The sequence below is a fragment of the Mesorhizobium sp. P160927 genome (genome assembly GCF_057766385.1).
In genome coordinates, this window is sequence record NZ_JBYMDW010000001.1 from 5,136,838 (window position 1) to 5,357,983 (window position 221,146).

At 63.3% G+C, this 221,146-nt stretch carries 218 protein-coding genes and 3 pseudogenes (1 of these 221 cut by a window edge); 99 read left to right on the forward strand and 122 right to left on the reverse strand.

The genetic code is table 11. The annotated features are described in order from the left end of the window. Positions 1 to 244: 244 nt before the first annotated feature. The 5 genes from htpG (at position 245) to AC3CB8_RS25085 (ending at position 6,373) form a co-directional block, all read left to right on the forward strand. Positions 245 to 2,137: a molecular chaperone HtpG gene (htpG, locus tag AC3CB8_RS25065; RefSeq protein ID WP_352563589.1), complete on the forward strand. Its 1,893-nt coding sequence runs from the start codon at positions 245 to 247 to the stop codon at positions 2,135 to 2,137. Between the two features lie 209 nt (positions 2,138 to 2,346). After that, positions 2,347 to 3,225 carry an ABC transporter permease gene (locus AC3CB8_RS25070; RefSeq protein ID WP_352563588.1) on the forward strand — a complete coding sequence of 293 codons (879 nt, stop codon included), beginning with the start codon at positions 2,347 to 2,349 and terminating at the stop codon, positions 3,223 to 3,225. A gap of 13 nt (positions 3,226 to 3,238) precedes the next feature. Then, positions 3,239 to 4,081 carry an ABC transporter permease gene (locus AC3CB8_RS25075; protein WP_023775092.1) on the forward strand — a complete coding sequence of 281 codons (843 nt, stop codon included), beginning with the start codon at positions 3,239 to 3,241 and terminating at the stop codon, positions 4,079 to 4,081. Continuing rightward, positions 4,078 to 5,220, forward strand: coding sequence for an ABC transporter substrate-binding protein (locus AC3CB8_RS25080; protein WP_023784393.1), 1,143 nt, complete (start codon positions 4,078 to 4,080; stop codon positions 5,218 to 5,220). The genes AC3CB8_RS25075 and AC3CB8_RS25080 overlap by 4 nt, the downstream gene beginning before the upstream one ends. Next, the gene (locus tag AC3CB8_RS25085) at positions 5,213 to 6,373 is read left to right on the forward strand and encodes an ABC transporter ATP-binding protein (protein WP_023784392.1); all 1,161 of its coding nucleotides are present in this window, start codon (positions 5,213 to 5,215) and stop codon (positions 6,371 to 6,373) included. Before AC3CB8_RS25080 ends, AC3CB8_RS25085 begins: the two co-directional genes overlap by 8 nt. Positions 6,374 to 6,548: 175 nt before the next feature. Here AC3CB8_RS25085 and AC3CB8_RS25090 read toward each other — a convergent pair whose 3' ends face one another. The 3 genes from AC3CB8_RS25090 to AC3CB8_RS25100 form a co-directional block, all read right to left on the reverse strand. Then, positions 6,549 to 7,706 carry an NAD(P)/FAD-dependent oxidoreductase gene (locus tag AC3CB8_RS25090; protein WP_352563587.1) on the reverse strand — a complete coding sequence of 386 codons (1,158 nt, stop codon included), beginning with the start codon at positions 7,704 to 7,706 and terminating at the stop codon, positions 6,549 to 6,551. A gap of 122 nt (positions 7,707 to 7,828) precedes the next feature. After that, positions 7,829 to 9,157, reverse strand: coding sequence for an aspartate aminotransferase family protein (locus tag AC3CB8_RS25095; RefSeq protein ID WP_352563586.1), 1,329 nt, complete (start codon positions 9,155 to 9,157; stop codon positions 7,829 to 7,831). 131 nt (positions 9,158 to 9,288) lie between these two features. Then, positions 9,289 to 10,263 carry a GlxA family transcriptional regulator gene (locus tag AC3CB8_RS25100; RefSeq protein ID WP_224583908.1) on the reverse strand — a complete coding sequence of 325 codons (975 nt, stop codon included), beginning with the start codon at positions 10,261 to 10,263 and terminating at the stop codon, positions 9,289 to 9,291. A 264-nt stretch (positions 10,264 to 10,527) separates the two neighbouring features. Between AC3CB8_RS25100 and AC3CB8_RS25105 the strand changes: the two genes are divergently transcribed. Both AC3CB8_RS25105 and AC3CB8_RS25110 read left to right on the forward strand, forming a co-directional pair. Further along, positions 10,528 to 12,054, forward strand: coding sequence for an FAD-dependent monooxygenase (locus tag AC3CB8_RS25105; protein WP_352563585.1), 1,527 nt, complete (start codon positions 10,528 to 10,530; stop codon positions 12,052 to 12,054). Positions 12,055 to 12,208: 154 nt separating this feature from the next. Further along, positions 12,209 to 12,919, forward strand: a complete 711-nt coding sequence (locus AC3CB8_RS25110; protein WP_352563584.1) for a hypothetical protein — start codon at positions 12,209 to 12,211, stop codon at positions 12,917 to 12,919. 65 nt (positions 12,920 to 12,984) lie between these two features. On the opposite strand, the gene AC3CB8_RS25115 is transcribed toward AC3CB8_RS25110, so the two are convergent. Continuing rightward, positions 12,985 to 13,350, reverse strand: a complete 366-nt coding sequence (locus tag AC3CB8_RS25115; RefSeq protein ID WP_352563583.1) for a hypothetical protein — start codon at positions 13,348 to 13,350, stop codon at positions 12,985 to 12,987. Positions 13,351 to 13,572: 222 nt separating this feature from the next. Between AC3CB8_RS25115 and AC3CB8_RS25120 the strand changes: the two genes are divergently transcribed. Beyond that, complete coding sequence (locus tag AC3CB8_RS25120) at positions 13,573 to 14,013, forward strand: lipid-binding SYLF domain-containing protein (protein ID WP_023775082.1); 441 nt, start codon at positions 13,573 to 13,575, stop codon at positions 14,011 to 14,013. A gap of 68 nt (positions 14,014 to 14,081) precedes the next feature. On the opposite strand, the gene AC3CB8_RS25125 is transcribed toward AC3CB8_RS25120, so the two are convergent. Then, on the reverse strand, positions 14,082 to 15,704 hold the full coding sequence (locus AC3CB8_RS25125) for an ABC-F family ATP-binding cassette domain-containing protein (RefSeq protein WP_352563582.1): 1,623 nt from the start codon (positions 15,702 to 15,704) through the stop codon (positions 14,082 to 14,084). A gap of 275 nt (positions 15,705 to 15,979) precedes the next feature. Between AC3CB8_RS25125 and AC3CB8_RS25130 the strand changes: the two genes are divergently transcribed. Continuing rightward, positions 15,980 to 16,294: an EthD family reductase gene (locus tag AC3CB8_RS25130; RefSeq protein ID WP_031252287.1), complete on the forward strand. Its 315-nt coding sequence runs from the start codon at positions 15,980 to 15,982 to the stop codon at positions 16,292 to 16,294. Between the two features lie 154 nt (positions 16,295 to 16,448). Then, positions 16,449 to 16,736, forward strand: coding sequence for a hypothetical protein (locus tag AC3CB8_RS25135; RefSeq protein ID WP_023775079.1), 288 nt, complete (start codon positions 16,449 to 16,451; stop codon positions 16,734 to 16,736). 404 nt (positions 16,737 to 17,140) lie between these two features. Here the strand turns inward: AC3CB8_RS25135 and AC3CB8_RS25140 are convergent, their stop codons facing one another. Continuing rightward, a complete protein-coding gene (locus tag AC3CB8_RS25140) occupies positions 17,141 to 17,839 on the reverse strand; it encodes an SDR family NAD(P)-dependent oxidoreductase (protein WP_023795606.1) in 699 nt (232 codons plus the stop codon). A gap of 176 nt (positions 17,840 to 18,015) precedes the next feature. On the opposite strand from AC3CB8_RS25140, the pseudogene AC3CB8_RS25145 reads away from it, so the two are divergent. Both AC3CB8_RS25145 and AC3CB8_RS25150 read left to right on the forward strand, forming a co-directional pair. Continuing rightward, positions 18,016 to 18,644, forward strand: a pseudogene (locus tag AC3CB8_RS25145) (glutathione S-transferase family protein). Positions 18,645 to 18,778: 134 nt separating this feature from the next. After that, a complete protein-coding gene (locus AC3CB8_RS25150; protein WP_015316869.1) occupies positions 18,779 to 19,267 on the forward strand; it encodes an RrF2 family transcriptional regulator in 489 nt (162 codons plus the stop codon). On the opposite strand, the gene AC3CB8_RS25155 is transcribed toward AC3CB8_RS25150, so the two are convergent. The 4 genes from AC3CB8_RS25155 to AC3CB8_RS25170 form a co-directional block, all read right to left on the reverse strand. Further along, a complete protein-coding gene (locus AC3CB8_RS25155; protein WP_352563581.1) occupies positions 19,250 to 20,278 on the reverse strand; it encodes a mechanosensitive ion channel family protein in 1,029 nt (342 codons plus the stop codon). The two genes, AC3CB8_RS25150 and AC3CB8_RS25155, sit on opposite strands and share 18 nt — an antisense overlap. Positions 20,279 to 20,344: 66 nt before the next feature. Further along, positions 20,345 to 20,773 (reverse strand): cupin domain-containing protein, encoded by a 429-nt coding sequence (locus AC3CB8_RS25160; RefSeq protein ID WP_023775074.1) that lies wholly within the window; start codon positions 20,771 to 20,773, stop codon positions 20,345 to 20,347. Between the two features lie 45 nt (positions 20,774 to 20,818). Continuing rightward, positions 20,819 to 21,571 carry an SDR family oxidoreductase gene (locus AC3CB8_RS25165; protein ID WP_023775073.1) on the reverse strand — a complete coding sequence of 251 codons (753 nt, stop codon included), beginning with the start codon at positions 21,569 to 21,571 and terminating at the stop codon, positions 20,819 to 20,821. A gap of 55 nt (positions 21,572 to 21,626) precedes the next feature. After that, positions 21,627 to 22,106 carry a carboxymuconolactone decarboxylase family protein gene (locus tag AC3CB8_RS25170; protein ID WP_023775072.1) on the reverse strand — a complete coding sequence of 160 codons (480 nt, stop codon included), beginning with the start codon at positions 22,104 to 22,106 and terminating at the stop codon, positions 21,627 to 21,629. Positions 22,107 to 22,230: 124 nt separating this feature from the next. Between AC3CB8_RS25170 and AC3CB8_RS25175 the strand changes: the two genes are divergently transcribed. Then, positions 22,231 to 23,181: a LysR family transcriptional regulator gene (locus AC3CB8_RS25175; RefSeq protein WP_352595322.1), complete on the forward strand. Its 951-nt coding sequence runs from the start codon at positions 22,231 to 22,233 to the stop codon at positions 23,179 to 23,181. 5 nt (positions 23,182 to 23,186) lie between these two features. Here the strand turns inward: AC3CB8_RS25175 and AC3CB8_RS25180 are convergent, their stop codons facing one another. Beyond that, the gene (locus AC3CB8_RS25180; RefSeq protein ID WP_352563578.1) at positions 23,187 to 23,786 is read right to left on the reverse strand and encodes a YdeI/OmpD-associated family protein; all 600 of its coding nucleotides are present in this window, start codon (positions 23,784 to 23,786) and stop codon (positions 23,187 to 23,189) included. 185 nt (positions 23,787 to 23,971) lie between these two features. Between AC3CB8_RS25180 and AC3CB8_RS25185 the strand changes: the two genes are divergently transcribed. Beyond that, positions 23,972 to 24,316 (forward strand): VOC family protein, encoded by a 345-nt coding sequence (locus AC3CB8_RS25185; RefSeq protein WP_352563577.1) that lies wholly within the window; start codon positions 23,972 to 23,974, stop codon positions 24,314 to 24,316. A gap of 66 nt (positions 24,317 to 24,382) precedes the next feature. Here AC3CB8_RS25185 and AC3CB8_RS25190 read toward each other — a convergent pair whose 3' ends face one another. Further along, positions 24,383 to 24,862, reverse strand: coding sequence for a cupin domain-containing protein (locus tag AC3CB8_RS25190; RefSeq protein WP_023784374.1), 480 nt, complete (start codon positions 24,860 to 24,862; stop codon positions 24,383 to 24,385). A 65-nt stretch (positions 24,863 to 24,927) separates the two neighbouring features. Here AC3CB8_RS25190 and AC3CB8_RS25195 point away from each other — a divergent pair, with 65 nt between their 5' ends. Together AC3CB8_RS25195 and AC3CB8_RS25200 are read left to right on the forward strand one after the other, a co-directional pair. After that, positions 24,928 to 25,383, forward strand: coding sequence for a MarR family winged helix-turn-helix transcriptional regulator (locus AC3CB8_RS25195; RefSeq protein WP_023775067.1), 456 nt, complete (start codon positions 24,928 to 24,930; stop codon positions 25,381 to 25,383). Positions 25,384 to 25,539: 156 nt separating this feature from the next. Beyond that, positions 25,540 to 26,268 carry an SDR family oxidoreductase gene (locus AC3CB8_RS25200; RefSeq protein WP_352563576.1) on the forward strand — a complete coding sequence of 243 codons (729 nt, stop codon included), beginning with the start codon at positions 25,540 to 25,542 and terminating at the stop codon, positions 26,266 to 26,268. A gap of 24 nt (positions 26,269 to 26,292) precedes the next feature. Here AC3CB8_RS25200 and AC3CB8_RS25205 read toward each other — a convergent pair whose 3' ends face one another. Together AC3CB8_RS25205 and AC3CB8_RS25210 are read right to left on the reverse strand one after the other, a co-directional pair. Further along, entirely contained in the window at positions 26,293 to 27,249 is a 957-nt protein-coding gene (locus AC3CB8_RS25205; RefSeq protein ID WP_352563575.1) for a LysR family transcriptional regulator, read from the reverse strand. A gap of 22 nt (positions 27,250 to 27,271) precedes the next feature. After that, on the reverse strand, positions 27,272 to 28,177 hold the full coding sequence (locus AC3CB8_RS25210; RefSeq protein ID WP_023775064.1) for a S1C family serine protease: 906 nt from the start codon (positions 28,175 to 28,177) through the stop codon (positions 27,272 to 27,274). 246 nt (positions 28,178 to 28,423) lie between these two features. Between AC3CB8_RS25210 and yghU the strand changes: the two genes are divergently transcribed. Then, positions 28,424 to 29,290, forward strand: coding sequence for a glutathione-dependent disulfide-bond oxidoreductase (gene yghU, locus AC3CB8_RS25215; protein ID WP_023775063.1), 867 nt, complete (start codon positions 28,424 to 28,426; stop codon positions 29,288 to 29,290). Between the two features lie 86 nt (positions 29,291 to 29,376). Here the strand turns inward: yghU and AC3CB8_RS25220 are convergent, their stop codons facing one another. Beyond that, complete coding sequence (locus AC3CB8_RS25220; RefSeq protein ID WP_352549957.1) at positions 29,377 to 29,676, reverse strand: DUF1236 domain-containing protein; 300 nt, start codon at positions 29,674 to 29,676, stop codon at positions 29,377 to 29,379. A 485-nt stretch (positions 29,677 to 30,161) separates the two neighbouring features. After that, positions 30,162 to 30,407 (reverse strand): exopolysaccharide production repressor protein, encoded by a 246-nt coding sequence (locus tag AC3CB8_RS25225; protein WP_023784368.1) that lies wholly within the window; start codon positions 30,405 to 30,407, stop codon positions 30,162 to 30,164. Between the two features lie 211 nt (positions 30,408 to 30,618). On the opposite strand from AC3CB8_RS25225, the gene AC3CB8_RS25230 reads away from it, so the two are divergent. After that, positions 30,619 to 31,359, forward strand: coding sequence for a sulfotransferase family protein (locus AC3CB8_RS25230; RefSeq protein WP_352549958.1), 741 nt, complete (start codon positions 30,619 to 30,621; stop codon positions 31,357 to 31,359). Positions 31,360 to 32,046: 687 nt separating this feature from the next. Here the strand turns inward: AC3CB8_RS25230 and AC3CB8_RS25235 are convergent. Then, the gene (locus tag AC3CB8_RS25235) at positions 32,047 to 33,609 is read right to left on the reverse strand and encodes a WD40 repeat domain-containing protein (protein WP_352563574.1); all 1,563 of its coding nucleotides are present in this window, start codon (positions 33,607 to 33,609) and stop codon (positions 32,047 to 32,049) included. Between the two features lie 327 nt (positions 33,610 to 33,936). On the opposite strand from AC3CB8_RS25235, the gene AC3CB8_RS25240 reads away from it, so the two are divergent. After that, positions 33,937 to 34,038, forward strand: a complete 102-nt coding sequence (locus AC3CB8_RS25240) for a hypothetical protein (RefSeq protein WP_023774653.1) — start codon at positions 33,937 to 33,939, stop codon at positions 34,036 to 34,038. Here AC3CB8_RS25240 and AC3CB8_RS25245 read toward each other — a convergent pair whose 3' ends face one another. From AC3CB8_RS25245 to AC3CB8_RS25295, 11 genes are all read right to left on the reverse strand, one after another. Next, complete coding sequence (locus AC3CB8_RS25245) at positions 34,039 to 35,232, reverse strand: hypothetical protein (protein WP_352563573.1); 1,194 nt, start codon at positions 35,230 to 35,232, stop codon at positions 34,039 to 34,041. It abuts the gene before it with no gap. 140 nt (positions 35,233 to 35,372) lie between these two features. Then, entirely contained in the window at positions 35,373 to 36,143 is a 771-nt protein-coding gene (locus AC3CB8_RS25250; RefSeq protein WP_352563572.1) for an exodeoxyribonuclease III, read from the reverse strand. Between the two features lie 6 nt (positions 36,144 to 36,149). After that, on the reverse strand, positions 36,150 to 36,794 hold the full coding sequence (locus AC3CB8_RS25255) for an alpha/beta hydrolase family protein (RefSeq protein WP_352563571.1): 645 nt from the start codon (positions 36,792 to 36,794) through the stop codon (positions 36,150 to 36,152). An 88-nt stretch (positions 36,795 to 36,882) separates the two neighbouring features. Next, positions 36,883 to 38,016 carry a tetratricopeptide repeat protein gene (locus tag AC3CB8_RS25260; protein WP_352563570.1) on the reverse strand — a complete coding sequence of 378 codons (1,134 nt, stop codon included), beginning with the start codon at positions 38,014 to 38,016 and terminating at the stop codon, positions 36,883 to 36,885. After that, positions 38,013 to 38,918, reverse strand: coding sequence for a non-homologous end joining protein Ku (gene ku, locus AC3CB8_RS25265; protein WP_352563569.1), 906 nt, complete (start codon positions 38,916 to 38,918; stop codon positions 38,013 to 38,015). Before ku ends, AC3CB8_RS25260 begins: the two co-directional genes overlap by 4 nt. 333 nt (positions 38,919 to 39,251) lie before the next feature. Next, positions 39,252 to 41,741, reverse strand: coding sequence for a DNA ligase D (ligD, locus tag AC3CB8_RS25270; protein ID WP_352563568.1), 2,490 nt, complete (start codon positions 41,739 to 41,741; stop codon positions 39,252 to 39,254). A 94-nt stretch (positions 41,742 to 41,835) separates the two neighbouring features. Further along, positions 41,836 to 42,060 carry a hypothetical protein gene (locus tag AC3CB8_RS25275; RefSeq protein WP_015316844.1) on the reverse strand — a complete coding sequence of 75 codons (225 nt, stop codon included), beginning with the start codon at positions 42,058 to 42,060 and terminating at the stop codon, positions 41,836 to 41,838. Between the two features lie 112 nt (positions 42,061 to 42,172). Then, positions 42,173 to 43,396, reverse strand: coding sequence for a GNAT family N-acetyltransferase (locus AC3CB8_RS25280; RefSeq protein WP_031241694.1), 1,224 nt, complete (start codon positions 43,394 to 43,396; stop codon positions 42,173 to 42,175). 34 nt (positions 43,397 to 43,430) lie between these two features. After that, positions 43,431 to 44,651, reverse strand: coding sequence for a GNAT family N-acetyltransferase (locus tag AC3CB8_RS25285; protein WP_023794556.1), 1,221 nt, complete (start codon positions 44,649 to 44,651; stop codon positions 43,431 to 43,433). Between the two features lie 9 nt (positions 44,652 to 44,660). Next, positions 44,661 to 45,962, reverse strand: coding sequence for an MATE family efflux transporter (locus AC3CB8_RS25290; protein WP_023784783.1), 1,302 nt, complete (start codon positions 45,960 to 45,962; stop codon positions 44,661 to 44,663). Next, the gene (locus AC3CB8_RS25295) at positions 45,959 to 47,128 is read right to left on the reverse strand and encodes a glycosyltransferase (protein WP_084567591.1); all 1,170 of its coding nucleotides are present in this window, start codon (positions 47,126 to 47,128) and stop codon (positions 45,959 to 45,961) included. The genes AC3CB8_RS25290 and AC3CB8_RS25295 overlap by 4 nt, the downstream gene beginning before the upstream one ends. Positions 47,129 to 47,570: 442 nt before the next feature. Between AC3CB8_RS25295 and AC3CB8_RS25300 the strand changes: the two genes are divergently transcribed. Both AC3CB8_RS25300 and AC3CB8_RS25305 read left to right on the forward strand, forming a co-directional pair. Then, on the forward strand, positions 47,571 to 48,740 hold the full coding sequence (locus AC3CB8_RS25300) for a DUF1972 domain-containing protein (protein WP_352563567.1): 1,170 nt from the start codon (positions 47,571 to 47,573) through the stop codon (positions 48,738 to 48,740). Continuing rightward, on the forward strand, positions 48,737 to 50,005 hold the full coding sequence (locus tag AC3CB8_RS25305) for a glycoside hydrolase family 5 protein (protein WP_023774641.1): 1,269 nt from the start codon (positions 48,737 to 48,739) through the stop codon (positions 50,003 to 50,005). Before AC3CB8_RS25300 ends, AC3CB8_RS25305 begins: the two co-directional genes overlap by 4 nt. Before the next feature lie 69 nt (positions 50,006 to 50,074). On the opposite strand, the gene AC3CB8_RS25310 is transcribed toward AC3CB8_RS25305, so the two are convergent. Then, on the reverse strand, positions 50,075 to 51,421 hold the full coding sequence (locus tag AC3CB8_RS25310; protein WP_023774640.1) for a VpsF family polysaccharide biosynthesis protein: 1,347 nt from the start codon (positions 51,419 to 51,421) through the stop codon (positions 50,075 to 50,077). A 1-nt stretch (position 51,422) separates the two neighbouring features. Then, positions 51,423 to 53,555: a GumC family protein gene (locus AC3CB8_RS25315; protein ID WP_352563566.1), complete on the reverse strand. Its 2,133-nt coding sequence runs from the start codon at positions 53,553 to 53,555 to the stop codon at positions 51,423 to 51,425. Positions 53,556 to 53,819: 264 nt separating this feature from the next. Between AC3CB8_RS25315 and AC3CB8_RS25320 the strand changes: the two genes are divergently transcribed. The 8 genes from AC3CB8_RS25320 (at position 53,820) to AC3CB8_RS25355 (ending at position 60,413) form a co-directional block, all read left to right on the forward strand. After that, a complete protein-coding gene (locus tag AC3CB8_RS25320) occupies positions 53,820 to 55,343 on the forward strand; it encodes a glucosamine inositolphosphorylceramide transferase family protein (RefSeq protein ID WP_352563565.1) in 1,524 nt (507 codons plus the stop codon). A gap of 95 nt (positions 55,344 to 55,438) precedes the next feature. After that, positions 55,439 to 56,647 (forward strand): FAD-dependent monooxygenase, encoded by a 1,209-nt coding sequence (locus AC3CB8_RS25325; protein WP_023774637.1) that lies wholly within the window; start codon positions 55,439 to 55,441, stop codon positions 56,645 to 56,647. A 192-nt stretch (positions 56,648 to 56,839) separates the two neighbouring features. Further along, complete coding sequence (locus AC3CB8_RS25330) at positions 56,840 to 57,043, forward strand: hypothetical protein (protein ID WP_023774636.1); 204 nt, start codon at positions 56,840 to 56,842, stop codon at positions 57,041 to 57,043. 31 nt (positions 57,044 to 57,074) lie between these two features. Beyond that, on the forward strand, positions 57,075 to 57,302 hold the full coding sequence (locus AC3CB8_RS25335) for a hypothetical protein (RefSeq protein ID WP_023774635.1): 228 nt from the start codon (positions 57,075 to 57,077) through the stop codon (positions 57,300 to 57,302). A 365-nt stretch (positions 57,303 to 57,667) separates the two neighbouring features. Next, positions 57,668 to 58,699, forward strand: a complete 1,032-nt coding sequence (locus AC3CB8_RS25340; protein ID WP_023774633.1) for a hydroxyacid dehydrogenase — start codon at positions 57,668 to 57,670, stop codon at positions 58,697 to 58,699. A 142-nt stretch (positions 58,700 to 58,841) separates the two neighbouring features. Then, the gene (locus AC3CB8_RS25345; protein WP_352563564.1) at positions 58,842 to 59,198 is read left to right on the forward strand and encodes a hypothetical protein; all 357 of its coding nucleotides are present in this window, start codon (positions 58,842 to 58,844) and stop codon (positions 59,196 to 59,198) included. Positions 59,199 to 59,462: 264 nt separating this feature from the next. Next, the gene (locus tag AC3CB8_RS25350; protein ID WP_435053023.1) at positions 59,463 to 59,687 is read left to right on the forward strand and encodes a hypothetical protein; all 225 of its coding nucleotides are present in this window, start codon (positions 59,463 to 59,465) and stop codon (positions 59,685 to 59,687) included. Between the two features lie 48 nt (positions 59,688 to 59,735). Further along, positions 59,736 to 60,413, forward strand: a complete 678-nt coding sequence (locus AC3CB8_RS25355) for a GntR family transcriptional regulator (protein ID WP_023794548.1) — start codon at positions 59,736 to 59,738, stop codon at positions 60,411 to 60,413. Between the two features lie 59 nt (positions 60,414 to 60,472). Here the strand turns inward: AC3CB8_RS25355 and AC3CB8_RS25360 are convergent, their stop codons facing one another. Together AC3CB8_RS25360 and AC3CB8_RS25365 are read right to left on the reverse strand one after the other, a co-directional pair. Beyond that, complete coding sequence (locus AC3CB8_RS25360) at positions 60,473 to 61,474, reverse strand: NADP-dependent oxidoreductase (protein ID WP_023794547.1); 1,002 nt, start codon at positions 61,472 to 61,474, stop codon at positions 60,473 to 60,475. Positions 61,475 to 61,501: 27 nt separating this feature from the next. After that, positions 61,502 to 62,317: an oxidoreductase gene (locus AC3CB8_RS25365; protein ID WP_023794546.1), complete on the reverse strand. Its 816-nt coding sequence runs from the start codon at positions 62,315 to 62,317 to the stop codon at positions 61,502 to 61,504. Positions 62,318 to 62,421: 104 nt separating this feature from the next. On the opposite strand from AC3CB8_RS25365, the gene AC3CB8_RS25370 reads away from it, so the two are divergent. The 3 genes from AC3CB8_RS25370 (at position 62,422) to AC3CB8_RS25380 (ending at position 66,061) form a co-directional block, all read left to right on the forward strand. Continuing rightward, positions 62,422 to 63,015, forward strand: coding sequence for a TetR/AcrR family transcriptional regulator (locus AC3CB8_RS25370; protein ID WP_352563563.1), 594 nt, complete (start codon positions 62,422 to 62,424; stop codon positions 63,013 to 63,015). A 412-nt stretch (positions 63,016 to 63,427) separates the two neighbouring features. After that, positions 63,428 to 63,730: a hypothetical protein gene (locus tag AC3CB8_RS25375; RefSeq protein WP_023774627.1), complete on the forward strand. Its 303-nt coding sequence runs from the start codon at positions 63,428 to 63,430 to the stop codon at positions 63,728 to 63,730. A gap of 294 nt (positions 63,731 to 64,024) precedes the next feature. Further along, positions 64,025 to 66,061: an acyltransferase family protein gene (locus tag AC3CB8_RS25380; RefSeq protein WP_023794541.1), complete on the forward strand. Its 2,037-nt coding sequence runs from the start codon at positions 64,025 to 64,027 to the stop codon at positions 66,059 to 66,061. Positions 66,062 to 66,257: 196 nt separating this feature from the next. On the opposite strand, the gene AC3CB8_RS25385 is transcribed toward AC3CB8_RS25380, so the two are convergent. Beyond that, positions 66,258 to 66,950 carry an NmrA family NAD(P)-binding protein gene (locus tag AC3CB8_RS25385; RefSeq protein WP_352563562.1) on the reverse strand — a complete coding sequence of 231 codons (693 nt, stop codon included), beginning with the start codon at positions 66,948 to 66,950 and terminating at the stop codon, positions 66,258 to 66,260. 217 nt (positions 66,951 to 67,167) lie between these two features. Here AC3CB8_RS25385 and AC3CB8_RS25390 point away from each other — a divergent pair, with 217 nt between their 5' ends. From AC3CB8_RS25390 to AC3CB8_RS25405, 4 genes are all read left to right on the forward strand, one after another. After that, positions 67,168 to 67,521 (forward strand): hypothetical protein, encoded by a 354-nt coding sequence (locus tag AC3CB8_RS25390; protein ID WP_023774624.1) that lies wholly within the window; start codon positions 67,168 to 67,170, stop codon positions 67,519 to 67,521. 523 nt (positions 67,522 to 68,044) lie between these two features. Then, a complete protein-coding gene (locus AC3CB8_RS25395; protein ID WP_352563561.1) occupies positions 68,045 to 68,458 on the forward strand; it encodes a very short patch repair endonuclease in 414 nt (137 codons plus the stop codon). A gap of 1 nt (position 68,459) precedes the next feature. Continuing rightward, positions 68,460 to 69,641: a DNA cytosine methyltransferase gene (locus tag AC3CB8_RS25400; protein WP_023774622.1), complete on the forward strand. Its 1,182-nt coding sequence runs from the start codon at positions 68,460 to 68,462 to the stop codon at positions 69,639 to 69,641. 22 nt (positions 69,642 to 69,663) lie between these two features. Further along, complete coding sequence (locus AC3CB8_RS25405; protein ID WP_352595331.1) at positions 69,664 to 70,353, forward strand: Eco29kI family restriction endonuclease; 690 nt, start codon at positions 69,664 to 69,666, stop codon at positions 70,351 to 70,353. 92 nt (positions 70,354 to 70,445) lie between these two features. On the opposite strand, the gene AC3CB8_RS25410 is transcribed toward AC3CB8_RS25405, so the two are convergent. The 3 genes from AC3CB8_RS25410 to AC3CB8_RS25420 all read right to left on the reverse strand — a co-directional run bounded on the left by AC3CB8_RS25410 (position 70,446) and on the right by AC3CB8_RS25420 (position 72,139). After that, positions 70,446 to 71,039 carry a DUF6456 domain-containing protein gene (locus tag AC3CB8_RS25410; RefSeq protein ID WP_023794533.1) on the reverse strand — a complete coding sequence of 198 codons (594 nt, stop codon included), beginning with the start codon at positions 71,037 to 71,039 and terminating at the stop codon, positions 70,446 to 70,448. Positions 71,040 to 71,166: 127 nt separating this feature from the next. Further along, positions 71,167 to 71,556: a hypothetical protein gene (locus AC3CB8_RS25415; RefSeq protein WP_352563559.1), complete on the reverse strand. Its 390-nt coding sequence runs from the start codon at positions 71,554 to 71,556 to the stop codon at positions 71,167 to 71,169. Beyond that, positions 71,477 to 72,139 carry a YdaU family protein gene (locus tag AC3CB8_RS25420; protein ID WP_023774617.1) on the reverse strand — a complete coding sequence of 221 codons (663 nt, stop codon included), beginning with the start codon at positions 72,137 to 72,139 and terminating at the stop codon, positions 71,477 to 71,479. The genes AC3CB8_RS25415 and AC3CB8_RS25420 overlap by 80 nt, the downstream gene beginning before the upstream one ends. Positions 72,140 to 72,231: 92 nt before the next feature. On the opposite strand from AC3CB8_RS25420, the gene AC3CB8_RS25425 reads away from it, so the two are divergent. Beyond that, a complete protein-coding gene (locus AC3CB8_RS25425) occupies positions 72,232 to 72,513 on the forward strand; it encodes a DUF982 domain-containing protein (RefSeq protein WP_023774616.1) in 282 nt (93 codons plus the stop codon). A 93-nt stretch (positions 72,514 to 72,606) separates the two neighbouring features. Then, the gene (locus AC3CB8_RS25430) at positions 72,607 to 72,909 is read left to right on the forward strand and encodes a DUF982 domain-containing protein (protein WP_435053092.1); all 303 of its coding nucleotides are present in this window, start codon (positions 72,607 to 72,609) and stop codon (positions 72,907 to 72,909) included. A gap of 116 nt (positions 72,910 to 73,025) precedes the next feature. On the opposite strand, the gene AC3CB8_RS25435 is transcribed toward AC3CB8_RS25430, so the two are convergent. Then, complete coding sequence (locus AC3CB8_RS25435; RefSeq protein ID WP_352563557.1) at positions 73,026 to 73,664, reverse strand: GcrA cell cycle regulator; 639 nt, start codon at positions 73,662 to 73,664, stop codon at positions 73,026 to 73,028. Between the two features lie 577 nt (positions 73,665 to 74,241). Here AC3CB8_RS25435 and AC3CB8_RS25440 point away from each other — a divergent pair. Further along, positions 74,242 to 74,937 carry an XRE family transcriptional regulator gene (locus tag AC3CB8_RS25440; RefSeq protein WP_023774613.1) on the forward strand — a complete coding sequence of 232 codons (696 nt, stop codon included), beginning with the start codon at positions 74,242 to 74,244 and terminating at the stop codon, positions 74,935 to 74,937. Positions 74,938 to 75,095: 158 nt separating this feature from the next. Here the strand turns inward: AC3CB8_RS25440 and AC3CB8_RS25445 are convergent, their stop codons facing one another. Next, positions 75,096 to 75,398, reverse strand: coding sequence for a hypothetical protein (locus AC3CB8_RS25445; protein WP_015316815.1), 303 nt, complete (start codon positions 75,396 to 75,398; stop codon positions 75,096 to 75,098). Positions 75,399 to 75,581: 183 nt separating this feature from the next. On the opposite strand from AC3CB8_RS25445, the gene AC3CB8_RS25450 reads away from it, so the two are divergent. After that, complete coding sequence (locus tag AC3CB8_RS25450; protein WP_352563556.1) at positions 75,582 to 75,944, forward strand: hypothetical protein; 363 nt, start codon at positions 75,582 to 75,584, stop codon at positions 75,942 to 75,944. Between the two features lie 448 nt (positions 75,945 to 76,392). On the opposite strand, the gene AC3CB8_RS25455 is transcribed toward AC3CB8_RS25450, so the two are convergent. The 4 genes from AC3CB8_RS25455 to AC3CB8_RS25470 all read right to left on the reverse strand — a co-directional run bounded on the left by AC3CB8_RS25455 (position 76,393) and on the right by AC3CB8_RS25470 (position 80,882). Continuing rightward, complete coding sequence (locus tag AC3CB8_RS25455; RefSeq protein ID WP_023774610.1) at positions 76,393 to 77,409, reverse strand: ABC transporter permease; 1,017 nt, start codon at positions 77,407 to 77,409, stop codon at positions 76,393 to 76,395. Then, positions 77,406 to 78,989, reverse strand: coding sequence for a sugar ABC transporter ATP-binding protein (locus AC3CB8_RS25460; RefSeq protein ID WP_352563555.1), 1,584 nt, complete (start codon positions 78,987 to 78,989; stop codon positions 77,406 to 77,408). Before AC3CB8_RS25460 ends, AC3CB8_RS25455 begins: the two co-directional genes overlap by 4 nt. Positions 78,990 to 79,111: 122 nt before the next feature. Further along, the gene (locus tag AC3CB8_RS25465; RefSeq protein ID WP_352563554.1) at positions 79,112 to 80,059 is read right to left on the reverse strand and encodes a substrate-binding domain-containing protein; all 948 of its coding nucleotides are present in this window, start codon (positions 80,057 to 80,059) and stop codon (positions 79,112 to 79,114) included. Between the two features lie 262 nt (positions 80,060 to 80,321). Beyond that, complete coding sequence (locus tag AC3CB8_RS25470; protein ID WP_023794519.1) at positions 80,322 to 80,882, reverse strand: dienelactone hydrolase family protein; 561 nt, start codon at positions 80,880 to 80,882, stop codon at positions 80,322 to 80,324. Between the two features lie 136 nt (positions 80,883 to 81,018). On the opposite strand from AC3CB8_RS25470, the gene AC3CB8_RS25475 reads away from it, so the two are divergent. Then, entirely contained in the window at positions 81,019 to 81,717 is a 699-nt protein-coding gene (locus AC3CB8_RS25475; protein ID WP_352563553.1) for a RibD family protein, read from the forward strand. Between the two features lie 18 nt (positions 81,718 to 81,735). On the opposite strand, the gene AC3CB8_RS25480 is transcribed toward AC3CB8_RS25475, so the two are convergent. Then, entirely contained in the window at positions 81,736 to 82,620 is an 885-nt protein-coding gene (locus AC3CB8_RS25480) for an SDR family oxidoreductase (RefSeq protein WP_352563552.1), read from the reverse strand. A 90-nt stretch (positions 82,621 to 82,710) separates the two neighbouring features. On the opposite strand from AC3CB8_RS25480, the gene AC3CB8_RS25485 reads away from it, so the two are divergent. Then, the gene (locus tag AC3CB8_RS25485) at positions 82,711 to 83,559 is read left to right on the forward strand and encodes a helix-turn-helix transcriptional regulator (RefSeq protein ID WP_023774601.1); all 849 of its coding nucleotides are present in this window, start codon (positions 82,711 to 82,713) and stop codon (positions 83,557 to 83,559) included. Between the two features lie 133 nt (positions 83,560 to 83,692). On the opposite strand, the gene AC3CB8_RS25490 is transcribed toward AC3CB8_RS25485, so the two are convergent. After that, positions 83,693 to 83,989, reverse strand: a complete 297-nt coding sequence (locus AC3CB8_RS25490; protein WP_023784848.1) for a DUF1236 domain-containing protein — start codon at positions 83,987 to 83,989, stop codon at positions 83,693 to 83,695. A 947-nt stretch (positions 83,990 to 84,936) separates the two neighbouring features. On the opposite strand from AC3CB8_RS25490, the gene AC3CB8_RS25495 reads away from it, so the two are divergent. After that, positions 84,937 to 85,164: a hypothetical protein gene (locus AC3CB8_RS25495; protein ID WP_023774598.1), complete on the forward strand. Its 228-nt coding sequence runs from the start codon at positions 84,937 to 84,939 to the stop codon at positions 85,162 to 85,164. Between the two features lie 61 nt (positions 85,165 to 85,225). On the opposite strand, the gene AC3CB8_RS25500 is transcribed toward AC3CB8_RS25495, so the two are convergent. Beyond that, positions 85,226 to 85,465, reverse strand: a complete 240-nt coding sequence (locus tag AC3CB8_RS25500; RefSeq protein ID WP_352595337.1) for a hypothetical protein — start codon at positions 85,463 to 85,465, stop codon at positions 85,226 to 85,228. 279 nt (positions 85,466 to 85,744) lie between these two features. Between AC3CB8_RS25500 and AC3CB8_RS25505 the strand changes: the two genes are divergently transcribed. Continuing rightward, on the forward strand, positions 85,745 to 85,966 hold the full coding sequence (locus tag AC3CB8_RS25505; RefSeq protein WP_023794509.1) for a hypothetical protein: 222 nt from the start codon (positions 85,745 to 85,747) through the stop codon (positions 85,964 to 85,966). Between the two features lie 92 nt (positions 85,967 to 86,058). Here the strand turns inward: AC3CB8_RS25505 and AC3CB8_RS25510 are convergent, their stop codons facing one another. Next, positions 86,059 to 87,975 carry a diguanylate cyclase gene (locus AC3CB8_RS25510; RefSeq protein WP_352563551.1) on the reverse strand — a complete coding sequence of 639 codons (1,917 nt, stop codon included), beginning with the start codon at positions 87,973 to 87,975 and terminating at the stop codon, positions 86,059 to 86,061. A gap of 153 nt (positions 87,976 to 88,128) precedes the next feature. After that, complete coding sequence (locus AC3CB8_RS25515) at positions 88,129 to 89,034, reverse strand: LysR family transcriptional regulator (protein WP_023774593.1); 906 nt, start codon at positions 89,032 to 89,034, stop codon at positions 88,129 to 88,131. A 95-nt stretch (positions 89,035 to 89,129) separates the two neighbouring features. Here AC3CB8_RS25515 and AC3CB8_RS25520 point away from each other — a divergent pair, with 95 nt between their 5' ends. The 8 genes from AC3CB8_RS25520 (at position 89,130) to AC3CB8_RS25555 (ending at position 95,219) form a co-directional block, all read left to right on the forward strand. Beyond that, positions 89,130 to 90,011 (forward strand): aldo/keto reductase family oxidoreductase, encoded by an 882-nt coding sequence (locus tag AC3CB8_RS25520; RefSeq protein WP_023774592.1) that lies wholly within the window; start codon positions 89,130 to 89,132, stop codon positions 90,009 to 90,011. Between the two features lie 137 nt (positions 90,012 to 90,148). Beyond that, on the forward strand, positions 90,149 to 90,484 hold the full coding sequence (locus AC3CB8_RS25525) for an ArsR/SmtB family transcription factor (protein WP_023784853.1): 336 nt from the start codon (positions 90,149 to 90,151) through the stop codon (positions 90,482 to 90,484). Then, positions 90,481 to 90,981: an SRPBCC family protein gene (locus AC3CB8_RS25530; RefSeq protein WP_023774590.1), complete on the forward strand. Its 501-nt coding sequence runs from the start codon at positions 90,481 to 90,483 to the stop codon at positions 90,979 to 90,981. The genes AC3CB8_RS25525 and AC3CB8_RS25530 overlap by 4 nt, the downstream gene beginning before the upstream one ends. Continuing rightward, on the forward strand, positions 90,971 to 91,795 hold the full coding sequence (locus AC3CB8_RS25535) for an alpha/beta fold hydrolase (RefSeq protein ID WP_023774589.1): 825 nt from the start codon (positions 90,971 to 90,973) through the stop codon (positions 91,793 to 91,795). Before AC3CB8_RS25530 ends, AC3CB8_RS25535 begins: the two co-directional genes overlap by 11 nt. A 162-nt stretch (positions 91,796 to 91,957) precedes the next feature. Further along, positions 91,958 to 92,728, forward strand: a complete 771-nt coding sequence (locus AC3CB8_RS25540) for a pseudouridine synthase (RefSeq protein WP_031241739.1) — start codon at positions 91,958 to 91,960, stop codon at positions 92,726 to 92,728. A 148-nt stretch (positions 92,729 to 92,876) separates the two neighbouring features. Next, positions 92,877 to 93,623, forward strand: a complete 747-nt coding sequence (locus AC3CB8_RS25545) for an SDR family NAD(P)-dependent oxidoreductase (protein WP_023794499.1) — start codon at positions 92,877 to 92,879, stop codon at positions 93,621 to 93,623. Positions 93,624 to 93,665: 42 nt separating this feature from the next. Beyond that, complete coding sequence (locus tag AC3CB8_RS25550; protein ID WP_352563550.1) at positions 93,666 to 94,739, forward strand: RNA polymerase subunit sigma-70; 1,074 nt, start codon at positions 93,666 to 93,668, stop codon at positions 94,737 to 94,739. Between the two features lie 78 nt (positions 94,740 to 94,817). Next, a complete protein-coding gene (locus tag AC3CB8_RS25555; protein WP_023794497.1) occupies positions 94,818 to 95,219 on the forward strand; it encodes a VOC family protein in 402 nt (133 codons plus the stop codon). Between the two features lie 130 nt (positions 95,220 to 95,349). On the opposite strand, the gene AC3CB8_RS25560 is transcribed toward AC3CB8_RS25555, so the two are convergent. Further along, the gene (locus AC3CB8_RS25560; protein ID WP_023775382.1) at positions 95,350 to 95,931 is read right to left on the reverse strand and encodes a histidine phosphatase family protein; all 582 of its coding nucleotides are present in this window, start codon (positions 95,929 to 95,931) and stop codon (positions 95,350 to 95,352) included. 174 nt (positions 95,932 to 96,105) lie between these two features. On the opposite strand from AC3CB8_RS25560, the pseudogene AC3CB8_RS25565 reads away from it, so the two are divergent. Both AC3CB8_RS25565 and AC3CB8_RS25570 read left to right on the forward strand, forming a co-directional pair. Next, a pseudogene (locus AC3CB8_RS25565) lies at positions 96,106 to 96,189 on the forward strand (universal stress protein); the annotation flags it as partial. Positions 96,190 to 96,322: 133 nt separating this feature from the next. After that, complete coding sequence (locus tag AC3CB8_RS25570; RefSeq protein WP_352563549.1) at positions 96,323 to 96,553, forward strand: universal stress protein; 231 nt, start codon at positions 96,323 to 96,325, stop codon at positions 96,551 to 96,553. 37 nt (positions 96,554 to 96,590) lie between these two features. On the opposite strand, the gene AC3CB8_RS25575 is transcribed toward AC3CB8_RS25570, so the two are convergent. Then, positions 96,591 to 97,502: an AraC family transcriptional regulator gene (locus AC3CB8_RS25575; RefSeq protein WP_352563548.1), complete on the reverse strand. Its 912-nt coding sequence runs from the start codon at positions 97,500 to 97,502 to the stop codon at positions 96,591 to 96,593. A 202-nt stretch (positions 97,503 to 97,704) separates the two neighbouring features. On the opposite strand from AC3CB8_RS25575, the gene AC3CB8_RS25580 reads away from it, so the two are divergent. Further along, on the forward strand, positions 97,705 to 98,274 hold the full coding sequence (locus AC3CB8_RS25580) for a DUF308 domain-containing protein (protein WP_352563547.1): 570 nt from the start codon (positions 97,705 to 97,707) through the stop codon (positions 98,272 to 98,274). A gap of 31 nt (positions 98,275 to 98,305) precedes the next feature. Here the strand turns inward: AC3CB8_RS25580 and AC3CB8_RS25585 are convergent, their stop codons facing one another. After that, a complete protein-coding gene (locus AC3CB8_RS25585; RefSeq protein WP_352563546.1) occupies positions 98,306 to 99,055 on the reverse strand; it encodes a sulfite exporter TauE/SafE family protein in 750 nt (249 codons plus the stop codon). A gap of 45 nt (positions 99,056 to 99,100) precedes the next feature. Continuing rightward, a complete protein-coding gene (locus AC3CB8_RS25590) occupies positions 99,101 to 99,310 on the reverse strand; it encodes a hypothetical protein (protein WP_352563545.1) in 210 nt (69 codons plus the stop codon). A gap of 123 nt (positions 99,311 to 99,433) precedes the next feature. Here AC3CB8_RS25590 and AC3CB8_RS25595 point away from each other — a divergent pair, with 123 nt between their 5' ends. Next, positions 99,434 to 100,306, forward strand: a complete 873-nt coding sequence (locus AC3CB8_RS25595; RefSeq protein ID WP_352595341.1) for a LysR substrate-binding domain-containing protein — start codon at positions 99,434 to 99,436, stop codon at positions 100,304 to 100,306. 50 nt (positions 100,307 to 100,356) lie between these two features. Here the strand turns inward: AC3CB8_RS25595 and AC3CB8_RS25600 are convergent, their stop codons facing one another. Next, positions 100,357 to 101,055, reverse strand: coding sequence for an RES family NAD+ phosphorylase (locus AC3CB8_RS25600; protein WP_352595343.1), 699 nt, complete (start codon positions 101,053 to 101,055; stop codon positions 100,357 to 100,359). Beyond that, positions 101,049 to 101,459, reverse strand: a complete 411-nt coding sequence (locus AC3CB8_RS25605) for an antitoxin Xre/MbcA/ParS toxin-binding domain-containing protein (protein ID WP_352563543.1) — start codon at positions 101,457 to 101,459, stop codon at positions 101,049 to 101,051. Before AC3CB8_RS25605 ends, AC3CB8_RS25600 begins: the two co-directional genes overlap by 7 nt. A gap of 273 nt (positions 101,460 to 101,732) precedes the next feature. Between AC3CB8_RS25605 and AC3CB8_RS25610 the strand changes: the two genes are divergently transcribed. Beyond that, positions 101,733 to 102,617 (forward strand): AraC family transcriptional regulator, encoded by an 885-nt coding sequence (locus tag AC3CB8_RS25610; protein ID WP_352563542.1) that lies wholly within the window; start codon positions 101,733 to 101,735, stop codon positions 102,615 to 102,617. A gap of 63 nt (positions 102,618 to 102,680) precedes the next feature. Here the strand turns inward: AC3CB8_RS25610 and AC3CB8_RS25615 are convergent, their stop codons facing one another. The 6 genes from AC3CB8_RS25615 to AC3CB8_RS25640 form a co-directional block, all read right to left on the reverse strand. Further along, entirely contained in the window at positions 102,681 to 104,114 is a 1,434-nt protein-coding gene (locus AC3CB8_RS25615; protein ID WP_352563541.1) for an aldehyde dehydrogenase family protein, read from the reverse strand. Between the two features lie 171 nt (positions 104,115 to 104,285). After that, positions 104,286 to 104,669: an ACT domain-containing protein gene (locus tag AC3CB8_RS25620; RefSeq protein ID WP_023775372.1), complete on the reverse strand. Its 384-nt coding sequence runs from the start codon at positions 104,667 to 104,669 to the stop codon at positions 104,286 to 104,288. A gap of 16 nt (positions 104,670 to 104,685) precedes the next feature. After that, on the reverse strand, positions 104,686 to 105,150 hold the full coding sequence (locus tag AC3CB8_RS25625; protein WP_352563540.1) for a GNAT family N-acetyltransferase: 465 nt from the start codon (positions 105,148 to 105,150) through the stop codon (positions 104,686 to 104,688). A gap of 252 nt (positions 105,151 to 105,402) precedes the next feature. Further along, positions 105,403 to 106,392 (reverse strand): aldo/keto reductase, encoded by a 990-nt coding sequence (locus AC3CB8_RS25630; protein ID WP_352563539.1) that lies wholly within the window; start codon positions 106,390 to 106,392, stop codon positions 105,403 to 105,405. 2 nt (positions 106,393 to 106,394) lie between these two features. Beyond that, on the reverse strand, positions 106,395 to 106,736 hold the full coding sequence (locus AC3CB8_RS25635) for a carboxymuconolactone decarboxylase family protein (RefSeq protein ID WP_352563538.1): 342 nt from the start codon (positions 106,734 to 106,736) through the stop codon (positions 106,395 to 106,397). A 44-nt stretch (positions 106,737 to 106,780) separates the two neighbouring features. Further along, positions 106,781 to 107,176 carry a (R)-mandelonitrile lyase gene (locus AC3CB8_RS25640; RefSeq protein ID WP_023775368.1) on the reverse strand — a complete coding sequence of 132 codons (396 nt, stop codon included), beginning with the start codon at positions 107,174 to 107,176 and terminating at the stop codon, positions 106,781 to 106,783. Positions 107,177 to 107,317: 141 nt separating this feature from the next. Between AC3CB8_RS25640 and AC3CB8_RS25645 the strand changes: the two genes are divergently transcribed. From AC3CB8_RS25645 to AC3CB8_RS25660, 4 genes are all read left to right on the forward strand, one after another. Further along, the gene (locus AC3CB8_RS25645; protein WP_352595346.1) at positions 107,318 to 108,211 is read left to right on the forward strand and encodes a LysR family transcriptional regulator; all 894 of its coding nucleotides are present in this window, start codon (positions 107,318 to 107,320) and stop codon (positions 108,209 to 108,211) included. A gap of 65 nt (positions 108,212 to 108,276) precedes the next feature. Next, positions 108,277 to 109,716, forward strand: a complete 1,440-nt coding sequence (locus tag AC3CB8_RS25650) for a PAS domain S-box protein (RefSeq protein WP_352549482.1) — start codon at positions 108,277 to 108,279, stop codon at positions 109,714 to 109,716. Positions 109,717 to 109,832: 116 nt separating this feature from the next. Then, a complete protein-coding gene (locus AC3CB8_RS25655; RefSeq protein ID WP_352549484.1) occupies positions 109,833 to 110,219 on the forward strand; it encodes an ester cyclase in 387 nt (128 codons plus the stop codon). Between the two features lie 135 nt (positions 110,220 to 110,354). Then, positions 110,355 to 111,419: a YeiH family protein gene (locus tag AC3CB8_RS25660; RefSeq protein ID WP_352563537.1), complete on the forward strand. Its 1,065-nt coding sequence runs from the start codon at positions 110,355 to 110,357 to the stop codon at positions 111,417 to 111,419. On the opposite strand, the gene AC3CB8_RS25665 is transcribed toward AC3CB8_RS25660, so the two are convergent. From AC3CB8_RS25665 to AC3CB8_RS25675, 3 genes are all read right to left on the reverse strand, one after another. After that, positions 111,420 to 111,917 (reverse strand): GAF domain-containing protein, encoded by a 498-nt coding sequence (locus AC3CB8_RS25665; RefSeq protein WP_352563536.1) that lies wholly within the window; start codon positions 111,915 to 111,917, stop codon positions 111,420 to 111,422. A 194-nt stretch (positions 111,918 to 112,111) separates the two neighbouring features. Continuing rightward, complete coding sequence (groL, locus tag AC3CB8_RS25670; RefSeq protein ID WP_023775362.1) at positions 112,112 to 113,740, reverse strand: chaperonin GroEL; 1,629 nt, start codon at positions 113,738 to 113,740, stop codon at positions 112,112 to 112,114. A 62-nt stretch (positions 113,741 to 113,802) separates the two neighbouring features. Next, complete coding sequence (locus AC3CB8_RS25675; RefSeq protein ID WP_023775361.1) at positions 113,803 to 114,117, reverse strand: co-chaperone GroES; 315 nt, start codon at positions 114,115 to 114,117, stop codon at positions 113,803 to 113,805. A gap of 245 nt (positions 114,118 to 114,362) precedes the next feature. Between AC3CB8_RS25675 and AC3CB8_RS25680 the strand changes: the two genes are divergently transcribed. Both AC3CB8_RS25680 and AC3CB8_RS25685 read left to right on the forward strand, forming a co-directional pair. Then, positions 114,363 to 114,617, forward strand: coding sequence for a hypothetical protein (locus AC3CB8_RS25680; protein WP_023773627.1), 255 nt, complete (start codon positions 114,363 to 114,365; stop codon positions 114,615 to 114,617). Beyond that, the gene (locus tag AC3CB8_RS25685; RefSeq protein ID WP_023773626.1) at positions 114,614 to 114,880 is read left to right on the forward strand and encodes a DUF1488 family protein; all 267 of its coding nucleotides are present in this window, start codon (positions 114,614 to 114,616) and stop codon (positions 114,878 to 114,880) included. Before AC3CB8_RS25680 ends, AC3CB8_RS25685 begins: the two co-directional genes overlap by 4 nt. 270 nt (positions 114,881 to 115,150) lie before the next feature. Here the strand turns inward: AC3CB8_RS25685 and AC3CB8_RS25690 are convergent, their stop codons facing one another. After that, a complete protein-coding gene (locus AC3CB8_RS25690) occupies positions 115,151 to 115,357 on the reverse strand; it encodes a hypothetical protein (RefSeq protein WP_023784873.1) in 207 nt (68 codons plus the stop codon). Positions 115,358 to 115,710: 353 nt separating this feature from the next. Here AC3CB8_RS25690 and AC3CB8_RS25695 point away from each other — a divergent pair, with 353 nt between their 5' ends. The 5 genes from AC3CB8_RS25695 to AC3CB8_RS25715 all read left to right on the forward strand — a co-directional run bounded on the left by AC3CB8_RS25695 (position 115,711) and on the right by AC3CB8_RS25715 (position 122,181). Beyond that, positions 115,711 to 116,754, forward strand: coding sequence for a LacI family DNA-binding transcriptional regulator (locus AC3CB8_RS25695; RefSeq protein WP_352563534.1), 1,044 nt, complete (start codon positions 115,711 to 115,713; stop codon positions 116,752 to 116,754). Between the two features lie 75 nt (positions 116,755 to 116,829). Next, on the forward strand, positions 116,830 to 118,122 hold the full coding sequence (locus AC3CB8_RS25700) for an ABC transporter substrate-binding protein (protein ID WP_023773623.1): 1,293 nt from the start codon (positions 116,830 to 116,832) through the stop codon (positions 118,120 to 118,122). Positions 118,123 to 118,399: 277 nt separating this feature from the next. Next, positions 118,400 to 119,320 (forward strand): carbohydrate ABC transporter permease, encoded by a 921-nt coding sequence (locus AC3CB8_RS25705; RefSeq protein ID WP_023773622.1) that lies wholly within the window; start codon positions 118,400 to 118,402, stop codon positions 119,318 to 119,320. Continuing rightward, positions 119,320 to 120,177, forward strand: coding sequence for a carbohydrate ABC transporter permease (locus AC3CB8_RS25710; RefSeq protein WP_023773621.1), 858 nt, complete (start codon positions 119,320 to 119,322; stop codon positions 120,175 to 120,177). The genes AC3CB8_RS25705 and AC3CB8_RS25710 overlap by 1 nt, the downstream gene beginning before the upstream one ends. Positions 120,178 to 120,198: 21 nt before the next feature. Continuing rightward, complete coding sequence (locus tag AC3CB8_RS25715) at positions 120,199 to 122,181, forward strand: glycoside hydrolase family 127 protein (RefSeq protein ID WP_352563533.1); 1,983 nt, start codon at positions 120,199 to 120,201, stop codon at positions 122,179 to 122,181. Between the two features lie 29 nt (positions 122,182 to 122,210). Here AC3CB8_RS25715 and AC3CB8_RS25720 read toward each other — a convergent pair whose 3' ends face one another. The 8 genes from AC3CB8_RS25720 to AC3CB8_RS25755 form a co-directional block, all read right to left on the reverse strand. Continuing rightward, positions 122,211 to 123,305, reverse strand: coding sequence for an acyltransferase family protein (locus tag AC3CB8_RS25720; protein WP_352563532.1), 1,095 nt, complete (start codon positions 123,303 to 123,305; stop codon positions 122,211 to 122,213). A gap of 356 nt (positions 123,306 to 123,661) precedes the next feature. Then, positions 123,662 to 124,054: a DUF1801 domain-containing protein gene (locus tag AC3CB8_RS25725; protein WP_023773616.1), complete on the reverse strand. Its 393-nt coding sequence runs from the start codon at positions 124,052 to 124,054 to the stop codon at positions 123,662 to 123,664. A gap of 33 nt (positions 124,055 to 124,087) precedes the next feature. Then, positions 124,088 to 124,516: a DUF1801 domain-containing protein gene (locus AC3CB8_RS25730; protein ID WP_023773615.1), complete on the reverse strand. Its 429-nt coding sequence runs from the start codon at positions 124,514 to 124,516 to the stop codon at positions 124,088 to 124,090. 11 nt (positions 124,517 to 124,527) lie between these two features. Continuing rightward, positions 124,528 to 124,749, reverse strand: a complete 222-nt coding sequence (locus AC3CB8_RS25735) for a hypothetical protein (protein ID WP_023773614.1) — start codon at positions 124,747 to 124,749, stop codon at positions 124,528 to 124,530. A gap of 39 nt (positions 124,750 to 124,788) precedes the next feature. After that, entirely contained in the window at positions 124,789 to 125,181 is a 393-nt protein-coding gene (locus tag AC3CB8_RS25740; RefSeq protein WP_352677970.1) for a VOC family protein, read from the reverse strand. A gap of 73 nt (positions 125,182 to 125,254) precedes the next feature. Further along, positions 125,255 to 125,686: an SRPBCC family protein gene (locus AC3CB8_RS25745; RefSeq protein WP_023773612.1), complete on the reverse strand. Its 432-nt coding sequence runs from the start codon at positions 125,684 to 125,686 to the stop codon at positions 125,255 to 125,257. Beyond that, positions 125,683 to 126,006 (reverse strand): ArsR/SmtB family transcription factor, encoded by a 324-nt coding sequence (locus AC3CB8_RS25750; protein ID WP_352563530.1) that lies wholly within the window; start codon positions 126,004 to 126,006, stop codon positions 125,683 to 125,685. The genes AC3CB8_RS25745 and AC3CB8_RS25750 overlap by 4 nt, the downstream gene beginning before the upstream one ends. Positions 126,007 to 126,101: 95 nt before the next feature. Further along, positions 126,102 to 126,833 carry a gamma-glutamylcyclotransferase gene (locus AC3CB8_RS25755; RefSeq protein WP_352563529.1) on the reverse strand — a complete coding sequence of 244 codons (732 nt, stop codon included), beginning with the start codon at positions 126,831 to 126,833 and terminating at the stop codon, positions 126,102 to 126,104. Between the two features lie 263 nt (positions 126,834 to 127,096). Here AC3CB8_RS25755 and AC3CB8_RS25760 point away from each other — a divergent pair, with 263 nt between their 5' ends. After that, a complete protein-coding gene (locus AC3CB8_RS25760) occupies positions 127,097 to 127,789 on the forward strand; it encodes a DUF2270 domain-containing protein (protein WP_023773609.1) in 693 nt (230 codons plus the stop codon). Between the two features lie 268 nt (positions 127,790 to 128,057). Beyond that, positions 128,058 to 130,268, forward strand: coding sequence for a cation:proton antiporter domain-containing protein (locus tag AC3CB8_RS25765; RefSeq protein WP_032922657.1), 2,211 nt, complete (start codon positions 128,058 to 128,060; stop codon positions 130,266 to 130,268). A 69-nt stretch (positions 130,269 to 130,337) separates the two neighbouring features. On the opposite strand, the gene AC3CB8_RS25770 is transcribed toward AC3CB8_RS25765, so the two are convergent. The 3 genes from AC3CB8_RS25770 to AC3CB8_RS25780 all read right to left on the reverse strand — a co-directional run bounded on the left by AC3CB8_RS25770 (position 130,338) and on the right by AC3CB8_RS25780 (position 131,507). Continuing rightward, positions 130,338 to 130,481 carry a hypothetical protein gene (locus AC3CB8_RS25770; protein ID WP_023773607.1) on the reverse strand — a complete coding sequence of 48 codons (144 nt, stop codon included), beginning with the start codon at positions 130,479 to 130,481 and terminating at the stop codon, positions 130,338 to 130,340. A 35-nt stretch (positions 130,482 to 130,516) separates the two neighbouring features. Continuing rightward, the gene (locus AC3CB8_RS25775; RefSeq protein ID WP_023773606.1) at positions 130,517 to 130,930 is read right to left on the reverse strand and encodes a hypothetical protein; all 414 of its coding nucleotides are present in this window, start codon (positions 130,928 to 130,930) and stop codon (positions 130,517 to 130,519) included. A 163-nt stretch (positions 130,931 to 131,093) separates the two neighbouring features. Beyond that, positions 131,094 to 131,507 (reverse strand): DOPA 4,5-dioxygenase family protein, encoded by a 414-nt coding sequence (locus AC3CB8_RS25780; RefSeq protein ID WP_023773605.1) that lies wholly within the window; start codon positions 131,505 to 131,507, stop codon positions 131,094 to 131,096. Positions 131,508 to 131,717: 210 nt separating this feature from the next. Here AC3CB8_RS25780 and AC3CB8_RS25785 point away from each other — a divergent pair, with 210 nt between their 5' ends. Together AC3CB8_RS25785 and AC3CB8_RS25790 are read left to right on the forward strand one after the other, a co-directional pair. After that, a complete protein-coding gene (locus AC3CB8_RS25785; RefSeq protein ID WP_352563527.1) occupies positions 131,718 to 132,677 on the forward strand; it encodes an ornithine cyclodeaminase family protein in 960 nt (319 codons plus the stop codon). 297 nt (positions 132,678 to 132,974) lie between these two features. After that, positions 132,975 to 135,152, forward strand: coding sequence for a tetratricopeptide repeat protein (locus tag AC3CB8_RS25790; RefSeq protein ID WP_352563656.1), 2,178 nt, complete (start codon positions 132,975 to 132,977; stop codon positions 135,150 to 135,152). Positions 135,153 to 135,164: 12 nt separating this feature from the next. On the opposite strand, the gene AC3CB8_RS25795 is transcribed toward AC3CB8_RS25790, so the two are convergent. From AC3CB8_RS25795 to AC3CB8_RS25820, 6 genes are all read right to left on the reverse strand, one after another. Next, a complete protein-coding gene (locus AC3CB8_RS25795; RefSeq protein ID WP_023773602.1) occupies positions 135,165 to 135,674 on the reverse strand; it encodes a YHS domain-containing (seleno)protein in 510 nt (169 codons plus the stop codon). Between the two features lie 6 nt (positions 135,675 to 135,680). After that, complete coding sequence (locus AC3CB8_RS25800) at positions 135,681 to 136,271, reverse strand: ankyrin repeat domain-containing protein (protein WP_352563526.1); 591 nt, start codon at positions 136,269 to 136,271, stop codon at positions 135,681 to 135,683. 335 nt (positions 136,272 to 136,606) lie between these two features. Further along, positions 136,607 to 136,852 (reverse strand): MoaD/ThiS family protein, encoded by a 246-nt coding sequence (locus AC3CB8_RS25805; protein WP_023773600.1) that lies wholly within the window; start codon positions 136,850 to 136,852, stop codon positions 136,607 to 136,609. A gap of 70 nt (positions 136,853 to 136,922) precedes the next feature. Continuing rightward, complete coding sequence (locus AC3CB8_RS25810) at positions 136,923 to 139,187, reverse strand: xanthine dehydrogenase family protein molybdopterin-binding subunit (RefSeq protein ID WP_352563525.1); 2,265 nt, start codon at positions 139,185 to 139,187, stop codon at positions 136,923 to 136,925. Position 139,188: 1 nt separating this feature from the next. After that, positions 139,189 to 139,665 carry a (2Fe-2S)-binding protein gene (locus AC3CB8_RS25815; RefSeq protein ID WP_015316741.1) on the reverse strand — a complete coding sequence of 159 codons (477 nt, stop codon included), beginning with the start codon at positions 139,663 to 139,665 and terminating at the stop codon, positions 139,189 to 139,191. Continuing rightward, the gene (locus AC3CB8_RS25820) at positions 139,665 to 140,525 is read right to left on the reverse strand and encodes an FAD binding domain-containing protein (protein WP_015316740.1); all 861 of its coding nucleotides are present in this window, start codon (positions 140,523 to 140,525) and stop codon (positions 139,665 to 139,667) included. Before AC3CB8_RS25820 ends, AC3CB8_RS25815 begins: the two co-directional genes overlap by 1 nt. Before the next feature lie 205 nt (positions 140,526 to 140,730). Here AC3CB8_RS25820 and AC3CB8_RS25825 point away from each other — a divergent pair, with 205 nt between their 5' ends. The 3 genes from AC3CB8_RS25825 (at position 140,731) to AC3CB8_RS25835 (ending at position 143,187) form a co-directional block, all read left to right on the forward strand. Next, the gene (locus tag AC3CB8_RS25825) at positions 140,731 to 141,186 is read left to right on the forward strand and encodes a hypothetical protein (protein ID WP_352563524.1); all 456 of its coding nucleotides are present in this window, start codon (positions 140,731 to 140,733) and stop codon (positions 141,184 to 141,186) included. Between the two features lie 99 nt (positions 141,187 to 141,285). Then, entirely contained in the window at positions 141,286 to 142,434 is a 1,149-nt protein-coding gene (locus AC3CB8_RS25830; protein ID WP_352563523.1) for an amidohydrolase, read from the forward strand. A gap of 132 nt (positions 142,435 to 142,566) precedes the next feature. Continuing rightward, positions 142,567 to 143,187: an FMN-binding negative transcriptional regulator gene (locus tag AC3CB8_RS25835; protein ID WP_352563522.1), complete on the forward strand. Its 621-nt coding sequence runs from the start codon at positions 142,567 to 142,569 to the stop codon at positions 143,185 to 143,187. A 12-nt stretch (positions 143,188 to 143,199) separates the two neighbouring features. Here the strand turns inward: AC3CB8_RS25835 and AC3CB8_RS25840 are convergent, their stop codons facing one another. Beyond that, a complete protein-coding gene (locus tag AC3CB8_RS25840) occupies positions 143,200 to 144,096 on the reverse strand; it encodes a sigma-70 family RNA polymerase sigma factor (protein WP_023794433.1) in 897 nt (298 codons plus the stop codon). Then, complete coding sequence (locus AC3CB8_RS25845) at positions 144,093 to 144,851, reverse strand: SDR family NAD(P)-dependent oxidoreductase (RefSeq protein WP_031248169.1); 759 nt, start codon at positions 144,849 to 144,851, stop codon at positions 144,093 to 144,095. The genes AC3CB8_RS25840 and AC3CB8_RS25845 overlap by 4 nt, the downstream gene beginning before the upstream one ends. A gap of 250 nt (positions 144,852 to 145,101) precedes the next feature. Here AC3CB8_RS25845 and AC3CB8_RS25850 point away from each other — a divergent pair, with 250 nt between their 5' ends. Continuing rightward, complete coding sequence (locus AC3CB8_RS25850) at positions 145,102 to 146,124, forward strand: aminopeptidase (protein ID WP_435053020.1); 1,023 nt, start codon at positions 145,102 to 145,104, stop codon at positions 146,122 to 146,124. 58 nt (positions 146,125 to 146,182) lie between these two features. Here the strand turns inward: AC3CB8_RS25850 and AC3CB8_RS25855 are convergent, their stop codons facing one another. Further along, complete coding sequence (locus tag AC3CB8_RS25855; protein ID WP_352563520.1) at positions 146,183 to 146,737, reverse strand: GNAT family N-acetyltransferase; 555 nt, start codon at positions 146,735 to 146,737, stop codon at positions 146,183 to 146,185. A gap of 354 nt (positions 146,738 to 147,091) precedes the next feature. Continuing rightward, on the reverse strand, positions 147,092 to 148,327 hold the full coding sequence (locus tag AC3CB8_RS25860; protein WP_023773590.1) for a YcaO-like family protein: 1,236 nt from the start codon (positions 148,325 to 148,327) through the stop codon (positions 147,092 to 147,094). A 133-nt stretch (positions 148,328 to 148,460) separates the two neighbouring features. Between AC3CB8_RS25860 and AC3CB8_RS25865 the strand changes: the two genes are divergently transcribed. Beyond that, positions 148,461 to 150,194, forward strand: coding sequence for an adenylate/guanylate cyclase domain-containing protein (locus AC3CB8_RS25865; RefSeq protein WP_352563519.1), 1,734 nt, complete (start codon positions 148,461 to 148,463; stop codon positions 150,192 to 150,194). Positions 150,195 to 150,376: 182 nt separating this feature from the next. Here AC3CB8_RS25865 and AC3CB8_RS25870 read toward each other — a convergent pair whose 3' ends face one another. From AC3CB8_RS25870 to AC3CB8_RS25880, 3 genes are all read right to left on the reverse strand, one after another. Beyond that, on the reverse strand, positions 150,377 to 150,571 hold the full coding sequence (locus tag AC3CB8_RS25870; protein ID WP_156939416.1) for a hypothetical protein: 195 nt from the start codon (positions 150,569 to 150,571) through the stop codon (positions 150,377 to 150,379). A 216-nt stretch (positions 150,572 to 150,787) separates the two neighbouring features. Beyond that, entirely contained in the window at positions 150,788 to 151,714 is a 927-nt protein-coding gene (locus AC3CB8_RS25875; protein WP_245273832.1) for a DUF1501 domain-containing protein, read from the reverse strand. A gap of 167 nt (positions 151,715 to 151,881) precedes the next feature. Beyond that, complete coding sequence (locus AC3CB8_RS25880) at positions 151,882 to 153,216, reverse strand: S8 family peptidase (RefSeq protein WP_198026133.1); 1,335 nt, start codon at positions 153,214 to 153,216, stop codon at positions 151,882 to 151,884. A gap of 156 nt (positions 153,217 to 153,372) precedes the next feature. Here AC3CB8_RS25880 and AC3CB8_RS25885 point away from each other — a divergent pair, with 156 nt between their 5' ends. Then, positions 153,373 to 153,957, forward strand: coding sequence for a hypothetical protein (locus AC3CB8_RS25885; protein WP_023794417.1), 585 nt, complete (start codon positions 153,373 to 153,375; stop codon positions 153,955 to 153,957). A 64-nt stretch (positions 153,958 to 154,021) separates the two neighbouring features. Here the strand turns inward: AC3CB8_RS25885 and AC3CB8_RS25890 are convergent, their stop codons facing one another. Next, the gene (locus AC3CB8_RS25890; RefSeq protein ID WP_023773586.1) at positions 154,022 to 154,279 is read right to left on the reverse strand and encodes a DUF1127 domain-containing protein; all 258 of its coding nucleotides are present in this window, start codon (positions 154,277 to 154,279) and stop codon (positions 154,022 to 154,024) included. Between the two features lie 123 nt (positions 154,280 to 154,402). On the opposite strand from AC3CB8_RS25890, the gene AC3CB8_RS25895 reads away from it, so the two are divergent. The 3 genes from AC3CB8_RS25895 to AC3CB8_RS25905 all read left to right on the forward strand — a co-directional run bounded on the left by AC3CB8_RS25895 (position 154,403) and on the right by AC3CB8_RS25905 (position 158,848). Next, entirely contained in the window at positions 154,403 to 155,902 is a 1,500-nt protein-coding gene (locus tag AC3CB8_RS25895; protein WP_023794413.1) for a winged helix-turn-helix domain-containing tetratricopeptide repeat protein, read from the forward strand. A gap of 430 nt (positions 155,903 to 156,332) precedes the next feature. Then, positions 156,333 to 158,354 (forward strand): amidase, encoded by a 2,022-nt coding sequence (locus AC3CB8_RS25900; protein WP_023794411.1) that lies wholly within the window; start codon positions 156,333 to 156,335, stop codon positions 158,352 to 158,354. 74 nt (positions 158,355 to 158,428) lie between these two features. After that, positions 158,429 to 158,848 (forward strand): VOC family protein, encoded by a 420-nt coding sequence (locus AC3CB8_RS25905; protein ID WP_023794409.1) that lies wholly within the window; start codon positions 158,429 to 158,431, stop codon positions 158,846 to 158,848. 1 nt (position 158,849) lies between these two features. On the opposite strand, the gene AC3CB8_RS25910 is transcribed toward AC3CB8_RS25905, so the two are convergent. Then, positions 158,850 to 159,497, reverse strand: coding sequence for a ThuA domain-containing protein (locus tag AC3CB8_RS25910; RefSeq protein ID WP_023781602.1), 648 nt, complete (start codon positions 159,495 to 159,497; stop codon positions 158,850 to 158,852). A 49-nt stretch (positions 159,498 to 159,546) separates the two neighbouring features. Further along, complete coding sequence (locus tag AC3CB8_RS25915; RefSeq protein WP_352563518.1) at positions 159,547 to 160,569, reverse strand: LLM class flavin-dependent oxidoreductase; 1,023 nt, start codon at positions 160,567 to 160,569, stop codon at positions 159,547 to 159,549. A gap of 126 nt (positions 160,570 to 160,695) precedes the next feature. Here AC3CB8_RS25915 and AC3CB8_RS25920 point away from each other — a divergent pair, with 126 nt between their 5' ends. Then, on the forward strand, positions 160,696 to 161,778 hold the full coding sequence (locus tag AC3CB8_RS25920; protein ID WP_352563517.1) for a CaiB/BaiF CoA transferase family protein: 1,083 nt from the start codon (positions 160,696 to 160,698) through the stop codon (positions 161,776 to 161,778). A 10-nt stretch (positions 161,779 to 161,788) separates the two neighbouring features. Beyond that, positions 161,789 to 162,289 (forward strand): peptide deformylase, encoded by a 501-nt coding sequence (locus AC3CB8_RS25925; RefSeq protein ID WP_352563516.1) that lies wholly within the window; start codon positions 161,789 to 161,791, stop codon positions 162,287 to 162,289. A gap of 143 nt (positions 162,290 to 162,432) precedes the next feature. Here the strand turns inward: AC3CB8_RS25925 and AC3CB8_RS25930 are convergent, their stop codons facing one another. The 13 genes from AC3CB8_RS25930 to AC3CB8_RS25990 form a co-directional block, all read right to left on the reverse strand. Continuing rightward, positions 162,433 to 162,708, reverse strand: coding sequence for a hypothetical protein (locus tag AC3CB8_RS25930; RefSeq protein ID WP_352563515.1), 276 nt, complete (start codon positions 162,706 to 162,708; stop codon positions 162,433 to 162,435). Between the two features lie 144 nt (positions 162,709 to 162,852). Then, positions 162,853 to 164,349: an aldehyde dehydrogenase family protein gene (locus AC3CB8_RS25935; protein WP_352595351.1), complete on the reverse strand. Its 1,497-nt coding sequence runs from the start codon at positions 164,347 to 164,349 to the stop codon at positions 162,853 to 162,855. Between the two features lie 176 nt (positions 164,350 to 164,525). Then, a complete protein-coding gene (locus AC3CB8_RS25940; RefSeq protein ID WP_352726209.1) occupies positions 164,526 to 165,941 on the reverse strand; it encodes an NAD(P)/FAD-dependent oxidoreductase in 1,416 nt (471 codons plus the stop codon). Between the two features lies 1 nt (position 165,942). After that, complete coding sequence (locus AC3CB8_RS25945) at positions 165,943 to 166,809, reverse strand: PfkB family carbohydrate kinase (protein WP_023773573.1); 867 nt, start codon at positions 166,807 to 166,809, stop codon at positions 165,943 to 165,945. Then, entirely contained in the window at positions 166,806 to 167,660 is an 855-nt protein-coding gene (locus tag AC3CB8_RS25950; protein WP_023794394.1) for a sugar phosphate isomerase/epimerase family protein, read from the reverse strand. The genes AC3CB8_RS25945 and AC3CB8_RS25950 overlap by 4 nt, the downstream gene beginning before the upstream one ends. A 19-nt stretch (positions 167,661 to 167,679) precedes the next feature. Further along, positions 167,680 to 168,531: a carbohydrate ABC transporter permease gene (locus AC3CB8_RS25955; RefSeq protein ID WP_352563655.1), complete on the reverse strand. Its 852-nt coding sequence runs from the start codon at positions 168,529 to 168,531 to the stop codon at positions 167,680 to 167,682. Positions 168,532 to 168,536: 5 nt separating this feature from the next. After that, positions 168,537 to 169,457, reverse strand: coding sequence for a carbohydrate ABC transporter permease (locus AC3CB8_RS25960; RefSeq protein WP_352563512.1), 921 nt, complete (start codon positions 169,455 to 169,457; stop codon positions 168,537 to 168,539). Between the two features lie 43 nt (positions 169,458 to 169,500). Beyond that, positions 169,501 to 170,823 carry an ABC transporter substrate-binding protein gene (locus AC3CB8_RS25965; RefSeq protein WP_352595354.1) on the reverse strand — a complete coding sequence of 441 codons (1,323 nt, stop codon included), beginning with the start codon at positions 170,821 to 170,823 and terminating at the stop codon, positions 169,501 to 169,503. 37 nt (positions 170,824 to 170,860) lie between these two features. Next, a complete protein-coding gene (locus AC3CB8_RS25970; protein ID WP_352563510.1) occupies positions 170,861 to 171,874 on the reverse strand; it encodes an SIS domain-containing protein in 1,014 nt (337 codons plus the stop codon). Positions 171,875 to 172,064: 190 nt separating this feature from the next. Then, positions 172,065 to 173,093 (reverse strand): LacI family DNA-binding transcriptional regulator, encoded by a 1,029-nt coding sequence (locus AC3CB8_RS25975; RefSeq protein WP_488377355.1) that lies wholly within the window; start codon positions 173,091 to 173,093, stop codon positions 172,065 to 172,067. 463 nt (positions 173,094 to 173,556) lie between these two features. Beyond that, the gene (locus AC3CB8_RS25980; RefSeq protein ID WP_352563508.1) at positions 173,557 to 174,675 is read right to left on the reverse strand and encodes a substrate-binding protein; all 1,119 of its coding nucleotides are present in this window, start codon (positions 174,673 to 174,675) and stop codon (positions 173,557 to 173,559) included. A 69-nt stretch (positions 174,676 to 174,744) separates the two neighbouring features. Continuing rightward, entirely contained in the window at positions 174,745 to 175,017 is a 273-nt protein-coding gene (locus AC3CB8_RS25985) for a hypothetical protein (protein ID WP_023781588.1), read from the reverse strand. A 91-nt stretch (positions 175,018 to 175,108) separates the two neighbouring features. Continuing rightward, positions 175,109 to 176,686, reverse strand: coding sequence for an HD domain-containing phosphohydrolase (locus tag AC3CB8_RS25990; protein WP_352563507.1), 1,578 nt, complete (start codon positions 176,684 to 176,686; stop codon positions 175,109 to 175,111). A gap of 734 nt (positions 176,687 to 177,420) precedes the next feature. Here AC3CB8_RS25990 and AC3CB8_RS25995 point away from each other — a divergent pair. Continuing rightward, positions 177,421 to 177,897 carry a hypothetical protein gene (locus AC3CB8_RS25995; RefSeq protein WP_023794378.1) on the forward strand — a complete coding sequence of 159 codons (477 nt, stop codon included), beginning with the start codon at positions 177,421 to 177,423 and terminating at the stop codon, positions 177,895 to 177,897. 71 nt (positions 177,898 to 177,968) lie between these two features. On the opposite strand, the gene AC3CB8_RS26000 is transcribed toward AC3CB8_RS25995, so the two are convergent. After that, positions 177,969 to 180,179, reverse strand: coding sequence for a putative bifunctional diguanylate cyclase/phosphodiesterase (locus tag AC3CB8_RS26000; protein ID WP_352563506.1), 2,211 nt, complete (start codon positions 180,177 to 180,179; stop codon positions 177,969 to 177,971). Between the two features lie 427 nt (positions 180,180 to 180,606). Here AC3CB8_RS26000 and ligD (AC3CB8_RS26005) point away from each other — a divergent pair, with 427 nt between their 5' ends. Next, positions 180,607 to 182,379 (forward strand): DNA ligase D, encoded by a 1,773-nt coding sequence (gene ligD, locus AC3CB8_RS26005; RefSeq protein WP_352595356.1) that lies wholly within the window; start codon positions 180,607 to 180,609, stop codon positions 182,377 to 182,379. A 222-nt stretch (positions 182,380 to 182,601) separates the two neighbouring features. On the opposite strand, the gene AC3CB8_RS26010 is transcribed toward ligD (AC3CB8_RS26005), so the two are convergent. The 8 genes from AC3CB8_RS26010 to iolE form a co-directional block, all read right to left on the reverse strand. After that, positions 182,602 to 182,883: a hypothetical protein gene (locus AC3CB8_RS26010; RefSeq protein WP_023773559.1), complete on the reverse strand. Its 282-nt coding sequence runs from the start codon at positions 182,881 to 182,883 to the stop codon at positions 182,602 to 182,604. A 607-nt stretch (positions 182,884 to 183,490) separates the two neighbouring features. Beyond that, positions 183,491 to 184,429, reverse strand: a complete 939-nt coding sequence (locus AC3CB8_RS26015; RefSeq protein ID WP_352563504.1) for a sugar phosphate isomerase/epimerase family protein — start codon at positions 184,427 to 184,429, stop codon at positions 183,491 to 183,493. Between the two features lie 25 nt (positions 184,430 to 184,454). Continuing rightward, a complete protein-coding gene (gene iolG / locus AC3CB8_RS26020; RefSeq protein WP_023773557.1) occupies positions 184,455 to 185,447 on the reverse strand; it encodes an inositol 2-dehydrogenase in 993 nt (330 codons plus the stop codon). A gap of 92 nt (positions 185,448 to 185,539) precedes the next feature. Next, on the reverse strand, positions 185,540 to 186,358 hold the full coding sequence (locus tag AC3CB8_RS26025; RefSeq protein WP_352563503.1) for a carbohydrate ABC transporter permease: 819 nt from the start codon (positions 186,356 to 186,358) through the stop codon (positions 185,540 to 185,542). Then, positions 186,355 to 187,263, reverse strand: coding sequence for a carbohydrate ABC transporter permease (locus AC3CB8_RS26030; RefSeq protein WP_352563502.1), 909 nt, complete (start codon positions 187,261 to 187,263; stop codon positions 186,355 to 186,357). The genes AC3CB8_RS26025 and AC3CB8_RS26030 overlap by 4 nt, the downstream gene beginning before the upstream one ends. Next, positions 187,263 to 188,582 carry an extracellular solute-binding protein gene (locus tag AC3CB8_RS26035; RefSeq protein WP_352563501.1) on the reverse strand — a complete coding sequence of 440 codons (1,320 nt, stop codon included), beginning with the start codon at positions 188,580 to 188,582 and terminating at the stop codon, positions 187,263 to 187,265. Before AC3CB8_RS26035 ends, AC3CB8_RS26030 begins: the two co-directional genes overlap by 1 nt. 1 nt (position 188,583) lies before the next feature. Next, on the reverse strand, positions 188,584 to 189,675 hold the full coding sequence (locus AC3CB8_RS26040) for an ABC transporter ATP-binding protein (protein WP_023781580.1): 1,092 nt from the start codon (positions 189,673 to 189,675) through the stop codon (positions 188,584 to 188,586). Positions 189,676 to 189,703: 28 nt separating this feature from the next. Then, the gene (gene iolE / locus AC3CB8_RS26045; RefSeq protein ID WP_352563500.1) at positions 189,704 to 190,612 is read right to left on the reverse strand and encodes a myo-inosose-2 dehydratase; all 909 of its coding nucleotides are present in this window, start codon (positions 190,610 to 190,612) and stop codon (positions 189,704 to 189,706) included. A 234-nt stretch (positions 190,613 to 190,846) separates the two neighbouring features. Between iolE and mocR the strand changes: the two genes are divergently transcribed. The 4 genes from mocR (at position 190,847) to AC3CB8_RS26065 (ending at position 195,771) form a co-directional block, all read left to right on the forward strand. Further along, a complete protein-coding gene (mocR, locus tag AC3CB8_RS26050; RefSeq protein ID WP_352563499.1) occupies positions 190,847 to 192,325 on the forward strand; it encodes a rhizopine catabolism transcriptional regulator MocR in 1,479 nt (492 codons plus the stop codon). A gap of 495 nt (positions 192,326 to 192,820) precedes the next feature. Next, positions 192,821 to 193,309, forward strand: a complete 489-nt coding sequence (locus tag AC3CB8_RS26055; RefSeq protein WP_352563498.1) for a hypothetical protein — start codon at positions 192,821 to 192,823, stop codon at positions 193,307 to 193,309. 1,578 nt (positions 193,310 to 194,887) lie between these two features. Next, the gene (locus AC3CB8_RS26060) at positions 194,888 to 195,118 is read left to right on the forward strand and encodes a DUF6074 family protein (protein WP_084056228.1); all 231 of its coding nucleotides are present in this window, start codon (positions 194,888 to 194,890) and stop codon (positions 195,116 to 195,118) included. 425 nt (positions 195,119 to 195,543) lie between these two features. Next, complete coding sequence (locus AC3CB8_RS26065) at positions 195,544 to 195,771, forward strand: hypothetical protein (RefSeq protein WP_023773548.1); 228 nt, start codon at positions 195,544 to 195,546, stop codon at positions 195,769 to 195,771. A gap of 916 nt (positions 195,772 to 196,687) precedes the next feature. Here AC3CB8_RS26065 and AC3CB8_RS26070 read toward each other — a convergent pair. The 3 genes from AC3CB8_RS26070 to AC3CB8_RS26080 all read right to left on the reverse strand — a co-directional run bounded on the left by AC3CB8_RS26070 (position 196,688) and on the right by AC3CB8_RS26080 (position 200,351). Further along, entirely contained in the window at positions 196,688 to 197,809 is a 1,122-nt protein-coding gene (locus AC3CB8_RS26070) for an NAD(P)/FAD-dependent oxidoreductase (protein WP_352595359.1), read from the reverse strand. A gap of 70 nt (positions 197,810 to 197,879) precedes the next feature. Then, positions 197,880 to 199,421, reverse strand: coding sequence for an amino acid ABC transporter permease/ATP-binding protein (locus AC3CB8_RS26075; protein WP_352575541.1), 1,542 nt, complete (start codon positions 199,419 to 199,421; stop codon positions 197,880 to 197,882). An 87-nt stretch (positions 199,422 to 199,508) separates the two neighbouring features. After that, positions 199,509 to 200,351 carry an ABC transporter substrate-binding protein gene (locus AC3CB8_RS26080; protein ID WP_051407661.1) on the reverse strand — a complete coding sequence of 281 codons (843 nt, stop codon included), beginning with the start codon at positions 200,349 to 200,351 and terminating at the stop codon, positions 199,509 to 199,511. A 192-nt stretch (positions 200,352 to 200,543) separates the two neighbouring features. Between AC3CB8_RS26080 and AC3CB8_RS26085 the strand changes: the two genes are divergently transcribed. Then, positions 200,544 to 201,614 (forward strand): LacI family DNA-binding transcriptional regulator, encoded by a 1,071-nt coding sequence (locus AC3CB8_RS26085; protein ID WP_023773544.1) that lies wholly within the window; start codon positions 200,544 to 200,546, stop codon positions 201,612 to 201,614. Between the two features lie 143 nt (positions 201,615 to 201,757). Here the strand turns inward: AC3CB8_RS26085 and AC3CB8_RS26090 are convergent, their stop codons facing one another. Next, complete coding sequence (locus tag AC3CB8_RS26090; protein WP_352564688.1) at positions 201,758 to 202,078, reverse strand: hypothetical protein; 321 nt, start codon at positions 202,076 to 202,078, stop codon at positions 201,758 to 201,760. Positions 202,079 to 202,118: 40 nt separating this feature from the next. Between AC3CB8_RS26090 and AC3CB8_RS26095 the strand changes: the two genes are divergently transcribed. From AC3CB8_RS26095 to AC3CB8_RS26110, 4 genes are all read left to right on the forward strand, one after another. Further along, positions 202,119 to 202,259, forward strand: a complete 141-nt coding sequence (locus AC3CB8_RS26095) for a hypothetical protein (RefSeq protein WP_352564686.1) — start codon at positions 202,119 to 202,121, stop codon at positions 202,257 to 202,259. Between the two features lie 60 nt (positions 202,260 to 202,319). Next, a complete protein-coding gene (locus AC3CB8_RS26100; protein ID WP_352548027.1) occupies positions 202,320 to 203,270 on the forward strand; it encodes a diacylglycerol/lipid kinase family protein in 951 nt (316 codons plus the stop codon). A 19-nt stretch (positions 203,271 to 203,289) separates the two neighbouring features. Further along, entirely contained in the window at positions 203,290 to 204,105 is an 816-nt protein-coding gene (locus AC3CB8_RS26105) for a metallophosphoesterase family protein (protein ID WP_023781568.1), read from the forward strand. Positions 204,106 to 204,726: 621 nt separating this feature from the next. Further along, complete coding sequence (locus AC3CB8_RS26110; protein WP_051410572.1) at positions 204,727 to 205,374, forward strand: phosphatase PAP2 family protein; 648 nt, start codon at positions 204,727 to 204,729, stop codon at positions 205,372 to 205,374. A 231-nt stretch (positions 205,375 to 205,605) separates the two neighbouring features. Here the strand turns inward: AC3CB8_RS26110 and AC3CB8_RS26115 are convergent, their stop codons facing one another. The 3 genes from AC3CB8_RS26115 to AC3CB8_RS26125 all read right to left on the reverse strand — a co-directional run bounded on the left by AC3CB8_RS26115 (position 205,606) and on the right by AC3CB8_RS26125 (position 210,366). Then, a complete protein-coding gene (locus AC3CB8_RS26115) occupies positions 205,606 to 208,215 on the reverse strand; it encodes a bifunctional diguanylate cyclase/phosphodiesterase (protein ID WP_198019226.1) in 2,610 nt (869 codons plus the stop codon). A 609-nt stretch (positions 208,216 to 208,824) separates the two neighbouring features. Further along, the gene (locus AC3CB8_RS26120) at positions 208,825 to 209,334 is read right to left on the reverse strand and encodes an EF-hand domain-containing protein (protein ID WP_051407660.1); all 510 of its coding nucleotides are present in this window, start codon (positions 209,332 to 209,334) and stop codon (positions 208,825 to 208,827) included. 555 nt (positions 209,335 to 209,889) lie between these two features. Further along, positions 209,890 to 210,366, reverse strand: a complete 477-nt coding sequence (locus AC3CB8_RS26125) for a YidB family protein (protein ID WP_023781563.1) — start codon at positions 210,364 to 210,366, stop codon at positions 209,890 to 209,892. A gap of 197 nt (positions 210,367 to 210,563) precedes the next feature. On the opposite strand from AC3CB8_RS26125, the pseudogene AC3CB8_RS26130 reads away from it, so the two are divergent. From AC3CB8_RS26130 to AC3CB8_RS26145, 4 genes and pseudogenes are all read left to right on the forward strand, one after another. After that, positions 210,564 to 210,737 (forward strand): annotated as a pseudogene (locus AC3CB8_RS26130) (CGNR zinc finger domain-containing protein); the annotation flags it as partial. Positions 210,738 to 210,844: 107 nt separating this feature from the next. Continuing rightward, positions 210,845 to 211,942, forward strand: a complete 1,098-nt coding sequence (locus tag AC3CB8_RS26135; protein ID WP_023773532.1) for an ABC transporter substrate-binding protein — start codon at positions 210,845 to 210,847, stop codon at positions 211,940 to 211,942. 414 nt (positions 211,943 to 212,356) lie between these two features. Further along, positions 212,357 to 212,575: a hypothetical protein gene (locus AC3CB8_RS26140; protein ID WP_084056180.1), complete on the forward strand. Its 219-nt coding sequence runs from the start codon at positions 212,357 to 212,359 to the stop codon at positions 212,573 to 212,575. Positions 212,576 to 214,016: 1,441 nt separating this feature from the next. Continuing rightward, positions 214,017 to 215,138, forward strand: coding sequence for an extracellular catalytic domain type 1 short-chain-length polyhydroxyalkanoate depolymerase (locus tag AC3CB8_RS26145; RefSeq protein ID WP_352564681.1), 1,122 nt, complete (start codon positions 214,017 to 214,019; stop codon positions 215,136 to 215,138). Between the two features lie 89 nt (positions 215,139 to 215,227). Here AC3CB8_RS26145 and lov read toward each other — a convergent pair whose 3' ends face one another. The 3 genes from lov to AC3CB8_RS26160 form a co-directional block, all read right to left on the reverse strand. Then, entirely contained in the window at positions 215,228 to 216,286 is a 1,059-nt protein-coding gene (gene lov, locus AC3CB8_RS26150; RefSeq protein ID WP_023781560.1) for a blue-light-activated histidine kinase, read from the reverse strand. Between the two features lie 338 nt (positions 216,287 to 216,624). After that, complete coding sequence (locus AC3CB8_RS26155; protein WP_084569579.1) at positions 216,625 to 217,362, reverse strand: hypothetical protein; 738 nt, start codon at positions 217,360 to 217,362, stop codon at positions 216,625 to 216,627. 43 nt (positions 217,363 to 217,405) lie between these two features. Then, positions 217,406 to 218,257 carry a hypothetical protein gene (locus AC3CB8_RS26160; RefSeq protein ID WP_352564679.1) on the reverse strand — a complete coding sequence of 284 codons (852 nt, stop codon included), beginning with the start codon at positions 218,255 to 218,257 and terminating at the stop codon, positions 217,406 to 217,408. 1,088 nt (positions 218,258 to 219,345) lie between these two features. Here AC3CB8_RS26160 and AC3CB8_RS26165 point away from each other — a divergent pair. Next, positions 219,346 to 221,146, forward strand: the 5' portion of a protein-coding gene (locus AC3CB8_RS26165) for a glycosyltransferase (RefSeq protein WP_352564677.1). It continues 842 nt past the right edge of the window; only the first 1,801 of its 2,643 coding nucleotides appear in the window; it begins with the start codon at positions 219,346 to 219,348; its stop codon lies off the right edge, out of view.

Here is a 221,146-nt window from a genome sequence, read left to right on the forward strand (position 1 = left end):
AAGGCGTCGGCCATGCGGCCAGCCCCTTCTCCCCGTTACTATACGTCGAGAAGTGCCCGGCAGGGCGATGAGGGGCGGCGCCGAGGTCCGTGATTGGCCCCCTCTTGTCGCCTTCGCACCCGCCACCATATCGTCATCACGCTGGCCTTGCTTAACACAGTTGCCAGCGCCATTAAAAATTGTTGAAAGGATAATCCCCGCACGCACCCCGGCGCGGCGGGCGGATGAACAGTGGGAACTTGAGATGACGACGGATACGAAAGCAACGGAAACCAAGGCATTCGAGGCGGATGTTTCGCGGCTGCTGCACATGATGGTGCATTCGGTCTATTCCGATAAGGACGTCTTCCTGCGCGAACTGATTTCCAACGCCGCCGACGCCTGTGAGAAGCTGCGCTTCGAGGCCGTCAGCCGCCCCGAATTGCTGGGCGATGACCCCAAGCCGCGCATTTCGATCTCGGCCGATCCCGACAACAAGCAGATCACCGTCGAGGACAACGGCATCGGCATGAGCCGCGACGACATGACGGAGGCGCTGGGCACGATCGCGCGCTCGGGCACGCGCGCTTTCATCGAGCGCGTCGGCGCTGGCAATTCGAGCGAGGACACGCAGCTCATCGGCCAGTTCGGCGTCGGCTTCTACTCCGCCTTCATGGTCGCGACCCACGTCGACGTCATCAGCCGCCTGGCGGGAAGCGAAGAAGCCTGGCGCTGGTCGTCCGACGGCAAGGGTTCCTACGAGATCGCGCCCGCCCCGCTCGAAGCAGCACCCAAACGCGGTACCCGCGTCGTGCTGCATCTGATGGACGACGCCGCGTCCTACACCGGATCCTATCGGCTTGAGCAACTGGCCAAGTCGCGGTCGGGCCATGTGCCGGTGCCAATCACGCTCATCGAGAAGCCCGGTGCCGAGGCGCGCGACATTGCCGATGGCACGGCTCTTTGGGTTAGGCCGAAAAGCGAGATCAAGCCCGAGGAATACACCGATTTTTACCGCGGCGTCTCCGGTCAGTATGACGAGCCGGCCGCCACCATCCATTTCCGAGCCGAAGGCCGGCAGGAATATAGCGTGCTGGCCTTCGTGCCCGGCTCGCGTCCGTTCGATCTGTTCGACCAGGACCGCAAGGGCCGCATGAAGCTCTATGTGCGCCGCGTCTTCATCACCGACGATGCCGATTTGTTGCCGCGCTACCTGCGCTTCATGCGCGGGCTGGTCGATTCCGCCGACCTGCCGCTCAACGTCTCGCGCGAGATGATCCAGGAAAGCCCGCTGCTTGCCGCGATCCGCAAGGGCCTGGCCAACCGCGTACTTGGCGATCTCGCCAAGCTGGCGGAGAACGAGACCGAGTCCTATGCGAAAATCTGGGAAAACTTCGGCGTCGTCCTCAAGGAAGGGCTCTACGAGGACCATGAGCGGCGCGATCAGCTCTTGAAGCTCGCCCGCTTCCGCTCAACCGCCTCCGGCGAAGGCTGGCGCGGCCTTGCCGACTACGTCTCGGCGATGAAGGAAGGCCAGAAGGCGATCTTCTTCATGGCCGGCGACGACCGTGCACGGCTCGAAGCCTCGCCGCAGCTCGAAGGTTTCAAGGCACGCGGCATCGAGGTCTTGCTGCTCACCGACCCGGTGGACAGTTTCTGGACGTCGATGGCGCCCGAATTCGACGGCAAGCCGTTCAAGTCGGTGACGCAGGGCGTGGCCGAACTTTCCGAGATCCCGCTGCTCGACGAGGCGAACAAGCCGGATGCGGCGGCGACGCCCGAGGTCGATGGCTTCCTGGCCTTCGTCAAGGCGGCGCTTGGCGATGCCGTGTCGGATGTGAAGCCTTCCGACCGCCTGACCGAAAGCGCGGTCTGCCTGGTGGCGCCCGAACACGGTCCCGACCGCCAGTTCGAGCGGCTGCTCAACGCCGCCGGCCGCCTCGACAAGACGGCCAAACCTATCCTCGAGATCAACCCCCGCCACGAGCGCGTCCTGGCGCTCGCCAGTCTCGGCGACGATGAACAGGCCTTCAAGGACGATGCCGCCCATCTCCTCTATGATGAAGCGCGCGTCCTCGACGGGGACAAGCCGGCCGACGCCAGGGCGTTTTCCGAGCGCCTGGCCCGGCTGATCGCGCGCGGTATTTCGAAAGGCTGAGTCTACGCCGGCCAGCCGTCCTCGACGTGTGGTCGAGCGGGGTTGCGTGGCGATCCCGTCCGCCGACAAATTCGGCATCTCTCGCAGCCGGCGAGGCGCTGAACTCCGCTGGCTCAATCGCCGACTGTGGACATCGCGCCTCCGATCCCTCAATCTTGGCCCGGGAACAAAACAGACGCTTCAAAGAAGGCGTGGACGTCCGGGTGCTCATGAAACGACGATGGACATTGTATGATCCACGGCTGGCCTGGATGCTCGTCGCGCCGGTGCTCTTGCTGCTGATCTTTTTCCTGGTGCTGCCGATCGCGGTGATGGCCGGTTATACCTTCTTCACCTTTGTCACCGCCGGCGTGGAAACGAGCGCGTTGACGACCGCGAACTGGCACGAATTCTTCAACGACAGCTACTATCACGGCTTCCTTCTGAAGACCTTGAGGGTCGGAGCCATGACGGCGCTTCTGTGCGGCGTCCTCGGCTACTTCCCCGCCTATTTCATCTGGGCGACGACCTTCAAGCACAAATGGCTGCTGCTGCTTTTGCTGATCGTGCCGTTCTGGATCAGCTTCACCATCCGCACCTTCTCATGGATCAATATCCTGGGCGAACAAGGCGTCATCAACGTCGCGCTGCTCAAGATGGGCATCATCCATGAGCCGCTGCAGATGCTCTACAATGAAGGCGCGGTCATCCTCGGCATGCTGCACTTCCTGCTGCCCTACATGATCCTCAACGTCTATGTTAGCCTGGAGAGCATTGATCGCACGTTGATTTCGGCGGCCCGCTCGATGGGCTGCACAAGCGCGCAGGCGTTCCGCGAGGTCACGCTGCCGCTGTCGCTGCCCGGCCTGGCGGCGGGCCTGCTGCTCTGTTTCGTGCTGGCCGCCGGCAGCTATGTCACGCCGCAGCTTCTCGGTTCGGGTCGTGACGCGCTGTTTGGCAACCTGATCTACGACACCATCATGGGCGAGCTGAACTGGCCTATGGGCGCCACGCTTTCGATCGTGCTGTTCATCGTGCTCGGCTTCTTCGCCGCCGTCTACACACGCTACATGGGCATGTCGCAGATCGTCAAAGGGCTTGGTGGATGACGGGGTTTGGAGGATGAGAGGAACACGGCGCAGGCAGGAAGGCAGATGGGCCTGGCGGCTGACCGGCTTCGTCACGGTCTGCGTCTACATCTTCATGTTCGCGCCAATCGTGGCGACAGTGGTCCTGTCGTTCAACGCCTCGATGTTCGGCGGCTTCCCGATGACCGGCTTCAGCCTGCAATGGTACGGCAAGCTGATGGCCAACGAGGCGGTGCTGGCTGCCTTTCGAACATCCTTGTGGATCGCATTGGTCACCGCGATCGTCACCACCGCCATCGGCGTCACCACGGCGTTTGCCCTGGTCCGCTTCGAATTTCGCGGCAAGCAGGCGCTGAGCACGCTGGTGATCCTGCCGGCATTGGTGCCTGAAACCATCCTCGGCGTCGGCCTGCTGGTGCTGATCAAGGCCGTCGACCAGCCTAGGACCATGCTGCTCCTGGTGCTCGGCCACATCCTGCTTGCCGTGCCCTATGTGGTGCTGATCGCCCAGGCGCGGATGATCGGGATCCGGCGCGTCTATGAGGAGGCCGCATTGTCGCTGGGCGCCTCGCGCTTCTCGTCCTTCCGCGAGATCACGCTGCCGCTGCTCATCCCGGCCGTGGTCGGCGGTGCCCTGCTCGCCTTCACCATCTCGTTCGACAACACCTCGGCCAGCCTGTTCTGGCGGCCGGCCGGCGTCGAGACCATGCCGACCCAGATCCTTTCCATGCTCAAGATTTCGATCAGTCCGGAGATCAACGCGCTCGGCACCGTGATGATCCTGGTGACCGTCGGCATCCCGCTGATCGGCGGCCTGGTCCTGCAAAGCCTGACAAAACTGAGAAGACGTGGCGAACCAAAGGAGGAACTACAATGAAACTCACCACCACCAAGCGGCTGGAACGGCTGCACGATCGATACGCCAATGGCGACCTGAGCCGCCGCGCGTTCCTGACGCTGACCGCCGCCGCGGCAGCATCGGCGGGCCTTTCCATGCCCTGGATGGGCCGGGCGCTCGCCGCGGTGCAGGAGGTTCGCTTCGACGGTTGGGGCGGCACGGTGCAGGACGCGATCGACAAGTTCGCCTTCCAGCCCTACACGACCAAGACCAAGATCAAGGTGGTCCAGGGCACGTTCGGCGACGAGGACGAGATCATCACCAAGATCAAGACCGCCAAGCCCGGCGACTATCAGGTCATCCATTCCTCCGGCGTCAACTACTACATCAAATATGTGAACGCCGGCCTGACCTCGGAAATCAACGAGGCCAACATTCCCAACATGGCGAACGTGCTGCAGCCGATGATCGAGCCGTTCCGCAAGCTGACGCCGAAGCTATCGGCCGTGCCCTACGATTACGGCACGACGGGCATCGCCTACAACACCAAGGTGATCTCGCCGGAGGAAGCCAAGGAAAAGGGCGCCGGGCTCCTGCTCGACAAGAAATATGCCGGCAAGGTCGGCGGCTATTCCGACATGACGACGCGCGTCTGGTACGCGGCGCTCGCCACCGGGCAGGACCCCAACAACCTGAAGGACATGGACGCCATCTGGGCCAAGGTGCGCGAAACGCGTGACCTCGCCAAGAAGTTCTGGAGTTCCGGCGCGGAGCTGATGGACCTGCTTTCCAAGGGTGAGATCGTGGTGACCGATGCCTGGTCGGGCCGCGTCGCGGCGCTGCAGGACCAGGGCCATCCGATCGGCTATCTCGACCCGGCTGGCTCCTATGCCTGGATGGAGGACATGCTGATCCTCAAGGGCTCGCCCATGGCCGAGTGCGAGGAACTCATCAACTTCATGCTCGACCCGGCGACCTCGATCGCGGTGGCCGAGGGCCAGAGCTATCCGCCGTCGCTCGATCCGAACAAGGTCAAGCTGACCGAGAAAATCGAGAAGCTGCCGGCGTTCGACAAGACGGGCACGATGAAGTCGCTGACCTTTGCCGATCCAACCTACTGGGCGACCAACGAGGACGCCTGGACCAAGCAGTGGAACAGGATCTCGAAGGGTGCCTGACAGCCAGGACACGACACTCCATCCCCGGCCTGTCCAGGCCGGGGCAGCCGGCGCGAGCGCGTCCGCCGGGGCGAACAGCCCGGCGGTCGAGTTCCGCGACATCGACATCGCCTACGGCAAGTTCGTCGCGGTGCGCGATTTCTCGCTTTCGATCCGCAAGGGCAGCTTCGTCACCCTGCTCGGGCCCTCGGGTTGCGGCAAGACCACGATCCTGCGCTCCATCGCCGGCCTGGTCGACATTTCGGGCGGCCAGATCATGATCGATGGGCGGCGCGTCGACGACGTGCCGATCTACAAGCGCAACATCGGCCTGGTCTTCCAGAGCTACGCGCTGTTCCCGCACAAGAACGTGTTCGACAACGTCGCCTTCGGCCTGAAGTACCGCAACGTGCCGAAGCCCGAGATCGTGCGCAAGGTCGGCAAGGCGCTCGATATGGTGCGGCTGCCGGGCAGCGAGAAGAAGCTGCCGTCGCAACTGTCGGGCGGGCAGCAGCAGCGCATCGCGCTTGCCCGCGCCATCGTCTTCGAGCCGCAGGTGCTGCTGCTAGATGAGCCGTTGTCGGCGCTGGACGCCAACATGCGCGAGGAGATGCGCGTCGAGATCAAGAAGATCCAGAAGGAAACCGGCATCACCGCCATCTTCGTCACGCACGACCAGGAAGAAGCCCTTTCCATGTCGGATCGCATCGTGGTGATGAACGCGGGCGCGGTGGAGCAGATCGGCACTCCGGAGGAGGTCTATGAGACGCCGGCGACAGCCTTCGTCGCCGACTTCCTCGGCAAGGCCAACATGCTTGCAGGAGCCGTGAGCAGGTCCGGCCAAGGAACTGCAATGGTGGTGCTTGGCACCGGCCAGACGGTCAGCGTGGCCTGTCCAAGGCCGCTTGCCGACGGCAGCAGGGTCACCGTCGTGGCGCGGCCGCAGAAATTTTCGGTCGGTGCTGGAACGAGCGCCAACCGGCTGTCCGGCCGCGTGATCTCGGCCTCCTATCTGGGCGGCAGCGCAATCTACGAGATTGACATCGGCGGCAAGACCCTCCGCGCCAATACACCGATCAGTGGCCGTGTGCTTGGCGAAGGCGAGACGATCGAACTGGGTTTCGCCCCGGACGACTGCGTCCTGCTGGACGCGGCCGGCAAGCGGATTTCCTGAAGGTCGCGGCCGCCTGGTGCGGTTCAGCCACCATTTGACGCACCCGTGCCGTCTCGCGCGCCAGCCCAGATCCCAGCCGCCTGAAGGCGTGGGGTCTGCGGATCCCCATCGGGGGCTCTAGATGCTTGTTGTGCGCAATTCCGGCAGCGCCCGGTCTGGCTTCAACTCGCACCAGTCAGTGATCGACTTTGCGGATGTCGCGCTCGGCCGTGGGTGCAAGGCTCTCGGCGCCGGGCACTGAAGCCGGCGCGCCTTGAAGAACCCAGTCCGCCGCGATCTGCCCGATCACCGGCGCCAGCTGGATGCCATAGCCGCCGGCGCCGGCGGCGGTGACCAATGCCGGTTCCGACGCATCGATCGGTCCGACAAGCGGTCGATGATCGGCCGTGACAGGATAAAGGCCGGCCCAGCCACGGCCAAGCCGCGCGCCCGGCAGATCGGGCACCCGTTCCAGCAGCAGTTCGGCCAACTGGACCTTCGATTGCTCCTCGCACTGATCGTTGTAATTGTCCGGATCCTCGGGAGCGACGGACGTCACCTTGTGGATCTCGGCAATCAGCTCGCCTGGCTTGTCGTGGCGGAAGTTAAGGCCGCTGCCCTCGCCGTCCACGAGGTCCATGACCATCGGCATCGTATAGTCGAGCGGCCTGTCCAGATGGATGACGACCGCCTCATGGCGCTCAGGCCATATGTGCAGGCGCTGGCCGAAGAGTTCGGCGACCCCCGGCGCCCAGGCGCCGCCTGCGTTGACCACGGCATCGCATTCGAGCGGATCGCCATTGGTCTCCAGCCTGTAGCCGCCCGGCCGCCTTCCCACCCCAAGCACCTTGCGGTACTGGCGGATGTCGCCGCCCTTTTCACGGACGATCCGCGCCACGAAATTGCACATGTCATATGGATCGAGAAAGCCGTTGTCGGGTCCGAACAAACCCCCTTCCAGCCCGTCGGGACTGAGATGGGGAACAAGGTCCCTGAGTTCGTTCGCATGGATCAGGCGCGACTTCAGGCCGGCCCCGCCCTGAATCTCGACTGATTTCGCGAACAGCTCCATCTGCGCGGGCGTGCGCGCGAGCCGAAGATAGCCGATGTGGTTGAATTGAAGCCCCTGCCCCTCCCACTGGCGAAACCGGCGGAACGAATGAACGCGAAGCATGATCTCGAACGGATCGGTAAATTGCGACCCGACAACCCCGACCGACCTGCCGCTCGAGCCCGAAGCGATCGACTGCGCTTCCAGCACCGTCACGCGCGCGCCCTGTTCGAGGAGGTTGAGCGCCGTGCATAGGCCGAGCGTGCCCGCACCGATCACCGCGACATGAGGGGAAGCTGTCATATAGGGTCACCTGCTTTCAGGCATGATCCGAGAAGTGGGAACCGGTTTTCTCGGACTAACGGTTTCCGTTTGTCCAGAGATCATGCTTCGACAAAGGGATAGGGAGGTGAATCGACGGCACGTCATCCTGATCCTCGATGCGCGGCGATCTCGCCCAGGGTCTCGTCGATCGCATGCAGAATGCTGCGCGCGTCCGCTTGTGTCATTGGCGTCGAGAGCGCGAACAGGCCGTAGCTGGCGGACAGGACCCCGCGGCCGAGCAAGCCCTTGTGGAACGTATCGAACCTCCTGTGCTCGGCCTGCCCCGGATACACGGATCTATAGTCCGTAACCGGATGCGAGGTGAAATGAACCTTGAACAGCGAACCGAGGCCCACGCATTGGCCGGCAAGGCCATGCCTGTCGAACGAGGCGGAGATCCCTTCGCGCAGGAATGCGCCCAGCGTATCGAGATGGGCAAAGCTCTCCTTCGTCAGCGCCCGCATCGAGGCGAGCCCGGCCCGCATGGTCACCGGATTGGCGGTGAACGTGCCGCCATGGGGAAGAGCGGGCTTGCCCCTGGTCGGATCGAACACCGCCATTACATCGGCGCGCCCGCCAACCGCGCCCACAGGGAAGCCGCCGCCGATGATCTTTCCGAGCGCGGTCAGGTCGGGCTGGATGCCCCACAACCCCTGCGCGCCCGACCAGCCAAGGCGAAACGAGATGACTTCGTCGAAGATGACCAGGGTCCCGGCCGCGCGGGCGATCTCGACCATTGCGCGCAGATAGTCCTGGCGTGCAGGGATGAGGCCGGCACGATTGGGCATCGGATCGATCAGCACGCCTGCTATGCTGTCGCTCTGAGCGGCGAAGACGGCGAGTAGCGCCTCGATATCGTTGAAGGGCACGGCAATCACATCGTCCAGCACCCCGCGCGGCGTTCCCTTTGCGTAAGGCGTCGATCTTGGCATGTCGCCCCAATTGGCCGGGGAACTGTCCAGGCTCACCTCGGCGAAATCATAAGACCCGTGGTAGGCGCCTTCGATCTTGACGATCTTCGGCCGCCCGGTGAAGGCGCGCGCGGCCTTGATGGCCATCATCACCGCCTCCGTGCCGGAGTTGGTGAAGCGGATCCGGTCGACCGAGGGCAGCCGGTGGACGAGAAGCTCGGCAAGCTCGATCTCGCTGAGCGTCGGGGCGCCGAAGGCCGTGCCGAACGGCAGTTGCTCGACCACGGCGGCAGCGACATCGGGATGCGTGTAGCCATGGATCATCGCGGTGAAATTGTTGATGCAGTCATAGTAGACGTTGCCGTCGACATCCCAGACCCTGCACCCCTCGCCTCGCGCGGCATAAATCGGAAACGGATCGAGAAAGACAGTGGTGCGCGTATTGCCGCCCGGCATCACTTTCTTGGCGCGCTCGAAGAGGCTCTTTGATCCAGGCATGGCGTCGGGATAATGCGGCATGGCTCTCGCTGGCGAATTTGACCGTCAAGGCAGCGGCGGCACCACCGCTCGTCGCAATGCTATGGCCAGCTTCCGCACCGACGCAATCGGCCAGGCGGGGTATGCGACACGACCAAGGCCGTCGCCTACCATTATCCACCCGCCGCCACTGCCCGGTTCGGATGCCTGAGGTGGGTTGGCGTGATGCCGGTCTGCTGGCGGAACACACGGCTGAAATGGCCGGCATTGGTGAAGCCGCAGCGGTAGGCGATATCGCCGATCTGCAAGTCGCTGCCTTCCAGCAGCGACTTCGCATGATGCACCCTGAGCGTCAGATATGCCGCCATCGGACCGATGCCCAGTTCCAACCCGAAGAGCCGTTCGAGCTGGCGCCGCGAGCAGTTCAGGCGGCTTGCGATCTCGGCCACCGACAGCGTCTCCTGCAGGTTGCTCTCCATCAACAGCAAGGCCCGCTTCACCGCCCGGCTCGACGCCGCCGGAAACAGGTCGCCGACGGGCTGCACGTCGCGGCTGCTCCTGATCCTGTCGAGCACCAGGATCTTGGCGGCCTTCTCCGCCGCCTTCTGGCCGATGAACTGGGACACGAAATGGCCCGCGAGGTCGGCGGCACCCGTGCCGCCCGCGCATGTCGCGCGGCCCCGGTCGACGGTAAAAAGGCTGTCGGCATGGGCGTTGACCTCCGGGAACCGGCTGCGGAAATCCTTGATGTGGAACCAGCTGACGGCGGCGCTGTAGCCATCGAGCAACCCATAGCGCGCCAGCACGAAGCTTCCCGTGCAGAGCGCCGTCAGCGGCACGCCCTTGCCCGCGGCACGCAAAAGGAACGCCTCCTTCTCGGAACTCAGGCTGCGGTTGGTGTCGAGCAGCCCGCCGACCACGACCACGTTGTCGAAATCCTCGGGGTTTCCGATCCCCCCGGTCGGCAGCAATTCGACGCCGCAACTTGCCCGGATCGGCAGGCCGCGTTCGCCGACGATCTCCCAGTCGAACTCTATCCTGCGGCTGCGGTCGCCCTCATCGCCCGCCAGCCGCAGCGTGTCGATGAACAGCGACAGCGGCGACAGCGTGAAGTCGCGAACGAGGAGAAACGCAAAACGCCTGGCCATTATTGTTCAAAACCGTACTCGTGCACTCTGTTGCGCATCAGTCGCCACCCCCTTATATAGCCCGTGTCGGAAAAGGCAGAGTTGGTTTGGTAAGCCCAACTCCTTTCGCCAGCGAATTCCTTTCGCCGGGAAAGTTCTGGTCTTTGGCTTCGTGCACGAGATCCCCGCGACGAACATCGGACGCTGCTCAAGCGCCCAATCGTTCGTCCGTGTGGGTCTCAACGCGAGGAACGCTCCGGTCGAACATCGACCAAGGAGTAGTTCATGCACAACCCCAATTCATATGATGTCGTGATTGCCGGTGCTGGCCCCGTCGGCCTGTTTCTCGCCTGTGAGCTGCGCTTGGCGGGCCTCGCCGTGCTGGTGCTGGAGCAGGCCGAGCATCCCAGCTCGCCTCTCAAGCGGCTGCCCTTCGGCATGCGCGGTCTTTCAGCGCCCACCATCGAAGCTTTTCACCGTCGCGGCCTGCTCGGCGACATCGCCGCGCCGCAACAGGCGGGCAGCGGCGTTGCGGATGCCGCGCACTGGATGCAGCAGGCGCGCCGGCCCGGCGGCCATTTCGCCGGCATCCAGTTCTACCTCGACACCGTCGACAGCTCGAAATGGCCTTATCGGCTGCCGGACGCGGCCGGCACCCACATGGCGTCCGACATGGAGGCCATCGAAACCCTTCTGGCCGCGCGGGCAAGCGCGATCGGCGCCGAGATCAGGCGCGGCCTCCGCGTCGAGGACGTCAAGCAGTCGGATGACCACGTGACCATCCGCGCCGGCGGCGAGACGTTTCGCGCGCGCTGGCTCGCCGCCTGCGATGGCGGCCGCAGCGCGGTTCGCAAGGCCGGCGGCTTCGAATTCGCCGGCACCGATCCCGAATTCACCGGCTATTCCGTCGAGGTCGAGTTGGCCGATCCCGACAAACTTCAAGTGGGCCGCCGCTACACGGCGACGGGCATGTATACTTACGCGCGGCCGGGCACGATCGCGATGGTCGAGTTCGACGGCGGCGCTTTCCATCGCACCCGGCCGGTCACACCAGAGCACGTGCAGGCGGAGTTGCGCCGCGTTTCAGGCACGGATGTCACCCTGACGGAACTCCGGCTTGCCACCACCTGGACGGACCGCGCCCACCAGGCGACGGCCTACCGCAGGGGCCGCGTGCTGCTCGCCGGTGATGCCGCGCACATCCATTCCCGGCTGGGCGGCCAGGGGCTCAACCTTGGACTTGGCGACGCGATGAACCTTGGCTGGAAGCTTGCCGCGACCATCCGCGGCGACGCGCCGGCGGGCCTGCTCGACAGCTATTTCGACGAGCGGCACCCCGTCGGCGCGCAGGTCCTCGACTGGTCGCGCGCCCAGGTCGCGTTGATGCGGCCGAGCCGCGGTTCGCGCGCACTCGAAGCCATCATTCGCGACCTCATCGGCACGCGCGACGGCGCGACATACTTCGCCGGGCGCGTCTGGGGCGTGTCCCTGCGCCACGAACTCGGCAGCGCCCATCCCCTGGTCGGCCGCAGCGCGCCCGACTTCGAACTGGCCGACGGGACAAGGCTCGGCGAGCTTCTGAGGTCCGGGCGCGGCTTCCTTCTGGACTTCGACGGCCATGCCCCGCTTCAGGCACTTGCCAGCCGCTCGAGGAACCGGATTACCTATGTCGCCGGCAATGCCGGGGAGCGGCTGGGCTTGAGTGCCCTGCTCGTGCGCCCCGATGGCTTCGTCGCCTGGGCCACCGACGCTGATCCAGACCTCGAGGGAGTTGCCAAGGCCGCGGCGCGGTGGTTTGGCGAACCCGAATGAAGCGTGTCCATCGGGCAGGGAATCAAAGTGCCCCGCCTATGAAATCGAACACCCGCCAGGTCCCCTGCTAGGGGGAACTGATCGAGCCTGATTTCGGTTGTCTGTTGTGCGAACGATCGTTGCACGGCAGGCACCTGACGAGCGAAGATGAGACATGAAACCTGCAGCCAAGCAGCGCGGTTCCCTGCGGAAGATCCTAGGTGGCATCGCAGCGGCGATCGCGACCACCCCTGATCGGACGGCCGAGCAAGGCGCGAGCGCCGCGTCAATGGTTGCCGAATGGCCGCTGCCGCCATCGGCGACGCTTGGCTCCTCCTTGCGCCTGAAAGGGATCGAACGCGAAGTGCGAGCCAGGCTGCCCTGGACAGTGAGGAAATTTGCCAAGGCCGAGACCGGCCGCATCGTCTTGCGCATGCCGCAAGCCGACGCGGATGCGTTCCGGGCCGCCTCGGCGACCATCTCCAGGACACTGGAAGGGATCGAAGCGCTGGCCGTGCTTCCGCGAGAAGCGGAGGACATTCTTACCATCTCGTCGCGCGAGCGGCACAAGTGGCTCAGGGATGGTCGCCTGAAAAGCATCGGCACGCGCACCGTGAAGATGCGCGGGCGATCCAAGGCCGTGACCTTCCATGTCTTCGATCCACGCCACATCGAGGACGTTCTTGATCGTGACCTGGCGACCGCCTGGCGGGAAGAGGACGCGAGGGAAACATCCGAAAACAGGCGGCGCGGAGCCGGCAAGGCCGCACTGACGCGAGCAGGCAAGCGGACGGGCAACGCCCGCAGGACCAGGAATTCGAGAAAAGACGATTCGCCAAAGCTCGAGGGCTGGGACACGTTCGAGGCGGAGGGATTGCTGCGGTAAAGCAACAACTCCAGCAAAACGTGTAAAGATTTTCCGCGAGGATCGCGCTCGCGCCGCATTCCCGTCTATGGATATCTCGCCTTAACGGGGCCAGCAGCGCCGAGATCGCCCTGCAATTCCTTGGGCAAGGGAAGGCTCGAACATTGCAGATGGACGTCGCGTGCGAGCAGCTTTCGCTGCTTCTGCTCGTGCTCCTTGGTGGCCGCTATGATCCCCAAGCCATACGGGCCAAGTGCGACGAATTCCCAACCCGGATGCGTTTTTTCGCGGACCGCGTAGTCCGAGGCCGCCGCTCGAGCTTGCTGGCATTGCGGCGTTGCCCATTTCTGGTCCTGCTGCGAAAGCGAGGCTCCGTAGTCGACCGGAGAGGTCGCGCATCCGGTCATCGTCGCCGCCAATGCGGACATTGCAAGCCCCACGGCAATTTTCATCCAGAATCCCCTTGCCAACCACCGTGGAGAGTACACGGACGCCGTCATCTCACAAGACGACCGTTGCGACCAGAGCCGGCCTCGTTTCCGGGCGGCCCGCCCATCGCCAGGATTTGGACCGCGGCTTGGAACCAATGATGGGCGAGACTGTTCAGTTGTAACTTGATACGACCCCGACATTCTTGCCGGCGGGCAAGGCGGCCATCTTCAGGAGTTCCCATCATGACCATTTCGTCCGGATTTCGTTCAATCGCCGTTGCCGCGATCGCCGCTGCGGGCGTCAGCCTGGCCAGCGCCGCGCATGCCGACAGCGGTAAAATCCGCTTCTCCGTCTACAAGGCGGCCTTCTTTGTCGGCGGCTCAGGTGGCGAGGGCACGCTGACTTTCCATGGTCGCAAATACCCGATCTCGATCGGCGGCGTCTCGGGCGGCCTCGCCTTCGGGGTCTCCAAGACCTATTTCCAGGGCACCGTGCGCCACATCAAGCGCGTCCGGGACGTGACTGGCGTATACGGCGCCGCCGGCGGCGGCGGCACGCTCGGCAAAGGCGCCCAGGTGATCGTGATGACCAACGACAAGGGCGCCCAGCTTGAACTCACGGGCCGACAGGTGGGCCTGCAGGTCAACGCCGATCTGAGCGGGCTCGCCATCTCGCTGAGATAAGCCTCGTGGCATGAAGCGCGTCGCCATGACCGTGCGACGCGCTCCGGCACACATGTTGAAACTGGAAATCAGCTCCTCAGCCCGGGTGCTTCCTGTCCAGTGCGCTCGACATATTCCGTATAGCCGCCACCATAGGTGTGGATGCCTTCCGGCGTCAGTTCGAGCACGCGGTTCGACAGCGCGGCCAGGAAATGCCGGTCGTGCGAGACGAACAGCATCGTGCCCTCATACTGCGACAACGCCTCGATCAGCATCTGCTTGGTTGTGATGTCCAGATGGTTGGTCGGTTCGTCCAGCACCAGAAGGTTGGGCGGATCGAACAGCATCAGCGCCATCACCAGCCTTGCCTTCTCGCCGCCTGACAGCACCCGGCATTTCTTCTCGATCTCGTCGCCGGAAAAGCCGAAACAGCCGGCAAGTGCCCGAAGCGGCGCCTGGCCGGCCTGCGGAAAATTATCCTCCAGCGTCTGGAACACGGTGCGCTCGCCTTCGAGCAACTCCATGGCGTGCTGGGCGAAATAGCCCATTTTCACACTCGGTCCCCGCGCCACCGTGCCGGTATCGGGATCGGAAGCGCCGGCCACCAGCTTCAGCAGCGTCGATTTCCCCGCGCCATTGACGCCCATGATGCACCAGCGCTCGCGGCGGCGGACCTGGAAGTCGAGCCCTTCATAGATGGTGCGGCTTCCATAGGCCTTGTGCACGTTCTTCAAGGTGACGACGTCCTCGCCGCAGCGCGGCGCCGGCTGGAACTCGAAATTCACCACCTGGCGGCGCTTTGGCGGCTCGACGCGGTCGATCTTGTCTAGCTTCTTCACCCGGCTCTGCACCTGCGCGGCATGCGAGGCACGCGCCTTGAAGCGCTCGATGAAGGCGATCTCCTTGGCCAGCATCGCCTGCCGACGCTCGAACTGCGCCTGCTGCTGCTTGTCGGCGATCGCCCGCTGCTGCTGGTAGAATTCGTAATTGCCGGAATAGGCGGTGAGCGATCCCGCATCGATCTCGACGATCTTGTTGACGATGCGGTTCATGAACTCGCGGTCGTGCGAGGTCATCAGCAGCGCGCCGTCATAGCCTTTCAGGAACTGCTCAAGCCAGATCAGGCTCTCAAGGTCGAGATGGTTCGACGGTTCGTCGAGCAGCATGGCGTCTGGCCGCATCAGCAGGATGCGGGCCAGCGCCACGCGCATCTTCCAGCCGCCCGAGAGCTTGCCGACATCGCCGTCCATCATCTCCTGGCTGAAGCCCAGACCATCAAGCACTTCGCGCGCGCGGCCGTCCAGCGCATAGCCGTCGAGTTCCTCGAAGCGATGCTGCGCCTCGCCATACTTTTCGATGATCTCATCCATCCGGTCGGCCTGGTCGGGGTCGGCCATCGCAGCCTCGAGTTGCGCCATTTCGGCCGCCACCTCGCTCACCGGCCCAGCACCGTTCATCACTTCCGCGACCGCGCTGTGGCCCGCCATGTCGCCGACATCCTGGCTGAAATAGCCGATGGTGACGCCACGATCGACCTGCACCTGGCCCTCGTCAGGCTGCTCCTGGCCCGTGATCATGCGAAACAAGGTCGTCTTGCCGGCGCCGTTCGGCCCGACGAGGCCGATCTTCTCGCCCTTCTGCAGCGTGGCCGACGCCTCGATGAAGACAAGCTGACGGCCGTTCTGCTTGCCGATGTTTTCAAGTCTGATCATGGTGGTCCGGGGGAGGCTCGAAGGAGATTGGAGGATTTGCCCGCGCCCTTACGCGAATGAAGATGCCAGGGGAAGAGGCAGAAGCGCCGCGGATGCCTTGGCGGAGCACGAAGCGCCGATCTCCTCGGCCGGGGGGATCGGTTGTTTGCATGGCTGCTCCTGCCTGCCGGCGCACATAAAAATCGACGGCCGTCGAAATCCGCGATTGTCGAACGACTTCGGTTTGGCGGCCTTTACAGGCTGACCATCGACATCAACAGGACAGGACCATGGCAATGGCCAAGATGCTCGTGATCTACAAAACCCCGGCCGATCCGGCCGCGTTCGACCGGCACTATTTCGACGTTCATATACCGCTTGCCAAGAAGCTTCCCGGGCTGCGGCGCTACGATGTCAGCAGGCGACCCATCGTCAAGCTGTCGGCGGGCGAGATGCCTTATCTGGTGGGAACATTGTATTTCGACAGCCTCGACGACATCCGCACCGCCTTCGCCTCGGTAGTCGGCGTCGCCTGCGCCGCCGACCGGCGGATACTGGCTCCGGGCGACGACGATCTGACGATGCTGTTGTTCGACGCCGACGAGGTGTGATCCCGACCGCCAGAAACACTCCAGAAACAAGATTCAACATCCGGGAAAAACTGAGGAAAACATCGTCGGGCATAACATGCTCGTGGCAACCGGACAGCGGTCGCCACCAATGCAAGGGATGCTGCCCGCGATGCAACGACATTCGACCGGATGGATGAGTGCGCTCGCAGGCATTTCGCTGGCCATGCTCGCGGTCGCACAGTCGGGTGCGGAGGCGGCGGTCACCCGAAGCGAATATTGCAGCCGGCTCGGTCTTCAACTCGACGGCGCCATCCGGACCAAGGCCGAACCCGGTGCCAGTGCGAGCCAGATCGCGCAGGCAACGGCACTGCAGGACAAGGCGAACCGGTTCTGTGCCGAGAGCAAGCAGGCGCAAGGCATCCGGACCTACGCCAACGCCCTGAAGCTCCTCGGTGTGACACCGGTCGACCTCAACCAGTGACGAGCAATCATCCCCCTTGAAGACCCGACATGAAAAAGGGGCGGCTTTTTCCTGCGGGCAATTGCGCGAGCGGTCCGCCCCTCGCCGCTCTCGTGCCGATAGCTTACTTCTCGCCCAGATGCTGGGAGCCCCCCTGCTTCCATCGGTCGCTTTCCATGGTCTGCAGCCGGGCCACGTGCTGGCGCGCTGCGTATGGAAGAGATGATGCACGGTTAGCCGGCGAGATTGATGGGAAAACAACCAGTTGGCAGAACTTCCCGATTCAGATGCTGAACGCCGTTAGGCAATGCCAAGCGCCGCCGGAATTCCAATCCTCATCTTCACCTCCTGTTCAACGACCGCCATCACCATGGCAGTCCCGCCATCACCATGGCAATCCCGCCATCACCATGGCAGTCCTGCCGTCACCACGGCAATCTCTTGCCATCGCGAAAAAAGCCACCGGTCGGGCCGTCGTCCGGCAAGGTCGCGGCCCAGACGATGCCGGCCGCTCCTTGCGCGACCGGGCGTCCGCCCGGTCCGCCCATGTCGGTGGCGACCCAGCCCGGGCAGACGGCATTGACCAGCACGCCGGAGCCGCGCAGCTCCGCCGCCAGCACGCGCGTCAATGCGTTGAGCGTCGCCTTCGAGGTCGAATAGGCCGGCGCCCCCGGCCCCATCGAGGCCAGCGAACCGCCTTCGGACGACACATTGACCAGTCGGCCGTGGCCGCCCGCCCCGAGCAGCGGCGCGAAGGCGGCGGCCGCCCGCCAGGCGCCGAAGACGTTGGTCTCGAACGCCTCGCGGATGACGGTCCAGTCGGGCCGCGAGGCGCGCGAGCCGGTGTCGTAATGGACGGCGGCATTGTTGATCAGCACATCGAGCCGGCCGAACCGCCGCTGGACCCCTTCGGCTGCCGTCCGAGCCGCGTCAGGCGCGGCGACATCGAGCGCGATGACCTCGACATGGCCATCGAGCGCCTTGGCCGCCGCCTCGCCTTTGGCGACATCGCGCACGCCGAGCAGTACGGTGAAGCCGAGCTTGGCCAACTGACGGCCGGTTTCCTGCCCGATGCCGCGATTGGCGCCTGTGACGAGGGCGACTTTGCCGGAATGGATGCTCATCTGTCATGCCTTTGTGGATGTCGACCATCGAAGCGAAGATGGCACGGACGGAATTGATTTATTAGGCGGCGGAGACCGCAGTCATTGTGCGATCGGTTGCATGAGTTGCTTGGGCAGGAATCGGGTGTCGGCAGGCGCCGCGCCATGCAATCGGTGATCCAGCACGAAGACCGGTCATGCTCACGCTTTACGATTATCCGCCATCGCGGAACGGCTGGAAAGTCCGGGCCCTGCTCGGATTGCTTGAGATTCCCCACGACAGCCACCCCGTCTCGATTTTCGAGGGCGAGAGCCATACGAACGCCTTCCAGGCGCTCAACCCGGCAGGCGCTGTTCCCGTACTTCAACTCCAAGACGGCAGCGCAATTGCCGAATCCAATGCGATCCTCACCTTACCTCGCCGAAGGCACGCCCTTCCTGCCGTCGGACCGCTATCGGCGTGCCAAGCTCATGCAATGGCTGTTCTTCGAACAACACAATGTCGAGCCCATCATCGGCTCGCTGCGCTTCTGGACCTCGACCGGACGGCTCGAGCGCAACCAGGCCATGGTTGCCGGAAAACGCGAAGCCGGAGCCAGCACGCTCGCCACCCTGGACCGCAGCCTTGGCGAGACGCCGTTCATCGCCGGCAGCGACTTCACCATCGCCGACGTCGCCGTCTATGCCTACAGCCACCGCGCCGGCTATTGCGGCTTTTCGCTGCCTGACTATCCGGCGTTCGCCGCATGGACGGACCGCGTGCGCGATGCCATCGGACCCGGCCACCCAGTCCATCCCTAGTATCGATCCGCATTCCGGATCCTGAACGCATGCGCCGACAGGCCCGGACTACAGCGGCTCATTGCTCCCCGCCAGAATCCGTCTCTGTTTACACCGCGGTGGAATAGGGATACTTTTTATCCTTAATAGGTCGGTCGGTACCGACCCCGGAACCCGTGGATGATCCTGAAAAGCCAAGTCGAATGGGCACTGCACTGCTGCGCCATTCTCGCCGGTCTGCCCGAGGGACGGTATCTCTCGACAAAAGCGCTTGCCGAGTTCCACGGCCTTCCCAAGGAATATCTCTCCAAGGCACTGCAAAGCCTGTCGCAGGCGGGACTGGTGCACACCACGCTGGGGCCGTCGGGTGGATACCGGTTGGCGCGGACGCCGGCAGAGCTGACCTTCCTCGACATCGTGGAGGCGGTTGAGGGCAAGGCGCGGACGTTTGTTTGCAACAATATCCGCGAGAACAATCCGTGTCGTCCCCAAGGCTATTGCGAAAGCAACCCTTGCCCGGTGGCGCGCATCATGTGGGAGGCCGATGAGGCCTGGCGCGCAAAATTGCGCGCCGTCAGGCTTTCCGACCTCACCGAAGCGTTGGCGCTCGACATCCCCGCGGAGCTTTGGAAAAACAGCTTCGAATGGGTGCTAGAGCGCGCCGGATGAACGTGGCCGCATGACCGTCGCGGGCGGCTGGTCTCCCGTCGCCGGCAATAGGACGGCGTAGCTCTGAGGCGACATCGCAAGGCGCAGACCATTCGTCTCGCAATGGCGGTGGATGAGGTCGATCACCTCATTCCTCGCCAGCAAGCGGTCGCCTGGACCGGCCACGGAAAAGAGCAGGTCCATGCCGATCGCCACCGCGTCGATCTCCTTGAGCGCGACGAGCGGTGGCGGCTCCTTGACGATCCGTTTGCAGCTCTGGAGGACCGCGAACATCGCCTCTTGGATGACGTGCGGCGCGTGCGTGGCCGCGATCCGAATGGTCAGGGTCATCTGCTGCGTCGCGTCGGGACGGCTGAGATTGGTCAGGCTGAGCTTCGCCAAGACGCTGTTGGGAAGGACGACGATATTATACGCACCGGTAAGCAGATGCGTGGAGCGCCAGGTTGTTTCAACGACACGTCCTTCCGTGCCGTCGCTCAGCATGATCCAGTCGCCGAGCGTGTAGGGTCGGCCCAGCGTCAGCGCGATGCCGGAGAAGACGTCACCAAGCGTGTTCTGCAGCGCAAGTCCGACCATGATCGCGACCACGCCTGACGTTGCCGCCAGCGTTCCGATGGGAGCACCGAAGACGAAGCCCGTTATCGACAGCGCCACGCCGAGATAGATCGCGGCGACCACCAGGTCCTGGAGCAGGCGCGCTTCTCGCGGCCTGTGCTCCAGAACGACGTAGAGGCGCACGAAGCCGACGAGCGTCCAGGCAAGATGCGTCCACCAGAGGATCCGCGCGGACTTCGCCAGATACGCGCCCGTTCCCTGGAGGTCCGCCTGGTCGACCCAATGCGGCAGGATGCCGCCGAAGCCGAGCACGGCCGTCATGACGGCGAAGAACAGGATCTGGACGATCAGGCGTGCCATGGGACGCCCACGGCCCTGGAAATACCAGACGACGATGCCGGCAAGCCCGAGAAGGTTGATCAAGACCAGAGCCAGGAAATGATGATCGCCGAACATGGGCTCACCGACAGTATTGGCTGGCGGCAGGGCCGGACGCGAGCAAGGGCGACCGGCCTCGCGCCCCTATTTCTTGGCCGGATAGGTTAATTCCTTCTGGGCGCTATCGACCACGAACACCGCCAGCAGCTTCGCGGGCTTCGTCTCGCTGCCGTTTTCGCTCACGCTGTGGCGATCACCCGGCATCTCCGAAAAGCTCTCACCGGCTTTGTAGACCTTGACCGGGTCGTCGTTGACCTGGCTGCGGATGGAGCCTTCCAGAACGGTGGCATAGATGAAGGCGGAGCTTGGATGCGTATGCGCCTCCGAGTAGCCGCCGGGGCCATATTCGACGATGATGCCCTTGATGCTTTTGCCCGGGGCATTCGGCAGTTCATGCTCATAGACGAGGGTGACCTTGGCGGCCTTCTCGCCGGCGTGATGGGCCTCCTTGGCGCCAACCTGGCCGGCCAGTGCCGCTGTCACGGCGAGCGCGATGGCGATTGACTTGATCATTCGAAAACTCCTTTGTGTGTTGAGCTACGGCGCATCCCCTGGCGGTCATTTCCGCGCCGCGGTGGCGAACCATTGTTCGAAGGTGATGCGGCCAAGGCGCGGATTGTTGTCGGAGACGAGCGAAGTGTCGTTCAGCCTCGCGCCGAAGTAGAGCGCCTCCGGATCAGCCACGACCTCGCGGGGATCGCCGACAGCCTTGAGGTAGCGGGCGACGAGTTCGCTCATCCGCGCACGCTCCGGACCGGAAATCTCGATCATGCCGTTGATCGGCGCGCCGAGCGCGATCTCGGCCATCACATCGGCGACGTCGTCCGATGCGATGGGCTGCACATAGGCCGGCGACAGGTGCACGGCCTCGCCGACCGTGCCGGACTTGGCGATGCTGGCCAGGAATTCCATGAACTGCGTCGAATGAACGATGGTGTAGGGGATGCCGGAGGCCTTGATAAGCTCTTCCTGGACGAGCTTGGCACGAAAATAGCCGCAGTCCTGCAGGCGTTCGGTCCCGACAACAGAGAGTGCGATGTGGTGCCTGACCCCGGCAATTTTGCTCGCGGCGAGCAGGTTGCGGCCTGAAGTGGTGAAGAAATCCATGGCGGGCTGGTCCTCGAACGAAGGTGAATTGGCGAGGTCGATGACGACCTCGGCGCCAGCGAGCGCCGCCTCCAGGCCTTCGCCCGTGATGGTGTTGACGCCGGTATTCGGGGCGGCGGCAACCACCTCACAGCCCTGCTTGCGCAGCCGTTCGACCGTCTTGGAGCCGATAAGCCCGGTGCCCCCGATGATGACGATTTTCATGATAGTCTCCGTTCGCGGTCGCGCCGCGTCGTTGATGGTTTCGTTGAGGGAGAGGTCAGTTCAGGCCGGCCTTGTCGAGGCCGTAGAGCTTGTCCGCGGAGCCGGGCACGGCCTTGAAGGCGACGCTGACACGGTTCCAGGCGTTGATGGCCATGATCGAGAAGGTGAGGTCGGAGATTTCCTTCTCCGAAAGCTGCCCGCGCACGCGTTCATAGAGCTCGTCCGGGATACCGCCTTCGGGGAGTTTGGTGACGGCTTCGGTCCAGGCAAGGGCGGCACGTTCGCGGGGAATGAAAAGGATCGATTCGCGCCAGACGGGGAGATGGTACAGCCGCAACTCGCTCTCACCGTGGATCTTTGCTTCCTTGACGTGCATGTCGAGGCAGAAGGCGCAGCCATTGATCTGGGATGCCCTGACGTGGACCAGATCGCGGAGCTTCTCTTCGATCGCGCCATGTGTCTCGGCCATGCTGAAATCGAGGAGCTTCTTGAAGAGTTCAGGCGATTGCTGGGCGGCGTTCAGGCGCTGCGTCATGGCTTTTCCTTTATGGATATCTAATATCCTTAAGGACAATTAATATCCATAATGACTGGACAGTAAAGCGCCACCCGCTTAGGATGCGGACATAAGGCTTATGTCGAAAAGTATGAGGGCGAGGATGGACGTCGTATCGGCGTTGCGAACGTTCCTGCGGGTGGCGCAGACAAAATCCTTCTCAGCGGCCGCCATCGACCTCAATCTGACGCAGCCGGCTGTATCCCGCCAGGTCTCCGCGCTGGAATCGCATCTCAAGACGCGCCTCTTGCACCGCACGACGAGCGCGCTCGCTTTGACGGCGGAGGGTGAACGGATGCTGCCGATGGCGCTGCGCGTCATCGAAGCGGTCGAAGCGCTCGGCGAGGCCAGCGGCGCCGAAGCGGCAGCCATATCCGGAAAGGTGAGGCTCAGCCTGCCGACGCCCCTCGGCGTCTTCCTCAGCGACCGTCTGGGAGAGCTGCTGGAGCGCCATCCGGCACTTCAGGTCGAGTTGCTCCTTCGGGATGAACCGTCGGACGTGGTCGCGAATGCGATCGATCTCGAGGTACGCCTCGGGCCGGTCTGTGACAGCAGCCTGATCTGCCGCCGGATCGGCTGGACAACTGCCTTTCTCGTGGCCTCCCCAGCCTATCTCGAGGGACGCAGCACACCGCGGACGCCGCAAGACATCAAGGATCACTCCTGCATTTGCTACAGCCGTGGCGGCGACGGCCGGTCATGGTCGTTCTCCAGTGGAGCAGAGGAAGTCGTTCTGCGGATTGAGCCCCGCCTCGTCGCCAACAATTCGATGGCCGTCCATCGCGCGACCCTGGCGGGAGCCGGGCTTGCGGTGCTTTCCCACATCCTCGCCGGATCGGACATCGAAGCGGGGAGTCTGGTCAAGCTGATGCCGGATTTTCCGCCGACTCGCCTGCCGATCAATGTCGTCTACCCGTCCCGCCGGAATATCCCGCTGCGTGTGACAACGGTCCTCGACTTTCTTGTCCAGGCCGTCCGCAGCGATGTCTTGATGGCTTCGTCGGCGCCCGCGCGCACAATTCCCGAACCCTTGACCCACATTCCCGCGTCTTAAGGCTCCTATTTCTTTCCCTGCGGATAGATCGTCTCGCCGCGCTTCAGCATCGCCACGAAGGTTTCGATCTTCTTCTTGCGCCCGGCTTCGGTCTTCATGTTGTGGGTGCGGAAGGCGAGCGAGAAGCGGTTCTGCGCGCTGAGCTTTTCCAGCATCGCCTTGGCAGCCGGCTCGGCATCGATCGCCGCTTGCAGATCATCGGGGATTTTCATTTCCTTGCCGCTGCCATAGGCACGTGCCCAGCGCCCGTCGGCCCTGGCCGCCTCGACCTGTTTCAACCCGTGCTCGGTCATGCGGCCCTCCTCGATGAGCCGCGCGACATTGTCGATGTTGATCTTGCTCCAGATGCTTTTTTTGCCGCGCGGCGTGTAGCGCTGCAGGAAACTGTTCTCGTCCAGTCCCTTGCGCACGGCGTCGATCCAGCCGAAGCACAGCGCGACGTCGATGGCTTCCTTCGGTGTGATCGACTTCAGTCCCGACCCCACCTTGTGGACCTTGATCCACACTTCGGTTTCCGTGGCGTGGTGCTGGCCAAGCCAGGCGTAGAAACTCGCCGCATCGGGGAATTCCCGGACCTTGTCGGGGTCGACCTTGACCGGCGCCATCAGCCGGCATGTCCGTTCAGGATTGTCGTCATCGGTATTACCTTCATCATCGTGCGATTGCCGCCATCATGGCATGACCCATTGTCAGTTTTCGTCAGCAATGGAGCACGCGGTCAGGAAGCACCGGAACGTGCCATCCAGCACCGCGTTGCGGCAAGAGCGCACCGTTCGATGGAGGTTTCCTAATGGCAATCGAAACCATTTTCGCACATGTCAATTGCTCCGACCTCGAGGCCAGCATCGGCTGGTACGGAAAACTCTTCGGCAAGCCGCCGCTGCGCCGGCCGATGCCGAGGCTGGCCGAATGGCAATTCACTGACAGTGCCGAAGTGCAGCTGTTCGAGGACAAGGAGAAAGCCGGCACCTCGACACTGACGCTCGGCGTGCTGCCGCTGGCGCCCGAGAGGCAGCGGCTTCTAGATGCCGGTCTCGAACCCGGCCCGATCGAGGAGGCCGACCATTTCTGGATCATGCGCATGCGCGATCCCGACGGGAACCTGGTGGTGTTCGCGAGCGCCGAACGCGAATAGGAGCGCCGAACTGCCCGCGCAGGACGGCATTTCCCTCCTGCGCCCCAGGACGGGGAGATAGGCCGCCTAGGCCGGCGGCGGGACTGCCGGCGTCAGCCCATGGCGGCGCATGATCTCCATCATCCCGGCTTTGTCAGGCGGACCGCCGGCGGCGGCGTGGAACATGGCGAAAATCTCGCGAAAATAGTCCGGGCCGATCGCCGCCGGGGTGACAACGCACAACACCTTCGCGCCTTGGCTGCCATTGTTGTCGAACCGGTGGACGGCACCGCGCGGAATACACAGCGCATCTCCCGGTCCGACCTCGATCGGCTTGCCGTCGACGGTCCAGGTCAGCACCCCGTCAACACCATAGATCGTCTCCTCGTAGTGATCATGGCTGTGCGCCGGCGCCAGCAGGCGCAGTCCGCTGGCTACCTTCAACTCGAAGGCGGCGACGCTGCCATTCGAACCGTCGCCCGTCACCAGGAAGCGAATCGCTAGCCCCTTGTCACCGTCGCCAATGGTTTCGTCGGCTGGATTGACCTGAAGCTGCATGGCTGACATTGCGCAAATCCTCCCGGTAAATTACATTTACTAGCTATCAGTAAACTCAATTTACCGGATCGTCAATGGCCACCTCCAACGAAGTTCTGCGGACCAAGACCGAGGACCTTTTGATCGGCGCCCTGCTGCGCGTGCCAGCCCAGGCCATCCAGCGCCGGCTGATCAGGGAGCTCAACGCCGCCGGCTTCGACGAACTGCGTCTTCCGCATATGGCCGTGCTGCAGTTTCCCGGCCCGGACGGCGCGCGGCCCGGAACGATCGCCGAGCGTGCCGGCATGAGCAAGCAGGCCATCAACCAGTTGCTCACCAGTCTGGAAGGGTACGGTTATCTCGTCCGCTCCGACGGCGAAGGCAGCGCGCGCGTAGTGCGGTCCACCGAGCGCGGCCACGCCGCTTTCTGGAAAATGGTCGACATATTGCGCGACATCGAGGAGGACTGGCGCACCGAACTTGGGCCGAAGCGCTTCGCCGAACTTAAGGTGCTCTTGTTCGCGGTCTGGGATAGCCCGCTGGCCCGTTGAGCAAGCTCCGGCTATCGAGGCAATCGGGTTTCCAAACCGCACCGCGCCGGGACCAATCGGCATCTCCGATAGCACCATCGGTTTCTTCCGTTTCCCCTCACCGCATCGAGCTGTCAATTCCCTGCCCTTGTCCAACCAAACGAAGGCAGAGCGGAAATGAGCATTTCGAACCAGAAAATCCTGATCGTCGGCGGCGGGTCCGGCATGGGCCTCGCGCTTGCAAGGCGCTGCCTCGCAGCCGGGGCCGAAGTTATCATCGCCGGGCGCGGCGAGGACAGGCTTCGGCAAGCGCGTGAGGCGCTGGGTAATCCCGCAGGGCTGGGGCTGGCCACTGTCGACATCACCCGGGAAGACCAGGTCGGGGCGTTGTTCGCCGGGATCGGCGGCCTCGACCATATCGTCAGCACCGCCGCCGACATCGAAGGCGCCTACCGGCTGCTGCCGGAGCTCGATCTCGAGGCGGCGCAACGCGTGGTCCACAGCAAGCTCTTCGGCCCGCTGCTGCTTGCCAAGCATGGTTCGCCACGGCTAGCAGTGGCTGGCTCGATGACCTTCGTCTCCGGCATCGCCGCCTACCGGCCGGCCGCGCGCGGCTCGGTCGTCGCCGCCGTCAATGCCGCGCTCGAAGGGCTGGTGCGGGCGTTGGCGATAGAACTCGCGCCGCTCCGCGTCAACGCGGTGTCGCCCGGCTGGGTCGATACCGAGATTTGGGCGCAGGTTGCCGGCAAGAGGAAGGCAGAGACGCTTGCGGCCATGGCCGAGCGCCTGCCCGTCGGCAGGATCGGCCAGCCCGAGGACATCGCCGACGCGATTGCCTTCCTCATCGGCAATGGCTTTACCACCGGCACGACGCTCCACGTCGAGGGCGGACATCGTCTCGTCTAAAACAGACGGCTCTGCGAAATGCTTTCAAAGCAAGACCTTGGAGCGGCTTGAGGACTCAGCGTCTGAACTGGCTTTCGAGGATGCCGGCGCCTGCATGTCGCGCGCGGCGGTGAGCAGTCGGCGCAATGCCGGCGGCTGGACGCGCCGGCGCCGCCAGATCATCATCAGCGGCGCCGTCTGTTTCGGGCCGGGCCAAGGCAGTTCGATCAGCTCACGACGCTTGAGCGCGTCGCTGACGGCCAGACGTGGAACGAGCCCCAGCCCCGCGCCGGCCGCCACCAGCCGGGCAATGGCACCGATGCTGCCGACTTCCGCGGCAAGTTCAGGCGCACCAGTGCCCGCCTCGGCAAAGGCGGTGTCGAACATGTGCCGGTAGATGCACCCAGGCTCCGTCGTCACAAAGCGCAGCGCCGCAAGGGCGGCAAGGTCGCACGGAGCCAGCTTCTGCCCCGGCGCGGTGACCAGTACCAACGGTTCGGCCAAAATCGTGCGCCTGGCGAAGCGCTGATCAGCGCCGCCGTCGGATATGTCGCGGCGCTCGAAACAGAAGGCGACATCGATGTCGCCCTCCTCCAGCAGGCGCAGCAGCGTGCCGCTATCAGTGACTTTAATCCGCACGGCGATATCAGGATAACTGGCCTGGAACCCCGGCAGCCAGGGCGCCAGCCGGGCCGAGGCGATCGTCTCAAGGGCGCCGATGGTCAGCGCTCCGCTGGTCTGTCCCGCCACCGCGAGCACCGCCGCCCGCGCTTCGGCATCGAGCCGCAGCAGTTCCTCGGCGATGGGCTTCAACGCCAGTCCCGCCGGGGTCAGTTCGAGGCCCGACTTCGCGCGCGTGAACAAGACAGCGCCAAGCTCGGCCTCCAGCGTCTGGATCTGGTCGCTCACACTCGACTGGGCGAGATGAACCGTCTCGGCGGCGCGCGTGATGGTGCGGCAGCGCGCCACCGCGAGGAAGGTCTTGAGCAGTCTTGGATGCATCACCTGGCCGAAATCGCCCGGCCTACTGCAGTTGTGGCTTTTTCAGGAAACTGCCGCGGTCGGCGGATTTCACGCGCAGCCACGTTTCGCGGCCGTCGCGCACCACCCGCATCGGGATCTCGGCACCGGCCGAACCGCTTTCCCACAGCTTGCGATAGAAATCGGCGAGCCCGTCGACCGCGCCGTCGCGAACCTCGGAGATGACATCGCCTTCGCGCAGGCCGGCCTTGGCGGCCGGGCCGCCCTCGGTCACGCTCATCACCACCACCTTGCCGTCGCTTTCGGCCGACAGCGCCCCGAGCCACGGGCGCGGCGGCTTGGCCACCTGGCCACGCGTCAGCAAATCGTCGAGGATCGGCGGCAACAGGTCGATCGGCACCACCATGTTGATATCGGCCACCTCGCCGGCGCGGCTCATCTGCAGGCGCAGCGAACCGATGCCGAGCAGTGCGCCCTCGGCGCTGAACAAGGGCGCGCCGCCCCAGGACGGATGCGCCGGCGCGATGAAAATCGCCTCGTCGAGCAGATACTCCCAATAGCCGGCGAATTCCTGCTTGGTGACGATCTTGGCCTCGACTGCCCGGCCGATGCCGTCGGCAAGCACCACCGCGTCGCCGATCCTGGCCTTGCCGGCATCGCCCAGCGCCACGGCCGGCAGGCCGGTCGGCGCCAACGCCTGGACGAGGCCAAAGCCCGATTCCTGGTCGTAGGCCAGCGCATGCGCGGGAATGACACGGCCGTCATGCGAGGTCAGCCAGACCTCTTCCGCCTCGGTGATGAGATAGCCGATGGTCAGCACCAGCCCGTCATCGCGGATGACGACGCCGCTGCCCTCCCTGAGCGTGCCGAGGGCCCCGGCCGTGAAGGCATCCTCCGGAACGGTCGCCCGCACGGCAACCACGGAGCGCGGATTGGGATTGATGGTCATGATTTTGTCCTGCGATGCGAATGCCTGGCGGCTTGCTGTATAGGTATGCCACGCGGGAGAAGGCGCAAGGGGTGTGAACGGTGGCCATGGACCACGAAGCCAATCACTTGGCCTTTCGAGGTTCGAACGCCCGGCAGGACAATGCGGCGGCCCAAGATTAACATAGTTCAACACAAGTTGAACTTCCTCCTCCACGGCCCTACCTATAAGCGCCTATCCATCCTTCCCACGACAAGAGGCCGTGCAATGACCGAATACACCCCGCCGAAAGTATGGACCTGGAACAAGGCCAATGGCGGCAGCTTTGCCAACATCAACCGGCCGATCGCCGGTCCGACGCATGACAAGGACCTGCCCGTCGGCAAGCACCCGCTGCAGCTTTATTCGCTGGCGACGCCGAACGGCGTCAAGGTGACGGTGATGCTGGAGGAGCTTCTGGCGCTTGGCCACAAGGGCGCCGAATACGACGCCTGGCTGATCCGGATCAACGATGGCGACCAGTTCGGCAGCGGCTTTGTCGAGGTCAATCCCAATTCCAAGATCCCCGCCCTGATGGATCGCAGCGGCAAGACCCCGCTGCGCGTCTTCGAATCCGGCTCGATCCTGGTCTATCTTGCCGAAAAATTCGGTGAATTCCTGCCCACCGAACAGCCGGCCCGGGCGGAAGTGCTGTCCTGGCTGTTCTGGCAGATGGGTTCTGCGCCCTATCTCGGCGGCGGGTTTGGCCATTTCTACGCCTATGCGCCGGAGAAGTTCGAATACGCCATCGACCGCTTCTCGATGGAGGTGAAGCGGCAGATGGACGTACTCGACCGCCGGCTAGCCGAGGTCGAGTATCTCGGTGGCAAGGATTATTCGGTCGCCGACATGGCGGTCTGGCCCTGGTATGGCGGGCTGGCGCTCGGCCGGATGTACAATGATTCCGCCGAATTCCTGTCGGTTCAGGATTACAAGCACGTTCAGCGCTGGGCAAAGGCGATCGACGAACGGCCCGCTGTCCAGCGTGGCCGCATGGTCAACCGCGCCTTTGGCGAGCCGTCCATGCAGTTGCACGAACGCCATGACGCAAGCGACTTCGACACCAGGACGCAGGACAAGCTGGCCGCCGAGTAAATTCTGGAGAACTGGCGGGCGGCAAAATAAAAGCCCATCACCGGATCAAATCGGTGATGGGCTTTTTGCTTGATGCACGAGACGGATCAGTGAAGAACTTCCACGATCTGACGGGTGTCCGGGTCGACCAGCACTGTCTGATCGTTGATCACCGCAACGCGATACTTGACATTGGGGACTTCGCGCAGTTCGACCTTGTCCGGCACTGACGAGCCGAGCTTGAGCTCGACGCCCAGAAGGTTCACCGACGCCAGCGGCTCCTTCTTGACGTATTCGCGAACCACCGTCTCCTGTTCCGGCTGGACCACGATCGTGTCCGCCAGGGCCGCTCCTACGCCGCCCAGCAGGACGACGGCAGCCGCGACGCTCGTAAGATAATGTTTCATAATAACCTCCATGATTGGATATGTTCGCTCCGCCTAAGGGAAAACTCTCACGTAACTGGGAGGTTCCGTCCCTGCTTGTGAAATAAATGTGGCGCGCATCCAGAAACATGCCACATTTCGTTTTGCGTACTGGTAAGGATAAGCACTGGTATGCTTTGCTTTTCGGAAGAAACTTCTTCTAATTTGCGGGAATAGCAAAGCATCGCGCTTTGCAGCGCAAGCAATGTCGCCTCTTTCTCGGATTACCCGCTCCTTAGCAACAACTAACGTATAGCGAGGAGTGTCGTTCCAAATGCTCTCCCGGCATCCAAAAAAGGCCCGCCCTGCCGGGAGCAGAACGGGCCTTCAACGGACCGGTGGAGGTGGCGCCTCGCCGATCGCGACAGGAAAAACGCACGCATCGCAGCTTCGTTCCACCATGCGCCGTAGCGATTTGGCGGAAGGTCCGCAACGCTCGATAGGCTGGCAGGAGCGGGAGCTCTTCGTTAGAATCGGACGCCGTCCCGATGGAGCGGCGGCACCGGGTTGACTGCATCCGGGCTCATCGCGGCGTCTTGCGCGCGCCTGTGGATCAACCCCAGGACGAGCACGAAGTAGCCGACCTGCAGGACGATCAGGACCACCGCTGTCCAGGCAAGTGCCACCCAGAACGAACCGGTAGCAATATAGGTCCACACCGCGACAAGGATCGTGGTCGCCGACATCCCGACGAGAAATTGCCCAAAATACATCGACCTTCAAGATCGCCGGACCGGTTCCGGTCTCGGCAACTCCCTGCCCCTCTTCACACCCGCGTGCAGGCTTTCATTATTTTAGCGACTACGCAAGTATGGCGCCTGCCTGGGCATCCATGTAGAAGTTTGTTGCGCGGCGGCCCCAGCAGGAGCAGTTTAATGCTCACGGACCGCGATATTCGGGAAAAGACGTCCGGGGGGATTGGAAATGACGCTCAAGCTTATCGGCGCCGGTTTCGGCCGCACCGGCACATGGTCGACCTTTGCAGCGCTGAACAGGCTCGGCCTGCCCTGCTATCACATGCAGGAAGTGATTATAAACAAGGCCAATAAGGGCCATCTTGATTTCTGGCGCGCGGTGGCCAACAGCCCGCCCGGCACCCAGCACGACTGGAACCGCGTGTTCGCAAACTATACGGCCACCGTCGACAATCCAGGCTGCTGCGTCTGGAAGGAATTGATGGCTGCCTACCCCGAGGCCAAGGTGCTGTTGACGCTACACCCACGCGGCGCCGAGGCCTGGTATGAAAGCACCATCGACACGATCTACTTCACCGAGAACTTGTGGCAGTTCAAGATCCTGGAATGGCTCACACCGTTCGGCCGCAAGTTCGGCGACATGTCGCGCAAGCTCATCTGGGGCCGCACATTGGCCGGCGTCATGGGTGACCGCGACAAGGCGGTTGCCCGCTACGTGAGCTATGTCGACGAAGTGAAAGCAGCCGTGCCGCCGGAAAAGCTGCTGGTGTTCAACGTCAGTGAAGGCTGGGGGCCGCTCTGCCATTTCCTCGACGTCGCCCAGCCAAACGAAACCTTCCCCAACCTGAACGACCGCGAAACGATCAAGAAGATCATCCGCGACATCATCAAAGGCTCCTACATCATGCTGGGGCTGACGATGGCCGCCATCGCGGCGGTGATGGCGGCATTGTGGTGGTGGCTGGGGTAACGGCAAGCCCAGGGAGCTCGATCCCTTGCCTGCATGGAGCGGTCAAGTTTTTCGCTCCGAAACAGACGACCTCAAAAGCTACCCGCTTTCATGCGGGCAAGCTGGCTGGCAGCGGCTTTCGCCGGACTTTTGCGCTTGTCTTCCCCTGCCGGGCGGCCACCAGCCCATGCCTGTCCGAGCAGGCTACCGTTCTTGAACCTGGCGGCGACGCCGTGTGACCATATCTCAATTGGATAAAATAGCGGAACGTCCAATGGACATAGCCTGAACCGAACGGGGCCTCTCGGACCTTCGGGCGCACGAAGCAAGACCTTGGTCCTACAAGGAAAACCGATCAGTTCGATCCGCAGGCGCGCAGCCTATCGAGTCAGATAGCAACGCAACGCCCCCGGTCAATCCATGGACCAGCACTTTGCCATACTGCGTCACCGCCTCGCCAAGCCGTCTGGCGGTTGGTCGAACATGCCGGCTAGAATGCCGGGTCTTGCAGCCCCCGCCTATTCCGCTTTCGCGTAAGTTTCCCACGTATGGGCGATGTGCGATGGTGTTGTTGCGGCGGTACGAGCCGCCCTGGTTGGCGCGGGCGCCGAGCACACCCCAACAATGCGCCCCTCCGTCCGCGTCGACCATGGCAAGCGCCCGGTTACTTGACCAGCGTCCATGCCCCGGCCCAGCCTCTCCAGGCATTCACCCCGGCGCCCCTGCGAACAGCACGACGCCGTCACCACCGGCCGCCGGCCAATCCCTGATGGTGCGGTCGGAGCCGCCGGTCAGCACCGTGCCATCGGCGGCGAAGGCGACGGCGTAGATCGGTCCGCTCTGGCTGTCGAACATTGCGATCTGATTGCCGCTCGCCATGTCCCACAGCCTTGCGGTGCCGTCGAGCGATCCCGACAGCAGGCGTTTGCCGTCGGCCGACAGCACCAGAGCGTAGACCGTGCCCTCGTGGCCCTCGAAGCGCTTCACCTCGCGGCCGCTGTCGACGTCCCAGACCTTGATCGTCAGGTCGCCGCTGCCGGTGATCAGATGATGCCCGTCAGCGGTGAACACGGCGCCATAGGTGCCTTGCTCATGGCCGTGCCAGCTGCGCAACTGCTTGCCGCTTTCGATGTCCCAGAGCTTCAGCGTCCCGTCAATGCTGCCTGAAAGGGCCTGCTTGCCATCGGGCGAGACCGCGACCGCGCTGATGGACCAGTCGTGGCCGGTCAGCACATGCAGCACGGCCCCGTTGACGAGGTCCCAGATGATGACGTTGCCGGTGTCGTGCCCGCTGACGGCGCGTCTGCCGTCCGGACTGATCGCCAGCTTGTTGACGCCACCGTTCTGGCCGGATTGGAAGACGTGCAGCACCGCGCCGTCGGAGAGTTTTCGCTGCACGATCTCGCCGTCGTCGCCCGCCGTCAGCGCACTGATGCCGTCGGGCATGTAGAGCGCGGTGCGCGCCATGTCCTTGTGAACGCCGAGATTGCGCATCAGGTGCTTGCCGCTGATGTCCCAGAGCTTGATCGTATGGTCGGTGCTGGCGCTCATGATCGAACGCCCATCCGGCGCCACCGCCAACCAGACGACCGCATCGCGATGGCCGTCGGGCTGCGTTGGTGCCGCCGGCGGCGACGGCGGCAACGGCGCCACCGTCGGCGGCGGAATGACCGCGACCTCCGGTGGGATCGGGGCGGCTGGCGTCGGCGGAACAGCAGGCGCGGCCACCGGCGGAGCTGGTTGCACCGGCAAGGCCGGCGGGTTTGCAGCGGCTGGCGGCGTGGCCGCCTGCTCGGGCGGCGGGGCCGGCGGCAAAGGCGGTGTCGGAGCAACTGGCGACGGCTCCGGCGGTTCCGGCTTTGGCGCGGATTCCATGGGCGGCGCGCTGGCGACTTGCTCGCCACCCTCATGCGGCCGCCACGAGCCGAACCCGTCGCCAAGCAACGCCAGCAAGACAACCACTGGCAGCACCAGGAAAGTCCGGCGCAGGCGTGGGCGGCCCGCCGGCTCCAATTCGGCGTCCCTGCCGAACAGCGGCACCCCGGCCGCGTGCTCGGGCCGGCCGGGCAATTGGCCCGCCAGGAACAGCAACGCGCCGATCAAACAGGCAAGTGCCGCCGCCGAATATGCCGCCGGCCGCGGCGTGACGGCATCGAGCCCGGCAAGGCCACGCCCGGCTAGGATTTCGATCAGCGGATAGACCTGGGCCAGACAGGCAGCCGCGAGCACGGCCAGGACAAGCGCCAGCACCCTGTCAGCCAACCTGTTCATCGCGCATCCCCTCGCCGGGCCTTCGGGTCAGACTATCAGCGTCATGAGCGTATCGCAAAATGCCGCCAGCCTCGCGTGAGACGGAACGCGGACAGCCGCGGTATAAGAAGATGTGCGACCACCCTGCTCAAGAAAATCCAGCTTAAGGTCGATTGCGCCGCCTCCATCGTGGCCACGATCTCCGGTTCGACCAGACGACGCCGATAAAGGCTAGTGTCCAATTTATCACGGTCGATGCCGATATGAATTGAGCCGTCCCCGGCGAAATATTGACAGTGGGCGGCATTATGACACACTCCGCCCGGGATATAGTGGAGAGCTTGCGTCATGAAGAAGATCTATAGGCGGCCCGTTTTGATCAGGAAGGGCAATCTGAAATTGATCACTGCCGCGACCAACGGCACTTCGGTGACCTCATTGCCGACGTAATCAGCCCGCCAGCATCAGGTCGTCCAAGACCATTTGCCAATGGTGTTTCGTCGAAAGGCGAACACGGGTGATCTCCCTGAGCATCGGGGCGTAGTGGAGCGGCGTGAGCGCCGACAGCACCATTTCATCGCTGGCGACCAACCGGTCGCCCGACCAGCTTTCGATCAGCGCCGTTTCGCCTTCCGCCTTCAGCCAGGCAGCGCTGAGCAGCACCGAGTGGAAGGCAAATGGCGTCTCGCGGCTGAACTCGGCCGGATATCCGCTGCTGGTGTATGCCACGTGGTCGCCTGAAACATTGCCGTTCACATAGCCCTCGCTGTGCTTGGTGTGGTCATTCGCCATGGCGTTCAGGTTGCGCCAGTCGAGCCCCGCATGGCCGCATGGGATCTTGCGGAAGCCGCGCCCGGTGACGTCGTCGAAGCCGATCGTGCGCGCCGCCGCCTCATCCGCCGGCGCCCGGGGCGAAAGCAACCCGAGATCGGTGGGGTAAGGGGACAGCACCAGCCGGCGGTCGAGCCCGCCGCCGGTGATCACCACAGTGTCGGCGTCGTCGGCAAGCTCGAACCGGAAGGCGCAAGCCGGCGCCAGCGTCAGGCTCTCCATCACCTGCCCCTGAGCCATCACCGACAGGGTCGCGGTGCCACCTGCCGCCAGCCTGCCAGCCAGGCTGCGCACCGGCGCCAGCCCGACCGGCCGCGGCAGGTCCGGCGACACCAGCCCGGTGGGCGAGCCGGGCGCCAGCCGGAACTCCGTGGACTGCGTGTCGTTGGCGCTTGGCGAGCGCCAGCCCGGCGGCACCGAGACCGAGAACCGGTAGGCAGCCGGCACGCGGATCGCAGCTGTCAGCGCCGATGTCGACATGGCGAAATTGGCATAACCGCCATTGTTCGTCCTTGAGGACGCGACAAAGCCACCCTGCCCGTCGAACAGCCGCACCATGATGCCGGCCATCGGCCGGTCGGCCACGCCGTAGCTCCCGTCGCGGTCGACGTCGAAATAGACGAAGGACGAGTAGTTGACGGTGCCGGTGCTGCGGCTCCAGTCTGTGCGCACGGCGTAGTCCTCGGCCGGGTCGGCCCGGCGCAGCGCGCGGCGGCGCAGGCGCGCCTTGCGCAACAGCCGAATGGCGGCAACCGCTGCGGCAATGATCGCAAGCACCGCCACAAGCAGGCCGACAAGAGCGAGGTCACTCATGGCAGACCGGCTTCGGTGATAGCCGCTCGCCATTGTCACAAATGCAATGCATCAACCATCCCTTGCCGATCCTGTCCAGCTTAGCGCGAGAGACAACCCCCGGAAAAGGGTGCGTGCGCGGCTGACGGACGTGAAATCCCTCACCCCAATTCCACCCAGACCGGGGCATGATCGCTAGCGCCATCTTGACCGCGCATGTCACGATCGATGCCGGCTCCTTTCAGCCGGCGGGTGAGCGTCTTCGACAGCAGGATGTGGTCGAGCCGCAGGCCCGCGTCGCGTGGCCAGCGGTTCCGGCGGTAATCCCAAAAGGTGTAGAGCGTCTCCTTCGGGTGTTTCTTGCGCAACGCATCGGTCCAGCCTTGTTCGAGCAGCGCGGCGAAGGCGGCGCGGCTTTCCGGCTGCACCAGCGCGTTGTCGTCATAGGAGCGTGTGGCGTAGATGTCGCGCGGCTCGGGCACGATATTGTAGTCGCCGGCCAGAACCACCGGCAGGCCGGTGTCGATGAGCTGTTGGGCATGCGCCTCCAGCCGCGCGTGCCAGGCGAGCTTGTAGGTGAATTTCGGTCCCGGCCGCGGGTTGCCGTTCGGTGCATAAAGGCAGGCGATGACGATGCCGTTCACCGCGGCCTCGATGTAGCGGCTCTGCCGGTCGGCATCGTCGCCGGGCAACACATCGCGGGTCAGCACCGGCTCGGAACCGCGCGCGAGTATGGCGACGCCGTTCCAGGTCGGCTCGCCTTTCCACACCGCGCCATAGCCGGCATCGGCAAGCGCGGTGCGCGGAAACTGCGTGTCGCGCGCCTTCAGTTCCTGCAGGCAGACCACATCGGGTTTCGCGGCGCCGAGCCACGCCAGCAGGTTGTCCAGCCGGCTGTTGACGTTGTTGATGTTGAAGCTGGCGATCTTCATTGGGGATTAGGGGGTGATCCTACCCATCCAAGCCTTCACCGTCTCCGCTAGCGTCGTCAGATGATCCGCGGTCGAGAAACCCGAAATGCTCTTGCGCGGCTTCAAATCATGATCGCCGTCCTCCAGCCAGATCACTTCGATGGCGTCGGAAAGGTTGTAGGTCGCGACCTCGTCCTTCGTGCCGAACTCGTCGCGCGTGCCTTGGAAAATCAGCGTCGGCGTCTTCAGCCCCGTGAGATGTTTTGTCCGCAATTGCTCGGGCTTACCAGGCGGATGGAAGGGATAGCCGAGGCAGACCAGTCCTAGGATCTCGCCCTTGGAAAACATCTCGTCGGCGATCATTGAGGCGACCCGCCCGCCCATCGACTTGCCGCCGATGATGAGCTTGCCCGCTACACCCTTCGCCCGGAGGTCGGCGATCGCCTTGATGTATTCCGGGTTCACTGTCTCGGCGCGCGGCGGCGGCTTGCGCTGACCGTAGCGGCGCGCCGCCATATAGTGGAACTCGAAGCGCGCGACCTGGAAGCCCGCGGCGGCGAGCGCCTTCGCGGTGGCTGTCATGGAGGGAGAGTCCATTGAAGCGCCGGCGCCATGGGCCAGCAGGATGGTGACGGGAGCGGTGTCGTGGCCATCGAAGAGGAAGCTGGTCATGTTGTGACACCCCGCGCGACGGCGAAACTGCCAACCTCACCCCACGAGGGTGGAGATGGGCTGTTATCGCGGCCTCCGCCAACCATCGTCACCCCGCCGCCTTCGCCAGCTGGATGTCCACGAACTGCACACCCCTGGCCGCCACCCCTGCCCATTCCGACTCCGCGTCGAGCTCCAGGTACCGCATCCACAGCCGCCGCGCCTCGAGCAGATTGCCCGCGTCAAACTCCAGCCGCGCCAGATTGAACACCGGATCGGCATAAGTCTTGTCGAGCGCGATCGCCTTCTGCAAATGCCTTCGCGCCGAAGCGTCACGGCCTTGCTCGCTCATCAGCCCGGCGAGGTTGAACCAGGCTTCGACGAAGGCCGGATCGAGCTTTATCGCCCTGGCATAATCGTGCGCGGCTTCCGCCACGCGACCAGACCCGCGCAAACAGTTGGCGCGGTTGAAGGCGGCGATGGCGTCGGTGGGATCGATGGCGAGGCAGCGCTGGTAGAGTGCGGTGGCCCCGTCATGGTCGCCGCCCTCCTCCGCGGCCTCGGCCTCGGCGAACAAATCTTCCAGCGTGTCGTCGCCTTGTGCCGCGGCACCGAGATCGAACAGCAGCTGCCCGTCGAGCTCGCTCTGGCCGCCTTCGAGGTAGATCTCGTCGGGGCGGCCGTGCTGCGAGCCGACATTGAGCGACTTGGCGGTGAGCGAGGCCACCGGGCCTGAGCGGTGGACGGAGCGCGCGATCGCGCCCCATGTCGCGCCCCCGGCGATCAGCCCGGCATATTTGCGCGCCAGGATCAGGTCGCGGAAGGAGTAGGGCTCGCCATCATGCTCGAAGGCATCGAACAGGCTGAGCCGGTCGAGATCGGGGCCGGACAGCCTTGACTGATCGATCAGCGATTGGCGCGACAGTGAAGACGCCTCGGGCGCCTTCATCAGCCCGAGCAGCCGCAGGAAACCGTTCTCGCTCATCAGAATGCGCCCGGCCGCGCGCTCGGTGCCGAGGCGGCGTTCGATCTCGCTATCGTTATTTTTGGTAAGTCCGGCCTTGGTCAGCCCGGCCTTGACCAACAACGCGTGTCCGAACACGACATGCGTGGTGCGCCGGGTGACGCCGCGCCTGAGCTGGCCGTGCTGGCGCTCCACCTCGCGGGCGGCGAGCCTGAGTGGAAACGCCGCCAGAGCGCCGATCGTGCCGAAGACAGCGCCCGGAACGGCCGGTGCCGTCATTTCTTGCTCTTGCCGACCGCCTTGAGCAGGTTGGCCTTGAGCGGATTTTCAGGCGCGCCACCCGCAGCCGCCTTCTTCGTGGCCGGCTTGTCGGTTTCGTCGGCCTTGCTCTTCGACTTGGCCGGCGGCTTCGACTGAGACAGGCTGGCCTTCAGCGCATCCATCAGGTTGATGACGTTGCCGCGCTCCGGTGCCGCCGCGATGATCGGCTTATGGCCCTTCAGCTTCTCGCGGATCATCGTCATCAGCGCCACCTCGTAGCGGTCCTCGTAATTCTTAGGATCGAAGGTGGTTTCCTTCTGCTTGATCAGCGCTTCGGCAAGCTGCAGCATTTCCGGATCAGGCTTGCCGGCCGGAATGTTGCCGAAATATTCAGCAGTGCCGCGCACTTCGTTCGGGTTCCTCAACGTGCACACGAACATCCCGTTCTCGCGCGCGCCGATCGTCACCACGCGCTCGCGGCTGGACAGCACCAGCCGGGCGATGGCGAGCTTGCCGGATTTGCGCATCGCTTCGCGCAGCACGGCGAAAGTCTCTTCCGCCATCGCCCCGTCCGGCGCCATGTAATAGGGCGCGTCCTGGTAGATGACGTCGACCTCGTCCTCATCGACGAAGGCCTCGATGTTCATTGTGTGGTTGGATTCGATGCGCACCGCGTCGAGGTCGGCATCGTCGATGATTATGTACTGCTTGTCCTCGTACTCGTAGCCCTTGACCAGATCCGCCCGCTCGACGAGCCCGAGTTCAGGGTCGACCGGCTTCATGTTGATGCGGTTGTGGGTCTTCTTGTGCAGCTGGTTGAACGAGATGCGCTCGCTGGCGCTGGTGGCGGGGTATAGCCGCACCGGACAGCTGACGAGACTGAGTTTGAGGTAACCCTTCCAACTTGCCCTGGGCGCCATGATGAACTCCTACGCGGCCATGCACTGACTGTTACTTCGCAGCGCTTCGTCCGAAGGACGAACAAGGCTGCGCGAATCCTACACCGACCCCGCACAATACCGGCAAATCCCTGACGAAATCTTCCCGCCGGCTTTGGAGGCCACGGGAGGAGAATAATTCAAATTGTCGGAAGCGTCGATGGAGTTTGAGCCGACACGCCGGCGACCGCAGCGAACGCTCTTGTGCTTCGTCATCCCAAAGCGAAGCAAGGAGCGAAGGGACGCGCACGGACCCTAGGATGACGAGTTTGAGGAGCCCTGGTCGTCGAAGGGCGCCTCGAAGCCCGTTTACCTCTACGAGACCACAGGCAAATCCCTGGCAAACCCGTCAATCTCGGCCCACGGATCGCCCGACGTCTCCAGCAACCCCGGCAGCGACGAATAATTCAAATCCTGCGGTGCATCGATCGCCTCCAGATCGGCCCAGCTCACCGGTGTCGAAGCCGGCAGGTTGGTGCGGGCGCGCAAGGAATAGGGCGCCGCCGAGGTGTGGCCGCGCGCGTTGCGGTGATAGTCGATGAAGATGCGCCGCTTGCGGTTTTCCTTGCCCATTGTGGTGGTGAAGGTGTCCGGCGCGGTGGCCGCTAAATGCGTTGATATGGCGCTGGTTGCCTGATGCAGCTTTTTCCAGTTCTGCTTTTGCGTCACCGGCACGGTGATGTGGATCCCGCTGCCGCCGGAGGTCTTAGCGAACGGCACCAGACCAAGCTCTTCCAGCTCGCCCTTGATGTGGATGGCGGCCTCCACCACCTCGCGCCAGGAAATCCCCTCGCCCGGGTCGAGGTCGAGGACGATCTGGTCGGGCTTGTCGAGGCTCGAGCGATGCGTGCCCCAGGTGTGGAACTCGACGACGCCGAACTGCGCCAGCGCCAGATAGCCCTTCGCGCCCTCGACCGAGAGATAGGACTTGGTCTCGCCCTCTGAATTGGTCGCCTGGAATGTCACCACCGAAGGCGGCATGCCTGTGAACGCGTGACGCTGGAAGAAGCAGTCCTTGGGCAGGCCGGTCGGGCAGCGCACCAGCGACACCGGGCGGCCAAGGATGTGCGGCAGCATGAAATCGCCGACCAGCGCGTAATAAACGGCGATGTCTAGCTTGGTCGGGCCGGTCTTGCCGAACAGCCTCCGCGTCGGGTTTGTCACCCAGATGGTGGCGAGATCGGCTTCGGCGATCAGGCGCTTGCGGGTCGAGGAGACCGGCGTCGACAGGCCGACATCCCTGAGGCCCCGGAACACACCGTGGCGCAACGAATTGTCCGCGGTTCGGTTGGCAAAATGGATGCGAGCCGAAAACAGCGGCTTGACCCAGTGCATCTCGCGCATGATTTCGCGCGGCACGCCTTCCGGCGGCGTCGCGCCTGATGTGAGCGGCTCAAGCCGGGCCAGCAGGTCGGCCGCGGTCCCGGCATCGAAGCCGGTGCCGACCTTGCCGCGATAGTGCAGTTCGCCGTCCACCCACTCGGCCATGCCGAGCGCGGCCAGTCCCTCGGCCGCATCCGAAGTGGTGTAGCCGGCGATGACGAAATCGTCCTTTTCGAGCGCCTTGGTCTTGGTCCAGTTCTTGGTGCGGCCGCTCTGATAAATCGCGGTGGCGCGCTTGGAGACCACGCCCTCCAGGCCGAGTTCCGTCACCTGGTCGTAAAGCGCTTGCCCCGAACCTTCGACATGGTCGGAGAACTGGATCGCGGAGTTGGCGCCAAGCCCGCCAAGCAGTTCGGCCAACAGTGCCTTGCGCCGGATGAGCGGCACCTTCATCAGGTCCCAGCCGTCGAGATGCAACAGGTCGAAGGCGTAAAAATGCAGCTTGCTGCCGGCGCCCGCTGCCAGCGCGTCCTGCAACAGCGCAAAGCGGGAAATGCCCTTGGCGTCGAGCACGACGATCTCGCCGTCGACGGTCGCCTCGCGGCACGGCAGCTTGGCGAACGCATGTGGCAAGTCGCCATAGCGTCTCGTCCAGTCGATGCCACCGCGCGTGATCAGCCGCACCTCCCCATCGGAAACATGCGCCATCGTGCGGTAGCCGTCGAATTTGATCTCATGCAGCCAGAGCTCGTTCGTATTCTCGGCAAGGCTTTCGCCGCCCGGCGGCTTCGGCACCTGGCTCGCCAGTTGCGGCTCGATGCGGCTCAGCGCCGGCGCCTTGGCCGCACCCGGCAGGTCGCCCGGCTTCAGCGAACCGGGCTTTGGCGCGGACTTCGCGGCCGGGCTAGGCGGCGCCACCAGCTCCTCGATGCGCAGGCCGGATTTCACGCTTTCCGGTCGCGCTTCGAGGATATTCAGCCCCGTGTCGGCGGCGAGGTCGCGCTCCTTGAACAGCAGCCAGTTCTTCTTGTCCTCGTCTTCGCCGGGCTTTGGCTTCAGCCGGGTCAACATCCAGCCGCCATTGAGCTTTTCGCCGGCCAGCCGGAACTTGAAGGCGCCGGTGCGCAGGCTTTTGTCGACATCGTCCATCGGCGCCCAGCTGCCGCTGTCCCAGACGATCATCGGTCCGCCGCCATATTCGCCTTCGGGAATGACGCCCTCGAAATCGATGTATTCGAGCGGATGGTCCTCGGTCTCCACCGCCAGCCTTTTGTCGGCTGGGTTGAGCGAGGGCCCCCGCGGCACCGCCCAGCTTTTCAAGACATCGCCGACCTGCAGGCGCAGATCATAGTGGTCCGCGGTGGCGTGATGCTTATGGATGACGAAGCGGTTGCCGCCCCCGGTCATCAGCCCGCCGGCCGGCTCCGGCGTCTTCGAGAATTCGCGTTTGGCGCGATAGGATGTGAGCTTGGCGGGCGGCATGTCAAAAGCCGAGTCTGGCGGAAACCAACAACCGCCTCGTTCCTTCGCGCCGTAGGGCGCTACGTTGGCACCGCTCGCGATTTTTCACGTGGTCTCAGTCGTCGGTCGCCGGCGTCAGCTCCAGCTCGGCCGGCGACAAACCCTGCTGCAACTGGCTCAGCCGGAACTCATCCACCCAGTAGGCCTCGCCGTCGACCAGCACGCGCGCACTGTAGGTGCCGCCTGAGAAACGCTGAGCGGTGACGTAGACCTTGTGGCGGTCAAGTGCCTTGCGCACCGCGGCGCGCTTGGAGTTCTGGCCGTTCACGGCAGTCGACATGCGCTTCACCCTCGGTCGCCTGACACGGAACTCGGCCGCTCTTGGCGGCCCGGCGACTGGCCCCAAGGATGGCGGAGACGCGCGCGCCTGTCAATTTCGCGGGCGGCATCCTTCAGTTCTTCAACCGCCGCAAACGGTGCATCACGCCCTGCACGGCCTTGTAAAGCCGCGGCTTGGAGCGCACGAACAGCTCGGTCTTGCTGCGCAGCCTGATATAGGCGGCCGAGCCCCTGCCCTTCAGCGACATCGCCTCGCACAGTTCGGCCAGCACCGAGTTCGAGGCGCCGATCTGCTGTTTGTATCCCTGTCCGCCGACCGAGAGGTCGAAATAGCCGAGCCCTTGCGCCCGTCCCCACACCATCAGCTTGCCGATCATCGTCAGGCCCGGCGCGACGTTGGGCACCGCCTCCTGGTCGATCCCTAGCAGCAGGGCGTGCAAGGTGCCCTTCATGACGAGCACATACATGACAGCGAGATAGGCCTGGCCGACGCGCAGCCCGAACAGCCGCACCGAGCCGTCGGAAAGCCCCTGCAAGGCGGCGTTGCGGTAGAACTCCACGATAGGCGCCTGCGTCAGCAGGTCGAAGCGCCCGAGTTCGCGAAAGCGGTTGAGCCTGAGATCCAGCAGCCTGCCGAACTGCTCATCGATCATCTTAGGCGTCTCGGCTTCGACCAATGCGAGGCCGCCGAGCTGTTCGAAGCGGCGGCAGTGCTTGTTGAAATTCTTGGTGAAGGACGATTTGCAGATACGTTTGACCAGCGTCTCCGGCTCGCCGTCCATGACCAGGCCGGAGGCGATCTGGATGGAGTCGCGCGCCGCCGAAAGCAGCGCCAGCGGATTGGGCACGCCGTGGATTTCTCGCGGAATCCCCGCAATATGGATGCGGTCGGCCGGCGGCAGCACGGCGCGGACCGCGGCCCAGGCGGCGTCGGCGCTTTGCCTGGTCCAAAGCCTGGCATCGGCCAGCAGCGGCGCCGAATAATCGCACACGCCGTGGCTCAGCCATTCGATCACGGAGTGGCCGAGCGCCCGGCGCCGCGTCAGCGGCAGCAGCATGACATGCGCGCCCGTGGCGGCATCATTGACCTCGACGACGAGCAGCTCGGCGCCTTTGGGCATCAGCCGCCCGGCAATGCCTTCCACCCAGGCAAGGCCCTGGTGGCCGGTGCACAAACCGGTCTCCTCAAGACGCTGCCAGAGCTGCCTTACGGTGTCGAAGCTGGTGTGCAGCCGCGCCGTATAGCGCGCGGTGGCGCCCACGCCTGTTCTAGCCGGAGAAATCGGTTGAACCGGTGCATCCGCCGTCGCGACCAACCGCACTGCCTGGCTTGCCACATGCCTCTCCCATTCGTTCTGGGGCGCATGGGCATCATCCACGCAGGCGCCGAAAACCCCGCATCGTTCCCTTGACCGCGTTGAGCAGCCTTGGGCTGGAGCGTACGAAAGCCTCGGCCCGCCTGCGGAACTCGATGGCGGTGGAGGCCACACTGCCCCGCATCGTGTACCCATGGCAGAGTTCGACCAATACCGAACCCTTGGCGCCCATATGTTCCTTGTAGCTCTGGTTGCCGACCGACAGGTCGAAATATCCAAAGCCTCGTTCGCGCGCCCAGCCGATCAACCTGCCCATGATTGCAAGCCCCGGCGAGACATTGGGCACGACGCCCTGGTCCATCGCTATCAGCAGAGCATGAACAGTCCCTTGATGCACGAGCAGATATTGAACCGCGATCAGAGCCTCGCCGACGAGCAGCCCGAAAAGCCGCACCGAACCGTCCAACAGGCCCTGAATAGCCGCGTTCCGGTAGAACTCGACGATGTTCTCCTGGGTCAGCAGATCGAAGCGACCAAGCTCGCGGAAGCGGTCGAGCCGCATCCGCACCAGTTCGCCGAAGATACGGTCAACCTCGGCCGGCGCCCCGGCCTCGACCAGTTCCACGCCGCCAACCCGTTCGAGGCGGCGCCAGTCCTTGCCGAATTCCTTGGCGAAGGATGGCCTGCAGAGACGCTTGAGCACTGTTTCAGGGTCGCCATCGATGGCGAGGCCGAAAGTGGTCTGGATGGAATCGCGTGTGGCCGACAGCAAGGCCAGCGGATTGGCGACGCCCTGGATCTGTCGCGGAATCCCCACGATGTGGACGCGGTCCGCCGGCGGCAGCGCTGAGCGCACCGCCGCCCACGCAGCCTGCGCGGATTGTCGCGTCCACGGGCTGGCATCGGCCAGCAGCGGTGCCGAATAGTCGCAGACACCGCAGCTCAACCATTCGACCACCCAATGATGGAAAGCCCTGCGCCGCATCAGCGGCACCAGCATCCTGGGTTCGCCAGTCGTGGCGTCGCCCACCTCGACGATGAGGAGTTCGGCGCTTTCCGGCAGCAGCCGCGTGGCGATCCCTTCCGCCCAGGCGTAATTCTGGTGGCCGGTGCACACACCGCTTTCCTGAAAGCGCAGCCAGAGTGGCCTGACCGCCTCGAGGCTGGTGTGCAGTTTTGCCGTATAGGCGTCGTTCGCCGCGATGGAGGTGGGATGCGAGACCTGCCCGCCAGGCAAGTCGGTCATCGCGGCAATTTGCACTGCGTGGCCTGTCACATCCTTCTCCTATCGCTTTACCGCGGCGAACGAAACCGCCCGCCGCCAGGAGCCCAGGCGGCTGTCGCGCTGCTGGTCCGGGTGTTCGATGTTCCACATGCGGTGATGCACGAAATACCATGATGCCACGAGCACGAAGATTTCGGATACCGCCGAACCCAGCAGCGCCCATGGCGGGGAGGCGATCGACAGCACGATGGCGATCAACGCCAGCCCGACGATGGCGCCGCCCAGGGTGATGAACGCGACGATGCGGAAGTCACCCATTATCTCGAGCACGATGCGGGGCATGATGTAGAGCATGATCGGGACGAAATTCGCGATCACGAAAAGCCCGATGAATCCCACCGACGCGTCCTGGAGAGCCTGGGACTTTATCATCGGCAGTACGACCAGGATGGCGCATCCATAGACGACCGCGCCAAGCCCCATGACAACGGCCCACAGCTTTGCCTGCGCCCAGACCCGGCGCGTCTCGTTGTTGCGCATCAGCTTGGCGAGTTCGGGCTGCGTCATGTTCACGAAGGCAAGACTGCTGATCCGCAGCGGCGCGAACAACACCAGCACCGCCGCCAGCGGCGCATAGGCGGCCGGCCCGGCAATGCCCGCGACCAGCAGCGCCAGGCATTGTCCCTGGATGTTGGTGGTGGTGGCGCTGAATGCCGACCAGCAGAGCTGGGACCACAGCCTTGCATAGCGCCGCCGCGTCGGCATGCGGAAGCTGATGCGCATCGTGCGGCGCGCCAGCCTGACCAGGACGAAGATGCCAAACACATTGGCCGCCGCAAGCGCATAGAACACAGTCTGCAGCGCATCCTTGGCCAGCCAGATCGCCAGGCCGGCCATGACCGTGCCGGCGATGGTGAAGGCGGCATCGCTGAGGGAGACGATCACCTGCTGGCGGCGCGCGAAGAAGGCCGTGCGCATGTGGCTGCGCAGCGACCATGCGCCAACGAAACAGCCCGCGGCAATTCCGCTAGGGTCGCCCAAGAGACGCATCACGATCGCCGTGCCGACGGCCATCAGCAAGGCAACGACCAGCGCCGCCGTCCCGAAGGCGACGTCATAGGCATCGACGCCGGCGCTGTTGGTGCTCTTGCCCATCCATATCGAGGCCGGAACGGCGGTGAGCGACCTGATGTAGGACAGGCCGACGCCGCCCATCACCATGCCGATGGCAAAGAGGCCGTAGCCTTGCGCCGAAAGCATGTGCAGCAGCGCGATGTTGAGGGCGAAGTGGAAGCCGCTCTGCATCGCCTCGCCGCCGATCATCAGCACGAGACGCCGCACCAGATGGCCAGGGAGTTTCACGGCCGTGTCTCCGCCTGGCGGGCGGTTGCCGTCCGCCCCGGCCTGGCGACGGCTGTCTTCAGCTTGTCCCCGGCTATCGCCGCGATCGCCGCCGCCGCGACCGGCTCGCTGAAGACCGCCTCGTAGCGCGCCCGCCCGGCGGCGACAAAGGAGCGCCAGGCCTGGGGCCGCAGGATGATTTCCTCCAATTTGGCTGCAAGGGCGGCGGCATCGCCGGGCGGAACATGCCAACCGGTCTCACCGTCGCTGACCACCTCGACCAACCCGCCGATCGCCGACACCAGCGGCGGCCGGCCATAGGCCATCGCCTCGATGGCGACGCGGCCGAGGGATTCGGGACGCCGCGAGGGAACCGTGACGATATCGGCCCAGCGATAATGCTCGGAGGGATCGGGGATGAAGGGCAGCACGCTGACGCGTCCGCCGAGCCCCATGCTGCTGACCAGTTCGGCGAGCGCGCGTTCGCGCTCGGTACTTTCGAAGGCGCCGCCGACCAGCCGCACCTCGATCCTCGACTTCAGTTCCGCCGGTAACGAGGCGATCGCCTCCAAAAGCACTTCCTGGCCCTTGATCCTGTTGATGCGGCCAAGCAGCAGCACCTTGAGCGGCCGCTTGCCGTCATAGGTCGTCGCTTCGGCCGCGGCCGGGCCCGCAACGCCGTTATAGACCACATAGGAGCGCGCGGATCTAGGCTCCCCGAACGCGGCGCGGGTGGCGCGCGAGTTGAAGATGAGATCGGCATGGCTCCAGTGCATCAGGCCGACAAGGATCCTGCGCATGGTGCCTTCGGGAATTTCGTGGATGTGCAGCACGGCCTTGTGCGGTAGCAGGCGCGCGGCCAGCGCATAATCGGCCACGATCGAGGTGTTGACATAGGTCAGATCGCAATCCCGAAGCCGCCGCCAGGCCCTCAGCACCGCGACCGGCAGCCGCGCCATCTCGACGGTGGCAAGGCGCGCAATCGCCTGTCGCCTCAGCACCCAGAGCGGCTCGAAGACGATCCGGGTCGCATGCGGTTCGAGGATCCGCACGATCGGTCCGCTGCGCGGCAGGACGACCTCAATGTCGGCTGACGGAAACGCGGCGCGCAACGCAGCGACGCTCTCCGCGAAGCTGCGATCGGAACCATAGAGTTCATAGCCCTGATGGACGCATGCAATCCGCATATTCCCATGCATCTTTCTGCCAGGGGTAGTTTGACGATCCCGCCGCCTGACGGAACAGGCGACTGGAGACTTCAAGCCCAACACCCCTTTGGACTTCACTTGTTGCCGTCATGGTGACGAGCGGATGGAGAACCCGGATCACCATACCAAATGCCGCACGTCCTCCGCCGATGTGGCGCACAGAAGTCCATGAGCAAGGATCATGCCGGCCCCTGATTTCTCTGTCCGCGGGTCGCACGGTCGCGGCATTGCCTTGTTTCGATACACATACGCTGGGATAGTTGACCGATAGTGAAACAACTCCGGCCGCTGGAAGAAATATTTTACACCCCAGTGCCATGATAGCTGGAACTGAGTCTGGCACGGATATCGCTGGGCTGGGTTTTCAGAGGGGACGGCCCGCGCATTGCGGAATCGAGCGGATTTGAAAGCGCCAGCAGCCATGAGACCTGAAATGCCCACCATCCTGATTCTCGGGACGCGCGGCATTCCAGCGGCCCATGGTGGATTTGAAACCTTCGCCGAGAAGCTCGCGCTGTTTCTGGCCGGGCGCGGCTGGAAGGTCGGCGTCTATTGCCAGGAGGAGGTCGAGCGGGTCGACCAAAGGGTACGTGTCGACACCTGGAACGGCATCGATCTCATCCATATCCAGGTCGCCTCGAAAGGCCCTCGCGCGACGCTGGAATTCGACTGGCAATGCGTGCTCGACGCCGCACGGCGGCCAGGCATCTGCCTGGTGCTCGGCTATAATGGCGCGGTCTTCCTGACCTGGCTGAGGCTGATGCGGCGCAAGATCATCACCAACATGGACGGCATCGAGTGGCGCCGGCCCAAATGGGGTGTGGCTGCGCGCGCGTGGTTCTGGCTAAACGAATGGATAGGCGCCTGGGCCTCGCACCGCCTGGTCGCCGACCATCCGGTGATCGCGGATCACCTGGCGACCCGCCGGCCGCGCAGTGCCATCGCCACCATCACCTACGGCGCCGACCCGGTTACATCGGCACCGGAGACGTCGGTGCGCGCGCTCGGCCTGGAGCCTGGCGAGTACCTGATCTCGATCGCGCGTATCGAGCCCGACAACAACATCCTGCCGATGGTCGAGGCCTTCTGCAGCCGGAAGCGCGACATGAAGCTGGTGGTGCTGGGCACGCTTTCCCCCGATATCCCTTACCATGTCGCCGTCCGCAAGGCGGCGAACGCCTCGGTGGTGCTGCCCGGCGCGATCTACGACCAGGCGACAGTGAAGGCGCTGCGTTTTCACGCGCGCGCCTATCTGCATGGCCATACCGTCGGCGGCACCAACCCGTCGCTGGTCGAGGCGCTGGCCGCCGGCAACATGGTCATCGCCCATGACAATCCCTACAACAGATGGACCGCCGGCGCGGCCGCCATCTTCTTCACCGACCGGCAGAGTTGCGCCGAGCGGATGCGGCAGGCGATGGAAGATGACGCGCTGGTCAGGACCTGCGGCGCGGCCGCGAGGGCCCGCGCCAACGAAGCTTTCCGCTGGGACGATGTCCTGCTTGCCTATGAAACCGAAGCCTACCGCCTTCTGGGGGTGAGCGCCGCCGCTGCCCAGCCAGTCGACCGTCCCTCGCCCGGAGCCGTATGACGGGCTGGTCGCGACGGCGGCTGCTGAGGACCGCGCTGTCGACGGCGCTGGTGCCCGCAACGGCAGCACTCTCGGCCGCATCGCCCGCGCCGGCCGCCGCCGGCGAATGGCGTTTTCGCCACGGCGTCAACGCCTGGCCCTGGTTCGCGCTCACACGCGAGTTTCCCGCGCCGCGCACCGACTATGACTGGCCGCCCTTCCAATCGCAGCGGCCGGTGCCGACACCGGACGACCTTCGCCGGCTGCGCCGGACCGGGCTCGACTTCGTCCGCCTGCCGGTCGATCCCGGCCCTTTCCTGGCCGCCGATGCCGCCACGCGCACAAAATTGCTGGCGATGCTGGACGATGCCGTCGCGGCAGTCATCGATGCGGATCTCGGCATCATCGTCAACGTGCAGGCCAACGGCGCCACCCATTACTGGAATCCCGACCGCATGGTTTCCAGCACCGCCGCGCCCGAATTCGAAGCCTATCGCGCGCTGGTGGGCACGCTTGCCGGCAGGCTGCAGCGGTTCCCGTCGGGCATGGTGGCGCTGGAACCGGTCAACGAGCCGCCGCAATCCTGCTCGTCAAACGTCTGGTCTCTGGTCCAGGCGGCGCTTTTGACGGCAGCCAGGGCATCGTCGTCGACCTTGCCGCTTGTCGTCACCGGCGGTTGCGGCTCGATGGTGAGCGGGCTTGCCGCGCTCGATCCGGAACCGCTGGCGGCCTTCGAGCCGATCCTGTTCACCTTTCATTTCTACGAACCCTATCTGTTCAGCCATCAGGGCGCACCCTGGATGCGCGAGCCCGTCTACCGCGCGCTCAACAACGTGCCATGGCCGGCCTCCGCCGGCTCGCTCGAGCGGACGCTGGCCTCGGTCAGGGCCCGCATGGCCGGGGACACCGAAACCTCGGAAGCCGACAAGCAGGCCGCCTATGCCGAAACCGAACGCGTGCTGACGGTCTATTTCGACGCCAGGCCCGATCGCTGGTTCGTCGACAAATATATCGGCCAGGCGCGCGGCTGGGCCGACAGCCATGGCATCGCGCCGACGCGCGTCATCATGGGCGAATTCGGCGCGCTGCGCACCGACGCCCGCTACGTCGCCGCCCCCAACCCGGACCGCGCCCGCTACATCGCCGATGTAAGGCAGAGCGCCGAGGCATCCGGCTTCCCGTGGGCCTTCTGGGACCTGTTCGACGGCATGGGCATGATGGACGACAAAACCCGCTCGCTCGACCCGGCGATGGTGGATGCATTGGGGTTGAGTATGCCGGAATAAGCGCCTTCCAGATGCGGCCGAGTTCCTTGTCCCCCGTCCGCCAGGACAGGGGGAGCGCGCCGTAGAGCGCTACCTCGGCACCCCTTGCGCGCCCGGACGCCCCGCCACCTTCACCGGCCTGTAAAGCGCCAGCGCTATCACCACGAACTTGGTCATCAACGTCGTCTTTGACGCCAGGCTTTCGGAGGTGTTGAGCAGGATCAGCCAGCCCAGCATAGTCAGCCAGATGCCGGGATGGCAGCGGCGCGCCACTTCGTGCATGAACAGCACGAAGCCGAAAAACAACAGCAGGGTGAAGAAGGCGCCCTGATAGAGGAGCAGGCGGATGATCGGGTTCTCGATGCCCTGTTCGAGGCCGTTGATGCGGCGCAGGCTTTCGATGAGATCGATGTCGGGCCCCACGATCAGGTCGCGCGGTTCGAAATGCTTGAACAACTCGAACATTTCGACGCGGGCATTGGCGCTGCCGCTGTCCGACACGAAGCGCTCCAGCAGCGCGTCGAAGAAGCCGTAGGAGAACAGCATGACGACCACGACCGGCAACAGCGAGGCGAGCATGACGGCAAGGGCGGCACCCGGCAGGCTGATGCGTCCTCGCCGCAGATAAGCCACGCCGCTGAAAAGCAGATAGATGCCGCCGAGCGCGATCGTCGTCACCATCGCCGAGCGCCCGCCAAATACGACCAGCGCCGCGCATTGCAGGCCGATCAGCCCTAGCCGCAGCGGCATGGACAGGGATTTCGAACCGGAGAGCAGCGCCAGCACATAGATCGAGGTGATCGTGGCATTGGACAGAGGATGGCCCTGGAGCGCCGTCGAGCGCAGGTCGTTCATGAACACCTCGCCGTCGAGCCGGTAGGGAAAGACCAGCGTCTTGGTGGCGAACTCGAACAGCGCCAGCAGCGCGTTCACCGTCATCACCGCGTGCACCACGGTTTGCATGCGGGCGAACGTCTTTTCGTCGGCCTCGGCCAGCATCATCACCAGCAGCGCCGCCGCCACGAACGTGTCGATCATGCCGGCCATGCCGGGGCGTTGCCTGATGATGACGACGACCAGCAGCATGATCGACATGACGGCCAGCAGCGCGCTGGCCGGCCGCCTGTCGGCGATGGTTAGCATGTAGCCGACCGGGTTGCCGAACGTGCAGGCGCGCCAGGCGAACATCAGCACGAGCAGATAGGTGGAAGGATGGATCTTGGTCGCCGGATTGCCGGTCAGGCCGTCGTAATTGTAGCCCACCAGCCACAGCATGCCACCCGAAATACTGAACAGCAGCGCCACCACCGCGACCAGGCCGTAGCCGGTCACCCAGTCAACGGAATTGCCGGTGCGGGGCGCGGTCGGGGCTTGACCCTGGCCGGCCCAGCCCGCCGCCGGGGTGGCGGACCGGGCGGCACCCCGGATGGCAGCCATGTCAGGCCGCCTCGTCGACCAGCAAGGCGCCGGTCGGCAACCGCCCCATGACGGAAATGGCTTGCGAGGCCGCCGTGATATCGCGCATCGGCGTCGCGTTCAGCGTGGCGACGAGCACGATCTCGTCGACCATGGCGACCAGCGGTGAGGCGTTGAGATTGTCGGCCAGCGCGCCGCCGTCGACGACGACGAGTTCGAAATTGCGGCTCGCCTGGGCCAGCATATGCTGTGTGAAATAGACGCCCTGCGCCTCGGAAAAGGCAGCCTTCGGCCGACCCTTCCCCAGAAGCGCGACGTTGCTGCCGGGCGCGTATTGGCTGAGCGCTTCGAACGCGTATTCGCCGCGCAGCACGTCGAGGAGACCTGGCTGCGGCTCTTTCTGGCTGCCGCCGGCATTGTTGGTGTCGATGAACAGGACACGGCTGCCCCTGGCAGCCGCCGCATTGGCCAGCAGGCGCGCCACCCGGCCCCGCTGCGCGGAGTCTTCTGGCGCCGACGTCACCAGGATGGACGGTACCAGCGGCCAGTTCGGCGGACGCCGGCTGGACGAGAACAGGCGTCTCAACGCCAGGCCGGCAACCGCGTCCATCTTCTGTCCGGCCGGCGCGGCGGCGCCGCCGAAAGGCCACCAGCGACGGCGCGCTGATTTTGCCGGCAGCACGCCCACCACGGGCGCGTCGATGGCCGATTGCATCTGCGCGCTGGAAAGCACCGTCGGCGACGAATATTCCGCGATCAGCGCCATGCCGGTGCCGAGCCCCAGCCCGCCGAAGAACGCGCCGAATACCAACAGCAACAGCGGCGGCCAGCTCTTCTTCAGGGCCGGCATGGCGTCGGAGATGATGCGCGCATTGGTGCTGTCGACATTGACCTGCTCGCGCGTTTCCTGCGCCCGTTGCAGATAGGTGGCATAGACGGAGCGCACCGCCTCGAGATCGCGTTGCAGTTCGCGCAGCTTGACCGAGGCCTGGTCGGTGTCGAGCGACTTGCTCTTCATGCCCGCGACCTTCGCTTCCAGCGCCTGCTGGTTAGCCAGCGCCCGCTCGTAGTCGGTTTCGGCGGCGGCGCCGATACGACCGAGTTCCCGCGCGATGAGCGCGCGCGTGTCGCGCAATTGCTGCTGGGCCGCCATCATCGAAGGATGGCGCGGCCCGAGCTCCGTGCCGAGCTGCGAAACCTGGTCGACAAGTGTCGCCTCCTGCGCCCGCAGGCTCGAAATCACCGCCGAGCGCATCGCTTCCGAGGTCGCGTCGGGCGCGCCGCCGGACCGGCGCAACTGGTCGACCTGCGCCTTCAGCGTCGCGGTGCGGCTCTGTGCGGCGGCGAGCTGCGTGTTGATCTCGGTGAGTTCCTGGTCGCTGACCAGATTGCCGGCGGCCATCACCATGTTGTTGGCCGACTTGTAGGCCTCGACCGCATTCTCGGCCCGCTGGACGCGCTTGCGCTGTTCGTCCAGCCGCGCCGTGATCGAGTCGGAAGCATCCGTGGCCATCTTCGCGCGCGCGCTCGCCTGATCGGCCAGGTAGGCCTGCGCGATGGCATTGGCGAGCTTCGCCGCCTTGTCGGCGCTCTTGGCGGTTACGATCACGTCGAGGACCAGCACCTTGTCGGCCCGCTTGACCGCAAGCCGCCGGCGCAACGCATCGAGCGTCTTTCCCGTCTTGTCGGTTTCGGCCGACCCCGAGCCCAGCACGCCGCCGAGCAAGCGGCTCAACAATCCGCCCTGCCCGTTGAATTCCGGGTCGTCGGTCAGGTTGGTCGCCGCGATTGCCCTGAGCAGCACGCCGCTCGACTGGACGACGGCAACCTGGCTTTCCACCATGGTGATGCCGCCATCGGGTGGAACGCGGCTCGGATTGACGTCGTTGGTGACCACCTGCAGGTCCTGCGGATCGACGATGATCTCCGCCGCCGAGCTGTAAAGCGCCGGGGTGAACAGTCCATAGAGCAGCGCCGCGAGGGTCAGCAGCGCGGCGGTGGCGAGGATCAGGAAACGGCGGCGCACCAGAATGCGCTTCAGGTCACCCAGCTCGACGGTCGAGGACGGATAGGACGCGGCCGGCGGTGGCTCCGGCGCATATTGCATCACCTCGGGAGCGTGTTGTTGCGGCAACGAGAGCAGGGATGATTGCAAAGGTCGCTCCGACAACACTCCATGTGCCCCAAAAGCTTAAATTGCGGCTTCAGCCTAGCTATTACTCCAACTGTTAAAACACTGTTAATTATGTTGGGAGCTCTTTTGGTTTTTGGCACGGAGTTTGCGTGGCAGAGGCATGGGCCATGTTGACAGGGCGCAAGCGAGCGGGAAACGAATGCCAGTCCGACCGTCGCCCCACCAGATCGGGCCTAAGAACCGAACACCGGCCAATACCGAACATCAGAATTCTTGGGGTGCGACATGCGGGTGAGCCTGCGCCTGGACAGCGACTGCCTCCGTGCTTTTCACCTGCTGCTGCTGCAGCGCCTTGCCGCGCTCGCCGAGGTCGCGGTCAGCGTCGACGCACGCCCGGCCGGGAGCGGCATTCCGGGCAGCGTCGCGGCACTGTTTCAGCTTGAAACGGTCATCCATGGCTTGCCCGCGGACGGACTGGCCAAGCGCCTGCCCTTGTCGGCGTTAGCACCCTACCGCACGCACCCCGCCGCCGCGCCCGACCTCGTGGTCGACCTCTGCGGCGATGTGCCAATAGAGGGAACACGCGTCTGGCATGTGACCTATGACGGCGCCGGCGGCGAAGCGGCCCTGCTGGCGTCGATCCTCGATGGCCGGACCCCGCGGGGCCGCATAGAGGAGAACGGCGGCGTCGTCGCCGAAGGACGCCTGGGGACCGAATATGGCGGCATCGCGCTCGCCTCGTTCCAGGACATGCTGGCGCGCACGGCAAGCCTGATCCTGGCGGCGGTGACAGGCGCGGCGCGGGGCGCCCTACCCGTCCTGCCCGAGCCGGTGGACGGCAGGGGGCCGCCTTCGCTGCCCTCGGCCGGCAAGCTCGGCGTCAGGGCGGGCAAGGCATTGGCGCGGCGCATCGTCCAGAAGATCTACCATCTCTGCTACAACGCCCCGCACTGGAAGGTCGGCTGGCGCGAAACCGGCGGGCGGGATCTGTTCGACCTGCGCGCGCATCCGGCCTCGGGCTGGCATGAGCTGCCCGACGACGGCAGCCGCTTCTACGCCGATCCGTTCCCTATCCTTCATCAAGGACAGGTAACCCTGTTCGTCGAGGACTATATCCACCGCCTGGGCCGAGCCATCATTTCCGCCGTGCCGTTTGGTCCGTCGGGGCCGATCGGCCGTCCGGAGCCGGTGCTCGATCTGCCCTACCACCTCTCCTACCCCTTCGTCTTCGAGCGTGACGACGAGGTCTGGATGGTGCCCGAAAGCTGCGCCAACCGGACGGTGGATCTCTACCGCGCCACCGCCTTCCCGGGCGGATGGGTCAAGGAAGCGACGCTGCTGTCCGACATCGTCGCCAGCGACGCCACCTTGGTCGAGCATGGCGGCTCGTGGTGGCTGTTCGCCACCGTTCGGGACGGTGAAGGCAGCGCCCGGCACGGCGGCGGCGCCTTCTCCGACGCGCTGCATCTGTGGTCGGCGCCGGACTTTCGCGGCCCCTGGACGTCGCATCCAAGGAACCCGGTGCTGATCGACATCGCCTCGGCGCGGCCGGCCGGACGCATGGTCGAACGCGACGGCCAGCTGCTGCGTCCGGTACAGGACTGCCGCGGGAGCTACGGCGGCGCCCTTGGCATCGCACGCGTCACTCACCTTGATTTGAACGGCATGGAGCAGCATGTCGAGACGATCTTAACCCCCGGCGCGCTATGGAGTGGGCGTAAGCTGCACACGCTCAACGAGGCGGGCGGCCTGGAGTTCATCGACGGCTCGGCGATCGCGCCGCGCTGGAAAAGAGGTGGCCGTGGTTAACCTAAACGTTTGTTACTACCGGCCACCCGCGCTGGTTGCTTGAGGTTGATTATGGTCCGGAAGATATTTTCCACCACGGATTGTGGAGACAGAAGATGACCAGCATGAAGGGCAGCGAGATGACAACCGTCGACGCTGTCCCGGCCGAAGTCGACGTGGCGATCGTTGGCGCTGGAATGGCCGGCACCACGCTGGCAACCGTGTTGGCAAAAGCCGGCCGCAAGGTGGCACTGATCGATCCGCACCGCGTTCATCACGAAGAGTTCCGGGCCGAGAAAATCGGTAGCGATCAGATACGGCTGTTCGAGAAGCTCGGCCTCGACGAAACGATCATGCGGCTCGTCACGCCGTTTGACGACATTCATGTTTTCCGCCTTGGCCAATTGTTCGCGCGTGAGCGCAGGCCCGAATACGCATTTTCCTATGCCGCGTTGATTAACGGGCTGCGCGATGCCCTTCCTCCGCAAGTGCCGATAACTGTCGGCAAGGTCGCCGAGGTCTCGACCGGGCCGGACCGGCAGCGCCTTGTGCTGAACGACGGCAGGGTCATCACGGCTCGCCTGCTGGTGGTCGCCACCGGTCACAGCGAAGCGGTGCGGCGCGCCATCGGCGTCGAGCGGGTCGAGCAATCGAAAGCTCATTCGCTGTCGATGGGTTTCGACCTCGCCATTCCGCCGCGCGAATGCGTCTACCAGGCCGTCACCTGCTACGGCAGGCGGGCCAGCGACCGCGTCGCCTACATCACCGTCTTTCCCCTCGGCGACAAGATGCGGGCCAACATGTTCGTCTATCGCACCGTGGCCGAACAATGGACGAGGGATTTTCGGGCCGATCCGCGGAAGATGCTTTGCGAATTGATGCCTGAAATATCGGCCCAATGCGGCAACTTCGCTGTCTCAAGTCCCGTCGAGGTCCGGCAGATCAACCTTACCACGACGCAAGGCCATCGCCGCGACGGGGTCGTCTTCATCGGTGACGCGTTCTGGACGACATGCCCGACGCCGGGCGTCGGCATAGGGCGGGTTATGATCGACGTCGATCAGCTCCATTCCGTGCACATTCCACGCTGGCTGGAGACGCCAGGCATGGCGGCGGACAAGATCGCCGCCTTCTATGACGATCCGGTCAAGCGGGCCTCCGATGAGGCCGGCATGCGTGTGAGCATCTACGCCAGGCGGATCACCACCGAAACCGGGCTGGAATGGCGCGCGCGGCGCCTGCGCAACAACACGGCACGCAGGCTGATGATCATCGGCCGCAAGGTGCGCCATTTGGGAATGCGGCGGCAGCCGGGCATGGCGTGAGGGGTTTCCCACCCCTTATCGTCATAAAGGCCCTTCCGTGGTTCTGCCCTCGAGGCAGCACCTCTACCCGCCTACCGGAGAAGGAAACCGCCGGAGCGCTTCATCGGGAAACGGCGCTCAAAAAGCAGATCGAGTGCCGTTCGGTTGGAACAAGCGGCTTGCCGACAGGTTATTCCCGCAGGAGATCCTGTCATGGTCAAGAATATCGACCGCGCGTTGCAGGATGCTATTCTGGCAATGCGCATTCTTCGCAAATCCATCATTGATCATGGGCATATGGAAGCCATGGCCGAATTTGACGGCTTGATGAGCGTGACCATATCAGAGGCCGAGCGCCAACTCACCAGTTGGCAGACCGGTCATCGCGCCGAGCTATCGGACCACGCAGAACCCTGACGCGATCTCAAGGATCGCACATGAGGGAACCTTGCCGAACGGCATTGGTTTCATGGAATGCTATACGCCGCCGGAGGACAAAGTGGCCCGATTGGTCGACAAGCATAAGCTTGAGAGAGCCGATCGCGAGTCGCGGCTCATCCTTGACGCCGAACGGCAGGCCCGCGACGCGAAGACGGCGCGGCTTCGCAAGCAGCGGCTGTCCGCCGAGCCAAGCGGCGAGCGACAGAAGCCCGCCGCGCCGAAGCGACGTGGATGACGGCCTGCTGTTCCGCAAAAGCAAAAGGCGCGATCGGTCGATCGCGCCTTTGTTTCAGCAGGCGAATGCACTTTCCCATTCAGAGCTTGGCCGGTAACCCTGAAGGTCCAGCGAGAGCAGTGACGGCCGAAAGCCGTTCGCGCTTGGGCCAGGTTGGCTTCTCGTATTTCTTCACCAGCTATCTCCCCTTGGTGGATTACCGCAGAGAAGACCGGCTTCGGCGCCAATGTCAATCGTACCAGGACGGGTATGGTGGTCCAAACGCCTGCGCCGGGTGAATCGGTCTACCGTGCTTTCAAATCCGCCGGTACGGGATAGATTTAGGATCGAGAAAGCGCCACAAGCCGCCTGGGAGGACCTTGCCAATGTCAGACACCGCCTTGCCGCTGGTGATCAGCGCGCCCGAGCCGCGTACGCTCGAACTGATCTTCACGCCGCCGAAGCTGGCGCGCCTCAAAGCACATTATCGCATCGTCGAGACGACGCCCGACGGCGTGGCGCGGCTGCCGCCTGAGCTGCTGGCCGAGGCCCGCTACATCGTCGGCCAGCCGCCGATCTCGCCGCGGACGCTTGAGGCGATGAAAACGCTGCGCTGCGTCTTCAATGTCGAGAGCAACCTCCTCGACAACATGCCCTACGAAACACTGTTCGCACGGGGTATCCATGTCGTCACGACGGGCCTGGTCTTCGCCGAGCCGGTAGCCGAGCTCGGCCTGGCCATGGCGCTCAACCTTGCCCGCGGCATCGTCGATGCCGACCTTGCTTTCCGCAAAGGCGAGGAATTGTGGGGCGGCGACGGCAACCAGACGGCGCGGCTGCTTTCGGGAGCCGATGTCGGCATCATCGGCTTCGGCGATCTCGGCCGCGCCCTCAACCGCCTGCTGTCGGGCTTCCGCACCCACACGAAGGTGTTCGACCCCTGGCTGCCGCCGTCGATCCTGAGGGAAAACGGCGTCGAGCCGGCCTCGCTGGACGAGGTGCTGTCATCAAGCGACTTCGTCTTCGTCGTCGCTTCGGTAACCTCCGAGAACCAGGGGTTTCTCGGCGCCGACGCTTTTGGCAGGATGCGCAAGGGAGCCGCCTTCATCCTGCTCAGCCGTGCCGGCGTGGTCGATTTCCCCGCCTTGATGGCGGCGGTAAGGAGCGGTCACATCCTTGCCGCCAGCGACGTCTTTCCCGAGGAGCCGCTGGCGGGCGACCATCCCGTGCGCGCGCTGCCCGGCTTCCTGCGCTCCGCCCACCGAGCCGGCGCCCTCGACATCGCCTTCAAACGCATGGGCGACATGGTGCTGGAGGACATGGACCTGATCGATCGCGGCCTGCCGCCACTGCGCTCCAAACGCGCCGAGCGCGAGACGGTGTCGAGGATGCGCTCGAAGCCGTCGGACAGGAATTAAGCAACCGCGCCGGTGTGAGCATTGCTCAACCCCATCGGCAAGGTTTTGTACCAAACCGTACGTTGAATCCCCTTTGAGATGCACCTTCGGAGGAGTAAAAAACAACCTCTGGGAGGTAGCGATGGTTGGAAGCCATATAGACATGGCGCGGGCAGCTATCGAAGCCAGCCTCCTGCTACGACATCGTTCCATTGCTGGAAACGTCGCCTTTCGCCGCGAAATCGACCATTCCAGGCACGTGATCGCGCAATCGCGCGAGCTTCTGAAACGGCTTCGCCAACGCCAGCGCGATGATAACCGTCCGGCCTGGGAAGATACAGACCCGGTTCCCATCTCAGCGTTCGATGCCGATATTCTGCGCGCTGTGTTTCGAGATCTGGTCTCGGAAGCGAACGTGCCCGAGTGTCAATGGCGCGACTTGGCCAAAAGCCTGGTTCACGAGTTTACCGGCTGCGAGCTGGTCGAGACCGGCTTGATAGAATGGCTCATTCACAAATAGTGATCCGCCAAGGCCCGTGAGCCCGTCCCCCAAGGGATGCCCGCGCTTCCTGATGGAACGATCGTGCCGCCGGCTGGTTTTGCGAATGGTCGGGCGGTGGGAAGCCCGGCGTACTCAGAAGGCCCGTCACGAGTCGCGTCGGTGGCGGGCCTTTCCATGTCCAGCAGCGATATTGGCCGAAGGTCCCATTCGCGCATGGGCAATGTTGTGGCCGTATCAGCCATAGCTTGATTAATGGTCCGGACGTCTTTGGGGGACGGCATCGTGCCAATTCGCAGGAATCTTGCCGCCAATCCGAGACGGCTGGTCAGCGGCCACGCGTCGGTGAGCGCCGTTTGCCGCGGACTGGGCATGAACCGCTTGCAGTTCGAGCGTTACCTGCAAGTCGGCAGGATCAGCCTGCGGCAGGCGATGCGGATGTGCGGCGTCGTCAGCCTCGACGATACGCGCCTCGACCAGCTTGTGGCCAGCCTAGCGCGCGAACGCTAGAGTGGTCGAGGCCAATGACGATTTGGCCGGGCCAGCAAGAGGATCGCGATGCTCAACACGGTCGACTATGGCGGCAAGGAAGCCGATATTGTCCATGCGCTGGAGGAAGACATCATCTTTGGCCGGCTGGCGCCCGGCACGCGCCTGGTCGAGGACGTGCTGCTGGCCCGCTTCCCGGTCTCGCGCCACACCATCCGCCAGGCCCTCTATCAACTCGAAAGGCTTGGCATCGCCACGCGCGAGCGCAACAAGGGTGCCACGGTGCGCCGGCTCGCCCCCGAGGAAGTCCGCCAGATCTACGAGGTGCGCGAGATGCTGCAGCGCCAGGCCGCGCTGATGATCCGGCTGCCGGCGAGCGAGGCGCTGATCGCCGAGTTGGCTGAGATCCACCGCGTCTACAGCGCCCATGTCGACGCCGGCTACCTCAGAGGCATCCATGAGGCCAACGACCGCTTCCACCTCACCATGTTCTCGGCCTGCGGCAACGCCTATCTGGTGTCCTCCATCGAGCACTACATGCGCCTCAGCCTGCCGGTACGGGCGAATTCGCTGGCCGACCGCGACAAGCTCGAAATCTCGCGCCAGCATCATCTGATGATGATCGAGGCGCTGAAGCGCAGCGACAATTGGGTGCTGGCGCAGCTCTGCGTCGATCACCTGCAGCCAAGCAAGGCGTTTTATCTCAGGGAGGTCGAGGTGGGCCCGGTGGGCCGCGACGCCGGCTGAGACGCGCAACCCGCCGCTCCCCTGAAGCGGCGAAGAGATTCGGGCTCGGCCCGGCGATACTATCTGACCTTCACGACCACCTTGCCCTTGGCGCGCCCCGTCTCGACATAAGCCAGCGCCTCGTTGGTTTTCTCGAACGGGAAAACCTGATCCACGACGGGGCGTATGACACCGGATTGGATGAGCGATGCGATCCTGCTCAGTTGCTCGCCCTGCGCCCACATGAACAGGAACGAATATTCGACACCGGCGCGTCTGGCCTTGCGGCGTATGCCGCGGCTCAGCAGGCGCAGCACCAGCTTCAGGACGATGTTGAGACCTTTGTCCCTGGCAAATTCGGGATCCGGCGGACCGGAGATGGAGATGAGTTTACCGCCCGGCTTCAGCACATGCAGGGATTTTTCCAGCGTCTTGGCGTCCTGGCTGTTCAGGACGAGGTCGTAGCCGTGCAGGATCTTTTCGAAATCGTCCTTCTTGTAGTCGATGACGATATCGGCGCCGAGGCCTCTCAACAGATCGGCGCTCGCGGCGCCGGCCGTCGTTGCGACGGTGGCGCCGAGATGCTTTGCCAATTGGATGGCGGCGGTCCCGACGCCGCCGGAACCGGCCTGGATGAACACCTTCTGGCCCTTCGTCAGCCCTGCCCTTTCGACAAGCACCTGCCAGGCGGTAAGAGCGACCAGCGGAATGGAAGCGGCCTCCTCCATGCTGAGATTGTCCGGCTTCAACGCCACGTCGGCTTCGTCCACGGCGATGAACTCGGCGAATGTCCCGATGCGGCCGTCGCGCGGCCGCGAAAAGACCTCGTCACCAGCCTTGAATTTGCGGACCTTGGATCCGACCCGCATGACGACCCCTGCCACGTCATGGCCCAGGATGAAGGGCGGGCGATAGGGCAATATCAGCTTGAACTCCCCGTCCCGTAGCTTGGAATCAAAAAGGTTCACTCCGGAGGCGTGGACCTCGATCAGGACATCGTTGTCCCCCACATCAGGCTGCGGCATCTCGGCGAGCCGCAACGCTCCCTTCTTTTGATATTTGTCGACGACGAAGGCTTTCATCATGTTCGCTTTCTGAAAATCGTTTGTTTAGGCAGGCAAGCGGAACTGCTTGCGCAACGTCTTGTCGAACATCCCGGCGGGCGCGAAGCGACGCAACAGGTTGACCAGCCGCGCCGTCTTGCCGGCGGTGTAGCGCCGGCGCTGATGTTTGTTGGTCGCCGCCTTGAGAACCACATTTGCCACCACTTCCGGCGGGTCCGCCTTGCGCATCACGTCGCGAAGCAATGCGTCTACCCCGGCTCGCGCCTGATCATATTCCTTCATGACCGAATCGGGCTCGAACCCATTCTGGTCGAAAACGGTGCGCACGAATGCCGGCGCGATGACCGAGACGCGAATATTGAAGGCACGGATCTCATGATCGAGCGATTCCGAATAACCTTCGAGCGCGTGCTTGACTGCGGAGTAATGCGCCGAATATGGCGCGGGTACCACTCCCAGGATCGAGCCGATATTTATGATGCGTCCTACGCCCTGCCGCCGCATCGACGGCAACACCGCATTGGTCACGCGCATGACGCCGAACAGATTGACGTCGAACAGCGCCTGCACCTGGGAAACCGAGGATTCTTCGGCTCCTCCAAGCATGCCGACGCCGGCATTGTTGACCAGCAGATCGATGCGGCCGGTCTGCGCGTGGATGGTTGAAACGAGTGCATCGATGGCCATATCGTCGGTCACATCGCAAACCAGCATGGTCACTCCTTTCGGGCTGTCGCCGAGCTTGCGGCGGCTTGTGCCGAACACGGTAAATCCCGCTCGCGCCAACGCTTCCGCGCTGGCGCGGCCGATACCCGAGGAGGCTCCCGTGACGAGCGCCGTCTTTCCCGAATTCCTGTTCATTTGGGGCTCCAAAATCATGAGGGGCTATCTTTTTCGCTCCATTAGAATTATGATCGTACTATCATATTACATCCATAATGCAATAGAAGAAAGGAACCGCAGCCATGCGCTATGAAAAAGGCCGGAAGGACGCCTCGCGCGGCCGGATCATTGAGGTGGCCGCCAACCGTTTTCGCGGTGACGGTATCGCTGCGTCGGGGCTGGCAACCATCATGAAAGACGCCGGCTTGACCAACGGGGCCTTCTACCCGCACTTTCAATCCAAGGCGGCGCTTGTCCGTGAAACCGTGGCAGCGGCCCTGGAGGATCAGTCGGACCAGATCCGCGAAGCTTTGGCTGCCGGCGGCCTGGATATGGCCATCGACGCCTATCTGTCGACGGCACACCGGGACAATCCGGGACAGGGCTGCGCGTCTGCCGCATTGTTGCCGGAGATCGCACGCGAGCCTTCCGAAACACGCCAACTCTATACCGAGCGCTTGCTGACCCTGGTGCGCCAGGTCGCGGCGGAACTGCCGCCGCGGACCCGGAACCCGGAAAGCGTTGCGCTGGGCATCTTTGCGACCCTTATCGGCACCCTTCAGATGGCCCGCGCCGTGGACGGAACGGACCTCTCGGAACGCATCCTGGCGGCAGGGGCAAGCGCGGCACGCACGCTGATCCAGGGGGATAACGAGGCTTCCTCGCTCGGGCACTGAAACTTTCCGCAAGCGGGCCTCGTTGCTGCGCAATCGCCTCCCGAGGCGATGACAAGACCCTCCAATCAATGCCTCGCTGGCTGCGCCCGCGAGGCCTTTTTTGTGCGGCGACGAGACCCGTCCTGCGGGAACCGGCACCATCCGCGAACCGCGAAGTTATCCAGAGGGCCAGGCGCCTGGCCGTCCAGCGGTACCGGCGATGCGCCGCGACGGAGAAGGCTGCCAAAAACCAAGCAACCGCCTGTACGCCGTGGCTACCGCTCAATATCGCAAAGGTTTCAAGGTTCTCCGGAACATATTTGGGCGAAGTTTGGAATTTTGGTCTGATAAACCGGAACTTTCGGGCAAACCGTTTCGTTTAAATCTTGATCGTTGCTTCGACGGTCACAAAGCAACAGGGAAGGACCCAGTCATGAACATCAAGATGATTTGCCTTGGCGCCATGGCGCTTTCGATGGCCACCGGTTCGGCTCTCGCGGGATCCAACACGGGAACATCCGCTCTCGACGATCCTGCCAAGATGAAGCCGTTCTACACGGACTCCGGCATGAAGACGATGGTCGGCAATGATGACTTCGTGAAAGCATGGAAGGCCCTCACGCCTGAAGACCAGACCGCCATGAAGACCGCTTGCGCCGACGAGTCCAAGAACGCCAACCCAACCAACACGCATCCGGAATTCTGCAGTAGCGTGAAATTGAACGGCGGCAGTTGATAAGGCGTTGGCGCCGTAGGCATGGAACAGCCCCGTTCGCGGGGCTGTTTTCGTGACTGCCGTGCTTTGCCTTGCCGTCACCGCCGCTTTGGCCCCGACACAACTGCTCATTCTGCCTCGACTCCAGGCGCCTGCCGCCAGTCCTTATCGTCGACCGACACATTTCCCGCGGCTTCATGAAGAGGAAAAAACAGCGTCCTTGCTCTGGCCATGTTGCACTGCGGAATATATGCTGCATTGCAATATCGGCTACCCGGCGGACGATGACGGCTGGGCGCAAACGAAGGAGGTGTCGTGGCGGCATCGTTTCGGCCTGACATACAGGGCTTGCGCGCGCTGGCGGTTGGCGGCGTCGTCGCCTACCATTTTGGCGTCACGGCACTGCCCGGCGGCTTTGCCGGGGTCGACATCTTCTTTGTCATCTCCGGCTGGCTGATCACCACGCATCTGATGCAGGAGATCACCGAGACCGGCCGGCTCGACCTCTGGCGCTTCTATGCCAGGCGAGCACGGCGCCTTCTGCCGGCCGCCATCTTCGTCATCCTGGCCACGCTCGCCGTCGGCACCTTCATCATGGCGCCGCGGGAACAGGCGCTCTATTCGCGCGGCGCCATGTATGCCGCGGCCTACACCATCAATCTGTGGCTGCTGCGCTGGTCGTTCGACTATTTCGCCGCCGATTCCTTGAGCAATCCCTTCATCCACTTCTGGTCGCTGTCGGTGGAGGAGCAGTTCTATCTCGTCTGGCCGGCACTGCTTGTCTTCGCCGCCTGGCTGCATCGGGGCCGGCGCATGACGGTGGTCGTGATCGGCGCCGTCGGCCTCGCCTCCTTCGCGGCTTGTCTGTGGTTCACCAGCCTCTCGCCGGCCTGGGCCTTCTACTTCTCGCCGCTGCGGGCCTGGGAATTCGCCGCCGGCGGCCTGGCGACCTTTGCCACGCCAATCTTGTGGCGGCATCAGTTCTGGCTGCGGGCGGCACAGGGGTGGCTGGGCCTGGCCCTGATCGCCGTCGCCTATCTCTGTTTGAGCGAAAACCTGCCTTTCCCCGGCTGGTACGCGCTGCTGCCGGTTGCCGGCTCCGTGCTGGTGCTGTTGAGCGGCGCCGGCGAGCAGGGCGATGCCCCGGCCAAGACTCGCTGGCAGGCCTTGGCGCCCGCCGCCATGCTCTCGCTGGCGCCCTTGCAGTGGGTCGGCACGCTCTCCTATTCGCTCTATCTCTGGCATTGGCCCGTCATCGTCTATGCCGCCATGCTGCACCCCGACCTCGGCGTGGCGCAGCGTATCGGCTGCGCCGTGCTGGCGCTGGCGCTGTCGGCGGCCACCTACCGGCTGATCGAAAACCCCGCGCGGCGCGGCGACTGGCTGGCGGCGACAGCCAGGGCCTTTCGCTTCGACGCCAGCCCGGCCGCAAGACCGCTTCGGCTATTACCGGGGCTTGCCCTCGCCCCGGCCCTCGTGCTGACCGCCGCCGGCGTGGCTGCGGCCTACGCCAACGCGCATCTGGCCACCCGCAACATCGACCCGACCCAGCGCGGCATCGAAGAGGCCGCCGAACAGCCGTCCATCGCGCGCGCCGTCGACAAGGACTGCCTGCTCGATTTTCACACTGTGGAGCCGAAACCTTGCACCTTCGGGCCGGCCGACGCCGCCCACACCATCGTGCTGTTCGGCGATTCGCATGCCGACCACTGGTCGACGCCGCTGGTCGAGGCGGCAAAACGCAACGACACCAAAGTGGTCACCTACCTCAAATCCTCGTGCCGCGCTTCGCGGCTGTCGACCTTCAATGCCGTGCTCAAACGCGACTACACCGAATGCGACGCCTGGCGCGAACAGGCGATTTCAGACATTATCCGCGGCAAGCCGCGCCTGGTGGTGATCTCGGAATTCTCGATCGGCAATCTGACGCGCGACATGTCCGCCGCAAGCCGCGACGCCGAGATAGCTCGCTGGCAGGCCGGCCTGCGCTCTACCTTGGAGGCCTTCAGCCAGGCCGGCGTCGAGACCGCCGTGATCCGCGACACGCCGATCGGCGACAGCTTCGCGGACGCCTGCGTCGCCCGCGCGCTGTGGTGGCGCGAGGCGCCGTCGCTGTGCGACACACCGAGGGCCGAGGCCGCCAATGACGACGTGGCCGCCGCCGAGCGCGCGGTGGTGAAAAGCATCCCAGACACGCTCTATATCGACCTCACCGACCGCTTCTGCGGCCCGACCGAATGCCACGTCTTCATCGACGGCAAACTCGCCTTCCGCGACAGGCATCATCTGGCGACGGCCTTTGCCGAGACACTGGCAGGACCGCTGGAAAAGGCGCTGTTTAGAGGGAGTTAGACTTTCCTTGCCCTTGTGGGAGAAGGAAGAAACGCTCGCTTACCCTGCCCCCGCCAGTTCCGCCATATACCGCTCCAACGTGACCTTCCCACGCTCCGGCCTAGTCGGCGGATCATAGGTGTCATCAACCGTCACCTCCGTCATGCGCGCGTAGGATTGTGCCGCTTTCGGCGAAAACCCCATGCTCTCGAACGTCTCAGCCCAATGTTCGCGAGGCACGCACCTCCTTGCCGAGCGCCCCGCCAAAAGCGGCGGCGACATCCCTGGCCGTGTAGCGCGACGGCCCTTCGACGTGATGCAGGCCGTTCTTTTCCGGCGGCTCCGTAAGCAAGCGCGCCGCCGCTTCGCCGAGGTCGCGTGGCGCCACCATCGGCAGTTCGAAATCCGCCGGGAAGAGCGTGTTGACGATGCCCTCACGCCTGGCGGTCTCCAGGGAGGCATCCCAATTGCTCATGTAATAGGCCGCGCGGATGATGCTGGCCGGAATGGCCTGGCTATGCAGTTTTTCTTCCAGCCCATGCAGTACGGTGAGGTCGCCGGCCCGTTCGCCCGCATGCGCGCCATAGGCCGATTCCGCCACGACCTTCTCCAGTCCCGAACTGTCCAGCGCCGCAATGATGGCGTCCACGGTCCTGCGCTCCTCGGCATCCGTGTCGGTCGAAGGATCGGCCGGCGGATTGAGCAGGAACGCCCGTGTGCCACGCCTGAACACCCCGCGCAGCGCCTCGACATCGAGCACATCAGCCACCGCCACCTCCGCGCCCTGCGCGGCCAGAGGCGCCGCCTTGGCCTTGTCGCGCGTCACCACCGTGACCGGCTCGCCTTGCCGCAGGAGCGCTACCGTCGCTGCCGAGCCGACATGCCCGGTGCCGCCAAGAATGATGTGCATGGTCCAATCTCCCTTGCTGGTTGCATCCAGGGGAAATGGACGGCGGCGACCAAGGTTCAAAACGCCCCTCGCCATGCTGACAGGTATGGCCAGGGCGGCATCGCCCGGCAGGTCCTTTGGCGCCACGGCAACCAGCTCGAACGATCGATTCATCGATTTATGGGAACAGGGCCGTGGCTGCAGCGTTTATTAGACACACCTTAAGAAGGAGGTTGTCATGAAAAAGCTCTTGATTGCATCCGTGATCGCGATCGCTTCGGCGGTGGCGGTGATCGCTCCGGCAAGTGCCGCCAGTATTACGCTCGGCATCGGGAACGGCTATGATGACGACTACTACGTTCCCAGACATCGCGACTATTACCGTCACTACTCCGACGATGGCGCCTATTACGGTGGCTACTCCGACGATGGCGCCTATTACCGCCGTCACCACTATCGTTATGGCGTCTACGACGACGGTTACCGGCCGCGCTACTACGGCATGTACCATCGCCGCTGCCACACCGAGTTGGTGAAGCATTGGCGTCACCACCACCGTGTCATCGAGACAGTGCGCGTCTGCGGCTATTGACCTTGGGATATATCCCGGCCGGCGTAAGCCGGCCGGTGGCTTGCTAACGGACGGATAAAAGAGCGTGCTTCAAGATCAGTGCACGCCGCGAACCGCTTTCCGTGGTGAGCATAGAACGCCGGATGTGGCATCAATCGCCGCGCAACAACGCCTCCGCGTAGCGGCCATTGGTGATGAAAGGCCCGGCGCCGGAAATTCGAGATAGTCGGCCGCGTAGGCATAATGGTGTCAGACCGTTCAGGATCCGGTACGACATGGTCACACGCGCTTAGGCAATATAGGCTCGGCCGCCATTGCGCTGCGGCTCACGTAAAGAGCACCCAATCGCCGACAACGTTTCGGGCCGCTTGCCAGGCTCAACGTCGAAACGGCTTTCACGATTCCCAGGCACTGCTTGGTATTGGGCTTAGCGAGCTTTCAAGCTTCGGGCGAGATGACTCCCTCCATCAATGCTTGCGCCTCTGGCCCTTCACTTTCGCGGCAAAACGCAACACCATCTTCCCGAATCATGAGACGATGAAAAGTGGACACCCTCTCTACCACCGAACGAAGCGAACGGATGGCGCGTATCCATGGCAGGGATACGAAGCCGGAGATGGTCGTGCGCCGGCTACTCCACGGGATGGGCTATCGTTACCGGCTCCACCGTGGCGACCTGCCTGGAAAACCGGACATTGTTTTTGGAAAACGCAAAAAAGCGATTTTCATTCATGGCTGCTTTTGGCATCGTCACGACGATCCGGCGTGCACGCTCGCCCGTCTTCCAAAGTCCCGGTTGGACTTCTGGGGACCAAAATTGTCGGCAAACGCGAAGCGCGACGCTCTCAAACAGGATGCACTGAAGCGGCTCGGCTGGAACGTACTGGTTGTCTGGGAATGCGAATTCCGGCAGGGTGAACAATTAGAGAACAAGCTGCGTCAATTCGTGGGGGAATAGCATGAAGTCGATCGAGCTGTTCGCAGGCGCCGGCGGGCTTGGCATGGGTGTGAGCCGTGCCGGCTTCACGCCGGAAGCCGTAATTGAGTGGGACCGATGGTGCTGCGATACCATTCGAGAAAACCGGACTGATGGCCTCGGCCTGGTCGGCGACTGGCCGGAGCCCATCGAGGGCGATGTCCGCAGCGTCGATTTTCGGGCGCACGAGGGCAAGATCGATCTGGTGACAGGCGGCCCGCCCTGCCAGCCATTCTCGCTGGGCGGCAAGCATCGCGCCCATCTGGATTCGCGTGATATGTGGCCGGAAGCAGTCCGCGCGGTCCGCGAAACCAAGCCACGCGCCTTCATCTTCGAGAATGTAAAAGGGCTGACCCGCGAAACCTTCGCGACGTATTTTTCGCACATCGTACTGCAAATGACGTACCCCGAGTTGGTCGCCGAATCCGACGAGGGTTGGGAAAGCCACCTGCGGCGGCTCGAGAAGCATCATACTGGCCGTCGCGGACCAAGAGGCCTCGAATATCGGGTCGTTCCACGTTCGTTGAACGCGGCGAATTACGGGATTCCGCAGCGTCGGGAGCGCGTGATTTTCGTGGGCTTTCGAGCCGACCTCGACATCAAATGGGCTTTTCCATTGGAAACGCACTCTCTGGAGGCCTTGCTGTGGGATCAGGAAAACGGGGACTACTGGGACCGACATAAAGTCCGCAATGCTGATCGCAAGGTTGGGGACAGGCATTCCGAGCGCGCGGCGCGGCTCGACGTCAAACCAAAAACCGCACCATGGCGGACAACGCGAGATGCGATTGGCGATCTGCCCGATCCCGAGCACGAGTCGCGAAAAGCCGCGAACCATAACAATCACCGGTTCCAACCTGGGGCGCGATCCTACCCCGGACATACTGGGAGCCCGCTCGACGAACCGGCCAAGACCTTGAAAGCAGGTGTCCATGGCGTTCCGGGCGGCGAGAACATGCTGCTGCGGCCGGATGGTAGCGTGCGATACTTTACCGTGCGCGAAAGCGCTCGCTTGCAGACATTCCCGGATAATTTCCGCTTCCACGGCGCATGGTCCGAAACCATGCGTCAGCTCGGCAATGCCGTCCCGGTGGAACTGGCGAACATCATCGCGCGCAGCGTGAAACGCCATCTTACGTTGGGGGGATCGGACTTCCTGAAATGAAGGCTTATGTGTTGGGGGCAGCGTGACTGAAGATGTTTATAATCCGCTGGATAAACTGAACCTTGCCCGTAGCATCGAATTTGAACTGCTAACGCGCGAGCCTGGACCGCTGTCTTCGGTCGATCATATTCCTGGTGCGGGTGTGTACGTCATCTATTATTCCGGCAGCTTGCCTATTTATGCCCCGATTGCCGAAGGCAATAAAGGCGGCACCTTTAGCCGGCCGATCTATGTAGGCAAGGCTATTCCCAAAGGCGGAAGAAAAGGTGGCCTTCGGAGAGACTTCTCGCCAACTGGCAACGCACTCGCAAGTCGTCTCCGTCAGCATGCAGCGTCGATCGACGAAGCGATCAATCTCAACCTCGCTGATTTTTCCCTCCGTCATCTTGTGGTGGACGACATTTGGATTCCTTTAGGCGAAAACATGCTCATTGAGACGTTTCAGCCGACCTGGAATCGTGCAATCGATGGTTTCGGGAACAAGGACCCGGGCCGTAGACGAGCCAACCAATACAAGTCTCCTTGGGATGTGCTTCATCCCGGGCGACGCTTCGCCAACAAATTAGGTGATGGCGGAATGACAACAGAATTCCTGGAGCAACGCGTAGCGGACTACCTAGCGGGCCGCCCACTGGCTAGATTGCCAAAGGTGATCGCCGACCAGCAGGACGAAGAAACGAAAGAAACCGAGGAGAGCGCGGACGAAGCGTAGATCAGTGCTATCGACCCGCTCGGCGGAAGACCGAGACGACGGGCTGTACCGTAGCTCTTCCCCGGTGATTTGCCGTTTAGAATGGAGCTGCCCTAGCGCCCCATCATCATCCCATAATGCACGGCCAGCAGATCGAGCCCTACCTTCAACAGCTTCGTCACCACGTCGCGCCCTTCGCCATCCTGTTCGGCCACGGTCTTCACCGGCTGTTCCAGGCACACGACATTCCGCACGATTGCCGCCACGTCCCAATGCCCGAGCGCCCGTGTCGCGGCGGCGTGCGCGCGGCCGGCGTTGAGCACGCTGTCGGCGATGCCGCCGCCGAGGCGCCCACCGTCGACGCGCTCCGTCCAGCGCATCGGCTTGATATCGGCCTGCTGGCTGCACCGGAAGTGCTCGCGGTAGCGCATGCCGGCCTCGCGCTGCTGGCGGGTCAGCGAGGTGATGCCCAGCAGCGGGTCGACATTGCGCACCCGCACGATGCCGCCGGTGGAAGTGTGGCCGTCATTCGACACCTCGTAGACGCGCCGTGCCTCGGCCGTTCCCGATGTCAGCCGCTTGCGGCCGAAGGCATCGTCCTTCAGCGCGAAATCATGGCCGACCTCGCGGCGGATGCGCACCTGCTCGGCCTCGCCTCTCGGCAGTTTCGGCGCTTGCGGCCTGGCGGCCTTGGTTTTCTTGGGCATGGGTGGCTCCTTGGTTGTGTTCGAGTGGTGGCCTTGCAGAACCTGGGTTCCTCGCCTGGCAAAGCGTGGGAGAGGTGGCCGCGAAGCGGACCGAGCGGGGCAGCGCCGACAGTCGAAAGTTGCCTCTTCAGGGGTGCGCATTGCGATGCTCATTCTCAGTCGGCTCTGGCGTGGCCTCCTCTCCGTCCCGGCTTCGCCGGGCCACCTCTCCCCCGCTTCGCGGAGGCGAGGAAACCAGGCCGGCGCGCCTCCGCGCCAGCAACTCCCGCATCACCCGCCGCTCGCGCACTTCTATGCAGAGCTGCGCGCTCGAAGGGCAGAACTGCGCGTTGCCGCTCCTCACCTCGCCGCGCACGAAGCGCTGGATGGCGGCCTGCAGGTCGCCCAGCTCTGCATCCCTGATCGCGCCGAGGTAGCCGCGCAGTTGCATCTCGACGTCAGTCAGGGCGGATTGCGGGAAGCAGGAGAACATTGCCGCCAGCGCCTTCGTTGCCTGCTGCAGTTCGGCCGTGGTCATATCCGCGGATCTCCTCGATGATGGCGTTGGCGGCGTCTCCGTGGGTTTTCGGCCTGGTCCAGCCCAGCGGCATTTTGAGCCGGCCCTGGCCCTGCGATCTCGAAGCCGCCTCGCGGCCCCCAATCGAAATCCCCGGTCTTTCGCGCCCCTCGCGCGCTGAAAAAGCGGAAGCTTTTTCCATCTGGTTTCTGGACTCTGGAGAATGCCGCGTCAAAACATCGGCATTTGCTTGGACACGCGCCTTTGTTTTCAAGGCGGTGGCGGCTCCGCCGCGCGCGCCGGCGGCCGCTCTCGCCTCGCACTTGAGCCGCGCCTTGCACAGCTCCTTCGTCAGTCTCTTGTGTCCGATCTCGTCGCCCTCGCGCTCGAAGAAGGCGAGCAGCTCGGCGCTGATCGCCCGCCATCGCTTCAATGGCAGGCGGGCCACGCGCGCCAGCCTGGCGTCGTCCTCGGGCAGGCTTCCCCCGGCGTTCCACATCGCCATCAGCAGCAGCATGTAGGCGCCGATCTGCTCGGTCGAGAGTTGCAGCGTGTCGCCGACGAAATCGGAGACGTAGAGCTGCATGAAGGGCCGTTCGCTCATGCCGCGCACCACCTTGTTCCTACAGCCGCGCTAATGGAACCCGCCGCCGGTCCGGACGTTGTGACGCGTCCATGCCCAAGGGAGGATTGCCCATGACGGCTTTCATGCCGGTGACCCTGCGTTTCTGCGACAACAAGACCATGCTGGTCGGCTCGGTGGCCGAGGCGGCGACGGCGCTTCGTCACCAATGGCCCGACAAAACCGCGCCGGGCTACCTCGAGGCGGCACGGCTCGTCCGGCTCGCGGTCGAGGGTACTTGCTGTCCGCGCCCCGCCTTCGAGGCCTTCCGCGAGGCGGCCAGGCAACAAGGCATATTGGTGGCCAAGCCAAGAAGCCGCGCGCATGAGTGGCTCGACGCGGCGGCGAGCCCCTGAGACGGCCGCGATGCAACCGGCGGCAGGCCTTTTGCGTTTATGAGCGTCGGCTTGAAAGCCGGGCTTGGACCGAAGGTGAATGCCGTGGGTACGATGAAGACCGGAGTGCCGCTCAAAGTCTCCCTGGACGGCCATGTCGAGGAGATCGAGACTGTCAGCGAGGCCGCCGATTTCCTGCAGCGCTGGCCGATCGAGCGGCGGGGCCACGTCTATCGCAGCGCCCTCAACGCCTGCAGCGCCGCCATCGCGGCGCAGATCTCGCAATCCGATGCGATGAAAGTGTTCACCGGCTTTGCCCGCGTTGCCGGCATTCTGGTTGCGGGCGGCGGCCCGGCGACGATGCTGGAGCAACGGTCGGCGCAGCAGCCTAAACAAGGGCGCCAGATGCCGAAATAGCGGTGCGGCGCGATGGGCGTTCACAGTGATTCTCCCGAATTGGCGGCGATCGAAACTGGTGACGGCGGCGTTAGAAGCGCCTTTCTCTCCATTCAACGGGGAGAAGGGACCGAGCTTCACCCGGCTTCGCAAACAGGCCGGTGAAAGCGTGCCTGATGGTAGCTGCAGTAGCTTTTCATCGTCGTGGTGCGCATGCCGCAGCACAGCATGTCCTGGCCGGGCCGTCCCGCGGGCGCAACATTTTTGGCATCTTCCTCCAGCGCCAGGTCGAGCGGCGCGCGGCAGCGGGTGAACAGGCAGTCGATGAAGCGCATGGCCACGCCATGCGGCTGCCGGCCGATAGGACCGCGCGGCGACGCCGGCACCTTGAAGCGGTAGGTTTGCCCATCAGCAGTGAGCACGCCAGCCTCGCGCTGGAAAAGCCGTGGCCGCACGGGCGAAGGAGCCCGCTTCGGCCGCACGGCCGGTGTGCTCCCCGGCTGCGGGATGGCGCCGGCACGGCTCGTTGGGGGTTCCGCCTTGGCGGCTCGGCTCGCCGCCTTGGCCATCGCCGTGCCGGCTGCCGACAAGCCCCTGCCATTGGCGAAGCCGATCGCGCCCAGCATGGCGTTGCGATGGACGACGCCGATAATGGCGTTGCGCGATACTGGGCTGCCGCGCTGTGCGCTGAACGCCGCCGCGATCCTGGAGGCCGAAAGCCCATCCCCGAGCCAGGCGGCAATCGCCTGCAATTCGCTGTCACTGTAGCTTGCCATGTCCGTCTCCATTGCGCGGCCAGCGGCCGCCGTGGACGGCGCCGTCAGGCAAGCGTCTGGTTTGCCCCGCGGCCCCATGGGCGCTGTCGGGCTGGTCTGGCCTGTCGGCCGCTGGGATTGCTTCGGAACCGGCCGCTCAGCCCCGCCGGCCGACCGACGCGGCGGCGAAGCGCGCAAGCCGCGCCCGCCACGTCCCTATCGGGGGGCCGAACCCGCCCCGCCGGTCATCGGCTCGTACAGGATATACGGTGCCGTCCTGCGTGCGACAGGCAACACCCTCGGCCGGGTCGAAAGGGGAGCCGGAGCCGCGGGGAGCGGCTCCGGCCGTTCCGGCCGCCGGGAACGGGCGGACCGGACGCAAGGCCGATGCACCAAGGCAATCGGCTTCGCGCTTCGCCCCGGCCGGGGAGGAGGCGGCCGGGGCGGAATGGAAAGGGCAGTCCGGCATGCCGGCCTGGAGGCGCTGTCGACTCTGAGAGGGTTGAGCTTTCGCATGAGTTGATATAAGCATAACTCAAAAATTGATGCAAGCCATTCTTTCATGGACGAAAGCAGGACTTGCCGGTCACATGAGGCCATGGTGAAAACGCAACTGTCGATCAGGGTCGGGGCCGCGATCCGCCAGGCACGCAAGCAGCGTGGCCTGGTCATGCGCCACATAGCCGAGCACAACGAGACCGATGTGGCCGCCGTAGGCAACTGGGAAACCGGGCGCAACCTGCCTAAGACCGAGAACTTGCTGAAGACCGCCGCCTTCCTGCGCGTCGACCCCGTGGCGCTGGGCCAAGGACAGGTCGTCTTCCTCGACGATGTCGGCCCGGTGGCGGACGCCGAGATCGTCACCGACGCCGGCCCGCTGTCGGCCGGAGCGATGGACATTCCGGTGCTGGGCGCCGCCGTCGGCGGCGACGACGGCGACTTCACCTTGAACGGCGAGCCGGCAGGATACGTGCAGCGTCCGCCAGGGGTCCGCAACCTGCCGAGAGTATTCGCGCTCCATGTCCTCTCGGATTCCATGGTGCCGCGCTACGAACCCGGCGACATGATCTATTGCGGCGGCCGCGACGCGGTGCCGGGCGACCATGTGGTGATCGAGACCTTTCCGGACGAGAACGAGAAGAACGGCAAGGCCTTCATCAAGAAGCTGGTCCGGCGCACCGCGGGCGAGCTGGTGGTCGAGCAGTACAATCCGCCCAAGACGCTGACCTTCAACCGCTACGCCATCAAGCACGTCTGGCGGGTGATTCCGCTGAAGGAACTGCTGGGATACTAGACCGGGCCTGCGTGCCGTGGGCTATCGCCGGCGAGCCACGATAGCATTCAGCCTCAGGGACAACACCGTGCCGATCTTGCAAGTCTTTCGCGGAGGGCGAGACGTTGCCCTCTCCGACGAAGACAACGTCTGCTGACGACTTCGCCAGCCGCCGCCCCTCAAGCTCGCCTCGACCCCTCCAGCGGCACGTCGCGGCCGCTCAGCATGCGGGCTTCCGAGCGCACGCGCTGGCGCTCGTCGATGAAAGCCGCCTGGATCGAGATCGCCGTGCCAGGCAGCCCGTCGGCCCGGCAGGCCGAGCAGACGATGCGGCCCGACAGCGCGGCCAGCGGCGTGCTCCCGTTCACCCCGAAGCGCTTCAACTGATCGGGCCGCCACCACCTGTTGCGGCCGCAATCGGCGCACTCGACCGACAGCGAGGCAACCTGCGCGATCACTGCTTCCCTGCCTGGCAACGCCATCACTTCTCCGTCCTTTTGTTCCTGATTTGTTCATATCTTCCCGTGTTTCGAAGCAGGAGTCGAGTCGCGGTTTCCAAACTCTTCCAAAAGTCTCCCTTCTATGTCTGTAAGAGTTATGCTTACATGTCACTCGCAAATATGAGTCGGCGCCCGGATCACCTCGCGCCACATCCGGGAGCAAGGATGGATGCCACCAATTTCGCCCGCGCCTGCGGTTACACCGGCGATAGCCCCGCCTTGCTCTTAGCCTTCGAGGCGATCCGACGCACCGGCATCGCGCAGGCCCGCCTGGATCATTTCAGGCGCAAGGCCGTCATCGATGAGTTGAAGCAGGCGGAGCCGCTGTTCCTGGCCATGATCGGCCCGGCGCTGTCGGCGCACGAAGCCGTCGAGGATGCAGTCCGTTTCATCGCCGGCTGGCGCAACATGCCGCGCTGGCGCCAGGAACGACGACTGGCCGATCTCGCCAGGGCGAAGCAGCAGCGGCTCGTGGCGCGCTTCTTCCGCCGTTTCGGCCATCGTCTTTGGGCACTTGAGGCAGCCTGAGGCCCGAGTACGGCTGGACCGAGCCATTCGCGGGTTCCAATCCCCGATTTGGTTTCTAGCTTGCGCCTGGGGTGGCTGTTCGTTCGACGCGCTTAATTTGGAATGTTCAAGACTGCCCGCTCAAGAGTCCAGACCTGGATAAGGGCCGGGGCGGGAACCATTGCCGCCTTGTCCGTCGCTGGCCTGATGGGGGCATTCGGCGCTCTGCCCGCCCATGGTCCACCACAATTGCCGCCAGACGGCAGCGCCGGCCGAACCGCTCGACGCGGCTGGTCACGCGCACATTGCCGCTCAGGCCGAAACCGGCTTGGCCGAGCGAGGCGCGCGAATATTGGCGCACGATATCGCGTTTCTTGCAAGAAATGGGACAGCTTTCCTGGCAAATGGCCGGGTGAGATGCCCCCTCTGTCCAGCCCGACAGAGGCGGGTGAGCGCAGAGCCCTCGTTCCTATCGCCTCACCCGCGACTTCAGCCAGCGGTCGAACGCCACCGCCAGGATCAGGATCAGCCCAATGACGATGCTTTGCGTGTAGGACGAGACGTTGTTGAACTGCAGGCCGTTCTGCAGCACGCCGATCAGGGCCGCGCCCACCACCGTGCCGCCGACCGAGCCGATGCCGCCGAACAGCGAGGTGCCGCCGATGACGACGGCGGAGATCACCGTCAATTCGTAGCCGATGCCGGCGACCGCTTCGGAAGAATTCAGCCTGGCCGACAGCACGAAGGCGGCGAGCCCGGCGAAGAAGCCGACGATGACATAGACCGAGACCAGTATGCGGTCGACGCGCAGGCCCGACAGCCGCGCGGCCTCGGCATTGCCGCCGACGGCATAGACGGCGCGGCCATAGCGGGTGTAGCGCAGCACGATGTGGCACAGGATGGCGGCGATGGCGAAGATGATCGCCGGCACCGGCACCGGACCGATCAGCCCCGTGCCGAACCAGCGCATCGAGGCGTCGAAGCCGGAGATCGGGCCGCCATTGGAAATGGTCAGCGTCAGCCCGCGGAACACCGTCAGCCCACCCAGCGTGACGACGAAGGGCGGCACTTTCAGCCTTGTGATGGCGAACCCCTGCACGCCGCCGGCGAGCGCACCGACCACGACAGCGGCGAGCAACGCCGCGAACCAGCCAAAACCCTGCGTGCCTGACGTGGACAGCGACAGCGTGTTGGCGGTGCCGCCCTTGGCGACCACGGCCGCGACCATGCCACAGAAGGCGAGCAGTGAGCCGACCGAAAGGTCGATGCCGGCGGTGAGGATGACGAAGGTCATGCCGAGCGCGATTAGCCCGGTGATCGAGATCTGCCTGGTGATGTTGAACAGGTTGATCGGATCGATGAAGCTCGGCTTCAGCACGGTGAAGACGACGACCAGCGCCGCCAGGAAGAGCAGCGGCCCAAAGCTCATCAAAAGCCGCGCGATCGTCACGCCGCCGCGCTGGCTCTGTTCCTCGGCGATGCTCATCGTGCCTGCCCCTCCGCATCCTGTGCCGGCATATCCTGCCTGTCGAGCGCCATCAGTTCCATCAATCTTTCCTCGTTTGCCTCGACGCCCGGCATTTCACCGGTGATGCGTCCCTTGCGCATGGTGACGATGCGGTCCGACACCGCCAGCACCTCGGGCAGTTCGGACGAGATCATCATCACCGCGATGCCGCGCGCCGCGAGTTGCACCAGGATCTGATGCACCTCTGCCTTGGCGCCGACATCGACGCCGCGCGTCGGCTCGTCGACGATCAGCACTTTCGGGTCGCGCGCCAGCCAGCGCGCCAGGATAACCTTCTGCTGGTTGCCGCCCGACAGCCCCTCGATCGCCTGCTCGGCCGAAGCCATGCGGATCGACAGCATCTTCCTGAACCCCGACAGCGCGTCGCGCTCGCGCCGCTCGGCCATGAAGCCGAAGCCGTTGCTGAAACGCCCAAGCGAGGCGACGGAGAAATTCGGCAGGATACCAAGTGCTGCAAAGATCGCCTGGTGCTTGCGGTCTTCCGGCACCAGCCCAATGCCGAGCGCAATGGCGTCGGCCGGCGATGCGGGCGCGATCTGTTTGCCGTCGAGCGTGATCGTTCCCGCCGCGATGCGGTCGGCGCCGAAAACGGCGCGCGCCAGCTCCGTGCGGCCGGAGCCGACGAGACCGGCGACGCCGAGGATCTCGCCCGCCTTGAGGTCGATATCGACACCGTCGAGCACGATGGCGTGCGGCGCTTCGGGATCGCGCACGGTGCGCAAGCCCCGAACCGACAGCACCACATCGCCGGCCGCCGCGCGTTGCGCCGGACGGGCGTAAAGTTCGGAAGCGGCGCGGCCGACCATCTTTTCGATGATAGCGGGCAATTTGATCGGTCCCCCCTGACGCTCGAGATGCCCCGCCAGCCTGCCGTCGCGCAGCACCGTCATGCGGTCGCAGATGGCGGATGCCTCTTCCAGCCGGTGGGTGACGAACATGATCGCGACATGATCCTTGCGCAGCCGGTCCATGATTGACAGCAGCCTCCGCACCTCGGTCTCGGTCAGCGCCGAGGTCGGCTCGTCCATGATGATCAGCCGGCTTTTCAAGGACAGCGCACGGGCGATCTCGACCAGCTGCTGCTCGGCCACCGACAGCGCCGAAACCGGCGTCATCGGGTCGATGGTAAGGCCGACGCGGGCAATGATGGCGCGGGAATCCTGTTCCATCTTGCGCCAGCTCACCAGCCCAAGCCGGCCGATCGGCGCGCGGCCGATAAAGATGTTCTCCGCCACCGTCAGCGTCGGGATCAGGCTGAGCTCCTGGTAGATGGTGACGATGCCCAGCCGCTTGGCCTCCTGCGGGCTCGCCGGCTGGTAGTCGGCGCCGTCGAAGGTGATGCGGCCGCCGGAAGGCGGCATGACGCCCGACAGGATTTTCAGAAGCGTCGATTTTCCCGCGCCGTTTTCGCCAAGCAGGCCAAGGATTTCGCCGGCGCGGACATCGAGCGAGACATCGCTCAGCGCGGTCACCCCGGCAAAATGCTTGGTCAGGCCTTCGACGGAAAGCAGGGCGGGTGCGGCTTCAACTGGCGGCAAGCAGTCCTCCTCGATGCTGTTCGGATGCTGTGCGCCAAGCCGCGCTTGAACACCCCCTCTGTCCTGCCGGACAGTTGGCGGGACAGAGGGGGATGCTGTCCCGCCGGCCTCATTCAATCAGCCTACTTCGTCTCGTTCAATCTCTCCGCCTTGTCGAGATTGTCCTTACCGATGACGATCGGCGTCAGCAGCACCAGCTTCTCCTTCGGCTCGGTCTTGTCCTTGGCGTAGGCGACCGCGATCTGCACGGCGGTGCGCGACTGCTTGCCGGGGAACTGTTCGACCGTGCCGGCGAGCTTGCCGTCGCGCACCGCGACCAGCGCTTCCGGCAATGCATCGAAGCCGTAGATCTTGACGTCGCTGAAATTGCGCGCGGCACACGCTTCGAGCGCGCCCAGCGCCATGTCGTCATTGGCGCAGATGATGGCATCCGGCTTGCCGTTGGCGGCAAGGCCGGCTTCCGTCACCGTCAGCGCCTCGGCGCGGGCGAAGTTGGCTGTCTGCTCGTAGACGATCTGGTACTTGTCCTTCAGCGGATCGAGCACATTGTGCACGCCCTTGTTGCGGTCGATCGCGGGACCCGCCCCCGGCTGGCCCTGCAGGTGGAACAGCTTGGCGCCATTGGGGAATGCGGCCACCATGGCCTGGGCTTCCGCCTCGCCGCCCTTGACATTGTCGGCGCCGACATGGGCCAGAATGCCCTGGACACCGTCGACGCGGCGGTCGATCGTCACCACGGGAACGCCGGCCTTGACCGCTTCCTCGATGGCTGGCGCCAGCGCGTTGACGTCGAGCGGCGAGATGACGATGGCGTTGACCTTCTGCACCAGCGCCGCCTCGATGTCGGCGGTCTGCTTGGTGGCCGAGTTCTGGCCGTCGCTCTCGGTCAGGTTGACGCCTTGCGCCTGCGCTTCGGCCTTGATCTCGTTCAGCATGTGCACGAAGAACGGAAAGCCGAGACTTGGCACCGAGCCGAGCATGGTGAGTTTGTCCTCGGCGAAAGCCGAGCGTGCGGCCAGCATCATGGCGCCCGCGGCCACGGACGTCATCAGGAATTCGCGTCTGTTCATGGGTTCCTCCTCCACAGAAGCGCACGGCCCCTAAAAACCGGGACCGGTTTCAGGAAGGATCATGCGCCGGTTAAAGTGTTGGAGCATCCTCCTTGCGCCAAGAACGCATGCCGCTCCAGCTGACAGCCGCCTAAATTCCTCCGATCGGCGTCAACAAGAGGATGCTAACCCAGGGTCAACCATTTGTGCAACATCGATATAACAGCCAGGACAGCAACTTGTCGGAATTGTCTGAATTTGGACTCTTCGGTCCGAAGGCCTTCTACGTCAGGAACGCCAAGGAGCGGCTCCAGAGCTGCGCGGCCGCCGTTGCATTGTAGTCGGGCAATGCCGGATCGGAAAAATAATGTCCCGTGTTTGGATAGCGGAAAACCTGCACATCCGCTTTTGCTGCCTCCGCGCTTTCCTGCCAGGCGCTGACGTCGGGCTCGGGGAACAGTGGATCGGTGTCCGCGACATGCAGTCGGATGGGCAAGCCGGGTCGTGTGTTGGCAGGCACGGTCGCCAAACCATGCAACAGCGGAACACCCGCTGCCAGCGGCCGCGACGCCCAGAATTCCGCCACCACGCCGGCGCCTATCGAGATCCCCGCCGGCACCGCATCGCCCGGCATCGGGGCCAGAGCCTCTCGCGCCTTCAGGCAGATGGCACCCCAGCCGATCCGCGCCTTGATCGCGAACCCTTCATCGAGATCATCCGTCGCTGCACCCTGATAAAGGTCTGGCAGTGCGACCGCATGGCCGCGGGCCCGAAGGCGTTCCGCAAGATGACGCTCGATCGGGCGAAGGCCAAGAACCGAGTGAAACAGGATGATGTCCGCCATGCTCCGGCCCCTAGGTCGCAGAGATAGTCATTTTACCCACCGGGACTTGCAGCCTCAAGGCACACCGCATCGGCTTCCATTTTCCGGGTGCGGCACTACCTTCGGGGCGGCCAAGCCGACGAAATGGAGACACCATATGAAGCCGCGCATCATCTGCCATATGCTTGCCTCGCTCGACGGCAGCCTTCATCCGAGCCGCTATACCGAAAGCCCCGACGGCAGCCGGGCCGAGTGGTCGGGCCTCTATGAGCAGATCCACAACGACCTCCAAGGCGACGCCTGGATCGTCGGCCGCGTCACCATGGCCGAGATGAGCAAGGCCGCCGCGCATCCGCCCGCGCATGGCGGCAAGGTCGAGCGGCCGCATTATTTCGCGCAGCGCAATGCGGGCAGCTTTGCCGTGGCGCTCGATGCCTCGGGCAAGCTGCACTTTGCAAAACCCGACATCGGCGGGGACCATGTCGTGGTGCTGCTCGGACATGATGTAGCCCACAGCCATCTGGCCGAGCTCGCCGCCGACGGCGTGTCATATATCGTGTCGCAAACGCCCGGCATCGATCTCGCCGCCATGCTGGACGTGCTTGCCCGTGAGCTCGGCATCCGCCGCCTGCTGCTCGAGGGCGGCGCCGGCATCAACGGCTCCTTCCTGGCGGCGGGGCTGGTCGATGAACTCAGCCTTCTCATTGCCCCCGCGCTCGATGCGCGGGAGGCAAACCAGGGCTTTGTCGAGTTTGGGAAAAGCGGCCTTGCCGACAATGTGCGGTTGTCGCTCACGGATTGCAAAGCCCTCGCGCATGGGCTCGTCCATTTGCGCTACGCCGTCACCCCAGGCTAAGGCCGCCTCTTACGCGCCTCAATACCGCATCGCGTCCAGATCGGCGATCAGCGTCGGGCCGGTCGGACGCCAGCCGAGCCGTGCCTGGGTCAGCGCGCTGGAGGCGGGCAGGTCCATGGGGGCGAACATCGCCATCCAGCCGAAATGCTCAGCCGCCTTCTCCGGCGCGATCGAAACCACCGGCAGGTTCAGGCCACGGCCAAGCGCCTCGGCGATCGCGCGCACCTCCACCCCTTCTTCGCCGACGGCGTGATAGCGCGCGCCGGGCTGCCGCTTTTCCACCGCGAGCCGGTAAAGGCGCGCGGCGTCCGAGACATGGCCGGCCGAATAGCGGTTGCGGCCGTCGCCGACATAGGCCGAGACGCCCTTCTGGCGCGCGATCTCGATGAGCGGCGAAATGAGGCCTTGCTTGAGCGTGTTGTGGACCTGCGGCAGGCGCAGCACCGACAGGTTGATGCCGGCCTCCAGCAACGCATTCCCGGCGAGTTCCGAGGCGATGCGCGGATTAGGGTGATCGGGGTTGAAGACATCCTCGACGGCCAATTGGCCATGTCCGGGACTGCCCATGCCGACGCCCGAGGTGATCACCAGCGGCCGGTCGGAGCCGGCGAGTGCCTGACCGAGCGCGGCGATGACACGGCTGTCCTTTTCGCAATTCTCGGCGAACCGCGAAAAATCATGGTCGAACGCGGTGTGGATCACGGCTTCCGCCTCGGCCGCGCCGTCGCGCAGGCCTTGGGGATCCTCGAGGGTTCCCCGATACACCTCGGCACCCGCGGCAGCCAACGCCTCGGCACCCGCGTCGGAGCGGGTGACGCCGACGACCTGATGTCCGGCCTGAAGAAGTTCGGGAACGATGGCCGAACCGATGAAACCGGTCGCGCCGGTTAAAAAGATACGCATTCAAAATCTCCTGCACAGTTGCCTGCGTACTATCGCTGCTCTATTATTCCATTAAAGTAGTGATCTTATCATGGTATAATGGCTAACAGGATGCCCAACACTTCCGCCGGTTCGCTCGCGGCATTCCTGAAAGACAGACGTACCCGGCTCGACCCCTCATCGTTCGGCTTTTCCGGGCGCAGGCGCACGCCCGGACTGCGCCGGGAAGAGGTCGCGCAGCGCGCCAACATCAGCCCGACCTGGTACACATGGCTGGAACAGGGACGCGGCGGCGCGCCTTCGGCCGATGTGCTGAACCGGATTGCCAAGGGTCTGCTGCTGACCGAGGCAGAGCGCGAACATCTTTTCATGCTGGGGCTCGGGCGCCCGCCCGAAGTCCGCTACATCGGCGCGGACGGCGTCAGCCCCAGGCTGCAACGCCTTATCGACACGCTGGAGGCAAGCCCGGCCCTGATCAAGACGGCGACCTGGGATGTCGTCGCATGGAACCGCGCCGCGCAAGTCGTGATGACCGATTACAGCACCTTGCCCGCTGGCCAGCGCAACATCCTGCGGTTTATGTTCCTGAGCCCCACCATCCGCGCCAAGCAGCACGATTGGGAGAACCTCGCGCGTTTCGTGGTCGGCGCGTTCCGGGCCGATGCGGCGCGCGCCGGCGCGGTGTCCGAGGTCGCCCAACTGGTGGAGGAGCTCTGCAGCGCCAGCTCGGAATTCGACGCGCTGTGGCGGGAAAACGACGTGCTCAGCCATGGCGACGGGACAAAGCGCCTGAAGCATCCCGAACTCGGCGACATCGAGCTGGAATATTCGGCCTTCGCGGTGGATGGCCGGCCGGATCTGAGCCTGACCGTCTACAATCCGGTGGATAGCAAGGTCGCCGACCGCATTCGCGGGCTTGCCCGGCGGCACAAGGAGCGAGGGGCGGACCCGTCGCGTTGACGCAGGACCCCATTCAAGGGGCGTTCGCGAACCCGTTCAGCTTGCGCAAGGTCGGCATCACGCAAATTCTGATTGTCAAGGCAACGCGTCTGCATGGTTGGCCCGCCGCCAGCCGGCAGCGGGCCAAGCGCCGCTACTGGATGATCTTGATGATCTTGCGGGTGCTTGGATCCACGATCACGGTCCGGTTGTCGACGACGGTGTAACGATACTTGACGTTGGGGACTTCGTGAAGCTCGACGGTATCGGGCAAGGCCGTGCCGACGTTGAGTTCCACGCCGGGAACCTTGACCGAAGCCAGCGGCTGCTTATGCACATACTCCTTGATCACCGTTTCCTGCTCGGGCTGGATGATGACGTCCTCGGCGGCGGCTGCGCCGACACCTGCGAGCAACAGAACCGCGGCTACGGCGGCAAGATCTTTTTTCATGAGTACCTCCATTTGAAACCTGCACAGCACAACATTGTCACCGCGCTGCGGGATCGAACTTCAGGCATGGTTGAATGTTCCAGGCTTGGGCTTCGGTCCGGCCAGCACCGGACTTAGGTCCCATAAAAAAACGCAATAGTCCTGCCGGCGCCACTGCCGGGAACGGCCGTCTTTCGCGCTCGTTGTTTCGCTGCAAGTTCATCGCGGATATCCGACCGATGTCGGGTGGCACTGCGGGGGTGCTTTTGAATTGGCGCAGCTACGTCCCTTCCTGCGCCAATAGGGTTCGCTCACTGCTTCGGGCGGTGGGCGGACCCTAAATCCCGGCGCTCAGCCGACAAGTGAGGAGGTTTAATGTTCAGCGACAAGGAAACCCGCCTTATGGAGGCGGCGCTGGTGATGGCGGTCCCGTTGTCGGCCTTGATCGCCGTCCTGCTCGTCAGCCTTACTTTGAACTGGTAGCAGCCTTGCTGCCTTCACCGCTAATCGTGAGGTCGCTTTGAGGCCATGGGACAACAGATCCGTCCACACAATCCCAATCTGACCATGCTGGCTGGCCGCCAAAGGGAGGAGAATCGCGCCTTTGTGGCCGTGGAGCAAGGCGGACGGCACCGGCGCGCTTTCCGCCACCCCGCGGATCGGGCCTTGCCGTCGCTGCGCAACCAGCGCTCACCGCTGCCCGTGGAAATCGCGGTCCGTTTGTGACGCTTTCGAGAAAGGAGCCCGGCCTGCTTTGGCGGAGGGCTCGGCACGTTGCGAGCAGGCCGGGCTATGCCCCGGCTGCCACACTTGGCGGAGGCTCGGCCGGTGCAAAGGCAGGTTGTGCATTTATCGCTCGACCCGCAACTCGGACTGAAGTCCTGCGAACCATGCGCATTGGTCCCAAACGTTGAACATAGTTTGCTGGCGCTCGTTGCCGGGAGGGACGCGTGAATTGGAGAAGAGCAATGCAGCTTGGTGAGATCATCGCCAACACCTTGGCCATCCTCTTGCTGGTCTGTTTTCTCGCCAGCACATTCTTCCTTTTCGGAAAGCCATTGTGGCCAGAGCAGCATGCCCGCATGATCATCATCGTGCCGGTAGACGCCATGGCGACAGCCTCGACGAGCCGCGGTGGCTCACCCGTGTTGCCAGGCACCTTCCAGACCGGCCTTGCCCATCCAAGGCCGTCCTGATGGGCATCGGCGATGGGGAGCCGACCCTAGCCAGTGCTATCGAGCGCTGCTCGCGGCAAGTCTAGTCGAGCTTCTGGATGCGCCCTTTGTCGAGACGGAAAACCCCATCGTTGCCGCCTTGTTGCTCGAAATCGGTCTGCAGTTCATCCCAGATACCAAGATATCTGCCGCACTCGGCGCAACTGATCCGCGTCGATGGTGTCGCATCGGCCGGGATTAGCAGGCGGATGGTGCCGCAAAAGGGGCACTCCAATCGGTGATCGAGATATTCGCCAGGGCGCGTCTGTAATAGCCTGCGCACAGCTTCCTCCTGGATTTGGGTGGAAGCAGGATGATCGCTCCCAAGCGCCCGCGTATGTTCGCATCGCTGACGGCCGTGGACAAGCTACGCCAGCCATTGGCGGGGTCAATAAACAAAGACATGACTGCCAATTACCGGCCCAATCCTTGAAGCGTGGCGGCTGCGGCATCTCCAGGCCCGGACTTCGGCAGCAGATGCAGCTTCGCGAACGACCCGGAACCAAACCACCCGGCAGCGGTTTCCCAATGGAAGGGACCGCAAACCACGGAAGCGGCAGCAATGGAACTTTTGACCTTGGAACTTGCCAGGGCGAGGCAGCGACTTCACCGAGCGGAACTCGCCCTTGAACGCGCAAACGCGATGCTGGACGAAGACTGTGGCGTCGGTATCAATCTGCGGCTTTGTGACAGGATAAGATCCGCGCAACAACGCGTCGGCGAAGCGAAGGCTCGTCTTGTGAAGCTCGATCGCGCCAGCACGGATTCAGTTCACTCCGGCTGAAGCTTACGCTTCACCGCCCGGACCCTCGTTCAGGCGATAACCAGCTCAGCTGATCCAAATCCAGCGGCAGCCCGGCCCTGGCCTTGCAAGCCTCATATCTTGCGCCGGGAACCGGTCGAGCGTTGGTCGCTGAGATGCGGGCGCCAGCCATGCACCCGGTCCCGCCCGGCGGCCTTGGCGCCGTAAAGCGCCTCGTCGGCCCGTCTCAGAAGATCGGCAATCTCCATCGTGGCGCCGTCCGCGTCTAGGGTGCTGACCCCAATGCTGACGGTGACGATGCTCTTTTCGCTGCCGGCATGCGCCATGGCAAGGTCGCGCACCTTGCTCTTGAGGGTCTCGGCAATGACAAAGGCGCCCCGGGCATCGGTCTCGGGCAGGACGAGCGCGAATTCCTCGCCGCCGTAGCGGGCCGCGGCGTCGGCCGGACGGCGAGCAGTCGCCTGGATGCAGCGGCTCACGGCGCGCAGGCATTCATCGCCCGCCGGATGGCCGTAATGGTCATTGAACCGCTTGAACCAGTCGACATCGATGATCACCAGGCTGAGCGGAGCCGCATTGCGCCTGGAGCGCGAGAATTCGCGCGCCAGCGCTTCGTCGAAGGCGCGGCGCGTCCACAGTTCGGTCAGCCCGTCGCGATGTGCCAGAAGGTTCAGCTTCTCGTTGAGCGCCAGCAGTTCGGTCTCGACCTGCTTGGCCTCGGTGATGTCGGAGAATACGCTTAGGCTGCCGCCGTCGCCTGTCGGACGGGTGCGCACGTCGAGCCAGCGGCCGTCGGCAAGCCGGACCTGGCGCTGGCTGACAAGCTTCTGCGAGGCCATGATGCCGGCGATCCAGCCCTCGACCTCGTCCGGCGGTGTGATCGCCTCACCTCGCTGCGCCGAGGCGCGCAGGATGTCACGGTAGTCGGCGCCTGGCACCCTCATGTCCGCCGTCTTCGGAAACATGGCGCGGTACTGGGCGTTGCACAGCACCAGCCTGCCGTCCGGGTCGAACATCACCAGACCGTCGGCCATGTGCGTCAAGGCGTCTCCGAGCCGGACCCGGCTTTCCGCCAACTCGGCCTCGAGCTGCTTGCGCGCCGTGATGTCGCGATTGTGCGTGATCAGGCCGACGACGGCCCCGCTCCTGTCGCGAAAGGGCGCCTTCAAGGTCGCCAGCCAGCCTTCGGTTCCATCCTCGTGATGAAGGCGCTGTTCGATGGTGGACGAGACGCCCGAGGCCAGCACGGCAAGCTCGTCCTCGCGGAAACCTTTCGCCGTTTCGCGCGGATAGAAGTCGAAATCCGTCTTGCCGATCAGAGCCTTGGCGTCGGCCGCCTGCATCAGTTCGGCCGTTGCCGGATTGGCCGCGATGAACCGCCCGTCGAGGTCCTTGACGTTCAGGCAATCCGGCAGTGTCTCCACCACGGCCTTGTAGATGCGCCGGGACTGCAGCGCCTCGAGGCGTCGCCGCTCCTGGTAAAGCGTGAGCCCCGACAGCACCACCGAGACGAAGATGAGCAGGGAGGAAGGCAGCGCCACATCAGGCAGGACCATCTGCAGGACATTTCGTGGCAGGACGCTGAGGCCGAGCAGCGATGCGGCAGCGGCGGCCGCGCCAAGGATCATGATGTCGACCATGGTGGGCCGCCGGCCCTTCAGGGCAAGGTTCCCGGCGACACCGACCAGCATGGCGGCCGCGATCCCCACCGCACCGGCGAAGGCGCCCATGCCGCCCTCGAAAGTCCGGAACGCACCAGCCATGACCCCGGCGACGATGCCGGCGACGGGACCGCCGAAGAAGCCGGCAACGGCAATCATCGTTGCCCTGAGATCGGCGAGCACGCCGGGCTGCAACTGCATGGGTGTGAGCATCAGGACGATGGCGCCGGCGCCCATCAGCAAGCCGAAAGCGGCGGCCTTCGCGGCGCGCGGCCAACGGTCCAGCCACACATGCGTGTGGATCCAGACCGAAACGAACAACGCCACGACCGCGAGATTGGCCAGCAATTCGGACCAGGGCGAACCCATTGCGCACCTTTCCCTTTACCGGGCTTTCGCCGTACCGCCACTCCGATAGGCCCTCAATGACAACAAAGTGTTACATCAAGGATTTCGCTTGGTCCAAAGGAGCCGCGGCGACGGGCCGATCGGCGCAACACGCAGCACGATTTCCGTCCGGGATCAGTCCCACCGCATCCCGCCGACAAAATCAATGAAGGCGCGCAGCGGTGCCGGCGTCAGGCGGCGGCCGGGATAATAGAGGAACGGGCCTGAAAACTCCTGCCACCAGGGCTCCAGCACCGGCTCCAGCCTGCCGTCGTCGAAGTACGGGCGCAGCCAGTCCTCGAACAGCGAGACGATGCCGCCGCCGGCGACCGCCACATCGAGCGCAAGCGCCATGGCGGTGCCGGTGCTGACAAGCAGCGGGCCCGTCGGCTCGACGCTCACCACCTCACCGTCGCGTTCGAACTCCCAGGGCGGCATGAAGCCGCTGGCGAAGCGGCCGCGCAGGCAAGCGTGGTGGAGCAGGTCGCGCGGATGGTCGGGCCGGCCGCGGCGGTCGAGATAGGCCGGTGCGGCGGCGGTGGCGAAGCGCTGCCGGCGCGGCCCGATCGGCACGGCGATCATGTCCTGCTCCAACCGCTCGTCATAGCGGATGCCGGCGTCGCAACCGCTCGCCAATATGTCGACGAAACTGTCCTCGGCGGTCACTTCCAGGCGAATGTCGGGATAGGCCGCGAGGAAGGGCGGCAAGAGGCGCGGCAGCACCAGCTTCGCCGCCACCACCGGCACGTTGAGCCGTAGCGTGCCCGCCGGGCGGCCGCGAAACCCGTTGACCACATCGAGCGCCGCCTCGACTTCGCCGAGTGCCGGGCCAAGTCGGTCGAGCAGCCGCGCGCCGGCTTCGGTGGGTGCGACGCTGCGCGTGGTGCGGTTGAGGAGCCGCACGCCGAGCCCGCTCTCCAGCCGCCGCACCGTCTCGGAAAGGCTGGAGGCGCTGACGCCGCCGACCCGGGCGGCCTCGCGAAAGCCGCCGGCCCGCGCCACCGCCATGAAGGCCTGCAGGTCACCCAGATCCGTCGCCATTGTTCGCCTTTCCGCACAGCCTGTGCCGATTGCGCCATATTATCGCGCGGGCGAGGACTGTCTATATCGTGCCGATCCAAAGGAGATCGAGACCCATGACCGACATAAGCAAGGCCGGGACTTTCAAGCTCGGCGACCGCACCGTGAAGCGCCTCGGTTATGGCGCCATGCAACTGGCCGGACCCGGCGTCTTCGGCCCGCCGAAGGACCGCGACGCGGCGATTGCCGTGCTGCGCGAGGCCACTGCCAGCGGCGTCGACCATATCGACACATCGGATTTCTACGGTCCGCACGTCACCAACCAGATCATCCGCGAGGCGCTGCACCCCTATCCCGCCAACCTCACCATCGTCACCAAGATCAGTGCGCGGCGCGGCGCGGATGCCTCGTGGATCCCGGCAATGTCACCGCGGGAGCTGACGCAGGCCGTGCACGACAACCTGCGCAATCTCGGGCTGGACGTAATCGAGGTCGTGAACCTGCGCTCCATGCATGGCATCCACGGGCCCGCCGAAGGCTCGATCGAGCCGCAGCTCGACACACTCGCCGAACTGCAACGCCAGGGACTTGTGCGCCATATCGGCCTGAGCAACGTCACCCGCAAACAGATCGCGCAGGGACGCGGCATGGTCGACATCGTCTGCGTGCAGAACCAATACAACATCGCGCATCGCCAAGACGACGCGCTGATCGACGAGCTTGCCGCCGACGGCATCGCCTATGTGCCGTTCTTTCCGCTCGGCGGCTTCACGCCGCTGCAGTCGAGCACGCTTGCCGACGTCGCGCAAAAGCTCGGCGCGACACCCATGCAGGTGGCGCTCGCCTGGCTGTTGCAGCGCGCGCCCAACATCTTGCTCATCCCCGGCACCTCGTCGGTCGGGCATCTCAGGGAGAACCTGGCGGCGGCCGAGCTTGAGCTGCCGGCGGATGCCGTCCAGGTCTTGAACAGCATAGCAGGCGAGAAGGCAGCGGCCTGAGACTTTCACCCAACGTTTTGCCGGGATGAACCTCTTCCCTGCGAGCGCGCCAGCTCTCGCAGTTTCCGGAAGATTGTTGACGAGGGAAGCCAAGGCATATATAGAACCAATTAGTTCCAGAACTGGTTGGTTCCGTAATGGCTGTTGAATTTTCCCTTGACCACACATTCGCCGCGCTCGCCGATCCGACGCGGCGCGCGATCCTTGCCCGGTTGCTCGATGGCGAAGCCTCGGTCGCCGAACTCGCGCAACCCTTCGAGCTCACCGTGCGGGCCGTCTCCAAACATGTCGGCGTGCTGGAGCAGGCTGGCCTTATAACCCGCAGCCGGGCGGCGCAGAAACATCTGAGCCGCATTGAGCCCAAGCCGCTGCGCGACATCGACCGCTGGCTCGACGATTATCGAAAACTTTGGGAAGGCCGCTTCGACCGCATGGAGGATCTGCTGCGGCGCGACGCGGACAAGGCGCCATGAGCGACCGCGCCCAAGATGCCATCGGGCGCGGCTTTGCCATCGAACGGGTGTTCGAGGCTCCGGTGGCACGCGTCTTTCAACTGTGGACCGAGCCCAGGCTCGTGGCGCAGTGGTGGGGCATCAGGGACTGCACCATTCCTCACTGCGTGCTCGACGTGCGCGTCGGTGGCCGCTGGCGCATCGATATGCTGACTGCCAGCGGCGCGCTCTACCGCAACCAGGGCAGCTATCTCGAAGTCGTCGAGAACGTCAGGTTGAGCTACCGCGACGAACCGGATCCGGAAATCCGAGAATGGGCCGGCAATCCGCCGGGCCAGAGCCGCCATACCGTGACCTTTACGCCCGATGGCATGCGGACCCATGTCCATTTCGAGGTGACGCTGGCGAGCGCCGCCGACCGCGAGCGCCTGCTGGCGCTGGGCATGCGCGGCGGCTGGGCACAGAGCTTCGACCGGCTGGGGCAGTTGATAGACCGGGAAGCCAACCATGCAGGATGAGAACGCGAAACCGTCCACGCAAGCCGTACTGTCGCGGGATGGAACGCTGATCACCTGCGAGCGTCAGGGCCACGGTCACCCGCTCGTCCTCGTCGACGGCGCGCTATGCTCGCGCACGATGGGACCGAGCGGTCCGCTGGCCAAGGCCCTCGCGGACAACTTTACCGTGTTCCGCTACGACCGCCGTGGCCGTGGCGACAGCGGCAACACCGCGCCCTACGCGATCGAGCGCGAGGTTGACGACATCGAGGCCGTACTGCGGGCGGCCGGGGGCGAGGCCTATGTCTGGGGCACGTCGTCGGGCGCGATGCTGGCGCTGATGGCGGCTACCCGCCTCCCCGGCGTCAAGAAACTCGCCCTCTACGAAGCGCCACTGATCGTCGACGACAGCCGCGCGACCACGCAGGCCGACTGGGCGACGATCGGAACAGCCCTCGCCGAAGGCCGGCGCGGCGACGCTATAACCGCCTTCCTCAAATCGGTGGGCATGCCTCGCCTGCTAATCGTCTTCATGAAGCTCACGCCGATCTGGCGACGGCTCAAGGCCGTGGCGCACACGCTGCCGCATGACGGCGCCATCGTCGCTGGCGATCAGCTTGGCAAGCCCCTGGACCCCGTCCGCTGGGCGTCGCTCCGCGTGCCGGTGCTGGTAACCGACGGGGGCAAGAGCCCGGCATGGCTGCGGCATGGCAACAGGGCTCTGGCCAAAGCACTGCCCAATGCCCGCCACCAAACGCTGCCCGGCCAGAACCACATATTGAAGCCCGCCGCACACGCCCCAGTGCTGACAGCGTTCTTCAACGCGCAAGATTAGGCGCGGCAGGTAGATCCCAACTAGCAAAGGGAATCCGGGCATGCAGGGCTCATATGGGCGGCCGGTTGAGGACATCCCAACGCCGCCGTGAATGGATCGCCGCTTGCGATGCCGGTGCGGCCCATGGCATCTGTCCGATACCACGGATCGACCCCAAGCAGCATGGCTCCACGAACACCATCACGCGGCAGGCCGCCCGCTAAAATACCGCCCGCCGGGCCTTCAGGCGTCAGCCTGAACCGCGCCCTGTCCAAACTCGGCTTGTGCTCGCGCACGCAGGGCGAGGCGCTGATCGCGCAGGGCCGCGTGCGCGTCGACGGCAAGGTGGTGCGCGATGCCGCGCTGCGCGTCGACATGAACCGAGACAGGATCGTCGTCGATGGCGTCGAGGTGGTTGCCGAGCGCAAGGTCTATGTCATGCTCAACAAGCCGCGCGGGCTGGTCACCACCCGCGACGACCCGCTCGAGCGCGACACCGTCTATGCCTGTCTCGAAGGGCTCGACCTGCCCTTCGTTTCGCCGGTCGGCCGGCTGGACAAGGCCAGCGAAGGCCTGCTTCTGATGACAAACGACACCCGCTTCGCCAACCGGCTGATGGACCCGGCCTCGCACCTGCCCAAGACCTATCACGTGCAGGTCGCCGCAGTGCCGGATGAAACAATGCTGGACATGTTCCGCGCGGGCACGGCCGTCGACGGCGAGACCCTGGCCGTCAAGTCGATCGAACTGCTGCGCAGCGGCGGTCGCACCGCCTGGCTGGAGATCGTGCTCGACGAGGGCAAGAACCGCCACATCCGCCGCCTGCTCGCCGCTCACGGCGTCGAGGTCAAGCGCCTGATCCGCGTCGCCATCGGCCGCCTGCCCCTCGGCGACCTCGCTAAGGGCATGGCGCGGCATCTCACGCCGGAGGAACTGGCGCTGCTGGCGGGCTGAGCGAAGCCGGCAGCATTTTCTTGCGTCTGGCTTTCGCGGACAAATGGCTCGAAAAAAATTTTCGTCACCACCGATGATTTTCCCCTACCTCGGCTGTCCTGATCCTTAGGCGCCGGAATGGTCCGCCGCCGGAAGAGCGAGGTGATCCATGGGATCGTTGCAGGGTCAAAATGTCGTCGTGGTCGGGGGCAGCCGGGGTGTCGGCCGCTCGATCGTGGAAGCCGCGCTCCGCGAGGGCGCGACCGTGCTTGCCGCCGCCCGCGGCGCGGCCGCCTTGAAGGAGCTCTCCTGGGAGGCCTCCGGCGTCAGGACCCTTGCCGTCGACGCCACGCAGGAGGCAGCGCCCGATACGGTCTTCGCGGCTCTCGAACCGGATGTGCTGGTGATCTGCGCCGGCGCCTTCGCCCCGTCGGCGCCCCTCCAGGATCAGAGCTGGGACGAGTTCTCGGCCAATTGGGAAATGGACGTCAAGGCATCCTTCCTGTTCTGCCAGGCGGCGCTGCGTGGCCGCATGAAGTCCGGCGGCCGCGTGGTGCTGATCTCCAGCGGCGCGGCCTTCAGCGGCGGCCCGCCGAACTCCGGTGGCTATTCCGGCGCCAAGCGCATGCAGATGGTGCTTGCCGCCCACGGCCAGAAGGAAGCGGACCGGCTTGGCCTCGGCCTGCGCTTCATGGCGCTGGCGCCCATGCGCATCATGGCCGGCACCGGCGTCGGCCAGCGCGGCATCGAAGGCGTTTCGACCTATCTCGGCATCAGCCCGGCCGATTTCCTGGCCAGCATGACCGACATGCAGACACCCGCCGATGTCGCCAATGCCGTGGTCGCGCTCGCCGGCGGCAAGTTGCAGGGCACCGCCTTCACGGTGAGCGGCAGCGGGCTTGCGGCGGCGGCGTGAGGGGCGCAGCATATCAGGGCAATCGCGCTTGGCAGGCTCGACATGACAGATGCTTCCGGCCCACTTGAGCCGCTGGGTCCGGAAGGCGGGCCGATCCTCGATCGGCGGGCTTTCGAGCACCTCACGATGGCCCACCGCCGCGAACTCAAGCTCCACTGCTATCGCATGATGGGATCGCTGCACGAGGCCGACGACCTCGTCCAGGAGACATTCCTGAAGGCATGGCGCGGCCGCTCGCGCTTCGACGGGCGCGGCTCGCCGCGCGGCTGGCTCTATGCCATCGCCACCAACAGCTGTCTCAATGCGATCAAGGCGAGGTCGTCGGCGCATCGCATTCTCCGGGAGCCCGCACGGCCGCGGAGCGAGGGGCGCGCCGCCGCCGGCCCCGCAGCTGAACTCGCCTGGCTGGAGCCCTACCCCGACGCCGAGCTGCCGGACCTCGCCGATGACCAGCCCGGCCCAGACGCCCGCTACGAGACCCGCGAGGCGGTGCGGCTCGCCTTCGTCGCCGCCATCCAGCTTCTGCCGCCCCGCCAGCGCGCCACGCTTCTGCTGTGCGACGTGCTGGGCTGGTCCGCGGCGGAGGCCGCGCAATTGCTGGGCGGCTCCATCGCGTCGATCAACAGTGCCCTCCAGCGGGCGCGCGCGACGCTCGGCGCGCGCTATCCGCAAGGCCGGCCCTTGCGGCGGTCGGAACCCAGCCAGCGAGAGAGCCTGTTGCTGGAACGTTATGTCAGCGCCTGGCAGGCGACCGATCTCGACGGCTTCGTCGAGCTGCTGCGCAAGGATGCCACCTACCATATGCCGCCATGGCACGACTGGTACCAGGGGCGCCAGGCGATCCACGGCTTCTTCAGGACCGTGTGGGGCAATTTCGCCAGCTATCGCGCTGTGGCGACACGAGCCAACGGCCAGCCCGCGGTCGCGATCTATGCGCGGCGCCATCAGGATGCTGAATGGCGCGCGCAGTCGCTGCATGTCATCGAGCCGGCCGGCGGCGCGATCGCCACTCTGACCGTCTATGTCGGCCGGCTCGGGCCCGATCTGTTCGCCGCCTTCGGCCTGCCGCCGGTCTGGTCCGAATCGAAAGCATCACCGTCGCAACCCGTCTCCTGACAGAAAGCTGGCAGGAGCCCTGGTCTATTGATCGGCTGGGAGCCCGCTTGCGGCTTCAGCGATCAAGGAGCCAATGCCATGAATTTCGTCTCAGTCCGCATCATCACATCAGATGTCCAGCGCCTCGTGCGCTTCTATGGTGAAATCACCGGAATGCCGGTGACGGTATACACGGAAGACTTCGCCGAACTGGAGACGCCGGCCTGCACGCTGGCGATCGGCAGCACGCGCACTTTGATGCTGTTCGGCGGCGACATCGCCCGCCCCGCCGACAACCACACGGCCATCCTCGAATTCCGCGTCGGCGATGTCGATGCCGAATTTGCCCGGCTATCGAACCTCATCAAGAGCACGACCGTGCAGCAGCCGACCACCATGCCCTGGGGAAACCGCTCGCTGCTGTTTCGCGACCCCGATGGCAATCTGGTGAATTTCTTCCAGCCCGTCACCGCCGAGGCGATCCGGAAGTTTGACAAATAATCAGCCCAGTATTCGGAATTAGCCCAGGCCTCCCCGGTTCGGCATAACAGGGCGAAGCAGCCGCGAAGCGGCGTCGCGGAGACCCGAGGATGACGAAGCGATTGACGTCGGCGCTAAGCCTGCCACCCCCCTATTTCAGGTTCCACCTGCGCACGACCGGCTCGCCGAAATCATGCTCGTAGCCGAGCACGCTGATGCTGGCCGTGTCGAGCACGAACAGCGCCCCGTCTTCCGGCGGCAGGCCGAGCCAGCGGGCGGCGAGCACGCGCAGGAAGTGGGCACTGGAAAAGATCAGTATGTCGGCATTGGCCTTGCGCAGGCGCTCGATGATCCTGTCGGCGCGGGTGCCGACATCGGCCGCCACCTCGCCTTGCGGAGAGCCGTCGCGAAAGACGTTCCAGCCCGGCCGCTCGGCCAGGATCTGTTTGGTCGTCAGCCCCTCATAGGCGCCGTAGTCCCACTCCTGCAGATCGTCCATCTTGACGCTTGTCGCGCCAAAGCCGGCAAGCACGCTGGTATCGTAGGCGCGCTGCGAGGGGCTCGACCAGACGGCTGAGAACGATAGGCCTTTCAACCGCTCCGCAACACCCCGCGCGGCCGCCTCGCCGGCCGGCGTTAGCGGCATGTCGGTTCGCCCGGTATGCTGCCCCGAAAGGCTCCATGCCGTCTCGCCATGCCGGACCAGATGGATCTGCGGAAACGCGTTGCTCATGGGATGCCTTTCGATGTCGGCGGCACCTTAGAGGACGATGCGGCAAAGGGGAATCCGGGGTAATGGCGAAACCTCGCCTGGCCCTGATTCCCCCCCGCAATGGCACAATGATTGAGAGTGCGGCATAACTATCTCTCTGTTGGATAGTCATCAGGCACGACAGGCAACACCGTCATGTACAAACATCTGCTCATCGCCACCGACGGTTCTGACCTGGCCGACAAGGGTGTCGCCCAGGGCCTCACACTGGCCAAGGGCATCGGCGCGGCCGTCACCTTCGTTATCGTCTCGGAACAATTCCCGATCTTCGCGTGGGGCGGCGCCATGGCCGGCTACGCCGCCGGCGACGAGTTGGTCATCTATCAGGAGGAAGCGCCGCTACGGCAAGGAAGTGCTCGACAAATGCAAGGCATCCGCCGACGCCGCCGGCGTGTCCGCCACGCTGGTTCATGTCGAGGACAAAAGGCCGGCCGAAGCGATCCTGGAACTGTCGCGGGCGCAAGGCCGCGACCTGATCGTCATGGCCTCGCACGGCCGCCGTCGCCTCGGCAGGCTGCTTCTGGGCAGCCAGACGGCGGAAGTGCTGTCCTACACCGAGATCCCGGTGCTGGTGGTGCGGTAGCGGCCGCAACCCGATATCTTCAAGCTGGCGCCATCGGTCAGCGCGGCTTCGCCGGTGCGGCTTCATTCGCCAGGGCATATTCAACCCGTGGCGGATGCCCGAAGAGCTGTTTGTAGGCGCGGCTGAAGGCGGCTTCGGACTCGTAGCCGATGCGCAAGCCGATCTCACCCACGCGTGCGTCTCGCCTAGCCAGCAGATCGCGGGCCAGGCCCAGCCGCCACTCATTCTGGTAGCGCAGCGGCGAGCGCCCGACGAGAGCGGCGAAGCGCTCGCAGAAGCTGGAACGGGACATGCCGGCCTTGTCGGCCAGTTCATTGATGCTCCACCGCTGCAACGGCCTTTCGTGAATGGCTTTCAGGGAACGGGCGATGCGTGCATCCGAAAGGCCGCCTAGCCAGCCCGTGGCGCGTCCTTCATGGACCCAACTACGCAAGGTGCGGATGACCATGAGGTCGATGATGCGGGAAATCATCAAAGCCGCGCCGGGCTGGGCGTCGCTGGTTTCGACCATCAGGAAAGGCAGCATTCCATCGACCCACCCTGCCCCCTGGGCACGCTCGATATGAATGCATCGCGGCAAGGCGAAGATCATTCCCCGCAGGCTGTCCGGATCGAACCAGAAGCGGCAGGCGACGATCGCCACCCGAGGATGCGACGCCACCAGCCGCAACGCGCCGGGACCGCGAGGCAGGAGCACGAGGTCGCCGGCCTCTATGACGACAGGGGCCTGATCCCCACTCTCCATGCGCAGCGCGCCGACGGTCACCACGACGATATGGGCTTGGCCCTCGTCGAGATCGACTTGCTCCGCCTGTGCCAGCGTGCGTGAAAAAACCTCGTCGCCGGTAAGCCTGATCTGCGCCAGCACATGCGAGAGAAGGTCCCCGGAGACACCGGCACGCGGCCCCCCATCCGGAAGAATGGTCAAATTTTCAGGCGATTCCATCATGGATGCGACCGGCCGGCTCCCCTACATTCCTTACGACGATAGCGCGTTTCGTGCTGATATGCGCCGTTTTTTCCTTGGATCAAAACCATTCCCGCAGCCAAGGCAGCGAGAACGGGCTGTTCCAATCATCCAACCGGCGGACGTGATACCAAATCGATCAAGCGGGTAAAGCGCCGTCCAACCAACGAGACAGGGAATTCCAATGAGCACTCAAACCATCCAGGCGCCTGGCGCCGCATCGCAGTGGCTGCAGTCCTATTATTTCCTCCGGGCCGGCTTTTCAGTCGCCTGGGTAGCGGCCGCCTTCACCCTTGGCAAAAGCGCGCCGCCGGTCTCGGCGCTCCTCCTGGTCGCCTATCCCTTGTGGGACGCTATCGCCAATATTCTGGACGCGCGGCGCAGCGGCGGCTTGAAAGCCAATCCCAGCCAGGCGCTCAACGCGGCGGTCAGCACGATCACGGCCATTGCCGTCGTCATCGCACTTGAACAGGGCCCGCACGCGGTTCTGGCGGTGTTCGGTGCGTGGGCGGTTCTCTCCGGCCTGTTCCAGCTTGCCACCGGCGTGCGCCGTTGGCGGGCAGGCGCGCAATGGGCGATGGTGCTGAGCGGTGCGCAGTCAGCGCTTGCCGGTGGCTTCTTCATCAAACAGGCCATCGGCACCGCGACGCCTGGCATCACCGACATCGCGCCCTATGCCGCGTTCGGTGCCTTCTATTTTCTCGTCTCGGCCGTATGGCTGGCCGTCACGCAGACACGCAAGCCTACGACTTGATCCTGCCGTGCGGCGGGCCTGGCCTCGGTGTTTACAGCGCTGCGTCCAGCGCGAGATAGAGCCCGAGCGCCAGCAGCCCGGCGAAGAACACCGTGCGAAAGGTCTCGACGCTCATCCGCTGGCGCAGCGCCTGGCCGATGAACATGCCGGCCAGCGCCGGCGCCAGGGCAAGGATCGATCCCGTCAGTTGCGCCGTCGGCGAGATAAGCGCGCCGGCCCTAAACAGCCCCAGGCCAAGAGCCAAGGTCGAAACAGTGAAGGACAGGCCGAGCGCCTGGACGAGATCCTCTTTGTGTAGCCGCAGCGATTGCAGGTAAGGCACCGCCGGAATGACGAACACGCCGGTGGCGCCCGTGACCAGCCCGGTCGTCACGCCTACCAGCGGCGATATCCAGGCCTCATGGCGCGCCGGCGTGGTGAAGCCGGCCTTGGCCAGGCCGAGAAGGGCATAGAGCGCCAGTGCAGCGCCAAGCGCTGCCGAGGCAATCATCGTGTGCGCGCCGGTCAGCAGGCCCGCGCCGGCGACGGTGCCGATGACGACGCCGGCCATCATCGTCCAAAGGCGCCTGAAGAGCCCGCCGAAGGACGGACCGGTGAACAATTGCCAGAGATTGGTGACCAGCGACGGGATCAACAGCAGGGCGGCTGCCTGCGCCGGCGGCATGGTCACCGCCAGCAGGCCCATCGCCCCGGTGGGCAGCCCCATGCCGACCACGCCCTTGACGAGACCGGCAGCGAGGAAGACGGCGCCGATCAAGGCGATGGCCCCGATGCTTAGCATGGATGGAAGCTCGGCATGGATGGACCTTGGGGCACGCCGGTTCCTTCAGTCATGCAGCAGCATGTCCGTCGCCTCGGCATCCGGATTGGCTTGTGCCGGCCCGGCGTCGCGGCTGACGGAAGCCGCCGCCACGGCGCATCCCCGCGGGCCAGGCCGCGCCTGCGCCACGGCAAGCGAGGCCACCGCGAGCGCCAGCACGAGCGCCGCGCCTTCAAGAAGGCCGAGCCCCTGCGGACCTGATGTTTCTTCACGCATCGGAGATCTCCATCGCAATTGATTTGACCGACTTGTCGGTTGCCCACAATGTGGAATTTGTGCTGCCAGCCTTCGGCCTGAACGAAGGCTGATCAGGCATCGACACGATTTTAGGAGCGGAAAATGCGCTTCGACCTCACCGACCTCCGGCTGTTCCTGCTGGTCGCCGAACGCGGCAGCATCACGCATGGGGCCGAACTCGCCGGCCTGGCGCTGGCCTCGGCCAGCGCGCGCATCAAGGGCATGGAGGAAAGCCTCGGCGCGCCCCTCCTGGAGCGGCGTCGGCGCGGCGTGGTGCCGACGGCGGCCGGGCAGGCGCTGCTTCACCATGCGCGCGCGGTGCAGAACCAGATCGAGGCCATGGCCGGCGACCTCGGCGCCTATGCCACGGGCCTGCGGGCCCGCGTGCGGCTGATGGCCAATACGGCGGCGACCAGCGAGCTGCTGCGCGGCACACTTCCGGCCTTCCTGGCCGCGCATCCCGGCATCGACATCGACCTCGACGAACGCCCCAGCCATGAGATCGCCGAGGCGGTGGCGAACGGTGCGGCCGATCTCGGCATCGCCGCCACATGGGCCGGCCTTTCGCATCTCGAGCAGAAGCCGTTCTTCGTCGACCGGCTCGTGGTGATCGCCGCGCGGACCCAGCCCGGCCTCGAAGGAAATACCGTCAGCCTCGCCGACATTCTGGGCGAAGCCTTTGTCGGCTTGAGCGCCGGCCACCCCCTGCAGGAGCATATATCCCGCCAGGCCGCCAGGCTCGGCGGCCACCTGCACTTCCGCATCCGCGTGGCCGGCCTCGACAATGTCTGCCGGCTGGTCTCGCAAGGGGCCGGCATCGCCATCGTACCAGAAAGTGCCGCGCGCCGTTCCGCCCGCGCGCTGCGCGGCCTGCGGCTCGGCGACGACTGGGCCACGCGCCAGCTCAATTTGTGCGCCCGAAACTTCGAGGCGCTGACGCCGCAGGCGAAATTGCTGGCGGCGGCGCTGGTGTGAACCTGTCGATCAGGTAAAGGCTTGGGACTGGTCGCCGCAGCGGCCTTCGCTCACACGACTTCCAGCACCTTGCCCGTGTCGTGCTGGCGCACGAAATCGACGCGGCCGCCGTCCCAGTGGTAACTGTAGTGGCGGCCTTGAACAGGGACACCGATGACGTCGGGCCAGAAGATGCCGATGCACTCCCCATCGGGCATGCGCACGCTGTTCCACACCAGCCCGTCGCTGCCGGCGGCCCTGAGCGCCCGCCCTTCCGCCTGCGACGCCGTGTAGTCGTCGGGATCGCGCACGTCGGGCACGGCGTTGACGTCGTCGAGGTCGCGATCGACGCTGCCGATCAGCACGCGGAAATCGGCCGTCCAGCCGGGCGCCTCCTTGGTGGCGCGCATGAATTTCTGGTGATGGTGGATGGTTTCGGCCAGCGCCACGTCCTCGCTGTCGCCGGCATAGTAGATGCCGTAGCTGCCGTCCGAAAAACGGCCGGGCCGAAGTAGGGAACAATGCACGAAAGGCGCCATGACGAAACTGGCGCCGGGACCGGAAACCCGCCTTGCGGCCGGCACCTTGCCGAGATCGCCAAGCTCCAGCCGGATGCGGGGGTTGGTCTTCTCCTCGACGGCGGCGAGCGCGTCCCAGTCGCGCGGATCGGCGATGTCTTCGAAGAGATCGATCGGCGGATGGATGGAGCGGATGATGCGATAGGTCTGGGGCCAGTGGACGCGGCGCCGGTCCGCGAGCCCACTCACCATGCACCACGCTCCGCGTCGAGCCATTCGCGCATCGCCGCCAGATCGGAAAGGTCGCCGCGCAGCATCAGGTCGAGCGCCGACTGCCCGCCGAAGGTGTCATTGGGCTTGCGTATCCAGGCATAGCCGCGCGCCGGCTCGGTGAAGAGGTAGCGAAGCCCCTTGTGGATGCCCATCAAATGCGCCATGCGGGTGCGCAGGTCGCGGTCGATCCGGCCGATGCCGCCCTCCTTCCACCGCGCCCAGGTGCGCGCCGAAATGCCGCCGAGCAGGACGCAGGCCTCGAAGTCGGTGAGATTCCAGGCCTTGAACAGATTGACCGTGGTACGCGCCAAGGCGCCTGCCTCTTCATCCGAAATGGCTGAGCCGACCGTGGCCGGTGTGGCGGTGATGGCTTGAAGCTGCATGTCTACACCTCGCTAATGGCAGATATATAGCACGTATATGCCAATTGGCAAGGCGAGGCGCCGTTGCTGGTGAAGACCGCACTGATGGCGGATTAGACGGTCCGAACAATATAAGTACAGTCGAATCTCCCGGTGGTTGGATTCCCAACTAAGGCCGGGCGGTGCCCCTAAACGGTCCTTGGCGCGGTTCCGCGACCCGTGACAAACCGCAAGATCGGTCGAGCGCGTCATGTCCGCGTACGCTTTAGCTGGTGCTGCCACGGAGGACGGAAGATGAAGGCGGCGCTTCAAAACTACCATGCCCGGATGCAGAGAGTGTTGGATCATATCGACCAGCATTTGAACGGCAATCTGGACCTGGACGCTTTGAGCGGCATCGCGGCATTCTCCAAATACCATTTCCACCGGCAGTTCACGGCAACCTTCGGGCTGTCCGTGCATCGTTATGTCCAGCTTGCCCGCATGAAGCGCGCTTCATACCGGCTGGCCTTCAGGGATGCCGAAAGCGTCACGGATATAGCAATGGATGCCGGTTACGATGCACCGGACGCCTTCGCCCGCGCCTTTCGGCAACGGTTCGGGCAGTCTCCTTCATCGTTCCGGAAGTCGCCCGACTGGGCACCGTGGCTTGCGGCCTTCGGGCCTATGGACAATGCGAGGAGCAAGCTCATGCACATTACCTATGACCACGACGACGTGACGATCCGCGATGTGCCCCCGACGCCGGTAGCGATCATGGAACATCGAGGCGACCGGGCCACACTCGGCGACACCATCCAGCGGTTCATCGCCTGGCGCAAGGCCGCCGGCCTGTCACCGGAGACGAGCCCGACCTTCAACGTTTTCCGTTCCGAGAGGATTCCCGCCAACCCAGCCGATTACAGCATGGACCTGTGTGTCGGGACTGGCCTGCCGATCGACGCCGATGACGAGCAGATGAAGGCTGGTGTGATCCCCGGCGGACGTTGCGCCGTTTTGCGCGTCGTCCACAATACCAACAATCTGGAGCCGGCCGCGCTCTACCTTTATCGCGACTGGCTTCCCGCCAGCGGCCAGGAAGCGCGTGACTTCCCGATCTATTGCCAACGGCACTTTTCGATGTTCCCGAATGTGCCGGTGCCTGATGTGGTCTGCGAATTGTTTCTGCCGCTGAAATAGCGCTCTATGGCGGGGACTGTCCCTTCTGACCGGGCCGGCGTTGCGCTGGCCCGAAGTCCTGCACTACTCCGCCGCCTCATAGCCCGCGATGCCCTTGATCTCGAGGAAGTCCTCGAGCCCGTATTCGGCGTATTCGCGGCCGTTGCCCGACTGCTTGTAGCCGCCGAAGGGCAGGCCGGCGTCCCATTGGGGATAGTTGATGTAGACATTGCCCGAGCGCATGCGCGCCGCGACCTCGCGCGCTTTCTGCAGGTCCTTGGCCTGGATATAGGAGGCAAGGCCGTAGACGGTGTCGTTGGCCTGCTCGACAGCCTGCTCGACCGTGTCGTAGGGCAGGATCGCCAGCACGGGCCCGAAAACCTCCTCGCGCGCGATGCGCATGTCGTGGGTGACGTCGGCGAACACGGTCGGCCTGACATAGTAGCCGCGATTGAGTTCGGCCGGGCGGCCAGGGCCGCCGGCGACCAGCGTGGCACCCTCGTCGATGCCGCTCTGGATCAGGTCCTGGATCTTGTCGTACTGGACCTGGCTGACGACGGGGCCGAGCTTGGTGTTGGCGCTGTCGGCCGGACCGACCGTGAATTTTTCCGCCGCCGTCCTGGCATGTCCCGCGGCCTCGTCGTGGCGGTCGCGCGGCACGAACATGCGCGTCGGCGCGTTGCAGGACTGGCCGCTGTTGCTGAAGCAGCCGGCGACGCCCTTGCTGACGGCGGTGGCGAGGTCGACATCCGGGAACAGAATGTTTGCCGACTTGCCGCCAAGCTCCTGATGCACGCGCTTGACGGTGTCGGCGGCCGCCTTGGCCACCAATATGCCTGCCCGGGTCGAACCGGTGAACGACATCATGTCGATGTCGGGATGGCTGGACAGCGCCTGGCCGACGCCAGGGCCGTCGCCGTTGACCAGGTTGAACACGCCCTTCGGCACGCCGGCCTCGTCGATGATCTCGGCGAAGATGATGGCGTCGAGCGGCGCGATCTCCGACGGCTTCAGGACCATGGTGCAGCCGGCGGCGAGTGCCGGACCGACCTTGCAGGTGATCTGGTTCAGCGGCCAGTTCCACGGCGTGATCAGGCCGACGACGCCGATCGGCTCCTTGACCACGAGATGGTTGCCCTTGACATGGCGAAACTGGAAATTCTTCAGCGTCTCGGCCATCTTGGCCAGATGCGCCAAGCCTATGCCGACCTGGCTGTCGAGCGCCATCTGGCGCGGCGCGCCCATCTCGCGCGACACGGCGATCGCCAGGTCCTTGCTGCGCTTCTTGTAGACCTCGATGACGCGGTTGAGTATGTCGAGGCGCTCCTCGACCGCGGTGAAGCCATATGTGTTGAAGGCCCGCTTGGCGGCGGCCACCGCCTTGTCGACATCGGCCCTGGAGCCGAGCGAAATCCGCGCGAAAGCGTCCTCGTTCGATGGATCGATGACGTCGAGCGTGCTGGGCACGACAGGATCGACCCACGCGCCATCGATGTAGAACTGCAGATCGTGTGACATGGTCTCTCCTTGGGGTGCCGCATGGCTGGTCAGGCCGTGATATCTGGCTAGAAATAACGATGCACAAACGGCGCTGTCAAACGCAACCCCCGAAGTGGTTGAGCCAGCGCGCCAGTGGTTGAGGCAGCGCGCCACTCGTTGAGCAAAAGGACTGGACCAGCGATGAGCGGACTATAGCAGCGTATGCCCGGCTTCGCCCAGCAAGCCTCTTGCCGCGGGCTCGTCTGACGCTTTCACCAGCAGGTGGTCGCCATCGAAGGTCGATACCAGGAAGATGCCCAGCCCGTTTTCCGACAGCGGCCTGATGACGGACAGCACGATGCCGGTTTCGTCGAACGCAAACGGCCCCTGCAATTTGAAGGCGACCCAATCGCGGTCATGCTTGACGGCATCCGGCACGCGGTCCTGAAGGCAGGTGATCGAGAGTTCGTCGTCGGTCCTGGTGATGCTAACGAAACCTGGTCCGTCCGCCCAGCCGGGGATGCCGTCAGCGGCTTGGAGCCGCGAAATCGCATAGAGCCCGGACAGTTGCTTCAGCGTTATCCTGGCAGCCATCGTCGCGCTCCGATCGTCATGCCAACCTCTTGCTCATATAGACCGTCACGCCATTCATGAACGGCTCTTCCCGGTCGATTGTATAGCCGTGCCGCTTGTAGAGCGACACGTTGGCTTCGAAGGCGCCATTGGTCAACAGGCGAAGCTCCGGGCGGCCTGCCTCGCGCGCTTTGGTTTCCGCACGCTCCAGCACCAGCCGGCCGATGCCCCTGCCCTGCGCCTCCGGCGCGACGCAGACATTCTCGATCCACAGGTGATCGTCGGCCAGCGTGGTCTCGATCATGCCGACAAGGCGGCCGTCCTCGACAGCGAGTTCGAATGGATGCTCGGCGACGGCCTTGTCGTAATCGGCACGCATCGGCAGCGGCTCGCGCCCGATCACCGGCACCCATTTGGCATAGGCGGCACGCACGATGTTGCGGATGGTGGCGGCATCGGCGGTTTCGGCCGGCCGAAACCGGATGGTGGACTTGATGGCCATGACAGTGCTCCAGGCATGGAAAAACCCCGCCGGCTGTTGTCGCGGGCGGGGCTGAAAACGAACGAACCGGATTTATCTTGCCGGCCTTTGTCGTCGCGCAATCAGCGTGCCGCTTCGTGCTGGGCGGGAGCGGCGTCGCTTGGTGACGAGGGGCGCGGGAACGAACATGGCGGCAAGCTGGAGCAGCAACGGTCCCGCGTCAAGACACCGAAGGCATCGGTCGCCGGGCTGCCGGACCTGATTCAGCGACCCTCAGCGATCGATCCTCGCCGCCTGTTGCGGGGAGTATCGTTCTCCCTGAACGGCAATCGCCGAGACCGCGTTCTCGATATTGCGAAGATCCTCAGCGGTCAGTGCAACGGCAAGAGATCCGATGTTTTCCTCAAGGCGGTTTAGCTTGGTCGTGCCTGGGATCGGAACGATCCAGGGCTTCCGCGCCAGCAGCCAGGCAAGAGCGACCTGTGCAGATGTCGCGTTCTTGTCGGCCGCGATCGCGACGATGGCGTCGACCAGTGCCTGGTTTGCCTGGCGGGCTTCCTCCGTGAACCGCGGAACGCTGTTACGGAAATCGTTGGCATCGAACGTCGTCCTGGCGTTGATCGCGCCGGTAAGGAAACCTTTGCCCAGCGGGCTGAAAGGCACGAAGCCGATTCCCAGTTCCTCGAGGACCGGCAGGATCGCCTCCTCCGGTTCACGCCACCAGAGCGAATATTCGCTTTGAAGCGCGGCGACCGGCTGCACCGCATGAGCGCGGCGGATGGTGCGCGCGCCCGCTTCGGAGAGGCCGAAATGCTTCACCTTGCCTTGGCTGATCAAGTCCTTCACCACGCCAGCCACCTCTTCGATCGGCACGACCGGATCGACCCGATGCTGGTAGAGAAGATCGATGTAGTCCGTCCTCAGCCGTTTGAGAGAGGCCTCGACGACGTCGCGAATATGCTGCGGCCGGCTGTCCATGCCCTGGTGCCCGGCCGCACCGGCGATGTCGATGCCGAATTTGGTGGCGATCACCACCTGGTCGCGGATTGGCCGCAACGCCTCGCCGACGACCTCTTCGTTCCTGAACGGTCCGTAGACCTCCGCCGTGTCGAAGAAGGTGACACCGCGCTCGAATGCCGCCCGGATCAGACGGACTGCATCCGGTGTCGCCATCGGCTGCCCATATGACTGGCTCATGCCCATGCAGCCCAGCCCGATGGCCGAGACTTCGAGGCCGCTGTTTCCAAGTGTGCGCTTTTGCATCGTCAGTGTCCCTTCTTCTCGGCGTCGGCCTGTTCGAAGACCTTGCGGGCGATGCCGATCGCAGTGCTTGCCGGCGGCCATCCAGCATGGAACGCAAGATGCGTGATGGCCTCGATGAGCTCATCCGGGGTGACGCCATTCTCGAGCGTCCGCTTCATGTGGAACGGCGTCTCGTTGATCCGGTATCCCGAGACCAGGCTGGCGACGGTGACGAGGCCGCGGTCGCGCGGCGAGAGGCCGAAGCGTTTCCAGACGTCGCCGAAAAGCACCTCGTCGGTATAGGTGCCGAGTGCTGGAGCGATGTCGGAGAAAGGGCTTTTGGGAAGCGCTGGGGCATGGGTCATCAGGGTCTCCTTCTTTGTCATCGGTGAGGACGGGGCCTGGTCGGTCAAATCCCGTATTGTTCGTCGGTGACATGCTCCATCCAGTCGACGACCTTGCCGTCGAGTGCTTCGGCAATGGCGATATGGCTCATCGCCGTTGTCGGCGACGCCCCATGCCAATGCTTTTCTCCGGGCGCGAACCAGATGATGTCGCCGGGACGGATCTGTTGGATCGGCCCGCCTTCGCATTGCACCAGACCGGCGCCAGACAGAACGATAAGCGTCTGGCCGAGCGGGTGCGTGTGCCAGGCCGTGCGCGAGCCGGGCTCGAAGGTCACGGTGGCCCCGCCGACGCGGGCCGGGTCGCTGCCCTTGAAGGGTGCATCGATGCGCACCGCGCCGGTGAAATATTCGGCGGGCCCCTTCGCCGAGTGCTGCGAGCCGCTTCGTGTGATCTCCACGTTTCCGTCCTTTCGTGATGCCGGGACATGGCCGCTAGGCCAGGAGCGCCGGCGTGTTCGGCCGATGGCGATCTATTTAGGGGCTGCGATAGTCAGGAGTAGCTGCTATATCCGGCATGTACTTATGAGATAAATTCATCAATGCCACGCGACAATCTGAATGAGTTGACCGCCTTCCTCGCGGTCGCGCGCGAGAAGAGCTTCACCAGGGCGGCGGCCAAGCTTGGCGTATCCCAATCGGCGCTCAGCCATGCCTTACGGAGCTTGGAAGAGCGGCTGGGCGTGCGGCTATTGACCCGCACGACGCGCAGTGTCTCGCCGACCGAAGCCGGCGAACGCCTGGCCCGCACCGTCGGACCGAGGCTTGATGAGATCGAGAGTGAGCTCGCCGCCTTGAGCGCATTGCGAGAAAAGCCCGCCGGAACCATCCGCATCACCGCCGGCGAACATTCGGCCGACACGGTCCTGTGGCCGGCCATCGCCCGGCTGTTGCCGCAATATCCCGACATCCGGGTCGAGATCGTCGTCGACTACGGCCTGACCGACATCGTGGCCGGGCGTTACGACGCCGGCGTACGGCTGGGCGAACAGGTGGCGCGCGACATGATCACGGTGCGGATCGGTCCCGACATGCGCATGGCGGTGGTCGGCTCGCCGGCCTACTTCGCCAGACGGCCGAAGCCGCGCACGCCGCAGGACCTGACCGATCACAATTGCATCAATCTGCGCCTGCCGACCCATGGCGGGCTCTACGCCTGGGAATTCGAGAAGGCCGGACGCGAACTGAAGGTGCGCGTCGACGGCCAGTTGATCTTCAACACGGCGGGGCTGCGCATGAATGCCGTGTTGGCCGGCGTCGGCCTCGCCTATCTTCCGGAGGACCAAGTGACGGCGCATCTCGCCGATGGCCGATTGTTGCGGCTAATGGCCGACTGGTGCCCGCCGTTTCCCGGCTACCACCTCTACTATCCCAGCCGCCGCCAGGCGACGCCCGCCTTTACGCTTCTGCTCGATGCGCTGCGCTATCGCGGCTAGCCCACAGGTCCAGCGGAACCGTTTCAACCCGACGACGTTCACGGTGGTTAAATGGAACCTTGCGCATGACGGACCTGTCGAACAGCTCGACGCTCGATCTATCCCATCAAATCCTCGATAATCTGCCCGTCGCCATCTACACGACCGATAGCGATGGCAGGATCACCTATTTCAACCGGGCCGCGGCTGATTTTGCCGGGCGCGAGCCCGAGCTCGGAAAAGACCAGTGGTGCGTGACGCACAAGCTGTTCACGACCGACGGGCAGGTGTTGCCGCACGACCAATGCCCGATGGCCGTTGCGTTGCGGGAGAACCGGCCGATCAGAAACCAGTCGGCCATCTCGCAGCGTCCCGACGGCACGCGCGTGCCCTTCCTTCCCTATCCCACCCCGCTCCATGACGATCAGGGCAAGCTGGTCGGCGCCGTCAACATGCTGTTCGACCTCACCGACCGGCATCTTGCCGACGAGGCCAGGCATCATCTGTCGGCCATCGTGGAATCCTCCTTCGATGCAATCGTCAGCAAGGATTTGAACGGCGTCATCAAGAGCTGGAACTCAGGCGCCCAACGCCTGTTCGGCTACACCACCGACGAAGCGGTCGGCAGATCCGTGACGATGCTGATACCCGATGACCATCTGGACGAGGAGCCGCGCATACTGGAGCGCATCCGCAAAGGCGAGCGGGTCGAGACCTACGAGACCATCCGCCGTCGCAAGGACGGCAGCCTCGTGCCCGTATCCCTGACGATCTCGCCCGTACGCAATGCTGTCGGCCAGATCATCGGCGCCTCCAAGATCGCCCGCGACATCTCGACAGCCAAGGAGAGCGAATATCGCATCCGCATGCTGATGCGCGAGGTCAACCATCGGGTCAAGAACCAGTATTCCGTCATCATCTCTATGATCCGCGAGACCAGCAAGAGGTCCTCGACACCGGCGGAGTTCGAACGCCAGGTGCGCGAGCGCATCATGGCACTGTCGCTCTCGCACGACCTGCTGGTGTCCGGCGACTGGCGAGGCGCGACGATTTTCGAGCTGCTCCTTGCACAAGCCAAACCGTTCGGCAACGAGGAACGGATTTCCATGGCTGGCCCTTCCCTGACGCTGAGCCCCAATGCCGTTCAGTATCTCGGCATCGCGTTTCATGAACTGGCGACCAATTCCGCCAAATATGGCGTACTTTCGGCCGCCGAGGGAACGATATCGGTGCAATGGAAGGTGAGCAAGGCAGGCGACCTGAAACGGTTCCAGCTGATCTGGAAAGAGCGCGATGGTCCTCAGGTGCAGAACATCGGCCATGGCGGTTTCGGCACCGTTGTGCTCCAGCGCGTCGCTCCAGCAGCGGTAAGCGGCACCGGCGTTCTCGAATATGACAGCCACGGCGTCACCTGGATCCTTGAAGCACCCTTGTCGCAGCTCGAAGCCTCGGTGGACAGCGAGCACGTCGACCCACGAGCGATCGACGAGGTGATCGGCGGACCGGAATTCGAAGTCCTTCCCTGATGCCGCCGCACTCGCATTCCGGCATCGCCGCTCTATGTCTTCCCCGAACAAGCATTTGTCGCCGTCCGGAACAGTCGTGGAAGACATGCGGTTGGCCAAAGCACGGAGAGCCTGCGATGACCGATGAAGATCTTGCCAAGAACTATCGTGGCTACATCGCCTGCCTCAACGCCCAGGACTGGCGGAGCCTGGACCGCTTCGTACACCAGGAGGTGCACTACAATGGCGACCGGGTCGGCCTGGCGGGTTACCGAGACATGCTGGAGGGGGATTTTCGCGAAATTCCCGATCTCTATTTCGACATCCAGCTGCTGATCGCCGATGCGCCGTTCATAGCCAGCCGCCTTCAATTCAACTGCACGCCGAAGGAAACTTTCCTCGGCCTGCCCGTCAACGGCAGGAAAGTGTCCTTCAGTGAGAACGTCTTCTACGAGTTTCTCGACGACAGGATCAGGCACGTCTGGTCGGTGATCGACAAGGCGGCGATCGAAGCGCAGCTGTAGGCCGGCCCCTTTTGTCAGCTTTTCGAAGCGTGCCTAAGACCGTTCGTAAAAATCGATCGTTCTAACGAAAATAATTCGTTGGAAAGATTAGTCTTGGAATGACATTTCTCCGTGGTACTCGCACGGAGAATTGCATTGTCTTCCCAGACCTACATCGCGAACGGTATTCCGAAAGGCCCGATTTCCGCGAATCTGGCCCAGCGCCGCAAGCGCCTCGATTCCCTGGGGAACGGCGTCATTCCCGGCATCGTGCTGGTGGCGATGATCACGGCCGTTGCCTTCTCGGCCCGCAATGTGTCCGGTTTCGCCTTGTTCAGCCCGATGATCCTGGCCGTCGTCGCCGGCATGATCTATTCCAACGTGCTCGGCACACCGGTGCACGCCAAGGCCGGCATAGGCTTTTCGCAAAAGCGCCTGCTGCGCTTCGCCATCGTGCTGCTCGGTTTCCAGCTGACGCTTGGCCAGGTGGTCTCGATCGGCGCCGGCGGCGTCGGCATCGTCGCGCTGACCCTTGGCGCCACCTTCGTCTTCACCATCACGCTCGGCAGGCTGATCGGCGTCGACGCCAAGCTGACGCAGTTGATCGCCGCCGGCACCTCGATCTGCGGTGCCTCGGCGATCGTCGCCACCAACATCGTCACCAATGCGCGCGACGAGGACGTCACCTATGCCGTCGCCTCGATCACCTTGTTCGGCACCGTCGCCATGCTCGGCTTCCCGGTGCTGGCGCCACTGCTCGGCCTCGACCAGCACGCCTTCGGACTGTGGGCCGGCGCCTCCATCCATGAGGTGGCGCAGGTCATCGGCGCCGGTTTCCAGAACGGCCCCCAGTCAGGCGAGATCGCCACCGTCGCCAAGCTGACCCGTGTCGCCATGCTGGCGCCGATGGTCGTCGCGCTCGGCCTGATGGCACGCCGCGGGAGCAGCGACCAGGCAGCTGCACGCCCGCCCATGCCATGGTTCGTCGCCGCCTTTGTCGCCGTCGTGGCGTTGAACAGCCTGGTCATGATACCAGCCGAAGTGAAGCAGGCGGTGGTGCTGGCCACCACCATCATGCTCACCATGGGGCTGGCCGCCATGGGACTGCAGGCAGACATTTCGCAACTGCGCTTGCGCGGCCTGCGCCCGCTGGCGCTCGCCTTCTGCGCCTTCCTGTTCATCGGCGGCTTCAGCCTGATGCTGGTGAAGGTCTCGGGCTAACTAGTCCTGGAACGAGCTCGCCGCGACATAGATCGCCGCCAGCGCCTCGATGCCGGCCTGGTCGGCACTGTCGAAGCGGCCGGGCAGCGGGCTGTCGAGATCGAGCACGCCGAAAACGCCCTCCTCGTCCTCGAGCAGCACGACCAGCTCGGAGCGCGAGGCGGCGTCGCAGGCGATGTGGCCGGGGAAATCATGCACGTCCTTGATCAGCATCGAGGTGCCGAGCTCGACCGCCGTGCCGCATACGCCCTGGCCGACGGCGATGCGCACGCAGGCCGGCTTGCCCTGGAAGGGGCCCAGCACCAACTCCTCGTCCGATGCCAGGAAATAGAAGCCGGCCCAGTTGAGGTCGGGCACCATCTGGAAGATAAGCGCCGCGGTGTTGGCGGCGTTGGCGATCGAATCGTGCTCGCCCTCGAGCAGCGCCTTCAATTGCTTGGCAAGGCCGCGGTAGAACGCGGCCTTGTCTGAGATATCAATGGCCTGGGCCGCGAACATGACTTGTCTCCAAATTGGGAATCGCGGTTCCGTCGATGAGTTAGCTCCACACCAACGGCCCACCGAAACAGTCTACAGTGAATCCCAACCACAGCGAAGGCCACAAGATCAGGATAGCCGCCGGATGCTTGCACGCAAGGCAGCGATCCATTGCGCCAACCTCGCGAGACCTGGCTGCCCTTCCAGCTGCCGCCCTAGTAACCGCCCATGCCGCCACCACCACCCGCCGGCGCCGCGTCCTTCGGCGGGATGTCGGTGATCATCGCTTCGGCGGTGATCAGCAAGGCCGCGATCGAGCCGGCATCCTGCAATGCGGTGCGCACCACCTTCGCCGGGTCGACGATGCCGGCCTTGATCATGTCGACATAGGTCTCGTTCTGAGCGTCGAAGCCCTGATTGTGGTCCTTGCTGTCGGCGAGCTTGCCGACGACCACTGAGCCCTCCACGCCGGAATTCTCGGCGATCTGGCGGATCGGCGCCTCAAGCGCGCGAAGCACGATGGAGATGCCGGCGGTGACATCCGCATTGGCGCCGTTCAGGCCCGATAGCGCCGACCGGGCACGAAGCAGGGCCACTCCGCCGCCTGGCACGATGCCTTCCTCGACCGCAGCGCGCGTCGCGTTCAGCGCGTCGTCGATGCGGTCCTTCTTTTCCTTCACTTCCGACTCGGTGACGCCGCCGACGCGGATGACGGCAACGCCGCCCGACAGCTTGGCCAGCCGCTCCTGCAGCTTTTCCTTGTCGTAGTCCGAGGTGGTCTCCTCGATCTGGCCCTTGATCTGGGCGACGCGCGCCTGGATCGTCGCCTTGGTGCCGGCGCCGTCGATGATCGTGGTGGTGTCCTTCTCGATCAGCACGCGCTTGGCGCGGCCGAGCATCTCGATGGTGACGTTTTCGAGCTTGATGCCGAGATCCTCGGAAATCATCTGGCCCGATGTGAGCACCGCGATGTCTTCCAGCATCGCCTTGCGGCGATCGCCGAAGCCCGGCGCCTTGACGGCCGCGACCTTGAGGCCGCCGCGCAGCTTGTTCACGACCAGCGTGGCCAGCGCCTCGCCTTCGACGTCCTCTGAAATGATCAGCAGCGGCCTGCCGCCCTGCACCACCGCTTCGAGGATCGGCAGCATCGCCTGGAGATTGCCGAGTTTTTTCTCGTGGATGAGGATATAGGGATCCTCGAGCTCGGCGCGCATCTTGTCTGCATTGGTGACGAAGTAGGGCGAGAGATAGCCGCGGTCGAACTGCATGCCTTCGACGACGTCGAGTTCGGTCTCGGCGGTCTTGGCTTCCTCAACCGTGATGACGCCGTCATTGCCGACCTTGTTCATTGCCTTGGCGATCATTTCGCCGACGCTGGCGTCGCCATTCGCGGCGATGGTGCCGACCTGCGCGATCTCGGCCGACGACTTGACCTTCTTGGCCTTCGCCTTGATTTCCCCGACGACGGCGGCAACGGCCTGGTCGATGCCGCGCTTCAGGTCCATCGGGTTCATGCCGGCGGCGACCAGCTTGGCGCCTTCGCGCAGGATCGAAGCGGCCAGCACCGTGGCTGTCGTGGTGCCGTCACCGGCAAGGTCGTTGGTCTTCGAGGCCACTTCGCGCACCATCTGCGCGCCCATGTTTTCGAACTTGTCGGCAAGCTCGATTTCCTTGGCGACGGTGACGCCATCCTTGGTGATGCGCGGAGCGCCGTAAGCCTTGTCGATGATGACGTTGCGGCCCTTGGGACCCAGCGTCACCTTCACCGCATTGGTGAGGATTTCGACGCCGCGCAGCATGCGGTCACGCGCATCGGTGGAGAATTTGATTTCCTTGGCAGACATGATTTTTTATCCAATCGAGTTTGAGGGGGGCCAGCCGCCGCGCCGAACGCGCGGCGCTCCAGTCAGGCGGCCTTCTTGGCTTCGACAGCCCTTTCGATGACGCCCATAATGTCGGCTTCCTTCATGATCAGCAGGTCTTCGCCGTCGATCTTGACCTCGGTGCCCGACCATTTGCCGAATAAGATCAAATCGCCGGCCTTGACGTCGAGCGGAACGAGCGCGCCGTTTTCGTCGCGTGCCCCTGGGCCGACGGCAATGACTTCGCCTTCCGCAGGCTTTTCCTTGGCATTGTCGGGAATGATGATGCCGCCCTTGGATTTGGTGTCGCCTTCGGCGCGCCGGACGACGACGCGGTCGTGGAGTGGACGGAACTTCATGGGAACTTCTTTCTGCGGCCGGCATAGGCGGCCGCGCCCTCTCTATAGGCGGTTTGGCACTCGATAGATAGGAGTGCCAAAATTTATCGGGGGACGGAATTAAATGTTGGAAGTATTAGTTTCGCACCCGGTTTCCTGATATCCGAAGTCAGCCAAATATTTTCGAAAATTGAATTTTTCCGGTCGAGCGCCTATTTATCGGACAAGTTCGCTTTCACGATTTCATGCGCAAGGAGATTTCTTCAATGGCCGACGGCAATCAGACGATCATGCAAAAAGCTGAAGCCCGCTTTGTCGACAAGCAGAAGAAAACCGCGGAACGCAACAAGGCAACCGCCGAATACATGTCCGAGGCGAGGGCCAGGGAGATCAAGACGGCGAGGCTAAGGGAATTGCGGTTGGCCAAGGAAGAAGCCGATCGCGTGACGGAAGCACTGAACCCGACGCCGAAAAAGAAGCGGGTGGTGAAGAAGGCTGCGGCAACGGGGGTCAAGACATGAGCCTGACATTCCCCAACCGCAGCCGCAGCTATGACGTGGCCGGCAAACGCATTCGCTTCGTTGGCCATGACGGCATGCTCCAGATTTCCTTCTCCGTGGCCGCCGACGCAATGGCCAGGATGCAGCCGGACACCGCCGCCGACGAGGCCGGCTATCTTGCCGCCTTCGACCGGTCGAGTTCCACTATCCACGACGTCGCCGCCAAGGCCTACGGCCGCACCCGCAAGAGCCTGTATGTGCTGACATCGGATGATTTCGGCTGAGACGCAGCCGCAAATCCAGATAAAGCGCGAAGCGATCTTCCGTCCATGAATGCGTCAAGGCGATGAGACGGGGCAGGACTTACACTCAGCCCTCTCCCGGCACTTGACGTCTCGGACACTCATCTGATCGACACCATATCGGCATTTTTCGGGTTCATGCCGACCATCACCCTTTGCCTGAGTACTGCAGGCTGACCGGTCAAGACATCGATGATGGCCCAGCCTTGGGGCAAGTCCATGCGCGGTGCATGATTGGCCATGCGGTGTGGCTCAGCCTCGCAACACGAAGAAGACCATGCCCAGGACCGCTACCGTCCAGGCGACAACCGAAAGCTTCAGCGCCATGCCGCCATGCGCGGTCAGCATCTCCCGCAGGCGTGCCGCGCTACGCGCCGACACGGCCGGTGCGGCCACCAGGGCGGCGGGTGCCTTGGCGCCAAGTTTTCCAAAGACGGGCAGCGGCGACGGTTCACGCACGAAGTTGACCTCGAATGTCGGGAGTTGGCTCGGCGAACTTGCCCAGCCCCTCCATAGCACCCTTTAGCGAACTCGCTGCATGCCAAATCGGCGCCCGTTGCGGTTCGGCCCGGGAGATACCGGAGTTTCAACTGGCGCACGGCCACTTGTGAACCGGCTCCGATGGCCGCGGCTCGCTCACAAATCCGATCTCGCCAGCAGTAGTAACTTTTCTCTTGAACCGGCCATTGATGTGGCCTAGCCTCGAGTTGAGAAAAGGTTTTTCCAGACATTCCCGATCGGGTTCGGCCGTTGGCCGGCTCTATTCCAGGCGGTAAGAGAAAACCTTTTCCCAACCAAGGATTTTTGCCGCGATGGCATCGGACGATCAGCCAGTTTCGGTCTTTCCCAAACCCGTCACTTTGCGTGACGTGGCCGCGCAGGCCGGCGTCAGCGTTGCCACCGCATCCAAGGCGCTCAACGATCAGGGGCGCATGACCGCCGAGACCCGCGAACGCATTCGAGAGACGGCGCGCGGCCTGGGCTTCCGGCCCAACAGCCTGGCGCAGAGCCTGCTGAGGCGCCGCTCCTTCACTGTCGGCCTGCTCACCAACGACACCTATGGCCGTTTCTCGCTGCCGCTGATGTCGGGCATTTCGGATGCGCTGGTCGATGCCGGTGTCTCGGTATTCCTGTGCAATGTCGAGGAGGATCCCCGCCTCGGCCAGCTCCATGTCGAGGCCATGCTCGACAAGCGCGTCGACGGCATCATCGCCACCGGCAAGCGCATCGACCGTCATCTGCCGATCGATCTCGCCAATTTGCGCATCCCGGTCATCTACGCCTTCACCCAGCCCGATCCCGACGCGGTCGCCTTCGTTTCCGACGATGCCGGCGGGGCGCGGCTGGCCGTCGAGCATTTCTGCCGGCTCGGCCGCAAGCGCATCGCGCATGTCACCGGCCCGGCCAGCTTTGCCGTGGTGCATGAACGGGCGCAGGCCTATCGCGCCGCGCTGATCGAAAACGGCCTGCCGATGAGCGAGCCGTTGCTTGGCGCCTGGTCGGAAGCCTGGGGGCATGAGGCGGTGACAATCCTTTTCGATGACGGGGGAGAAAAGCCGGACGCCGTCTTCTGCGGCAACGACCAGATCGCGCGGGGCGTCATCGATGCTCTGCGCGAGCGTGGCTTGAGCGTTCCCGGCGATGTCGGCGTCATCGGCTTCGACAATTGGGAGATCGTGGCCGAGGCGACCCGCCCGCCGCTGACCTCGGTCGACATGAACCTGACAGCACTCGGCCGCGAGGCCGGGCTGACCCTGCTTTCCCTGGTCGGCGGCAAGTCCGCCGCGCCGGGCATCAGAAAACTGCCGTGCCGGCTGGTGGTGCGGCAGTCCTGCGGCCGCCTGCCCGATGGCTGACAAAGGCGGCTGAAAAACGAAGCGCCGCAATCGGCGGCAAGCCGCGCAACGCGGCCAAATGAGGAGGAGGAGAACATGAGGACTTTGATTGCCAAACTGACCCTGACCAGACTGACGCTGACCAGACTGGCCCTGACCAAATTGACGTTGACGGCTGCCGTTCTGGGTTGCGGCCTGCAATTTGCCGCCGCCGAAACCGCCAACATCTGGGTACGTGCTGACGGCTCGAACTTCATGCCGAGGATCGTCGACGCCTTCAACAAGGCGAACAAGGACCAGGTCAAGCTCGACATCATCCCCAATGCCGAGATCATCCCGAAATATGGCGCGGCCGCAGCCGGCGGCACGGCGCCCGACGCGCTGTCGCTCGACCTGATCTACACGCCCTCCTTCGCCGCCGCCGGCCAGTTGGAGGACATCACCGACTGGGCAAAGTCGCTCCCCTATTTCGCCAGCCTGTCGCCCGCTCATGTGAAGACCGGCACCTACAAGGACCGCATTTACGGCCTGCCCTTCTCGGCCGACGCCTCGGTGCTGATCTGGAACAAGAAGCTGTTCAAGCAGGCAGGCCTCGACCCTGAAAAAGGCCCGGCCAACTGGGCCGAGATCGAAGCCGACGCCGAGAAGGTCAACGCGCTTGGCGGCAACATCAAGGGCTTCTACTTCTCCGGCAATTGCGGCGGCTGCAACATCTTCACATTCACGCCGCTGATCTGGGCCTCGGGCGGCGATATCCTGTCGGAGGACGGCTCAAAGGCGACGCTGGACAGCCCGCAACTGCGCGGCGCCATCGATCTCTACCGCTCGATGGTCAAGAAGGATTTGGTTCCGGCGGGCGCGCAGACCGACACCGGCGCCAATTTCTTCGCCGCCTTCGCCGCCGGCAATATCGGCATCTCGCCCTCCGGCGCCTTCGCCATCGGCGCGCTCAATACGCAATATCCTGATGTCGATTACGGCGTCACCTTTCTGCCAGGCAAGGATGGCAACTGGTCGTCCTTTGCCGGCGGCGACAATTTCGTTGTCACCAAGGGCACCAAGAAGCTCGCCGTGGTGAAGGAGTTCCTGGACTTCGCCTATTCGCTCGAAGGCCAGACGATTCTCGCCAAATACGGCAGCCTGCCGGTGCGCGGCGACATCGCCAAGGACGCGCTGAAGGAGCTCGACCCGCGCTACCAGATTGCCGCCGAGGCGATGGCCAAGGGCAAGACGCCGTATTCGGTGGTGTTCAACGACCTGATCAACTCCGCCAACGGCCCGTGGACGCAGATGATCAACGAGGTGTTCTTCGGCGACGACGTCGATGGCGCGATAGCAAACGCCCAAGAGACCATGCAGTCGATCATCGATCAGGCGCCGCGGAAGTAGGCTGGCCGCCTGCCGGCCGCCCGCCTGTCTCCCTGGGCGGGCGGCCGGAAATTCGCATCACTAACGTCAGGGCCATCGCTTTGAGACAAGACCTCCTCATCCGGCCGCTACGCGGCCACCTTCTCCCCGCTGTTGAGAAGAGGCTGCCGCTATGGCTAGCTATCTCCTCTCCCCTCGGGGAGAGGTCGGATTGCCCCGAATTGCCCTTTGCAATTCGGTTGGCAATTCCAGTGAGGGGGTACTTGGCCAATGCCCTAACAGCATCGGGCGGCCAGCCATGACCACCATTACCGCAACCACTGCCCGCGTCCGCAAACGCGTCGGCGCCGGGCGCCGGCAATGGATTGGCCTGCTCTATGTCGCGCCGGCGGTGGCGCTGGTCATGCTGTTCTTCGTCATTCCGCTCGGCATGACGGCCTGGATGTCGCTGCACAACTGGCCGCTGATGGGCGAGCACTCCTTCATCGGGCTCGGCAATTACTGGGCAATCCTGCGCGACACCAGGTTCTGGAACGCGCTGAGATTCACCGGGTACTACACGCTGATCGTAACCATCGCGATCTTCGCCGTCGCCTTTCCGCTGGCGATCTTCATCGAGCGGCCGCGCCCGTTCACCAACCTCTACCGCACCATGTTCTTCATGCCGGCGGTGGTCGGCTTTGCCTCGGCGAGCCTTTTGTGGTCGTGGCTGCTCAACGTCGATTCCGGCCTGTTCAGCCCCGCCGCCTACGATCTCGGCCTGATCGACAAGAAGTACAACCTGCTCGCCACCTTCCAACCGGCCTTCTGGTCGATCATCGCCATGGTGGTGTGGAAGGTCGCCGGCTTCACCATGATCATCCTGATGACCGGCCTGCAGTCGATTCCGCAGGACCTGCAAGAGGCCGCCGTCATCGATGGCGCCGGGCCGTTCGCGCGGTTCCGGGCGATCACCTTGCCGCTGATGCGCCGCACCCTGGCGCTGGCGCTGATCCTGTCGGTCGCGGGCTCCATCCTTGCCTTCGACCAATTCTACATCATCCTGCGCGGCGGCCCGCGCAACCAGACGCTGACGGCGGTGTACTGGATCTTCAACCAGTCCTTCGTGTCGTTCAAGCTCGGCTATGGCGCGGCACTCTCGATGGTGCTGCTGGTCATCCTGGTGGCGCTCAGCCTCGTCCAACTCTGGCTGCTGCGCAAACCCGAGGGGCTCGACTGATGGCGCAGGCGATATCGGGCACAGGCAAGCTTGTCGCGCGCTTGGGCAGGCATTCCACCGGCATCGTCGCCTCGGTGCTGTTCGTGGCGCCGATCGTGTGGACGGTGCTGTCGGCCTTCAAGCCGGCGCAGGAGGCGCGCCTGCCGCCGCTGCCGCCCTGGCCGACGACGGGCTTCTCGCTGGAGAACTATCAAACGCTGAACAGTTTCGGCGACGGCCTGTGGGCCTCGGCGCAGAACAGCATCTACGTCTCGGTGATGACGGTCATACTGTCGGTCATCGTCAGCGTACTCGCCGGCTACGGTTTTTCGCGGTTTCGGTTCCCGTTCAAGGACTTGTTCTTCGTCCTCATCCTGTCGACGATCATGATCCCGTTCCAGTCGATCCTGACGCCGATTTTCCTGGTGCTGACCAAGCTTGGCCTGCACAACACGCTGACCGGCCTGGTCGGCGTCTATGTGACGCTGCAGCTGCCGTTCTCGATCTTCATGATGCGCAATGCCTTCGACGCGGTGCCGCGCGAGATCGAGGAGGCCGCGCGCATGGACGGCGCCGGCAACGCCACAATGCTCGTCAAGGTGATGCTGCCGCTGGTCTGGCCTGGTGTCGTCACCATCGCGCTGTTTGCCTTCCTCGGCGCCTGGAACGAATTCCTCGCCGCCCTGGTGCTGATGACCGACCAGTCCAAGTTCACGCTGCCGGTGATGATGACCGCACTTCAGTCCGGCCGCTTTGGCGCCATCGACTGGGGCGCGGTGCAGGCGGGCGTCACCGTGATGATGGTGCCGTGTCTGATCCTGTTCCTGGCTTTGCAGCGCTTCTACATCCGCGGCCTGATGGCCGGGGCCGTCAAGTAATCGACCGAATGGAGAAAGTTCATGACTGCATCGCCATCCGCCAGGCCTGCCAAAGCGTTCCAGCCCAAACTCGCCTTCCGCCCGCTGCCGGTGCCGCAGGTCGACGTGCGCGGCTTCTGGGGCGACCGCGCCGAGGCGGTTGCCACACGCACCGCCGACATCCTTTACGAACGCTGCGTGGCGGCGCGCATGCTGGAGCAGATCGATCCGGACCGCCCCTCGCCGGGCGTCGTCATTCCGTTCCACTCGCCCTCGCCCGACGAGGCGGCCTCCGCCGGCTTCACCGGCTCGACGGTGACCACGCAGATGTTTTGGGATTCCGACCTCGGCAAGACAATCGAGACCGCGGCCTATTCGCTCTACCGGCGCAAGAATCCCGAACTGGAGAAGAAGATCGACGCCGTCATCGACATGTATGGCAGGCTGCAGCAGGAGGACGGCTATCTCTCCAGCTGGTACCAGCGCATCCAGCCGGGCAAGCGCTGGACCAATCTGCGCGACTGCCACGAGCTTTATTGCGCCGGCCACCTCATTGAGGGCGCGGTCGCCTACTACCAGGCGACGGGTAAGCGCAAGCTGCTCGACATCATGTGCCGCTACGCCGATCACATCGCTTCGGTGCTGGGGCCCGAGCCCGGCAAGAAAAAAGGCTATTGCGGCCATGAGGAGATCGAGCTGGCGTTGGTCAAGCTGGCGCGAGTGACGGGCGAACAAAAGTACATGGAACTGGCCAAATACTTCATCGACCAGCGCGGCCAGCAGCCGCACTATTTCGACGAGGAGGCACGCGCCCGAGGCGCCGACCCGAGGGCCTATCATTTCAAGACCTACGAATACAGCCAGTCGCACGTCCCGGTGCGCGAGCAGGACAAGGTCGTCGGCCACGCGGTGCGGGCCATGTATCTTTATTCAGGGATGGCCGACATCGCGACCGAATATGGCGACGACACGCTGCGGGTGGCGCTCGACCGGCTGTGGGACGACCTCACCACCAAAAACCTCTACATCACCGGCGGGCTCGGGCCCTCGGCGCACAATGAGGGCTTCACCAGCGACTACGACCTGCCCAACGAAACCGCCTATGCCGAGACCTGTGCATCTGTCGGGCTGGTGTTCTGGGCGAGCCGCATGCTCGGCATGGGTCCGAACGCCCGCTACGCCGACATGATGGAGCGCGCGCTCTACAACGGCTCGATCTCGGGCCTGTCGCTCGACGGTTCGCTGTTCTTCTACGAGAACCCGCTGGAAAGCCGGGGCAAGCACAACCGCTGGAAATGGCACCGCTGCCCTTGCTGCCCGCCCAATATCGGCCGCATGGTCGCCTCCATCGGCAGTTATTTCTACAGCCTGGCGGACGACGCGCTGGCGGTTCATCTCTATGGCGATTCCACCGCCCGCTTCGACATTGCAGGCACACCGGTGACGCTGGTGCAGGCGAGCCGCTATCCCTGGGATGGTGCCGTCGAGATCACGGTCGAGCCGCAGGCGCCGGTAGAGTTCACGCTGCACCTGCGTGTGCCGGCTTGGAGCTCCAAGGCCAAGCTCGAGATCAATGGCGAGACGGTCGACCTCGAGGATTTGACCAGTGACGGCTACGCCGCGATCCGGCGCCAATGGAACAAGGGCGACCGTGTCAGGCTCGATCTCGAAATGCCGATCGAACGGCTCTATGCCAATCCCGCGGTCCGGCAGGATGCCGGCCGCGTCGCGCTGTCGCGCGGACCGCTGATCTACTGCGTCGAGGCGACCGACAATGACAATCGCCTGCATCGCCTGACCCTGCCGCGCACGGCCGGCATCGAGGCGCATGACGAACCGGACTTGCTGGGCGGCGTGGTGACGCTTTCAGCCACGGCGCAAGCCGATGCCGGGGATGGCTGGCAGGACGGCCTTTATCGCTCCGAGCCACCGGCCAAGGTCGAGACCCGCCTGACCGCCATCCCCTATTTCGCCTGGGACAACCGCGAGCCCGGCGAGATGCTGGTCTGGCTGCGCGACGGTTGATGCCGGCGGCAACGCCGTGGGGCGGCCGGTTATGTCCCGCTTGACTGGGCGGCGGCGGTCAGCGGCTTTTTCGGCGCCGCTTTCGCGGCGCTGCCGCCGATATGCGCCCAGGCCGGCCGCTCGAACAAGAACATGCCGAAGCCGACGCGCTGGACAACGAAGTAAAGCACGACGGGGCTGACGATCGAAACCAGCAGCACCGCCAGGCTGAGCATGCCCGTGTCGGTCAGCAGGCCGCTTGCCAGCGCCGCGCCGCGAAAAAGCGACATCGGGATGGTGAAGGCGACATAGACGACCAGCGAATGTTCACCCAGCCAGCGCAGCCATTCCATGGCGGGAAATTTCGACAGGAAACCGCCAAGCACGCAAAGCGCCACGGCACCGGCGACGGCCAGGACGAGATGCAGCGGCGGCCATGCCGCCAGCCCCATCTGCATGCCGACCGGCTGCATGGCATAGCCCGGCGAATAGACCAGCAGACCATTGACGACAGCCCACAGGACGAGCCCGGCGACAGCCACCGCCGGGCGGGGTTGCGTCCATTCGACGAGCCGAAATACCAGCGGCGCCATGACGAAGCCAACGTAGAAAAAGACGAAATAGGCCGCGAATTGTTCGACCGCGTAGCTGTCGGGATGCGGCGCCCACATCTGCAGGCCGGCCGCGATCGGGATGACGATCCAGGCGGGCACGGCAAACTGCCGCAGCAGTTTCGCCACGAGGCCGAACACCGCCAGCATGTAGATGAACCACAGGACGCCATAGGGCTGGACGACGGCCATTGCGAGGTCGTGCAGCATGCCGGCGGGATCCCGGCTGAAGATGCCGATCTTCAGCCCGATCGAGATGATCGCCCACAGCACGTAGAAATAGAGGTAGTGAACGACGCGCCGGTCGATATAGCGCCGCCACGGCCGGTCGATCACCTGCGACAGGAATAGCCCCGAGATCAGGAAGAATTCCGGCATCCGAAACGGCGTCGCGAAGCCGATGACATAGTGGAGAAAGCCGACGCCACCCGTATACTCGCCGGTGTTGTAGGCCGAGTACATCATGACCACGAGGATGATCGAGAGGCCTTTGGCCGTGTCCACCCACGGCATGCGCATCGGGCTGCTGTTCATGGCGGCGAATCCAAACCGGCCGGCCCGGCTGGCCAGCCATCATCCCGCGATCTAGCACCATCAAGCTTCCCAGATCGTAAACGCGGCTGTTTTTGCGGTGAGGCTGGCAGCGTCCGCGGGCCGCCGCGTTGAAGTCGTTGCAATCATCTGCCTTCAGCGCCGCCCCTCACCTGCCTGCCGGCATCCTCTCCCCGTAAACGGGGCGAGGGACGCCGTTGTCGCCGATTTCGCCAATCGCCGGCGTTGCGGAAACAGCATCGGCCTCGCGGTAGCCCTCTCGCCCCGTTCACGGGGAGAGATGTCCCGCAGGACAGTGAGGGGCAGCGCCGACCGTGACCTCTATGCGCAATGAACGATTACTTTCGGGACTTGGATTTGTTTAAAGCCACCGCCGCGCGTACCAGCGCCTTGAAGGCCTCCTCGTCGACCTCCTCGCCTTTCTGGAAATCGATGGCGCGCCGTGTGTTGCCTTCGAGGCTGGAATTGAACAGGCGCGAGGGATCGGGCAGCGCTGCGCCCTTGGCGAAGGTCAGCTTGACGACGGCCTTGTAGGTCTCGCCGGTGCAGATCATGCCGGCATCCTCCCATACCGGCACGCCGCGCCATTTCCACGTCTCGACCACGTCGGGATCGGCTTGATGAATCAGCGCGCGCAGCCGGGCAAGCATCTCGCCTCGCCAGTCGCCCAATTCCTTGATCCTGCCGTCGATCAGCTCGGAGGGAGATTTGCTGTCCTCGGTGGTCGTCATTGTGGTTCTCCTTCGAACTGAAAAATAGAGCGCTTACATGCGTTCGCCAGGCAAGTGGCTGGCCTGCTTCACCCAGGCGCTGAACTGCGCCTCGTCGAACGCGTCGTCCTCATGAATGTTGAGGTAGCGCGTATCCTGGCTCCTGGATTGGCCTGGCGGCACCGGATCGAGCGACATGCCGCGAAAGAAGGCCACCTTGATGTATCTGGTGAAGCAATGGAAGCTGAGGAACCAGCCTTTCCCCTCGACGCCGTAGAAAGGCGAGTTCCATTTCACCGTTTTGTTCACGCCGGGTACGGCGCGCTCGATGAGCGCGTCGAGCCGCCCGCCCATCTCGCGCTTCCTGCCTGGCATCGCCGCGATATAGGCCTGCACCGGGGCGTCGCCATACCCCTTGGCGATCCGCGGATTGCCGCCGGAAAGCAGCTTCGGCTCAGCCTTGGCCGGGGTCGACTTGGCCATGCGCTTTCCTCCTATCCATTGGCCCGCTGCACGCTGCGTCCCCTGGAAACATAGGGCAGCACGAACATATAGAGGCCGCTGAACAGCATAAGGAAGAGCGGCGGCAGTGGCGAATAAACCACCCAGGCCGGCGGCTGTCCAAACGCCATGGTGACGAAATTGGCGACGACGGTCGCTGTAAAGATGATCGACAGCCAGCGATGCGCTTGCCTGATCCATTTGCTCCAGTTCAATGTTACCTCCCTTGAAAAATGCATGAAACCAGCTGGGCGCTACCAGCGCGCCAGCTGCGCGATCTGGATGAGATTGCCGCAGCCATCGTTGAGCTTGGCGATGGTCGAGCCGGTCACGTCGGTAGGCGCCATGGCAAAGGCACCGCCATTCGCCTTGATGCGCTCATGGTCGCCCTTGATGTCGTCGGTGAAGAGCATCAGCGCCGGCTGGCCCTGCTTGAAGATCGCCTGCTGGTAGGCCTTGGCCGCCGGGTTGTCATTCAGTGCCAGCTGCAATTCGGTCCCTTCGGGCTCTTCGGCCGAGACGACCGTCAGCCAACGGAACGGCCCATTGCTGAAATCGGCTTTTTTGGTGAAGCCCAGCACGCCGGTGTAGAAGGCAAGCGCCTTTTCCTGATCGTCGACATAGATGCTGGTCAGTTTGATCTTCATCGCTTTTTCTCCATGGTTTTGCCGGCGGAGAACCCGCCCTTTGCTATTTCTGCATGGCTTTCAGTTCGAGGCCTCAGTCCGTCCGCGCCAGAAGCTCTTCCAGCTTTTCCAGGAATTGCGGCCAACCCACCTTGGCGCCGCCATAGGCGCGCTTCTGGTCGGGCCGGAAACCGGCCTGCTCCATGCGCAGATGGGTTCCCGTTGGCGTTGGGGTGAGCGTGAAAGTCACCACGCTCCTGAGATCGAACGCTGGATCCTGATGAGCGAGGTTCCAGCTGTAGGACAACCTCTTGTGCGGCTCGACGGCAAGCACCTCGCAGTCCAGCACGCCGCCCCAGTCGGCGCTGATGTTGAAGCGATGGCCGACGGCGGGTTTGAAATCGTTCTTCATCAGCCACTCCTCGATCAGATGCGGTTGCGTCAACGCGCGCCAGAGTTTTTCGGGAGGATGGAAGATTTCCCGCTCGACGACGACAGTGCGGGTCTCCTGGGCACTATCGTTCACTGGTCCATCCTTTTGAGCAAATCCTCGAGGTCGTCGAACCGGCTTTCCCAGAACCCGGCCATGTCGCGTGTCCAGTCCATCAGCGGCGCCAGCGCGGCAAGCTGGGCGCTGTAATGCGTCTGGCGGCCTTCATGGCGGTCGCGCACCAGCCCGGCCTGCTTCAGCACGCCGAGATGCTTCGACACCGCCGGTTGCGAGACGCCGGACTGACTGGTCAGCGCCCCCACCGTCTGCTCTCCCTGGCGGCACAGCCGCTCGAAGATCGCCCGCCGTGTCGGGTCGGCGAGCGTCCTGAAGAGCATGTCATGAGCGTCTGGCATCGCTAATCGATAACCCGTTGGCTATTGTTGACGTATAACCACAGGGATATATGTTCGTCAAGCGGAAGATTGGAGGGTCCTGAACACGGTGATGGCTAGATGGGGACGTGGCTACGCCCGATCTCCTGCGCCACCAGTTCCTGCAATTGCCACAGATTGCGATCGCGGATGCCGCAGGCGTCGAGATGGCGGATGGTCTCGAACAGATACTGCGCGCCCGAGCCCCAATGGCCGACGGCGGTCGCCAGCGTCGCGGCGACCGCGGGCTTATCCAGTTTGCCGGCATAGCGCGGGTTGGCGGGATCGACGACGAAGCCGAGCGCCAGGCACGGCCCGCTTTCGGTGCTGACCTGCAGCCAGCGGGGCACGTTGACGGCGGGCAGGATGGTCATTTCGCGACGCAGCAGCGCTTCCAGATTGGCGGCTACCGGTTCGGCGATCTCGAACACCATGCCCTGGCACTGGCCGCCACGGTCGAGCGCCATCATCAGGCCGGGCTGATCGAGCGTGCCGCGAAAGCGCTGCACCGTGAAGCAGAACGACCGGTGCCAGCCCCGCGCCACCGCCCGCTCACCGCCCCTCACCTCGCCCGCCGGCTTCCACAAGAGCGAGCCATAGGCGAACAGCTTCAGCGGCCCGGGCGGCGCCGAGGCCAGGATCTCGTCGCGAAAACGCGCATAGTCGTCATCGGTCATCGGGATCATGCCCGGCACCGGCCCGGCATCCTCCACTGCGCGCAAGGTGCGCGCCACCAGCGCCTCGGTTAGCGCCATCGGCGCCTTTTGTGGCGCTGATTTGCGCGGTGCGGCGGAAATCGGCTTGCTCATTGTCGTGCCTTGGCCATGGCAGCCATGTTGCTGAAGGTTCGGGGATTCTCAAGAGCCAGATGCATTCGAAACCTGGACTCCGCACCTGAGTCATCCCGCGCGGCAGCTCTTACGCCTATGACACCAGCGGCATCGGCACCTTGAGCCCGTCGATCAGCGCGTCGCGGAACAGCGCGATGGGGGTCTACGCTGGCGCGAAGCGGCCGTAAGCAAGCGCTTCGGAACGACATTGCCTCATAAGCGTTGTCGGCCGGGAGGAAGTCATGAACGATGCGCCGGCAACGCCCGTCGGCAGGCCGCTTTCGCCAGGCGAGCTGGTCACCGTGATGTCCCATTTCCATCGCGCCGAGATCGCCCGCATGGCGGGCTGGCGCGACCGCCTCGACCGCACCAGCAATTGGGCGATCACCGTTGTCGCGGCGATGCTGTCGGTGTCGCTGTCGACGGCCAGCGCCCATCACGGCGTGCTGCTGTTCGCCATGCTGCTGGTGCTGCTCTTGTTGTGGATCGAGGCGCGTCGCTACCGCTTCTTCGATGTCTACCGCGCCCGCGTGCGCCAGTTCGAGCGCCATTATTTCGCGCAGATCTTCTCGCCGCAGCCCGACTTTGCCTCCGACTGGCTGCTGATCCTCGGTGAGAGCCTGCGCACGCCAAAATTCCTGGTCTCGCAGCGCGTGGCCCTGGCGCGCCGTTTGCGCCGCAACTACCTGCACATGATGCTGATCCTGCTGCTCGCCTGGATCCTCAAACTGTCGACCCCGAGCCTGATCGACCAAGGCGTGCCGGTCGGCTTTGTCGGCACGATGCGCGAGGCTGTCGGCGCCGCGGCGCTCGGCCCCATTGCGGGCGTTGTCATCGTCACCGCGGTTGCCCTCCTCTATGCCGGACTGCTGGCAGCCGCCTTCCTGACAGCGGGCGACGACGGCGAACTCTCCTTCGGCGACGTTCACGTCTGAGCTCGATATTCTGAACTCGATGCCGAGCCAACACCTCGTGACGGATGGCTGCAACGCAAACCCCAGCCGCGCGTTGTGATGGTCAGTCCGCGGCGGCGTCTTGAAGGGACCCATGATCCACCCACTGGCAACAAGGTCGCACGGCCCCGCGGCCGCCCTTTCGATGGCCGCCGCCCTTTCGCTGGCCACCGCCCTCTCGCTGGCAATTGTCGCCCTCGCCCCGGCGAGCCAGGCGCTGGCCGCGCAGCCTGCCGGCCACGCCTCGGGCATGGGCGGCTCGGCGGAAGGGCTGTTCGTCGCCGAGATCGTGCTCCTGCTTCTGGTCGGCCGTGGCCTTGGCGAGATCTTCCAGCGCTTCGGGCAGCCGGCGATCATGGGCCAGCTGATCGGCGGCATCCTGCTCGGGCCGTCGCTGTTCGGCTGGCTCTGGCCAAGCGCCCAGCATCTGATCTTTTCCACCGATCCGGCGCAGAAAGGCATGATCGATGCCGTCTCGCAGCTTGGCATTCTGCTGCTCCTGCTGCTCACCGGCATGGAGACGGATTTGCGCCTCGTGCGGCGGGTGGGCGCGGCCTGTTTTTCGATCTCGATCACCGGCGTAGTCCTGCCTTTTGCCTGCGGTTTCGCGCTGGCGCGGGTCTTGCCGGATTCGCTTCTGCCCGAGCCGAGCGAGCGCATCGTCGCCGGGCTGTTCCTCGGCACGGCGCTGTCGATCTCCTCGGTGAAAATCGTCGCCATGGTGGTGCGCGAAATGAATTTCATGCGCCGCAATCTCGGCCAGGTCATCGTCTCCTCGGCAATCATCGAGGACACGATCGGCTGGCTGATCATCGCCGTCACTTTCGGCATCGCCACCAATGGCAGCCTGCAGGTGCTGCCGCTCATCACCACGGTGGCCGAAGTGGCGCTGTTCATGGTGTTCTCCTTCACCATCGGCCGCCGTCTGGTCTTCACCCTGATCCGCTGGAGCAACGACTCTTTCCGGAGCGAATACGCCGTCATATCGGTCATTCTCATCATCATGGGCGTGATGGCCCTGATCACCAATCTGATCGGCGTGCACACCGTGCTCGGCGCCTTCGTCGCGGGCATATTGGTCGGGGAATCGCCGATCCTGTCAGATCACATCGAGGGCCAGTTGCGCGGCGTCATCACGGCGCTGTTCATGCCGGTGTTCTTCGGCATGGCCGGCCTGTCCGCGGACCTTACCGTGCTTACCGACCCGACGCTGGCGCTGCTGACGTTGGCGTTGGTGCTGATCGCCAGCATCGGCAAGTTCTCGGGCGCCTTTCTCGGCGGCCGACTGGCCGGCATGTCTCTGAAGGAGTCTACCGCCGTCGGCAGCGCCATGAACGCGCGCGGCTCGACCGAGGTTATCGTCGCTTCGATCGGCCTGTCGATGAACATCCTCTCCCACAATCTATTCACCATGATCGTCACCATGGCCGTCATCACCACGCTGGCCATGCCGCCGATGCTGCGCTGGGCGCTCGGCCGACTGCCGGTCGGCGACACCGAAAAGCAGCGCGTCGACCGCGAACTGCTCGACGAGCGTGGCTTCGTCTCCAAGCTGGAGCGGTTGCTGCTGCTCGTCGACGACAGCCCGGTCGGAAAATTCACCGCCTATCTCGCCGGCCTCGTCGGCGGCGGCAGCGGCATGCCGACCACGCTGCTCCACCTCAAGGATGGCAAACTGCCCGGCCCTGCCCGCGACAAAGGTCCCGAGCGGGCCTCCAAGCAGGTCAAGAGGGGCGCGGCCAGAAGCGCCAGGGCTGTCAGGAAGGCCGAGGATACACCCGTCGACAAGGTCCACCTCACGGCTCGCACCGAGCTTGAAGCCACCACCGAGACGATCGCGGCGGAAGCCCGCAAGGGCTACGGCCTGCTGCTGGTCGGGCTGGACAACGCGCTGGCCGAAGGCACCTTCAGCGGCACGCTGAACGCCATCACCAGCGGCTTCGACGGCCCGCTCTGCCTGGTGCTGAATGGCGCCAACGCTGATGGCAAGATGCCGATGCTGCGCGCCGGCGCGACCATTCTGGTTCCCGTCAACGGCACCGAGGTAGCCCGGCGCGCGGCCGATTTCGCGCTCGCCTTGGCGCGGCCGCACCGGGCGCGCGTAAAAGTCCTTTATGTCTCGCAGGCCCGCAAGGGCAGCCGGCCAAGCTCGGTTTCGCACCGCCGCGAGGAGGCCGTGCTCAAGGATGTCGCCGATCTCGCCGACCGCTATGGCGTCGCCGTCGAAACCGCGATCAGGACGCGCGCCACGCCCGACAAGGCGATCGCCAGGGAGGCCGCCAAGGGCGCCGCCATGGTGGTGATGGGCGTCACGCAACGGCCGGGCGACGAGCTGTTCTTCGGCGACACGGCGAGCGCGGTGCTGGCCGCCGTCGCCTGCCCGGTCGTGCTTCTGGCCAGCGACCGCGTCCGGCGAACCGAAGCCGCCGCCGAGGAGGCGGCAGCCGAGACTGGGGCTTGATGCCTGTCGGCCTTACGGGAATACGCAACTCCCCAGGGGAAGCGCTGCGCACTTTTCCTGGAATTGCGCCTACAGGCCGAGGAATTGCCGTCCGATCATGTAGCCCAGCGCCGCCGCGACGAGCGGAAACAGCGCCGGCGCGACCTTGCCGAAGAAGGAGACGCTTGTGTCCTTGGGCGGCACATAGCGTCCATTGCCAAGATTCTTGGTCATTGCGTACCCCACGCCATCAGCTAATTAGCAGATGCTTATTGACGCATGGCCGCATTAACGGGTTGCAAAGAAATTCGATCGAAAGCCGGCCATTTGAGTGGATGACTGGCGAATGCGGCTTGGCTTGGCCTGGATCTCGGAAGCGAGTTTGCCCGCGGCATCGCGCAGCCGCCGGGGCATCGGTCGTCGAGCAGCCGATCCGGCCGCTGCTTCAGCTCCCGCCAATAGGCCTGGTCGGCGTCAGGCAGGGCATAGCCCGGCGCGACGCTGGCGAAATAGGCCAGCAGGTCGCGAACATAGTCGCGCGTGAAGCGAGGCGCCCAGCGCTCGACCAGCCATCCCTTGCGGCTGACGACCTCCGGGCCCGCCTGCCGCAGGCGCGCCGGAAGCGTGGAACCGCAATCGGTGCCGAGCACGCCCCGTCGCGAACCCTGCAGCCTGGCGGCCATGAAGCCGCCAGCAGGGCCCGGTCCATGGGCAGGATTTGCAGGATGGTCGAATCGAAATCCTTGACCGCGAAGATGCCGCCCGGCTTCAGCACGCGCCTGGCCGCAACAGGATAGAAGAGCACCCAGCGGCATCACGCAATGCCCTGCGGGAACCGACGCCGCTCTACGCCGGCAAGGACGGCTCGGTGTTGGGTTCCAGCGCCTCTTCCGCCTCATGGTCGTCTGGAAGCACGTCGCCATGCACCGCCAGTGGCCGGCCGATCCAGATGGGATCGACCAGATGGTCGCGCTTGGGATTGCTCGTGTTCGGGTGGATGAGGATGCTCAGGCCGCCATGGTTCAGCATCAGCCATGGAACCAGCGCGCCGAATATCCCGGTCGCGAAGGAGACCTGGTACATGGCCTTGTCGTGCGGCCCGATCTGTCTGTCGTGCCAATTGCCCAGGCGCACGCGGAATCGTTCCGCGATGCGCAGCCGCAGCCATTCGGCCCGCTGCCGCTCGGCCTGCCCGTCGAAATAGACATGCGCGTGATAGCTGGCGATCTCGGCAAGTGGCCGTGGACTGTCTTGGCTCATCTCGATGCCCTCCTCGCGGCATGTCCCACCATTCAGCCCAAGAACGCGGTTTAGGCAAGGTCACCGACTGCCCGCTCGAGCCGCCGGGAAGATCGGCACCGGCCGGACGCGGTTCTCGCCGACCAGGCATGCGGTGACGCCGCTGGCGCCGCGAGGCTTTCGGCCCCGCGCGCTTCGTGTAGTCTGTTCGTCCCCTTGGAAAATGACAAGATGAACACCGCCGAAACCCTGCCCTATCTGTCTTCCCGGCTGCTCGACCGCCTGTCGATCTCGACAGTCGACATGGTCGGCGAGATCGAACGCCAGATATCAGGCCAGCGGCGCGGCGAGGTCTGGTGCGCGCCGAAGGCGGTCGTGCTGCCGGGCGACGACCGCTACATCATGGCGACGCTGGGCGTCGCCTCCACGCCGCCCGTGCTGGCGACGAAGTCCCTGGTCGTCAACCCCCGCAACGCCGCGCGCGGATTGCCCACGCTCAATTCGCTGATCACGCTGCTCGACGCCGAGACAGGCCTGCCGCTTGCCCTGGTCGACGGCAATTGGGTGACGGAGAAACGCACGGCCGCCTTGAGCGCCGTCGCCGCCAAGCGCATGGCGCGCGGCGATGCGTCTTCGGTCGCCTTCATCGGCTGCGGGGTGCAAGCGCGTGGACATTTAGAGACATTCGCCGACCTCTTCGCCTTGCGCGAAATCCGCGCCTTCGGCCGCGGCGCCGCCAACCGCGACGCGCTGTGCCAAATGGCGCAATCGCGGGGACTGGAAGCAATCCCATGCGACACGGCAAGGGCCTCCATCGAAGGCGCCGACATCGTGGTGACGACGGTGACCCTGGTGCCCAAACCCGCGCCCTTCCTCGACGCAAACTGGCTGAAGCCAGGCAGCTTCGCCGTGATGACCGACCAGGCCCTGCCCTGGCTGCCGCAGACAATGCCCCGCTTCGACCGCATCATCGTCGACGATTTGGAGCAGGAGAGAAATATGGCCAAGCCGATGGTCGACCCGACGCTGGTTGTGGGCGACCTGACGGGGCTGGTGTGTGGGGATTTCGCGGGGAGGCAGGGGCCGGGCGAGACGACGGCGTTTGTGTTCCGGGGGCTGGCAGTGGGGGATTTGGCGGTGGCTGCGCTGGCGTATGGCCGCGCCCAAATGGCTGGGGCGGTTGGGGCGTAGGCGGTGCAGGAGAGCGTCCCGTGTGGCTGGATAGGGCGAGCAGTAAGTCCGCTTTTGGTGAGGGGAAAAACGAAAGCGGACCCTTTAACCTCAAACATCGGATCTCGTTGCGGGGCCCCCGGGCATCGTTCTGCGGCATCCATTTTGGCTATGAGCTGCCCACACCCGGGCAATTGCCGCGAAACCGACGGATTGCATTGCCCGCTGCCCCAAGGGGCCAAGCATGCTCGCAATCAAAGTAGTACTAGAGTACGTTCTCAAGCCAAGCTTTTGCCCTTGGAGGTGGGACACCAGCGTATGGAGCGACGGCTCACTGCAATCCTTGCTGCCGACGTGGTCGGATATAGCACGCTCATGGGCGAGGATGAGGTGGGTACGCTTGAACGGCTGAAAAGCTGCCGCCGCGAGTTGATCGACCCTTCCATCAAGGAATTCCGCGGTCGCATGGTCAAACTCATGGGCGACGGGGCACTGGTCGAATTCGCGAGTGTCGTCGATGCAGTCCAGTGCGCCGCAGCGATTCAGCGCCGGATGGCTGCCCGAGACCAGGGCCCCTCCGGCCCACGGCACATCAGGTTTCGTATCGGGGTCAATCTCGGCGACGTCATCGTCGAGGAAAATGACCTATACGGCGATGGCGTAAACATCGCCGCTCGCCTTGAGGCGATGGCCGAGCCAGGCGGAGTCTGCATCTCCGGAACAGCGTTCGATCATGCCGTCCACAAGGTGGACGTCGGCTTTGCCAGTCTTGGCGAGCAGCGCCTCAAGAACATCGCCGATCCGATCCGCGCGTATCGGCTGCTGCTCGATCCCGCTGCCGCGGGCAAGGTCGTGGCCGCGCCACACTGGCCGCGCTCGCGCATCCTGATCCTGGCGAGCGTCGCGGCCCTGGTAGTTGCCGTGCTTGCCGGCATGTTCGCCTGGCAGAAGTTGTCGTTGCCGTCGCGGCCATCGGTCGCCGTGCTGCCGTTTGCGAACCTAGACGGCGATCAAGGCCAGGACTATTTCGTTAACGGCATAACCGAAGACTTGATCACGGATCTCACCAAGCTTTCCGGTCTGGACGTCATCGCACGCAACTCGGTTTTCGCCTACAAGGACAAGCCTGCGGCGGTGGCAGACGTCGCGCGCGACCTTGGGGTCCGCTTTGTCGTCACAGGGAGCGTCCGCCGCACCGGCGATCAGATCCGGCTCAATGCCCAGCTTATCGATGCGGCAACGGGCGATAATCTATGGGCCAACCGGTTCGACCGTGGCATGGCCGGCGTGTTTGCCATCCAGGACGAGATGAGCGGGGAGATCGCCAAGGCCCTTGGCATCCGGGCTTCGGCTGCGGAGAGCGAACGAATGGCGCGTCCGCCGACCGAAAACCTTGAAGCATACGACTTCTATCTTCGTGCAGAGCAGACAGCACGGACCGGTCGGCGCAACGGACTGCGGGAGGCGCTCACGCTCTACGACAAGGCGGAGCAACTCGACCCAGCCTTTGCCGAAGCCTTCGCGGCTGATGCAAGCATGACAGTCTATATCTGGCGCGAATCGTTCAACGACATCATGCAGAGCGCACCGGCCCGCAAGCGCGCCTATGAGAAGGCAAGCCGTGCGCTGCAACTCGACCCAGATCTTTCGTCGCCTTACGCGATTCTTGGCATCATGCAGGTCGTGGATCGCCGCTACGAGGAAGCCATCGCTTCGGTTGAGCGAGCCGTAGCACTTGGCCCCGGCGATGCCGAGACGCAAATAGCCCTGGGATACGTGCAGCTGTTCGCTGGCAATCATGCCGAGGCTGCGGAAGCGGTCGAGACAGCTCTCAGGCTCGATCCCAACCTTTCACCCATCAACCGACAAATTGCCGGTCTGGTCTTTCTCATTCAAGGAAGCAACGACAAGGCGATCGAGGCGCTCGAACGCACCCGCAACGATGCGCCATCAGTCGGAGATTTCACGATCACGCTTGGTGCCGCCTACGCTCGCGCCGGCCGCCTTCAGGATGCCAGGGCGGCGGTCTCCGAGGGAATGGGTGCCATGTCGACACCGGGGTTCGATTCATTGTCCGCATACCGGCTCAACGGTGCCCAGTACCGTAGTCCGCAGGATTTGGCTCTCATCATCGACGCGTTACAGCAGGCGGGCTTGCCCGAATGGCCGTTTGCCTTTACCGGCGACGAGCAGAATCGATTGAAGGGCAAAGAGATCGCCTCGTTGGTGCTGGGCCATACGCTGCAAGGCAAGCTTGAGCCCGGTCTCCAACCAGCCTTCCTGCAGATAGGCAGCGACGGCAAGGCAGCCTTCCGCTCTACGACGCGGCTAGTCACCGAGACTGTTCGTCTGGATGGCGACCTGTTGTGCGAGCTAAGCGAGAATATGTTCGGGCGCCCCGACTGCGGACCTGTCTACAAACGCCGCGACGATGCCGTCAACGGCTATTCCTTTGTCAATTCAAGCAAGGTGTTTCACTTCACTGTAGTCCAGTAGGCGGACTTGGTATCAGTGATACTTATCGAGCTTCAGGTTGGCGACGACCTTCGGCCAGTTAGCGTCGGCTTTCGGTATTTCTTCATCCGCGCGCGCAGCGAAACTGTCCGCATTGCCGACGTCGTAGACCAGGTAGAGCTTACCGTCGATAATCTTGAACGCTTCCGGATCGACATTAATCGTGACCCCTCCCCCTACGACTTCGCCAGCACAGTAGCCGCCATATTGAGGAGCGTACTTGACCGGCTCGCTCATGAACATTTCCTGGTGTTTCTTGCTGGCGAAATGCCAAGGTGTTCCCAGCCATTCATAAGTGAATTCTTCGGAGCCCTTTACGGCCTTGCCATCAGTGAAGTAAGCAACCGTATCGTAGCCCATGATCGCCACCCCGCCGAAATAGCCAGTGTTTACCGATCCGTCAGCCCAGGCCGATCCCGCGCCGGCGACCGCAGCTGCCGCGACCAGGGCAGCCGCCCCCAAATTCCGAACCAGCCGCGACTTGATCATCGTGCTCATCTGCATCCTCCGTTAATCGTGGATCTCCGCGCACTTCGCCGCGTTAGCCTCGCCAAGGATCTTGGCCTGGCAGGTAGCACCATGGCGCTTGAACAGTCGTAATATATCGGTGTTGCCCTTCCAGAATGCGCGCGTTGTCGGCATGTAGCCATGCCCCTCGGGATGGTTCACATCGGCACCTTTCCCAATAAGGAATTCGGCCAATTCCAGGTGGTTTTCCTCGCCAGCCACCAACAACGGCGTAGCGCCCGCCTTATTGACGGCATCGTCGAGCACCGCGCCTTTTTCCAGCAGCAGCTTGGCGATCGGCAGGCTGCCCGAGAAGGCCGCCGCATGAAGGGGGGTAAAGCCGCCCGAGTTACGCGCCATCACGTCGGCGCCCTTGCCCAGCAGGAATTCGGCGATTTTGGGCTGGTTGTCGAGCGCGGCAGCGATGAGGAGGGTTGCCTGGTCGCGCGCCCGGCTGTCGACCTCGGCACCGTTTGCCAGGGCTTGCTCGACGGCGCCCTGGTCGCCTGCGGCGACAGACTCGAACAATTGCTCACCTGCGGCTGCTGTTGTAGCCGCCAATACCAGCATACCCAGTGCCAGCAGTCCGCGCATGACGCCGTGGTAGCATATTAGCTTGGAGTCATACAAGCGCCTTTGGGCTCACCAGGAGGATGCCGACGTGCGATCCAGCCGGGCAGAGCGAACGCGGCCCAAGTGGAAGAGGCGCAGGGCTTTGGCTTCGACTAGGGCCACAGTTTTGGTTTGGCTTGAAAATCCGACTACCGGTCGTGGGCGGCCCCATGCAAACTTGTCTAGTTCCGCGATTGGACGGCCGGCAACCGCAAACGTAGCCGTTCACTGGGATTCCGCTTTCCGGATGCGACTATGGTCTGCTCAACGACTGACATTGGGCGCGAAGGTGACATCTATACCTCGCATCCTCTCCCTCACCCACCAGCCAGTCTCGGCAGCAAAAAAATTTCCGCCCCCGGCGGCAGCTTCTTCGCCCACGTATCCCTGTAAATCACCCCGTCGATCGCCACCGCGATCCCGCGATCGATCCACGGCTCGAAGCCGGGATACTGTTCCGCCAGTTTGCGGAACAGCTCCCTGATGTCCTTGGCCTCGACCTCGACCTTGCTCTTGCCGCCGGCGAGCTGGCTCAGCGCACCCCATAGGGTGACTTCGACCATCGCCTGCCCCTATTCCTGATGGAGCATGATGTTATCCGAAAACCGCTTCGCACTTTTCGGCATCATGCTCTTAGCCTTCCCGTTCCGCCTCGATCGCCGCCAGGATGCGCGGCGGCGACATCGGGATGTGGGTCATGCGCACGCCGGCGGCGTTCGACACCGCGTTGGCGATCGCCGCCAGCGGCGGCACGATCGAGGTTTCACCGACGCCACGCACGCCATAGGGGTGGTTGGGGTTGGGGATTTCCAGGATCTGCGTGTCGATCATCGGCAGGTCGGAGCACACCGGGATGCGGTAGTCGAGGAAGCCGGCGTTCTGCAGCCGGCCGTCCTTGCCGTAAATATACTCCTCGTTGAGCGCCCAGCCGATGCCTTGCGCGGCCCCGCCCTGGTACTGGCCCTCGACATAGGTCGGGTGCACCGCCTTGCCGGCATCCTGCACCACCGTGTAGCGGATCACCTTGGTCGAACCCGTCTCGGGATCGACTTCGACGTCGCATATATGGGTGGCGAAGGAGACCCCGGCGCCGTCGGCGACGAGCTCGCTATGGCCGGCGATCGGCCCACCCGTGGTGCCCGATTTGGCGGCGATCTCCTTCAGCGACAGCTTGCCGAGATTGCCGTGCTTCTCGCCCTTGGCGACCGCGTGGCCCTGCTCCCAGATCACGTCGTCGACCGAGATGTCCCACATCTGCGCGGCGCGCTCGCGCAGAATCTTGATCGCGTTGCGGGCGGCCGAGATCGTCGCCATCGAGGACGAGAAGGTGCCGCGGCTGCCGTCGGTCATGTCGTTGTAACCGAGGGAAGAGGTGTCGGCGACCACCGCCTTGAGCTGGGAATAGTCGATGCCGAGCTCCTCCGCCGCGACCAGCGACAGCGACGCGCGGGAACCGCCGACGTCGACAGTACCCACGGCGAGCGACACCGAGCCGTCCATGCCGATGTTCAAGTCCACGCAGGTCTGGCCGCCGAAATTGAACCAGAAGCCGCAGGCCATGCCCCTGCCCTGGTTCTCCTTCAGCGGCGCCTTCATGTGCGCATGGCTCTTCACCGCTTCCAGCGTCGGGCCGATGCCGATCGGGCCGTAGACCGGGCCGTAGGAGGAGCGCGTGCCTTCCTGCGCGGCGTTTCTGATGCGGAACTCGACCGGATCCATGCCGAGCTCCTTGGCGAGTTCATCGACGGCACTTTCCACCGCGAAGGCCGCCATCGGCGCCGAGGGGGCGCGATAGGCGGCGGTCTTCGGCCGGTTGACCAGCACTTCGTAGCCCACCGTCTTGACGTTATCGAGACGATAGCAGGCGAACGCCGTCATGGCGCCGATCTCGGCCCAGGAGCCGGCATAGGGGCCGGCGCTGTAGCGCAGCGTCGCTTCGGCCGCCGTGATGGTGCCGTCCTTGCGCGCGCCGATCTTGACGTCGATCGAGGTGGCGCTGGTCGGGCCCGAGGCGCGGAAGACCTCGTCGCGGGTCATCACCAGCTTCACCGGGCGCCCGGCCTTGCGCGACAGAGCGAGCGCCACCGGCTCGGCCCAGACATGGGTCTTGCCGCCGAAACCGCCGCCGATCTCGGAAGAGGTGACGCGCAGCTTCGAGGCTTCCATGCCGAGCAACTGCGCGCAGTGCTGGCGGTAGACGAAATGGCCTTGCGTGCAGACCCAGAGATCAGCGGTGCCGTCGGAGCTGACATTGGCCACGCAGGCGTGCGGCTCGATATAGCCCTGGTGCGTCTGCTCGGTCTTGAACGAGCGCTCGACGATGAAATCGGCTGCCCCAAAACCCTGATGGACGTCGCCATGGCCGAATTGCGAGCGCTTGGTGACGTTGGACGGCTTGACCGGCTTTTCCTCAAGCCCTTCGGTGAAGATCGTGTCGTTGATCAGCGGCGCGTGGTGCGCCATCGCCTCGTCGACGTCGGTGACATGCGGCAGCACCTCGTAGTCGACCTCGATCAGCTTCAGCGCCTGCCTTGCCGTGCGGGCATCGATCGCCGCCACCGCGGCCACCGCATGGCCGTCATAGAGCGCCTTGGTGCGCGCCATGCAATTGTCGAGGATGTCGTACATGGCGGCATCGCCATCGGTGAGGTCGGGCAGGTCGGCGGCGGTGATCACCGCCTTGACGCCCGCAAGCGCTTCCGCATTCGAAGTGTCGATCTTGCGGATCTTGGCATGGGCGTGCGGGCTGCGCAGCACGCGGCCGACCAGCTGGCCGGCCATGTTGAAGTCGGCGCCGTAGCGGGCGCGGCCGGTCACCTTGTCGACACCGTCGGGACGGATCGGGCGCGTGCCGACGGATGCGAATTTACGTCCCGAAAAACGCGGATCGAAATTCATCTCAGGCTCCCTTCATAACGATGGCCGCGTCCTGAACGGCGCGCACGATCTTGTCGTAGCCGGTGCAGCGGCAGAGATTGCCGGCCAGCCCGAAGCGGATTTCCTCCTCGGTCGGGTCGGGGTTCTTGGCCAAGAGATCCTTGGCCGCGATCAAGAAGCCGGGCGTGCAGATGCCGCATTGCAGCGCCGCATGCTCCAGGAACTTCTGCTGCAGCGGGTGCAGCCTATCGCCATGCGCCATGCCCTCGACGGTCTCGATGCGGCGGCCCTCGGCTTCAGCGCCCAGCACCAGGCACGAACAGACCAGTCGGTCGTCGACGATGACGCTGCAGGCGCCGCAGTCGCCCGTGCCGCACCCTTCCTTGGCGCCGGTCAGCCCGAGCCGGTCACGCAGCACGTCGAGCAGCGTCTCGTCGGGCTGGCAGAGATATTCGACATTGTCGCCGTTGATCGTGGTTGAAACCGCTACGCCAGCCATCATTTGCCTCCTGCACGTGCATAGGCGGTCATTGCGGCCCGCCTGGCCAGCACGCCCGCAACCTTGCGCCTGAATTCGATTGTGCCTCTCTTGTCGTCGATCGGGCGGCAGGCCCCGGCGCAGACCTTGGCCAGCCGCTCCAGCGCTGCCTCGTCGAGCTTGCGGCCGATCAGGGCCTCGGCCCCTTCCTCAACCAGCAACACGGTCGGCGCCGCGGCGCCGATCGCCACCCGTGCCGCCGTCACGACGCCTGCCTCGTCCAGCGTCAGGTTCACGCCGGCGCTGACCACGGCGATGTCCATCTCGGTGCGCGGAATGAACCTGAGATACGCATCGGCCGAACGCGGTGCGGGCTTGCCGAGCAGGATCGCCTCGATGATCTCGCCCTTGGCGAGCGAGGTCCGGCCCGGCGCGGTCGGCACCGTCTCGACGGCAATGGTGCGCTTGCCCGACGGGCCGACGACCACGGCCTTGGCGCCTGCCGCCACCAGCGCCGGAACGCTGTCGGCCGCCGGCGAGGCGTTGCACAGATTGCCGACAATGGTGCAGCGTCCCTGCACCTGCTTCGAACCGATCAGCTTGGCAGCTTCGACCACGCCGGGCCAAGCCTTCTTCAAGCCGGCGTTCTCGCCGAGCACGGCGCAAGGCACGGCGGCGCCGATGCTGAAGCCGTCGGCGGTTTCCCTGATGTCGCGCAAGCCGGCGATCGACTTGATGTCGATGATCAGTTCGGGTTCGACAAAGCCGCCCTTCATCCTCACCAGGAGGTCACTGCCACCGGCAAGGATGGCGGCGGGGCCGGCCGATCCGGCCAATTGGCCGACGGCGTCTTCGATTGAAAGCGGACGTATGTAGCGCATCGTCTCCCCTTGGTATCGCGATTTCAGCGACCGTTATAAACAATCGTCTCATAATGACCATCCGTTTCCCGAGCCGAGGCGATTGGGCCAGGTGCGGCAAAATGCGGTCCACTTTACCTGGAACATGGCCGGGAGGCGTCAGTCAGTGGGGGCTTGACCGAGCGATGCCGTGCGTCGATCCTTGCCGGCCAAGGGAGGAGTTTCGATGCGACGTCTGTTGGCTGTGTTTTGCGCCGTGATGCTGGCCGCTCCTGCCGGCGCCGCGACGCTCTATTACGGCGCCCGGGTTGGAATGGAGCTTGCCATCGTCAAAAAGTCGGGCATCGGCTCCACCCACGCAAGCATCCTGGCCAGACACGACAGGCGGAAGGCCCGCCTCTACTGCCGCGAATATGGCCATGATTTCACCGAGGAGTGCATTGATGAGGAAATGAAGGCGCCGCTGCATTTCGAAATCACCGCCAACTGCAAGACCGGCGAGTTCACCACCTTCTACGGCGCCGCCATGCTATTCCAGGGCCGCAACAAGGGCACCGATCTGACGACCGACTACCGGATCACCGCCGTCGACGAGAAGGTGGTGCTGGATGGCTCGGGCGCCTCGGGCTACGACTATACGCTGGATCAGTTCAAGGCGCTCTGCCCCAACCGCGTGAAATAGACCGGGCGCGAAGCCTGGCCCGCCGAAGCCCCGGACCTTGGACCGTGGCCGGCACGGCCGTTTATCGCTAGCACAGGACCGCAGTGGAGGCGAAAGACCATGACCCTGACCAATCGCGACATTGTCGAACTGACCGAGTGGCGGCGCAAGCTGCACCGGCAGCCGGAAATCTCGAACGAAGAGGAGAAGACGGCGAAAGAGGTCGTCTCCTTCCTCGCCGACACCGGGCCGGACAAGGTGCTGACCGGCCTCGGCGGCCACGGCGTCGCGGCCATCTACGACAGTGGCAAAAACGGACCAACCGTCCTGTTTCGGTCCGAACTCGATGCGCTGCCGATCGAGGAACTGTCCGGCGTGCCGCATGCTTCGCAAGTTCCTGATAAGTCGCATATGTGCGGCCATGACGGACACACCGCTATCCTGGCCGCCCTTGGCCGCCAGTTCGGGCGCGAACGGCCCGCCAGCGGCCGCGTCGTGCTTATGTTCCAGCCGGCCGAGGAAACCGGCAATGGCGCCGCCGGCGTCGTCGCCGATCCGCGCTTTGGCGAGATCGCGCCGGATTTCGCCTTCTCGCTGCACAATCTGCCCGGCGTGCCGTTCGGCGAAGTCAGGCTCAAGTCCGGCGTGGTCAATTGCGCCTCCCGCGGCATGCGCATCGTGCTGGAAGGCAAGACCGCGCATTCCTCCATGCCCGAGACCGGAACCTCGCCCATGCTGGCTATCTCCGAGTTGATGCCTGCACTGCCCGCGCTCGGCCGCGCGACTTTCGCCGATGATGATTTCTCCATGGTCACCGTCACCCATGCGCGGATGGGCGAAGCCGTGTTCGGCATCGCGCCCGCCCACGCCGAGGTCTGGGCGACGCTGCGCACCCGCCGCGACGAGCGCATGGCGGACCTCTGCGCCGCCGCCGAAACCCTGGTCAAGGAGATCGCCGGCCGCCACGGCCTCTCCGCCAGCTGCGATTATCACGAAATCTTCGTCGCCAGCGTCAACGCGCCGGATGCGGTGGAGCACCTGCGGCGCGCCCTCGATGAAGAGAGCGTCGCGCATGGCGAGGAAGCCTTGCCGATGCGCGCCTCGGAGGATTTCGGCGTGTTCGGCCACAGCGCCAAGTCGGCGATGTTCTTCCTGGGCGCGGGCGAGCGGCACCCTGCCCTGCACAATCCCGATTATGACTTTCCCGACGACCTGATCCCGATCGGCTCGAAGATCTTCATGAGGACGGCGCGCAACCTCCTCGGCTGATCTCAGCGGCACCGGCCAGCTCTGCCGCGAAGCGCCGTCCCCAATCAACTGGCCAACTGGACTCCTCGAACTGGATATTTCCAACGGGCCGGATTGTGTGGCATCTGTCAGGGCAACGCGAGGAGTTCGAAAATGTACACGCCGCCCGCCTTCCGCGATGACGACAAGGACAGCCTCTTGGCGACGATCCGCGCCGCCCGGCTGGCCAATCTCGTCACCGCCACGGCGGACGGACCGCTCGCCACCCCCCTGCCGCTTTTTCTCGACGAGACCGAGGGCGAGCACGGCGTCATCCATGGCCATCTGGCCAAGGCCAACCCGCAGTGGCGCGTTCCCGCGATCGGCGATGGGCTGGCCATCTTCATGGGCCCGGACGCCTATGTGACGCCGGCCTGGTACGCCAGCAAGCAGGAAACCGGCAAGGTCGTGCCGACCTGGAACTACGCCGCTGTCCACGCCTACGGTCCGGTCGAGTTCTTCGAGGATGCGGACAGGCTGCTGGAGGTCGTCACCCGGCTGACCAACCTGCACGAAGGCGCCCGCGCCGCGCCCTGGGCCGTGTCGGACGCGCCAGCGGACTTCATCCAGTCGCAGCTTCGCGGCATTGTCGGCCTGCGCATGCCGGTCGTCAGGCTCGAAGGCAAGCGCAAGATGAGCCAGAACCGCAACGCCTCCGACCGCGCCGGCGTGGCCTCCGGGCTGGCCGCGAGCGAGCGTCCGTCCGACCGCGAGGTCTCCGTCCTCATCCCGTGAAGGCACGACGCCTCACCTTGCCAGAACCAGGTCCGCGTCGTCGAGAACGTAGCGGACATAACGGTAGTCGCGAATGAAGCTGATCCGGCCGTCGCGCCATTCCAGCCACATGAAATGGCTGGGTTTCGCGTCGGCCGGGTCTTCGAACACCGCGATCACCTCGCGGCCCTCGACCCATGCCGGCCTGAGCCACAAGCCGTCGCTCTTGGCGTAGATCGTGAAGAACATGCCGACGTCGGCGGCCCCCGCGCGCGGCTTGTGCGTGGACTGATGGAGCCTCACATCGTCGGCCAGCAGCGCGCGCAAGCCGTCCCAGTCGCGTCGGTTGAACAGATTGACGTAGCGCACGATGGCCGCCGAAGCGACGCGCGCATCGGGGAGCGGATTGGCCTCGGCGTTGATCCGCCGAAGCCGGGCGCGGCCGCGCGCCAGATGCGCCTTCACCGCATCGACCGTGATGCCGAGCAGGGCGGCGATGTCGGCCAGCGGCTCGTCAAGCACATCCCTAAGGATGACCACGCTGCGTTGCGTCACCGGAAGCCCGGCGAAGCGCGACACGGCGGTTTGCACGGCTTGCCTGCGCATCAGCACCTCCACTGGATCGGCTTCGTCGGCTATCTCGAGCGCCGTCTCGATGGGCTCCGCGGCGCGGATCGCGCGGCTGCGCAACAGGTCAAGCGCGCGGTTGTGGGCGATCCGGAACAGCCAGGGCCTGAGCTTCGGCACCTCACACAACTCCTCCAGGGCAACGACGGCGCGCGCGAACGTGTCCTGCACGACATCCTCGCCGTCGATGACCGAGCCCATCAGGCGCGAACAGTAGCGGTGCAGCTCCGGCCGCAAGGCGGTGGCAAGGGCAAGCAGCCCTTCCTGCCGGTCGCGCTCCACCGCTGGCTTTCCGTCGCTCAAGGACCCGCGCCCTCCATGATCGTCACCCCCGCGTCGCCGCTGAGGCCAAAGATGACGCCCTCGGCATATTGCGGCTCTTCCAGCAGCGAGACCACCCTGTCGCCGAACGCCCGGGGCGGCATCGGCGCGCCGAAGCGGGTGACGAATTGTTGCGGCGTGATGCCCATCGAGCCGGCATAAGCGCCGGCGGCCGCATCGCCGATCCCGGTGTCGAGGATCATCTGCCGCGGCACGATCGCCTGGAACCGGATGCCGAGGCCTTTCTCCTGCGCCACGCCATTGGCGTATTTGGCCATGAACCAGAGCATCCGCTTGGCGCCGCCATAACCGCCCGACATCTGCGACCCGGTGACGGCCGCACCGCTCGACCCGACCAGCACCCGGCTGCCCGGCCCGAGCGGCAGGTTCAGCGCCGCCTGCAGCCAGTAGAGCCCGGCCTTCACGTCGGTTTCCCAGGCGATGGAGAAATCCTCCCACTTCAACTGGTCCAGCCGCCCCATCCGGGGCGTGGCGCCGGCGTTGAGCACCAGTATGTCAGGGCGGACCTCGCCAAGAATGCGATAGGCGGCGTCCTCGTCCGTGACATCGGCTGCGATGGTGGCGACCCCAAGCCGGGCACCGACCGCCTGCAGCGCCTCGGCGCCACGTGCGACCACGGTCACGCTGGCACCCTGCTCGACCAGCGTTTCGACCAATCCGAGGCCAAGCCCACGGCTGCCGCCCGTGACCACGATTTTCTTATCCCTGAGGCTCATTTGACCCTGCTCCAGTGTTTCACTGTAGCTAAGACGTTTGAGGGTTGGGAAAAGAGTCAGCGGTTTGCGAGATTTGATGATGTCGTCAGCCAGAAACCAGGTCGACAGTCCGCGCCGCTTCTCGCTATGGATCTTGACGAAAATTCGTGCGCCGGTTTGGACATTGGGGCGCGACATGTGCTCCATGGGCAGGTGACGAAGCGGCGGGGAAGAAGTGAAGCGCGTTTTTCGACTGTTTGCCACGGCGCTCATGGCATCCGCACTGAGCGGCTGCACCAGCGTTTCCTACTACGCGCAATCGCTGGAGGGTCATGTCCGGATCATGGCCGCGCGCCAAGACGTCGGAAAACTGATCCAGGCCCCTTCGACATCCAAGGCATTGCGCGCCAAGTTGACATCGGCAAGCGCCATAAGGCGGTTCGCCACGGATGAGCTGGCACTGCCCGAAAACAACAGCTACCGCAGCTATGTCGACATCCACCGGGACGCCGTGACCTGGGCCGTTTTTGCCGCCCCGCAATTCTCGCTCACGCCCAAGACATGGTGCTTTCCGGTTTTCGGCTGCGTTCCGTACCGGGGTTACTTCGATCGGAAATCCGCGGCCGAAAGCGCCGTCGAACTTCATCGACAGGGGCTCGACGTCTATGTCACCGGCATCACCGCCTATTCCACGCTGGGCTGGTCCAGTGACCCGCTGCTCAGCACCATGCTGCGTCAGGACGACACCTATCTCGCAAGCCTTGTCTTTCATGAACTGGCGCATCAGCGCCTCTATGTGAACGGCGATTCCGCATTCAATGAGGCTTTCGCGGTCGCTGTCGAAACCACCGGCACGAGAAAATGGCTCCGCGCCGCCGGCGACCGCGCCGGATTGCGCCGCTACGAGACCGATCGCAAGCGCAGCGCCGATTTTCTCGCATTGGTGTCGAGAACCCGCGACGAGCTGCGGCAGGTCTATGAAAGCTCCCGCACCACCGATGAGATGGCAGCGGCCAAGGCAGCCACGCTCGACAGGCTGCGGACGCGCTACCGGCAAATGCGCGACATAAGCTGGGCCGGATACCGGGGATACGACGCCTGGTTCAATGCGCCGATCAACAACGCAAAGCTCGCCGCGACGTCTGTTTACGGCGAACAGGTTCCGGCGTTTATTCGCTTGTTCGATTTATGCTCCGGCGACTATCCAAGGTTCTACGCATCAGTTCGACGGATCGCCGATCTGCACGAACCGGCCCGTGCCGAAGCGCTCAAGGCCGCGACCACCTGCGATTGACTTGAACGGCACGGGTTGCTGCGATGTCGGATTAGGCCCGCGAGCTGACGGCCAGCTTCTAAGCTGAAGTCACCGGGCAAGCCAACGATCCGGCGTCCGCGTCGAGCACGAAACGCCCGCAACGCTCGCCGTCGGACCCATCGATGAAGCTCTCGACATGTGTGAAGCCGAGCTTCGCCAGGATCCGCAACGACGCGACATTGCGCACCGCCGCTTCGGCCGTCACCTGATCGAGCGCCAGGGCCTCGAAGGCGTAGCGAACCACTTCGCGTGCCGCTTCGGACCCCAGCCCCTGCCCCCAATGCGTACGCCCCAGCACAAATCCTAACGCGGCTGTCTTGGCCTCGTTCGCGCCGAAGGACAGGGTTATCGTCCCGATCGCGTCCGACACGCCTGCCTGGTCTATCGACCATTTGATCGCCCGGCCGTCGACCAACCGCTGAGGCGCAAGGGCGAGCCATCGCGCGCCCGCGCTCAAGTCGTCGGCAACGGGATCGCCGGCAAGGAAGGCGGATTCGACATCGCTCGCCCGCGCGAACCAGGCCGGGATATCCCGCTCGCCCGGCGCCCGAAGCACGAGCCTTGGTGTGGTGAGCCTGGGAACTGTTTTCATCGAAGGCATTTTCGCCCTGGGGCAGCGCCAATGCAACGGCGCTGAGCCGCGGCGGCTGACCGCCAGGACAGAATTCGACCCCAGGGTACGCCCAACCGTCTTCAGCCTCAGCGCCGGGCGCTTCGATCGGCACTTCAATCACTCCGGGCCACCGGCTGCCGCCGATCTGCGAGTGGCGTGAGATTTGGTGATGCCGCCAGCCCACCACAGGGCGGACCATGGCAACGCGTCGGCGATTCGCGATGAACGGCCGTTGTGGGGCCGTGTATGGACGGCGGCTTTACGGAAGCTGAAGCGGTCGAGCATGCCCAGATAGTTACAATTTAGAGCTTTGCAGCAGCTTTGGTTTCGGCGCTAAAACGGGAAAGGGTCTCGGCCTATTGAGCCCGCAGGCCTGAGGCCAAGAGTGCCTGGAACAGAATAGAGCCTGCCCAGACCAAACCTTGGTTTGGTCGAACGCAAGCCCGGAGCGCAAATGCGGACGAGGGACCGCTGCTCATCCTGCATAAGGATGAGGGCGAACACCCCCAGGTTTCGTTCGTGGCAGAGTTTGAGGCATGAGGCGTAGTCAAGTGTCGATTCGTCCACGCAGGCAGGGCCGCCGGTCCCGCCCTGCAAATATAGACACGACCCAAGATCCGTCTCTTGATGCCAGCGATAAAGCTGCCGCGCCCCGGGCGTAAAGCCGGTCGTTCTCTCTTGCTGCGCCTGTCGGGAGAGCAGAGCAAGATTTGCCTCACATTGGGCAAGCTCGCCAATCGCCCTTGTGGCAGCCGCCGACCACGATGCGCCTGCCGCAAACCCCATCGCCGGACACCGGCCGGAACTGTCGCTGGAGATTGCCGCAACGACTGGCACCGCCAAATCCAACGTAAGTCGCAGAAGCCGCAATTGGCGACCTCGGTGCCGAAGCCAATCCTCGTAAGACGATACGGTGTCGCTTGCCATCGACTTCGGATCTATTCGAGGCAGGACAAGTCGATTGTACCACCAGATAGAGGTCGCATCTCGCTCTATCAGCTCGAGAAGGGCGCTCATCGCAGCGACCTCAGGGTTGATGCCCAGCGCAAGTCCGTTCGAGTCGGCAGCCGGCAAAGATGATTGCCCGCCACCGGCATATCCGAGGAAACACAGGCCCGCGGGCACCCAGGCTTGCTCGGTACCGAGCTTGTCGTCACTCAGGATCCAGTCTTCAGGCGCAGATCTGTCCCAGCGGGCCGGTACCATGTTGCGGGACTGTCGACTCCCGGCTTCTCGCTGGTCATATTGCTCTTCGCTGAAAAGCAGCACGTCGGGCGGCTCGACGATCCGCCCCGCGAACGCATTGGCATACGACCGGAGAATTCGCCCCTCGGGAATGATCTGGGCGAAGTAGGTCTCGTCCGCCTCATAAAGGCAGCCCTGCAGCGCCTGCTCGACCGTCGTGCCCCAACCAGACACGAAGTAAGTGCTCTCATCGCCATCCTTGGCAGCGCGAACGCGGCCGGCCGCCACAGTGAGAGGACAGCCGAGCAACGGGTCCGAGATCACCACCGGGCCATAAAGAAGACTTAACCCCACGCAGACCTCGAATGTGCGGATCTTTCGCATTGCGAGCACTTCAGAACGGACTTTGCTAGGTCGTACGTCGGAAGCTCTCGTGTGGCAGTTTACACGCTGCCGTGCGCGATCGCATCATGCAAATGTGCTAAAGTACGTTGGAACGTCCGACCCGAGGTATGGATTGACCGTAAACAAGGGCCCCCTGAAGCGGCGCCTGGCTGCGATCGTGGTCGCCGACGTGGTCGGCTATTCGCAACAAATGGCGGAAGACGAGGAAGGCACCTTTACCCGCGTCCGGGCGCTAATGCACGACGAGGTCCCAGGCTACGTTCATCTGCATGACGGCCGCGTTGTAAAGACCACCGGCGACGGTGTCGTAGCGGAGTTCCCCAGCGCGGTCGAAGCGGTCCGGTGTAGCGTGGCTATCCAGGCCTATCTCGCAAGCCCCGAGCGATCGTCGCCCGGTCTGTTGCTTCGAATTGGCATTAATTTCGGCGATATTATCGTCGACGGCGACGGAGACGTGTTCGGCGACGGTGTGAACGTGGCTGCACGCCTCGAACAGGTCGCAGCCCCCGGAGGCATTTGCCTTTCGGCAAAAGTGCATGAGGAGGTCCGCGCAGGATTGCAATTGCCCTTCGAATTTTGCGGTGAGTTTCAGCTTAAGAACATTCCCCGACCCGTAGCCGTCTACTCGCTTATTCGCAGACCCGACCGCCCCGCTCCGCGGATGGGCGCCGAGACTTCGGGCTCGAACACGCCATCGATCCTGGTCCGCCCATTCGTCAGCACCGGCGGCGTGGAACCCTATTTCAGCGAAGGGTTCACAGAAGATGTCATCACCGAGCTAACGCGGTTCACGCAGCTCTCCGTCGCATCGTACCATACCTCGTTGCGGCTCAAGGATGTGGAGCTGCCGAAACTGGTCTCGGATATCGGGCTCGATTTCGAGCTTTCGGGGCGAATCCGGAGGATGGGGAAGCGTATCCGCCTTTCTTGCGAACTGGTTGACGCCACGTCCGGTGGTGACGTTTGGGCCGAGCATTATGACAGCGACGATCAGGACATATTCGATTTGCAGGACGAACTGGTCCGCAAGATCGTGGGCACGGTCATCGGGCGCCTCAAGGCAGCGGGGGCTGAGAAGGCGCGGCGCAAGCCGCCGGCCAACCTGGCGGCCTATGAGTGCGTGCTGCGCGGCAATGCCCTGCCGCTAGGCGACCTCGCGTCCGAAGCGGAAGCCAGGCAATGGTATCAGCGCGCCATCGATCTCGATCCGACCTATGGGCGCGCCTACGCCAAACTGGCTCACTACAAGCAGCTGGAATGGTTTCGCGACATGGGACCTTCCGATGCCCTGCTCGACGAGGCGCATGCAATCGCTAAGAAGGCGGTGGCGCTCTCCGCCAACGATCCGGTTTGCCTCAACATTCTCGGCTGGGTGCTGCTGCACCTGCGAGATTTCGACGTCGCCGCGCAACTCTACGCCCGGGCCCTCTACCTCAATCCGAACGATCCAGAGCAGGTTTCCTATCTCGGCACCCTCTACACATTTGGCGGCGAGCCGGATCGCGCCATGCAATGGTTCGAGCGGGCGCAGGTGCTCGATCCCCTCTACGAACCATCCTGGTATTGGCCGTTTCGCGGTATCGCCCATTTCATTGCCGGCCGGCCCGAGCCGGCATTGGTCGCTTTGAGCCGTTCGTCGACGATGCCGGCATGGGTTAGCGCCTATATGGCCGCTTCGAGCTCGGCGCTTGGCCGGAACAGCGACGCAAAGTTGTATTCGGCTCGCGTGGTGGCGGGTACGCCCAGCTTTTCTTGCAGTCGATTCGTGGCCAAGGAGCCCTATCGACTGGAGGAGGATCGGGCCACGGTGCTTAAAGGACTGCTCGCCGCAGGGCTGCCGAACTGAAATTGGAGTTTGCTATCGGCAGCCGAAAAGGACCGCGGACGCAAGCTCTTCATGATAGTGCCGACCCTGCGCGTTTTTGTGGTACGCCCCAGGTAATCCAGCAGGTCCTCTCGCGTGACGACGCCTTCCGGCAGGGCTGGCAGGACTACAGTCAGCTCTCGTTGGCGCGTCGCACACAACTTTCACGTTCGCGTCGACGATTTGTTCCAATTCGTTGCCAACATCAAATTCAGATCTTTTAGTTTCGACACTACGCCATTCTTTAAATCTTTGCCTTCGTAGGCGATATCGGCACCGACAAGATCAACAACAAGGTTTCCAGCACCCGGCGGCGGATCGCGGGTCACTGGCCCGGATTGGCGCGAGATCAACTCCACGAGGAGACCGACCTACCGGTCACGACCGATGTCCGCTCGATCGTTGACGCGGTGTTGAAGGACCACCTTGGACTTTCAAGCCGAGCATTGGCGATGGTCGCTCAAAATGCGTCGGGCCTTCAACCAATTAAAGGCTTGTTTCGGACTTGATGCACCCTTGGCAGAACGCGTAGCGGCGCCGACGTCCGCTTGTGAGCCGTGCCCGATTAACGGCAATCAACCTGCATCCCGAAACAAACCAATTGACGCTGGCAGTTCAGCAGCGCTCGCAAATACCTTCGCAACAGTCCGGTCGGGAAGGCGAAGATGCTCAATTAATACGGCCTTGATTATTGCTCGCAGATCGGTCGTAACGGCAAGATCGGTTCCGCCGCGTAGTTGGCTGGGTGCCAGCCCAGGCCACTGGTTGCCGACTCGGCCTCCGGCAACGGCACCGCCCATTAGGAACGTGACGCTGGCCGTCCCGTGATCGGTTCCGCCGTCTGCGTTGAATGCCACTGCACGGCCGAACTCAGTCACGACCAAGACAACTGTTCTGTTCCAGGCCGTTCCAGACGCTTCGGCGAACGAAACGAGCCCGTCTGCCAGGGCCTTCAATGCTCGCGCCAGACGCTCGCCCTGGCTGATGTGCGTATCGAACCCAGGCAATTCGAGCGTTGCGATCCGAGGACCGCCATCCGTTGCCAGCGCCTGTGCCGCACGGGTTGCGGCGCGAGTGAAACTGGCCGCTTGGCAAAAGCTTCGCTGCGCGAGCGGATCTTCCACACATTTCGATCCGCCCACCTGCGCTTGCTCAGGGGAAAGCAGGGCCAAGTCCAGCAGCGGATTGCCCCACGCCAAATCCGATATGAGATCGATGGATCGGTCGGCCGGGCCGTTCCGCCATGGTTCAGTCTCTAAGGCGAGCGAGGCCAGTCTGGGCCAGCCGGTGAGGCCATCAAAGTCGCTCCCGAACAAAGCAAATTCCGAGGCTGCATGAGATCTCTCCACTCCCGCAATGGCCGTCCCTGGGACGATCAGCAGCTCGCCGGCATTAAAGTAGGGCAGAAGCGGCGCCAGTGCTGGATGGAGCGCAAAAAATCCGTCCAGCTTGATTGTTTTGGTCGCCGACTCCTCATTCACAAGCGCCTGAGCTTCGCGCACCGCTAGCAATTTAGGATCCCCAAACGGAGGGATCGCCGCAACGCAATCGAGTCCGCCCCGGAGAAACACCAGCAGGAGTTTTGGCTCGTATGCCGCCGGTCTAGCCCTTGCCGCGATTGGACGAAGCATGGAGGATAGTAAAATCCCTCGCAGGGCTGTCCTTCGGGTCAGTTGCATTTTGGGTGCTTTGGTGAAGTAGCGTCAGACTTGCCCGCTGCCACGTACGCAACTGTATCCGCGTCAGGGTAGGTACTATCTGTAAGGTCGCCTGGCGACACTGACCCGCGAACGAGCAAACCAGCCAGAATTGGCGCAGCGAATGAAGTTCCCCAACAGACATTCTGTTGTGGATTATTTGAATCATCCGACAGCCACAAGGACCGCACCTCGACGCCAGGTTCTGCAAACGAAGCCCCGAACGCACTGCCTTGCCACAGTTTGTCGGACCACTTCATGGTCATTGGATCAAATTTACTGTCAGCCGCTGATACACTATATATCGCTCCAGGACTGACCGGCGAAGTATACGGTGCAGAATTTGCCGGCGTGAACCCTTGGGCCCACGACCATCCGTTGCCATTTGCTCGCTCAGCATTTCCTGCCGCCACAACAATTCGGAGTTTCCGATCCGCCATCAAATGGAATAGGTTATCTAACAATGTTATATCGTTGCTGTACCCGCCATTCCTTGCAGCCTCAAGAAAGTTAGCTCCCCAGCTTATGTTTACAACGTCACCAGCTTTGGCGTGATCCAAGACATATCTTATTGCTTTAAGAGGTTGGTCCCACACGCTTACGGTTTCATCATCACCAAATATTTTAATGATATTCAGAGCTACCTTAGGACTAACCCCTGCCAATCCTGTATAGTGCGACGATCCATCTTTAAAAGTCCTTCCTCCAATAATACCTGCGACCATTGTGCCGTGTCCCAGCTCATCATCAACGGCCCCCGTCACGCAACTGCCTTGCGTACAGTCGACCTTTGTCGCCACATTCAGAAGATTTGAATTGACCGCAACCGGGTCAACTCCGCTGTCTAGCACCCACACCTCGGGGCCGTATGTGCTTTCCACCGGTGACCCGACCACACGGCAGACGTTTGCGGGAACGTCCTGGATAGTGGTGGTAGTATCCTTTTTGATTATCCTCGGATTGTTCTTGCATCTAGCTGCGTCAAAGAGAGTAACAGAAAATGGATTTGCAAGTTCAAACCCCTGAGATTCAAGCTCTCTTACTCTTGCTTTTGTAATTTTTAACGTTAAAAAGCTTTTACCTATTTCGGGAAAATCTATGGAAATAACTTCCTTTTTGTCAGTATTTTGAATTTCTGCTTTAAAATCCGCCGAGTTGTTCGCCTTCATAGGCATCTCGCCGTAAGGCGCAACAAATGTCGCGGCGATCTCATTCGCAGGCATCTCGTCTGCCAATGACGATCTCTGAGTGGCAGCCAATGACAAGACGCTCATGACAAAAACGGCGCGGAACTGTAGAACGACCACAGCAAGCCTCCTACGTCTGGGCAAACAGCATGCCCCCAAAAGCAGTGCGCTGTCTATAAGAACATGAATTGGGCGTCGTTCCACATCGAGAGCTATCTTGCGGTAGCTGCGAAACGCGCATACGCTCACAGATGGTCCTGTGTTGAGAAGCATGCGATGCCCAGAGCGAATCTTAGGAAGGGTCGACAAGCGCGGGAAATCGGCGCGGCGATTGTCGAGACCTGGCTCAAACTCCTGCCTACGCCGGCCACCATCTTGTCGGTCGATAGTACGGCTGGAAGCCCTCTGAAGATTACAATAAATCGCCAAATATTCACAGCTGCCGGCCAAAGTATCAACCTTCGCGACAGCGGTGGTAGCACTAAGACCAAACTCAAGGTCGGAACCCCAAGCGCGCTGGGGGACTATAAGCAGCAACTGTCGATATTCCTCGCCGACGGAGCCACTGCTTTTCTAACGGCGGGCGATTTCACGAACGGGTTGGCCTTTTCTGATGTCGGCACCCCCAGTTCTCATTTGAAAGACGAACTTACGGCCGTTTTGAACCAAATCGTCGATGGGGTGACGGTGGAACCTGAGTTCGACGAGGCCGGAAAAATTTACGTCGTGGTACCGCGGATTCCGGGAGACATACTTATCAGGGCCGACCTGCTCGACTACTTGGAGAAATACCATAGATTTGGACAGGGGCGACACTATCATGACGAGCTTGGCGCGGCGGTGCTGTTTGGCTGCAGGTAGCTGGACTTAATCCGCAAGCGCTTTGATAGTCAGGCAGATGCTAGTTCACAGCTATGGATGCAAATCACGCCTGCCAGAACGGCTTTTGAAGTTCCGCCTCGACGGCAGACAAGGTGAGACCGACGTCGTCGATCCGCTGAGGCCCATCTTCCGCAAGTCGCTTCAGCTCCTCGCGATAATACATGCGCTCGCGCCAAACCGCGACCAGGCCGCGCAGGGCGACGAGTCTCGCCCAGACCGATGCCGGTCCAGTCGTCCACGTCGGCGGTTCGCCCCAGAGAGACTGGTAGAATCTTGAGGTGAGAGAAAGCTGCGTGCTCATTTGGCTCGTCCTTTCTTGGTGTTGCTAAAAATCGATGACGCTACTTTGGCGGATGAGCGGACCTGCGTACTAAAGCGCGGCCGAAACTGTTCCGAAAAATTCCGAAACGTCTAATATGGCGGGATGCATCGGGTTCACCTCGCCTTTGGTCCGTTCGTGCTCGACCCTGAGAAGGGGACGCTCCTGCGGCAGGACATACCGATCTCCATTGGGCATCGCGGCATCACGCTGCTCGCCGCGCTTGCGGCCCGGCCCGGCGACATCCTGACCAAGGCCGAGCTGATGGAAGCTGCCTGGCCGGGCCTGGCGGTCGAGGAAAGCAATCTCACCGTCCAGATTGCGACGCTGAGGAAGGCGCTCGGCCCTACCGACCACGGTGGCGATTGGATCGCCACCGTGCCTCGCGTCGGCTATCGCTTCACCGCGCCTGTCGAGCGCGTGGAAGGTTCAGTGCAGCGACCGATCGCGCCATCCGGCAAACCCACCATTGCCGTGCTGCCCTTCGCGAATTTGAGCGGCGATCAGGACCAACAATATCTGAGCGACGGCATCACCGAAGATATCATCACTGAACTGGCTCGATACCGTTCGCTCGTGGTGATCGCGCGCAATTCATCTTTTCAGTTTCGTGGGCCAGCGCCGGACCCCGCAGAAGTCCACCGGCAACTCGGCGCGCGCTACCTCGTCGAGGGCAGCGCGCGACGGCTCGGGGACCGCATCCGAATCACGGCGCAACTGATCGACGGCGCCAGCGGCTTCCATTTGTGGGCTCAACGCTACGACCGAGCGCTCGAGGACATCTTTTCGGTCCAGGAGGAGGTGGCGGCTCTCGTAGCTTCAACTGTCCAAGGCGCCGCCGAGGCAGATGCGACTAGCCGCTCGCGGCGAACCCCGCCGGCCGATTGGGCCGCCTACGACTACTACTTGCAGGGTCGCGCGCACTACCATCAGTATGAAATGGACAAGGGCGAATCCATGTTCGCCCGGAGCGCCGAACTCGATCCGGCTTTTGCTCAAGGTCATGCCTATCTGGCGCAGTGCCTGGTTGCGCGATTCTGGTACGACCGCGATTCTCGTACGCTGCAAAGTGCCTTGCAGTCTGCGCGCACGGCGCTCCTGCTCGACCGGAATGACGGCATCTGCAACCAGAGCATGGGCCTCGTGCTCGTACATATGCGCCAGCATGGGGATGCCGGATTGCATTTCCAGCAGGCCCGTACGCTCAATCCGCACGACGTGAACATTGCCGGAGATTATGCAAGCTGGCTCAACTACGGCGGCCAGGCTCAGCAGTCCTTGGCGGTCCTCGAAAGGGCCATACTGCTCGACCCGTTGCCCCCGGTCTGGTTCTGGGAGGTGAAGGGCAGCGCGCTCTTCCTGCTCGGCCGATATGCTGAGGCCATCGACGCTTATCGGAAGGCCGGCGACCAGTTCTTCATCCATGCCTTTCTTGCGGCGGCCTACGGGCATCTGGGCGAGATGGAAAACGCGCATGTCGCAGTCGAGGCCACACTGAGGCGGCAACCGGACCTCTCACTTGGCTACCTTGCCCACCTTCCCTTCGCAGACCCGCCATCCTTCGAGCTCTTCCTCTCCGGCTTCAGAAAGGCCGGCTTTTTATAGGATTCAGTCGGTCCGAAAAACCCTGGACTTCGAAACACCCGCCGATAGGCTACACAAGGTGTTGCAGTGACCGGTTGAACCCACCGGCGCATTCCTGACGTAGGCAACCAACGTGCGCTTCGCATCACATCTTGCGATTGCCCCCGGTGGCAGCACGGCGGCCCAACCTGCCTGTCCTACACAAAGCTGTCACCTGTATGTCTTGCCGCAACTTATGAGAGCGTTCATTCACCCTTGCAAGGCGTCTCGTAGATGTTCGTATGATCGGCAGCCGCCCACTCAACCTTCTCCAGGGAACGCAGGAACGCACGCGTCGACCGCAGGTTGCATAAAAAATCGATTTTTTCGGGGACGCGCGAAAGAGTTCCAATTGGCTCTTGCCGAAGCCGGCGGCCTCGCTCATCCATGCCGTACAGACACTGGGGCCATGATGACCGAGACCAGCCTTCACCTCGTCGAAGCGTCGATCGACCAATTGCGCCAAGCGCTCGACAACGGCGCCGTCACCAGCGTCGAACTGGTCGCGGCCTATGTCAGGCGGATCGCGTATTTCGACCGGCACGGCATTGCGCTGAACGCCGTACCCGTGCTCAACCCTGAAATGTTCGAGGATGCCGCCGCTTCCGACGAGCGGCGGCGGCAAGGAAAGACGCTCGGCCCGCTCGACGGCATCCCCTACACCGCCAAGGACAGCTACAAGGTCAAGGGCCTGACGGTGGCCGCCGGCTCGCCCGCCTTCGAGCATCTCGTCGCCAATGAGGACGCCTTCACAATCGCCCGGCTGCGCGCCGGCGGCGCGGTGCTGATCGGCCTCACCAACATGCCGCCCATGGCCAATGGCGGCATGCAGCGCGGTGTCTATGGCCGCGCCGAAAGCCCCTACAATGGCGACTATCTGACCGCCGCCTTCGCGTCGGGCTCCTCCAATGGCTCAGGCACCGCGACGGCGGCCAGCTTCTGCGCCTTCGGGCTCGGCGAGGAAACCTGGTCGTCTGGCCGTGCGCCGGCCACCAACAACGCGCTGGTCGCCTACACGCCCTCGCGCGGCGTCATTTCCGTGCGCGGCAACTGGCCCTTGGTGCCGACCATGGATGTAGTGGTGCCGCACACGCGCAGCGTGCCCGACATGCTGGAACTGCTCGACGTCATCGTCGCCGACGATCCGGAAACGCGAGGCGATTTCTGGCGCGCCCAGCCTTGGGTGGCGCTGCCGAAAAGCTCCGGGAGGCGGCCACGACGTTATACCGACCTGACGCTTGCGGGGTCGCTGAAAGGCAAGCGGCTCGGCGTACCCAGAATGTATATCGGCCGCGACGCAGAAATAGATCGCCCGATCGAAACCCGCGCCTCGGTACTTGCCCTCTGGAAACAGGCGGCCGCGGATCTGCGGCGGCTCGGCGCCGAAGTGGTCGAGGTCGACTTTCCCGTCGTCTCCAACTATGAGCGCGACCGCCCAGGGGCGCGGACCATGGTCGAGCGCGGCCTGGTGCCGCAGGACTTCGCCGACCGCGAAATCTGGGATCTCTGCATCTGGGGCTGGGACGATTTCCTGCGCGCCAACGCCGACCCTGCTCTGCCCGATCTCGCCTCGGTCGACGGCTCAAAAATCTTTCCGCGGCCGCCGGGCACGCTGCCCGACCGCTATGAAGGCGGCTTCGATCTGGCGGAGTATGTCGAGCGGGCAAAGCTCGGCGTCGCGCCCTTGGCCGACATCCCGACGATCGCAGACGGAATCAAGGGACTTGAAGCAACAAGGCGCATCGACTTCGAGGACTGGCTGGACGCACAAGGCCTCGATGCCGTGGTGCTGCCGGCCGCCGCCGATGTCGGCCCGGCCGACGCCGACGTCAACGAGGCGTCAGCCGATCTGGCCTGGCGTAACGGCACCTGGGTCGCCAACGGCAATCTGGTGTGGCGCCATTTCGGCATCCCGACCGTCACCGTGCCCATGGGCACAATGGCCGACATCGGCATGCCGGTCGGCCTCACCTTCGCCGGCAAGGCCCATGACGATGAAAGGCTGCTGCGCATGGCCGGCGATTTCGAGTGCGCCACGCAGCGCCGCGCCCGGCCGCCGCGCACGCCTGAATTGCCCGATGATGTCTTTCCGGATCGCCCCAGCCAAGCCGGCAACGGCAAGACGCCGGCGCCAACCATCAAGCTTGCGGCGGAGACGCGCGATGAAGGCGACCAGCATGAGATCGCCATCACGATCGAAATGGTTGGCGAGATAACTGAAACGGCCAGCATCAAGGTCCATGTCAACGGGGAGCCCGTTGACATGCGGCGAAGCGGCACGCGGTTCACTGGGCGCGCGCTCGTCCCTGCCGCCGAGCATCGGCGCCTGCACAGCGTCTGGCGCGGCCCGTATGGTTCGATCGTGACTGCTGTCTTGCGGCTTCAGGATGGGCGCACCGCGGGCGCCTATGCGGTTGCCGGTGGGATTGGATGATCATGCGCTGTACGGGCCGCCTCACCATGCGCGCCCAGCGACAAACGCAACCGACCAGACCACGGAATCCAGCCATGATCAAAGTCAAGCAACTCGCCCATGTCTGCATCTTCGCCAACGACCTGGAAGAAACACGGCGCTTCTACCGCGATGTCCTTGGCATGGACATCCAGTTCAATTTCCTGCGCGATGGCGCGGTTTTCGGTTTCTACCTCAATTGCGGCGGCCGCAGCCATGTCGAGGTCTTCCAGAAGGATGGAGCCCGGTTCAGCGAGACGGACCAGATCAACCATTTCTGCCTCGAGGTCGAGAACATCGACGCCGCGATCGCGCACATCACGTCCATGGGCGTGGGTATCACCGCCAAAAAACACGCCTGCGACGACACCTATCAGGCCTGGCTGCGCGACCCCAACGGGGTGAAGATCGAACTGTTCGAATACACCGGCAAAAGCGCGCAATTCACGGGCGGCGATCGCGTCGCGGACTGGTAGGCTAGTCGCGCGCGGCCCACAGCAAACCGCGCTCCATGATTAGCGCCATTTCCGGCACCGCGAACTCATCCGCCGTATGGCCAAGGGAACTGTAAAAAACCTTGCCCGCGCCATAGCGGCGCTTCCAGACGACCGGCATGACGACGCCGTCGATCCCGGGAAAATGCGCGTCAGTGAAGGTGGTGGTCGCCAGCACCTCGTTGCCTGGGTCGACATGCATGTAATATTGCTCCGACCGGTAGGCGAAATCGCTGATGCCTTTCGTGACCGGATCGTCCGGCCGGGTGATGACGACATGGTAGTCGATGATGTTGCCGGGATGCGCGACCCACTGCCCGCCGGTCATGAACTGGTAGTCGGGCTCCGCCCGAAAACTGTCGCCCATCGTGCCGTGAAAGCCGCCGAGCCCGCTTCCCAGGCGAACCGCCTGCGTCAGGTTGTTCAGCTCGGCCTTTTCGATCGTCGACATGGTGATGACAGGCACGATGAGATCGAATGAAGCAAGGTTCGGATCGGCGAACATCACTGTCCCCTCGCCGAGCGTGACCGCGAAGCCGTTGCGCTTCAGCATGTCGCGAATGACATTAGCACTGCGCTCTGGCGTGTGGCCTTCCCAGCCTCCCCAGGCAATCAGGGCTTTCCTGGACATGCGGCAACCTCCCTCGATCCACTAGACCGACGACCGCTCGCCGCACGGGTCAGCGCCAGCCGAGCGCCGGCGCGACATGGGTGAGGATCGCCTCGATGACATGGGCGTTGTAGTCGACGCCGAGCTGGTTGGGAACCGTGAGCAAAAGCGTGTCGGCCTCGGCGATCGCCTCGTCCTGCGCCAATTCCTTGATCAGCACGTCCGGCTCGGCGGCGTAGCTGCGGCCGAAGATCGCCCTGGTATTTTCCTCGATGAAGCCGATCTGGTCGCGGCTCTCATTGCCGCGCCCGAAATAAGCGCGGTCGCGGTCGTCGACCAGCGCGAAGATGCTGCGGCTGACGGACACGCGCGGCTCGCGCTTGTGCCCGGCCGCCTTCCAGGCTTCGCGATAGATGCGGATCTGCTCGGCCTGCTGGACATGGAACGGCTTGCCGCTCTCGTCGAATTTCAACGTCGAGCTCTGCAGATTCATGCCGAGCTTCGCCGCCCATTCAGAGGTGGCGTTGGTCGCCGCCCCCCACCAGATGCGCTCGCGCAAGCCCTCCGAATGCGGCTCGAGCCTGAGCAAGCCGGGTGGGTTGGGGAACATCGGCCGTGGATTGGGCTGGGCGAAGCCTTCGCCGCGCAACGTATCGAGGAACACCTCGGCGTGGTGCCGCGCCATGTCGGCATCGCTTTTGCCTTCCTGCGGCACATAGCCGAAATAGCGCCAGCCATCGATCACCTGCTCGGGCGAGCCGCGGCTGATGCCGAGCTGCAGCCGGCCGCCAGCGATGATGTCGGCCGCACCCGCATCCTCGGCCATGTAGAGCGGATTCTCGTAGCGCATGTCGATGACGGCCGTGCCGATCTCGATGCGGCTGGTCTTGGCGCCGACGGCCGCCAGCAACGGGAATGGCGAGGCGAGCTGGCGGGCGAAGTGATGCACGCGGAAATAGGCCCCGTCCGCGCCGAGCTGCTCGGCGGCGACGGCGAGATCGATCGATTGCAGCAGCGCGTCGTTTGCCGAACGCACCTGCGATTGCGACGAGGGCGACCAGTGCCCGAATGACAGGAAACCAATTTTTTTCATGGTCCTGAAGTATATGCGGGCGGCACATGCTTCAATGGCGAAAGAACAGGGTTACACACCGTCGCCCTCTCGATGCCAAGTTCGCAACTTCAAAGCACCAGAGGGTCGACCGCCGTGGAGGATGGGATGCTCAGGGGAACCCGCATCGTCGAGATCGAGGCGCTGGGACCGGCGCCCTTCGCTGGCATGCTTTTCGCCGATCTCGGCGCCGATGTCATTGTCGTCCACCGCAAGCAGGCGGCCGTCCCGGGCGCGCCCCAGCGCTCGCTGCTCGATCGCGGCAAGCGCTCGATCGCGCTCGACCTGAAGAATACAGACGACGTGGCCGTGCTGATGCGCCTCGTCGCCACCGCCGACGGGTTGATCGAGGGGTTTCGGCCCGGCGTCATGGAGCGTCTCGGGCTCAGCCCGGAGGCCTGCCTCGCGGCCAACCCGCGCCTGGTCTACGGCCGCATGACCGGCTGGGGCCAGCACGGACCGCTGGCCGGCGCCGCTGGCCACGACATGAATTATATCGGCCTGTCCGGCGCGCTCTGGTACGCCTCCTTGCCGGGAGAGCCGCCCATGGCGCCACCGACGCTGGTCGGCGACATAGGCGGCGGCGCGCTCTATCTGGTGATCGGCATGCTGGCCGGCATCATGAACGCGCGAGCGAGCGGTGAAGGCAGCGTGGTCGACGCGGCGATCGTCGACGGCTCCGCCCATATGATGAACCTGCTGATGTCGCTCGCACAATCCGGCGCACTGGCCGCCGAACGCGGCCAAAGCCTTCTCGACGGACCGCATTGGTGCCGTGTCTACCGGACATCGGATGGCGGCTTTATCAGCGTCCAGTGCGTCGAGCCTAAATTCTACGCACTCTTCCTAGACAGGCTCGGCTTGACCGCCGATCCGCTATTCGCCAGGCAATTCGATCGCGATCTCTGGCAGAAGCTCAGTAATCGGCTAGCGACGATCTTTGCCGCAAAACCGCGCGACGAATGGGCGACGCTGTTCGAAGGCTCCGACGCCTGCGTCTCCCCGGTGCTCAGTCCGCAAGAAGCGGCACTGCATCCGCACATGGCCGCGCGCAGGTCGTGGCTGACGGTGGACGGCGTCCTGCAGGCGGCGGCCGCGCCGCGCTTTTCCGGATGGGAACAAAAGACACCGGCCAAAAGCCCGATGCGCGGCGAACATGATGCCGAAATCCGTGCAGGCTTGCCGAGTTGAGACGAGGTCCATGGCGGTTCGGTCGATCGTAAAATTCCCCAATCCCCTCCTTCGCGCCGTAGCCGAACCCGTGGAGCTGTTCGACGGCGATCTGCAGGCGTTGGCCAGCGACCTTGTCGACACCATGCGCGCGGCTCCCGGAATCGGTATCACCGCCCCGCATATCGGCATCTTGAAACGCCTGGTCGTCATCCAGCTCCCTTCCGCGGCTAAACCGGGAATCTATGTAAATCCGTCCGTTATCCAGGCCTCGACCGAAATGGTCCGTCATGAGGAAGGCAGCGTTTCGATGCCCGGTGTAACCGAGGACATCGAGCGGCACGCCCGTATCCGCGTTCGCTATCAGGATCTGGACGGCAATGAGCGGTTCGAGGACGCCGAGGGCCTGCTGTCGGTTTGCCATCAGCATGAGATCGATCAACTCGAGGGGCTGTTCTGGACACACAGGCTGACCCGCCTCAAGCGCGACCGGCTGATCAAGCGCTATAGTAAGCTGATGCGAACCTCGTAGACACCACGCAAGCGTGGACGAACGGCATTGGACTGGCAACGGTCTTGGGCGGATTGCGACGTTGCGCCGGGCGCGTGGCCGCGCCGGCGGACCGTGTCACGTTCGCAACGTGCTGACCTGATCGCGGACGAAACGTCTGCCGGTCATTTTCCGCAGTGGTGATCGTTGATCTTGTTTATCGCAAAACCGTCCGGACCAGTCCGGTGGTAGGAGCAGGCTCCGGCGGCCGTTGTGAACAACTGCTGGTCGTAGTAGCGCGGGCCGCCGAAGAGGAAGTCGATGAGATCGTCATTGGCGGGAACGTAGCGCTCCTGTTCTTCCTGGTGATGACGGTGCTTGGCCCCCGCGAATGCCGAGGAGGACATGCCGAAGCCTATCGCGAAAGCAAGAGCGCAGATCGCCAACCGTTTCGTCGTCATCGCAAACACCCTTCTGTTCGAGAGTCGATCTTACATCGAAAACCGCCAGATGACGAAAAGTTCCTGAACAAGGGCCTTGCTCCGGCCGATGTGCCGGCGACGATCTCGGACCGCAGGCGCCCTCACCTGAATATCGCCACGCCCTCAGTCCGTCTGGATCCAGACGGATTTGGTCTCCAGATACTCGTGCAGATGCTCGATGCCGCCCTCGCGACCATGGCCGGACATCTTCATCCCGCCGAAAGGCACGGCCGGATCGATGGCATGGTACATGTTGACCCAGACCGAGCCGGCCTTGATGCGGCGGGCTAGCTTGTGCGCGGTGCCGAGGTGGGTGGTGAAGACGCCGGCCGCAAGTCCGTAAGGCGTCGCGTTGGCGCGCGCCACGGCCTCGTCCAGCGTGTCGAACGGCATCGCCGAAATAACGGGTCCGAAAATCTCCTCCCGCGCGATGGTCATGGTGTCCGACACAGCGCCGAAAACGGTCGGCGCGATGAAGTTGCCGCCATCATAGAGTTCGCCTGTCAGCCGCGCGCCTCCGGCGACCAGTTGGGCGCCTTCGTCGCTGCCGGCCTTGATGTAGCCTTCCACCTTGCCGGCCTGCCTGGCATTGATGAGCGGCCCGATTTCGGTCTCCGCCTCGATGCCGTGGCCGATGCGCAGTTTTCCGGCGAACTCCGCCAACCGGCGCACGAATTCGTTATGGATCTCACGCGCCACGAACAGGCGCGAGCCGGCGATGCAGATTTGGCCCGAATGCACGAACACCGCCATCGCCGCGATTGGGACGGCCTTGTCGATGTCGGCGTCACGGCAGACAATGATCGGGGACTTGCCGCCGAGCTCAAGCGAGACGCGTTTGAGGTTGGTGACGGCAGCCCGCGCGATCGCTTGACCTGTCAGCGTCGAGCCGGTGAAGACGATCTTGTTGACGGTGGGATGTTCGGCGAGCCGCGCGCCCGCTTCGGCCCCGGTTCCCGTGACGATGTTGACGACGCCGTCGGGCACGCCGGCTTCCTGCATCAGCCCGGCGATCAGCAGTGGCGTCAGCGATGCCTCCTCGGACGGTTTCAGCACGATGGTGCAGCCCGTGGCGAGCGCCGGCGCGATCTTCCAGATCGAAGCCGCGGTCGGCGCATTCCAGGGAATGATCGCGCCAACGACGCCAACCGGTTCGCGCCTTGTGAAGGTGACGATCTCGCCGGGGATCGAATTGTCGATCGCCTCGCCATGCAGCGCCGTCGCCATGCCGGCATAGAAGCGCAGCATGCCGATGACGCGGCGCCGATTGGCCAGCGTACGCGTGATCGGCAGTCCCATGTCGAGCGTGTCGGAAACGCTGAGCTCTTCCCAATGTGTCTCGAACAGGTCGGCGATCCTGAGCAGCACGCATTGCCGCTCATAGGGCGAGAATTTCGACCAGGGCCCTTCGAAAGCCGTGCGCGCTGCCGCGACCGCTGCATCGACATCGGCGGCTCCGCCACGCGGCACCGTCGCCAGCACCTCGCCGGTCGCCGGGTTCAGCGCCTGCATCACCTCGCCGGACCGCGCGGCGACCCACTTGCCGCCAATGAACATCGGCCGGAATTCGCCATGGTAGAGCGATGCGGCCTTCGCCCTCGGGTCGAAATTCACCGCCATCCCTTCCTCCTTGCGAATCCCCGTGACTATTACTCCCGGCGCGGGCGACCTCAACAAGGAAAGCTGAAGGGCGTTCGGATAATCGGACTGCTAGCGTCGGCGCCCGTGTTCACCAGAAAGGCGCAACAACAGGTCCGCGTCCGCTGACACAGCAAACCGTACGGGTTCAAAGATGCCTAGCCCCCGCCGCCCGGCGTGCGTTCCGACAGGAATCGCGTCAGCGCGCCGGGCCTCCCGTTGCGGATCTCGACGTCGTTCCGGCGCGCGATCGCGGCGCGCACGAGCTTGGCGCCGAGATAGCGGAACGGTTCCGGCGGCATCGTCTTGCGCCGATCGAGCCCCACCAGTCCACTGCCGCTCCAGCGATCCTTCCGTTCCAGAACAAGGCTGGCGAGGACGCGGCCGCCGATTGGGGTCTGGGCAATGCCGGTCCCGTTGTAGCCCATGCCAAAGACAATGTTGGGATGCCCCTTCAAGTGATCGAAGACGGGGACATGCTCCGGCACGCAGTCGATCGGGCCCGCCCAGTCATAGTCGATCGGCACCCCTCGCAGTTCGGGGTAGACGCGGCCGAGTTCGCGGATATTGTCCCGTCCGTGTTCGGGGCTGCGGTTGAAGCTTTGGCCGAAATTGCCCGCATAGGCGATGTTGCCGCTGCCGCGGCCGAAGACCACCCGGCCTTTCGGGGTGCGCTGGTAATAGAGGACCTGGCGCTGCGAGTCGCAGATGGAGGCTCCGTCGCGCCAGCCGATCCTGTCGAGCAAGTCAGGGATTTCCGCGGTCGCGACCACCTGGCTCGCGACCACATAGAGATGCCGTCGCAGTTCTGGCAGCGCCGACAGCCAGGCATTGGCCGCCAGCACGACCTTTTCGGCCCGCACCTCGCCCTGGGCGGTCCGGACCAGGCAGGTCCTGCCGGGCACGATTTCGGTGACGGGACTGCGCTCATGGACGGCCACGCCGCGAGCGATCGCCAGGTCGCGCAGGCCTGTGGCCAGCTTGGCTGGATGCACGGTTCCGGCATTCGGCTCGACAACGCCGGCATAGGATGCGGAAGACCCGGTGCGCTGCTTGATCTCCTCGCCGGTCAGTTGCCGAAAGCGGTTGGCCCCGGCTGCCTCGGTCATCGCGACCGCGCGGTTCCAGGCTCCCTCCTGGGCAGTGGAACTGGCCGTCCATAGCCAGCCGTCGAGACGAAGATCCATATCGATCGTGCCGTCGCGCTGAAGTTTCTCCAACTCTGCGATGGCATCGACGCTATCGGCGCAAAGTGCCCGCCCCTCCTCCTCGCCGACGACGGCGCTGATCTGATCGAGCTCGGCGAACCAGGAATGCACCTGTCCACCATTGCGCCCCGAAGCGCCGGAGCCGCACTGATCGGCCTCGAGCACCGTGACCCGGGTTTCGGGAGCCAGATCGCGGATCCGCAACGCCGTCCACAGCCCGGTATAGCCGCCGCCGACGATCACCACGTCGACCTGCTCGCCGCCGACCAAGGGTTGCGTCGCCGGAGACGCGGCGATGTCCTGCAGCCAGAACGACCGATCGGCTGTCGCCGCGACCGCCGGCTGTCTCATCCGTAATGTGGCCATGTCAGACCCTCGTCTCGCGATTGATCACGTCGGCGTATTTCAGCGGCAGCCAGTCCGGGATAGGGCGCGGTTCCTGCGGGAAGCCGCCGAGATGCGTGCAGGTTCTGCTGGCATCGAGGGAGGCTTTTCGCATGGCATCGTCGGCGTCGAGACCCGCGAGGCAGAACGCGGTGATGAAGGTGGCGATAAAGCTGTCTCCCGCACCACACGTGTCCACGACGGAGGTCGGCGACGCCTCGGCATGGCGAACGCCTTGGCTGTCGCGGAAATAGGCGCCGCGGCTGCCGCAGGTGAGCACGACCTGGCGCGCCCCGGCCGACCGCAGCGCGGCCATCAGGGGCTCGACCGGCACGCTCGGCTCGTCTGGACCGGACGCGAAGACCAGAGGCACGCCCTCCAGCGGCAAGGCCAGATGCGCGGTCGAGACGTCGAGACTGAACGGCACGCGCTCGCCAACCAGGCGGCGCACGAGATCCTTGTTGGCGTTGGTGCCCAGATGCACCCAGTCGGCTTTCGATATGACCTGCCAGTCGCGCGGCGCGGGCATGTAGTTCTCGCCGACGCCGAAGGATTCGAACAGGAAAGTACGGTCGCCCGACTGGTCGCGCAGCAAGGTCACCGCCGTATCGCCGGAGATCATCTCGACATCGTTGCGGGACAGCCCGGCGGTCTCGATCTCGCGGAGCGTTATCTCGCCTTCAGGATCATCGCCAACGGCGCCGAAATAGCGTGCGCTCCAGCCATCGCGGCGCCATTGAACGGCAACGTTGAGGGCGTTCCCGCCCACGGTCAGGAGGTCCTTGTTGAGATAGACGTCGAGGCAGTTGTCACCGACGGCGACCAGATTGGGCGATGCTCTTCCGGTCATGCTGCTGTCGGCGCCCGCGTCAGGTGGGGCTCGATGGCCTTCAGATTGCGTGTCCACGCCGCGACCGGGTCGAGCGCATAGGAGCCGTTTCCGAACGGCTCGAAGGTCAGTTTCCCCCGATAGCCCGACGCGGCGAGGTGGTCGAGATATTGCCCGATCGGAAGCTTGCCGTCGCCCCAGACAAGATGCCCCGCAGGCAGCCCGTCGACGATCTGGACATGCGCGAGGCGCGGCCCGAACAGCCTGACATAGTCGGCCACCGCATCGCCGGCCGTGGCCATGCCGACCGTGTCCAGGACCACGTCCATGGTGTCGGCGCCGATCTGGTCGAGCATTTCGCGCAGGCCCGCCGCGTTGGTGACAACGTTGGTTTCGACGCGTTGCAGCGGCTCGAGCAGGCAGCGCACGCCGAGCGAGGACGCATGGGCGGCGATCTCCGCAAGCGACTGGGCCGACCGTGCCCACGCCTCTCGCGGCGGGTCGTGTTCATATCCACGCCCGGACGTCAGGAACAAATATCGGGCGCCCAGTTCGGCGCATATGTCCGCCGCGCGGCAGAACCGCTTGACGCTGTCGCGGCGGTATTCGCCGTCGCCCGACGCGATGTTGATCGGATAGATCACCTGCTCGGGCGTGAAGCACCAGACCGTCAGGCCGTTCTGCGCAAGTATCTCGCGAACCGATCGAACATGCTCGTCGGTCGCATGAAACAGGTCGAGATGCGGCGCGATGCCCCAAAGCTCGATCTCCTTGAAGCCGAAGCCGCGAAGGATCTCCGCAACGCGCTCGAACGCGTAATGCTGGAAGGCGAAGTTGGCCCCAATCAGCTGGTCGACCTTGAATTGCGGCATTGATGTCCTTCCCGGTGATTTATTTGCCGATGCCTTCGGAGAGGCCGCGGATGAAGTACCGCTGTGCGGCGAAGAAAAGCAGGACGATCGGCAGAGCCGAGATCGTCATCGCGGCGAAGACGACGCCGTAATTGGTGCCGTTCTTGGACATCAGCGAGGTGAGGCCGACGGGCAGCGTCTGAACTGCCGATCCGTTGGTGAAGACCATCGCGAACAGATACTCGTTCCAGGCAAACAGAACGTGGAGAATGATGCAGGAGATGATGATCGGCTGGGACAGCGGCAGGATGATGCGCCAGAAGATCTGCCCCTCGCTGGCGCCGTCGACGCGGGCCGCCTCGTCGAGATCCTTCGGCAGCCCAAGCATGTAGGCGCGGATCAGGAAGGTGCTGAACGGAATCCGGAACGCCGTGTAGAGGATGATCAGCGCCCAGTAGGTGTTGTAGAGGCCGATCGCCTGCAGCATCCGCACCAGCGGAATCAGCGCCACTGTCGGACTGAGCATGAGGCCGCCAAGGACCAGGCCGACGACAAGCGGCTTGCCGGGCATTGGCGTTCGCGTCAGCCCGTAGGCGGTCCAGGCACTGATCAGCACCGTGCAGATCGCTGAAGCGACGGTCACCAGCAGGCTCGAGACCAGATAGTCGCGGACGCCCCGGTTCCAGGCCTGCACATAATTGCCCCAGGTCCACCGCGACGGCAGCGCGAACGGGTCGCCGAAGATCTGCCCATTGTCCTTGAAGCCGTTGAGCGCCATCCAGACCAGCGGATAAAGCACGACGATGCCGAGACAGATCAGGAACGAGTACAGAAAGGCTTTCGCAAGAGCGCTCCCGAAGGTCGGGCGCGCGGTCCGCACGCTGGCCGCCATCACCGTCACAGCTCGACCCTCCGGCGCCTGGTGTACCAAAGCTGGGCCGCTCCGGTGATCATGGTCACGGCGAAGATCACGGCGGCGATCGCGGCGCCGTAGCCGAAATTGTTCTGGATGAAGCCCTGCTGGTAAAGCCATGTGCCAAGCACCTGGCTGCGGTTGTTGGGCCCGCCGGCGGTCATGACCATGACCTCGTTGAACACCTGGAACGCGCCGGTGATGGTGACGATGATCATCAGGCCGGTCATCTCGCGGGTCAGCGGCAGCGTCACGCTCCACAGCCTGCGTAGCGGCCCGGCTCCGTCCATTACGGCGGCATCATAGAGATCGCGCGGAATCTTCTGGATCGCGATCGCGAACAGGAGCGTCGAATAGCCGAAGCCCTGCCACTGGCTCATCGCGATGATCGCGTAGATCGCCGTGTGCTCGCCGCCGAGCCAGGGTTGGATGAGTTGTTCCAGACCAATGCGCCTGAGCCCGGCGTTCAAGAGCCCGATATCGGGCTGGTAGATGAAATAGAACAGCAGGCCGGTCACGGTGATCGAGATCGCGGAAGGAATAAAATAAAGCGCCCGCCAGAAACGCCTTTGCCGCTCGCTGCCCAGCCCCTCGATCAGCGCCGCCAGCACGAAGGCGCCGCCGACCTGGAAGATGATGGAGATCAACGCGTAGAGCGTGTTGTTCCACAACGCCACCCAGACGACCGGGTCGTGCAACAGCCGCTCATAATTGGCGAGGCCGATATTCGTGGTCTCGCCTGTAAAAATATCCTCGTCGGTGGTGCTGACGATAAAGTTGTCGACGATCGGGTAATACACGAACCAGCCGACCAGGATCACGGCGACGGCGACCCAGCGGAGCGAGCCCCAGTGGCGGAGCCGGCGGCCGGTTTTCGCCGCCGGCTCGCCTCTGGCGTTGCTCAAGGCAGCGCCTTCCATTCTGGCCAGACCGGGATTCGCCATTGGCCTATTTCGATGCCGCGGCCGCCTGCTTGACCTGCTCCATGACCTGTTCCGGCGTCATCGAGCCGCCGGTGAGGGCCTGGAGGCTGGACAGCCAGGCTGAAGCCACGCGCGGCGGGTTCACCGTGTCCAGCCACGGCATCAGGTAGGAGGCGGAGGCGATATCCTTGAGGCCGGCCACGACGGAAGGGTTCATGTTGGCTTCCGACGCCCCGCCGATGGTCGCGCTAGGCTGCCCGTAGGGCGGAGCCGAGAGCACTTGGCCATTCTGCTTGGACGTAACGAATTTCATGAAGTCGATCGCCAGCGGGATGTTGCTGGAAGCGGAACTGATCATGTAGCCTTCCGGCGCGCCTTCGATCGCTTTCGCGTCGCCCTTTGCGCCGTTCGGCATAGGCAGGGTGAAGAAGCCCAGATCGGACACTTTCAAAGCGGAATCCGCCGACGCGCTCTGATCGAACTCGATGATCTCCTGGTAGTACATGGCCGATTTCGTGTTGCTGAAGGTCTGAATGGCCGACGAATATGAGGTGCCGTTCACCGAGGCGCCGCCATCCGTGCAACTGTCGATGAGCTGCTTGTATTGGGTGAGCGCGGCGACATAGCCCGGGTCGCTATACTCCGCCGTGCCCGGGTCGAAATCCTTCTCGAGTACCGCCTGCGGGACGTCGTAGGCGAGCAGCTGCCCCACATAGTGGATTGCCGGCCAGGCTTCCTTGTTGCCGAAAGAGATCGGCGTCATGCCCGATTTCCGGATCGTCTCGCAGGACGACAGGAGCTCCTCGAAGGTCTTGGGCGCGCTCAGGCCGAGCTTGGAGAAAGCCTGCTTGTTGTAGCCCATGAATTTTGCGTCGAGATAGAGCGGAATGCCGTAGTATTCGCCGTTGTACATGAAGGCCTGAACGGCCGCCGGTGTCAGTGTCTTGCCCCACTCGGTATCGGGTCCGATGACCGGGGTCAGGTCGACGGCGCGATGGCCGCGCACGAAGTTTCCACCCCAGCTGCCGGTCCACGAAAAGTAGATGTCCGGGAGCGAGTTCGACGCGACAAGCGTTTTGGTCTTGTCCTTGACGCTGTCGTCGCTTTCCTGGATGAGTTCGACTTTCACGCCGGGATGAAGCTTCTCATAATCCTGGGCGACGCCGACGAAGTAGGGCGCCAGCTGCTGCGCGCCGAACTTCGTCAGGACCGACAGCGTTCCCTGGTAATCGACCTTCGCGTTCGGATCGGCCTGGACCGCCTCGGCGCCGACACCTTGTCCCATTGTCAGGCCCAGTGCCGATGCCGCGGCCAGCGCGGCGATTGCCGCCTGTGTTGAATATTTCATGATCAGTTCCCTTCTTCGTTTTTATGAGGTGAGGTGATCAGTATTCGACGCGCTTGTAGTAGCGGCGCGTCGTCAGCGGGTGATTGCGCAACACTTCCAGATGTGCGCTTACCCGTTCCAGCAACGTCGCAAGCACGATCGGCGAGATGAACTTGCGGACAGCAGGCGAGATACCGGGCAGTTCGACCGACGCGGCATCGAGAACGTGCACCTTGTCGGTGTATCGCTTGATGAAATTTTCGACGCGATCACCCAGCGGACGGCTGGCATCTTCCCCCTTGAAGAGGAATACGCTCACACCCGGTTCGACCAGCTCCAGCGTGCCGTGGAAGAAGTCGGCGGCATGGACCGGTCTGGTCCTGATCCACTGCATCTCTTCCAGAATGCACATGCCGTAATAATAGGCTTGCGGCCAGACGGAGCCGGCGCCGGTGAAGATGTGATAGGTTTCGTTCTTGATCGTGTCGGCGAGTTTTGCCGCGCTGTCTTCGTAGGCCGCCTTTGCCCCAACCAGCAGTTCAGGCAGTCTCTTGAGCTCGGCCACCGTGGCGTCGAAGTCCTCGTACTCGCCGCGCTCGTCCAGCAGTGCCAGCACAATCAGCAGCGACTGCAGATAAAAGGATTCCGAAGAGGTGTCGTCCTCCGCGAAGTTCGTGAAGGTGAAATCGGCTTCCCTGGCAAGTGGCGTGTCGGAATGGCCGGTGAGCGAGAGCGTGCGCACGCCTTTCTGCTTCATGAAGGAAAGCAGCTGCACGCTTTCCCTGGTCGTGCCCGACAGCGAGGGAATGACCACGAGCGACTTCCGGTCCAGCCCGGCCGGCGGATCAAGCACGACCTGCGCCGGATATTCTCCCCGCACCGGAAAGTTCGTACGGCGCTCGGCCAGCTCGATCGCCGGAAGGGTCAGAAGCTGCACGCCGCCGGTCCCCATGAAATAGAGCCGCTCGACGCCCTCGCCGAGCAGCCGGTGCAGGAGCGCCCTCGCCTCCTCGGCGAAGGAGACGGCTCCGCTCTGGATCTTGATGAAGCGGTCTTTGTCAAAGTTGAGCATGCAGGTCTTCCTCGTATTTTCGCTGCGGCAGGGCGTCCGTTCGTTGCAGGTGCGCCGCCGGTAGGTCGCCACGGCCATCATCGATCCGGCTGATTGTGAGATCGATCTCACATATTTAACGCACGCATTGCAGAGGTTGGCAAGTCCCTCGTCGGACGAATTCGCGGAAGAGCCTATTTGGATCGGGCGATCAGCGCCCGTGCAGCCGCGAGACCGAGCCGCGAACGATGAGACGGGTCGGGAAGCGCGTGTGGCGCGGGGCCAGCTTCTTGCCGGCCAGGCGGTCGAGCAGCATTTTGGCGGCAAGCGGCCCTATTTCGGCTGTCGGCTGTGCAATGACGGTGATCTGGGGATCGGTGAAGGTGGCGAGGTTGAAATCGTCGAAGCCGACCAGCGAAACATCATGCGGGATTGACAATCCCATCGAGCGCAGGCCGAGCAACGCGCCTTGGGTCATAAGGCTGTCCACGGTGAACAAGGCGGTTGGGCGATCGCGGCGGCTGAACAGTCGAATGGTGGCGTCGACAGCATGTTCCACGGTCGAGCGTGACACGCTGACCAGCGACGGGTCGAGGGCAATGCCATGCGCCGCAAGCGAATTCTGGTAACCGGCAAGGCGTTCCTGCGCGGTGAAGATGCGCAATTCGTCCCGCAACAGGCCGATGCGCTCGTGGCCGTTGGCAACCAGGTAGTCCACGGCCTCGCGCGCACCGCCTTCATTGTCGACGACGACGCTGTCGCAGTCCACTTCCTTGACGACACGGTCGATCAGCACGACCGGCGTGCCCTCACGGGCGAGTTGCACGATATGCTCGCTGTCCGTCGCCGAGGTCGGCGCAAGAATGAAGCCACGGATGCTGAGCGCACGCATGCTTTCGAGCAGTTCCTTTTCCTGGTCGACATTCTCTTCGCTGCTGGCGATCAGAAGATTGTGGCGGTGCCTACGCAGTTCCGCCTCGATATCATGGGCAATGCGCGCGAAGAACGGGTTCTGGATGTCGCCGGGAATGAAGCCGACGATCGGCAGCTGCCCGCTGCGCAGGGCCTGCGCCACGAGGTTGGCGCGATAGCCCAGTCGCTCGGCGGCTTCCAGCACGCGCAGCGCCGTCCCGTCGCCAACGTAACCATAACTGTTGAGCGCCCGCGCCGCCGTGGCGCGCGAAACGTTGGCCGCGGCGGCCACGTCTTTCAGGGTGATCCCTTTCTGCGTCACGATCATTGTGCTCCCGGGACGGTAATATCCCGCTTGGCGAACCCGCGGGCGAACTTGCCCGTACGCTATTGGTAAATAACAATAATGGTGGGCCGGAGGGTGTGCGATTGAACCCGAAAACAACGAACGAGAGTGATTGCTGACTCGAAATACCAATTTAGCCAGAGCTGGCCAAGGACTCTCTTTGCGAAAAATGGAGCGGTTTGCGGACTGTCCGTTTTGGCGATGACGAGACTGGAAAGCGGACCGATGCGTCCAGCGTATCGCGGGCTGCTTTGCGCCAACAGAGTTGATAGTCGCCTGTCAGCGACTTCAGGTGTTGCGGGGATAGCGCGTCTTGATTTGCCGGTCGCTCGCGTGGGTGTGGCTGGTACAACCACCATCGGCCCGGTTGATGGCGAGGGCATTATCTAGGCGCCCCCGCCACTCGGAAGAACAGTGACCGACGCCGCCAGTTACCTCACGTTGCTTAGTTGGGTTCGTCGCTTAGCGCGCGCTCGTTGGGATCGATCGGACCCAAATTCTTTACGATTCGGAAGCGACCGCTTTGTGCCTGTGCGATATACATGTTCATGCGGACGTGGTGCTGGCCAGGGACCATTTCGGCCGGGCCACCCGGCCCCCTGCTGAGCTTGGCGTGATCGAGCGCCCGGATAACCGCGTCGCGCTCGACCGTGCCGGCTTCGTTCACCGCAGCTTCCCACATCTTGATCGCCCGGTAGTGGCCGGTGCATCCGCTGCCTGCCGTCAACATCGCGCTGCCGGGGAATCGGTCCCGGTAGCGACACAGGAGCGCTCGGCCAAATGGGTCGTCGAGCTCCTGATAATAGTCGAGGCAGCTGTAGAGGCCCTCGATCTGCTCCGACGGCACCAGGTTGAAGAAGTTCTCGTCGAAGTAGGTGCAGATGATCTTGCCGCCGCGCTTGCCGAAACCGGCCTTGTGCAATTTGTCTAGGAACGGCGTCAGGCCCGGCGGAACGATGGTGTTGAAAACCACCTCGGCGCCACTCGCCATGATGTGCTGCACTGTTCGCTGGAAATCGACGGTGTCGAGCGGAAAATACTCCTCACCGACGATCTCGCCGCCATTGGCTCGCACTACCCGGCTCGCGGCCTTGTTCAGCAAATGCGGCCAGATGTAGTCCGCGGATGGCAGGTAGAATTTCTTCGCCCCGGTGCTCTTCATCAGCCATGGGATCAATGGCTCGACCTGCTGCGCCGGGACGGGGCCGGTGCAGAAGATCAGGGGATCGTTTTCCTGCCCCTCATATTGCTCGGTATAGATATAGAGCGTCCTGCCGCGCGAGACCGCTTCGCTCTTGATGGCCAGGCGGGTCGAGCTGTAGATGCCGCCGACGACCAAATCGACTTTGTCGATGTCTATCAGTTTCGCGGTCCTTTCCTTGGCGACACTTTCGCTGGTCTCGCCGTCCTCGACGACGAGCTTCACCGGCCGGCCCAGCAGGCCGCCTTTGGCATTGATGTCGTCGACGAGCATGGTCGTCAGGTTTGCGTTGGCGATGCCCATGAAGGACAACGGGCCGGTAAGTTCGGCGATGAGGCCGATCTTGATGGGTTTCAAATCCATTTCATTTCTCCGATCTTGGGGGTTTCGTGGGGCGCGCCGCTGCAGGCAGCAGTCGGCGCGCAGCGCATGTCAGGCCTCATAGTGACCGAGCAGCAGTGCCGCCTGCGGCTTGCCGACGTGGCCGGCTTCCTGCAGAATCGCTGGCACTTCGGGATCCGACACGAAATTCCTCCAGCCCTCGGCGTCCCAGTCGAAGATCGCCCAGACGCGGTCCGGCTCGCTGGGGTCACGAAACACGGTTGCGCCGTTCGAACCGTGCAACCGGCGCTTGTCGGCGCCCTTGGTCGAAAAGATACGGATGAAGCGGTCGACGTCCGCCACCTTGGTCGTTGCGAGAAGCATTTGGTTTTCCTCCTGTCGGTCGCGGCTACCATTGGTCCGTCGACAGGATCACGATGCGCGCCTCTGAGCAGGCGCACATGGGGTGTATTCCCTATGCCTGCATTTCCCCCGGTCGGATAAGGCCGTGCTCGACCGCATAGAGCGTGGCTCCGGCGCGGGTGGTCACGCCGATCTTGGAATAGACGCTCTGGATATGGTGATCCGCGGTCTTGGGCGAGATATCGAGCTTGCGTGCCGCCTCCTTCGCCGTGAGTCCGGCAGCGATCAAACGCAGCACCTCGATCTCACGCGGCGTCATTCCGGCCAGCGACCGGGGCGACGCCCGGCGCGACGGCTGGCCCGCGAAGGACAGCACGGCCTCGGCGGCGGCGGCGCAGATACAGCCCTCTCGAACAGCGGCGTTCAGCTGCGTTGCCGCCGCCTCGCTGGACAACGCCTTGCGGTGCGGACGTTCCTCTCGCGAGGTCTGGAAGGCTTCGGCAGCAGCCAGGATCCGTGCCGCCGGGGACAGGTCGGAGCCGCCAACCTTGCGGTGATAGCCCGAGCCATCCAGGCGTTCGTGATGGCGGAGCACGAGCGCGGCCATAACATCGCCCTCGCGGCCGAACGAGGCCAGCGCGCGATCGCCGTAATAGGCGTGCAACTGCGCCGCGTCGCGCTCGCGGACCGACAGCGGACCGTTGCGCATCCAAGTCGCCACCGGCACCACGAGTTCGCCAATGTCATGGATGCAACCGCACCAGCGCAGCGCACGGACGTCAGGGGCGGGCAAGCCGATACGTCTCCCTGCACCCTCCGCCAGTTCCGACACCATCCTCGAATGGCCTTGCGTAAAGGGCATGCGCATATCGATCATGTCGGCAATGGCCAGGAACGCCTCGTCGCAGGCTGCCTCGTCCAGCATCACCGGCGGATCGGGCTCTAGCGCCAAAATGGTCTCGCGGTCGACCGTCGCCCTGATGCCCTCCATCAGCGCCGGCGCGTTGTCCGAGACGAGTCGGGCCAGATCCGCTTCGTATGGGCCGTCAGCGCGGCTGGCGATGGCTTCGGCCATCCCTTCGATACCGACCGCATCGCAGAGTGCGATAGCATCCTGCGCCAATGTGATGAGGCGCACGGCTGGCAGTACATCCTCGCCGCTCAGCCCACGCGGTAGGCCCTTGCCGTCCCAACGTTCGTAAATTTGACCGAGATTGCGCCGGATCTCGTCCGACAGGCCGAGCCGCTCGCCTATCCGCTGCGCGACCTCACAATGAGCTGTGAGCACCGGGCGCGCCACCGCGAGCGCCTGCGACATCGCGGTCTCGATCGCCCTCGCCTGCGCGTCCGGCTCGAGGTCATAGTAGAACCGCTTGAAGGCCTGCACGAAGACCCTCCCCAGTTCCGCACGATTGCCCATGTCTAGACCGACAAGATCCTGGCGGAGCGCGATTTCGTCGCCGAAGGTGGCCGACAGAAGGTCGGTGTCCGCATTGCAGCCGACATAGCGCAGCATCGACTGGTGGTAGGCATTGCGCCGATCCTGCTCGGAAACTCCCGCAAGATCGGCGATCCGCATTGCAAGTACGCAGGACTTGAGCGCGAAGTCGCGAGAATGGCCGGTGGCAAGGTCCGACGCATAGGCGAGGACCATCATGAAGTCCGCCCGGCGGATCGAGACGTTTGTCATCCCCCACCTCCCAGTCAGCCCATGCTAGCCCCGTGTGCCGTCAAGACCTAGGGGAAAATCTCAAGCGGGCTTAGATCCTGCAAGAAACAGAGGGTCCTGTTTGGGGCCATGTATGGACGGCTCTCCGTTGGCAAGGGATTTGTGAGCTTTTGCAGTTGGTGGTTGGTGCGGCCATGTATCCGACCTGTAGGTGCGGCCTTTCATGTGCCGCTGGCCATAATGCCATTCGCGCGTTTCAGGTCCCGATCGAAAGCTCGCACTCATAGTGCACGGCCCCAGTGGGTTTTCCTGATCCGGCGGGTTCAACCGGCTTTGTGCATGAGCTCCTGTCCGCCCTTTCCAACCTCGTTGGCGATCCCGCGCCTTATCTTGTTCTATGCGATGACCGGCTCCCTGTAGCGCTCGCCGTTCGTCATCAGTGCCCAGACCATGCGGGCTGTCTTGTTAGCCAGCGCAACCGCCGCCCCCAAGCTTCTTCACTATTTTCACGACCATTGCCTCCGAGACACCGGCACCGTCGGGTGCTGGCGGGCAGCGCTGCGCTGAAACAGGCGCGGCCACTCGGCCGATGCGCGTGCCGGGATATTCTTAGTTCCTAATGGAACAAAGAGTGCCACGTCAGATTTGAAAAGGTCCGCTGGCTTTGGAGCCGCAGATGGCTGGCTCTCCGCCAGGGCCGGCCGGCTGGGCTGCGCCCGGCATGGCGCAGGGCCGAACGAGACAGGATTACACCCATGAAACGTCTGCCGCATATTCTGCTCAGCTTGGGCGCCACGATGATCTCCACTTCCCTGCTGGGTGCTGAACAATGGGAGGGGTTTGGGATCAAGCATCTGGGATTCGTATTCGACGTTCCGCCGGGGTTCGTGCTTGCCCAGCGCTCCGATCAAGGAGCAGCCTTTGAGGGCAAAAACAAAGCATTTCTTGCGATCTGGGGGGCGCAACTCGGCAAGGCAAGCTTTCGCACCGAGATCGAGCATCGCATTGCCGTGAACGAGAACGACGGCTGGAAGGTGACCTACAAGCGAGTGACCCCGCAATGGGCCAGCTATTCAGGACTGAAGGACGGTCAGATCCTGTATGTCCGGGCTATCAAGATCTGCGGGGACAGAGCGGCATTGTTTACGGTCAACTATGCTCGCAACGAGAAGGTCCCTTATGATCCGCTTATCGTTCGCATGGTCAAATCACTGAAGGTCCAGGGCTGCTAGGCAGCCGGTGGCCGGCGCCGGCTTCCAGCCACCGCGGGTGCCAGCTTCTGTGGCTCGCCCCCGCGGGGCTCCTAGGCAGAGGCGCGCGCTGATACGCCCCCGAGAAGCTCTTGAAGCTCCCCCTTGGGCAGTGGCCTGGACAGCAGAAAGCCTTGGAGCTGGTCACAGCCGAGCTTGCGCAGGTAATCGCACTGGCTTTCGGTCTCCACTCCTTCGGCAGTGGTGCTAAGTCCGGTCGCGCGGGCTAGGTTGATAATCGCCTGAACGATGGCCTCGTCACCGTTGGAGCGACCAAAGCCCTGCACGAAGCTTCGGTCGATCTTGATCCTGTCGACTTGCAGCGTCTGCAGTCTTCCCAAGGAGGAGAATCCGGTGCCGAAATCGTCGAGTGCAAAGCGCACTCCGATGCTGCGCAGAGCCTCGATGTTGTTTCGACATTCGCTCCGTCGCTCCGACAGAGCGCTTTCGGTAACTTCGATTTCGAGCCGCCGCGGATCCATGTGCGTCTCCAACAAGATACTGGTCACTCGCATGGCGAAACTGGGGTTGTTCAGCTGCAAGGCCGACACATTCACAGCCAAGGTCTCGATGGGCCAATCCACCGCGTCAAGGCACGCCTGCCTGAGCACCAGTTCGCCAAGCTTTTCGATCAACCCTGCTTCCTCGGACAGCGGTATGAACAAGTCCGGTGCAACCCAGCCCCGCTCCGGATCAGACCAGCGGGCCAGCGCTTCGACACCCGTCATCCTGTTTGTGTCGGCGGCGTATAGCGGCTGATAGTGGACCTGGATCTGGCCGCTCGCATCGAGCGCGTTGCGCAGGTCCTGTTCCATGCCCTTGCGGCTGGCCAGCGTCAGATCCATCTCGTGCCCAAAGAAGGCGTAGCTGCTGCGGCCCCCCGCTTTGGCATGATAGAGCGCCACGTCGGCTTTCCGCACCAACTCGACGGTGTCCAACCCGTCCTTGGGTGCAACCGCTACGCCGACACTTACGCCGACAAAGACTTGTACCCCGGCGACCTCGAACGGCCGACGGGCAGACTCGATCAAATGCTCGCATAGTGCCTTGACGTCATTCTCGCCGCCAACCGAACGTCGGATGATGATGAATTCATCGCCACCAAGACGCGCCACCGTGTCCGCATCAGTCGTCAGCCGTCTTAGCCGGTCCGCGAACTCCCTGAGCAGCTCGTCACCCGCCGGATGGCCAAAGCTGTCATTAACCTGCTTGAAGCGGTCGAGGTCGAGGTAAAGTATCGCGAGCTGCTCGTCCGTCGACGCCAGGCGCGCCAGTGCATCTGCCAGACGCTCGTTGAACTGACCGCGATTGGGCAGCGCTGTAAGCAGATCGTTGTGAGCGAGGTGGTAGATCCGGTCCTCCGTCTCGATCAGCTTCAACGTCCGCTTGCGAAACCCTATCAGGGCCGTGATGACACCGGCCAGCACCAGACCAAACACGGTGACGAGAACGGGCACGAGTTGAAAGAGGACAAATGCTCCTGGCCGATATGGCCGCCAAACGAAGAAGCCGATAGGTCCAGATCGGTCGACAACGGGATAGGAAGCCTCTCCGGAAGCGAGCTTATCGTGCCAGGAGAACCGCGCGCCATCGAGCAGATAGTCTTGGCGCAGGGCGGTAAGGAAACTGCCGTCGAGGTAGCGAACGGCCACATGCAGGAATTCCTGGCCTGGCACCTGCGCGATGTGGCCACTGTCGGAAACCACGGGCTTGATGCTGACGACCGCGGGATGGCCGGCGATAACGGACATTTCGGAAGCGCCTATTGTGAGCACCTGTTCCGTAACACCTTCGGTATCCCCTCGCTTCAACCTTGCTCTCAAAGTCTGGACCAGAGGCGCAGTGGTCGCGTGTATGGCGCGGTAGGTCCCGGGGTCAGCGGTCGCCCCATCGGTGAATGCGTAGACCGGCGCATCATTGGCATCGAGAATATAAACCTGGTCATGACCGAAATACGTGTGCATCCAGCTGCCGAGATTGGTATCGAGCCATTTCGCATCGCCGCCGCGCAGCGCGTTGACCGCGTCGTCCCAAACCGTGACGCTCTCCTGGTCGTGCGCTACTGCGCTCTCCAGCTTGGACATGATCAGTCCAACCAGACTTTTCTGCCGCGCCGCGGCAACGCTGTCAGTCTGGATCGTGGACCAAAGCAATAAACCTGTCGCGGCTGCTGCAATGAGCAGTGTCACCCCAATGACGGGCAAAGCCGTTCTCATCAGGAAGAGACGACGGGTCGGTTCGGCAAAATGTCGCAGCAATTTCATCAGATCGCTTTAAGCGATGAAGACTTCTGGACCGTTAAAAGGCCCTGCGCGACAGCGCCGGTGCGTGCCCTGCCCGGCAGCCTCGTGTTCGGGGTCGCTGCCTCGCGCGGAGCCGACGCCCCAGGCCGGCGACGAATAGGATGAAATCCAGCGAGAGACGGACGGTGCGGCGGCAGCTAACTGGGTGGGCATCTGGGGCCGCAACGTCAGCAGCCTTTCAGATCAACAGGTCCGCTTCTCGGTTCGTCTATCGGGAGGTATCGCGCGGTACAAAGCGGCTGGGGTGAAACTGCGAGGCTAGGGTTAGACGCGCGATGGGTCTGTCGGCGGGCACGTCGCCATCGCGTATATATACAATTTTGCTAAAATTATCGGAACTCATTGCCCTCCCACGTTTTGACTCCCGATTCCAGGAGTTCGTGTGCGCATGAGTAAGACCGAAGACCGGCTGTCATTCATCGAGTTCCAGTCGCCAATGTTGGTCGAGAAAGCTCCTGACGGCGGCAGCTGGCTTCACGAGATCAAGTATGACGGCTACCGGACCCAGCTCATTGTGGAGGGTGCAAGGGCGCGAGCCTTCACGCGCCGGGGTCACGATTGGTCACATCGGTACAAGAGAATCGTTAAGACGGCGGCGAGCCTGCCGGCAAAGTCCGCGATCATCGATGGTGAGGCTGTCGTTCTGGGCGAGACCGGCCTCCCGGACTACCAAGCCTTGGAACGGGAGCTAGGCAATCCGGGCTCGCCGAGGCTCATCTTCTATGCGTTCGACCTGCTTCATCTCAACGGCAGCGATCTTCGGCAGCGGCCGCTTCTGCAACGCAAGGCGGCCTTGGAGAAGCTGCTCAAGGATTCAGCGCCGACGCTGACCTATGCCGAACATCTCGAGGTGAGCGGCACGGATATGTTCGCGCATGCCTGCCGTATGGGCTTGGAAGGCATAGTGTCAAAGCTTGCCGATTCCCCTTATCGCTCCGGCGTCCAGACAAGCTGGGTCAAGATAAAATGCATCAAGAGCGACACCTTTCCTATCGTGGCTTTCGTAGAGAAGCTTGGCGCTCAACCGCGCCGGATCGCCTCGCTCTACATCGGCAGGCGTGAAGACGACCGGCTGCTTTATGCCGGCAAAGCCCAGAGCGGCTACAGCTTGAGTATCGCGCGACAGGTCCGCGAGCGTCTCGACCCGCTGATTATTGACAAGGCGCCATTGTCGGAGCCGATCGACAAGCCCAAGGCCACATGGGTCAGGCCGGACGTTTTGGCCGAGGTGCAGTTCAGTGGCGTCACCGACCGCGGCATCTTGCGCGAAGCAGTATTCAAAGGCCTCCGTGAAGATCTCATCACGATCCCGGCAAAGCCGCCCGCCTCATCGAAGCGGCGGAATAGGCCCGAGGGACCCGCAGTGCCCCGTGAGAACGTTCTTCAGCTGCTGCCGGACGCGGTCTCGCCTTCCAAGGAAGCCCTTGTGCGCTACTGGGAACAGGTTGCCGAGCAAGCGCTGGTCCATCTCGGCCACAGACCACTGAAGCTGGTCCGCCACGCGAGCGGGACCACTTTCTATCACAAAGGTCCCTTGCCCGATATTCCGGGCGCCGTGCATCAGTTGCGCATCCAGAAGCGCGAGGGTGGGCAGGGTGTCCGCGTGTGGGTGGACGATCTCGCCGGTTTGCTCGGGCTGGTCGAGATGGATGCGGTCGAGCTTCATCCGTGGAACGCTACCATGGATGACATCGAGCGGGCCGACCGCGTCGTGCTGGACCTCGACCCCGGCGAGGGCGTCGAGTGGGAGCAGGTGATCGAAGCGGCGCTGGCGCTTCGCGACATCCTGGAGGCTTCAGGTCTGAAGAGTTGGCCCAAGGTCACCGGTGGCAAGGGCATCCATTTGATGGCCCCTCTTGAGACAAGGATGACCCACGACAACGCCCGGCAACTCGGCAAGTCGCTTGCCCGGTGCCTCGCTGACGCGCATCCCGACCGCTACCTCCTGTCTGCTGCACCGGCGGCAAGAACGGGACGTATTTTTATCGATTACCTCCGCAACGGGAGAGGCAACACGGCCGTGGGCGCGTTCTCTCCACGAGCACGCCCCGGATTTCCAATCGCCCACCCTGTGACATGGGGCCAGGTTGAGCGGGCGGTGCGGCCAGACGCCTTCACCATGGATCAACCTTTCAAGGCAGTCATCAGGAAAGCAGCCTGATTGGACGATGTGAAGCCAGTGCGGCTGTGCTGTGGCAGTGCTGTCAAATTTTGCCGCCACTGCCGCCTTGATCGACAAGCCGGCAGATGCGTCGTGGCGGCGGCAGGACCGGCGCCAGCCTTGTAACCAACGTCATGTCCACGGAGGGCGAGAGCACCTCGTCGCAACCAGCGCGCCGCCAAGGTCCGGTCGGTCAGCCTGTGCTGAAACCCAGCCCCCCCGTCAAGAACTGCAGTCCGGCTCCACGAGAAGCGTGCTATATTTCGCCCAAAGTTGCTCGCAGTGCTGCGCTCTCAAACTTGGTACTCCCGCGTTCCCATAGAAGATCATCGCAGAGCGAACATCGTAGCCCAAAACCGACGCGTTCGCGATAAAGTGAACCGCATCGCCCAGACGGCGAAGTTCAATGGCAGCTTCTTTCTTGTTCGCCGCGTCAAACACGCCGAGAACCCGCACTTCGTCATCGCGCGAGGCCAGTACGGCAGCCATGGCCTCGTCAGTCATCGTCCCCACGACTGGACACGCCATTGCCGCAGAACCGACCCGAGGGTGTCCCCTGCGTTGACATCCGATTCGCACCAGCAACGGTTTCTTCTTTCGTCCTCATTGCCTCTCGCAGCGAGCCAAATAGCGGCAGGCTTCGTAAGACCAATGAGGCACTGACCTGCAAACTCGGCCGGTTCGTCGGTGCTCGTGTCGAATACCGCCCACATTTCGCTTGGTTCCTGAACTGGCAAGAATTTCAAATTAGTCTCCGCTAATTTTCTACCCGAACATAAGCGGAGGCACATTGTTCCGGCGGCGACCCGCCGTTGGTCAACAGCAGTACGATCACGGTTCTTGAAGCCAGACATGCCTAAATTGCCATCCAGCACTGGAAGCGGAAGGGGTCTGCCGAATAGGTGGACGGGTTACCAGCCCGGTAAAGTCGTGCCGCTTCGGTTACGCATGAGGTCGCAGGTATGCCGAATACCTGCCGAGCGGCTCAACGCGGCACTTGTCGTTGATCCGATCCGCACGCATGCAAGCCTGGTGGCGGATCGCAAGCTCACAATCGAGGTTTAGATGGCGCGCGCGATGCTCTTACAGCCCACCCTCGGCAGGTCGCCGATCAAGAAAGGTTAATTGCGACGTTGCGCAACAGCGCAACGGATTTTCGCATACCTTCCATCGGCGTCAGCATCATGTCCTCGTGCTCGATGGACAAGACATCGTCGTAGCCAACCTGCTTGAGCGCGGTACAGAACTGCCGCCACCAGGTCTCACCGTGACCGTAACCGAGTGTGATGTAATTCCAGGCTCGTTCGGCATAGAGGTTTGGTGGGCGCGGATCGAGCGTGCCGTCGATGGCCGCGGCGATGGGCTCGATCCGGGTATCCTTGGCGTGCACATAATAGATGGCCGAGCCGAGCATGCGAATGCCGGCAATCGGATCCGCCCCCATCCACAGCGGGTGACTGGGATCATAGTTGGCGCCGACCGTCTCTCCGACAGCGTCACGCAGCTTGAACAATGTCTGGACATTGTACACGGCTTGATGGCCATGCAGTTCCAGGCATAGTTTGTAAATGCCGAGATTGTTTGAAAACGCCACGAGGTCGCGCCAGTAGGGAATGATCCGCTCCTCCCACTGATAGCGCTGGATCTTGAGGCATTCCGGCGGCCAATCGGTGATGATCCAGTTCGGGTTGGCGTCACCCGGTCCGCCCGGCAGGCCTGACATCATGACGACACGGTCGATCTCCATCAGGCCGGCCAGGCGAATGGTGTCCTGTGTCACACCATGGTGGACCTGCCCCTGCGGGCCCGGGTGCAGCGGATTGCCCGAGCAATTGAGCGCTGCAATCGTCAGCCCGTGATCCCGGATCTTGGCGACGAACTCCTTGCGCGTGGCAGCGCTCGCGAGCATGGCCTGCAGGTCGATGTGGGGCGCTGACGACCAATTGCCGCACGCGAATTCCAATGTCTGAAGCCCAAGCTCGGCCGAGGCGGCTAACATCTCGTCGAATGGGAGGTCGCCGAGGCTGTCTGTAATCATCCCGATCTTCATCTGGAAGCTCCTCGTTTCGATTGCCCTAAAATCTGACCGTCTCGAACCTGCCCGACTTGGCGGAGGCAAGCGCTGCCTCGCACAGGATCATCGCCTTGCGGCCGTCGCTTGCCGTGACCTCGGGCCGTCGCCCCGTTTCGACGCAGGTAATGAAATGATCGATCTCGGCCGCGTAGGACTCGGCATAGCGCTCAACGAAGAAGTAATAGGGCTTGTCGCGCGATATCGCCTTTGCGCCTGACATTTCAACCGATGTCGGCATCCTGTTGCCGGCCCGCAGCATCCCGTCCGCACCATGCACCTCGATGCGCTGGTCGTAGCCGTAGGCGGCCCTGACGCTGTTGTTGATGTGACATTGCCGGCCCGACGACGTGCGCAGCACGAACATCGCGGTATCATAGTCCCCCAGCTTGGCATAGTGCGGCGCGACAAGCGACGACCCGGTCGCGAAGAGCTCGACCGGCTCTTCTCCCAACAGGTTGCGTGCCATGTCGAAGTCGTGAATGGTCATCTCCCGGAAGACCCCCCCTCCTCCCGCCAGCGCTTCCTCGGTTTCCGGTTCCGGATCCCGGCTGGTGATGATGACCTGTTCAACGGCACCGATCTCGCCTTGCGCAAGGCGCGCCTTCAGCGCCCGAAAGCTCGGGTCGAACCGACGGTTGAATCCGATCTGAAAGGGTACAGCTGCCTTCTCGACAGCCGCCAGACATTGATCGGTGCGCTTGAGATCGAGGTCGATCGGCTTTTCACAGAAGATCGCCTTGCCACTGGCGGCCGCGGCCATGGCCAGGTCGGCATGCGTTCTCGTTGCCGAAGCGATGAACACCATGCGGATCGATCGGTCATTCATCACGGTCTGGGTGTCGGCGATCTCGGCCCCTGTCAGGGCCGAGACCTTCGATGCAGCCTCGCGATTCGGATCGACGATATAGCGCAGGCGCACCCGGGGGTGGCGCGCCAGGTTGGCCGCATGCACCTGGCCGATAAGGCCCGCTCCGAACAGACAGACATCGAGCATATCTTTCGTTCCCTAAAAGGCGGCATGGTGTCGGCCATGAGCGTGGCCGCGACGGCGACTTGATTGACGTGAGTGACTGCCCAGCCGGGTCGTCATTTGACGGCTCCCATGGTCAGTCCGCGAACCAGATGGCGCTGCACCAACAGCGCGAAGACGACGATCGGCAACGCGCCGATAACGCCAGCGGCCGACATCGAGGCCCAGTCGGTGTCGATGCGGCCGATCAGCGTGGCGGTGCCGCGTGGCATCGTCATCGCGCGGGGCGTGGCCGTTAGCGCCAGAGCGAACAGGAATTCGTTGAAAGTGACAAGCACGGCAAAGATGGCGGTCGCCGCGAGGCCGGGAGCTGCCAGCGGCAGCGTGATGCGCCGGAACGCGCCGAAGCGGGAATCGCCATCCACCATGGCGGCTTCCTCGAGATCCACTGGGATTTCCCGAAAGAAGCTCTCCATCATCCAGACGCAGAAGGTGATGTTGAAGGCGGTGTAGGTGGCGATCAAACCCAACCAGCTGTCGAGCAGGCCGAGCCTGAGCATCAGCAGATAGACCGGGATCAGGATCACGACCGGCGGCACGATGCGCAGCGTCAGCAGGAACAGACCGACCTTGCGCTCCATCATGAAAGGCAGGCGAAAGCGGGCGATCGCATAGGCGCCCAGGGCGCCGCAGAACAAGGCGATCGTCACCGAGAAGAACGTCACCACCAGCGAGTTGGTCAGATAGGCGCCGAACTGCTTTTCCGTGAACAACCTGATATAATTGTCCAGCGTAGGACCATGTGGATAGAGCGTGCCTTCCTGGGTGATCTCGCGATTGGACTTAAGCGATGTCGAGACAAGCCAGTAGACGGGCAAGAGCACGATGGCCAGTACGGCGCTCATCAGCCCGATCCGCGCCAGACGATTGTTCATGATGCATCGACCCTGCGCAGAAGCCGCACGGCGCTAAGGGCCAGCGCAAGCACGACCAGCCCGATCGTGACGAACAGCGCCGCCGCATAGCCCGTCTGCTGGAATTTAAAGGCGGTGTCGTAGCCATAGATCGAGACCAGCCGCGTCGCCTCGCCCGGTCCGCCCCGGGTGAGCACGAACACCTGGTCGAACGTGCCGAAGGCGTCGATCGTTCGCAGCACGATGGCGATCGCCAGCACGGGCCGCATCATAGGAAAGGTAAGATCGGCAAACACCCGCCAGGTGCCGGCGCCATCGACGCGAGCGGCCTCGAAGGGTTCTTGCGGCAGCGACTGCAGGCCGGCCAGAAGGATCAGGAACATCAGCGGCGTCCATTCCCAGACGTCGAGCACGACAAGGCCGATGAAGGCCTTGATGGGATTTCCGAGAATTTGCACCTGGCCCCCGCCCATCCACTCGGAGACTGCCGTCAGCATGCCCGCGTCGCTGGCATAGATCAGCCGGAAGACGATGGCGACCACGACCGGTGTTATCACCATCGGAATAATCAGGATGGTCCTCAGCAGGCGGATGCCGCGAAATTCGCGCAAGCAAAACAGCGCCAGGGCAAAGCCCAGAATTGCCTCGAAGGTGACCGACAGGGCGACGAATTTGACCGTCACCAACAGCGAATTCAAAAACTGTGGATCGCTCCACAGTTTGATGTAGTTGCCCATGCCGACATCGGCGACTACCGAGCCATAACGATAGACCTTGGTGCTGGCGCGCAGGCCGTCCCACAAGGGATAGACGAGCACGCCCAGCACGATCAGCAAGCCTGGCGCCAGCATGAGATAAGGGAGGGCGAGGTCGAGCCCCGCCCCCTGCAGACGGTATTTGCGGCTCTGCGTCCCGCCATTTGGCATCAATAATAACCGACAGAAGACAGGTACTCCTTGACCTGCTTGGCGGCCGTGTCCAACGCGGCCCGGCCACCCGAGCCAGCCTGCAGCGCCTTGTTGAGCTCGATGCCGAGCAGTTCCTCGACCTTGGCCCAATCTGGCGTGCGCGGCCTTGGCAGCGCTCCAGCGTCGAGCTGCTGCAAGGCGACGGGGATCAGCCGGTTGCCGGGCTTGGCGACGCCGAAGGCGCTCCGCTTGACCGGGATGGAGCCCGCTTCCGACAGCTTGGCCTGGACGTCGGTGCTGACATACCATTTCAGGAACTCGACCGAGTTGGCCTTGTTGGGCGCCGATTTCGGAATGCCGGCAATGAAGATGCCCATCTGGGCGATCGCCGCAGTCTGTTTCGGCACGACGCCGAAATCGAGCTTGCCAGCCACCTTTGTCTGCGTCGGGTCGTCGGCCTTCAGCGCATTGCCGGAATATTGGATGATAGCACCTGCTTCGCCGCCGAGGATCGCCGCGCCTTCCTGGTCCGAGTCGAACTCGACGACGCCGCTCGGCGCGTTTTGCTTCATGGTGCCGACGAAGAATTCGGCCGAGGCTTTGCCTGCGGCGGAATTGAAGACCGGGTTCCACTTGTCGTCGAAGAAGGAGCCACCAAACGACAGGAAGACCGGGTACCAGCTGGTCACGATCGGATTGCCGGAAACGCCCCGGAAGACGACCGGATATTTGATCTTGCCCGCCGCCACGCCTTCCTTGCCCTTGGCGATGACCTCGTCCCAGGTTTTCGGCGCGCCGCTTGTGTAGACATCGTTGCGGTAAGTCAGCGTCTGCAGATCGCCGACGAACGGCACGCAGATGAGCGCTGGCGCGGCAGTTTCAAAACCCTTCACGCGCGGGCCTTTCTGGGGCGGCCAGTAGCCCATGTCGATCATCGAGCCGATCCAGTCCTTGTCGCCGCCATCGATGCCGGCCGCTCCAAGATCCTCCAGCACATTGGCGGCGCCGAACTGCGGCACCCAAGGATCGTCGAGAAGATAGAGGTCGTATTGGCCGGCGCTGTTCTTGGCGTCGGCGAACCACTTCTCCAGGGTTACGCCATATTCATCCTCGAGGAACTCGATGTCGAACCCGGCATCCTTGGCCAGAGGGATGATCTTCTGTTTGAACGGGGTCAGGCCGCCGTCGGCGAAGGCGCCGATGATCACCTTCTTGCCAGCGGTGCTCGCCGCGACAGGCAGGCCCAATGCCGTAAGGGCCGTCGAGGCAAGTGCGAGGCCAATTCCCCCCTTGAGCACGGAACGGCGAGTAAGTCTGCTAATGCTGGACTGCGTCATTTCACTCTCCATCACTGTTGACCCTATGGACGGCCGTCAGGCCGGCGGAATTGAAGAAGCATGCATTCGACACATCGAAAGTGAGCCCGATGTTGGCGCCCACCGTGCCCCTGAAGTCGCGGCCTGCACGGACCGAAACATTGCCGCTGCCGATGCGGACATTGACCAAGGTCTCGTTGCCCATCGGTTCGACGACATAGATCTCGCCGGGCAGCGCGGCCCGGGTGCCGGGTGCCGCAACACTCATGTCTTCCGGCCGCAGTCCGATCTCGACCGCCCCGGCAGCGCGGCATGCCGCCAGCCGGGGCGCCTCTATCGGAACCAATGCTCCGCCGACTTCGATGCATTGTTCGGCAAGCGCGACCGGCAGAATGTTCATCGGCGGGTTGCCGACGAAGGTGGCGACGAAACGGTTGGCCGGGCGGTCGTAGATATCGCCCGGCGGCGCCATCTGCTGCAGTTCACCGGCGTGCATGACCGCTACGAAGTCGGCCATGGTCAATGCCTCTACCTGATCGTGCGTGACATAGAGGGTGGTTGCGCCAAGCCGCTGGCAAAGCCGTTTGATCTCGCCGCGCATGGTCAGGCGCAGGCGTGCGTCAAGATTCGACAGCGGCTCGTCCATCAGGAAAGCGGCCGGATCGCGAACAATGGCGCGCGCAAGCGCCACGCGCTGCCTCTGCCCGCCCGAGAGCTGGCGCGGCCGGCGATCGAGCAGGTGGCCGATCTCGAGGACCGCGGCGACCTCGTCGATCTTGGCTCGGCGCGAGGCATCTGGCATGCCGCGAATCCATAAGGGATAGCCGATATTCTCACCGACAGTCATCTGCGGATAGAGCGCATAGCTCTGGAAGACCATGGCGATGTCGCGGTCGCGCGGCTGCAGCCGGGTCACCTCACGCTCGCCGATGAAGAGCTTGCCCGCGCTCGGCATGTCGAGACCGGCAAGGATGCGCAACGCCGTCGTCTTGCCGCAACCCGAAGGACCGAGCAGGGCCAGGAACATGTGGTCGGGAACGGCAAGGTCAAGCGAGCGCAAGACGTTCAGCGCGCCGTAGTTCTTGACCACATTTTGGTACAGGACAGAACTCATTGCCGCTCCCCAGCGCGCCCCAAGCGTATCAATTCTCCCGTTCGTCGACCTCGAAACCGGCTCCGAGGGCCAGGTCGCGCAGGTTGCGATAGCCCATCTTCGCATAGGTAAGGGGATGGGCCTTACTCGGATCCTGTTCGGCCTCGACCACCAGCCAGCCGCTATAGCCATTGTCGGCAAGCATGCCCAAAAGCGTCGAATAGTCGATGGACCCATCGCCGGGCACTGTGAAGATGCCTCCCATCACCGCGCCCATGAAGCTCATATCCAGGGCGCGAGCGCGCTTCAGCACATCGGGCCGCACATCCTTGCAATGCACGTGAACGACGCGGCCGAGGTGATGCCGCAGCAACGTCTCGGGATCGCCGCCGGAGAACACGCAATGGCCGGTGTCATAGAGCAGGCCGACGGCTTGCCCCGAACCGGCCATCAGCCTGCCGATCTCGTGATCCGTCTCGACGATGGTCCCCATGTGGTGGTGAAAGGCCATGCTAACGCCAAAATCGGCGAACCGTTCAGCCAGTCGCGTTATCTTTTTGCTGTAGGACTCCCACTCGTCTTCAGCAAGCTTGGGACGCTGCGAGATTGGATCGTGAATGGCGCCATGGCGGCCGCGCGACGTATCGGCGTAGACGACGTGCTTGGCGCCGAGGTCGCGCAGCAGCGTCAGATGCGGCAGGATGGCGTCGAATTCCTCCTCGACCTCCTTTTCGCAGATCCGGCCATCGTACCAGCCCGAGACCAGCTTAAGGCCGTAGGTCGCGAGAACCGCGTCCAGGTCCTTGCTGGCACGCGGGAACTTGCCGCCGAGTTCCGTTCCCGCGTAGCCGGCTTCGGCCGTTTCGGAAAGGCACACCTCGAGTGGCGTATCCCCGCCCAGCGCGGGCACATCGTCATTGCTCCATGTGATCGGATTTATGCCTATGCGGACAGCCATCATCGTTCCTCATCGGACAGGCCGGGGGCATTTGCTGGCGGTGCCTCGTCGAAACCAATCAGGTCGGTGAGGCGTCTTGCGGTCTGTCTGGGCCCGTCGTTCCCTCCTCTTTTCATTTAAGCGCCGATCTGTCTCCATCGCGAGAGCCAGTTCGGTGAGAAGTGAAGGTGCCAGTTTCACTCGCCGCGGCGCTCGTTTAAGCTCGATCCGCTCTCATACCGCGAGGCTTTTCCGATGCAGATATCGAGGCGCAAGCGCCAAGGCTTTCCGATGGACGCGCTGATCATCGATCGGGCAATTGATGAACCGATCCATCGCCAGCTCTATCGTCAGATTGGCGCGATGATCCGTGAGCGTCGTCTGGCGCCCGGATCGGAATTGCCCTCGTCGCGCGCGCTGGCTGAGGATCTGGGTCTCGCCCGTAACACCATCGTCGCCGCGTATGACCAACTCGCTACGGAAGGTTATCTTGCGAGCCGGCAGGGCGCTCGACCGGTGGTCATCGACCTGCCCGTGAACTCGACCGATCAAGGCGGCAAACCCACGGCCATGGCAATCCACCGTCCGCTTTCGAGGCGCGGCGAGAGCCTCATGCGGCAACCCTTCCATCATGGAGCGCCGGGGCGCTTTGCCTTTCATCCGGGCATGCCGGACCCGCAGAACTTTCCGTTTGGCGTCTGGGGCAGGCTGCTTGCACGCCGGGCAACGTTTGGCGCCGACATGTTGTTCGGCACCTATCATGTGACCGGCCTGCCGGCGCTCAAGGAGGCGATTGCCGGCTACCTGATCTCGGCCAGGGGGGTGCGGTGTTCTCCCGAACAGATCGTCGTAACGACGGGGGCGCAAGCGGCGTTCGATTTGCTGGCGCGTCTGCTGCTCGATCCCGGCGACACGGTCTGGCTGGAGGAACCGGGCTATTACGCGGCCAGGGCGACCTTCACCGTCGCTGGCGCCAATATTGTGCCGCTTGTGGTCGACCGCGACGGCTGGCAGATGAACCAGCCCGAGGTTTCACCGCGCCTGATCTATGTGACGCCCGCCTGCCAGCATCCCTTGGGGATCACGATGCGCATGGACCAGCGGCTGCGGCTGTTCGAAATCGCCGAGCGCAACAATTCGTGGATCATCGAAGATGATTTCGACGGTGAGTACAGATTTCAGGGAAGGCCGGTCCCCGCCATACAGAGCATGGATTACGCTGACCGGGTCATCTATGTCGGCACCTTTGCCAAGCTGCTGTTTCCGGCGCTCAGGCTGGGCTTCATGGTCTTGCCCGCCGCCTTGTGCGAGGGCATTCCGCATGCGCTGAGCACCACTGGGCAGTTCGCACCACTCCTGCTGCAGGCGGCGCTGGCCGATTTCATCGATGAAGGGCACATGACCCGCCACCTCAAGCGCATGCGCCGCATCTACGCCGAGCGCCGCAAGCTTTTCTACGAATTGTGCCAGACCGAATTGGCCGATCACATGACCCTTTCGGCGGCGGAAGCCGGAATCCAGGTCGTTGCTTGGCTTCACGAAAGTTGCGACGATCGGGCGGTCGTGCAATGCGCCGACAAACTCGGTGTCAACGCATCGCCGCTTTCGAAATATTACTGGTCATCCTCCGGAAATGGCCTAGTGCTTGGCTATGCCGCCTGCAACAAGGCCGATAGCGAAGCGGGAATCCGACGTCTGCGCCAAGCCATCGAGCAAGTGCGCACTTTGTCATGAGCCCGTCTGCCTGTCATGCAGCGGGAGCAAGCATCACCTCGAAATCCTAGCCATGGCTTTGCCGAACGATGGGCTGCGCAACTCACCCTGCGGACCTGGCCGCTGAACGGTCTCGGGCCGGCAGCTCCACCCCGACCCTTGCGCAAATCGTAAGATTGGCCGTGTGAACCCGAAGGCGGCGCCATGATCGCTACGATAAGCCAATTCCAGCCGTTGCTTCGAATTGACTTCGGCGACACCCCACGATGAGAGGCGCTGGCAATCTCGCCTGGGACCTCAGGTTTTGCCAATTCGAAATTGGCATTGGGAATGGCAGGCAAACCACGAAAGCGGACGGGCGTGCGGTAATCTGCTGCCAGACTTAAGTCTGGGGTGTGCAAGCCAGTAGGCCGGTAACATCGCCGCAACGGTCCTGCACGCGCCTTTCCGCGGCTCGAGCGGGAATATCTGCGCCCCCTCCGCGTTCCCTCTATGTACAAGAGGAGGAGATCTATCATGCAGAAATTGACCTTCACCGGCATAGCGCCGCTGGCTCTGCGGGCGTCAGCCGCATTGGTTCTGGTTGTTGCGCCCTATCAGGTCAACTTTGTCGGCTCGTGCAAGCTGCGGCCAGCCGCCGCCTATGCCGAGAGCGAAGGCGGCAGCGGCGGAGGTGGTGAGGGCCATGGCGGCAACTCCGGTTCTGGCGGCGATGGAGACCACGGCGGCAACTCAGGGTCTGACGGCAGCTCCGCGTCCGGTGGCCACGACGGTGGCGCAGGCGACGACGACGGCGGTCACGACAAGGGTCATCATGGGCAGGAGCATGTCGACGCCGCCGGCGACAAGGTTGAAGTCTCGGATGACAAAACTGAAGTCACTCATCCCGATGGCACCAAGGAAGAGATAGAAAATGGCCGTCTCGAAGTGAAGGACGCGGCAGGGCGCACGATCGTGGAGAGGGCTGCAACAGCTCAGGATATCGCGCGGCTGCAATCTCTGTAAGAATACGGCCCCAGCCTGAAACAAGCACGCATCAAGCCACCTCCGCCGGGCGGCGGAGGTGGCTTTCGCAGCATCGCACTTGTGCTGAATCTCTCTCCACGCTTTTCCATCGGGAGCGCGCGGAAGAGCGTTCGACAAGGCTATTGCGCAATATAACTTTTGGCGCCGCTGTCGATCATGCAGAAGTGACCGCCGTGCGGACCTGTGCAATATCGGCCTGATCTGCAATCGCATTCGTTCGTGTCGAGGGCTGGCGCCATCTCGGCGCCTTAGCCGCCCAAGACGCGGACGCCGCTTTGGGCGACTACGGTCAGCACTCAAAACCTTTCGTCATCGGCGATGTCCCAGACCGGGATAGGCGCTCCCATATCACGAGCTTTGAGCCGCACTGTTTCCACCGAGAGAGACCGGCCGAATAAAGCAGCGATTGCATTTGGAATAGCCGGCCTTCCGGGTGGAGTTTGAACACCGGCCGCCTTTGATCGGGATGGCAGGAACCCGTACCATCAAACGTCGCCGGCGCTGGCGTATGATTGGAGCCGGGTCGTTGACGAGAATGTTGTCTGCCGGCGGCAGACGTTCGGCCAAACCGAACTGGAACCTAAACGCACACGGCTGGTTTGATGGCGAGAGAGGAGGACCTCCATGATACGCTTACTCGTTCAATTCGGTGCCCTTTGCCTGGCGTACAAATTTGGCAAACAAATAGGCCGTGAGCAGGGCCGTCTCTCGCCAACAGGCCAACCCCGACGCCGCTCCTTTCCGGAGGCGGGTACCGCACAAACTGGTGAGCCCAACGAACAAAGTTAGCGCTTGCGGACTGTGGCCACCTGCGAACCGCCGCAGGCCTCTGACGAGGCCATGCGACATCCCGCAAGCTTCGCGTGAGTGTCAGCGCGACGCGGGCCGACGGTGCCTTTTCAACCTGGTAATCGCAGAGTGTCCGACAGTGATTATGCCCCCGCAGTCAATCCGCACTGTCAATTTGTCGGCTTGGCGATCGATGCGGATGATATCCCCGACGAGAACCACCTCATCTCCAGCGCGCGTTTTGGGTGGCGGGTCAACCGAATAGGGTTGACCATACGACGAAATGCTTACTTGGGCGCGTCCACTCGGCAGTATCGAGGTAACGGTGCCCGTCAACGCGACCTCGTCACCGATCTCAAATTCGCGGGGCACGCTACAATGTAGCATGGGCGTCCTCCGGCGCTTCCAGGTATCAATGCCGACAAACTGACTTGGTTGCGTGAAATCGTAAGTCTCCCCCTCGCCCGCATGGTGAGGTCATTCATGTGATCCTCTCTGAAAAGCGAAGTGCGCCGCAAATCCTCCTCACCGCGAAAGGGCTTCGCCCTGCCGATGGTCCCGGCTCGATTGGGCTGGCGACCGGTGTATGCCTTTCGGTGGCGGCCCGGCGTGCGTGTTCCTGAGCACGAGCAGGCCTCGAAGCTGCAATTGGTTGACGAAATCGGTGGAAAGTCGTCGAGCAGAGGTGTTCTGGCGGAGACTGTTGTTTTAGCCTGGTCCCGCCGACTGAAACCCGCGCGGGTGTGTCAGGCTCGAACGGTTCAACCCATGTCAGTGTCTGCCTTTCCCGTAAGCCGAGAGCTTTCCTCAGTTAGGATCGTCGCCGACGCAATAGCTCGGCTTCCGAATGACGAAGCGGCCGTGCTTTGGGACGAAACGGCTAAGCATCTGTTGTCAGTGGCGATTGAACGCGGCCATGACACAGACCGGGCGCGCACTGAGGTCGTCCGGTTCTTCGATGCGGTTCAACGCATGCGAACGACGGTTTCATCAAAATAGATGGAGACGATTGTCGCAGGCTATGAAAAGCCTACGACAATGAGGAGTTCCGTTTTGCACATAGTTGGCCTTTACCGGTGCCCGGGCGTTCCCGCCTTTGTCTGCGTGAGAGAGGGAACTCGGTGCAGTTACCTATCGCAGGACGACTACAGAGCGTCCGGATATCAGCCTGACTTCGAGGTGCTGCCTTGGGAATCGGAATACAGGGCCACCAGAAATCCTTACCAGTGTTAGCAGACGGTGATACGAAGCGGCAACGTGCCGGACAATGCCGCCGCGGCATGAGCTTCCATCAGACGATCGACCTTCTCCTTGGCCAAGCACCTAGGCTGAATTGTTCCCGAGCAAAACAAATTGGGTCCTTTTAACAAATCTAAGTGCGGGCGAGCCTCACTCCTGCAAATTCACCAGGAACGGAGGCAGCGATGAGCCAGAAGCGCCGCGATCTCGACTATCTTGTTCAGCACTATATTGAGTGCAGGAGAGGCAAACCTTGGCCGCTGTCAGTATCGGCTGCCGTGGTGGCGATACGCACGGTTTTCCGGGAATGCCTCGCTTCTGATCGTGAATTGGCAACGCTCATCGCCAGAGCTGCGATCGATCGAGGACAGATTGTCGAGTTCGACCTCGATGAGCCTGCGCAGGCGGCATAGTGCCAATAGACGCAGGTACTCGATCAATTCTCACGGCCTGACACAAGTCCCCAACAATGTGGAATTGGGGTCTTCGGATGAGTGCGGATAGCTCTTCAAGAAGACCTCGGACCGCGCGTCACGCGACCTGGCTGATTCCGACATAAGATCGCAAACTCGGTCAGTCGCGCAGCTGGCGCTCTGCAACTCAAGGCCGGCGGATGAAGTCAAAGGCAGTGGCACGACCTGATCAGCAACAACACGCCGATTGCGTAAGGGATGAACAAAAACACCATAGCCAACCAGTAGCCAGGTTGCGCCATCGCCGCCAAATCTGATCCAAGCTGTTCCATTGGCTGTCCAACGCAGGACGGTCCAGCTTTGTTCCCGGGTTGCGACCTCGGAACCCCGGTGGGGTTCCAGGTCTTACGCTCGGTGGAGCTGCAGCCCCGGGATTAGCCTACACCAGCTCTGATTTTGCTTTCTCACCTTCACCCTCGTGCGCCGTACAAACGTGCAAACGATCCATCGATCCTAGGCCATTTCGAATTGCCGCGAAGGAGTTCCTCGGCAAGGATTTCCGTCACTCGACGCGCCTGTGGTCTGAACAACCAGGACGCTGTGCGCTTTCCTTTCTCGCAAGCGGCGCAAAGGGTCGCGCTCAGCGTCGATAGTCAAAGCGGCCGGAAGCTGCCTCGACTATAAGGCCGGAGGGGCAGCAAAAAATGGAGGCTTCGCTCACACCTAGACAGCGCGCTTGTTCTGACGGCTCTGTCCGCGCAGAGCCAACAGGTTCGCCAACACCAGATGCACGACCGCGCCATTATCAGGGTCGCGGCCCAGCGATCGCCGGCAAGAGTTTTTCACGCAGGATTAACAGACAAGATCGTTGCCGGCCCTCAACAGTTGACAGTCGACTAGCATATTCGACGCTTCCTCAACCGAACCGGGTTGGGCGGAATTTGGCCAACAAGGGATGTTCGTTTCCCGTGGCCATCTCGTCTGCAAGCAGTTCGCCAGCGATCAGTCCGAGCGTCGCGCCGCTGTGACTGAAGGCAACGTAATATCCCTCAGTGCCCTTCAGCCGACCAAATACCGGCTCGCCATCGCCCGGGATCGGCTTGGGACCGACGCCGTAGCTCTCCAACTCCAGCTCCGGATTGCCCTCAAGCACCTTCGAGGCTTCGTCGAGAAGCCCCTGGAGGGTCGAAGCCTTCACGCCATACGTACCGTCGGGATTGACGATTACCTCTTCTTCGGACCATGCGGAATCGAGTACGAGAGCTCCGTCCGGCGTCGGGCGAACAGCGACCCGCGGCGTGTTGAGCACCGCCCGAAGTGGAAGGGCGACAGGCTTGGTCCTGACCAGTAATGCGATCGGCGTTCCGTCCGGGATATGCTGCCCGGTTTGCGCCACCGTGCGCGGGACGTCGCTGCCCGTTGCCAAGAGGACCGCATCGGCAGCAAACGTGGCGCCCCTCTCCGTCGCGACGCCAGTGGTGCGCCCCGTGGCAAGTGTCACCGTTGCGCGCCCCGCGTCAGTGACGAGCTGACCGCCCCGCTCCACGAATTCCGCAACCAGCAATTTGATCAACGACGGAAGATCGACCCAGCCTTCACCCGGATTGAAGATCGCGCCCTGGCGCGTGACCGCGCTTGTCGCGATGCCCGGCGTAGCCGAAGGAATGTCGCCTGCGAGCAAATGGCGCGCGTCATATCCGAGGCTCTTTTCATGTGCCAAGGCTTCCAGGATCTCATTCGAGGCGTCGTCCGCATCCCAGGTCAAACCACCGTCGAAACGCAGCCAGGCAGCATCCGGGTATTTTGCCGACAAGGTGCGGTACCGGTCGATGCCGATCATGCGCAGCTGATGATATTCAGCCGATCGCATGCGTGCGGAGTTGAGCCACGCGAGCGACCGGCCGGACGCTCCACTGGCCAGCGGTCCATCATTGATGAGGATGGTTTCGATGCCGAGCCGCGACAGATGAACGGCGGACGAGACACCAAAAATACCGCCCCCGACAACGACGACTTTTGAGACCGGGTGTGTAGGCATGGAATGTTCTTTCGCCGTGGAGAATGAATCGTGCGAGTGGACCGTGTCGTCCTGGTTCTTCGGCTTCGGATCAAAGCACTTCGGCCAGGAAGTGCTTTAGGCGTGTGCTCTTGGGTGTGTCGAAAATCGCTGCGGGTGTGCCGGCCTCAATGACGCGGCCTTCGTCCATGAAAACGACCTGGTCCGCAACCTTGCGGGCAAAGCCCATTTCATGGGTCACCACGACCATCGTCATGCCGCGCTGGCCAAGGTCCGCCATCAGATTGAGGACCCCCTTGACCAGTTCTGGATCAAGCGCGCTGGTCACTTCGTCAAACAGGATAACCTCCGGATCCATGGCGAGCGCGCGGGCGATTGCCACACGCTGCTGCTGACCACCCGAAAGACTGCCGGGGCGATGGTGTTTGCGTGCGGCAAGGCCGACATCGGCCAGACGTGCCTCGGCGATGCGCGAAGCTTCATGCGCCGGGATGCCCTTGACCTTGGTCAAAGACAGCATGACGTTTTCAAGAGCGGTATGATCCGGAAAAAGATTGAACTGCTGAAATACCATCCCGACCCGCCGTCGCAGCTTCTCGGGTTTCATCGCCAGGATGCTCGCTCCGTCGAGCAACACGTCGCCGCCCTTGGGTTCGACCAGACGATTGAGGCAACGCAACAGCGTCGACTTACCCGAACCCGAGGGACCGATGATGCAAGTGACCGTACCTGCCTTGACCGTCAGGCTGACGCTCTTGAGGACGTCGAGCTCGCCATAAGCCATATCCAGCCTGCTGACGGCGAGACTGCCGCCCTTGAACAGGGGACGCTCCGACGAGGATCCGAAACCTGCCTCCGACGATGCGCTGCTGGTGGCGCCTTCCAGTTCACTCACCTCGGCCAGGCCGCTTGTGACCATGCCAGCTTTTTGCTTTCCAGTCCGCAGCCGGTTGTCGATGTGATTGACCACATGGGTCAAGGGTACGGTGATGACGAGATAGAAAACGCCAGCCAGGAGCAATGGCGACAGATTTCCCGTGACCACCGCCTGATCCTGGCCGACACGGAAAATCTCGCGCTCCGATGCGAGCAGGCCGAGGAAATAGACCAGGCTCGAATCCTTGACATTGCCTATGAACTGGTTGACCAGGGCCGGCAGGACGCGGCGGATGCCTTGCGGAACCACGATCAGGCGCATGCCTTGGCCGTAACTCATGCTGAGCGCCCTGCAGGCCTCCATCTGGCCGCGTTCGACGCTCTGTATGCCCGAGCGAAAGATCTCTCCGATATAGGCGCCGGCGATCAGGCTCAGTGCAAGGATGCCGAGCGGATAAGGCGAAGGGCCGAAGATTTCACGGCCCATGCGGGCGAAGCCCTGGCCGATCAGCAGGATCGTGACGATCGCCGGAAGTCCGCGGAAGACATCCGTATAGATCCGGGCGGGAATGCGTAGCCAACGTGATTGCGAAATGCCCATGATTGCCAGGACCATGCCTATTGCGACCCCGAGCACCGTCGAAGCGGCCGCGAGGACCAAGGTGTTTTTCAGTCCGATGGTGATCATGCTGGGTAGCACGTCGGCCATGGCTTGCCAGTCGAGAAAACTGCGACGCAGGTTTTCAAGCCAGTTCATTCGGGCCCCTTCTCATGGCGCGGGTGCGAACTCATCATGCGGTCAGAGAGGTTTCCAGCCGCCGACCCTGGCCGACGGCTGCGGTGGTCACTTCTTGGGGAGGTATTGATCGGGCATCGGCGAACCGGGGAACCACTTTTCATAAAGCGTCTTCCACGTGCCGTCCTGCATGGCTGCATGCAGGGCGGTGTTCAGCGCAGTACGCAGCTTGTCGTTGCCCTTGCGAATGACGAAGCCCGCTGGCGCGTCGAACGATGGGATATTGACTGCAATCTTCAGCTCCGGGTAGCGCTGGCCATAGTCCTTGGCCGCCTCGTAATCGAGAAAATGAGCATCGACGGTGCCGTTGTTGAGCGCCGAGACGGCCGAGTTGTTGTCGGGGAATTTGACCAGATCGGTTCCCGCGAAATTTTTTGCGGCATAGATTTCCTGCAGCGTGCCCTGCACGACCCCAAGACGCTTGCCCTTGAGTCCGTCAGCCGAGGTGATCGTCTTGTCGGCGGTGAGAACGGATAGGTAGCCGGCGAGATAGCCGTCCGAAAAATCGACCGTCTTCTTGCGCGCTTCGGTCGTGCCGATCGCAGCGACCGCGATGTCGAAACGCCCATTGGCGACCGAAGGCATCAGGGCCGAAAACTCCTGACCGGTGAAGATCACCTGATCGGGCTTGAAGCCTAGCCGGCTGGCGACATTCCGGAACAGTTCGATGTCGAAACCCGTGAAAGTACCATCGGCCTGGGTGAAGGCGTAGGGCTTAGCGTCGCCCATCGTGCCGACGCTGATGACCTTGGCATCGATAAGCCCATAGGGATTGTCTTGCCCCGCGGTGGCCTGCGAAACAAAAGCAGCCCCGACACACGCAATTGCAAGCGCCACTCGGCCAGCCCGGGCCGGCGCCGTCAACCATCTAAGAATTCCAAACTTGTTCACGTCTTCTCTCCACTCTGAAGGTCTGTTTTCTTGGCATTCGCTCGCGGCCGCCCTCCAGCCGCCTTCAACAGGCGGGTCTTAGCGGCTCATCGCCCTACAAAAGAGACCGGTTTCTACAGAATGAGACCGGTCTCATCAGTCAGGCTACCGCCCGATTGACCTCCCGTCAACATTTCTTGTAGTCGTTCTACGATGACGAAAGTCCCATTCAGAGCCCGCCCCAAAACGGTCGCTGACGTTGCGCGAGCGGCAAACGTCTCGAAAGCTACCGCCGCGCGCGTGCTGGGCGGGTATGGTGTGGTCAGCGACCCGGTCCGTGCGAGCGTCACGGCAGCCGCCAAGGCCCTCGATTATCGGCCGAACGAACTCGCCCGCAGCATGACGACCGGAAGATCGGGCATCATCGGGGTGGTCGTCGGCGACATCGAAAATCCGTTCTTCAGTCTGGCCGTGCGAGGCATCAGCGATGCGGCGAAAGGGGCCGGCTTCAACGTCATTCTGGCGAATTCCGGCGAGAAGATCGAAGCCGAAAAGGCAGCTGTACGGCTATTGATCGGCAAGCGTGTCGACGGGCTCATCGTGACACCCTCGGAGTCACGCGACATCAGCCATCTGCGCGACATCCATCGTTCCGGTCGGCCGCTTGCCCTGCTTGACCGAGCCCTGCCCGACCTGGATGTCGATACTGTCACGGTTGACGACCGTGAGGCCGCCATGCAGGCGACGCGAGTGCTCATAGACGCCGGTCATCGCAATATCGCCTATGTCACCGCGGTGGAAGCCAAGGGCGACGAATACTTTGACCTCCGGCAAATCTACACGTCGTCGGTCCGCGAGCGCATCGATGGCTTTCTCACCACGTGCAGGGGCGCCGGAGTCGATCGACCCGAGCGCCACGTCCGGCTCGGCGCTACAAGCGCCGAGGCCACACGCAGGATCACTGACCAACTGCTGTCCCAGCCAGACCGACCCACCGCGATCCTTGCCTCTGACAGCGTCATTGCACTGGAAATCCTGCGGACCATTCGCCAACGCGGTATGAGGATTCCCGACGAAATTTCGCTGATCACCTTTCACGATGCGGACTGGACCGGTGTCACAACTCCGCCGATCACCGTTGTCGACCAGCCCGTCTATGCACTTGGCCATAGCGTCGCGGACCTGCTCATCCGCCGGCTGAAAGGCGATATCCAACCAGCGGAAAGGCTGGTCCTGCGGACCGCGATCATCACCCGAGGCTCGGTGGGTGCACCACATCCGTGAGCCACCACAGTTGAGACAGCAACATCTCTTCACCTCGAATTCGAACCAAGGAGATGAGGCCGGGCGTGGAGACCTGCCCGTGTGGCCGCCTTTGGACCGGAGACGGCCTGCTTCCGCCGCTTCGGAACAAAGGCAAGCGTTCATCATTCCTTGGTGGAAGGGATGACGTTTCGGCAGACAGGAATATCTACATGAAAGCTTTGATTCTGGGAACCTTGGCGCTTTGTCTGGCAGTCCCGACCATCTCTTCGGCCGCCGAGGCTGACGTGGTGATCTCCACCCATCACCGGCATCACGAGAACGCCGTCTTGTACAATGATGAAGGAGGCCGTCTTCATCACCGACATCATCGCCAAATAGCGTTCTACGACAACGGTGATCATGCCTGGCGCCACCGCCACCACCGCCCCGACACCGTTATCCTGACAAGTTCCGACCACCGGCGCCACCACCGTCATATACAATGATGAGGGTGGTCGTCTTCATCACCGGCATCACGGCCAAATGGCGTTCTACGACAACGGCGATCATGCCTGGCGCCACCGCCATAACCGCCGCGACACCGTCACCGTGACGAGTTCCGTCCAACGTCATCACCAAAACCGTCCCGTGGTCATTCAGCAGGACGGCGGCGACAACGACTAACCGCCTGCCGACCCGGCTCCTGCCGTCAAGGAAGGAGCCGGGCCAACATGCAAGTGCATAGTGGAGGCGGATTACTGGAGCGGTGTTTTGGGGGTGCCAGAGGTGGCAGTTCTAGTCCTCATCAACGATGGAGCTGGTGCGGTCGCCGCACTCGACGACATTGCCACGACGGTACATGGCGGCTTGCTGAAGCGGGGAATCGAAGCAGAGGTGAGACTGGTCGCGGGCAACGAGATCAGCGAAGCCGCCTCGCAATTCGTCGGCCAAAAGACAACGTCGGGTGAAAACATTCTGGTCGTCGGCGGCGGGGATGGCACGCTTAGCTCTGCCGCGGCCGTTCTCGCCGGGACTGAGGTGGCCCTGGGTGTTCTTCCGCTTGGCACCCTCAATCACTTTGCGAAGGACCTCTGCGTGCCACTGGAACTTGACGCGGCGATGGATGTAATCGCGGCGAGACGTCCGGTGCTCGTCGACGTCGCGGAGGTGAACGGTCGCGTTTTCTTGAACAACTCGTCGATCGGTCTCTATCCCTTCTTTGTCGCGGAACGCTCTGCGGAACAGAAGCGACGAGGAGCGGGGAAACTAGCAGCAATCGGTCCCGCTCTTGTTCGGACATTGAGGGCGGTATCTTGGCAGTTTGTGCGTATCACCGCCGACAAGGGTGAGGACCAGGTGCTGACACCGTGCGTGTTCGTCGGCAACAATTTCTACGACGTCGGCGATTTTGGGCACCGCGAAAGCCTGTCTTCACGAGAACTGTGCGTCTATGTCGTCAGGCGGCGAACGTGGTTTGGGCTGGCATTGCTGCCGTTCAAGATCGCGCTTGGCCTGGTCGATCCCCATCGCGACTTGGAACTGCTTCGGCCGTCAAGACTCGAGATCATCTCGAACAGAAGAGAGACCCTTGTTTCGGTGGACGGCGAGGCCACAACGATGAAGATGCCGCTGCACTTTCAAATTCGACCAGCGGCACTAAAGGTCCTCTCGGTCCCGGAGCCGGATACGAAGTAACCCGAAGGCGGAGATTTTCTTGCAAACACTTGTGCACCTGTCCGACCTCCATTTTGGCACGACGGACACTCGCATAGTTGATGCGATCGGCGCCGAGGTCCGGGCATGCAAACCAGATTTGGTGGTTATATCGGGCGATCTGACCCAACGAGCTCGCCGGGCAGAATTCTGCCAAGCACGAGAATTCCTAGATGCGCTTCCGACCCCACAAATTGTGGTGCCCGGCAATCACGACGTGCCGCTCTTCAACATCTTCGCGCGAACGCTCACGCCTCTTGCTCGCTACAAGCACTTTATCCAGGCAGACACGGACCCGTTTTATGCCAATGACGAACTCGCAGTGGTCGGTATCAACACTGCGCGGTCCTTTACAATCAAGGACGGAAGGATCAATGCCGGCCAGCTTGCTGCCATGACTGCTCGATTTGCGGGCCTGGCTGACGAAACCACCAAGATAGTCGTCACCCATCACCCGTTCGAAGGGCGAACATTCGGCCATGCGACCGGAGTCGTCGGACGAGCCAAAATGGCTATGGAGGCGTTCTCGCAAAGCCGCGTCGACATCATCTTGTCGGGGCATCATCACCTCCAGCAAGCCAATCTCAGTACAGTTCGTTACGCGAAAGCGCGATATGCAGCGTTGCTCATTCAGGCAGGCACGGCGGTCTCAACGCGCCGTCGCGACGCAGCGAACTCGTTCAACATAATCCGCGTCGAACGTCCACGGATACGCCTTGAATGTCGTGCTTGGCAGCCGCAGGCGAGACAATTCTCCACTTCGGCGAAGTATTCGTTCGGTTTGGGTCCAGATGGCTGGGTGCTGGACGAGGCGTGACCCAGGGCCGCCTGAAAACCTGGCACGACGATAAGCGAGCGCGGCAGAGATTTTCTAGACATCCCCGTCATCATGGATGGTGGCGAGCCCCTCCTGTCGGCCAAACTTGGCCACTATAACGAGGAACCCGGATTCGTTTTTTAGATAGCTTCTAAAGAAGCGGTCGAAGCGCCGGCGTACTTTTCTTCAGCCACTCCCGCACCGACGCAAAGAGAGCGCCACCAATCTCACAGGAGCGGCCCCTCCTTGCCTCGCCATTTTCGATCGAGCGCTTTTGAGGGTCCAGTACGGAAGACACTCTCCGTTGCCTAGGGAACAAGTCGGTGTAATCGGCAGCAACATCGACATCCCCCCAATTTCCCGATTGCAGGCCACGCGGATCGGTTGGAGTGTTGCGGCGTGAGAACCACATTCGGGAACCTAGAAAAACTATTGGTCGAAGGTGGTCGTCGAGCGGTCGCTTCACCCTTTCGATAATATCGAACGCGACTTGATGGCGCTTCAGCAGCGTTCGGCGGAAGAAATGATTGACGAGACTTAGTCGCCCCCTAGCTTGAATGGATGGAATTCAACCCGCCCTCTTCGTCAAACGGCCTTCTGCGAGCCTTTCGCAGCGATTCTATGTGGCTGATCGCTTCATTGCTTGTGGCTGGCGGCCTTGTCCTCGGATTCAGCCTCCTGGCCGAGGAAGTTACCGAGGGTGACACGAGCGGATTCGACCGGGCCGTGCTCATGGCGTTTCGGAGCGCCGATGATCCAACGAATCTGATCGGGCCGCCGTGGCTGGAGGAAATGGGCCGCGACGTCACGGCCTTGGGCAGCGTCGCATTCCTGGGTTTTGTATCGCTGGCGGCCATAGGTTACCTGCTGATAACTCAGAAGCGGAGATACGCGTGGTTGGTCACCGCCGCGGTGGCTGGTGGAGAGGCCCTGAGCACAGTTTTGAAGGTCGCCTTTGATCGGCAGAGACCCGACGTTTTCCACACCACCAGGGTCTTTACCGCCAGCTTTCCGAGCGGCCACGCGATGTTGTCCGCTGTCACTTTCCTTACGCTTGGAGCTTTGCTGGCCAAGGCAAGTCCTGATCGCCGGGTGAAAGGGTATTTCGTTGCCCTGGCGGTGTTCCTGACCATCATGGTCGGAACGAGCCGGATTTATCTCGGCGTTCACTACCCCACGGATGTACTTGCAGGATGGTGCGTCGGATCAGCTTGGGCAATCCTTTGCTGGTCGGCGGCCCATTGTATTGAGCAGCGGCGCGGGTCCTGATCCGCCTTTCTTTCGGAACAATCTTGCTCCGACAGGCTGCGATATGCCGGCCTCCAGAGGCGCCGTCGGCCGGCCTGCGTTCGCCATCGCTCCGGCCTTCTTCGACTAGCCGAACAGCTGACAATCCAACGGACTTGAGTTCCAGATGACTAGGGCGGATAGCCGAGGAAGCCGCACAACCTTCCATTCTTGCAAGATCAACGCCAAGCCAACTCGGTGAGAGCCAGACGGCTATCCCGTGGCCGGCCATTTGCGAGATTGGGCGAAGCGTTCCAAGGCCTTGGCGTCCATCGGTCTGCCGAGCGCGTAGCCCTGCAGCAGGTCGCAGCCGAGCTCCTTCAAGATGCGCGCATGCTCCATCGTCTCGACGCCCTCGGCCACCACTTCGATTCCGAGCGATTTCCCGATCTCGATGATGGATGACACCAAACGCCGTTGCGGCAGCGAGCTGGTGACGGGTGTGATCAGCTGGCGATCAATCTTCAGTCGGCGCGGCTGGAGCTTGAGCAGACTGACGATCGAGGCGTAGCCGGTGCCAAAATCGTCAATCTCAATGTCGATACCGAGGTCCTTGATGTGCTCGATGTTCCAGGCGACGAGGTCGTCATTCTCATCGAGGAAGATGGACTCGACAAGTTCGAACGAGACCGTGCCTTCGCGGATGTTGAGCTTGCGCAGGCCATCGATGAGGTCCTTGTCCTCAAGCCGGCGTGCCGAGACGTTGACGGAAACGTGTGGAATATCGAGGTGCTGAAGCTGCCAGCGCTCAAAGTCGACCAACGTCCTTTTGAGGACCGTTCGGTCGATCAGCGCGACGACGTTCAGTTCCTCCGCAACCCTGAGAAAGACGTCGGGGCCCAGGATTCCGCGCGTCGGGTGCCGCCAGCGTGCCAGGGCCTCCACGCCGACAATCTCCAAGGTTCCGGCGTCAAACTGCGGCTGGTAAAAAACGATGAATTCGTTGCGCTCGAGGCCGCCAAGGATCTCGTCGGCGGTCCGCTTGGTCTGCACGATTTCACTTTGCAGCTCGTCGTTGAAGAACTCGTAGCGGTTTCGGCCCCGGCTCTTCGCCCGATAAAGGGCGAGATCAGCGTTGACCAGGAGTTGCCGTGCGTCGAGCCCCTCACCCGTATTCGCTGCAATTCCAATGCTAACGCCGAACCGGCACTGGTGGCCACGGAAATCGACGGGTTGCCGCATCTCATCGATGATGCGGTCGGCCAGTGCGGCGAGTTCGGCGTCGTCGCGCCCGGCACAAATGACCACGAACTCGTCGCCGCCAATGCGCGCGACGAAGTCGGCTCGTCCCGCATTGGCCGTGATCACCTTCGAGGCATGCATCAACATGGCGTCGCCGGCCGCGTGCCCGAGCGTGTCGTTGATCTGCTTGAAGCGGTCGAGATCCATATGCAGGAGAGCGGTTCGTTCACCCTGACAGGCGGTCTTCGCCAGCATTTCGTCGAGATAGCGGCGGTTCGGCAGGCCGGTGAGCGAATCGTGCAGCGCCACATGTTCGATGCGCCCCTTGGCCACTTCAAGCTCGGCGTTCCGCAGTTCCGATAACTGCCTTTCTCGCACAAGATTTTCGTTGAGCACGACATCGCTTGTCACGTCCCATTCGGCGCCGATCATCCTGGGCGTGTTGTTGCGCTCCTGGAAATAGGTCGCGCGCGTGCGCACATGCCGGATCTCGCCATCCGGATGGACGATCCGGTATTGCGACGAATAAGGGCCCTTTACCGCCGCAGCCGCATCGAAATCCCGCTGCGCCCGTTCGATGTCCTGCGGATGAATCGCTGACGCCCAGTCATCATAGCCGCGCGGCTTCCCATCAGCCGGCCTGCCGTAGATTTCGTTGACACGGTCGTCCCACACCAGCTCGTTGGTGGCAATATTGTGCTCCCAGACACCGATCCCCGATGCATCCAGCGCGAGTTCCAGGCGACCGGACAATCGCCTGAGCTCGGCGAAGTTTTTTTGCCTCTCGCCGAACAGTCTCCCCGCAACCAGAATGGGCAGTACCACAAGCGCACCGGCCAATGCCATGATGGCCCGCAAGGCCCAGGCATTCTTCGCCGATGCGGCCCAGCCACCTCTGGGGATCGCGGCGATCTGCCAGGAACCGGACGGCAGATGCACCGTCTCGGTCACCGGGTTGGCACGCGTGACACTCGCGCCACCGAAGAAGCGATCACCCGTCCCGCCAAGGCCGTCCTTGCCGGTCAGCGCGATCTCGATGTCGAGATTGCCGTCGAAAAGACCGCTTGCCTTATAGAGGCGCTCGACGTCAACGACGACCGAGACGATGCCCCAGAAGCGATCGCCGCCGCCCGCCGTCTTCACGAAGACCGGAAAGCGGCCGATGAAACCTTGGCCGCCCTGCGCCAGGTCGACCGGACCGGCCAGCACGGGCGCCCGCAGGTCGCGCGCCCTGAGGGCGGCGGTGCGTTGGGCATCGTTCTTGCGATAATCGAGGCCGATGGCCTTTTCGTTGCCGGGCATTGGATACATTAGCGAGATAACGAGGTCCGGCGCGCCGGCGATGTTGCGCAGCTGAGATTCCTGCTCAAACAGGTTGCTGGCCAGGGCCGCAAACCTCTGTTGCCCCATATAGGGCTCGGTCACGATCGCCGAAACGAGGCCGCGCGTAAGCTGGAGATTGCCGTTGATGTTGCCTTCCAGCTTGGCCCTAATGATGTTCACCTTGGCCAAGACGTCGGCGCGCGCCAGTTGGTCCGAAACGATCCTGTTTTCACGGTCCGCCAAAACGGCGCAGATCACAAGCACCGCAAAAGCGATCGCCGCCGGCAGGTTCGCTGAAGACAAAACCGAGCGTCTCAACTGACTGAGACTGGATGCGATGCTGGCCAATTGACCCAAATACCTTTCCCGGGACAAACCCTCGGCCGACCCTAGTAGAAAGTACTTAAATTTGCTTTTCCATCATGCCGAGCAATTTCAGCATTGGATGGCGCGCTCGCAAGGAGGTCATGAAGCCGGCATCGGGGTCTGAAGAGCGGCACTCTTGGAAGGAACACCGCGACGAGCGTCCCCCAACTGCCTGGGCGAGCAAGACGTGGCGCCTTCTGAGTGCATTGAGGGCGGAAGGGCTGTTTGACGTGCCTGCAGGTTGGGAGCGGGTCGGCGGCCCCGGCGCTCTCACTTCCGATGTCGCGCCATAATTGCGCTGAGCCAGCTGAACAGTCTGATTTCCTCAGGTCGCCCCGCTACTTCCTCAATGGCGGTGCGCGGCGTGAGCTCCACCAGATCATCTGCAGCCTCTATGGTCGTCGTGTCGACGGATCTGGCGCACAGCCTCGTGCGAGCCTGCGCAAGTCCTACCCCGTTGATCCAAGCGAGGATCAGCGGAGCATGGGACGGCGAGGAGCCAAACACCGCGCTCCAGCCATCTCCTGTGGCCTCTAGATTCGGACAGACAACCCGTCGGCTCTAACGTCGGTCCTGGTCTCCTCCGGGTCGGAAAAACGATTGGAGTTCCTGCATGTCGACGCTTTCATCGCCGTCCTCGTCGACAGCGTTAAAGATCCGCCCGATGAAATCCTGAACCTCCGTCCGCGACAGCGTACCATCACCGTCGGTGTCCATGATAGCGAACATGATTCTCATTTTGGCACTCTGCATCATATCGGCGCCCGCCCTGCGGCCATGCCTCATATGTCCCGGGTCACGCTCGCCCATTTCTTCGTCCGGAAGCTTCGGGCCCCTCTGTCGCCAATCCGCCTCGGGGTCTCGGTCCTTTGCTGTTCTCTCCTGCAGCATCTCATCCATCATCTCGCGCATCATTTGACGCATTGCTTGCTGGTTCTGTCCGGCTTCACCCGCGGGCCGATCCTGGGCTGGTGAGACAGGCTTGGGAGCATCCGCGGATTGAGCAAACGCTGACGAGGCGAGCATAGCGAACGCGGCAGCCAATACTGCAGTTGTGACAGAACGTGTCATTGGGTTCCTCCTTTGATGATTGCCAAGCCGACCAGCCGGCGTGCTGTCCCAACCAGCAGCTCGGTTCATGGTTCCTGGGCATCGGACGCAAAAGCGGCATAGCTCCAATCATCCCAGCAAAGCCCTGGCTGTCTTTGTCGCAATCTGGCCTTACCAGTCACTGATCGCCGCGCGGATTTGCCCGGTGCGCAACAAAGGTCGATCTTCATCCATTGGCCGAAAGCACCCATTCCCAACGAGCTGGCGCAGACCCCCGCTGCAAGTTCCGAGAGTTCGGCTGGATGAATGCATTTCAAGTCGGCGGCAATGGCACCGTATCCGGCCCACATGCCCAGGACAGGCACTGGACCCACCAGGGCATCCATTCCAAACCGGATTGGCGTTCCCAGGATGCGCCAGCGCGAATCCAGCAGCTCTGACAAGATGTCCCTTCGCAGTCTGGCGATCTGCAAAAGGTCTTTCGGTTGTTCATACCTTCCTGGCTGGCCTTGCTCGCTCGATCCAATCTCCTTGGTTTCGCACTGACCGTTTGCAGTCCGCTTGCGTCAACCGGAACTAGCGTTGCGTCGGCCGGGAAGGCACGTCGTCGAGCAGGTTGCGCTGGTCTGGGGCGGCATTTGTTGGCTGGTCTGCTGGGAGGGTGCCATCCGGAGTCATCTGGTTGACAGCATCCGGCAGATCCCTGGTTATCCTTGCAATCAGCTCCTCGCGCGAGAGGCCGGTCTGGCGAGAAAGTGCCTCCAGCGTCTGCGCGTCGATCGCCGTTTCCACCTCGTGCGGCTCTATCGGCTGGTTCGCCCCAGTGCCAACCCAGGAGTCCACCTTCGAGCCGGCACCTGCAGTTCTAAAGCGGTCGAGAATTTCGCCCAGCGCGGTGCCGGAAACGCCCTTCGACACCTGGTCCAGTATCCCACCCTGGGGGTTGCGGGGATCGCGCTCTCCCGCTCCGCGGATTACCTCCGCGATCTTGTCGCGGTTTTGATAAGCCAGAACCCCCAGCATAGCGATCGCAAGTTTTCCTAGATTGGCCACTCGTTCCTCCTATGGTTTCGGATATGCAGAAGGTCTCGGCCTGCCAAAAGTTCCGGGATTGGGCAGTAATATCTGGAAGGGCTTGGCAACCGCGACGGCTCCCATCCCAGCCGGATCACGAGGCCTGCACGCGGGGACAGAAGTGGGCGGGCAGAAGACAGACCGCTCGGGCTGGTGCTTAGAGTTTTTTCGTCGACGACAGCCGCTCCAAACCAAGGCGCTGGTGCTCGATGGTCGGTTGCGGCAACCGCGCCAAGGCGGCCCGCTTTTCCGCCTGGCGCATCGGAAGTAGCGCACAATGGAAAGGCCCGGCCGACAGCCAGTCCGCGCAAGACCGCCGCATCGGACATCCAGGGGGACTGTGTCGGTAGTCGCGATGATACAGATTGTTGGAGGTAGGTCCGACTGTCTCTATCGGTCTAGCCAAGTCCGCTGTAGCTGGGCATGTGGCGAGCTTTGCGTAACCAGGAGATATTGAATGGAATCGACTGGATCGGGCTCCGACGAAGCGACCAAAATCGGGGCACTCGTCCCTTTGACCCGCCCCGGCTGGGTTGAGGCAGGCAGACATTTGCTCGCGGGCCTTCAGCTTGCTGTAAGCGAAATCAACGGCGCTGGTGGGGTCGGCGGCAAAGCGCTTGAGCTGCTCGTCCGAGACACTGCAGCCGATCCGCAGAAGGCCGTCGCGGCCGTGGATGACCTGGCTCGCTTGGGCGTGGTGGCGATAGCGGGAGAGTATCACAGTGTCGTTGCTCGCGCGGCGGCCATCAGGGCCGACGAGCTCGGCCTGCCGTTTCTCTGCTCGTCGGCCGTACTCGACAGGCTAACGGAACAACCAACGAAATGGGTCGCCCGCCTTGCACCGCCGCAGTCCCGCGGCTGGCAAATATATGCCGACTTTCTCTCGCGCGCTGGCCACGATCGCATCGCGGTTGCATCGCAGCAGAGTATCTACTGGGCATCTGGCGTTCACATTCTGCGAGATCGCCTTAAAGCAAACGGCGCGACCTTATCGGACATCAGCATGAGCTCGCTGGACCCGTCAATGTTGTGCGACCAACTCATCGACCGTCGCGCAACAGTCCTTCTTCTTCTCGTAGGCCAGCCAGAGCCAGCAATCTCAATCGTCAAGTCGGTTCGCAATGACGGCCGCCTGTCCACGCTCAAGATCGGCGCTCCAGCTGGGCAACCAGAATTCGCTGAATGGGCCACATTGCTAGGCGAAGATAGCGCTGCGATCCCCTTCCTGCGCTACCGACCCGGACACCTCAACCCGTTAGGCTCACGTGTCGAAAGGGCCCTGTGGGAGAAGTTGGGCGAGGCGCCCTCCTTTGTCGCTTTGGAAGGGTACGACACGATCGTCGTACTTGCTCAGGCAATACGGTCCTTCGGCACTGATCGGAACAGCATCGCAGAGTCATGGCCGCACATAGAAGTTGCCGGCACCCGTGGCCACATCCAGTTCTTTCGCACACCAGCCACGACCGCTTGGCAGTGGACTGATGCGCCGATCCAAATCGCCGAAAGAACCCCGGGGAACCCGGCGCAATTCAGGCATGTTCTCGATTCAGGATGAGGCGGAGTTCGATGGCCGAAGTTCACGGCGGCGGCAGCGCCGTCGCTTTTGGCGATCCAATGACTTGGAGCATTCTCCACGCTGTGGCCGACGGCGTCGCAGTTCTTGACGGGGTCCAGCCGTGAGCGGCGACTACTGCCTCGACACCAGGCCGATTGCAACACGTCCATAAAGTTCTAGCGCGGCGTCAATTCCGTCCCGCTTTCCAAGTAAGCGGATAGCGCACACTTCATCTGAGGTGTGAACGCGCTGGTCGATCTCTTGCCTGGTGCGCAGCCTGCTGCTCTCTTTTGGCAAAGTGTTTCTTTCCAATGAGCCCTGAAAACAGCTTTGGTGTTTCCGAATGGAGGGAACATCAGCGCCTAATTGACGTTCGGGAGCCGATTGGGATCATGGATCCCGAAAGGATGTCAGATGACCAACGATCTCTCACGCAATCAGGAACGGCGAGGTACAGCTCGGATCGCGAGCTGGGCGGTGGTCGTGATCGCGCTCGTTTTTCTAGGCCTTCTCGCCTTTTTTATATTTGCGCCCTTATCAAACGCGTCGCGGCAAGCAACGCCGCTTAAGGTTGCCCCCGAGCAGAACCAAGGCGGCAACGCACCCGCGCCCACTTCGCCTCCGGCAGGCTGATATGAATCGGCCGCCGCACCGCCAGACCGGCAACTGAAGCTGCAAGCTGGGCGGCGATCACCTCCACACTTCTTCCAGTGCCCGCATCGGCTTCGGCGGCGGGATCTTTCTCGCGTCTCAGGGCACACGCGGCCGAACCGATCAAACGGTGCGCATGAACGGGTGTCAGCATCGGAGGGATGATCTTACGAATATCCGAGCATCGCAAGCTTCTCTCTAGTGAGAGAACCGCACCTTTGATTGCAGCGTTTGCAGCTGGACGTCGTGACGACCTTGGCCCAGGAGCCCTTCCGAGACAGTGGCGTTGCAGTGCGCGCACTGAAAGGTCAGATCCTTGTCGACAACCCAATTGGTTCCTCGCGAAAGGACATGGTCCCAGCAAATCGGATCTCAGGTAGAAACCGTCTCGGCCTCTTAGTGCATTCGAATGCTTCACGAGTGCCTAAGAGAGTGCATAACCTCTTAGCCGGCGAGAGGACGCGGCCCCCTGCCGATCTCGCTGGCTAGGCTCGGCGTCTTCAGGCAACTCTCCTCTGGGCGCCGAGCCGACGAAACTCTGCTGCCAGCCCCGCAGCCAATCGGCCATCGGTCGCCCTCCTCTCTGGGACATTCTAGCCGACGGGCCAACGATAGCTGGCGGTGTAGGGCCCACCATAGGAAACAGAAATCATCCGCATGCGACGCCTCGAATGTGGAGAGCGGCCGATCTAGGACCACCTGTTGGGTCCCGCGCTCACCGGTGCGGGCGATCCTCCGCGATAACGTTGTAGAGAACACAGCACGCCAACAACGAGACGACACCGCCCAGGAGATCACTCCCCGTCAGACCAGAAAAGTAGACGAATTCAAAGGCTGACACGATCGTTCTCTCAATTAGAAAAGCCACCAACGTAGAACCGTTAGCAAGCTCTCATGTTCCGCTCCCGCGTGGCACTTTCTGGACGTCGTCGACGCCGAGACGGCATGCTCCGTGTCAACCCTTTTCGACTTGCTTCGGCCGAAGCCGGAATCATTGCCGGCGCGGCGAAACCGTGTTGGTGACCGTCGGACGGCGAGCCCTTCTCGGCGCAACGCCTAACCCGAGGATGGGCCGTTGAGGCAAGTTGTCCGGACTTGTGGAAGGCCTAACGCCGCACGGCTTGAGAAAGGCGTTGGGCGTTTATTCGCAGAGGCAGAGGCCCTCCACCAGGCAGCTTCTGACGTGCTGAGGCAGGACAATACTGACGGCGCGGAACTAATTGTGGCGAGGCGTCGCGGGGCGGCCAGTCCGTTTTCCACGCATTGCTGCTCGATCGGAGGGCTCTCCGCACAGGCGATCCAAAGCAAACCCCATGCGGATCGATTTGTTGCAGGCAATTTATGCTGCACTGCAGCAACCAACCTGAAAATACGGCGTTCCGCTTGTTGGCCCCGCTCTGGATCGACGCGAAAGGATACCAGCATGAGAAGTCTCGCCGATACCGTTGCACGCTTGGCTGCTCGGCGAAAGCAGATCGACGGCGTCTTGGATGGTCACGACCAAAACGAGCGCTTTTCCGAACTTCAGGCGTTCGGGTCAAATCCCGGAAAGTTGCGAGGCTGGACATACCGCCCCAAGGATCTTGCACCCCATGCCCCTCTGGTCGTTGTCCTCCATGGCTGTACGCAGTCGGCGGCATCTTATGACTGCGGCGCCGGCTGGTCGAGGACGGCGGATCGCATGGGCTTTGCCGTCCTGTTTCCAGAACAGCAGCGGAGCAACAATGCCAATCTTTGTTTCAACTGGTTCGTCCCGGTCGACACCCGACGGGGCTCCGGTGAGGCGCTTTCCATCCGCCAAATGATAGAGGCCGTGGTCACCGCTCACGACATCGACCGCACCAGGATTTTTATCACCGGACTTTCCGCCGGCGGGGCAATGGCCGCCGCCATGCTCGCGATTTATCCGGAAGTCTTCGCCGGCGGGGCCATAATAGCTGGTCTACCCTATGGCAGCGCCAATAGCGTGCCACAGGCTTTCGACCGCATGCGAGGGCACGGCGGCCCCACCGGGAGGCGATTGGCGACGACCGTCCAGCAAGCTTCCGGTCACTGCGGACCATGGCCGAAACTCTCCGTCTGGCATGGAAGCGCCGACACAACAGTCACTCCGGTCAACTCCGATCAGCTCGTCGGGCAGTGGCTCGCATTGTTCGGGCAAAGTAGAGTGCAATGCGAGACACAGGTGCATCAGGGCTACCGCCGCGACGTCTGGAAGAACGCTGCGAATGAGGAAGTCATCGAGCAGTACCTGATCCCGGGCATGGCGCACGGGACACCCGTGGACTCCGCGGACGGCTTGAGTCAGGGCGGATCCTTTGTGATCGACACCGGCATATCGTCCACCTCGCTTATCTCCAGATTCTGGGGGCTTGAAGATGCGGGCTCTGCGGGCCCATCGCCAGATGCGTGTTTACCGGCAACATCGGTCGGACACTCCCCTTTGGTGGTCGCGCACCCGCCCGTCGGACCGAGCAGCGGTCCGACCGCTGGGCCTAGTCAGGTTATCGAAAGCGCCCTTCGCGCTGCCGGCTTGATGAAATAGTTCGGGACTAGACTTGTTGGAAAATGTTCGTCTATGGGGGCCGGCCTGCCGTGTCGCTATGCGAAATGGGACTGAGAACAACGAGCGTCTCAGGCGCCCTTGGCTGTCGAAAGGGCAGCCGTGCCCGGGATGCTTATGTTGATTTTCAAACCGTCCGATGTCCAATCCCGCAGGATCTCACCCTGAAGCTGCTTCTGGACAATTGCATTGACCATGGTCGTTCCGAAGCCGGGCGCCCCTGGCGGAGATCCAGCTTTACGTCTGCCGCTTTCTTCCCACCGCAGGTTAAAGCCGCCATGATGGCCAGTCGCCTGCCAGCTGACCTGCAACCGCCCCGTATCCTGGGCGAGAGCTCCATGGGTGGCGGCGTTAACGATCAATTCATGGGCGACGAGAGCCAGTGGTTGAACGACCACCGCTGGGATCAGAACTTCAGGACCGGTCATTGCTGTCCTCCCAGACGCGAAATGGGCGACCTGCCTGGAGACGATTTCGTCCAGCGGCACATCGCGCCAGCCGCGCTCGGCCAACAGGGCGTGTGCGACCGCCAAAGCCTGGACCCGGCGTTGAACGGCCGCGGCATAGAGCGGTGCACTGTCTGTCTTGCTCAGCCGAACAATACCATCGACAACCGCCAGAACGTTCTTTGCGCGATGATCGACCTCCATCAGGAGGCGGTGCTCCGCCGCTTCCAGGGTCTGGATCATGCGATGTTTGGTAACGTCGATCTGCGACGCGAAGTAGTAGAGAAGCCCGCCTTCATCGTCCTTTATGGGGCTCAGATGTAGCTGGTTCCAGAACGGCGATCCGTCCTTGCGGAAGTTCAGTATCTCTACATTCGTCTCGCGTTCACGCTCTATCGCTGCTCGAATTTCCGCAACGGCCGCGGGCGATGTTCCCTCCCCTTGTAGGAAGCGGCAATTTCGACCCAGGACTTCATCGGATGTATAGCCGGTCAGATCCAGAAAGGCCTTGTTGGCGAGCACGATGGGATTGTCAGGCTGCCGAGCATCCGTGATGACGATGGGCATGCGCGTGCGCTCGAACGCCGCCGATGCCAACTCCTTGCGATCCGCCCATGCGGTGGTGGCTGCTGCCGCCGGCGCGTCGCCATGCAGGGCTGACGTTGATTTGAAGTTGTCAGGCACTCTTTGCTCACTTGACAGAGATCAGCGATAACGCCCGACTTCCTACAAGGTTTCCAATGTGATGCTTCGAACCGGACTGGTTGCTGGAGTAAAGCCACGCGATCGGTTCTTGGGAATGTCTACTCGAGGCGAGGCACAATTGGCTATGACGCAGCTAACATGTGCAACCTACCGGGCAGACTAAGCATCGTCGGCGTGGTCAGTTATGGTCGACACCTTGACCACCATCGAAGGTGAGTCTCGTCGATCTCGGGCGTTTCCTGCGACGAACCATAAGCCCCCCGGCGGGTGTCACCTCCGGTCGCGGAGCGCGCCGTTCGAACGTGGCCAACCAGTTCTCATTTTATCGCCGTGACCCTGCCCGCCCTGTCCAGTCGACAATCGACCTCGGCCTGCCGAACCTCGACGCCCCCTTGCCTCCTATAGTCTATTTGCACCTTGATTGGTGCTGTGAGTGTACCCCCACGGCGATGCAACAACCCTGCGCTCAACGCCCGGACGCGGACAGCGCCAAGCGGTGTGGCGGCGGATGTGATCGCGGAGCGGCAGGCTTGCACAACAGCAGCCGGTATACCGGGCTTCGCTCTCAGGGGTCTCTGAAGCTTGAAAGGATAGCCGTCGGTGAAGCCGCCGTCACCAGATATGGAAGGCTTGAGAATCGGTGGCAAGGCGATCGATTGATTGCCGCCCCTCGCGGACGCAGCGGCCGTAGGCCCAGCCGTTCCTTTGGGTGTGGTGGCTGGACTGCCGCTAGCGGTAGGCGACCCGTCGTCGGCCGCCGGATCATCGCCCGTACCAATACTGGTCGAAACGCCTCCGCTTGCATTGCCGACATTGCCGCTGGCACCAACGCCAACGCCGACTGATCCCTTGCCCGTGCCAACCGAAGCTCCGACATGTGATCGCCCTGCATCGCCGACGCTCGCTCCCACCCCGACCGATGCGCCTTGCGAACCCGCGTTTACTCCGGCGCCGACTCCGATTCCGCCGACGCTGGCACCTACCCCTTTGTCGAGAGCGCAGGCAGGTCCGACTCCAATCCCGATCATCAGGGCGGCTGCGACGTACTGTTTCATTGCTAGGTTGACCTTCGGCATGGATTCGGGCTCCACGGTCTGTTCACTGGCGCGGGTCGAGCCCTTTCGGTGGTCGGGTCGGCAGCAACGCGAGGGGAAGAGAGATCGGGGCCAAGACAGCAGCCTGTTTCTGTTTTTCTCGCGTGCCCGGTTTGCGCCTCGGTTCAACACCTGATCGGGGTGGTGCGCTTGCAACCACACCTGCCGGCTTATGGATCATTCGCGAACGCGCTGCAGCCGCAGCCCGGTTCCTGGTTGCGACGTCGTCGATTGCCTCGCGCGCGGCACTCAGGCTCAGGGCCAGACCGGTCGCCCGTTCACGTTCTTCTTCCAGCGCCGCGCTTAACCCGACCGAGGTCCGGTTTGAAGCGTCGCGCTCCTTGCGAACGAGGTCGAGGTCACGGGCAGCTGAATCAGCTCGTTTGCGTTCCAGTTTGAGCGCTTCTCCGGCTTGCCGTAGACCTGCTTCGGCCGCCTCACGGTTCTTATTGGCGTTGGCCAGCTCGACGGCGACCGCATTTGAGGCTGTCTTGAGAGCCTCGATGGTTTGGTGAGCCGTTGTGAGCTCTTGGGACAAGAGCTCAACCTTGTGCCGTTCGTCGTTAAGAGCTTGCGTCACAGCAGTCTCGGGGACGTCCTTGGAGGGCTGGGTTGCTGCGGCGGCGGGCTTCTCACCGCCCCAGAGAGTGGCTTCGGCCCTGAAGCTTTCGATGGCGCGCTGCGCCGTCTGCAGATCGAGCGAAAGGGCTTCGTCCTTTCGCTGCTGCTCTTTCAGAGCTTGTGCTTGCTTGGCTATCTCCGCTCGTGCGGCATCCAATTCGCGTCGCAACATCTCCTGATTTTCGCCTTGCGGCGTTTGCGCCTCTGCGTCGAGTGCCTGTGCTTCGCTTGGCACCAGCTCTCCAGGTGCGGGGGATCCGAATGCCCTTGTCGGTGCCTTCTCGGGCTCTTTGCCGACATCGACGTGCTCTGCAAATGCATCCGACGTGCTGTCGCTAGCTGGGAGAGCCGCTGACGCGTCAGGCGCCCGCTGACAGTGAGCCGGAGATGCGAACAGCAAAACAAGGCATAACGGAAAGAGGGCGAAAATCGCCCCGGCCCTTCCTCCGCGCGTCTCGTGCGGCAAAATCGAAGTCCATCGTCCAATCGAGCTGAACGCAGCGAGGCAAAAATTTGCCCTGGTGCTCTGCACATGACCCATCGCTGAACCTCAAGACCGCGGCCCTCACCGCATTGCATCTCCACCTGTCGAACATCTGGTGCAGCCGAGCAAAAGCGCGAAGCAGCGAAACACCACCGCGCGCGCCAAAGCATCAGTTGGAACCTAACTGCTGGTTCCTCGGTTGCCATCATTCGAACGAACGGGAGATTCGTTCTATAAATGCCTGCCTCGCTTGGCATTCGCCCTTGGCGCCCGTCCATCCAGGCGGAAAAATCAACGATCGCCAATCCCACATCGTCTGGCGATTTCGTCGCGTTGATATGTGACGCAATCACCTTCGGCGGCAATCGCTTCACTCGGGCTCGAACGGCAGGAACTGAACACGCGGGCGCCGCATGATACAGCTGGCGAGACCCGCCGCGCCATCCGGTACCGTAGTCGCGTATCGCCAAAAGTCGTGCTGACCTGCCGGCCCGGAACTGCGTTGCAAGCTGGACGGAAATTGCTGCAGCTTGGCTGCTCAGGACCTTTGATGTTCAATTTCGTCTTTGCCACCGGAACGAGCAACTGAACACCGACACCGCATCCACTGAGCACGCCTCCGGGAGTATGGCCATTGTGAGCGCTGCCTGGCGCGGAACGGTCGTTTCTTGTGTCGGATTGCGGTGGCCTTGAACTGAAGAGACCTTCCGTGGGACACAGGAAGTAGTTCGGATGCGATCGCGCGACCGACTACGAGGTGCCCGCCCGGGCCATCAACAGCGGGACTGACTCATCATGGACAGCTTCATTCGAAGCAGCTCTTGCCGGTGACGAACCGCATGATCCTGATTGTCGAGCCACACCTGGATGACGAGGCCGGTCATCCTTTTCGGTATGTACGCGCGGTGGTCGCCACTTGCGCTGGTTTGGGGTGGGGTAGCCTCGTCCTTGCGCATCGCGCCTATTCCGGCCCGAAGACGATCAACGGCGCCGAAATCCGGCCGACCTTCCTGCGGAGTTACTATGAACGAAAAGACCGCCGGACCGGCTTATCGCGCGCGCTTGAGCGAGGGTTGCGACCCGTTCTGAAGGCTTTGAAGCGGCTGGTTAACGATCCCGTCAATGGCCCGGACCGGTTTGTCCTGATGGCTGGTAGAGCCGCATTGGCGGTCATGGCCGTGCCCGCAATTCTCGTCCTTCTGCTTCCTTATGCATTATTGCGGACGACGAGCGCGGCCCTGGGCCGGTCATCCACGCGCGACACCTGTTCGCCTTTCGTGCGAAGCGTAGCCCGCCAGATCGACAACACATCGGGCGAATTGAGCTTGCTGGTACCGACGGCGACCCCGGCCATGCTGGCCGAGCTACTTGCCTTGCCTGTGCTGTTGGCGCGACCGCTGCCCAAAATGGCGTGCGTCTTTCATGAAGATCCGCGCCTTTATGCAAATTGGTATCGTCCTCTGGACCTCGATTGCCTGGCACACCGCCTCCGTGGCTCTGGCTGGAAAGCCGGTATACGCTTTTACGCAACCAACCCGCTGCTCGCTATGGAGATGTCCAAGCTGCTGGACGCGCCGGTGTGCGATTTTGGAGATGTCTTCGACGAAGACGAAGTGGCATCTCTGGGCATGATCGCGGCGGGACAGCATGTGGAGGCGGACGAGCTGTCTGCCAAAGAGGCTCTAATCTTCACAGAACTGTCGCAGCGCAAAAAGTCCGGCAGGCGCCTGGCCGTTTGCCTAGGGGCGTTACGTCCGGACAAGGGCGGCACTCAGCTTCGCTCTATAGTTTGCGCACTTGACGGCTCATCGGGCGATTTCGATCTCGTCATCCAGGCAGCTCGCTGGTCGAACAGCTTGCGTTCAGAATGTCTGGCGCTGAAGAGCCGGAAGGATGTGATCGTCATCGAGAGCCCACTCTCGGCCTCTGCCTATCTCCAGCTCGTATACCTGTCGGACGTCGTTCTGCTTCCATATGATGCCGAGGCGTATCGCTGCCGCGTCAGCCGTGTATTCATCGAGGCTGCTCTTGCAGGGCGGCCGGTGCTGGCCTCTCAAGGAATCGCGGCGGAAACCGATCCGGCGCCGTCGTCGTCTCGATTCATTTCGAACTGGTGTGCCTGGCCAGACGAGGCCGTCAAGCTGCTCGATTCGTCTTCTCCCGATACTCTGGCCCACCGGGCGCGCGAGCGGATCTCAGGGGGCACCTGGAACCGCTGGTCCGAGGCTGCGACCTGGCTTTGCACCCCATCACAGCCGATCGTTTTGCCTAAGCCAGTCTTGTATGTGCGACCGTCCTGGTTCGCGACTGGCAGCGCCACGGTGTTCGATCAGCATCTGCGGTACCTGGCCGACAGGGGACTGCCGGTTATAGAGGTAATCGTCGTTTCCGATCGCGATCGCAAGGCGCAACGCATGTCCTGGCGGGCCGCCCTGACCGACCGCGACTCCAGCTCGGCTGTGCTCACTTGTGTGTCCGCTCGGCGATCAGGCGTGGTCGGGTCATTGCAACGCAGGCTTTTGCATATTGACACGGAACGGCGAAGCCAAGCCGTTTATCTGGCGGAGCAGTCCAGGCTCTCCCCCCTCCCGTCCATTGTGAGAGAGATCGGCGTTGATCGAGGCTTCTCCTTCATTCTGG

What these genes read in the sequence shown, in the direction of transcription:
- htpG (WP_352563589.1), top strand. Translation starts at nt 245, where the DNA reads ATGACGACGGATACGAAAGCAACGGAAACCAAGGCATTCGAGGCGGAT.
- AC3CB8_RS25070 (WP_352563588.1), top strand. Translation starts at nt 2,347, where the DNA reads ATGAAACGACGATGGACATTGTATGATCCACGGCTGGCCTGGATGCTC.
- AC3CB8_RS25075 (WP_023775092.1), top strand. Translation starts at nt 3,239, where the DNA reads ATGAGAGGAACACGGCGCAGGCAGGAAGGCAGATGGGCCTGGCGGCTG.
- AC3CB8_RS25080 (WP_023784393.1), top strand. Translation starts at nt 4,078, where the DNA reads ATGAAACTCACCACCACCAAGCGGCTGGAACGGCTGCACGATCGATAC.
- AC3CB8_RS25090 (WP_352563587.1), bottom strand. Translation starts at nt 7,706, where the DNA reads ATGACAGCTTCCCCTCATGTCGCGGTGATCGGTGCGGGCACGCTCGGC.
- AC3CB8_RS25095 (WP_352563586.1), bottom strand. Translation starts at nt 9,157, where the DNA reads ATGCCGCATTATCCCGACGCCATGCCTGGATCAAAGAGCCTCTTCGAG.
- AC3CB8_RS25100 (WP_224583908.1), bottom strand. Translation starts at nt 10,263, where the DNA reads ATGGCCAGGCGTTTTGCGTTTCTCCTCGTTCGCGACTTCACGCTGTCG.
- AC3CB8_RS25105 (WP_352563585.1), top strand. Translation starts at nt 10,528, where the DNA reads ATGCACAACCCCAATTCATATGATGTCGTGATTGCCGGTGCTGGCCCC.
- AC3CB8_RS25110 (WP_352563584.1), top strand. Translation starts at nt 12,209, where the DNA reads ATGAAACCTGCAGCCAAGCAGCGCGGTTCCCTGCGGAAGATCCTAGGT.
- AC3CB8_RS25115 (WP_352563583.1), bottom strand. Translation starts at nt 13,350, where the DNA reads ATGAAAATTGCCGTGGGGCTTGCAATGTCCGCATTGGCGGCGACGATG.
- AC3CB8_RS25120 (WP_023775082.1), top strand. Translation starts at nt 13,573, where the DNA reads ATGACCATTTCGTCCGGATTTCGTTCAATCGCCGTTGCCGCGATCGCC.
- AC3CB8_RS25125 (WP_352563582.1), bottom strand. Translation starts at nt 15,704, where the DNA reads ATGATCAGACTTGAAAACATCGGCAAGCAGAACGGCCGTCAGCTTGTC.
- AC3CB8_RS25130 (WP_031252287.1), top strand. Translation starts at nt 15,980, where the DNA reads ATGGCCAAGATGCTCGTGATCTACAAAACCCCGGCCGATCCGGCCGCG.
- AC3CB8_RS25135 (WP_023775079.1), top strand. Translation starts at nt 16,449, where the DNA reads ATGAGTGCGCTCGCAGGCATTTCGCTGGCCATGCTCGCGGTCGCACAG.
- AC3CB8_RS25140 (WP_023795606.1), bottom strand. Translation starts at nt 17,839, where the DNA reads ATGAGCATCCATTCCGGCAAAGTCGCCCTCGTCACAGGCGCCAATCGC.
- AC3CB8_RS25150 (WP_015316869.1), top strand. Translation starts at nt 18,779, where the DNA reads ATGATCCTGAAAAGCCAAGTCGAATGGGCACTGCACTGCTGCGCCATT.
- AC3CB8_RS25155 (WP_352563581.1), bottom strand. Translation starts at nt 20,278, where the DNA reads ATGTTCGGCGATCATCATTTCCTGGCTCTGGTCTTGATCAACCTTCTC.
- AC3CB8_RS25160 (WP_023775074.1), bottom strand. Translation starts at nt 20,773, where the DNA reads ATGATCAAGTCAATCGCCATCGCGCTCGCCGTGACAGCGGCACTGGCC.
- AC3CB8_RS25165 (WP_023775073.1), bottom strand. Translation starts at nt 21,571, where the DNA reads ATGAAAATCGTCATCATCGGGGGCACCGGGCTTATCGGCTCCAAGACG.
- AC3CB8_RS25170 (WP_023775072.1), bottom strand. Translation starts at nt 22,106, where the DNA reads ATGACGCAGCGCCTGAACGCCGCCCAGCAATCGCCTGAACTCTTCAAG.
- AC3CB8_RS25175 (WP_352595322.1), top strand. Translation starts at nt 22,231, where the DNA reads ATGGACGTCGTATCGGCGTTGCGAACGTTCCTGCGGGTGGCGCAGACA.
- AC3CB8_RS25180 (WP_352563578.1), bottom strand. Translation starts at nt 23,786, where the DNA reads ATGGCGCCGGTCAAGGTCGACCCCGACAAGGTCCGGGAATTCCCCGAT.
- AC3CB8_RS25185 (WP_352563577.1), top strand. Translation starts at nt 23,972, where the DNA reads ATGGCAATCGAAACCATTTTCGCACATGTCAATTGCTCCGACCTCGAG.
- AC3CB8_RS25190 (WP_023784374.1), bottom strand. Translation starts at nt 24,862, where the DNA reads ATGTCAGCCATGCAGCTTCAGGTCAATCCAGCCGACGAAACCATTGGC.
- AC3CB8_RS25195 (WP_023775067.1), top strand. Translation starts at nt 24,928, where the DNA reads ATGGCCACCTCCAACGAAGTTCTGCGGACCAAGACCGAGGACCTTTTG.
- AC3CB8_RS25200 (WP_352563576.1), top strand. Translation starts at nt 25,540, where the DNA reads ATGAGCATTTCGAACCAGAAAATCCTGATCGTCGGCGGCGGGTCCGGC.
- AC3CB8_RS25205 (WP_352563575.1), bottom strand. Translation starts at nt 27,249, where the DNA reads ATGCATCCAAGACTGCTCAAGACCTTCCTCGCGGTGGCGCGCTGCCGC.
- AC3CB8_RS25210 (WP_023775064.1), bottom strand. Translation starts at nt 28,177, where the DNA reads ATGACCATCAATCCCAATCCGCGCTCCGTGGTTGCCGTGCGGGCGACC.
- yghU (WP_023775063.1), top strand. Translation starts at nt 28,424, where the DNA reads ATGACCGAATACACCCCGCCGAAAGTATGGACCTGGAACAAGGCCAAT.
- AC3CB8_RS25220 (WP_352549957.1), bottom strand. Translation starts at nt 29,676, where the DNA reads ATGAAACATTATCTTACGAGCGTCGCGGCTGCCGTCGTCCTGCTGGGC.
- AC3CB8_RS25225 (WP_023784368.1), bottom strand. Translation starts at nt 30,407, where the DNA reads ATGTATTTTGGGCAATTTCTCGTCGGGATGTCGGCGACCACGATCCTT.
- AC3CB8_RS25230 (WP_352549958.1), top strand. Translation starts at nt 30,619, where the DNA reads ATGACGCTCAAGCTTATCGGCGCCGGTTTCGGCCGCACCGGCACATGG.
- AC3CB8_RS25235 (WP_352563574.1), bottom strand. Translation starts at nt 33,609, where the DNA reads ATGAACAGGTTGGCTGACAGGGTGCTGGCGCTTGTCCTGGCCGTGCTC.
- AC3CB8_RS25240 (WP_023774653.1), top strand. Translation starts at nt 33,937, where the DNA reads ATGAAGAAGATCTATAGGCGGCCCGTTTTGATCAGGAAGGGCAATCTG.
- AC3CB8_RS25245 (WP_352563573.1), bottom strand. Translation starts at nt 35,232, where the DNA reads ATGAGTGACCTCGCTCTTGTCGGCCTGCTTGTGGCGGTGCTTGCGATC.
- AC3CB8_RS25250 (WP_352563572.1), bottom strand. Translation starts at nt 36,143, where the DNA reads ATGAAGATCGCCAGCTTCAACATCAACAACGTCAACAGCCGGCTGGAC.
- AC3CB8_RS25255 (WP_352563571.1), bottom strand. Translation starts at nt 36,794, where the DNA reads ATGACCAGCTTCCTCTTCGATGGCCACGACACCGCTCCCGTCACCATC.
- AC3CB8_RS25260 (WP_352563570.1), bottom strand. Translation starts at nt 38,016, where the DNA reads ATGACGGCACCGGCCGTTCCGGGCGCTGTCTTCGGCACGATCGGCGCT.
- ku (WP_352563569.1), bottom strand. Translation starts at nt 38,918, where the DNA reads ATGGCGCCCAGGGCAAGTTGGAAGGGTTACCTCAAACTCAGTCTCGTC.
- ligD (WP_352563568.1), bottom strand. Translation starts at nt 41,741, where the DNA reads ATGCCGCCCGCCAAGCTCACATCCTATCGCGCCAAACGCGAATTCTCG.
- AC3CB8_RS25275 (WP_015316844.1), bottom strand. Translation starts at nt 42,060, where the DNA reads ATGTCGACTGCCGTGAACGGCCAGAACTCCAAGCGCGCCGCGGTGCGC.
- AC3CB8_RS25295 (WP_084567591.1), bottom strand. Translation starts at nt 47,128, where the DNA reads ATGCGGATTGCATGCGTCCATCAGGGCTATGAACTCTATGGTTCCGAT.
- AC3CB8_RS25300 (WP_352563567.1), top strand. Translation starts at nt 47,571, where the DNA reads ATGAGACCTGAAATGCCCACCATCCTGATTCTCGGGACGCGCGGCATT.
- AC3CB8_RS25305 (WP_023774641.1), top strand. Translation starts at nt 48,737, where the DNA reads ATGACGGGCTGGTCGCGACGGCGGCTGCTGAGGACCGCGCTGTCGACG.
- AC3CB8_RS25310 (WP_023774640.1), bottom strand. Translation starts at nt 51,421, where the DNA reads ATGGCTGCCATCCGGGGTGCCGCCCGGTCCGCCACCCCGGCGGCGGGC.
- AC3CB8_RS25320 (WP_352563565.1), top strand. Translation starts at nt 53,820, where the DNA reads ATGCGGGTGAGCCTGCGCCTGGACAGCGACTGCCTCCGTGCTTTTCAC.
- AC3CB8_RS25325 (WP_023774637.1), top strand. Translation starts at nt 55,439, where the DNA reads ATGACCAGCATGAAGGGCAGCGAGATGACAACCGTCGACGCTGTCCCG.
- AC3CB8_RS25330 (WP_023774636.1), top strand. Translation starts at nt 56,840, where the DNA reads ATGGTCAAGAATATCGACCGCGCGTTGCAGGATGCTATTCTGGCAATG.
- AC3CB8_RS25340 (WP_023774633.1), top strand. Translation starts at nt 57,668, where the DNA reads ATGTCAGACACCGCCTTGCCGCTGGTGATCAGCGCGCCCGAGCCGCGT.
- AC3CB8_RS25345 (WP_352563564.1), top strand. Translation starts at nt 58,842, where the DNA reads ATGGCGCGGGCAGCTATCGAAGCCAGCCTCCTGCTACGACATCGTTCC.
- AC3CB8_RS25355 (WP_023794548.1), top strand. Translation starts at nt 59,736, where the DNA reads ATGCTCAACACGGTCGACTATGGCGGCAAGGAAGCCGATATTGTCCAT.
- AC3CB8_RS25360 (WP_023794547.1), bottom strand. Translation starts at nt 61,474, where the DNA reads ATGAAAGCCTTCGTCGTCGACAAATATCAAAAGAAGGGAGCGTTGCGG.
- AC3CB8_RS25365 (WP_023794546.1), bottom strand. Translation starts at nt 62,317, where the DNA reads ATGAACAGGAATTCGGGAAAGACGGCGCTCGTCACGGGAGCCTCCTCG.
- AC3CB8_RS25370 (WP_352563563.1), top strand. Translation starts at nt 62,422, where the DNA reads ATGCGCTATGAAAAAGGCCGGAAGGACGCCTCGCGCGGCCGGATCATT.
- AC3CB8_RS25375 (WP_023774627.1), top strand. Translation starts at nt 63,428, where the DNA reads ATGAACATCAAGATGATTTGCCTTGGCGCCATGGCGCTTTCGATGGCC.
- AC3CB8_RS25385 (WP_352563562.1), bottom strand. Translation starts at nt 66,950, where the DNA reads ATGCACATCATTCTTGGCGGCACCGGGCATGTCGGCTCGGCAGCGACG.
- AC3CB8_RS25390 (WP_023774624.1), top strand. Translation starts at nt 67,168, where the DNA reads ATGAAAAAGCTCTTGATTGCATCCGTGATCGCGATCGCTTCGGCGGTG.
- AC3CB8_RS25400 (WP_023774622.1), top strand. Translation starts at nt 68,460, where the DNA reads ATGAAGTCGATCGAGCTGTTCGCAGGCGCCGGCGGGCTTGGCATGGGT.
- AC3CB8_RS25410 (WP_023794533.1), bottom strand. Translation starts at nt 71,039, where the DNA reads ATGCCCAAGAAAACCAAGGCCGCCAGGCCGCAAGCGCCGAAACTGCCG.
- AC3CB8_RS25415 (WP_352563559.1), bottom strand. Translation starts at nt 71,556, where the DNA reads ATGACCACGGCCGAACTGCAGCAGGCAACGAAGGCGCTGGCGGCAATG.
- AC3CB8_RS25420 (WP_023774617.1), bottom strand. Translation starts at nt 72,139, where the DNA reads ATGAGCGAACGGCCCTTCATGCAGCTCTACGTCTCCGATTTCGTCGGC.
- AC3CB8_RS25425 (WP_023774616.1), top strand. Translation starts at nt 72,232, where the DNA reads ATGACGGCTTTCATGCCGGTGACCCTGCGTTTCTGCGACAACAAGACC.
- AC3CB8_RS25430 (WP_435053092.1), top strand. Translation starts at nt 72,607, where the DNA reads ATGAAGACCGGAGTGCCGCTCAAAGTCTCCCTGGACGGCCATGTCGAG.
- AC3CB8_RS25435 (WP_352563557.1), bottom strand. Translation starts at nt 73,664, where the DNA reads ATGGCAAGCTACAGTGACAGCGAATTGCAGGCGATTGCCGCCTGGCTC.
- AC3CB8_RS25440 (WP_023774613.1), top strand. Translation starts at nt 74,242, where the DNA reads ATGGTGAAAACGCAACTGTCGATCAGGGTCGGGGCCGCGATCCGCCAG.
- AC3CB8_RS25445 (WP_015316815.1), bottom strand. Translation starts at nt 75,398, where the DNA reads ATGGCGTTGCCAGGCAGGGAAGCAGTGATCGCGCAGGTTGCCTCGCTG.
- AC3CB8_RS25450 (WP_352563556.1), top strand. Translation starts at nt 75,582, where the DNA reads ATGGATGCCACCAATTTCGCCCGCGCCTGCGGTTACACCGGCGATAGC.
- AC3CB8_RS25455 (WP_023774610.1), bottom strand. Translation starts at nt 77,409, where the DNA reads ATGAGCATCGCCGAGGAACAGAGCCAGCGCGGCGGCGTGACGATCGCG.
- AC3CB8_RS25465 (WP_352563554.1), bottom strand. Translation starts at nt 80,059, where the DNA reads ATGAACAGACGCGAATTCCTGATGACGTCCGTGGCCGCGGGCGCCATG.
- AC3CB8_RS25470 (WP_023794519.1), bottom strand. Translation starts at nt 80,882, where the DNA reads ATGGCGGACATCATCCTGTTTCACTCGGTTCTTGGCCTTCGCCCGATC.
- AC3CB8_RS25475 (WP_352563553.1), top strand. Translation starts at nt 81,019, where the DNA reads ATGAAGCCGCGCATCATCTGCCATATGCTTGCCTCGCTCGACGGCAGC.
- AC3CB8_RS25480 (WP_352563552.1), bottom strand. Translation starts at nt 82,620, where the DNA reads ATGCGTATCTTTTTAACCGGCGCGACCGGTTTCATCGGTTCGGCCATC.
- AC3CB8_RS25485 (WP_023774601.1), top strand. Translation starts at nt 82,711, where the DNA reads ATGCCCAACACTTCCGCCGGTTCGCTCGCGGCATTCCTGAAAGACAGA.
- AC3CB8_RS25490 (WP_023784848.1), bottom strand. Translation starts at nt 83,989, where the DNA reads ATGAAAAAAGATCTTGCCGCCGTAGCCGCGGTTCTGTTGCTCGCAGGT.
- AC3CB8_RS25495 (WP_023774598.1), top strand. Translation starts at nt 84,937, where the DNA reads ATGCAGCTTGGTGAGATCATCGCCAACACCTTGGCCATCCTCTTGCTG.
- AC3CB8_RS25505 (WP_023794509.1), top strand. Translation starts at nt 85,745, where the DNA reads ATGGAACTTTTGACCTTGGAACTTGCCAGGGCGAGGCAGCGACTTCAC.
- AC3CB8_RS25510 (WP_352563551.1), bottom strand. Translation starts at nt 87,975, where the DNA reads ATGGGTTCGCCCTGGTCCGAATTGCTGGCCAATCTCGCGGTCGTGGCG.
- AC3CB8_RS25515 (WP_023774593.1), bottom strand. Translation starts at nt 89,034, where the DNA reads ATGGCGACGGATCTGGGTGACCTGCAGGCCTTCATGGCGGTGGCGCGG.
- AC3CB8_RS25520 (WP_023774592.1), top strand. Translation starts at nt 89,130, where the DNA reads ATGACCGACATAAGCAAGGCCGGGACTTTCAAGCTCGGCGACCGCACC.
- AC3CB8_RS25525 (WP_023784853.1), top strand. Translation starts at nt 90,149, where the DNA reads ATGGCTGTTGAATTTTCCCTTGACCACACATTCGCCGCGCTCGCCGAT.
- AC3CB8_RS25530 (WP_023774590.1), top strand. Translation starts at nt 90,481, where the DNA reads ATGAGCGACCGCGCCCAAGATGCCATCGGGCGCGGCTTTGCCATCGAA.
- AC3CB8_RS25535 (WP_023774589.1), top strand. Translation starts at nt 90,971, where the DNA reads ATGCAGGATGAGAACGCGAAACCGTCCACGCAAGCCGTACTGTCGCGG.
- AC3CB8_RS25540 (WP_031241739.1), top strand. Translation starts at nt 91,958, where the DNA reads ATGGCTCCACGAACACCATCACGCGGCAGGCCGCCCGCTAAAATACCG.
- AC3CB8_RS25545 (WP_023794499.1), top strand. Translation starts at nt 92,877, where the DNA reads ATGGGATCGTTGCAGGGTCAAAATGTCGTCGTGGTCGGGGGCAGCCGG.
- AC3CB8_RS25550 (WP_352563550.1), top strand. Translation starts at nt 93,666, where the DNA reads ATGACAGATGCTTCCGGCCCACTTGAGCCGCTGGGTCCGGAAGGCGGG.
- AC3CB8_RS25555 (WP_023794497.1), top strand. Translation starts at nt 94,818, where the DNA reads ATGAATTTCGTCTCAGTCCGCATCATCACATCAGATGTCCAGCGCCTC.
- AC3CB8_RS25560 (WP_023775382.1), bottom strand. Translation starts at nt 95,931, where the DNA reads ATGAGCAACGCGTTTCCGCAGATCCATCTGGTCCGGCATGGCGAGACG.
- AC3CB8_RS25575 (WP_352563548.1), bottom strand. Translation starts at nt 97,502, where the DNA reads ATGATGGAATCGCCTGAAAATTTGACCATTCTTCCGGATGGGGGGCCG.
- AC3CB8_RS25580 (WP_352563547.1), top strand. Translation starts at nt 97,705, where the DNA reads ATGAGCACTCAAACCATCCAGGCGCCTGGCGCCGCATCGCAGTGGCTG.
- AC3CB8_RS25585 (WP_352563546.1), bottom strand. Translation starts at nt 99,055, where the DNA reads ATGCTAAGCATCGGGGCCATCGCCTTGATCGGCGCCGTCTTCCTCGCT.
- AC3CB8_RS25590 (WP_352563545.1), bottom strand. Translation starts at nt 99,310, where the DNA reads ATGCGTGAAGAAACATCAGGTCCGCAGGGGCTCGGCCTTCTTGAAGGC.
- AC3CB8_RS25595 (WP_352595341.1), top strand. Translation starts at nt 99,434, where the DNA reads ATGCGCTTCGACCTCACCGACCTCCGGCTGTTCCTGCTGGTCGCCGAA.
- AC3CB8_RS25600 (WP_352595343.1), bottom strand. Translation starts at nt 101,055, where the DNA reads ATGGTGAGTGGGCTCGCGGACCGGCGCCGCGTCCACTGGCCCCAGACC.
- AC3CB8_RS25605 (WP_352563543.1), bottom strand. Translation starts at nt 101,459, where the DNA reads ATGCAGCTTCAAGCCATCACCGCCACACCGGCCACGGTCGGCTCAGCC.
- AC3CB8_RS25610 (WP_352563542.1), top strand. Translation starts at nt 101,733, where the DNA reads ATGAAGGCGGCGCTTCAAAACTACCATGCCCGGATGCAGAGAGTGTTG.
- AC3CB8_RS25615 (WP_352563541.1), bottom strand. Translation starts at nt 104,114, where the DNA reads ATGTCACACGATCTGCAGTTCTACATCGATGGCGCGTGGGTCGATCCT.
- AC3CB8_RS25620 (WP_023775372.1), bottom strand. Translation starts at nt 104,669, where the DNA reads ATGGCTGCCAGGATAACGCTGAAGCAACTGTCCGGGCTCTATGCGATT.
- AC3CB8_RS25625 (WP_352563540.1), bottom strand. Translation starts at nt 105,150, where the DNA reads ATGGCCATCAAGTCCACCATCCGGTTTCGGCCGGCCGAAACCGCCGAT.
- AC3CB8_RS25630 (WP_352563539.1), bottom strand. Translation starts at nt 106,392, where the DNA reads ATGCAAAAGCGCACACTTGGAAACAGCGGCCTCGAAGTCTCGGCCATC.
- AC3CB8_RS25635 (WP_352563538.1), bottom strand. Translation starts at nt 106,736, where the DNA reads ATGACCCATGCCCCAGCGCTTCCCAAAAGCCCTTTCTCCGACATCGCT.
- AC3CB8_RS25645 (WP_352595346.1), top strand. Translation starts at nt 107,318, where the DNA reads ATGCCACGCGACAATCTGAATGAGTTGACCGCCTTCCTCGCGGTCGCG.
- AC3CB8_RS25650 (WP_352549482.1), top strand. Translation starts at nt 108,277, where the DNA reads ATGACGGACCTGTCGAACAGCTCGACGCTCGATCTATCCCATCAAATC.
- AC3CB8_RS25655 (WP_352549484.1), top strand. Translation starts at nt 109,833, where the DNA reads ATGACCGATGAAGATCTTGCCAAGAACTATCGTGGCTACATCGCCTGC.
- AC3CB8_RS25665 (WP_352563536.1), bottom strand. Translation starts at nt 111,917, where the DNA reads ATGTTCGCGGCCCAGGCCATTGATATCTCAGACAAGGCCGCGTTCTAC.
- groL (WP_023775362.1), bottom strand. Translation starts at nt 113,740, where the DNA reads ATGTCTGCCAAGGAAATCAAATTCTCCACCGATGCGCGTGACCGCATG.
- AC3CB8_RS25675 (WP_023775361.1), bottom strand. Translation starts at nt 114,117, where the DNA reads ATGAAGTTCCGTCCACTCCACGACCGCGTCGTCGTCCGGCGCGCCGAA.
- AC3CB8_RS25680 (WP_023773627.1), top strand. Translation starts at nt 114,363, where the DNA reads ATGGCCGACGGCAATCAGACGATCATGCAAAAAGCTGAAGCCCGCTTT.
- AC3CB8_RS25685 (WP_023773626.1), top strand. Translation starts at nt 114,614, where the DNA reads ATGAGCCTGACATTCCCCAACCGCAGCCGCAGCTATGACGTGGCCGGC.
- AC3CB8_RS25695 (WP_352563534.1), top strand. Translation starts at nt 115,711, where the DNA reads ATGGCATCGGACGATCAGCCAGTTTCGGTCTTTCCCAAACCCGTCACT.
- AC3CB8_RS25700 (WP_023773623.1), top strand. Translation starts at nt 116,830, where the DNA reads ATGAGGACTTTGATTGCCAAACTGACCCTGACCAGACTGACGCTGACC.
- AC3CB8_RS25705 (WP_023773622.1), top strand. Translation starts at nt 118,400, where the DNA reads ATGACCACCATTACCGCAACCACTGCCCGCGTCCGCAAACGCGTCGGC.
- AC3CB8_RS25710 (WP_023773621.1), top strand. Translation starts at nt 119,320, where the DNA reads ATGGCGCAGGCGATATCGGGCACAGGCAAGCTTGTCGCGCGCTTGGGC.
- AC3CB8_RS25715 (WP_352563533.1), top strand. Translation starts at nt 120,199, where the DNA reads ATGACTGCATCGCCATCCGCCAGGCCTGCCAAAGCGTTCCAGCCCAAA.
- AC3CB8_RS25720 (WP_352563532.1), bottom strand. Translation starts at nt 123,305, where the DNA reads ATGAACAGCAGCCCGATGCGCATGCCGTGGGTGGACACGGCCAAAGGC.
- AC3CB8_RS25725 (WP_023773616.1), bottom strand. Translation starts at nt 124,054, where the DNA reads ATGACGACCACCGAGGACAGCAAATCTCCCTCCGAGCTGATCGACGGC.
- AC3CB8_RS25730 (WP_023773615.1), bottom strand. Translation starts at nt 124,516, where the DNA reads ATGGCCAAGTCGACCCCGGCCAAGGCTGAGCCGAAGCTGCTTTCCGGC.
- AC3CB8_RS25740 (WP_352677970.1), bottom strand. Translation starts at nt 125,181, where the DNA reads ATGAAGATCAAACTGACCAGCATCTATGTCGACGATCAGGAAAAGGCG.
- AC3CB8_RS25750 (WP_352563530.1), bottom strand. Translation starts at nt 126,006, where the DNA reads ATGCCAGACGCTCATGACATGCTCTTCAGGACGCTCGCCGACCCGACA.
- AC3CB8_RS25755 (WP_352563529.1), bottom strand. Translation starts at nt 126,833, where the DNA reads ATGAGCAAGCCGATTTCCGCCGCACCGCGCAAATCAGCGCCACAAAAG.
- AC3CB8_RS25760 (WP_023773609.1), top strand. Translation starts at nt 127,097, where the DNA reads ATGAACGATGCGCCGGCAACGCCCGTCGGCAGGCCGCTTTCGCCAGGC.
- AC3CB8_RS25765 (WP_032922657.1), top strand. Translation starts at nt 128,058, where the DNA reads ATGGGCGGCTCGGCGGAAGGGCTGTTCGTCGCCGAGATCGTGCTCCTG.
- AC3CB8_RS25770 (WP_023773607.1), bottom strand. Translation starts at nt 130,481, where the DNA reads ATGACCAAGAATCTTGGCAATGGACGCTATGTGCCGCCCAAGGACACA.
- AC3CB8_RS25775 (WP_023773606.1), bottom strand. Translation starts at nt 130,930, where the DNA reads ATGGCCGCCAGGCTGCAGGGTTCGCGACGGGGCGTGCTCGGCACCGAT.
- AC3CB8_RS25780 (WP_023773605.1), bottom strand. Translation starts at nt 131,507, where the DNA reads ATGAGCCAAGACAGTCCACGGCCACTTGCCGAGATCGCCAGCTATCAC.
- AC3CB8_RS25785 (WP_352563527.1), top strand. Translation starts at nt 131,718, where the DNA reads ATGAACACCGCCGAAACCCTGCCCTATCTGTCTTCCCGGCTGCTCGAC.
- AC3CB8_RS25790 (WP_352563656.1), top strand. Translation starts at nt 132,975, where the DNA reads ATGGAGCGACGGCTCACTGCAATCCTTGCTGCCGACGTGGTCGGATAT.
- AC3CB8_RS25795 (WP_023773602.1), bottom strand. Translation starts at nt 135,674, where the DNA reads ATGCAGATGAGCACGATGATCAAGTCGCGGCTGGTTCGGAATTTGGGG.
- AC3CB8_RS25800 (WP_352563526.1), bottom strand. Translation starts at nt 136,271, where the DNA reads ATGCGCGGACTGCTGGCACTGGGTATGCTGGTATTGGCGGCTACAACA.
- AC3CB8_RS25805 (WP_023773600.1), bottom strand. Translation starts at nt 136,852, where the DNA reads ATGGTCGAAGTCACCCTATGGGGTGCGCTGAGCCAGCTCGCCGGCGGC.
- AC3CB8_RS25810 (WP_352563525.1), bottom strand. Translation starts at nt 139,187, where the DNA reads ATGAATTTCGATCCGCGTTTTTCGGGACGTAAATTCGCATCCGTCGGC.
- AC3CB8_RS25815 (WP_015316741.1), bottom strand. Translation starts at nt 139,665, where the DNA reads ATGGCTGGCGTAGCGGTTTCAACCACGATCAACGGCGACAATGTCGAA.
- AC3CB8_RS25820 (WP_015316740.1), bottom strand. Translation starts at nt 140,525, where the DNA reads ATGCGCTACATACGTCCGCTTTCAATCGAAGACGCCGTCGGCCAATTG.
- AC3CB8_RS25825 (WP_352563524.1), top strand. Translation starts at nt 140,731, where the DNA reads ATGCGACGTCTGTTGGCTGTGTTTTGCGCCGTGATGCTGGCCGCTCCT.
- AC3CB8_RS25830 (WP_352563523.1), top strand. Translation starts at nt 141,286, where the DNA reads ATGACCCTGACCAATCGCGACATTGTCGAACTGACCGAGTGGCGGCGC.
- AC3CB8_RS25835 (WP_352563522.1), top strand. Translation starts at nt 142,567, where the DNA reads ATGTACACGCCGCCCGCCTTCCGCGATGACGACAAGGACAGCCTCTTG.
- AC3CB8_RS25845 (WP_031248169.1), bottom strand. Translation starts at nt 144,851, where the DNA reads ATGAGCCTCAGGGATAAGAAAATCGTGGTCACGGGCGGCAGCCGTGGG.
- AC3CB8_RS25850 (WP_435053020.1), top strand. Translation starts at nt 145,102, where the DNA reads ATGGCATCCGCACTGAGCGGCTGCACCAGCGTTTCCTACTACGCGCAA.
- AC3CB8_RS25855 (WP_352563520.1), bottom strand. Translation starts at nt 146,737, where the DNA reads ATGAAAACAGTTCCCAGGCTCACCACACCAAGGCTCGTGCTTCGGGCG.
- AC3CB8_RS25860 (WP_023773590.1), bottom strand. Translation starts at nt 148,327, where the DNA reads ATGCGAAAGATCCGCACATTCGAGGTCTGCGTGGGGTTAAGTCTTCTT.
- AC3CB8_RS25885 (WP_023794417.1), top strand. Translation starts at nt 153,373, where the DNA reads ATGCCCAGAGCGAATCTTAGGAAGGGTCGACAAGCGCGGGAAATCGGC.
- AC3CB8_RS25890 (WP_023773586.1), bottom strand. Translation starts at nt 154,279, where the DNA reads ATGAGCACGCAGCTTTCTCTCACCTCAAGATTCTACCAGTCTCTCTGG.
- AC3CB8_RS25895 (WP_023794413.1), top strand. Translation starts at nt 154,403, where the DNA reads ATGCATCGGGTTCACCTCGCCTTTGGTCCGTTCGTGCTCGACCCTGAG.
- AC3CB8_RS25900 (WP_023794411.1), top strand. Translation starts at nt 156,333, where the DNA reads ATGACCGAGACCAGCCTTCACCTCGTCGAAGCGTCGATCGACCAATTG.
- AC3CB8_RS25905 (WP_023794409.1), top strand. Translation starts at nt 158,429, where the DNA reads ATGATCAAAGTCAAGCAACTCGCCCATGTCTGCATCTTCGCCAACGAC.
- AC3CB8_RS25910 (WP_023781602.1), bottom strand. Translation starts at nt 159,497, where the DNA reads ATGTCCAGGAAAGCCCTGATTGCCTGGGGAGGCTGGGAAGGCCACACG.
- AC3CB8_RS25915 (WP_352563518.1), bottom strand. Translation starts at nt 160,569, where the DNA reads ATGAAAAAAATTGGTTTCCTGTCATTCGGGCACTGGTCGCCCTCGTCG.
- AC3CB8_RS25920 (WP_352563517.1), top strand. Translation starts at nt 160,696, where the DNA reads ATGCTCAGGGGAACCCGCATCGTCGAGATCGAGGCGCTGGGACCGGCG.
- AC3CB8_RS25925 (WP_352563516.1), top strand. Translation starts at nt 161,789, where the DNA reads ATGGCGGTTCGGTCGATCGTAAAATTCCCCAATCCCCTCCTTCGCGCC.
- AC3CB8_RS25930 (WP_352563515.1), bottom strand. Translation starts at nt 162,708, where the DNA reads ATGACGACGAAACGGTTGGCGATCTGCGCTCTTGCTTTCGCGATAGGC.
- AC3CB8_RS25935 (WP_352595351.1), bottom strand. Translation starts at nt 164,349, where the DNA reads ATGGCGGTGAATTTCGACCCGAGGGCGAAGGCCGCATCGCTCTACCAT.
- AC3CB8_RS25940 (WP_352726209.1), bottom strand. Translation starts at nt 165,941, where the DNA reads ATGGCCACATTACGGATGAGACAGCCGGCGGTCGCGGCGACAGCCGAT.
- AC3CB8_RS25945 (WP_023773573.1), bottom strand. Translation starts at nt 166,809, where the DNA reads ATGACCGGAAGAGCATCGCCCAATCTGGTCGCCGTCGGTGACAACTGC.
- AC3CB8_RS25950 (WP_023794394.1), bottom strand. Translation starts at nt 167,660, where the DNA reads ATGCCGCAATTCAAGGTCGACCAGCTGATTGGGGCCAACTTCGCCTTC.
- AC3CB8_RS25955 (WP_352563655.1), bottom strand. Translation starts at nt 168,531, where the DNA reads ATGGCGGCCAGCGTGCGGACCGCGCGCCCGACCTTCGGGAGCGCTCTT.
- AC3CB8_RS25965 (WP_352595354.1), bottom strand. Translation starts at nt 170,823, where the DNA reads ATGAAATATTCAACACAGGCGGCAATCGCCGCGCTGGCCGCGGCATCG.
- AC3CB8_RS25970 (WP_352563510.1), bottom strand. Translation starts at nt 171,874, where the DNA reads ATGCTCAACTTTGACAAAGACCGCTTCATCAAGATCCAGAGCGGAGCC.
- AC3CB8_RS25975 (WP_488377355.1), bottom strand. Translation starts at nt 173,093, where the DNA reads ATGATCGTGACGCAGAAAGGGATCACCCTGAAAGACGTGGCCGCCGCG.
- AC3CB8_RS25980 (WP_352563508.1), bottom strand. Translation starts at nt 174,675, where the DNA reads ATGGATTTGAAACCCATCAAGATCGGCCTCATCGCCGAACTTACCGGC.
- AC3CB8_RS25985 (WP_023781588.1), bottom strand. Translation starts at nt 175,017, where the DNA reads ATGCTTCTCGCAACGACCAAGGTGGCGGACGTCGACCGCTTCATCCGT.
- AC3CB8_RS25990 (WP_352563507.1), bottom strand. Translation starts at nt 176,686, where the DNA reads ATGACAAACGTCTCGATCCGCCGGGCGGACTTCATGATGGTCCTCGCC.
- AC3CB8_RS25995 (WP_023794378.1), top strand. Translation starts at nt 177,421, where the DNA reads ATGAAACGTCTGCCGCATATTCTGCTCAGCTTGGGCGCCACGATGATC.
- AC3CB8_RS26000 (WP_352563506.1), bottom strand. Translation starts at nt 180,179, where the DNA reads ATGAAATTGCTGCGACATTTTGCCGAACCGACCCGTCGTCTCTTCCTG.
- ligD (WP_352595356.1), top strand. Translation starts at nt 180,607, where the DNA reads ATGAGTAAGACCGAAGACCGGCTGTCATTCATCGAGTTCCAGTCGCCA.
- AC3CB8_RS26010 (WP_023773559.1), bottom strand. Translation starts at nt 182,883, where the DNA reads ATGACTGACGAGGCCATGGCTGCCGTACTGGCCTCGCGCGATGACGAA.
- AC3CB8_RS26015 (WP_352563504.1), bottom strand. Translation starts at nt 184,429, where the DNA reads ATGAAGATCGGGATGATTACAGACAGCCTCGGCGACCTCCCATTCGAC.
- iolG (WP_023773557.1), bottom strand. Translation starts at nt 185,447, where the DNA reads ATGCTCGATGTCTGTCTGTTCGGAGCGGGCCTTATCGGCCAGGTGCAT.
- AC3CB8_RS26025 (WP_352563503.1), bottom strand. Translation starts at nt 186,358, where the DNA reads ATGAACAATCGTCTGGCGCGGATCGGGCTGATGAGCGCCGTACTGGCC.
- AC3CB8_RS26030 (WP_352563502.1), bottom strand. Translation starts at nt 187,263, where the DNA reads ATGCCAAATGGCGGGACGCAGAGCCGCAAATACCGTCTGCAGGGGGCG.
- AC3CB8_RS26035 (WP_352563501.1), bottom strand. Translation starts at nt 188,582, where the DNA reads ATGACGCAGTCCAGCATTAGCAGACTTACTCGCCGTTCCGTGCTCAAG.
- AC3CB8_RS26040 (WP_023781580.1), bottom strand. Translation starts at nt 189,675, where the DNA reads ATGAGTTCTGTCCTGTACCAAAATGTGGTCAAGAACTACGGCGCGCTG.
- iolE (WP_352563500.1), bottom strand. Translation starts at nt 190,612, where the DNA reads ATGGCTGTCCGCATAGGCATAAATCCGATCACATGGAGCAATGACGAT.
- mocR (WP_352563499.1), top strand. Translation starts at nt 190,847, where the DNA reads ATGCAGATATCGAGGCGCAAGCGCCAAGGCTTTCCGATGGACGCGCTG.
- AC3CB8_RS26055 (WP_352563498.1), top strand. Translation starts at nt 192,821, where the DNA reads ATGCAGAAATTGACCTTCACCGGCATAGCGCCGCTGGCTCTGCGGGCG.
- AC3CB8_RS26060 (WP_084056228.1), top strand. Translation starts at nt 194,888, where the DNA reads ATGTCAGTGTCTGCCTTTCCCGTAAGCCGAGAGCTTTCCTCAGTTAGG.
- AC3CB8_RS26065 (WP_023773548.1), top strand. Translation starts at nt 195,544, where the DNA reads ATGAGCCAGAAGCGCCGCGATCTCGACTATCTTGTTCAGCACTATATT.
- AC3CB8_RS26070 (WP_352595359.1), bottom strand. Translation starts at nt 197,809, where the DNA reads ATGCCTACACACCCGGTCTCAAAAGTCGTCGTTGTCGGGGGCGGTATT.
- AC3CB8_RS26075 (WP_352575541.1), bottom strand. Translation starts at nt 199,421, where the DNA reads ATGAACTGGCTTGAAAACCTGCGTCGCAGTTTTCTCGACTGGCAAGCC.
- AC3CB8_RS26085 (WP_023773544.1), top strand. Translation starts at nt 200,544, where the DNA reads ATGACGAAAGTCCCATTCAGAGCCCGCCCCAAAACGGTCGCTGACGTT.
- AC3CB8_RS26095 (WP_352564686.1), top strand. Translation starts at nt 202,119, where the DNA reads ATGGCGTTCTACGACAACGGCGATCATGCCTGGCGCCACCGCCATAAC.
- AC3CB8_RS26110 (WP_051410572.1), top strand. Translation starts at nt 204,727, where the DNA reads ATGTGGCTGATCGCTTCATTGCTTGTGGCTGGCGGCCTTGTCCTCGGA.
- AC3CB8_RS26120 (WP_051407660.1), bottom strand. Translation starts at nt 209,334, where the DNA reads ATGACACGTTCTGTCACAACTGCAGTATTGGCTGCCGCGTTCGCTATG.
- AC3CB8_RS26135 (WP_023773532.1), top strand. Translation starts at nt 210,845, where the DNA reads ATGGAATCGACTGGATCGGGCTCCGACGAAGCGACCAAAATCGGGGCA.
- AC3CB8_RS26140 (WP_084056180.1), top strand. Translation starts at nt 212,357, where the DNA reads ATGACCAACGATCTCTCACGCAATCAGGAACGGCGAGGTACAGCTCGG.
- AC3CB8_RS26145 (WP_352564681.1), top strand. Translation starts at nt 214,017, where the DNA reads ATGAGAAGTCTCGCCGATACCGTTGCACGCTTGGCTGCTCGGCGAAAG.
- AC3CB8_RS26155 (WP_084569579.1), bottom strand. Translation starts at nt 217,362, where the DNA reads ATGAAACAGTACGTCGCAGCCGCCCTGATGATCGGGATTGGAGTCGGA.